233 protein-coding genes, 4 tRNA genes and 2 pseudogenes (1 of these 239 running past the window's edge) are annotated in these 227,183 nt (G+C 67.7%); 72 read left to right on the top strand and 167 right to left on the bottom strand.

All coding sequences use genetic code 11. The features are described from left to right. From efeB to efeO, 3 genes and pseudogenes are all read left to right on the top strand, one after another. Positions 1-38, top strand: a pseudogene (efeB, locus tag Q9K23_RS22660) (iron uptake transporter deferrochelatase/peroxidase subunit); it begins 1,278 nt to the left of the window's first position. 123 nt (positions 39-161) lie between these two features. Beyond that, on the top strand, positions 162-1,058 hold the full coding sequence (gene efeU / locus Q9K23_RS22655) for an iron uptake transporter permease EfeU (protein ID WP_053777545.1): 897 nt from the start codon (positions 162-164) through the stop codon (positions 1,056-1,058). 45 nt (positions 1,059-1,103) lie between these two features. Beyond that, complete coding sequence (efeO, locus tag Q9K23_RS22650; RefSeq protein ID WP_152972789.1) at positions 1,104-2,279, top strand: iron uptake system protein EfeO; 1,176 nt, start codon at positions 1,104-1,106, stop codon at positions 2,277-2,279. 451 nt (positions 2,280-2,730) lie between these two features. Here efeO and Q9K23_RS22645 read toward each other — a convergent pair whose 3' ends face one another. Together Q9K23_RS22645 and Q9K23_RS22640 are read right to left on the bottom strand one after the other, a co-directional pair. Beyond that, on the bottom strand, positions 2,731-3,090 hold the full coding sequence (locus Q9K23_RS22645; RefSeq protein WP_053777546.1) for a hypothetical protein: 360 nt from the start codon (positions 3,088-3,090) through the stop codon (positions 2,731-2,733). Positions 3,091-3,144: 54 nt separating this feature from the next. After that, positions 3,145-3,297: a hypothetical protein gene (locus tag Q9K23_RS22640; RefSeq protein ID WP_020790294.1), complete on the bottom strand. Its 153-nt coding sequence runs from the start codon at positions 3,295-3,297 to the stop codon at positions 3,145-3,147. A 117-nt stretch (positions 3,298-3,414) separates the two neighbouring features. Between Q9K23_RS22640 and Q9K23_RS22635 the strand changes: the two genes are divergently transcribed. The 6 genes from Q9K23_RS22635 to Q9K23_RS22610 all read left to right on the top strand — a co-directional run bounded on the left by Q9K23_RS22635 (position 3,415) and on the right by Q9K23_RS22610 (position 5,932). Then, a complete protein-coding gene (locus Q9K23_RS22635; RefSeq protein ID WP_020790295.1) occupies positions 3,415-3,672 on the top strand; it encodes a hypothetical protein in 258 nt (85 codons plus the stop codon). A gap of 71 nt (positions 3,673-3,743) precedes the next feature. Then, entirely contained in the window at positions 3,744-3,974 is a 231-nt protein-coding gene (locus tag Q9K23_RS22630; protein ID WP_020794806.1) for a hypothetical protein, read from the top strand. 39 nt (positions 3,975-4,013) lie between these two features. After that, positions 4,014-4,310 (top strand): hypothetical protein, encoded by a 297-nt coding sequence (locus tag Q9K23_RS22625; RefSeq protein WP_020794804.1) that lies wholly within the window; start codon positions 4,014-4,016, stop codon positions 4,308-4,310. 479 nt (positions 4,311-4,789) lie between these two features. Then, complete coding sequence (locus Q9K23_RS22620) at positions 4,790-4,939, top strand: hypothetical protein (RefSeq protein ID WP_160319603.1); 150 nt, start codon at positions 4,790-4,792, stop codon at positions 4,937-4,939. Between the two features lie 109 nt (positions 4,940-5,048). Beyond that, on the top strand, positions 5,049-5,273 hold the full coding sequence (locus Q9K23_RS22615; RefSeq protein WP_020794807.1) for a hypothetical protein: 225 nt from the start codon (positions 5,049-5,051) through the stop codon (positions 5,271-5,273). Positions 5,274-5,509: 236 nt separating this feature from the next. Next, positions 5,510-5,932, top strand: a complete 423-nt coding sequence (locus Q9K23_RS22610; RefSeq protein ID WP_020794801.1) for a hypothetical protein — start codon at positions 5,510-5,512, stop codon at positions 5,930-5,932. 28 nt (positions 5,933-5,960) lie between these two features. On the opposite strand, the gene Q9K23_RS22605 is transcribed toward Q9K23_RS22610, so the two are convergent. The 12 genes from Q9K23_RS22605 to Q9K23_RS22550 all read right to left on the bottom strand — a co-directional run bounded on the left by Q9K23_RS22605 (position 5,961) and on the right by Q9K23_RS22550 (position 20,951). Then, positions 5,961-6,326: a hypothetical protein gene (locus tag Q9K23_RS22605; protein WP_020794803.1), complete on the bottom strand. Its 366-nt coding sequence runs from the start codon at positions 6,324-6,326 to the stop codon at positions 5,961-5,963. Further along, a complete protein-coding gene (locus Q9K23_RS22600; protein ID WP_020794802.1) occupies positions 6,326-6,586 on the bottom strand; it encodes a hypothetical protein in 261 nt (86 codons plus the stop codon). The genes Q9K23_RS22605 and Q9K23_RS22600 overlap by 1 nt, the downstream gene beginning before the upstream one ends. Next, the gene (locus Q9K23_RS22595) at positions 6,583-7,608 is read right to left on the bottom strand and encodes a hypothetical protein (protein ID WP_053777547.1); all 1,026 of its coding nucleotides are present in this window, start codon (positions 7,606-7,608) and stop codon (positions 6,583-6,585) included. Before Q9K23_RS22595 ends, Q9K23_RS22600 begins: the two co-directional genes overlap by 4 nt. Positions 7,609-7,611: 3 nt before the next feature. Then, on the bottom strand, positions 7,612-9,003 hold the full coding sequence (locus tag Q9K23_RS22590; RefSeq protein WP_152972776.1) for a hypothetical protein: 1,392 nt from the start codon (positions 9,001-9,003) through the stop codon (positions 7,612-7,614). A gap of 1 nt (position 9,004) precedes the next feature. Then, entirely contained in the window at positions 9,005-10,639 is a 1,635-nt protein-coding gene (locus Q9K23_RS22585) for a hypothetical protein (protein ID WP_305950289.1), read from the bottom strand. Positions 10,640-10,642: 3 nt separating this feature from the next. After that, positions 10,643-11,020 (bottom strand): hypothetical protein, encoded by a 378-nt coding sequence (locus Q9K23_RS22580; protein ID WP_020794752.1) that lies wholly within the window; start codon positions 11,018-11,020, stop codon positions 10,643-10,645. A 214-nt stretch (positions 11,021-11,234) separates the two neighbouring features. After that, positions 11,235-11,525 carry a hypothetical protein gene (locus Q9K23_RS22575; protein ID WP_053777551.1) on the bottom strand — a complete coding sequence of 97 codons (291 nt, stop codon included), beginning with the start codon at positions 11,523-11,525 and terminating at the stop codon, positions 11,235-11,237. A 22-nt stretch (positions 11,526-11,547) separates the two neighbouring features. Beyond that, complete coding sequence (locus Q9K23_RS22570; RefSeq protein ID WP_020794748.1) at positions 11,548-11,865, bottom strand: hypothetical protein; 318 nt, start codon at positions 11,863-11,865, stop codon at positions 11,548-11,550. Further along, positions 11,862-12,905: a gp11 domain protein gene (locus Q9K23_RS22565; protein WP_020794755.1), complete on the bottom strand. Its 1,044-nt coding sequence runs from the start codon at positions 12,903-12,905 to the stop codon at positions 11,862-11,864. The genes Q9K23_RS22570 and Q9K23_RS22565 overlap by 4 nt, the downstream gene beginning before the upstream one ends. A gap of 69 nt (positions 12,906-12,974) precedes the next feature. Beyond that, the gene (locus Q9K23_RS22560) at positions 12,975-14,561 is read right to left on the bottom strand and encodes a hypothetical protein (protein ID WP_020794754.1); all 1,587 of its coding nucleotides are present in this window, start codon (positions 14,559-14,561) and stop codon (positions 12,975-12,977) included. Further along, on the bottom strand, positions 14,558-15,403 hold the full coding sequence (locus tag Q9K23_RS22555) for a hypothetical protein (RefSeq protein WP_020794756.1): 846 nt from the start codon (positions 15,401-15,403) through the stop codon (positions 14,558-14,560). Before Q9K23_RS22555 ends, Q9K23_RS22560 begins: the two co-directional genes overlap by 4 nt. A gap of 1 nt (position 15,404) precedes the next feature. Then, entirely contained in the window at positions 15,405-20,951 is a 5,547-nt protein-coding gene (locus Q9K23_RS22550) for a hypothetical protein (RefSeq protein WP_305950288.1), read from the bottom strand. 39 nt (positions 20,952-20,990) lie between these two features. Between Q9K23_RS22550 and Q9K23_RS22545 the strand changes: the two genes are divergently transcribed. Continuing rightward, the gene (locus Q9K23_RS22545; protein WP_053777555.1) at positions 20,991-21,578 is read left to right on the top strand and encodes a hypothetical protein; all 588 of its coding nucleotides are present in this window, start codon (positions 20,991-20,993) and stop codon (positions 21,576-21,578) included. On the opposite strand, the gene Q9K23_RS22540 is transcribed toward Q9K23_RS22545, so the two are convergent. From Q9K23_RS22540 to Q9K23_RS22350, 39 genes are all read right to left on the bottom strand, one after another. Beyond that, positions 21,575-21,736 carry a hypothetical protein gene (locus Q9K23_RS22540; protein ID WP_020794764.1) on the bottom strand — a complete coding sequence of 54 codons (162 nt, stop codon included), beginning with the start codon at positions 21,734-21,736 and terminating at the stop codon, positions 21,575-21,577. The two genes, Q9K23_RS22545 and Q9K23_RS22540, sit on opposite strands and share 4 nt — an antisense overlap. 98 nt (positions 21,737-21,834) lie before the next feature. Then, the gene (locus Q9K23_RS22535) at positions 21,835-22,434 is read right to left on the bottom strand and encodes a hypothetical protein (RefSeq protein WP_020794767.1); all 600 of its coding nucleotides are present in this window, start codon (positions 22,432-22,434) and stop codon (positions 21,835-21,837) included. A 68-nt stretch (positions 22,435-22,502) separates the two neighbouring features. Then, complete coding sequence (locus Q9K23_RS22530) at positions 22,503-23,273, bottom strand: hypothetical protein (RefSeq protein WP_020794766.1); 771 nt, start codon at positions 23,271-23,273, stop codon at positions 22,503-22,505. Next, positions 23,270-23,713, bottom strand: a complete 444-nt coding sequence (locus Q9K23_RS22525) for a hypothetical protein (RefSeq protein WP_020794762.1) — start codon at positions 23,711-23,713, stop codon at positions 23,270-23,272. The genes Q9K23_RS22530 and Q9K23_RS22525 overlap by 4 nt, the downstream gene beginning before the upstream one ends. Next, positions 23,710-24,042: a hypothetical protein gene (locus Q9K23_RS22520; protein WP_020794758.1), complete on the bottom strand. Its 333-nt coding sequence runs from the start codon at positions 24,040-24,042 to the stop codon at positions 23,710-23,712. Before Q9K23_RS22520 ends, Q9K23_RS22525 begins: the two co-directional genes overlap by 4 nt. 10 nt (positions 24,043-24,052) lie before the next feature. After that, positions 24,053-24,334, bottom strand: a complete 282-nt coding sequence (locus Q9K23_RS22515) for a hypothetical protein (RefSeq protein ID WP_020794759.1) — start codon at positions 24,332-24,334, stop codon at positions 24,053-24,055. 126 nt (positions 24,335-24,460) lie between these two features. Next, a complete protein-coding gene (locus Q9K23_RS22510; protein ID WP_152972780.1) occupies positions 24,461-24,826 on the bottom strand; it encodes a hypothetical protein in 366 nt (121 codons plus the stop codon). A gap of 8 nt (positions 24,827-24,834) precedes the next feature. Then, positions 24,835-25,167, bottom strand: coding sequence for a hypothetical protein (locus Q9K23_RS22505; RefSeq protein ID WP_020794760.1), 333 nt, complete (start codon positions 25,165-25,167; stop codon positions 24,835-24,837). Then, a complete protein-coding gene (locus Q9K23_RS22500) occupies positions 25,164-26,087 on the bottom strand; it encodes a hypothetical protein (RefSeq protein ID WP_053777556.1) in 924 nt (307 codons plus the stop codon). Before Q9K23_RS22500 ends, Q9K23_RS22505 begins: the two co-directional genes overlap by 4 nt. A 29-nt stretch (positions 26,088-26,116) precedes the next feature. Further along, positions 26,117-26,467 carry a capsid cement protein gene (locus tag Q9K23_RS22495; RefSeq protein WP_020794647.1) on the bottom strand — a complete coding sequence of 117 codons (351 nt, stop codon included), beginning with the start codon at positions 26,465-26,467 and terminating at the stop codon, positions 26,117-26,119. A gap of 2 nt (positions 26,468-26,469) precedes the next feature. Then, positions 26,470-27,717 (bottom strand): head maturation protease, ClpP-related, encoded by a 1,248-nt coding sequence (locus Q9K23_RS22490; RefSeq protein WP_020794649.1) that lies wholly within the window; start codon positions 27,715-27,717, stop codon positions 26,470-26,472. Further along, on the bottom strand, positions 27,714-28,952 hold the full coding sequence (locus Q9K23_RS22485) for a DUF935 family protein (RefSeq protein ID WP_305950287.1): 1,239 nt from the start codon (positions 28,950-28,952) through the stop codon (positions 27,714-27,716). Before Q9K23_RS22485 ends, Q9K23_RS22490 begins: the two co-directional genes overlap by 4 nt. A 70-nt stretch (positions 28,953-29,022) precedes the next feature. Next, positions 29,023-30,597, bottom strand: coding sequence for a terminase large subunit (locus Q9K23_RS22480; protein WP_305950286.1), 1,575 nt, complete (start codon positions 30,595-30,597; stop codon positions 29,023-29,025). Continuing rightward, entirely contained in the window at positions 30,572-30,922 is a 351-nt protein-coding gene (locus Q9K23_RS22475) for a hypothetical protein (RefSeq protein WP_053777558.1), read from the bottom strand. The genes Q9K23_RS22480 and Q9K23_RS22475 overlap by 26 nt, the downstream gene beginning before the upstream one ends. A gap of 419 nt (positions 30,923-31,341) precedes the next feature. Further along, positions 31,342-31,686, bottom strand: a complete 345-nt coding sequence (locus Q9K23_RS22470) for a hypothetical protein (protein WP_305950285.1) — start codon at positions 31,684-31,686, stop codon at positions 31,342-31,344. Between the two features lie 266 nt (positions 31,687-31,952). Continuing rightward, the gene (locus tag Q9K23_RS22465) at positions 31,953-32,150 is read right to left on the bottom strand and encodes a hypothetical protein (RefSeq protein WP_020794790.1); all 198 of its coding nucleotides are present in this window, start codon (positions 32,148-32,150) and stop codon (positions 31,953-31,955) included. After that, entirely contained in the window at positions 32,143-32,364 is a 222-nt protein-coding gene (locus tag Q9K23_RS22460) for a hypothetical protein (RefSeq protein ID WP_020794782.1), read from the bottom strand. Before Q9K23_RS22460 ends, Q9K23_RS22465 begins: the two co-directional genes overlap by 8 nt. Before the next feature lie 111 nt (positions 32,365-32,475). Next, positions 32,476-33,150: a hypothetical protein gene (locus tag Q9K23_RS22455; protein ID WP_152972782.1), complete on the bottom strand. Its 675-nt coding sequence runs from the start codon at positions 33,148-33,150 to the stop codon at positions 32,476-32,478. Positions 33,151-33,207: 57 nt separating this feature from the next. Further along, on the bottom strand, positions 33,208-33,456 hold the full coding sequence (locus Q9K23_RS22450) for a hypothetical protein (RefSeq protein ID WP_053777560.1): 249 nt from the start codon (positions 33,454-33,456) through the stop codon (positions 33,208-33,210). After that, a complete protein-coding gene (gene dut / locus Q9K23_RS22445; protein ID WP_020794784.1) occupies positions 33,456-33,884 on the bottom strand; it encodes a dUTP diphosphatase in 429 nt (142 codons plus the stop codon). The genes Q9K23_RS22450 and dut overlap by 1 nt, the downstream gene beginning before the upstream one ends. Next, complete coding sequence (locus Q9K23_RS22440) at positions 33,881-34,294, bottom strand: hypothetical protein (protein ID WP_020794787.1); 414 nt, start codon at positions 34,292-34,294, stop codon at positions 33,881-33,883. Before Q9K23_RS22440 ends, dut begins: the two co-directional genes overlap by 4 nt. Further along, the gene (locus tag Q9K23_RS22435; protein ID WP_020794788.1) at positions 34,291-34,794 is read right to left on the bottom strand and encodes a hypothetical protein; all 504 of its coding nucleotides are present in this window, start codon (positions 34,792-34,794) and stop codon (positions 34,291-34,293) included. The genes Q9K23_RS22440 and Q9K23_RS22435 overlap by 4 nt, the downstream gene beginning before the upstream one ends. Then, a complete protein-coding gene (locus tag Q9K23_RS22430; RefSeq protein ID WP_160319606.1) occupies positions 34,791-35,192 on the bottom strand; it encodes a hypothetical protein in 402 nt (133 codons plus the stop codon). Before Q9K23_RS22430 ends, Q9K23_RS22435 begins: the two co-directional genes overlap by 4 nt. A 749-nt stretch (positions 35,193-35,941) precedes the next feature. After that, positions 35,942-36,106, bottom strand: coding sequence for a hypothetical protein (locus Q9K23_RS22425; RefSeq protein ID WP_160319607.1), 165 nt, complete (start codon positions 36,104-36,106; stop codon positions 35,942-35,944). Continuing rightward, positions 36,106-36,498 carry an ASCH domain-containing protein gene (locus Q9K23_RS22420; RefSeq protein WP_053777562.1) on the bottom strand — a complete coding sequence of 131 codons (393 nt, stop codon included), beginning with the start codon at positions 36,496-36,498 and terminating at the stop codon, positions 36,106-36,108. The genes Q9K23_RS22425 and Q9K23_RS22420 overlap by 1 nt, the downstream gene beginning before the upstream one ends. Next, complete coding sequence (locus Q9K23_RS22415) at positions 36,498-36,974, bottom strand: hypothetical protein (RefSeq protein ID WP_160319608.1); 477 nt, start codon at positions 36,972-36,974, stop codon at positions 36,498-36,500. The genes Q9K23_RS22420 and Q9K23_RS22415 overlap by 1 nt, the downstream gene beginning before the upstream one ends. Continuing rightward, the gene (locus Q9K23_RS22410) at positions 36,967-37,224 is read right to left on the bottom strand and encodes a hypothetical protein (RefSeq protein ID WP_152972784.1); all 258 of its coding nucleotides are present in this window, start codon (positions 37,222-37,224) and stop codon (positions 36,967-36,969) included. The genes Q9K23_RS22415 and Q9K23_RS22410 overlap by 8 nt, the downstream gene beginning before the upstream one ends. Before the next feature lie 166 nt (positions 37,225-37,390). Next, a complete protein-coding gene (locus tag Q9K23_RS22405; protein ID WP_152972785.1) occupies positions 37,391-37,657 on the bottom strand; it encodes a hypothetical protein in 267 nt (88 codons plus the stop codon). Then, the gene (locus Q9K23_RS22400; protein ID WP_020794716.1) at positions 37,657-38,019 is read right to left on the bottom strand and encodes a hypothetical protein; all 363 of its coding nucleotides are present in this window, start codon (positions 38,017-38,019) and stop codon (positions 37,657-37,659) included. Before Q9K23_RS22400 ends, Q9K23_RS22405 begins: the two co-directional genes overlap by 1 nt. A 20-nt stretch (positions 38,020-38,039) precedes the next feature. Further along, complete coding sequence (locus Q9K23_RS22395) at positions 38,040-39,107, bottom strand: hypothetical protein (RefSeq protein ID WP_053777566.1); 1,068 nt, start codon at positions 39,105-39,107, stop codon at positions 38,040-38,042. Then, positions 39,104-40,102, bottom strand: a complete 999-nt coding sequence (locus Q9K23_RS22390; RefSeq protein WP_053777567.1) for a PD-(D/E)XK nuclease-like domain-containing protein — start codon at positions 40,100-40,102, stop codon at positions 39,104-39,106. Before Q9K23_RS22390 ends, Q9K23_RS22395 begins: the two co-directional genes overlap by 4 nt. Beyond that, positions 40,099-40,320 carry a hypothetical protein gene (locus Q9K23_RS22385; RefSeq protein WP_053777568.1) on the bottom strand — a complete coding sequence of 74 codons (222 nt, stop codon included), beginning with the start codon at positions 40,318-40,320 and terminating at the stop codon, positions 40,099-40,101. The genes Q9K23_RS22390 and Q9K23_RS22385 overlap by 4 nt, the downstream gene beginning before the upstream one ends. Next, positions 40,317-40,589 carry a hypothetical protein gene (locus Q9K23_RS22380; protein WP_053777569.1) on the bottom strand — a complete coding sequence of 91 codons (273 nt, stop codon included), beginning with the start codon at positions 40,587-40,589 and terminating at the stop codon, positions 40,317-40,319. Before Q9K23_RS22380 ends, Q9K23_RS22385 begins: the two co-directional genes overlap by 4 nt. Positions 40,590-40,674: 85 nt before the next feature. Continuing rightward, entirely contained in the window at positions 40,675-41,205 is a 531-nt protein-coding gene (locus Q9K23_RS22375; RefSeq protein ID WP_053777570.1) for a hypothetical protein, read from the bottom strand. Then, complete coding sequence (locus tag Q9K23_RS22370; RefSeq protein ID WP_020794777.1) at positions 41,202-41,396, bottom strand: hypothetical protein; 195 nt, start codon at positions 41,394-41,396, stop codon at positions 41,202-41,204. Before Q9K23_RS22370 ends, Q9K23_RS22375 begins: the two co-directional genes overlap by 4 nt. Beyond that, positions 41,393-41,701 carry a hypothetical protein gene (locus Q9K23_RS22365; protein WP_020794770.1) on the bottom strand — a complete coding sequence of 103 codons (309 nt, stop codon included), beginning with the start codon at positions 41,699-41,701 and terminating at the stop codon, positions 41,393-41,395. The genes Q9K23_RS22370 and Q9K23_RS22365 overlap by 4 nt, the downstream gene beginning before the upstream one ends. Beyond that, a complete protein-coding gene (locus tag Q9K23_RS22360; protein ID WP_020794774.1) occupies positions 41,698-41,895 on the bottom strand; it encodes a hypothetical protein in 198 nt (65 codons plus the stop codon). Before Q9K23_RS22360 ends, Q9K23_RS22365 begins: the two co-directional genes overlap by 4 nt. Further along, a complete protein-coding gene (locus Q9K23_RS22355) occupies positions 41,892-42,734 on the bottom strand; it encodes a Rha family transcriptional regulator (protein WP_053777571.1) in 843 nt (280 codons plus the stop codon). Before Q9K23_RS22355 ends, Q9K23_RS22360 begins: the two co-directional genes overlap by 4 nt. Before the next feature lie 133 nt (positions 42,735-42,867). Further along, the gene (locus Q9K23_RS22350; protein WP_261977966.1) at positions 42,868-43,188 is read right to left on the bottom strand and encodes a helix-turn-helix transcriptional regulator; all 321 of its coding nucleotides are present in this window, start codon (positions 43,186-43,188) and stop codon (positions 42,868-42,870) included. Between the two features lie 220 nt (positions 43,189-43,408). Here Q9K23_RS22350 and Q9K23_RS22345 point away from each other — a divergent pair, with 220 nt between their 5' ends. Next, a complete protein-coding gene (locus Q9K23_RS22345) occupies positions 43,409-44,506 on the top strand; it encodes a hypothetical protein (protein WP_053777572.1) in 1,098 nt (365 codons plus the stop codon). Continuing rightward, entirely contained in the window at positions 44,503-45,606 is a 1,104-nt protein-coding gene (gene tcmP, locus Q9K23_RS22340) for a three-Cys-motif partner protein TcmP (RefSeq protein WP_053777573.1), read from the top strand. Before Q9K23_RS22345 ends, tcmP begins: the two co-directional genes overlap by 4 nt. On the opposite strand, the gene Q9K23_RS22335 is transcribed toward tcmP, so the two are convergent. After that, positions 45,603-46,349 (bottom strand): phage Gp37/Gp68 family protein, encoded by a 747-nt coding sequence (locus tag Q9K23_RS22335; protein ID WP_020794776.1) that lies wholly within the window; start codon positions 46,347-46,349, stop codon positions 45,603-45,605. The two genes, tcmP and Q9K23_RS22335, sit on opposite strands and share 4 nt — an antisense overlap. A 165-nt stretch (positions 46,350-46,514) precedes the next feature. Here Q9K23_RS22335 and Q9K23_RS22330 point away from each other — a divergent pair, with 165 nt between their 5' ends. After that, positions 46,515-46,940 (top strand): gp43, encoded by a 426-nt coding sequence (locus Q9K23_RS22330; RefSeq protein WP_020794772.1) that lies wholly within the window; start codon positions 46,515-46,517, stop codon positions 46,938-46,940. A gap of 69 nt (positions 46,941-47,009) precedes the next feature. Next, positions 47,010-48,161 carry a tyrosine-type recombinase/integrase gene (locus Q9K23_RS22325; RefSeq protein ID WP_053777574.1) on the top strand — a complete coding sequence of 384 codons (1,152 nt, stop codon included), beginning with the start codon at positions 47,010-47,012 and terminating at the stop codon, positions 48,159-48,161. A gap of 102 nt (positions 48,162-48,263) precedes the next feature. Here the strand turns inward: Q9K23_RS22325 and Q9K23_RS22320 are convergent. Then, positions 48,264-48,336, bottom strand: a tRNA-Asn gene (locus Q9K23_RS22320). A 167-nt stretch (positions 48,337-48,503) separates the two neighbouring features. Further along, positions 48,504-48,577: transfer RNA gene (locus Q9K23_RS22315), tRNA-Ile, on the bottom strand. 431 nt (positions 48,578-49,008) lie between these two features. On the opposite strand from Q9K23_RS22315, the gene Q9K23_RS22310 reads away from it, so the two are divergent. The 3 genes from Q9K23_RS22310 (at position 49,009) to Q9K23_RS22300 (ending at position 50,279) form a co-directional block, all read left to right on the top strand. Continuing rightward, a complete protein-coding gene (locus Q9K23_RS22310; protein WP_053777614.1) occupies positions 49,009-49,386 on the top strand; it encodes a hypothetical protein in 378 nt (125 codons plus the stop codon). Further along, positions 49,383-49,982 carry an AAA family ATPase gene (locus tag Q9K23_RS22305; RefSeq protein WP_053777575.1) on the top strand — a complete coding sequence of 200 codons (600 nt, stop codon included), beginning with the start codon at positions 49,383-49,385 and terminating at the stop codon, positions 49,980-49,982. The genes Q9K23_RS22310 and Q9K23_RS22305 overlap by 4 nt, the downstream gene beginning before the upstream one ends. A gap of 129 nt (positions 49,983-50,111) precedes the next feature. After that, on the top strand, positions 50,112-50,279 hold the full coding sequence (locus Q9K23_RS22300; protein ID WP_020792828.1) for a hypothetical protein: 168 nt from the start codon (positions 50,112-50,114) through the stop codon (positions 50,277-50,279). A 19-nt stretch (positions 50,280-50,298) separates the two neighbouring features. On the opposite strand, the gene dnaG is transcribed toward Q9K23_RS22300, so the two are convergent. Next, the gene (gene dnaG / locus Q9K23_RS22295; RefSeq protein ID WP_020792542.1) at positions 50,299-52,212 is read right to left on the bottom strand and encodes a DNA primase; all 1,914 of its coding nucleotides are present in this window, start codon (positions 52,210-52,212) and stop codon (positions 50,299-50,301) included. Between the two features lie 168 nt (positions 52,213-52,380). Between dnaG and Q9K23_RS22290 the strand changes: the two genes are divergently transcribed. Continuing rightward, the gene (locus Q9K23_RS22290) at positions 52,381-54,678 is read left to right on the top strand and encodes a glycoside hydrolase family 3 C-terminal domain-containing protein (protein WP_305950284.1); all 2,298 of its coding nucleotides are present in this window, start codon (positions 52,381-52,383) and stop codon (positions 54,676-54,678) included. On the opposite strand, the gene Q9K23_RS22285 is transcribed toward Q9K23_RS22290, so the two are convergent. The 4 genes from Q9K23_RS22285 to Q9K23_RS22270 form a co-directional block, all read right to left on the bottom strand. Further along, positions 54,609-55,781 (bottom strand): PLP-dependent aminotransferase family protein, encoded by a 1,173-nt coding sequence (locus Q9K23_RS22285; protein WP_053777576.1) that lies wholly within the window; start codon positions 55,779-55,781, stop codon positions 54,609-54,611. The two genes, Q9K23_RS22290 and Q9K23_RS22285, sit on opposite strands and share 70 nt — an antisense overlap. Before the next feature lie 983 nt (positions 55,782-56,764). Next, positions 56,765-58,069 carry a deoxyguanosinetriphosphate triphosphohydrolase gene (locus tag Q9K23_RS22280; protein ID WP_261977967.1) on the bottom strand — a complete coding sequence of 435 codons (1,305 nt, stop codon included), beginning with the start codon at positions 58,067-58,069 and terminating at the stop codon, positions 56,765-56,767. After that, entirely contained in the window at positions 58,062-58,547 is a 486-nt protein-coding gene (locus Q9K23_RS22275; protein ID WP_053777577.1) for a cold shock domain-containing protein, read from the bottom strand. Before Q9K23_RS22275 ends, Q9K23_RS22280 begins: the two co-directional genes overlap by 8 nt. Before the next feature lie 119 nt (positions 58,548-58,666). Continuing rightward, positions 58,667-60,055 carry a glycine--tRNA ligase gene (locus Q9K23_RS22270; protein ID WP_053777578.1) on the bottom strand — a complete coding sequence of 463 codons (1,389 nt, stop codon included), beginning with the start codon at positions 60,053-60,055 and terminating at the stop codon, positions 58,667-58,669. Between the two features lie 211 nt (positions 60,056-60,266). On the opposite strand from Q9K23_RS22270, the gene Q9K23_RS22265 reads away from it, so the two are divergent. The 3 genes from Q9K23_RS22265 (at position 60,267) to Q9K23_RS22255 (ending at position 62,040) form a co-directional block, all read left to right on the top strand. Further along, positions 60,267-61,058 (top strand): hypothetical protein, encoded by a 792-nt coding sequence (locus tag Q9K23_RS22265; RefSeq protein ID WP_305950283.1) that lies wholly within the window; start codon positions 60,267-60,269, stop codon positions 61,056-61,058. A 77-nt stretch (positions 61,059-61,135) separates the two neighbouring features. Next, positions 61,136-61,570 carry a metalloregulator ArsR/SmtB family transcription factor gene (locus Q9K23_RS22260; protein WP_238403493.1) on the top strand — a complete coding sequence of 145 codons (435 nt, stop codon included), beginning with the start codon at positions 61,136-61,138 and terminating at the stop codon, positions 61,568-61,570. Next, positions 61,567-62,040: a Fur family transcriptional regulator gene (locus Q9K23_RS22255; RefSeq protein WP_020793104.1), complete on the top strand. Its 474-nt coding sequence runs from the start codon at positions 61,567-61,569 to the stop codon at positions 62,038-62,040. Before Q9K23_RS22260 ends, Q9K23_RS22255 begins: the two co-directional genes overlap by 4 nt. Positions 62,041-62,339: 299 nt before the next feature. Here the strand turns inward: Q9K23_RS22255 and Q9K23_RS22250 are convergent, their stop codons facing one another. The 13 genes and pseudogenes from Q9K23_RS22250 to hrcA form a co-directional block, all read right to left on the bottom strand. Continuing rightward, entirely contained in the window at positions 62,340-62,750 is a 411-nt protein-coding gene (locus Q9K23_RS22250) for a hypothetical protein (protein ID WP_020793106.1), read from the bottom strand. Then, positions 62,747-63,565, bottom strand: a complete 819-nt coding sequence (locus Q9K23_RS22245) for an isoprenyl transferase (RefSeq protein WP_020793107.1) — start codon at positions 63,563-63,565, stop codon at positions 62,747-62,749. Before Q9K23_RS22245 ends, Q9K23_RS22250 begins: the two co-directional genes overlap by 4 nt. After that, positions 63,565-64,338: a DNA repair protein RecO gene (gene recO / locus Q9K23_RS22240; RefSeq protein ID WP_053777616.1), complete on the bottom strand. Its 774-nt coding sequence runs from the start codon at positions 64,336-64,338 to the stop codon at positions 63,565-63,567. The genes Q9K23_RS22245 and recO overlap by 1 nt, the downstream gene beginning before the upstream one ends. 342 nt (positions 64,339-64,680) lie before the next feature. After that, a pseudogene (locus Q9K23_RS22235) lies at positions 64,681-66,036 on the bottom strand (DUF3533 domain-containing protein); the annotation flags it as partial. A 72-nt stretch (positions 66,037-66,108) separates the two neighbouring features. After that, positions 66,109-67,020 carry a GTPase Era gene (era, locus tag Q9K23_RS22230; protein WP_020792331.1) on the bottom strand — a complete coding sequence of 304 codons (912 nt, stop codon included), beginning with the start codon at positions 67,018-67,020 and terminating at the stop codon, positions 66,109-66,111. Further along, positions 67,017-67,358, bottom strand: a complete 342-nt coding sequence (locus tag Q9K23_RS22225; RefSeq protein WP_053777580.1) for a cytidine deaminase — start codon at positions 67,356-67,358, stop codon at positions 67,017-67,019. The genes era and Q9K23_RS22225 overlap by 4 nt, the downstream gene beginning before the upstream one ends. After that, a complete protein-coding gene (locus Q9K23_RS22220) occupies positions 67,355-68,731 on the bottom strand; it encodes a hemolysin family protein (protein WP_020789571.1) in 1,377 nt (458 codons plus the stop codon). Before Q9K23_RS22220 ends, Q9K23_RS22225 begins: the two co-directional genes overlap by 4 nt. After that, positions 68,728-69,312 carry an rRNA maturation RNase YbeY gene (gene ybeY, locus Q9K23_RS22215; RefSeq protein ID WP_020789569.1) on the bottom strand — a complete coding sequence of 195 codons (585 nt, stop codon included), beginning with the start codon at positions 69,310-69,312 and terminating at the stop codon, positions 68,728-68,730. Before ybeY ends, Q9K23_RS22220 begins: the two co-directional genes overlap by 4 nt. Then, positions 69,309-71,318 carry a PhoH family protein gene (locus tag Q9K23_RS22210; protein ID WP_053777617.1) on the bottom strand — a complete coding sequence of 670 codons (2,010 nt, stop codon included), beginning with the start codon at positions 71,316-71,318 and terminating at the stop codon, positions 69,309-69,311. Before Q9K23_RS22210 ends, ybeY begins: the two co-directional genes overlap by 4 nt. Positions 71,319-71,447: 129 nt before the next feature. After that, a complete protein-coding gene (locus Q9K23_RS22205; protein WP_053777581.1) occupies positions 71,448-72,233 on the bottom strand; it encodes a prolyl oligopeptidase family serine peptidase in 786 nt (261 codons plus the stop codon). Positions 72,234-72,331: 98 nt separating this feature from the next. Then, positions 72,332-73,081, bottom strand: coding sequence for a 16S rRNA (uracil(1498)-N(3))-methyltransferase (locus Q9K23_RS22200; RefSeq protein ID WP_053777582.1), 750 nt, complete (start codon positions 73,079-73,081; stop codon positions 72,332-72,334). 10 nt (positions 73,082-73,091) lie between these two features. Then, a complete protein-coding gene (gene dnaJ / locus Q9K23_RS22195; protein WP_053777583.1) occupies positions 73,092-74,252 on the bottom strand; it encodes a molecular chaperone DnaJ in 1,161 nt (386 codons plus the stop codon). A gap of 96 nt (positions 74,253-74,348) precedes the next feature. Continuing rightward, on the bottom strand, positions 74,349-75,383 hold the full coding sequence (gene hrcA / locus Q9K23_RS22190) for a heat-inducible transcriptional repressor HrcA (RefSeq protein WP_020793831.1): 1,035 nt from the start codon (positions 75,381-75,383) through the stop codon (positions 74,349-74,351). Positions 75,384-75,533: 150 nt separating this feature from the next. On the opposite strand from hrcA, the gene Q9K23_RS22185 reads away from it, so the two are divergent. Beyond that, positions 75,534-75,998: a type II toxin-antitoxin system VapB family antitoxin gene (locus Q9K23_RS22185; RefSeq protein WP_053777584.1), complete on the top strand. Its 465-nt coding sequence runs from the start codon at positions 75,534-75,536 to the stop codon at positions 75,996-75,998. A 10-nt stretch (positions 75,999-76,008) separates the two neighbouring features. On the opposite strand, the gene hemW is transcribed toward Q9K23_RS22185, so the two are convergent. Further along, positions 76,009-77,232, bottom strand: coding sequence for a radical SAM family heme chaperone HemW (gene hemW / locus Q9K23_RS22180; RefSeq protein ID WP_082365928.1), 1,224 nt, complete (start codon positions 77,230-77,232; stop codon positions 76,009-76,011). Between the two features lie 412 nt (positions 77,233-77,644). Between hemW and Q9K23_RS22175 the strand changes: the two genes are divergently transcribed. From Q9K23_RS22175 to Q9K23_RS22155, 5 genes are read left to right on the top strand one after another with little or no spacing between them, the layout of a single operon-like run. Then, complete coding sequence (locus Q9K23_RS22175; RefSeq protein ID WP_053777585.1) at positions 77,645-79,456, top strand: nitrite/sulfite reductase; 1,812 nt, start codon at positions 77,645-77,647, stop codon at positions 79,454-79,456. Then, complete coding sequence (locus Q9K23_RS22170) at positions 79,453-80,205, top strand: phosphoadenylyl-sulfate reductase (RefSeq protein WP_020792014.1); 753 nt, start codon at positions 79,453-79,455, stop codon at positions 80,203-80,205. Before Q9K23_RS22175 ends, Q9K23_RS22170 begins: the two co-directional genes overlap by 4 nt. Then, the gene (cysD, locus tag Q9K23_RS22165) at positions 80,202-81,146 is read left to right on the top strand and encodes a sulfate adenylyltransferase subunit CysD (RefSeq protein WP_020792011.1); all 945 of its coding nucleotides are present in this window, start codon (positions 80,202-80,204) and stop codon (positions 81,144-81,146) included. The genes Q9K23_RS22170 and cysD overlap by 4 nt, the downstream gene beginning before the upstream one ends. Then, entirely contained in the window at positions 81,146-82,462 is a 1,317-nt protein-coding gene (locus Q9K23_RS22160) for a GTP-binding protein (RefSeq protein WP_020792013.1), read from the top strand. Before cysD ends, Q9K23_RS22160 begins: the two co-directional genes overlap by 1 nt. Beyond that, on the top strand, positions 82,459-83,241 hold the full coding sequence (locus tag Q9K23_RS22155; RefSeq protein WP_261977968.1) for a CbiX/SirB N-terminal domain-containing protein: 783 nt from the start codon (positions 82,459-82,461) through the stop codon (positions 83,239-83,241). Before Q9K23_RS22160 ends, Q9K23_RS22155 begins: the two co-directional genes overlap by 4 nt. 1,786 nt (positions 83,242-85,027) lie before the next feature. Here the strand turns inward: Q9K23_RS22155 and Q9K23_RS22150 are convergent. The 8 genes from Q9K23_RS22150 to lepA form a co-directional block, all read right to left on the bottom strand. Further along, positions 85,028-86,023 carry a TOBE-like domain-containing protein gene (locus tag Q9K23_RS22150; RefSeq protein ID WP_020792788.1) on the bottom strand — a complete coding sequence of 332 codons (996 nt, stop codon included), beginning with the start codon at positions 86,021-86,023 and terminating at the stop codon, positions 85,028-85,030. Position 86,024: 1 nt separating this feature from the next. Further along, entirely contained in the window at positions 86,025-86,954 is a 930-nt protein-coding gene (cysW, locus tag Q9K23_RS22145; RefSeq protein ID WP_020792786.1) for a sulfate ABC transporter permease subunit CysW, read from the bottom strand. Then, positions 86,951-87,832, bottom strand: a complete 882-nt coding sequence (gene cysT, locus Q9K23_RS22140) for a sulfate ABC transporter permease subunit CysT (protein WP_020792784.1) — start codon at positions 87,830-87,832, stop codon at positions 86,951-86,953. Before cysT ends, cysW begins: the two co-directional genes overlap by 4 nt. Further along, complete coding sequence (locus Q9K23_RS22135; protein WP_053777586.1) at positions 87,829-88,944, bottom strand: sulfate ABC transporter substrate-binding protein; 1,116 nt, start codon at positions 88,942-88,944, stop codon at positions 87,829-87,831. The genes cysT and Q9K23_RS22135 overlap by 4 nt, the downstream gene beginning before the upstream one ends. 211 nt (positions 88,945-89,155) lie before the next feature. Then, positions 89,156-89,362: a hypothetical protein gene (locus Q9K23_RS22130; protein ID WP_053777620.1), complete on the bottom strand. Its 207-nt coding sequence runs from the start codon at positions 89,360-89,362 to the stop codon at positions 89,156-89,158. Positions 89,363-89,545: 183 nt separating this feature from the next. Beyond that, positions 89,546-90,454: a cation diffusion facilitator family transporter gene (locus tag Q9K23_RS22125; RefSeq protein ID WP_020792782.1), complete on the bottom strand. Its 909-nt coding sequence runs from the start codon at positions 90,452-90,454 to the stop codon at positions 89,546-89,548. A gap of 41 nt (positions 90,455-90,495) precedes the next feature. Beyond that, positions 90,496-92,568 carry a M3 family metallopeptidase gene (locus Q9K23_RS22120; protein WP_053777587.1) on the bottom strand — a complete coding sequence of 691 codons (2,073 nt, stop codon included), beginning with the start codon at positions 92,566-92,568 and terminating at the stop codon, positions 90,496-90,498. Continuing rightward, a complete protein-coding gene (gene lepA / locus Q9K23_RS22115; RefSeq protein ID WP_152972788.1) occupies positions 92,568-94,475 on the bottom strand; it encodes a translation elongation factor 4 in 1,908 nt (635 codons plus the stop codon). Before lepA ends, Q9K23_RS22120 begins: the two co-directional genes overlap by 1 nt. A gap of 74 nt (positions 94,476-94,549) precedes the next feature. Between lepA and Q9K23_RS22110 the strand changes: the two genes are divergently transcribed. Further along, positions 94,550-95,197 carry an alpha/beta family hydrolase gene (locus Q9K23_RS22110; RefSeq protein ID WP_053777589.1) on the top strand — a complete coding sequence of 216 codons (648 nt, stop codon included), beginning with the start codon at positions 94,550-94,552 and terminating at the stop codon, positions 95,195-95,197. Next, on the top strand, positions 95,194-95,628 hold the full coding sequence (locus tag Q9K23_RS22105; protein ID WP_053777590.1) for a type II toxin-antitoxin system PemK/MazF family toxin: 435 nt from the start codon (positions 95,194-95,196) through the stop codon (positions 95,626-95,628). Before Q9K23_RS22110 ends, Q9K23_RS22105 begins: the two co-directional genes overlap by 4 nt. 19 nt (positions 95,629-95,647) lie before the next feature. Here Q9K23_RS22105 and Q9K23_RS22100 read toward each other — a convergent pair whose 3' ends face one another. From Q9K23_RS22100 to Q9K23_RS22085, 4 genes are all read right to left on the bottom strand, one after another. After that, positions 95,648-96,496: a transglutaminase family protein gene (locus Q9K23_RS22100; RefSeq protein WP_053777591.1), complete on the bottom strand. Its 849-nt coding sequence runs from the start codon at positions 96,494-96,496 to the stop codon at positions 95,648-95,650. Beyond that, positions 96,493-97,476, bottom strand: a complete 984-nt coding sequence (locus tag Q9K23_RS22095) for an alpha-E domain-containing protein (RefSeq protein WP_020791015.1) — start codon at positions 97,474-97,476, stop codon at positions 96,493-96,495. The genes Q9K23_RS22100 and Q9K23_RS22095 overlap by 4 nt, the downstream gene beginning before the upstream one ends. Continuing rightward, positions 97,473-99,260, bottom strand: coding sequence for a circularly permuted type 2 ATP-grasp protein (locus Q9K23_RS22090; protein ID WP_020791018.1), 1,788 nt, complete (start codon positions 99,258-99,260; stop codon positions 97,473-97,475). The genes Q9K23_RS22095 and Q9K23_RS22090 overlap by 4 nt, the downstream gene beginning before the upstream one ends. 174 nt (positions 99,261-99,434) lie before the next feature. Beyond that, complete coding sequence (locus Q9K23_RS22085; RefSeq protein WP_053777594.1) at positions 99,435-100,601, bottom strand: hypothetical protein; 1,167 nt, start codon at positions 100,599-100,601, stop codon at positions 99,435-99,437. A gap of 344 nt (positions 100,602-100,945) precedes the next feature. Between Q9K23_RS22085 and rpsT the strand changes: the two genes are divergently transcribed. After that, positions 100,946-101,206 (top strand): 30S ribosomal protein S20, encoded by a 261-nt coding sequence (gene rpsT, locus Q9K23_RS22080; protein WP_020792205.1) that lies wholly within the window; start codon positions 100,946-100,948, stop codon positions 101,204-101,206. Positions 101,207-101,406: 200 nt separating this feature from the next. Here the strand turns inward: rpsT and holA are convergent, their stop codons facing one another. The 3 genes from holA to Q9K23_RS22065 form a co-directional block, all read right to left on the bottom strand. After that, complete coding sequence (holA, locus tag Q9K23_RS22075; RefSeq protein WP_020792204.1) at positions 101,407-102,378, bottom strand: DNA polymerase III subunit delta; 972 nt, start codon at positions 102,376-102,378, stop codon at positions 101,407-101,409. 449 nt (positions 102,379-102,827) lie between these two features. After that, positions 102,828-104,309 carry a ComEC/Rec2 family competence protein gene (locus Q9K23_RS22070; protein ID WP_305950282.1) on the bottom strand — a complete coding sequence of 494 codons (1,482 nt, stop codon included), beginning with the start codon at positions 104,307-104,309 and terminating at the stop codon, positions 102,828-102,830. A gap of 5 nt (positions 104,310-104,314) precedes the next feature. Continuing rightward, positions 104,315-105,307 carry a ComEA family DNA-binding protein gene (locus Q9K23_RS22065; protein WP_053776613.1) on the bottom strand — a complete coding sequence of 331 codons (993 nt, stop codon included), beginning with the start codon at positions 105,305-105,307 and terminating at the stop codon, positions 104,315-104,317. Positions 105,308-105,491: 184 nt separating this feature from the next. Here Q9K23_RS22065 and Q9K23_RS22060 point away from each other — a divergent pair, with 184 nt between their 5' ends. Then, positions 105,492-106,655: a TerD family protein gene (locus Q9K23_RS22060; RefSeq protein WP_053776614.1), complete on the top strand. Its 1,164-nt coding sequence runs from the start codon at positions 105,492-105,494 to the stop codon at positions 106,653-106,655. 305 nt (positions 106,656-106,960) lie between these two features. Here Q9K23_RS22060 and Q9K23_RS22055 read toward each other — a convergent pair whose 3' ends face one another. From Q9K23_RS22055 to Q9K23_RS22005, 11 genes are all read right to left on the bottom strand, one after another. Beyond that, positions 106,961-107,827 (bottom strand): DegV family protein, encoded by an 867-nt coding sequence (locus tag Q9K23_RS22055; RefSeq protein WP_053776615.1) that lies wholly within the window; start codon positions 107,825-107,827, stop codon positions 106,961-106,963. A gap of 29 nt (positions 107,828-107,856) precedes the next feature. Then, entirely contained in the window at positions 107,857-108,627 is a 771-nt protein-coding gene (gene octT / locus Q9K23_RS22050) for a diglucosylglycerate octanoyltransferase (RefSeq protein WP_305950566.1), read from the bottom strand. A gap of 32 nt (positions 108,628-108,659) precedes the next feature. Beyond that, complete coding sequence (locus Q9K23_RS22045) at positions 108,660-109,373, bottom strand: histidine phosphatase family protein (RefSeq protein WP_053776616.1); 714 nt, start codon at positions 109,371-109,373, stop codon at positions 108,660-108,662. Beyond that, positions 109,370-109,747 (bottom strand): ribosome silencing factor, encoded by a 378-nt coding sequence (gene rsfS / locus Q9K23_RS22040; protein ID WP_020792627.1) that lies wholly within the window; start codon positions 109,745-109,747, stop codon positions 109,370-109,372. Before rsfS ends, Q9K23_RS22045 begins: the two co-directional genes overlap by 4 nt. Before the next feature lie 25 nt (positions 109,748-109,772). Further along, positions 109,773-110,465, bottom strand: a complete 693-nt coding sequence (gene nadD / locus Q9K23_RS22035; protein WP_053776617.1) for a nicotinate-nucleotide adenylyltransferase — start codon at positions 110,463-110,465, stop codon at positions 109,773-109,775. Positions 110,466-110,513: 48 nt separating this feature from the next. Then, positions 110,514-111,950: a VWA domain-containing protein gene (locus Q9K23_RS22030; RefSeq protein WP_053776618.1), complete on the bottom strand. Its 1,437-nt coding sequence runs from the start codon at positions 111,948-111,950 to the stop codon at positions 110,514-110,516. After that, entirely contained in the window at positions 111,947-112,882 is a 936-nt protein-coding gene (locus Q9K23_RS22025) for a MoxR family ATPase (protein WP_053776619.1), read from the bottom strand. Before Q9K23_RS22025 ends, Q9K23_RS22030 begins: the two co-directional genes overlap by 4 nt. Next, positions 112,882-114,168: a glutamate-5-semialdehyde dehydrogenase gene (locus Q9K23_RS22020; protein ID WP_053776620.1), complete on the bottom strand. Its 1,287-nt coding sequence runs from the start codon at positions 114,166-114,168 to the stop codon at positions 112,882-112,884. Before Q9K23_RS22020 ends, Q9K23_RS22025 begins: the two co-directional genes overlap by 1 nt. A gap of 136 nt (positions 114,169-114,304) precedes the next feature. After that, positions 114,305-114,991 carry an HNH endonuclease family protein gene (locus tag Q9K23_RS22015; RefSeq protein ID WP_261977746.1) on the bottom strand — a complete coding sequence of 229 codons (687 nt, stop codon included), beginning with the start codon at positions 114,989-114,991 and terminating at the stop codon, positions 114,305-114,307. A gap of 55 nt (positions 114,992-115,046) precedes the next feature. Continuing rightward, entirely contained in the window at positions 115,047-117,374 is a 2,328-nt protein-coding gene (gene recG, locus Q9K23_RS22010; protein ID WP_020791506.1) for an ATP-dependent DNA helicase RecG, read from the bottom strand. Then, positions 117,375-119,036, bottom strand: a complete 1,662-nt coding sequence (locus Q9K23_RS22005) for a DAK2 domain-containing protein (protein ID WP_053776621.1) — start codon at positions 119,034-119,036, stop codon at positions 117,375-117,377. A gap of 294 nt (positions 119,037-119,330) precedes the next feature. On the opposite strand from Q9K23_RS22005, the gene rpmB reads away from it, so the two are divergent. Further along, on the top strand, positions 119,331-119,522 hold the full coding sequence (gene rpmB, locus Q9K23_RS22000) for a 50S ribosomal protein L28 (RefSeq protein WP_020792652.1): 192 nt from the start codon (positions 119,331-119,333) through the stop codon (positions 119,520-119,522). A 108-nt stretch (positions 119,523-119,630) separates the two neighbouring features. Next, positions 119,631-120,458, top strand: coding sequence for an enoyl-CoA hydratase-related protein (locus Q9K23_RS21995; RefSeq protein ID WP_187343520.1), 828 nt, complete (start codon positions 119,631-119,633; stop codon positions 120,456-120,458). A 56-nt stretch (positions 120,459-120,514) separates the two neighbouring features. On the opposite strand, the gene Q9K23_RS21990 is transcribed toward Q9K23_RS21995, so the two are convergent. Genes Q9K23_RS21990 through Q9K23_RS21980 form a run of 3 tightly spaced genes read right to left on the bottom strand, consistent with a single transcriptional unit; the run spans position 120,515 to position 122,815 of the window. Continuing rightward, positions 120,515-121,204 (bottom strand): uracil-DNA glycosylase, encoded by a 690-nt coding sequence (locus Q9K23_RS21990; RefSeq protein ID WP_020791049.1) that lies wholly within the window; start codon positions 121,202-121,204, stop codon positions 120,515-120,517. After that, complete coding sequence (locus Q9K23_RS21985; protein WP_020791048.1) at positions 121,201-121,722, bottom strand: gamma carbonic anhydrase family protein; 522 nt, start codon at positions 121,720-121,722, stop codon at positions 121,201-121,203. The genes Q9K23_RS21990 and Q9K23_RS21985 overlap by 4 nt, the downstream gene beginning before the upstream one ends. 43 nt (positions 121,723-121,765) lie before the next feature. Continuing rightward, positions 121,766-122,815: a thiamine-phosphate kinase gene (locus tag Q9K23_RS21980; RefSeq protein ID WP_305950281.1), complete on the bottom strand. Its 1,050-nt coding sequence runs from the start codon at positions 122,813-122,815 to the stop codon at positions 121,766-121,768. A gap of 186 nt (positions 122,816-123,001) precedes the next feature. Here Q9K23_RS21980 and Q9K23_RS21975 point away from each other — a divergent pair, with 186 nt between their 5' ends. Continuing rightward, on the top strand, positions 123,002-123,247 hold the full coding sequence (locus tag Q9K23_RS21975) for an Lrp/AsnC ligand binding domain-containing protein (RefSeq protein WP_053776623.1): 246 nt from the start codon (positions 123,002-123,004) through the stop codon (positions 123,245-123,247). A 42-nt stretch (positions 123,248-123,289) separates the two neighbouring features. Next, the gene (locus tag Q9K23_RS21970; RefSeq protein WP_020790856.1) at positions 123,290-123,853 is read left to right on the top strand and encodes a DUF3515 domain-containing protein; all 564 of its coding nucleotides are present in this window, start codon (positions 123,290-123,292) and stop codon (positions 123,851-123,853) included. Between the two features lie 51 nt (positions 123,854-123,904). Here Q9K23_RS21970 and Q9K23_RS21965 read toward each other — a convergent pair whose 3' ends face one another. After that, positions 123,905-124,912, bottom strand: a complete 1,008-nt coding sequence (locus tag Q9K23_RS21965) for an NAD(P)H-dependent glycerol-3-phosphate dehydrogenase (protein WP_059035038.1) — start codon at positions 124,910-124,912, stop codon at positions 123,905-123,907. A 204-nt stretch (positions 124,913-125,116) separates the two neighbouring features. Between Q9K23_RS21965 and cofC the strand changes: the two genes are divergently transcribed. From cofC to Q9K23_RS21950, 3 genes are read left to right on the top strand one after another with little or no spacing between them, the layout of a single operon-like run. Continuing rightward, positions 125,117-125,878 (top strand): 2-phospho-L-lactate guanylyltransferase, encoded by a 762-nt coding sequence (cofC, locus tag Q9K23_RS21960; protein WP_305950280.1) that lies wholly within the window; start codon positions 125,117-125,119, stop codon positions 125,876-125,878. A gap of 22 nt (positions 125,879-125,900) precedes the next feature. Next, positions 125,901-128,087: an RNA degradosome polyphosphate kinase gene (locus tag Q9K23_RS21955; protein WP_020790822.1), complete on the top strand. Its 2,187-nt coding sequence runs from the start codon at positions 125,901-125,903 to the stop codon at positions 128,085-128,087. A gap of 55 nt (positions 128,088-128,142) precedes the next feature. Next, positions 128,143-129,075: an NUDIX hydrolase gene (locus Q9K23_RS21950; RefSeq protein WP_053776624.1), complete on the top strand. Its 933-nt coding sequence runs from the start codon at positions 128,143-128,145 to the stop codon at positions 129,073-129,075. A gap of 199 nt (positions 129,076-129,274) precedes the next feature. Here the strand turns inward: Q9K23_RS21950 and Q9K23_RS21945 are convergent, their stop codons facing one another. From Q9K23_RS21945 to leuC, 3 genes are all read right to left on the bottom strand, one after another. Beyond that, entirely contained in the window at positions 129,275-129,907 is a 633-nt protein-coding gene (locus Q9K23_RS21945) for an HU family DNA-binding protein (RefSeq protein WP_305950279.1), read from the bottom strand. Between the two features lie 181 nt (positions 129,908-130,088). Continuing rightward, a complete protein-coding gene (leuD, locus tag Q9K23_RS21940) occupies positions 130,089-130,682 on the bottom strand; it encodes a 3-isopropylmalate dehydratase small subunit (RefSeq protein WP_020790821.1) in 594 nt (197 codons plus the stop codon). Between the two features lie 93 nt (positions 130,683-130,775). Continuing rightward, complete coding sequence (leuC, locus tag Q9K23_RS21935) at positions 130,776-132,203, bottom strand: 3-isopropylmalate dehydratase large subunit (protein WP_053778328.1); 1,428 nt, start codon at positions 132,201-132,203, stop codon at positions 130,776-130,778. Between the two features lie 120 nt (positions 132,204-132,323). Between leuC and Q9K23_RS21930 the strand changes: the two genes are divergently transcribed. Further along, positions 132,324-133,061 (top strand): IclR family transcriptional regulator, encoded by a 738-nt coding sequence (locus Q9K23_RS21930; RefSeq protein WP_053778329.1) that lies wholly within the window; start codon positions 132,324-132,326, stop codon positions 133,059-133,061. A gap of 104 nt (positions 133,062-133,165) precedes the next feature. After that, on the top strand, positions 133,166-133,663 hold the full coding sequence (locus tag Q9K23_RS21925) for a PPOX class F420-dependent oxidoreductase (protein WP_020792651.1): 498 nt from the start codon (positions 133,166-133,168) through the stop codon (positions 133,661-133,663). Positions 133,664-134,077: 414 nt separating this feature from the next. On the opposite strand, the gene Q9K23_RS21920 is transcribed toward Q9K23_RS21925, so the two are convergent. From Q9K23_RS21920 to Q9K23_RS21900, 5 genes are all read right to left on the bottom strand, one after another. Continuing rightward, positions 134,078-134,150, bottom strand: a tRNA-Glu gene (locus Q9K23_RS21920). Between the two features lie 20 nt (positions 134,151-134,170). Then, a tRNA-Gln gene (locus Q9K23_RS21915) sits at positions 134,171-134,242 on the bottom strand. An 87-nt stretch (positions 134,243-134,329) separates the two neighbouring features. Then, on the bottom strand, positions 134,330-135,808 hold the full coding sequence (gltX, locus tag Q9K23_RS21910) for a glutamate--tRNA ligase (protein ID WP_020791045.1): 1,479 nt from the start codon (positions 135,806-135,808) through the stop codon (positions 134,330-134,332). Between the two features lie 30 nt (positions 135,809-135,838). After that, positions 135,839-136,669, bottom strand: a complete 831-nt coding sequence (locus Q9K23_RS21905; protein ID WP_020791044.1) for an alpha/beta hydrolase — start codon at positions 136,667-136,669, stop codon at positions 135,839-135,841. After that, entirely contained in the window at positions 136,666-137,439 is a 774-nt protein-coding gene (locus tag Q9K23_RS21900; protein WP_053778330.1) for a fumarylacetoacetate hydrolase family protein, read from the bottom strand. Before Q9K23_RS21900 ends, Q9K23_RS21905 begins: the two co-directional genes overlap by 4 nt. Before the next feature lie 130 nt (positions 137,440-137,569). On the opposite strand from Q9K23_RS21900, the gene Q9K23_RS21895 reads away from it, so the two are divergent. Next, positions 137,570-138,781 carry an MFS transporter gene (locus Q9K23_RS21895; RefSeq protein WP_305950278.1) on the top strand — a complete coding sequence of 404 codons (1,212 nt, stop codon included), beginning with the start codon at positions 137,570-137,572 and terminating at the stop codon, positions 138,779-138,781. A gap of 27 nt (positions 138,782-138,808) precedes the next feature. On the opposite strand, the gene Q9K23_RS21890 is transcribed toward Q9K23_RS21895, so the two are convergent. Together Q9K23_RS21890 and Q9K23_RS21885 are read right to left on the bottom strand one after the other, a co-directional pair. Further along, on the bottom strand, positions 138,809-139,819 hold the full coding sequence (locus Q9K23_RS21890; protein ID WP_261978067.1) for a hypothetical protein: 1,011 nt from the start codon (positions 139,817-139,819) through the stop codon (positions 138,809-138,811). After that, positions 139,816-140,166, bottom strand: coding sequence for a GntR family transcriptional regulator (locus tag Q9K23_RS21885; RefSeq protein WP_020794201.1), 351 nt, complete (start codon positions 140,164-140,166; stop codon positions 139,816-139,818). Before Q9K23_RS21885 ends, Q9K23_RS21890 begins: the two co-directional genes overlap by 4 nt. 1,117 nt (positions 140,167-141,283) lie before the next feature. On the opposite strand from Q9K23_RS21885, the gene Q9K23_RS21880 reads away from it, so the two are divergent. After that, a complete protein-coding gene (locus tag Q9K23_RS21880; protein WP_020794200.1) occupies positions 141,284-141,547 on the top strand; it encodes a hypothetical protein in 264 nt (87 codons plus the stop codon). Positions 141,548-141,725: 178 nt separating this feature from the next. On the opposite strand, the gene Q9K23_RS21875 is transcribed toward Q9K23_RS21880, so the two are convergent. After that, positions 141,726-142,736, bottom strand: a complete 1,011-nt coding sequence (locus tag Q9K23_RS21875; RefSeq protein ID WP_053778331.1) for a 3-isopropylmalate dehydrogenase — start codon at positions 142,734-142,736, stop codon at positions 141,726-141,728. After that, positions 142,733-144,328: a phosphoglycerate dehydrogenase gene (gene serA, locus Q9K23_RS21870; protein ID WP_020790630.1), complete on the bottom strand. Its 1,596-nt coding sequence runs from the start codon at positions 144,326-144,328 to the stop codon at positions 142,733-142,735. The genes Q9K23_RS21875 and serA overlap by 4 nt, the downstream gene beginning before the upstream one ends. Positions 144,329-144,639: 311 nt before the next feature. Here serA and Q9K23_RS21865 point away from each other — a divergent pair, with 311 nt between their 5' ends. Then, a complete protein-coding gene (locus Q9K23_RS21865; RefSeq protein ID WP_020790633.1) occupies positions 144,640-145,305 on the top strand; it encodes a S1 family peptidase in 666 nt (221 codons plus the stop codon). 366 nt (positions 145,306-145,671) lie between these two features. Here the strand turns inward: Q9K23_RS21865 and ilvC are convergent, their stop codons facing one another. The 3 genes from ilvC to Q9K23_RS21850 all read right to left on the bottom strand — a co-directional run bounded on the left by ilvC (position 145,672) and on the right by Q9K23_RS21850 (position 149,204). Further along, complete coding sequence (ilvC, locus tag Q9K23_RS21860) at positions 145,672-146,685, bottom strand: ketol-acid reductoisomerase (RefSeq protein ID WP_020790640.1); 1,014 nt, start codon at positions 146,683-146,685, stop codon at positions 145,672-145,674. An 81-nt stretch (positions 146,686-146,766) separates the two neighbouring features. Beyond that, positions 146,767-147,267 carry an acetolactate synthase small subunit gene (gene ilvN / locus Q9K23_RS21855; protein ID WP_053778332.1) on the bottom strand — a complete coding sequence of 167 codons (501 nt, stop codon included), beginning with the start codon at positions 147,265-147,267 and terminating at the stop codon, positions 146,767-146,769. Continuing rightward, complete coding sequence (locus Q9K23_RS21850) at positions 147,264-149,204, bottom strand: acetolactate synthase large subunit (protein ID WP_053778333.1); 1,941 nt, start codon at positions 149,202-149,204, stop codon at positions 147,264-147,266. Before Q9K23_RS21850 ends, ilvN begins: the two co-directional genes overlap by 4 nt. A gap of 319 nt (positions 149,205-149,523) precedes the next feature. On the opposite strand from Q9K23_RS21850, the gene Q9K23_RS21845 reads away from it, so the two are divergent. The 3 genes from Q9K23_RS21845 to ilvD all read left to right on the top strand — a co-directional run bounded on the left by Q9K23_RS21845 (position 149,524) and on the right by ilvD (position 153,517). Then, a complete protein-coding gene (locus Q9K23_RS21845) occupies positions 149,524-149,982 on the top strand; it encodes a PH domain-containing protein (protein WP_244882442.1) in 459 nt (152 codons plus the stop codon). 166 nt (positions 149,983-150,148) lie between these two features. Beyond that, entirely contained in the window at positions 150,149-151,453 is a 1,305-nt protein-coding gene (mgtE, locus tag Q9K23_RS21840; protein ID WP_261978070.1) for a magnesium transporter, read from the top strand. Between the two features lie 219 nt (positions 151,454-151,672). Then, positions 151,673-153,517, top strand: a complete 1,845-nt coding sequence (gene ilvD, locus Q9K23_RS21835; RefSeq protein WP_020790636.1) for a dihydroxy-acid dehydratase — start codon at positions 151,673-151,675, stop codon at positions 153,515-153,517. A gap of 55 nt (positions 153,518-153,572) precedes the next feature. Here ilvD and Q9K23_RS21830 read toward each other — a convergent pair whose 3' ends face one another. After that, entirely contained in the window at positions 153,573-154,775 is a 1,203-nt protein-coding gene (locus tag Q9K23_RS21830; RefSeq protein ID WP_053778334.1) for a DoxX family protein, read from the bottom strand. A gap of 177 nt (positions 154,776-154,952) precedes the next feature. On the opposite strand from Q9K23_RS21830, the gene Q9K23_RS21825 reads away from it, so the two are divergent. After that, positions 154,953-156,044: a PQQ-dependent sugar dehydrogenase gene (locus tag Q9K23_RS21825; RefSeq protein WP_053778335.1), complete on the top strand. Its 1,092-nt coding sequence runs from the start codon at positions 154,953-154,955 to the stop codon at positions 156,042-156,044. A gap of 351 nt (positions 156,045-156,395) precedes the next feature. On the opposite strand, the gene Q9K23_RS21820 is transcribed toward Q9K23_RS21825, so the two are convergent. Together Q9K23_RS21820 and gatB are read right to left on the bottom strand one after the other, a co-directional pair. Then, positions 156,396-157,274 carry a potassium channel family protein gene (locus Q9K23_RS21820; RefSeq protein WP_082366061.1) on the bottom strand — a complete coding sequence of 293 codons (879 nt, stop codon included), beginning with the start codon at positions 157,272-157,274 and terminating at the stop codon, positions 156,396-156,398. A 199-nt stretch (positions 157,275-157,473) separates the two neighbouring features. After that, positions 157,474-158,976, bottom strand: coding sequence for an Asp-tRNA(Asn)/Glu-tRNA(Gln) amidotransferase subunit GatB (gatB, locus tag Q9K23_RS21815; RefSeq protein WP_053778337.1), 1,503 nt, complete (start codon positions 158,974-158,976; stop codon positions 157,474-157,476). A gap of 184 nt (positions 158,977-159,160) precedes the next feature. Here gatB and Q9K23_RS21810 point away from each other — a divergent pair, with 184 nt between their 5' ends. Further along, complete coding sequence (locus tag Q9K23_RS21810; RefSeq protein WP_053778346.1) at positions 159,161-159,376, top strand: PspC domain-containing protein; 216 nt, start codon at positions 159,161-159,163, stop codon at positions 159,374-159,376. A 22-nt stretch (positions 159,377-159,398) separates the two neighbouring features. On the opposite strand, the gene Q9K23_RS21805 is transcribed toward Q9K23_RS21810, so the two are convergent. From Q9K23_RS21805 to Q9K23_RS21795, 3 genes are all read right to left on the bottom strand, one after another. Further along, positions 159,399-160,433 carry a 6-phosphofructokinase gene (locus Q9K23_RS21805; protein WP_053778338.1) on the bottom strand — a complete coding sequence of 345 codons (1,035 nt, stop codon included), beginning with the start codon at positions 160,431-160,433 and terminating at the stop codon, positions 159,399-159,401. A gap of 123 nt (positions 160,434-160,556) precedes the next feature. Next, positions 160,557-161,243 carry a response regulator transcription factor gene (locus Q9K23_RS21800; protein WP_020791603.1) on the bottom strand — a complete coding sequence of 229 codons (687 nt, stop codon included), beginning with the start codon at positions 161,241-161,243 and terminating at the stop codon, positions 160,557-160,559. 9 nt (positions 161,244-161,252) lie between these two features. Continuing rightward, a complete protein-coding gene (locus Q9K23_RS21795; RefSeq protein WP_082366062.1) occupies positions 161,253-162,578 on the bottom strand; it encodes a histidine kinase in 1,326 nt (441 codons plus the stop codon). A gap of 181 nt (positions 162,579-162,759) precedes the next feature. Here Q9K23_RS21795 and Q9K23_RS21790 point away from each other — a divergent pair, with 181 nt between their 5' ends. Next, entirely contained in the window at positions 162,760-163,452 is a 693-nt protein-coding gene (locus Q9K23_RS21790; RefSeq protein ID WP_020793633.1) for a hypothetical protein, read from the top strand. A gap of 56 nt (positions 163,453-163,508) precedes the next feature. After that, positions 163,509-164,672 carry an alpha/beta-hydrolase family protein gene (locus tag Q9K23_RS21785; protein WP_305950277.1) on the top strand — a complete coding sequence of 388 codons (1,164 nt, stop codon included), beginning with the start codon at positions 163,509-163,511 and terminating at the stop codon, positions 164,670-164,672. On the opposite strand, the gene gatA is transcribed toward Q9K23_RS21785, so the two are convergent. Both gatA and gatC read right to left on the bottom strand, forming a co-directional pair. Then, positions 164,642-166,126, bottom strand: a complete 1,485-nt coding sequence (gene gatA, locus Q9K23_RS21780) for an Asp-tRNA(Asn)/Glu-tRNA(Gln) amidotransferase subunit GatA (RefSeq protein ID WP_053778340.1) — start codon at positions 166,124-166,126, stop codon at positions 164,642-164,644. The genes Q9K23_RS21785 and gatA overlap by 31 nt on opposite strands. Then, positions 166,123-166,437, bottom strand: coding sequence for an Asp-tRNA(Asn)/Glu-tRNA(Gln) amidotransferase subunit GatC (gatC, locus tag Q9K23_RS21775; protein WP_053778341.1), 315 nt, complete (start codon positions 166,435-166,437; stop codon positions 166,123-166,125). The genes gatA and gatC overlap by 4 nt, the downstream gene beginning before the upstream one ends. Here gatC and Q9K23_RS21770 point away from each other — a divergent pair. Then, positions 166,436-166,666 (top strand): hypothetical protein, encoded by a 231-nt coding sequence (locus Q9K23_RS21770; protein ID WP_152972872.1) that lies wholly within the window; start codon positions 166,436-166,438, stop codon positions 166,664-166,666. The genes gatC and Q9K23_RS21770 overlap by 2 nt on opposite strands. Here the strand turns inward: Q9K23_RS21770 and Q9K23_RS21765 are convergent. Further along, positions 166,654-167,061, bottom strand: coding sequence for a VOC family protein (locus tag Q9K23_RS21765; RefSeq protein ID WP_020791686.1), 408 nt, complete (start codon positions 167,059-167,061; stop codon positions 166,654-166,656). The two genes, Q9K23_RS21770 and Q9K23_RS21765, sit on opposite strands and share 13 nt — an antisense overlap. A 21-nt stretch (positions 167,062-167,082) precedes the next feature. On the opposite strand from Q9K23_RS21765, the gene Q9K23_RS21760 reads away from it, so the two are divergent. From Q9K23_RS21760 to Q9K23_RS21750, 3 genes are read left to right on the top strand one after another with little or no spacing between them, the layout of a single operon-like run. Continuing rightward, complete coding sequence (locus Q9K23_RS21760; protein WP_020791685.1) at positions 167,083-167,424, top strand: YbjQ family protein; 342 nt, start codon at positions 167,083-167,085, stop codon at positions 167,422-167,424. A gap of 25 nt (positions 167,425-167,449) precedes the next feature. Then, on the top strand, positions 167,450-168,118 hold the full coding sequence (locus Q9K23_RS21755) for an amino acid-binding protein (RefSeq protein ID WP_053778342.1): 669 nt from the start codon (positions 167,450-167,452) through the stop codon (positions 168,116-168,118). Between the two features lie 48 nt (positions 168,119-168,166). Next, the gene (locus tag Q9K23_RS21750) at positions 168,167-168,676 is read left to right on the top strand and encodes an O-acetyl-ADP-ribose deacetylase (protein ID WP_020791681.1); all 510 of its coding nucleotides are present in this window, start codon (positions 168,167-168,169) and stop codon (positions 168,674-168,676) included. A gap of 54 nt (positions 168,677-168,730) precedes the next feature. Here Q9K23_RS21750 and Q9K23_RS21745 read toward each other — a convergent pair whose 3' ends face one another. Next, on the bottom strand, positions 168,731-169,054 hold the full coding sequence (locus tag Q9K23_RS21745) for a nuclear transport factor 2 family protein (RefSeq protein WP_020791687.1): 324 nt from the start codon (positions 169,052-169,054) through the stop codon (positions 168,731-168,733). A gap of 41 nt (positions 169,055-169,095) precedes the next feature. Beyond that, positions 169,096-169,890, bottom strand: coding sequence for an SDR family oxidoreductase (locus Q9K23_RS21740; protein WP_053778349.1), 795 nt, complete (start codon positions 169,888-169,890; stop codon positions 169,096-169,098). 162 nt (positions 169,891-170,052) lie between these two features. Between Q9K23_RS21740 and Q9K23_RS21735 the strand changes: the two genes are divergently transcribed. Continuing rightward, entirely contained in the window at positions 170,053-170,979 is a 927-nt protein-coding gene (locus Q9K23_RS21735) for a LysR family transcriptional regulator (RefSeq protein ID WP_020790756.1), read from the top strand. Here the strand turns inward: Q9K23_RS21735 and ligA are convergent. Together ligA and Q9K23_RS21725 are read right to left on the bottom strand one after the other, a co-directional pair. Continuing rightward, on the bottom strand, positions 170,939-173,014 hold the full coding sequence (ligA, locus tag Q9K23_RS21730; protein WP_152972874.1) for an NAD-dependent DNA ligase LigA: 2,076 nt from the start codon (positions 173,012-173,014) through the stop codon (positions 170,939-170,941). The genes Q9K23_RS21735 and ligA overlap by 41 nt on opposite strands. 78 nt (positions 173,015-173,092) lie before the next feature. Next, positions 173,093-174,079: an LLM class F420-dependent oxidoreductase gene (locus Q9K23_RS21725; RefSeq protein ID WP_053778343.1), complete on the bottom strand. Its 987-nt coding sequence runs from the start codon at positions 174,077-174,079 to the stop codon at positions 173,093-173,095. A gap of 75 nt (positions 174,080-174,154) precedes the next feature. Here Q9K23_RS21725 and Q9K23_RS21720 point away from each other — a divergent pair, with 75 nt between their 5' ends. Together Q9K23_RS21720 and Q9K23_RS21715 are read left to right on the top strand one after the other, a co-directional pair. Further along, positions 174,155-174,538 (top strand): MmcQ/YjbR family DNA-binding protein, encoded by a 384-nt coding sequence (locus tag Q9K23_RS21720; RefSeq protein WP_020790757.1) that lies wholly within the window; start codon positions 174,155-174,157, stop codon positions 174,536-174,538. Between the two features lie 343 nt (positions 174,539-174,881). Continuing rightward, the gene (locus tag Q9K23_RS21715; protein WP_305950276.1) at positions 174,882-176,465 is read left to right on the top strand and encodes an HNH endonuclease signature motif containing protein; all 1,584 of its coding nucleotides are present in this window, start codon (positions 174,882-174,884) and stop codon (positions 176,463-176,465) included. A 1,042-nt stretch (positions 176,466-177,507) separates the two neighbouring features. Here the strand turns inward: Q9K23_RS21715 and Q9K23_RS21710 are convergent. The 10 genes from Q9K23_RS21710 to Q9K23_RS21665 all read right to left on the bottom strand — a co-directional run bounded on the left by Q9K23_RS21710 (position 177,508) and on the right by Q9K23_RS21665 (position 190,962). Next, positions 177,508-178,527, bottom strand: coding sequence for a cobalamin-independent synthase, Catalytic domain protein (locus Q9K23_RS21710; RefSeq protein WP_020791652.1), 1,020 nt, complete (start codon positions 178,525-178,527; stop codon positions 177,508-177,510). 21 nt (positions 178,528-178,548) lie between these two features. Further along, entirely contained in the window at positions 178,549-179,673 is a 1,125-nt protein-coding gene (mnmA, locus tag Q9K23_RS21705; RefSeq protein ID WP_053776048.1) for a tRNA 2-thiouridine(34) synthase MnmA, read from the bottom strand. Beyond that, positions 179,673-180,866, bottom strand: coding sequence for a cysteine desulfurase family protein (locus Q9K23_RS21700; protein ID WP_187343497.1), 1,194 nt, complete (start codon positions 180,864-180,866; stop codon positions 179,673-179,675). Before Q9K23_RS21700 ends, mnmA begins: the two co-directional genes overlap by 1 nt. Positions 180,867-180,966: 100 nt before the next feature. Then, positions 180,967-182,340: an FAD-binding protein gene (locus Q9K23_RS21695; RefSeq protein WP_053776050.1), complete on the bottom strand. Its 1,374-nt coding sequence runs from the start codon at positions 182,338-182,340 to the stop codon at positions 180,967-180,969. A 153-nt stretch (positions 182,341-182,493) separates the two neighbouring features. Continuing rightward, positions 182,494-185,997, bottom strand: coding sequence for a BTAD domain-containing putative transcriptional regulator (locus Q9K23_RS21690; RefSeq protein ID WP_305950275.1), 3,504 nt, complete (start codon positions 185,995-185,997; stop codon positions 182,494-182,496). Positions 185,998-186,200: 203 nt separating this feature from the next. Beyond that, complete coding sequence (locus tag Q9K23_RS21685; RefSeq protein ID WP_082365650.1) at positions 186,201-187,721, bottom strand: MFS transporter; 1,521 nt, start codon at positions 187,719-187,721, stop codon at positions 186,201-186,203. A gap of 119 nt (positions 187,722-187,840) precedes the next feature. Further along, on the bottom strand, positions 187,841-188,350 hold the full coding sequence (locus Q9K23_RS21680; RefSeq protein ID WP_053776051.1) for a DUF4334 domain-containing protein: 510 nt from the start codon (positions 188,348-188,350) through the stop codon (positions 187,841-187,843). 83 nt (positions 188,351-188,433) lie between these two features. Continuing rightward, a complete protein-coding gene (locus Q9K23_RS21675; protein ID WP_082365651.1) occupies positions 188,434-189,378 on the bottom strand; it encodes a lysophospholipid acyltransferase family protein in 945 nt (314 codons plus the stop codon). Beyond that, positions 189,375-190,199 (bottom strand): GNAT family N-acyltransferase, encoded by an 825-nt coding sequence (locus Q9K23_RS21670; RefSeq protein WP_082365652.1) that lies wholly within the window; start codon positions 190,197-190,199, stop codon positions 189,375-189,377. Before Q9K23_RS21670 ends, Q9K23_RS21675 begins: the two co-directional genes overlap by 4 nt. Before the next feature lie 175 nt (positions 190,200-190,374). Then, positions 190,375-190,962, bottom strand: a complete 588-nt coding sequence (locus Q9K23_RS21665) for a putative membrane protein (protein WP_020794203.1) — start codon at positions 190,960-190,962, stop codon at positions 190,375-190,377. A gap of 11 nt (positions 190,963-190,973) precedes the next feature. On the opposite strand from Q9K23_RS21665, the gene Q9K23_RS21660 reads away from it, so the two are divergent. From Q9K23_RS21660 to Q9K23_RS21645, 4 genes are all read left to right on the top strand, one after another. Continuing rightward, entirely contained in the window at positions 190,974-191,216 is a 243-nt protein-coding gene (locus Q9K23_RS21660; RefSeq protein WP_261977616.1) for a hypothetical protein, read from the top strand. A gap of 141 nt (positions 191,217-191,357) precedes the next feature. Continuing rightward, a complete protein-coding gene (locus Q9K23_RS21655; RefSeq protein WP_305950274.1) occupies positions 191,358-192,431 on the top strand; it encodes an IS630 family transposase in 1,074 nt (357 codons plus the stop codon). Positions 192,432-192,487: 56 nt separating this feature from the next. Next, positions 192,488-192,826: an LLM class flavin-dependent oxidoreductase gene (locus Q9K23_RS21650; RefSeq protein WP_020792357.1), complete on the top strand. Its 339-nt coding sequence runs from the start codon at positions 192,488-192,490 to the stop codon at positions 192,824-192,826. A gap of 270 nt (positions 192,827-193,096) precedes the next feature. Beyond that, complete coding sequence (locus Q9K23_RS21645; protein WP_020792356.1) at positions 193,097-193,438, top strand: nitrilotriacetate monooxygenase component A; 342 nt, start codon at positions 193,097-193,099, stop codon at positions 193,436-193,438. An 86-nt stretch (positions 193,439-193,524) separates the two neighbouring features. On the opposite strand, the gene Q9K23_RS21640 is transcribed toward Q9K23_RS21645, so the two are convergent. Both Q9K23_RS21640 and Q9K23_RS21635 read right to left on the bottom strand, forming a co-directional pair. Next, entirely contained in the window at positions 193,525-194,481 is a 957-nt protein-coding gene (locus tag Q9K23_RS21640) for an electron transfer flavoprotein subunit alpha/FixB family protein (RefSeq protein WP_053776263.1), read from the bottom strand. A 91-nt stretch (positions 194,482-194,572) separates the two neighbouring features. Next, positions 194,573-195,358, bottom strand: coding sequence for an electron transfer flavoprotein subunit beta/FixA family protein (locus tag Q9K23_RS21635; RefSeq protein ID WP_020792352.1), 786 nt, complete (start codon positions 195,356-195,358; stop codon positions 194,573-194,575). A 138-nt stretch (positions 195,359-195,496) separates the two neighbouring features. Here Q9K23_RS21635 and Q9K23_RS21630 point away from each other — a divergent pair, with 138 nt between their 5' ends. From Q9K23_RS21630 to Q9K23_RS21620, 3 genes are read left to right on the top strand one after another with little or no spacing between them, the layout of a single operon-like run. Further along, positions 195,497-196,312 (top strand): class I SAM-dependent methyltransferase, encoded by an 816-nt coding sequence (locus Q9K23_RS21630; RefSeq protein ID WP_053776264.1) that lies wholly within the window; start codon positions 195,497-195,499, stop codon positions 196,310-196,312. After that, positions 196,309-197,877, top strand: coding sequence for a glycoside hydrolase family 57 protein (locus Q9K23_RS21625; RefSeq protein WP_053776262.1), 1,569 nt, complete (start codon positions 196,309-196,311; stop codon positions 197,875-197,877). The genes Q9K23_RS21630 and Q9K23_RS21625 overlap by 4 nt, the downstream gene beginning before the upstream one ends. Continuing rightward, positions 197,877-199,142, top strand: a complete 1,266-nt coding sequence (locus Q9K23_RS21620; RefSeq protein ID WP_053776261.1) for a glycosyltransferase family 4 protein — start codon at positions 197,877-197,879, stop codon at positions 199,140-199,142. The genes Q9K23_RS21625 and Q9K23_RS21620 overlap by 1 nt, the downstream gene beginning before the upstream one ends. An 858-nt stretch (positions 199,143-200,000) precedes the next feature. Here Q9K23_RS21620 and Q9K23_RS21615 read toward each other — a convergent pair. Next, positions 200,001-200,756, bottom strand: a complete 756-nt coding sequence (locus Q9K23_RS21615) for an acyltransferase (protein ID WP_053778882.1) — start codon at positions 200,754-200,756, stop codon at positions 200,001-200,003. 109 nt (positions 200,757-200,865) lie between these two features. On the opposite strand from Q9K23_RS21615, the gene Q9K23_RS21610 reads away from it, so the two are divergent. After that, positions 200,866-202,200, top strand: coding sequence for a PQQ-binding-like beta-propeller repeat protein (locus Q9K23_RS21610; RefSeq protein ID WP_053778881.1), 1,335 nt, complete (start codon positions 200,866-200,868; stop codon positions 202,198-202,200). A 10-nt stretch (positions 202,201-202,210) separates the two neighbouring features. Here the strand turns inward: Q9K23_RS21610 and Q9K23_RS21605 are convergent, their stop codons facing one another. Further along, entirely contained in the window at positions 202,211-203,167 is a 957-nt protein-coding gene (locus Q9K23_RS21605; RefSeq protein ID WP_053778885.1) for a helix-turn-helix domain-containing protein, read from the bottom strand. Between the two features lie 148 nt (positions 203,168-203,315). Here Q9K23_RS21605 and Q9K23_RS21600 point away from each other — a divergent pair, with 148 nt between their 5' ends. After that, a complete protein-coding gene (locus Q9K23_RS21600) occupies positions 203,316-204,689 on the top strand; it encodes an MFS transporter (RefSeq protein WP_261978148.1) in 1,374 nt (457 codons plus the stop codon). Here Q9K23_RS21600 and Q9K23_RS21595 read toward each other — a convergent pair. Then, positions 204,576-205,838: a class I SAM-dependent methyltransferase gene (locus tag Q9K23_RS21595; protein ID WP_305950565.1), complete on the bottom strand. Its 1,263-nt coding sequence runs from the start codon at positions 205,836-205,838 to the stop codon at positions 204,576-204,578. The two genes, Q9K23_RS21600 and Q9K23_RS21595, sit on opposite strands and share 114 nt — an antisense overlap. A 116-nt stretch (positions 205,839-205,954) precedes the next feature. On the opposite strand from Q9K23_RS21595, the gene Q9K23_RS21590 reads away from it, so the two are divergent. Together Q9K23_RS21590 and Q9K23_RS21585 are read left to right on the top strand one after the other, a co-directional pair. Beyond that, entirely contained in the window at positions 205,955-207,163 is a 1,209-nt protein-coding gene (locus Q9K23_RS21590; protein ID WP_020794724.1) for an alpha/beta hydrolase, read from the top strand. Between the two features lie 198 nt (positions 207,164-207,361). Further along, positions 207,362-207,721, top strand: coding sequence for a hypothetical protein (locus Q9K23_RS21585; RefSeq protein WP_261978145.1), 360 nt, complete (start codon positions 207,362-207,364; stop codon positions 207,719-207,721). Between the two features lie 369 nt (positions 207,722-208,090). Here Q9K23_RS21585 and Q9K23_RS21580 read toward each other — a convergent pair whose 3' ends face one another. The 12 genes from Q9K23_RS21580 to Q9K23_RS21525 all read right to left on the bottom strand — a co-directional run bounded on the left by Q9K23_RS21580 (position 208,091) and on the right by Q9K23_RS21525 (position 216,731). Then, positions 208,091-208,420 carry a hypothetical protein gene (locus Q9K23_RS21580; protein ID WP_020794732.1) on the bottom strand — a complete coding sequence of 110 codons (330 nt, stop codon included), beginning with the start codon at positions 208,418-208,420 and terminating at the stop codon, positions 208,091-208,093. Next, positions 208,420-209,265 carry a phage major capsid protein gene (locus tag Q9K23_RS21575; RefSeq protein WP_020794730.1) on the bottom strand — a complete coding sequence of 282 codons (846 nt, stop codon included), beginning with the start codon at positions 209,263-209,265 and terminating at the stop codon, positions 208,420-208,422. Before Q9K23_RS21575 ends, Q9K23_RS21580 begins: the two co-directional genes overlap by 1 nt. 107 nt (positions 209,266-209,372) lie before the next feature. After that, on the bottom strand, positions 209,373-209,789 hold the full coding sequence (locus tag Q9K23_RS21570; RefSeq protein WP_020794734.1) for a hypothetical protein: 417 nt from the start codon (positions 209,787-209,789) through the stop codon (positions 209,373-209,375). Then, complete coding sequence (locus Q9K23_RS21565) at positions 209,786-210,367, bottom strand: hypothetical protein (protein WP_020794731.1); 582 nt, start codon at positions 210,365-210,367, stop codon at positions 209,786-209,788. The genes Q9K23_RS21570 and Q9K23_RS21565 overlap by 4 nt, the downstream gene beginning before the upstream one ends. After that, a complete protein-coding gene (locus Q9K23_RS21560; RefSeq protein ID WP_020794726.1) occupies positions 210,367-211,653 on the bottom strand; it encodes a phage portal protein in 1,287 nt (428 codons plus the stop codon). The genes Q9K23_RS21565 and Q9K23_RS21560 overlap by 1 nt, the downstream gene beginning before the upstream one ends. Continuing rightward, positions 211,650-213,119 carry a terminase large subunit gene (locus tag Q9K23_RS21555; protein ID WP_020794723.1) on the bottom strand — a complete coding sequence of 490 codons (1,470 nt, stop codon included), beginning with the start codon at positions 213,117-213,119 and terminating at the stop codon, positions 211,650-211,652. The genes Q9K23_RS21560 and Q9K23_RS21555 overlap by 4 nt, the downstream gene beginning before the upstream one ends. Positions 213,120-213,488: 369 nt before the next feature. Continuing rightward, entirely contained in the window at positions 213,489-213,707 is a 219-nt protein-coding gene (locus Q9K23_RS21550) for a hypothetical protein (protein ID WP_020794725.1), read from the bottom strand. 214 nt (positions 213,708-213,921) lie between these two features. Further along, positions 213,922-215,421 carry an AAA family ATPase gene (locus tag Q9K23_RS21545; protein WP_020794959.1) on the bottom strand — a complete coding sequence of 500 codons (1,500 nt, stop codon included), beginning with the start codon at positions 215,419-215,421 and terminating at the stop codon, positions 213,922-213,924. After that, positions 215,422-215,748, bottom strand: coding sequence for a DUF2742 domain-containing protein (locus tag Q9K23_RS21540; protein ID WP_020794956.1), 327 nt, complete (start codon positions 215,746-215,748; stop codon positions 215,422-215,424). Beyond that, entirely contained in the window at positions 215,741-216,061 is a 321-nt protein-coding gene (locus tag Q9K23_RS21535; protein WP_020794958.1) for a hypothetical protein, read from the bottom strand. Before Q9K23_RS21535 ends, Q9K23_RS21540 begins: the two co-directional genes overlap by 8 nt. Before the next feature lie 2 nt (positions 216,062-216,063). Continuing rightward, the gene (locus Q9K23_RS21530; RefSeq protein ID WP_020794739.1) at positions 216,064-216,510 is read right to left on the bottom strand and encodes a hypothetical protein; all 447 of its coding nucleotides are present in this window, start codon (positions 216,508-216,510) and stop codon (positions 216,064-216,066) included. Continuing rightward, positions 216,507-216,731, bottom strand: a complete 225-nt coding sequence (locus Q9K23_RS21525; RefSeq protein WP_053778622.1) for a helix-turn-helix domain-containing protein — start codon at positions 216,729-216,731, stop codon at positions 216,507-216,509. Before Q9K23_RS21525 ends, Q9K23_RS21530 begins: the two co-directional genes overlap by 4 nt. 108 nt (positions 216,732-216,839) lie before the next feature. On the opposite strand from Q9K23_RS21525, the gene Q9K23_RS21520 reads away from it, so the two are divergent. Then, the gene (locus Q9K23_RS21520; RefSeq protein WP_305950273.1) at positions 216,840-217,406 is read left to right on the top strand and encodes a helix-turn-helix transcriptional regulator; all 567 of its coding nucleotides are present in this window, start codon (positions 216,840-216,842) and stop codon (positions 217,404-217,406) included. After that, a complete protein-coding gene (locus tag Q9K23_RS21515; protein WP_222838396.1) occupies positions 217,378-218,559 on the top strand; it encodes a site-specific integrase in 1,182 nt (393 codons plus the stop codon). Before Q9K23_RS21520 ends, Q9K23_RS21515 begins: the two co-directional genes overlap by 29 nt. On the opposite strand, the gene Q9K23_RS21510 is transcribed toward Q9K23_RS21515, so the two are convergent. Further along, positions 218,556-219,545, bottom strand: coding sequence for a class I SAM-dependent methyltransferase (locus Q9K23_RS21510; protein ID WP_053778642.1), 990 nt, complete (start codon positions 219,543-219,545; stop codon positions 218,556-218,558). The genes Q9K23_RS21515 and Q9K23_RS21510 overlap by 4 nt on opposite strands. A gap of 148 nt (positions 219,546-219,693) precedes the next feature. Next, positions 219,694-220,482 (bottom strand): enoyl-CoA hydratase-related protein, encoded by a 789-nt coding sequence (locus Q9K23_RS21505; protein WP_020794696.1) that lies wholly within the window; start codon positions 220,480-220,482, stop codon positions 219,694-219,696. Between the two features lie 96 nt (positions 220,483-220,578). Here Q9K23_RS21505 and ligD point away from each other — a divergent pair, with 96 nt between their 5' ends. Then, positions 220,579-221,577, top strand: a complete 999-nt coding sequence (ligD, locus tag Q9K23_RS21500; RefSeq protein ID WP_053778643.1) for a non-homologous end-joining DNA ligase — start codon at positions 220,579-220,581, stop codon at positions 221,575-221,577. A gap of 27 nt (positions 221,578-221,604) precedes the next feature. On the opposite strand, the gene Q9K23_RS21495 is transcribed toward ligD, so the two are convergent. Beyond that, positions 221,605-222,405, bottom strand: coding sequence for an NUDIX domain-containing protein (locus tag Q9K23_RS21495; RefSeq protein ID WP_053778644.1), 801 nt, complete (start codon positions 222,403-222,405; stop codon positions 221,605-221,607). Between the two features lie 115 nt (positions 222,406-222,520). Beyond that, a complete protein-coding gene (locus Q9K23_RS21490) occupies positions 222,521-223,396 on the bottom strand; it encodes an ABC transporter ATP-binding protein (RefSeq protein ID WP_053778645.1) in 876 nt (291 codons plus the stop codon). A 196-nt stretch (positions 223,397-223,592) separates the two neighbouring features. On the opposite strand from Q9K23_RS21490, the gene Q9K23_RS21485 reads away from it, so the two are divergent. Further along, positions 223,593-224,618, top strand: a complete 1,026-nt coding sequence (locus Q9K23_RS21485; protein WP_020793433.1) for an LLM class flavin-dependent oxidoreductase — start codon at positions 223,593-223,595, stop codon at positions 224,616-224,618. A 25-nt stretch (positions 224,619-224,643) separates the two neighbouring features. Here the strand turns inward: Q9K23_RS21485 and Q9K23_RS21480 are convergent, their stop codons facing one another. From Q9K23_RS21480 to serB, 3 genes are read right to left on the bottom strand one after another with little or no spacing between them, the layout of a single operon-like run. Continuing rightward, the gene (locus tag Q9K23_RS21480; RefSeq protein WP_053778646.1) at positions 224,644-225,096 is read right to left on the bottom strand and encodes a cupin domain-containing protein; all 453 of its coding nucleotides are present in this window, start codon (positions 225,094-225,096) and stop codon (positions 224,644-224,646) included. Next, complete coding sequence (locus tag Q9K23_RS21475; RefSeq protein ID WP_082366111.1) at positions 225,093-225,923, bottom strand: peptidyl-tRNA hydrolase; 831 nt, start codon at positions 225,921-225,923, stop codon at positions 225,093-225,095. Before Q9K23_RS21475 ends, Q9K23_RS21480 begins: the two co-directional genes overlap by 4 nt. Continuing rightward, entirely contained in the window at positions 225,923-227,137 is a 1,215-nt protein-coding gene (gene serB, locus Q9K23_RS21470) for a phosphoserine phosphatase SerB (protein ID WP_053778647.1), read from the bottom strand. Before serB ends, Q9K23_RS21475 begins: the two co-directional genes overlap by 1 nt. Positions 227,138-227,183 lie beyond the last annotated feature (46 nt).

The following is a 227,183-nucleotide window of genomic DNA, read 5'->3' as shown; positions in this document are numbered from 1 at the left end:
CGGGGCACTGGTGGGGACAGACCCTCTTCGAGTCCTGAACACCCGCACGGCCTTTCGCGGACGCCCTCGTGCGCGCGGGGGTGCCCCGTATGTATGCCCACCCGTGAGAATTCCCACCCGCATGAATTCCCGGCGAGACCACGAGAGGAATGCCACCGGCGATGATACTTGCCAGTCCATCCATCCCTGCCCAGTTGTTCGGCAGCGGATTGATCGGTGTCCGTGAGGGTTTGGAGACCGGGATCGTCGTGATGGTCCTGATCGCATTCCTGGTGAAATCCGATCGCCGGGATGCGGTGAAATGGATCTGGCTCGGCGTGGCAGGGGCCGTCGCGATGGTCGTCGCGATCTTCCTGATCATCCATTTCGGTACGTCGACGGTGAGCACCCTGACCGCCGAGCTGATCGCCGGGCTGGCGTCGTTGCTCGCCGTCGCCATCGTCACCTTCATGGTGCTGTGGATGAGCAAGGCATCCGCGCACATCTCGTCGGATCTCAAGGCGGGGATGTCCACGGCGCTGCTCAGCGGCGGATGGGCGGTCGCCGGGATGGCATTCCTGGCCGTCGGGCGTGAGGGTTTCGAGACCGCGCTGCTGATGGTGGGCTATGCCGAGAGCGTGTCGGGCGGATTGTGGCCGCTGCTGGGCCTGCTCCTCGGTGTACTCGTCGCCATCGGTGTGACGGTGCTGCTCTATCGAGGAGCCGTGCACCTGAACTTCCACGAGTTCTTCCTGTACACCGGGATCTTCCTGATCTTCGTCGCGGCCGGAATCCTCGGCTACGGCGTACACGCCCTGCAGACCGTCGGGTGGCTGCCCGGCGGCGCGAACCTCGCCTTCGACATCTCCGCCCACTACGACCAGTCGTCCTGGTACGGCACCTTGGTCGCCGGGATCTTCAACTTCCGGCCCGATCCCACGGTCGCGCAGGTCGTGGCGTGGACCCTCTACGTGGTCGTCGTACTGACTTTGTTCCTCCGTGCGAATCGGATTCGGCCAGCAGCCCGGCCGTCCGATGCGCCGTCGCAAACCCCGGCAACTCCCGATGCCGGTATCTGAAAGGAATACACAAAGGTGAACAAGAGAATCACCGTCCCGGCGCTGATGTTGGCGGTGACGGCGCCGGTCGTCCTTGCGGGCTGCACCGCCAAGCAGAGCGACGACGAGGCGATCGCGGTCACCTCGACCAACGACTCCTGCGAGCTGGCGAGCACCGAGGCCACGACCGGGCTGATCAACTTCAAGGTCACCAACAACGGCTCGAAGATCACCGAGTTCTACCTCTACGGTCAGAACAATCGTGTGCTCGGCGAGGTGGAGAACATCGGACCGGGCCTGTCGGGAAACCTGACGGTGGAGGTCGTCGACCCGGGGACCTACACGGTCGCCTGTAAGCCCGGAATGGTCGGCACCGGAATCCAGAAGCAGATCACCGTCACCGGTGAGAAGAAGGAGAAGTCGCAGGCCCCGGCCGACGTCAACGCGGCCAAGGAACGCTACCTCGACTACGTCCGCGGACAGATCGACGGTCTGGCCGCCCAGACCGAGATCTTCGTCAACCATGTGAAGGCCGGCGACCTCGACGCCGCCCGGGCACAGTTCGGTCAGGTCCGCACCTTCTACGAGCGGGTCGAGCCGGTCGCCGAGTCCTTCCCGGAGCTCGATCCCGCGATCGACATGCGGTGGGACGACACCGGCGACGGCGCAGATCCGTTCACCGGCTTCCACCGCATCGAGCGCTACCTGTGGCCGCCGCAGCCGCAGGAGATCGGCGACGGTGAGGGTCAGATCGCCCCGGCCGACGCCGCCGACGCCAAGACCGAGGACACCGCGGCCAACATCGAGAAGATCGCCGACGACCTGCTGGCCAACGTCAACAAGTTGAAGGAGGAGGTGAACAAGCCCGACTTCACCTTCGAGGACCGGCAGTTCGTCCAGGGGCCGCAGGCGCTGATCGACGAGATCGCCGCCACCAAGGTGGGTGGCGAGGAGGATCGATACTCGCACACCGACCTCTGGGACTTCGCCGCCAACGTCGACGGTGCCGAGACGCTGATCGCCGAGATGCAGCCGATCATCTCCGCGAAGAACCCGGAACTGATGAACAAGATCACCGAGCAGTTCGCCGACGTGCGCACCGCGATCAACCAGTTCCGTGAGGGGGACGGCTACGTCTCCTACACCGAGGTGACCCCAGAGCAGCGAAAGTCGCTGTCGGACAAGATCGACGCCCTGTCGGCCACCCTCTCGGAGGTACCCGGCATCGTCCTGGGGTCCTGATCCGGGGTCACCGACACCGGCAGTGATCGTCGAGGCCAGTGATCATCGAGGACGGTGATCGTCGAGGACGACAGGGAGCCCGCCACGTCGGTGGCGGGCTCCCTGCTCTCCACTACACACCTTGCTCGAGGCACACCTGTTCGCCATCGGTCTCGACCGACCGGCGAACCGAGTTGCCGTGCCCGAACCGAACGCCCGGTCACGGCTACCTCCAGAGACCTGTGGATCTCACGAGAAAGGCCCCGCCACCAGCATCTCTGCTGGTGGCGGGGCCTTCGTTGCTCCCCCAACTGGACTCGAACCAGTAACCGTTCGTTTCCATCCCGCCGTGGTCTCACGATATGGCAAGTCCGCCGCGCGGCGTCCGTGCTGGTCTCGGCGCCGCACTAGTTCGCATAGGTCTGGGGCGACCTCGCCAATCCAGCCATTTCCGGTGGGTAAAAGGTGGGGCCTACGTCTGCCGGAACACCCCGCCGACGCACTCGTAGTGTTTGCCGTCGAAGTCGAGGTCGGTGACACCGCCACACGGGTCGCCCTCGGGGTCCAGGTCGAGCTCGTCGAGCTCCGGTGACACAACTTCCGGCGACTCGCCCTCCTCGGTCTGCACCTCAAGGGTTGGCTCGACCGCGGTCGGCGTGCTGCTGTCCGCCTCCGGGGTCTCCGAGGTCGTTGTCGTCGCGACAGTGGTGGTGCTGGGTGCCGACGGCGATGACGAGGTGGCCGGACTCTCGTCGGCGGAGGTGCTGCCGCATGCCGAGGCCAGGACGACGGCGGCGATGGCTCCGAGGGCTGCCACGAGGGGTCGCTTCATGCGCGGAGCATATCTGCTGAACGGCCCGACCCCCGTGAGGGTCGGGCCGGATGGTCAGTGGGCGGTGATCTGGTCAGCGGTGATGATCCCGAAGGCTCCGCAGGACTTCGTCTGGAGCCGCTCGATGGCCTGTCCGAGGTCTCGTGCCTGGCACTCGATGTGGCGGGGGCCGTTGGTGGTGGTGACCTGGGCGGAGTAGGTGATCATTGTCTGGCCTTTCGGTTGGTGTCCCTTGCTTGTGTCTCAACGTTAGCATCCCGCGGGATGCTTCCACAAGGGGTAGCACGAACTTTCTTGCGCCCCGCAGGATGCTAGAATCAGCCCATGCTCCACTTCCTCAGCGCGAAACAGATCAGCACCCGCACCGGTGAGCCCTACGGCACCGTCAAAAGCCTCATCAGCAGACGTCTGACCGGCGCAGACAACGGATTCCCCGAGCCCGACATCGCCGTGGGCGAGGCCGTCGAGGGCGGTGGTCGTGGGCTCACCTACGGGTGGGCGCCCGACGTGATCGACCGCTGGCACGCCGAGTACGCGACGACCAAGGGGCATTCCCGGGCTCGGAAAGTCGAATCGGACTAGGGGTTGTGCAGCATCCCGCAGGATGCTACAGTTGAGTCATCACCACGGAAGACCAACCGAAGGAGCCCGACATGAACGCCAGCGGAAGCCACCTCTACGACTACTCGACCGCCGAAGACCTCGGTCCCGCCACCGACGCGCAGATCGCCTACATCGCCGCCGACGACCAGTCGCGCGCCGACAATATGGCCACCGGTGAGAAGGTTGACGACAACGCGGCCGGCGTCTTCTGGATCGACGCCCATGGCAACCCGGTCCACCAGTCCTCCGGGGACCGGGTGCGCGCCGTGTACATCGTCTGACCCACCCGCCAACCCCACACACACCCCGAAGGAGCACCCGTGAACGTCAAGACCATCCCCGCAGGCAAGGGCCGCGCACGCATCGTCGTCGACGGCACCCAGGTCGCCGTCGTCGAGCGCCGCACCCGCCCCGTCTCCAACATCGTCGAGGACCGCTCGGTGGCCGGCGGATTCAGCCACACCAAGGGCGGATACCCGGAGTCGACCTCGACCACGGTCGTCAGCACAGAGACTGGGTGGGAGGTCGTGGCGCACGATCTCCCGGGCGCCGACGTGATCGCGTCCGGCCGCACCCGTAAAGAGGCCGTCCAGGCGTACGTCGACAAGTGGCTGTGACCAGATGAAAACAGCGCCCCCGGACCATCAGGTTCGGGGGCACTGTCACATCGAAGGCCGGCCACGAGGGCCGGATCTGACTTCAACTGTCGGGCGGAACGCCAACGACCATCCCTCAACGAAGGCCCGGCCACGAGGACCGGATCTCGCGTCGACTTCTGAGTCGAAATTCAACGACCATCCCTCAACGAAGCTGTCACCAACAGTAGCGGGCGGTCACCCGGGGCCGCTAGTCGTCTGACCGATCGACTCCCGCGGGCCGCGCATGGCTGATACCGTCAACGGCGTGGTCCTCGGTCTCCGCCGGGCTCCATTGCAGGCAGAGTGACCGTTGCTGAGCACGTGGGCATCACTGCCCACGGTTCTCCCGACCTCGGTCGGGCTCCATTGCAGAGTACTTCTCGCGGTGCACGAGAGAGCGATCTCGAAGCACTTTCCCGGCGGAGACCGAGGGCCACGCCTATTTCTCAGGAGTCCCGATGACCTACCACCCCCGCGATCGTGTCCGTGTGATCGAGCTCGACGCCCCCGGCTGGGTGGTGGGTGACCTCGGTGAGCTGGTCACCGTCGACCTCGTGGACGGGGATCGGATCTCGGTCACACCCGTGATGCTCGAGCACCTGGACTGACGCCGCCAACGACGAAAGCCGCCCCCACCCTCGCGATGAGGATGGGGGCGGTGTCGTTCTGGAGCCATATCTTTTAAACGATATGGCTCCGGTGTCGTAGTGTCGGCGCGTGACTGATCGGGATGTGCTCGATGCCGCGGGCCGGGAGTTGCGTCGGCGGGCCCGACGTCGGCAGGCGGACGAGATGCTGGCCGACGGTGGCCGGTGGTCGCCACCAGACCCGGTACTGGAGGCCCTGGCGGTGGAGTGTGACGACGCGATCTACGGGCGGGGCGAGGCTGCGGATCTCACGGACAGGTTGGCCGAGGTGCTCGGGGATGGGTGGGAGCCGTGAGCAACTGTTACATCTCGTGTAACAGTGATCCAAGCCTCCTGACCCCCAACGACAAAACCGCCCCGACCGTGATGGCCGGGGCGGTGTCGTGGGTGGGTGGACTTCGCGTTATGGGCGGGGAACACCTTGTGGGGCGTAGAGTTATAGCTACGTCGGATTTCATACCTGGCGGGCACCCGCCAGCGGCCCCGATGAAGCAATGGCCACACGCACTGCGGTCAGTCAGGTGAACTCTCATGATCACCACTTCCCGAATTCTCAACACAACCCCACGCAGCCATCTCTATGGGAAGGGTCGCGACTACCACCGAGCACGACCAGGACACTCCGCCCGCCCAGAGATCATCGTGTCGAGCATTCAAGAAGAAGATGCCCGACACGTACCCGGGGACCTGCTCGCAGAATGGGACATCTTGTTCCACGCCGACACAACCACCGAACACTCCATTGGTGACCTGGTAGCCCGCCGGACCGTGCGGCGCGCCCGCCACTCACGAACATCGGTCCTCGATGGCGACTCACACCCCATCATTCTGCTAGCCACCGACATACCCCGCTCAGCCGCAGCCGACGTGTGGCAACGAGTGTTCTTGGCGGCCGAACGCGGCGGAACCCTGTCCGATGTGCTGCTCGAGGCCGACACCACACGCCGACCGTGATGGTCGGGGCGGGGAGGCGGGCGGGGGGTCAGAGTCCGCGGTACCGCAGGATCGGCGTCACATCGACAGAGAACGCCTGCGATCCGTCATTCACCGTGAGCGCGACGGGCAGGGCCTCGGTGCGGAGCAGGGTTGTCCCGTTGTGCACGCCGTAGCGGTCGATGACGGTGCCGTTGGCCACCGTCGACGCCGGCACCGTGATCGTGCCCGTCGACCCGATGATCTTGGCCCAGTCGTAGCCGTCTTCGGTGACCTTTGCCGCCGATCCCCAGGTGGTGTCGGCGTAGACGGTGCCGACGCGGGTGGTGCCGACGTACAGGCCGATCCGGTTGCCGAGGGCGGCGATCGCGTTGGCACACGCATTGCGGTGAGTGTCGGTGTAGGTGCTGGCCATCAGATGGTCCTTTCAGCGATGTAGATCGGGATCGGCGGGTCCGGATAGCGGCCCGCAGTGAGGGAGTAGGCGTGCTCGGTGGCGTCGGCCTCGGTACGCATGGTCAGGACCTCGCCGCTCCTGCGGGCGCGGTACTCGCTGTCGCCGACCTCGGTCCACGAGTCGGTGACGGTGTCGGCCCACTCACCGTTGAGCAGGAACGCGGTCGGCCAGTAGTCGTCGTGGGGTGGCGAATCAAATGCGGTGGGATCGACGATCATTGGCCCGCCCTCACCCATGCTTGGCCTCGTGCTCCCTTGACTCCGTTGCCGGCGGCGGCCGCACCGCCCTGCCCACCCGCCCCCGGTACACCCGAGTTGGCGGCACCGCCGGTGTAGGTGACGCCCCAGAAGGTGGTGTCGCCGGGTGATTCGCCGGTGCGTGACCCGCCGGTCCCCGCACCACCCGCACCGCCGACTGCGGTCAGCGTGCCGACGCCGGTGATCGTGGCGGTGGTGGCCGACCCGGGCGATGAGTTGTTGGGGAACGCGCCACCGTTGGTCCCCGCACCACCGTCACCGACGGTGATGCTGATCGCGATGACAGTCCAGCCGATGTCGACACCACGCACGAGACGGACAGTCGACCATCCGGCAGCCTTCCCGCCGTTACCGGAGAGCACGAACCCGGCACCGTTACCACCGCCACCCCCACCGATCAGGACGATGTCGACCCACAACGCCCACACCGGGATCGTGAACGTCGAGGTACCGACCGTGGTGAACGCGACCGTCCACGGCGCATCGACCGGCGCGCGGAATCCGGCTGTCGCGAGGTCCCCTGTCCCGCCGGCGTCCCGGACGGTCATGCTCGGCCGGAGCGTGGTCAGATCACCCAGCAGCGCATTGTCCCGGCCGGGCACCGAGGGTCGCGCGGTCGCACGGTCTGCGGCCGCACCACTGTCGGTGCCGCGCACACCGAGACGAGCAGCACCGTCGGCGACACCGGCCTCCCGGATCGACAGCCTGGGGAGCACGGTTGCCGCGTCTCCGAGCAGCGCGCCGTCGCGCGCCACCAGCCGCGGCGTGATCACCGCGCGGCCACCTGAGGCAGCGTTGTCCCGGGCCGGAGTGTCGAGGGTCGTGACCGCCGAGCCTGTGGCGACCGCATCATGTCCGGCTGAGGATTGCGGCACCCACCACCACCCGCGATGGACCTCGGCGGGTTCCGGGTCCGGGCCGTCGACGGTCCAGCCCTGGCGGACGGACTGCTCGGTGATCGGCCCGTCAGGCGTCCAGGTCATGGATCACCACTGGTAGTAGAGGACGACGCCCCCGGCCTGAGCCGGGGTCGAGCCGACACCGCCGGCTCCCAGTCCGTGCGTGAAAGAGGTTGCGCCGAACTGGATGCTGGCCGCTGACACGTTGCCGCCGGTGCCGCTGGACACACCGGAGAAACTTGTGTGCCCTCCGTAGCCGCCGACACCACCATTGCCGCCACCCGACCCTGTCGCGTCACCGCCCGCACCGCCGGGACCACCATCCTTGGATGCGGCCGTGCCGGCCGTGCCGACAGCACCGGTCGCACCGTCTGACCCGCCGGCGGCTGCCCCCGCGGCCCCCACAGTGCCGGCCGTGCCGCCAGTGACAGTGTCGCTGGCGCGGAGGATGATCGCCACCTCGACCAGACCTCGACCGCCTTGTCCGCCAGCTCCACCAGAGCCCTGCCCTCCGCTGCCCCCGGCACCACCAGTACCGCCGGCGTTGGTTGTTGCGCCGCCGCCGACGACGCCGTTGGATCGTCCACTTGACCCGGAGCTCCCCGCACTCCCGGCTGAGCCATTGTTGCCACCCTGGCCTCCATCACCACCGGCAGTCCCATACCCGCCCCAGCCTCCCCGGCCGCCATCTCCGTGGTTGGCGAGGTTGCCCGCCGCGCCGGTGTATCCATTTCCGCCGCGCCCGCCCGTGCCGCCAGACCGGCCCGCCGCCCCGTTACCGCCCCGTCCGCCGCCGCCCTGGATCACCCAGGCGCGGGCGTACCGGAGTCCGTCCGGCCTCGTCCAGGATGTCCCGGGAGACAGGAGATCCCAGGTGGCATTGTTGATCTGGGCCTCCCGGTACTTGGCGTCGTCGATCGGGACAGTCGACGTTGCCCCCCAGCCGAAGAAACCCCCGGTCACCGAACCGAACCAGGCCCATCCGGAGAGACTGTTGCAGGCCAGCGTCTTCCCGTTGGCGGCGAAGTGATCACCCGCGATCCACGACGTCTGCACCACGGTCTCGCGGGAGCCGAAGTCAACCATCGCCGTCAGCTTCACTTGGATCACCAGATAGGGCTCAGCCTGGATGTAGACGTTGGCCCACCGGTCCGAGGGCATCGTCGTGGTGAAGGTCTTCGTCGCGGCGCTGGACGTGTTCGGCCGGATAGTCACCGACACAGTCGACCCAGACCTGCTGATCTGCATACTGTTTGAGCCAGAGGCCCCGTTGACGGTAGCAACGCCGCCGTCGCCGACCCACACCGACAGCGCAAAGTTTCGGCTGTCGCTCGACGCCAGGGTGGCCGATCCTCCTTCGGCCGCGATCCGCTGAGTGCCAGACTGTGCCACCAGCCATTTCGACGCCTGGTTGACCGGCTTCTCCCATGAGGACGGATCGGTCTGTGTCGCCCAGCTCCGACGCAAGAGGTAGCCCATGTCAGGTGTACTTTCCCAGGACCGAGATCGACATGTTCGCCATCAATGAGGTCGCCTCGGTGACATAGAAGGTGATCCGGTCGCCCTTGACCACAGTGAGATTCAGTCCGCTGACCGACCCCGAGTTGCTCCCACCGGCCCATGTATAGGTGTGGATTGCCGTGCCGTTCCTCCTGATCTCGACGACCACCTTCGTCCCCGAGCCGTTGGACAGATGGTCCGACGAATAGAACATGAACTCGTTGATCTTGCCGCCAAACGGCATCCCGAACCCGAGCGGGACGTCGTTGAATCCCACGGCGACCGGCCCGGCTGCGACGTAAACTTCCTGCCCCCAACGGGTGCCGCCGTCACCAAAGATCGAGTTGAGAATGTCCTGGATCGCCGCATTGATCGCCGCCACGATCGCGGCAGCGAACGAGCCGATCCCGTTCATGCCGTCGACGACGGCCTGCACTGCGGAATTCGTCGCTCCGGAGATTCCGGCATTGAGGCCGGCCAGGCCATCCTTGACCGCCTGGACCACCGAGTTGATCGGGGTGACCGACCCTCCGTCGAACAGCTCGCCGATCTGGTTCAGGACAGTCTGCTGGGTGCCGACGACGGCTCCCACGAGGTTGGGGAGCGGAGACGACACATGCCCGCCGGACAAGATCGTCTTGATCTGGGTGCCGAACGTGACGACGTCGGCGATCGCGTCCTCGATGGTCGCCCGCGCCTGCCCGGTCAGCTTCTCGATCAGGTCCTTGATCCAGGCCAGCGCACCTTCGATGTCATCACCGAGGTCACCGAGAGCGGTCGTCAACCCCGAGATCCACTGCTGCGGCAGTGAGGTTGCGGTCTTGCGCAATGTGACGTCATCCCACCACACCGTGCCCGCGGTCAACGCGGCCTCGACCGCGAGACGAACCCGCACCCCCGTCACATTCGCCGCGACCGTGTGATTGCCCGACAGGGAGACGAACCCAGTCGACGATGCCGGTGGCGAGGTGATCGATGAGATCACAACCTCGGGCAGCGCGGTGTCACCGACGAACGGCATCACCACCAGCCGCATACACGGCCCGGTACCCGCCGCCCCCGACCACTGCACCTTCCCCGCGAGCGCGAGCGCCTGACCCTCGGAGACCGCCACCAGCTCCGACGTCAACACCTTGCGGGCACCGTCGCCAGTCGTGCGCGCCGACCCACCACCGACCGACGCATCCCACACCCACACCCCGCCGCCATCCATCGACTCGGCATCGGCGAAGTCGCCGAACCCGGTCAGCAGATTCGGTCCCGGCTGAGACGTCAACTGCGACAGCGACAGTTGGGGGATGCGGGCCATGTCGATCAGGCCCGAAATCCCCGGTCTCAGCACAGTGTTCACCCACGTGCCCAGATCGTCGAGATCACCGTCCTCACGGCCGGTCAACACCTCGATCAGGTCACCCAAGATCGGGATCGACCCGAAGAACTCCTGGAGCTTCGCCTCGATCTCGGCGACGGTGTCGAAGTCCGCCGGGTCCACGTGAAAGAACTCGCCCAGCATCTTCGCCAGAGGCGCGATGACCAAGGCGTCCAGCATCTTCCGCTGCATCTCCTCGGCCAGATCGGCCGACGGCTTGCGGCCGCCCGGGTAGCGCACAGGCATCGGTCAGTCTCCTCCGTCGCGCCGCTGCTCACGCAGTAGCGTCCTGATCAAATTGGCCAGCGTCACCGCGAGGGCGAAGTAGAGAATCCAGCGGATCTCGTTGCGCCACGGGTAGTCCGAACCCGACCACGCAGACACCGACACCTGCGCGCCGAACAAGGTCAGCGCGGTCGACATGTAGAGCACCGCACGGCCCGCGTGCGTCGCCGTCCAGTGTGACCGCAGACCGTACAGCAGGGTGAACACACCAGCCAGCGAGGCGATCGTCACGATCAGCGCGTTCGCGCCAGTCCGCGCATCCACGTCGACCCAGTCCAGCACCGGCAGCAGCAGCGCGCCCGCCGCGACAGTCACCACCGCCCCACCGATCGCCCGCATCATGCAAATCTCCGACGCATCGCCCGCTCAATCCCTTCGCCAAAGTGGTTACGTTCCTGCTGGTCTCGGCCGATTGCCGCCAGTCTCTCCGCCTCGCCACGCCGCGACTGCACCTCACGCAGCCCGGCCACCTCGACGTCCATCTCGGCGCGCGCCTCTCGGATCTTCGCCGCTCGGATCTTCGCCGACTCGCACGGCCTACTCCACGGCCACCGCATCAGGTCTCCTCCTCCTGGAGGTGGAGGGCCTGCTGCAACGCCGCGGCGGCCAACGTGCCCGAGCGTGCCGCATCCAGCAGTAGTCCGTTCTGCCTCAGAAGCTCGGACGACTTCTCTCGATTGACGTCGAGTGCGGCCTGGAGGTAGGTGATCTGGGCGTCCTTGTCCGCGATCTCCCGGTCATGGGTCGTCCGCGGGATCAATCTTCCGGTGAGCAGTAGGACCACCGCCACGGCGAGGAGCGCCCCCGTGGAGATGTCGCCCCACGGGAGTCCCGGAATCTGATTCACGACGCCACCTCGTCAAGCCCGGTCACTCGCCACCACGCCGATGTCGGCCGCCAGCAGCCACGATGTCAGCGGCCTGCTCGACACGGTCGATACCGCGCGGGGTCAGGCCGTTGCGCGTGTTGAGGACACCGAGGGTGGTGAGGACCGCGATCGCCGAGGCGATACCGGTCTGCACCTGCACCGGGATGTCGACACCGTTGGCGACGAGCAGCCACACGATCAGCGACACCGCGCCCACCGCGGATGTGGCCGCGTTCGCGAACCTCCGGTACCACGGTTGTTCCTGCAGCTGCGCACGCAGTTCGTCGACGATCTCCGACTCGGGGATGGGGGTGATCACTGGACGTCCTTCCGGTCGGAGGTCACAACACCACTCGGATGCCATGTCGCGGTTCGTTTCTCGAACTCCTGCATCCGGCCGCCCTCGGCGGTCGGGGCCTCGCCAGTGAGCGGCCATCCCCATCCGGCCTCGAACTTGTCGGCGGCGAAACGGTCCAGGATCGCTCCGTGCACGACCACCCCATCTGCGCCGTACTTGCGGTAGATGACGCCTCGCTCGAACGCCTGAATGTCACCGACACCCTTGATCACGGTGTGCCGCTCGGTCGGCAGCCCCAGCGGGCCAGCCGACGAACCGACCTTGTTGTACGCCTCCAGGATGTGGTTCGGCACCGCGACCGCCCGATCTCCGGCCGCCTTCCCCGCACGCACCAGCGGATGCCAGTAGACGCGCCCGCCGACGAAGTCGGCGTACTTGCCGCCCGGCGCCACAGTGTCGAGCTCACCAGTCTTGCGGGCACCGATCCAGGCCGCTGCACGCTTCGCCTCTGCGTCGATCTCATTGATCACCGGCGCAGCCTGGAGTCGGCCGTCGAAGTACCAGTAGTCATGGAATAGGCCGTCATTCCACGCGCGCGCCCCGTCGTAGAGGAACACGCCGTTACCCTGCGACTCCCAGTCCACGCCGCGCGCCGACTGCACCACCGGGCCGCCCGGCCTGTCCATCGTCATCAGCGTGCACGCAGTGTGGGAGTAGATGCCGCCGCCGCCATGCTGGAGGCCGACGAGCATGACCGGCGCGAACCCGAGGGTGGCGAGCTTCGCCCGGGCCGCCGAGAGACTCGAGCCCAACCGTTTGAACCCGATGTTGTAGACGACGGCGTAGTCGAGGCGGAAACTCTCGGTCGATCCGTATCGGTTGCCCGACCAATCGGTCCGGCCTCCGTACCAGGCACCAGTCTGCAGCACAAGCCCCGAACAGTCTGTCGACTGTCGAGGGTTGGTGGTGAACGCCTCGCCGTAGCCGTAGTACAGGCCATTGCGAGCGCGCGCTCGGTCATGGACCTCCTGTGCTCTCGCGGGGGTGATGGTGATCGTCATGACGCCTCCTCTAGGCATGGCATGGAAATATCCCCACACCCGGACGGGCGCAGGGTGTTTCGGGTCTGGTCAGACTGCGTTGGCGACCGCGTCGGCGAGGGTCCCAGCCTCGCCGAACAGGCCGAACAGTCGGTCCCACGGCCCCTTTGCCTTCTTCGACTTCCCCACGGTCGGCTCCTCGATGAGGCCCTTCCCCGGCTCGTGGGAGATCGCCACCTCGGACACGTACTGCTCGACGACGAGACCACGGTCGTAGAAGGTGACAATGTCGCCGAGCTGGTACCGGCGCGGGGTGTCATTGTCGGCCCCGAAGCTGATGCCTCGGCCGTCAGCGGTGCCTGCCTGCGCGGTGATCGTCAACGTCTCCGAACCCTGCTGCGCGAGGTCGTGATGCGCCACACTGTAACCCTCGATCGAGTGGCTCGCGGTGTTGTCCACGAAGCCCTCGGGGAACGCGTCGTCCGCACCGATCGAATCGCGGATCTCGCTCTCCCAGTAGACTTCATAGGCGAAGAAAATGTCATCAAACAAGTCTCCGACCACGACCGACAGGCCGCCGATGCCGGTCAAGCCAGGGATGGTCGCCAGCGCGGCGATGATGCCAGCGATGGCCAGATTGGCGCCGATCTCGATGATGTCGTTGAGGATCGCCGGGCTCTTGCCGCCGATGATCGACATGTACCGCTCAGGGTGCGAGCAGTTGTACTTGATGTTCTGAATCTGCCCACCGTCGGTGCGCCACTGCACGTTCTGGCGCTCACGCTTCTGTGCAGTATCGAAAACATAACCGGCGCGGTCCATGCTCAACGAGTACAGACCGTTGTTGAGCGGACTGAGAAGCCTTGACAGGTCGAGGAATCCGTCACTCGTCCGGTCGATGATCGACTGCAAGTTCGCGATGCTCGACGTGTTGAACACCTGCGGACTCGTGCCGTGGCCATCCCACAAGTCCACCTTCATGCCCATCTCCATGCGCTCAGCGGTCAACCGGAACAGGTCCTGCAGTGACGGGAATCGCGCGGCCATCGCGACCAGCCCCTCGGGGAGGTCCAGGATCAGATCGAGCAGGTCATCGAGACTGTCGATGTCGGCGAGGTTCGGCCAGTTCCAGTCCCAGTGGATCGGAAGCTTCGCATACACAGGCACATTCAGCCGTGTTGCCACCGACGCCAGGTAGCTCTTCATCACCGGATCAGGCTTGCCGAGCCGGATGTCCTGCTTGCCGGTGAGGTTGATCTGGATCTCGGGGAACAGCATGTTGTTGACCCATGCGTTCATCGAGCCCAGCCACCGCTTGTTGCACACCCCGGTGTAGGTGTACGGCGCGCGACCCGGCGCGCCGTCATATTCGACGGCCATCACCCGACCGGTCAACGCGTTGAGGCCGTTGTAGCCAGCACGGAAGTGCCAGCACGTCTCCTTGACCTTCCGCTGCGTCATCGACGCCACGAGCGGGTGATCAGGATGCAGCGAGAACGAGAACACCCCGGGATCGATCCCCCACGTCGGCCGAACGGTCGCCTTGAGGTACCGGCCGACCGGCCGCCAGGCGATCTTGCTGCCCGGCCCCGAGCCGACGCGCAGGCCGATGTCGAAGTAGTCGAACGCGCCATCCACCGTGTTCGGCCGCGCATATCCGGGCTCGGTGGTGGTCACAGGGCACTCCGATAGATCTGCGGCACAACTACCTCCAGCTTCGTTGCCCCGGTCGTCCCGGTGCCAGTCGCTGTCACGGGGATGTCGGTGTTCCGTGCCGGCGCCTGATTGCGCCAGCGATCATCCGCTCCGTCGGCGAGTATGTAGAGCGAGAACGTCTTGTCCACGCCGTCCTGGTCGGTGACCTGATACCAGTTCGGGTCGGTCTCGATGGTCAACGTCTTGCCCGCGGCCAGCGTTGGCAGATTCACCGCCTCGCCCGCAATGCCCAGCGTCGGCGAGGTGATCGGGCCGGTGAGCCGGAACCACGGCCACGAGTCGACAGTGCCGTGGTTCGCCACCTTCGCGCCCGCGAACTGGGCGGCGGTGAACGTCGACGTGATCGGCGGTGCGCGCCAATCCGACTCGTCAGACTGGAACGTCAACTCGTCGCGGAAGAAGCCTGCATGCTGCACCTTCTCCCAATCGGCGGGGCCCTTCTTCGTCAGCCGAATCGCCTGGAACCGACCAGCGCCACCGGCGTCGATGACCGTCAGGCTCATCTCATTGTCGCCCCGGCGTACCTCGCCCTCGCCGATGCCGTCACGCCACGCCGACAGGATCTCGACCGCGTCCTGACCCTCGAGCCCGATCTTCCACGGCTCCACCTTCACGACCATCTGGATCTGCCCGGCCTTGAAATCAGAGCCGACAACGGTCACGCCACGCTGGCCGACGCCATGCAGTTCTTCGAGGCCGAACTCAGCGCCGTCGATACCCTTGATCGACTGCAGCCCAAGAGGACACGTCGAGCTGAAATCCCACTCGCGGCCATTCAGGTCAGTGAGCACATAGGTTGCCACGTCAGCCCCCGAACTTCATGTCGGCCAGTTGCGGCTCGTTCCAACCCTGCGGCTTGCTCTCCGAGGTCACCGTCACGTGAATGTCCTTGCCCTCCTTGACCGCCCAGATCAACTCCTCGAGCTGCTGCGAGATCTGGCCACCGAGATCGCCGACAACACCAGACAGATACGAGGTGTCGGTCGAGTTGGTCGAGATCCGCGGGGTGATGTTGCCGAGATCGACCTCACCGGTCGCGAGCATCTGGCCGTACGGCTCGAGCGAGTTGTAGGCACTGAATCCGGCGCCGACGCCCAGGCCGACCCAGTCGTACCAGTTCTTCGGCGCCATCGCGTCGCGGTCGTCGTCGGCGTAGCCGGCGAACCCGGCCGTCCCTCCACCGTTGAGCCCCTGCAACTGACCAGCGTTGAGCTGCTTGAGGAATGCCCGCACGCCAGGTCGTTCAGCTACGCCCTTGCGGATAATCTCCTCGCCGGGCGTGAGCATCGCCGGGACGATGTCGGTGCTGCCGATGCCGGGCACCGTGCCGCCGGTGTTGGCGTGCACCACTGTTGCACCCTTCGACTTCACCTCCTGCAGCTTGAGTTCGGCCGTTCGCTGCTTCTCCGTCGCCTGGGTGACGTCGTTCTTCGCCTTCGTCACCGCGAGTTCGGCCGCCTCCACCTGCGACGGCTTCGACTTCGGGTTGGCCTTCACCTCCTGCAGCTTGAGCTCTGCGATCCGCTGCTTCTCCTTGGCCTCTTCGAGCGACCGCTTGGCCTCTTCGAGCGCCGACTCTGCTGCCGAGATCTGCGACGGCGACGACGGGGAGGTGGTCTTCCCCTTCGACTTGCCCGTCCCCGACCTACCGGTTCCCTTGCCGGTCGAGGTGGTCCCCTTGGCGCGCAGTTCCTGCAGCTTCAGCTCCGCGGTGTGCTGCTTCTCGTTGGCCTGGGTGACGTCGTTCTTCGCCTTGACGACGGACTGCTCAGCGGACGCGATCTGCGACGGCTTCGACTTCGGGTTGGCCTTCACCTCCTCGAGTTTCATCTCGGCGATGCGCTGCTTCTCCGTCGCCTCGGCGACATTGCGCTTGGCCTCCTCGAGGCTGGATTCCGCGGCCGCGATCGACGATGCCGTGGCGGCCGTGGATGATCCTCCGGAGCCAGTCCCGCTCCAGTACTCGTCCCATTCCTTCTGCTTCTTGTACTCGTCGATCACATGGTCGCGGTACTTCTTCTCGCCCTTCCACCAGAACGGTTCGAACGGATTTCGGATCGTGAAGTCGAACAGTGTCGGATCGTCGGGCGGCTCGGTCTCGGTGGTGCTGCTGGTGGTGTCCGTCGTGCCGGTACCGCCAGTGCCACCGGGGAACTCGCTGGCCGATCCGGTAGAGATCGACGGCCCGAGCGTCGACAACATGGTGCCCGCCTCGGACTGCTTCGACTTGATCTCGTCGAGATACTCGGCGCGGCCGTTGGCTACCGCGGCCTCGGCAGACTCGGCCCCCGGCGCCTGCTGAAGCCAGAAGATGTTGGACCACATGTCTTCCGACCAGCCCTCGGACTTCTTCTTCTCGTCGAGCTTGTCGTAGAACCCGGTGATGTTGGTGTTCGGGTCATCTCGACCGTCGTAGGACTCGTCCTGCTGGAACACGCCATGCCACGCACCACCGCCGCCCTGGGCCTTCGGGTCCAGGTTGGACTCCTGGATGCCCGTCGACAGCACCGCGGTGATCTGCTCGTCGGTGTAGCCGCGCTTCCGTCCCTCGGCGATGATCTTCTTCGCCACGTCATCGCGCGAGGAGTCCGCGGTCAGGGTGATGTCGGCGTTCGCTGGGGTGCCGCCAGACCCGGCGCCGTAGTTGTCCGGGAGGATGATGTACGCGTGGTCGGAGAACTGCGAGTGTCGTGAACCGACTGTGCCGCCGTACTTTCCGTCGGAGAAGGTGGTGTTGTCCATGCCGCCACCCATCTCGAAATTGACGGACGCGCCGGACTTGCCGTAAAGGGTGCCCGCGGTATGCTCGATCGACCAGCCAACCTCATGTGCGGCGACACCCGATGGCGCGGTGCCGATCGTGTAGCCATGGGACGGCAGGAACGTCGAGAATGCCGCGGTCCCTGCCCGCTCGCCGGTGCCAGGCTGCATGTTGCCGTGGACGGCGTTGACCGCGATCGACTGACCACCGGAGCAGTCGGTGTTCCAGCCGTCACCCCAGTTGCCCAGCCCATACGTCCCGCTCTCGATGCCAGTCACGTACTGCGCGAGGTCGTGGACCTCGATGAGGCCTCCGGTGGCGAACCCGGGCAACGCGCTCTTGGGGATCTGCCGCTGGTTCAGCGCGTGCATGAAGCCGGGACCGTAGTAATCGACGGCCGAAGCCTGCTGGACGAACTCGCCGTTGGACCCCCACATGAGCACGCTGTCGGAGGTCTTAGTGCCAGGGCCGACGATCGGACCACCCGTCGCGTTCTGCGGCACCGCCCTGTTCTTGCGGAGGAATTCCTCCGACATGGGGACACCGGACGAGCCGAGGCCTCTCGCAGTAGTGTTGCCGTTGCTGTCGACGTAGTTGACGACGATATTCTTCTGGCCCGGCTCCTGCGCCTTGCGAACCGCCTCCCAGAACGCGGCGTCCTCGGGGTTGATGACGATCTTGCCGTTCGGCAGGGTCTGGGTCTTGATGCCGAGATCGTTCAGCTTCTGCATCACGGCAGGGCTGTTGTCATCAAGCTGCACATAGCCATTCGGCAGGGTCTCCACCTTGACACCGAGGGCTTCCATCGCGCGGATGACCTCAGGACTGTTGGTGTCGATGACCACTTTGCCGTCGATGACCGCGTACTTGATCTTCATCTCGTCGAGCTTCGCGCGCACCTCAGACGTGTTCTCGACGATCTTGAGGTTGCCGACCGGGAGCGCTTGTGCCTTGACGCCCAACGCATTCAGGCCGGACAGCGCGTACTCCATGCCCTGCACGTTGAGCTGGGTGACGATACGCTCGGGGATCATCCCGTATGCGTCAGCGAGGGCGTTGGCCTTCTCGATCGGCATTCCCATGCCGACCGCCGCGTCGACGAAGGACTTTCGTTGCGCCACAAGCTTATCGCGCACATAGTCGAGCGACGATGCGACGTCCATGCCCATCGACTGCGCGTACTCGTACGCCGCCGCACCAACCTGATTGAAGGCCGACGCCTGGTCTTCCATCTTCTCGCGCAGCTCGCTGCCAGCCTTGGTGGTGGTGTCGATGTTCCCGCCGGCGTCCACGACCGCGGCACCGGCCGCCTCGTACTGCTCGGTGAAGTCGCGGATCGCATCATTCCACTCTTGGAGCGCCTCCTCCTGCGTCTGCGAGTCCTGATTCAGCTGATCGAGCGCCTTGACCAGCTTCTCGACCTTCGATGCGGCGCCGTCGGTGGACTCCTCGAACTCGACCATCGCGGTGGTCATCACGCCCGCCGCCTCAGCGGTGTTGTCGAAACTAACCGCGGTGTCGCGGTTGACCTTTGCGAGTTCGGCGGCCCGTGTGGTGGCGGCGCCGTACTGGTCACCGAGCTCGGCCAACGCCTTGGTCATGTCGTCCTCGACGAACATGTCTGCGCGACCCTGACCGTGCTGCTCCTGGTACGCCTTCAGCTTCGCCCGAACCCGGTCCCACGCCTCCGCGTTACCCGAGATCGCGTCGACCGCATCCTTGGACGAGATCCCCACCTCGCGCATGGCATCGGCCAGCTTGCGGGTGTCGTTGCCGGCGAACTGGATCTTCTTGCTGCTGTCCTGCACCGCCTTCGCGATGTCGTTGCGCAGCGCGCTCGTCATCTTTCCGCCGGACGCGACGAGCTGATCAGACCACGACGCCGTGGCTGCCGCAGCCTCCTGCGATGCCTGCTTATCCTTCTGCTTCTGCGAGATAAACAGCCCGAGCAGCACTGTTGCACCCATGATCGCAGCGCCCCACGGGCCACCGAGCGCACCCATCAGGCCAGACGCCGCACCTCGCACGGCGGTCATGCCCGCGGCGGCCGCGCCGGCAGCGCGCGGGAAGCGGTTGGCCTCGACGGCGGCGTTCATGAACGCGGTCTGCATCCTGGCGACGATCGGGACATGGTTGCCGATCCGCTGGATCTGCGCGCCGAACTGACCGATCGCAACCTGGCCATACCGGCTGGTCGTGACCACGCCGGACATCCCCGCCGAGATGCCGCGCATCCGATCAGATGCGCTGGTGATGATCGGAGAAAAGTTGCGGACCGCGTTGGCCATACCGGTGATATGCGAACCGGCCGTTGCCATCTGGGTGCCAAGGAGCCGCTGCGCGAGCTGCAGCCCGACGACGGCGGCGACCGCGGCCTGGATCGGCGCAGGCAGTCCCGCGAACGCCGACCCGGCGGTGGTCAGCACCTTGACGACCACGCCGAGGGCGGAGCCGAAGCCGGCGAGTACAGACAGGCCCGGTCCGGCGAGCAGGTCAACGAACGCCTTGGCCAGCGGCATCATCTTCTGACCGATGCCCGCCGACACCTCTTCGAATCGACCCTGCAGCCGCTTGAGCTTGTTGCCGAATGCCTCCGAGGTGCGCGCGACGTCGCCCTGTGTGACGGCGAGCTGGTCGAGCATCGCCACGTAGACGGTCTTGATGCGCTCGGTCTGCGAGAGGTCGCGGATCGAGTCGGTGATCCCGTGATTGAATGCCGTCTGCTTGAGCGTATTCTCTTGCAGCAGAACGCCGTACTTCTGCATCGGGCGGGACTGGCCAGCGAAGGCGCTGCCCATGTCCTCGATCATCTGCTGCGGGGTCACCGCGTAGAACGACGCGGCGTCGGCGGCCACCTCGGTCAGCTTCATCGAGAATCCGGCTAGCTTCTGCCCGGTCAATCCCGCGGCGGAGCCGAACGTGGCGAAGTCGAGAGCCGCACCCTGGGCGGCGCGCTGCGACATCGACATCGCCTGCACCGCACCCTTGGCCCAGTTCTGGATCGTCGACATGCCCTCGCCGAAGAAGATGTTCAGCTGGTTTGTCTGGGCGCCGAGTGCTCTCGCGTTCTGGATCGCGTCGGTGAAGAACTTGACCGTCCCGGCCGCGCCGGCAGTGATGCCGAGCGCGCCGAGCATCGTCCTGGTCTTGACGATCGCGGCCGTCATGCCGTTCATGCCCTCGGTCTGCTGCTTCATCTGCGAGGTCATGCCCGAGAATGAGGACGCCACCGCCGAGTTGGCCTGACTCAGCTGTCGTTGGGCTGACGTCAGTCGACTGGATGAAGAAATCGCCGACGCGCGTGCCGACGCGGCCGACGCCTCCAGTCGCATGAGCTGCTGCTGCGAGGCCGTACCCGATCGCCGGGCATCGGCCAACTTCTGCTCGGCGAGCGCCTGCCGCTGCAGAGCGGCGGCCGCGCGCGAGGATGCCGCCGCCTGGGCCTGCGCGAGCTCGGACACCGACTTGCCGGTCCGGCCGGCCTGCGACTCCGCCTGCCGCATCGACTGCTCGGCGCGCTGCATGCCGGCGGCGAGGCCCTGATCCTGCACCCCGAGCTGTGCCACCAGGCGGCCGATGATCAGCGACAAGAGGTCACCTCCAGGTCAGGGGGATGGTTGAATCCGGTCATGGACGACATTCAGATCGACGACGCAGGAAATCTGCGGTGCTCACATTGCGGCGGCCGAAACTTCAGCGAGAAGCGCACGCGGCGGTCGAAGGTGATCGGCGTGTCAGCTGGCGTCGCGACCGTGGGGATCGCTGGCGCAGCAGCACCACTGGTGGCGAAGAAGAAGCTGTACTGCCAGGCGTGCGGCACCTACAACAAGATGGGCAATGCTCAGCCCTACTCGCCAAAGGCCTCGAAAGCCGCTGCGCCGGTGAAGAAGCAATCGCCAACGACACCTTCGAAGACGAACGAGGTAGCAGGCCTAATTCTCTTCGCTGTCCTCTTTGGCATCGGGTGTATCTGGGCGTTCTCTACCGGCCACTGGATATTCGGCACGATCGCCGCGCTGCTCGCGGTCTTCTCTGTGTGCGCGCTGTTCGTGGACACCGATACGGCCCCACCGAAGCCACCGACGCGAAGTACTGGCACCGAAACCGCGCAATTCAGCGACCCCGGCGCCGGTGGCCGCCTCGAGATGAAGAAGCCACACCGGCGGGTGAGTGACATCCAGTCAGATGACATCCGATCGAATGAATCCGACGACTAGGCCTGCAGCACGCGGGTGAGGTGCCCACCCGCGGTGACGCATCCGATGATCCGCAGCTCGAGCCATCGCCAGGTGCGCTCGGCGAGGATGCCAGACTCGACGTCGATCCCCGCAGTCTGCAGGTCCAGCTCGATCGCCGACCAGTGATCGAGCAGCATCGCCCACGTGAGTGTCGGCCTCTCCGAAGGCTCCTCGGGCCCGGCGGCGGACCGATACCAGGCACGGATTCCGATCGCCGGGTTGTAGTCGCCGCCGCCTAGGTCGTCCCCGCCGTACGCGCCCGGGACGCAGATGTACGGCCCCCAGCGGCCTTCTTCGTGGCGGCCTTGCGGGGTGCAGCCTTCTTGGTGGCAGCGCCCCGGGTTTTCCGGTTCTCCCCCGTCGTCGTCGATGGAGCGGACGTGGGGGCTTGCGGGTTTCCCAGCTCGTCGACCTCCGCGGCAAGCCAGGCGTCGGCCGCGAACTCGCCCATCCCGGCATGGATCAGGCAGTACTTGCCGATCCGCAGGATGTCCGCCCACGCGGCGCCGGCCTCCTTCAGCTCGCCGTAGACGCCGCCGACGTAGCTCCCCTCATCGACCTTCATCGTGACCACGTTCCCGTCGTCGTCCAGGCGCGGAACGCCGGTGATCGGATCGAGGACGTCGATGTCAATCAGGCGCGGCTCCCATGTCGCGCCGAACAAGCGCATGATCTCGCGGATCTCGCCGTCGTCGGTGAAGCCCATCATCGGGTTGTGCATGAGGTTGCGCAGCCGTAGGCCGTCGTCGGCCATCAGCGGCGGCAGGGTGAATGTCTTGCCGCCCCACTCGATCTCGAGTCGCGGCGACAGCAGTGCAGATAGATCCTTGCCCACGAGTTAGGCCCTCCTGTGTCGTGGAAGTGGGACGGCCGCCCCGGCCCCCTGGGGTCGGCCGAATGGGGTCAGGCGACGGTGACGGTGCCACCGGTGCCGTTGGCGCTGACCACGGTCACCGGGACGGTGAACACCGCGGTGAACGGGCCGCCGGAGCTGCCGGTGACGGTCACATTGCCGGCGCCGACGTTGGACAGCGCCTCCAGCGCAGACTTCAGCCCGGCCGCGGTCAGGGTGGTGATCGACGCGGTGGTCTGCGAGTCGACAGTCGCGGTGAACGCGGTGACGCCCGAGCCGAGGGTGAACACCTTGGTGATCGAGCCGGTCGGCTTGGTGATCGCGGTCGGGGCGCCCTTGCCGGTCAGGGTGCCCGACCACTTGTCGAGGGCGGGCGGCTTCTCGCCGTTGCGCGAGACCTTGCACGAGGCGTAGAACGCCTTCGCCTCGGGCAGCGCATCGGTACGCCAGTAGCGCATGTGGACGATGCCCGCCCGACCGAAGTTCTCGGACGCGTCGAGCAGTGCCTGCACGCCCGGGTCGGCGACGAACGAGGGGTCTTCCTCGCCCTTGGTCAGGCCCTCGATGTCGACGGTGAAGCCGTTGCCGACTGGGTACTCCGACTTCCATCCGCCACTGGACAGATCGGTGTCGTCCTCGGTGACCTGCTCAAACTTCGGCGCCCACTTCTGGATGCCGAGGATCTCGGTCCAGCCGCCGGATGCGGGCGCTGCACTCGGATCGGTGTCCTTGCCCGGCGCCAGGTCGATCTCGACACGGTAGAGGCCGGAAGTTGCGACCGACAGATCGGCGGTCGAGGTTGCCTGCAGGGGTGCAGTCATGATGGTGTCCCTCCTGGGTTGAGGCGGATCTCGTAGTTCGCCGCCACGAGCCAGGCGTCGTCCTCAGACTCAGCCGGTGCGGCAGATGCGAATGTCACCGACAGCGGCGACACTCCCCCCGGCCAGATGCCGGAAGATGTGGTGTGCAGGACCTTGTTCGCGGTGCGCTCGCGGTCGACGACCGCCGTCGGCGTTGGCCCGGGCTCGCGAAACAGCAACTGCACGAGGTGAAGTGGTTGACCCTCGAGACCGATCTCAGGGTCTGTGAAGTAGTGATTCAGCGCCACGGCCGACACGATGTTCTGCGGCAGCTTGCCGATCGTGATCACCGGGCGCGACGGGTTGCGCGGGTAGGCGCCGGTCGGGTCCCACAGGGCCAGCCCAGCATTGTGCAGGCGCTGCGCGAGAGATCGCAGCAGCGCCGTCGGCGAGACGGTCATCCGCCGAGCGCTCCACGGATGCGTTCGGCGATGATCTGCTGCAGCCGTTGCGATTCCAGGCGCAGTGACACCTCGAGCCACTTCGCCTGGCCGCGCTTGTGCCGGTACGACAGTCGCTCGTGCTGCTTGATCGCGTACGGGGTGTTGTAGCCGACGGCAGCCTCATTGCGTTGCGTCACCGTGCGCCCCGACGCCCGCAGCGGGCCGTCATCCAACGGGATGCGCGAGTTCGCCGACGCGAGAAGCGCTTTCGCTGCCTCGGCGAGTCCCTCCTCGGCGGCGGCCGACAGAGCATTCATCGCCTCGGCGCCGTTCCATTCGAGGGTCATATCGAGCCTCCTATGCGAGGGAGATCGAGTAGTAGTCGGGACTGCGGTCGAATCCGCCGATGTGCGGCGACTCGGTGATCACCGGACGCCAGTCGTCATCGCCGTCCACCCGCGCCAGCGACCCGACCGGAATCCGCTCGGTCACAGCCGACATCGAGACCTGCGTCGACGACACAACCTCGTTACCGCGGTCGTCGATCACCAGCTTGTTCACGTGCTTGATCCGGCCGAACAGCTCCACCTCGGTGGCATGGATCGGGCCGTATGCGCCGTCGCCGGTCTTGCGCTGCACCCAGAGTCGTTGGGTCCAAAAGACTTCGAGAGGATCAACCATCGACGCAACTCCCTGCAAAAGGTGCCCGCTCACGCCGGGCGGGGGCCTCAACCGGCGTGAGCGGACGATCGTGGGACCAGAAGGTCAGTAGTCGTCTCGCGGGAAGTGACCGACGGGCAGCGCATTCCGATTGATCCCGAGTAGCTCGTAATGCCAGTCGGTGAAGGTGAGGGCGCCGGCCGGATCTGCGAGCGTCGCCGACAGCACCGCGTCGTCGACTGCGCGCGACCACGAGGTGAATCCTTGCCACTGACCAGGCAGTAGAACGGCCTTGACGACCTCGACGCACACGATCTTCGCGGCCGGATCGTCGTCTGCGATCCCCGGTCTACGGTTGCGTATCCACGTCGACGCCGCCGACAGCAGAATCCCGGCGTACTCGTACTCGGCACCAGACAGCTCACGCCACAGCGCCGCAAGACCTTCGGCGGTGACGAACGGGGTCGACATGGCCGGGGTCATGACAGTGCTGCGATCAGCTCAGCCTTGGTCGCCCCATCGATATCCTCCTCGGACAGCCCGGCAGCCTTGGCGTACTGCTGCCACTGCGATAGCGGCGCGGTGCGCTTCGGCTTGCCGTTTCCCGCAGGCGCCGCGTCGGCGACCACCTGCAGGCCGGGTGACTCCATGATGGAGACGGACGACTCGCCGACGGGCACGATCATGCCGCGCCGAACGAGTCGCTCCGCGTCCTGCTCGGGCACGCCGTCGACCTCCTGGCCGGCCGTCCGGTACACGATCTCGCCGTGCGACCGGACGACCACCAGGGGCCGAACCACCCGATAGATCACGCCTTCACGTCCTCGAGGATGAAGCCGGCGTCGGCGTCCTCGATGAGCGGAACACAGACGCGACGCACGCGCGCGCGGTAGGAGTCGGTCCGCTCCTCGCGGATCGTCTTCGTCTCGGCTTTGGCCTCCGCGGCACGGGTGTAACCCGGCGAGGAGATGTTCTCCTCGCCCATCGATCCCAGGCGCTTGGAATCGAGCAGCAGTGCATTCTTGGCGCCGGCGGGCAGATGCTCGGACTGCAGGATGGTGATCCCGCCGAGCTGGCCGAGGACGCCGGTGTAGATCGGCGCCGAGCCATCCTCTCGCTTGAGCAGGGCCGCGATCTTCTCGTCGGATGCCAGCATGGCGGCGGTCTCGTAGTCGATCACGCACATGTCGATGTGCAGGCCCTTGCGGAGGCCCTTCACCACCGCCTGGGCGAGGAGCAGGTCTCGCAGCGGGTTGTGCCCGGTGGTCCCCCACGGTGCGATCGCGTCCTCGGAGCGCGAGATCGCCGACCCGACGGCGGACAGCGCGAGCGAGTCCACGGTCAGCGCCATCTCGTAGACCATGGCGCTGAACGCTTCCTGGACCGGATTGAACTTGCGGCGACTGATGGCCTCGTCGGTGATCTCGGCGTCGAAGCCGCGCTTGAGGGTGTGTACCGCGGCGGCGGTGCCCTCGCGCACGTTGGTCAGCGGGTACTCGGCGCCCGGCGCGATCGGCTCCGGACTCGAGGTGGTGCCCGGCTCGACCGGCTCCTCGATGACGAAGCTGCCAGACTCGGTGGTCTGCGACTTCGGCAGGATCGTGTCCGCGATCAGCGCTGCGTCGGACAACGTCTGGACGTACTTCGAGATCGACGTCGGGTCCTTGAGGAACCGGTGGATGGTTTCGGTGTTGCCGGTGACCTGTACGGGCGGCGGCGGGTATACGGTCATGTTCTACTCCTGGGTTGTTTCCGCGCAGGTCAGCGCAGCTTGACGAGGACCTTGCCGCCCGATGCGGCTGCGAGTGCGAGGCCGACGACAGCACCGTCGGTGTTGGTCTGGACGCCGCCAGAAGCTGCGGCCTCCACGCTCGCTCCGGCCGCGACCGCGGCGGCGGCGGTCAGCCGGTGCACACCGTCGGTGTGCACGGTCACCAGCTCGCTGGACTTGGCATCGAAGGCGGCGACGCCAACGGCCTTCGCCGACTTCGCCGCGGCCGGGCCGACGGTCTCATTGCCGGTGATCTCGACGAGCTGGCCGCCGGTCACGTTCGCCGACGCGCGGAAAGTGATCGCTGCGCCCGGCAGGTACTTGGGGGTGTGCTCAGCCATGATCAGGCCTCCTTGCTGTCGTCGGCAGGCTTGCCGAAGAGCTCGTCGTACGGGGACAGTTCGGTCTCGTCGGCCGGGCACGATCCGAGTTCGGTGGTGGGTACCGAGAGGTTGGCCGGCAGGCTGTCGAGCATGGCGGCGGTGCCGTCGGGGTCGGCGTCCATGAGCGCCACGAAGTGATCTCGGCGCGCCGGGGTGATCTTCCCGGCCTTGACCGCATCGAGCACCTTCGTTGCGCGATCGGCCTTCACGCGCGCAGTGTCGTCGGCCCGCCGGCGCGTGAGTTCGTCTTCGATCTCGCCGTACTTGACGGCGTCGATCACCCGCAGACCGTTCGCCTCAGCGAAGGCGGTCACCGCGGCGGCATCGACCGCGTTGGGTTTGGTTGCGAGGTCGGTGATCTCGTCGAGCTTGGCGAGGATCGCATTCTCGTCGGCATCCTCGGCGATACCGAGGCGGGCCGCGATCTCCTGGCGTAGTGCCATATCGGAGCCTTTCTGTCGGCCCACCAGATCGGTAGGCATGAACGGTGCCGGCGCCTGAGCCCGGCATGCGTACCGGGCCGCGAGTGCTGCCGCGGCAGCCTCGTTGGTCCGGTCGTCTGTGGTGGCCGACTTGCCGGCCGAATCGGAATGGGACTCGTCGGCCAACCCGGCTTCGACCGCCTCGGTCGCCGAGTACCAGGTCTCGGCGCGCATGGCAGCGCGCCAGTCCGCGGGTTCGCCGCCCGCGCGCTGCGCGTAGATGTCGGCGATGTTGTCGGCGGCCCGGTCCAGCCACTTGGCCAGGTCGGCGAGCTCGGCAGGGTTGCCGCGCGCGATCATCGACGGGTCATGGATCATGACCTCCGCGTTCGGGCGAACGATCACGGTATCGCCGGCCTGCGCGATGAACGAGGCCGCCGACGCGGCGAGGCCCTCGATGATCGTGGTGACCTTCGCCGGATGCGACTTGAGCGCGTTGGTGATTGCGAGCGCGTCGTACACATCGCCACCCGGAGAGTTGATCCGGACGGAGATCTCGTCGACGTCGAGCGCCGCGAGCTCGCCGACGAAGTTCGCCGCCGACACCTCGTCGAACCATGGCATCGGATGGATGGCGCCATAGATGAACACCTCGGCCACCGTGCCGCCCCCGGCCTCATTACGGATCTCGCCGATCCGGCACGTGGTGTCCGCCGAGGCGTCGCGGCCGGCGACCGCAACACGGGCGGCCGGGTCGGCGAGCAGTCGAGAAAGGCTATGGGTCATTGGTTCTCGTCCTCTCCAGACGACTCGGAAGCAGATCCAGGACTGGCGGGTGGAAGGCTCATACGCTGGCGGATTGCCTGCTCCAACATCACATCTGGCACCAGAAGGCCCGCCTGCACGAGAAGGTTCAGCGCGGCGGCCGTCACCTCCTGCTGGGAACCGATGTCATCGAACACCAGGCGAGGAGCCTGTACGTCCGGGCCGAAGTTGATGTCGACGAGATCCTCGATGATGTGCGCGTTCGCGGTGTCGCGCATAGACTCGGCGAAGCTCTGCACCGACTGGACGAACGTGTTCTCCTGCACGCTGGCCAAGGCGTAGGACCCGCCTCCGGACAGGTTGAGGAAGTGCGCCAGCCCGGCGATCGCGATCATCTGGTCGTGGTACTCGATGGCCTGCTGGATGTTCGGCAGGTTGCCCTGCACGCCCAGCAGTTTCAGGTCGGCGCCGGCAGGAAGTGCGGCGCCAGCATTGTCGCCACCGCGGTACTGCTGGGCGATCTTCGCGAGTTCGTTGACCTCTTCTTGGGTGGCCTCCGCCGGCGTGGTGCCGATCGGCACACCCATGCCGTTCCTGCGGATGGCCACCGCCTGATACCGGATCAGCTCGTCCTTGAGTAGCCAGTGCTTGAAACTCGGACGGAGAAGGCTGCGGCCTTGCCACTGCCCCGGCAGCATGCCGCGCGTGTACACGACCAGACGTTTCACCGGCAGTGACGTCCCCACTCCGAGGACTGCCGTACCGGACTCGGACTGCACCACCGCGATCAGACCACCGTCGCGCGCGGTCTTGAACTCGGCGATCGTGTGCTGTGGCCGTGGCCCCAGCTTGTGCAGCCAGAACTTTCCGGCGGCGTCGTCCCACCGGTACACCTGCTCATACACTGCGTGCCCGAACACGTTGAGACCGTTCGGAACCTGCAGGAGGTGATGGGCGAAGCTGAACCGCCCCCGCGACCGCGGCAGTGGGGCGGCGTCACCCGCGGCGCCGACGATCGGGAGCACCATATTCTTGGCGACGAACTCGGTGACCTCATCGGGTGCGCCATTCGGGTCGATCCGCCACGTGGTCCGCAAGATCGGCAGATTGATCGCCGCCAGCAGTGAGCTGACGCGGCTGTCTTCGCGCTCCATCCGCGCGAACACACGGTTTGAGTGTGGCCAGCGAAGTTCCGGCACTTGCTCACCGGTGACCCAGTCCTCGAAGGTGGCCCCAGCGATGCCGACGTCGGGCACCACGTACCCCTTCTCACGGAGCGCCGGTGTGGCAGGTAGCGGACGCGGTGCCGTCACAGGGCCCCCTCTCTCAGAAGCTCGTCGCGAGCAGATCGACTGCTCCGCTTACGATGTCGTCGGTGTCTAGGAACGGGGCCGATGCAGGCAGAGGCCGCGGCGCGGGCACGACCGTCCCGAACGTGATCAGGCCGCCATGCGCGAGCGTCGAAGCCACCACCGGGATGCTCGACCCGTCATCGGTGCGCGCCCAGACGAAGTCGCCCTGCGGCAACACCCGCTGCGCTACCGCGGCAACACCATCGGTCAACTCCACCTGGTTCGTGTGGGATAGCCGGCCGGCCAGAGCGTCCTCGAGGAATCCGCCCGACCACGTCGCCATGTTCGCGGTGTTCGCCTTCTCGGCCTCGACCCCCGCCTCGATCAGACGTGGAATGATCACTGCCGCAGGCGACCGTGAGTCGACAACCACCGCCGCGGGGTCCCACATCTCGACCAGCTCCACCACGAACGACACAACCCCCTCGAGGGTCGCGCACTGGAACAGGCCAACCTCGATATGGATTCGCTCGTCGGTCGTGCGTTGAGCTGCCGCCACGGCCCACTTCCCGCCGCCTGGTGCCCGATCCACGCCAACCGCGATCGGGCCGGCCAGCGCTGGGTTCAGGTTCGTCATGTCCCGCCACCTGTCCGCGTCGAACACCGACACGTGGGCATTCGTTGCGTCCGGCCAATCACCGCGGCCCAGATACTCGACATCGAACGACTTCTGGCCCGGAGCGGTCGTCATGGCCTTGAACTCGGCCATCAGTTTCTTGACCGTCTGGATCACGCCGAACGCGGGATTCGCCCACCGCCACGTCTTGGGATCGCCGCGGTCCATCGTCTCCGGCGCCATCCACTCGGCACCGAAAAGCCCTTCTTCGCAGGCGATCATGCGTCGACGGACGGCGGCAAGCACCTGTCCGTTCGGATGCTGTTCCTGGTTCACCGCCGACGACGTGTAGATCGTCTGCGGATCGTCGGCCGCCATCTTCGTCGGCGACAGCGCCGCCATGTCGGCCTCGGTCAGGTCGTACGCCTCGTCGTAGATGACCAGGTCGACCTTGTCCAGACCGCGGCCCGCATTCGCGGACCTGGTCGTGAACACGACCTCCGCGCCGCTCGCGAGGATGATCGTGCCGCGCCCCTGGCTGCAGGTGTGCGACTCGACGAGCCGCTGGAGCGAGGGCGTCGTCTTCACGATCGCCCACGTCCGCTTCCACAGCGACTTCGCGGTCTCCCACTGCTGGGCCGAGAAGATGATCTTCTCTCCCAGCTTGAACAGCCCGTACAAGACCCGGATCGTAAGGATCAGACTCTTGCCGTTCTGCCGCGGGACGATCAGGCAGCACTCGGGGTGGACCCACGTCCCGTCGGGCGCCTTGGACATGATCTGGCCCAGCGACCACGACTGCCATGGCATCGACCGGATGCGTCCAGCACGGCGAGCAAGCTCGCACGCCTTCGCGCCCAGTTCGAGATTGCCCGGGCTGAAGCACAACGAGTTCGGCGTCTGCCGACCCTCGAGATTCGGCCACTCCTTCGCGATGATGTCCGCAAATGCGGCATCGACGTCGAAGTCAGAGACCGCCGAGGACGTCGTCATCTTCCCCGCTCGGACTGTCCACCTGACGCTTCGCAATCTCGGCCAGCAGCGCCTTCAGCGCCGCCCCCTGCTGGCGAGCCTCGGCCATCGCACTGCCGATCTCGATCTGGTAGGTGCCGTCACCACCGGCCGGCAGGTCACGCTCGACCAGTTCAATGATGCCGTCGCGCTTACACGCCCAGTGCAGCCGATCGCACCGGTCGGCCGTACGGCACGCCTCCTCGATCAGGACCAGGATTGCCTCAGGGGTCGATTCCGTGGCCAGTTCAGCCCACAGACGCCTCCCACGCCGACCAAACCGCGATTCCTCGCCGACGTCGGTCATCTCACCCCCGGGGTCAGTGCGCCGCGTCAAAAAAAATATGCCTCCCCCCGCGAGTCAGCGCCCCCGTGGGGGGTCGGATATTTCGGGGGGTGGGGGTGGCCAGCGGAGGGCGCGTCGTCCGGCTGTCCGTGGGGCTGTGGCGGCGAGTGCGGGGCGTTTGTCGTCGTGGGTACCGTCACCTCGCTGGCGGTTGCAGCGTCGGTGTAGGAGCCGGTCGGCAGGGTTGTTCGCGGTGCCGTGGAGGCTTCGACTATGGGTGTGGTCGGCTTCGAGTGGGGCCTGGTCGAAGTTCCGGTCGGGGCCTCGGTACATGGGTTGTCCGCACCACCAGCAGGGAGTGCCGTCGCGGTGGACTCGCAGGAGTCGTGCGCGCTGTCGTTGGTGTGGTGCACCGAGGCCGCGGGCCGTGGTGGAGGTGCTCACGCCAGGTTAAGGCCGCGGGCGCGGGCTGCGCGTGCGACGGTGTTCTCGGCCGAGGGCTGCCAGTGTTCGCCCATGACGCGCCGGAAGATCTGGCGTGCCTCGGTGATCCGGATGGCGAGCAGGCCGCGCCGGTTGGTCTTGTCGTCGACGTTGCGTACGCGTTCCCAGGCGGGGATGACCTCGTCGAGGTAGGCGCGTTTCTGCGAGTCCGACTCGAAGCCGTCTTCTGCGACGGCTGCGATCTCGCCGACGAGGAGCGCGTATTGCGTGCGGTAGTCGTCGGTGGGGACGGTGGTGAAGTCGACGCGGTCGCGGGGTCCGCCCATGCGCTCGACGGCCATCAGTGTTCCTGGGATGCGTTGGCGTGGTGGCGGATCGCGTCGAGGATCTGCCATCGCCGATCCAGCTCGCGTGGCGCCAGGTACGGCGGACATCCAGACTTGATGGGGATGATCGGACCATCGGCGCTATGCCCCGTGACGACTCCACCTCGTGCAAACTTCGGGCGTCCGGTCATAGTGCGGCGAGGACGGTCATGATGATCATGGCTTGGCCGGCGATAAAGGTGAGTGCTGCGAGACATCCGCATGTGAGGCAGGTGCGCACGTCATCCTCCGATCATGGGGTCGGCGATCATGGTGGGGTCGATGTTGGTGAGGGCTTGGTTTTGCTGGTGGATGGCTTTCATGACCGCTCCGGCTGAGATGTGGAGTGCGTCGGCGATTGCGGTCTCGGGCCAGTCGTTGACTGCCCTGTGCCAGATTGCGCAGGGCTCGATTGGTGCTGGCCCGGTGGTGTCATCCATTGCGGGCGGCCAGGGTTGCGACAGCGCGGATGGGGTCGGGGAAGGGGCCGCGGAGTAGGTGGTTGACGACGATTCCGACGGCCGTGTAGGCGAGGATTGGGCGTGTGGTGCGGAGTCGGTCCATGCCGTCGGAGAGCATGTGCCCTGGTGGGCAGGCGATGTCCCAGATGGTGACGAACAGGGCGATGATGGTCCAGCCGTGGTGGGCGCGCACGCTCTGACCTCCTTGGGCGGGGCCTGATACGACACACCCCCGGGCACCGTGTGGTGCCTGGGGATGGTCGTTGTACAGCGCTAGCGTACTACAGCGTTTGGCAATGTGCCGTCATGCGGACTCTGCCAACCCTTCCATCTCGGCGAATGCGGCGATCACGTCGCCGACCGGGTAGAACCATGGCGCGGTCTTGTCGTCCGGGTCCTTCCACCCTTTCGCGCGACCGAGGGATGCGATGTAGCGCACTCGGCGTTGGGTGAGCTTGCGGTAGTCGGTGCCCAGTTTGCGTGCCAGCGCCTCGATCTGGGGTGCGGTCATCCACTGACGATTGGCTGCCTCGCGCTCGAATGGCGACCACCGGATCTTGCGCTCGATCTCTCCTGACGCCGATGCGGCGCGGTTGATCGCCTTGGTCAGCGCCTCGACGCATTCCCGACCGTCGGCCATCGTCGCGAGCGCCACCCGGTTCTTCTTCAGCCACACGGCTTGTCCGAGGACGTTGGAGCACGACTCGGGTACCTCGATCTTGCGGTGTTCGCACATGTGCCTGACTGTGGTGCCGAGCTCGTTGCACAGCGCATCGAGGATGTCCTGTGCGCCGATGTCGTACGGCGGGCGTGACGCCGGTGCGGATCGTCCCCCGTTCCCCTCGCGGCGAATGCGGTGGCCGGATGCCGAGATCGCGAGGGCCATGGCGATGTCAGCCACCTTTGCGAGTCGGTCTGCGAGGTCGTCGAGTTCGCCTTCGGTGACCACCCAGTCCGCAGCGTTGCGTCTGTCACTCATCGTCATCTCCTGTGTCGAGTGCGATCCAGTCAGCTTGCAGTTCAGCGAGAGTCGGGATCACGGCAGTTCCTCCAGTCCGAGCCTCGCCCGGATGCGCGCATCGGATGCCGCCCACCACGTTCGGGCGTCCTCACGCTCCCTGGCTTGCTCGGCTTGTCGGGCGAGGATGGTGTCGGTTGGGCCTGTGGGTGTGGGTGGGGTGCAGACGCGGGCAGCGTCGTCGTAGTGGTAGCGGTCGATGATGGGCGTGTCCCGCATAGCTTCTACTGCCGCGATGATGGCTCGGGTGGCACGTTCGGTGAACATCATCGGGCACCCGTGCTTCCGAACCCGTTGGCACCGCGCGGACTTGACTGGACGATCTCGCCCTGGGTGAAGGTGACGATCTCGACGCGGGACACGATGAGTTGCGCAATCCGATCACCCCGCTCGACCTGAAAGTCATAGCCGCCCGCGTTGTGCAGGATCACCTTCAGCTCCCCGGCGTAGCCGCAATCGACCACCCCAGGAGCGTTCAGCACGAACACGGAATGCCGCGCGGCGAGACCAGATCGCGAGTGGATGAAGCCGGCGAATCCGGGTGGGATGTCGACGTGCACACCGGTTCCGACGAGCGCTGTCCTCCCCCTGTGGATGACTGCCGCATGGCTGGCGTGCAGGTCGGCGCCCGCGTCCCAGCCGTGCGCTCGGGATGGCATGCGGCCGCCGTTGTCGAGTTCGGTCGTGATGTTCATGCGTGGTCTCCTTCGCGCTGGTAGCGGTCGGCGAGTTCAAGATCGGCGGTGTCGGTTGGGGTGATGTGCAACTCGATGCGCGGTGAGGTGCTGGGCCCAGGGATGACTCGGCATCGTGTCTCGACGACGTGCGCCGGGTTGTCGTCGGGCCAGAGTCCGGCGTCGACGAGTCCGTCGATGCTGGCCTTGATGAGCAGGTCGAGGCTGCTGGTGTCGCGCCGGCGGCGGTCGGGGGCGTGCCAGATGGCAGTGACCACCGAGGGCTGCTGTGGTCCGACCTTGGCCAGCCTCGCCTGGATGGCGGCCATCTCCCGCATCTGCTTGATGATGCGGGCCTTCCGCGCCCAGTGGGGGCGCTCGTTGGGGCGCAGGGGTGGCCGGCTGAACGGCAGGGTGATGACGACGGTCACGCTGCACCTCGCGGTGCCTTGAGCCGTGCGACGCACGGGATCTTGCGGTCGCCACCGGTGGCGAGGTTGACGCACCCCTCGTTCGGCTGGGCGTCGCACGTCGGGCAGATGCGGCTGATTGCCCCGTGTTCCTCGTATGCGTCCCAGATGGGCTCTCCATCCACGTTGGCGATCGGTAGGCCGCCCAGCTGTCGATCAGGGGGCACTGCGGCGGTCGGCAGTGCGGACATGGCTTCGGCCTTCTCGCGTTCGGCGCGTTCGGCTCGGATCTTGCGGGCCTCGGCGATGACATCCCCCGGCTTGGGGGTGTCGGCTCCGGCGCGTTGGTAGTGCGCTGTGACGGCTGCGATGGCGTCGCCCTGCTCGATCCCGTACGTGGCGAGGGCTTCGGCCCAGGCGAGGATGCGGGCCCGGTCGGCGGTGACGCGGTCGTCGAAGATCTCGGCTCTGGAGAGTGCGGCTCCCGCGGCCTTGATCGCCCAGTCTGGTGGGTTGGTCATGCGATCTCCTGGGTGAACTCGGCGATGAGTTGGTCGGCGATGGTGAGGGTGTCGGCGGCGCGCTGGGTGGCCTTGGTCTGCGGGCCGTCGGGTCTCCTGGCCGCCTTGGCGACGAAGGTGGGGATCTGCGACGGGTAGAGCCGGTCGGATGCGTGCCAGCGCTTGATGCCGTCGGCGATCTGTCGGGCATCGATGCCATCGGCGATCAGCGGGTCAACCTCCTGGGCGATCTCGATGAGCGTCTGCTGAGGGATTCCCCCGCCGGCCCATTGGCCGAACGCTCGGGCGAACTCGTCGGCCTGGGAGCTGCGGGCGGTGGAGTTGAGCTCGGCGAGACGTTTGCTCGCTCGGGAGGTCCCGCGTGACGGATCTTGGGCGCGCACGATTTCCGCGCTCACGCGCGCTGGTGAGTGAAAGTCAGAAACTGCGGGAGGAGATCCCTGTTCTCCTGTTCCCCTGTTCCCCTGTTCCCCTGTTCCAGGCGCGACACTCTCGCGAGGGCTCGCGACACTCTCGCGAATCTCCGACGATTTGTAATCGATTGTGCCGTCTGGCCTGGGCAAACGACCCTTTCCCGGTCGGTCGATGCGCTGAATGGATTCCCACCAGGAGATGTAGATCAGACGATCGCCTTCGGCCTCGTACCGCCACACCAATCCAGCCCGGTGGAGTAGGGAAATGGCTTCAGACACCCTCGCGACAGTCTCGCGAGGGCTCGCGAGCATGTCGCGAGAGAACACGTCGCCGACGATCAGTGCGATGTCATCGCGGCCCACCCCGTTGTCATCCACATAGGATTCGAGCCCCTTGAGCACGAGTCTGGCATCCCATGGGACGGACGCTATTCGGGCCGATCTCCAGAACTCGGGCTTCGTTGACCTGATGCGCATTTCACTCCTCTCTTTTCGTTGACACACACACCGCACACACGCGCCCCCACGCGTTGATCACACGCCCGCATTCGACGCACCGCGGGAAGTCGCCGACACCCATCACGTCCTCCGTTGTGTGTTGGCCATGCGGTCGGCGTATCGCTGTGCGTCGGCATGGGTGTCGAAGGTGCGGGTGCGTGAGTGGTCGGTGTTTGATTCGGCGCGCCAGCAGGGCCGTCCCCAGGTTTCGCCTTTGCGGACTGTCCATTTCCCCATCACGCACGCCCCTCGGTGATTCGGATAATCAGCTCAGCGAGCGCCGCCGCCTTGTCGTCGTCGCACGCAATGGACAGGGGGCGCACCGAGCAGTGGTGTTGAATGAGCTGCTGAACCTTTTCGCGCACTTCGGTTCTCGTGCGCATGATCGTCTGCTCTGGCATCACGCCTCCCTCAGCCGTGTGACGACATCAGCCGGTGGTGTCCACAATCCAAGCGCGCCCTTGCACGGGATCGGCTCGGCCAACGCACGCGGATTGGCGAGTACCAGGTGCTTCATCCCCGGCTGTGCCCACTCGCTCGTCGAGTTCTCGACGACGTCAACGAGGTCGACAACGCCGAGGATGACGCCGGTCCAGAAAGCGCGGCGCTTCGTCGCCCAATCCGGCGCGTGCATCGGTAGTCGGGTCATCGCGACGTCGTCGTACTTCAGGGCCGCGTGGATCGCGACAGGACCACGGTATGCGCCAGCGATGTTGCGGGTCCGGTTCTCAACGTCTTTGCGCTGGTGGATGATCTGCCACGCCCACGGCTGACGGACGGTTATCGCGCGCATCACGCCTCCCCGTCGAGGGCGCGGCGGATGCGCTTGTGCGCGAACTCGACACCGCTGTAGAAGATGTCGGGGGCCATGACGGGACGCTCGCCCGACTTCCATTTCTCCCTGTTGGCGGGGTCACGATCGAACCGGTGGGCATGGATGAGGTTGTTCGCCTCCCGCACCCGTGCGATCGTGGCGTCCCGTTCGGCGAGCTGGGCGCGCAACCCGGCGTTGTCCCGGTCGCACGACGTGCATGACACCCCATGTGTGTTCGGGGGATTCTCGTCATGCCAATCGGGGTCGTCAGTGGTGCAGTGCTGGCAACAAGGCCAGGGAGCACCCGCCTCATCGCGTGCGATGTCCCGTTCGGCGATCACCGCGAGGAGGTTGGAGATGACGGCGCGAGGCAGTCCGACGGGCAGGGTATCCCTCACTTCGTGGGCGTGCGCCACGCGGTCAAACGTTCCGTCGAGCGCGGCTTGATCAGTCATCGGTCAACTCCTCGGTGGTGTAGATGAGTGGTTCGAGGCGACCAAGCGCCTCTACGACGATGGCGGGCCAGGACTCGTGGGGTGCGTTCGCGAGATCCACTTCCAGCCCGTCGATCAACGCCCGGATCGGGGCTAACGCCTCACGGGCGGCGTCGATCATTGCCTGAGCCTCGAATTCGGTGACCCCTCGGCCGTTTTCGTAACGTCTCCGCACTTCGCGTCGTGCCGCTTCGATTGCCGGATCAGACATCACTCACCTCCAGCATGTTCACGCTTGAGCCGGTGCCACTCGGCAATCGACATCTGCCCCTCGCATCCGACGCACTCCCAAAGTGGGGACTCGGACAGGTGAACGAGGGTGTGGTGGTCGCAATCCCGGGACACTCCGCAGAGTTCACGCATCGTGTTGTCGTCCATCACTCGCCGTCCAGCACGTGTTTGACAGGCACATGTTGGATTCTCAGTGCGCACGCCACGGCAAGGCGGTGGTGCCCATCCCACACGCGGCCGTCATCGCCAAGCAGAATTGGTTCCCGGATGCCTTCGCGTGCCACGCTTTCGAGCAGATGCAACATCTTGTCGGTGTGCTCTCGCCACAGGTAGACGAACTCGGTTGTCCATCCATGCTCGTCACCGTCCCGATACACCCTCAGGATGGCATTAGTGCTGTAAAGCCCGCCCATCACTCACCGTCCTTGGGGGTCCACAGCAACTCGGCGGGGATGGCCGGGCGGTAAGGCGTGGCATACTCGTCGCCTGGCTCTATCCAGCCGCCGCCCGGCAAATCGTCGTAGGTCAACCGCTCGCAGATGATGCCATCGGCATCCCGCACCACCGACCATTCGGGCAGCGCATCCAACTCTTCGACCGTGCGGATCATGCGCGACTCATCCGCGAGAGCCTTGCGATCCTCCGCGCGCAAAACGTCCGCCTCGTCCCGCTCCCGCGTCAGCCGGTCGACCTCCGAGCGCAGGGATGCCACCTCCGACTCGGGGATCAGAGTCTCGGTGGTGCCGTCGGCGTGCAGGAGCGAGACGCTGTGCACGCGTGGTCTCCTGATCTCACTCACTGCCCTGCCGCCTTCTCCTCGAGGATCTGGGTGACGGTCGCGGTGAGCAGTTCATCGCCCTGACCCGAGTTTTCGCCCTCGGCGGCGAGCTGCTCGAGCTGGGTGGTGAGGTGCTCGACGTCGTCGGCGGTCAGCTCGTCGACGGTCCGACCGAGGAGGGCCTCGGTGACGGTCTTCTTCTTCGCCTTGACGGCCGCAGTTTTCCCGCCGAGGCTGGCGCGCTCGAAGAGCGCATTCAGCCGCATGAGCGCGTCCCGGGACGGCGCGTTCGTCTCCTGCTCGGCGGCGTGCTCCGGCGTATCGACCGGAGTCGGCTCGGCGGCCGCCTCGATCGGCTTCGGCTTCGCCGCGACACCGAGGCGGGCGCGGAGCTCATCGACCCCCGGTGCCCGGACCGCGGCCTCGTTGCGGACCTTGCGCGGCGCACCCTCGTCGCGCGGCTCGGTCTCGTCGTCGACCGAGAGGCCCAGCAGCACTTCGGGTGCCAGCTTCCGGCACACCTCGGCCGCAGCCTTCGCGTAGAGCATGGCCTGCGGATCGGTCAGATACTTCTCGTTGCCGATCAACTTGCCGTTCGCGTTCGTCTTGAACTTGCCGGTGGTCTCATTGATCGTCGGCACGTAACCGGCCCTGGTGGCGCGCTCGATCGTCCATGTCGATGCCTCGGCGGTACCGTCCGGAGCCTGCCCCATCACGGTCACGGACTCGTCGGTGCTCGACTCGGTCCAGATGCGGAATCCGCGGCGCTTGAGCAATGCGACCATCGTGCGGGTGTAGATCGCCGGCGTCCCGTGGACCACGAAGATCTGCTGCAGCGACTGGATCGGGGTCAGTCCGAGCTCGGCGCCGTAGAGGATCGCCGCGGTGCCGTCCTGCGGCTTGCCGCGGTAGATCTGGGGCACCAGCTGGGTGCCGCACATCTTCTCGGCCAGCTCGTAGGCTGTGTTCATCGCACGGGCGTGCTCCATGAGCGTGTTGATCGAGCTGGACTGCATCGGCTGGGCGGGCGGAAGTAACGACAGGCCGTTGTCGTCGGTGGTGGTGGCGATCTCGTTGGTGGTCATGCTCTGGTCCCTTCGGTGATGGCGTTGGCGGCTCGTTGGATCGCGTCGTCCGCGCGGTAGCGGATGCGATCCGGGAGTGTGGCGGTGCGCAATTCGGCCGGCAGCCCTGGCCAGGTGTCGGCGCGTTGGCAGTGCGCGAACAGGTCGATCGCGGCGCGGGTCAACTCCTGGCCGATGCTGAGATCCTTCGACGACAGCTCGCACACGTCGACGAGGAACGGCGAGGTTTTGCCGACGGCGATGAGGATGAACGAATCCACCTGCACGCCAATGGATCGCGCGACGTGCAGGTAGTACGCCGCGGACAGGTGGTAGGAGTAGTCCTCGATCGCGCGGTCGAATCGACCGGGGTCGGTGGCGGTCTTCAGGTCGATGAACGTCGACGACACCCACCAGTCGGGGCGGCAGCGGATACGGGCGCCAGACAGCTCGTCATGCGCCCAGATCGACTGCTCCGCAACCCCCTCAGCGAACAGAACCTCGCCGAGGGGGTGCGACTTGACCGCGTCGGCCAGCGCCACAGCCCGGTCGTAGTCCTTGCGCAGCATCGGCGTCTTGCCGGCGTCGTGGGCCGCATCCTGTGCGGCTTTCGCGTCCTTCGTGCGCCAATCCTTGGCATCGACGACCGCGATCCCCGACCCCTTACCTAGGACCAACTCGTGAGCGGCGTGCCCGTAGTCGAACGCGGCGGACGTCTTCGCCGGCGCCCACCGTAAGACGGCAGGGCCGCCCGGCTCGAGGATCGTCTTCGCCCCGGACGACGACAGCGAGTGGCGATCGGAGTGGTAGACGGTGTCGGTGATGTCGGCGTACACCCCGTCCTCGGCAGGGATCCGGTTTTCGGTGACCGCCCACTCCTGGGCCTCGTTCCAGCCCGCGTACCAGGCCTGCGCAAGGTCGCTCGAAGCGTACGGGCAGGTCGCCACGCCGTCACGCCACGCCTTCGCGCCCTCCTCGTGGGCCTTCGCCTTGAGGTCGGCGAACTTGGTGGTCATGGGCCCACCGCCCGGATTCGGATGCCCGTGCCGGTGTGGTTCGCGAGCGTCATGTGGGCGTCGGCGATCGAGATGTGCGCGTCGGCGGCAACCGTCGCCCCCTCGACGAGCTCGACGTCGCCGGGGTGCGCGTCGAGGTGCCGTGCGGCGTCGGACAGTTCGGCTGCCGCGGTCTCGAGGAGCTTCGCGGCCTCGCGCAGGTGATCGGACTTGGTCATGCCGCCTCCCCTGCCGCCCGTGCCTCGTCGGCGAGCTGCAGGACCGCCGACAGCGGCACGCACACCGACGCACGGTCGGCCACCTGGCCCATGGAGAGGTCGGAGATCTCGATCTCCACGCCGACCTCGCCGAACTCGGTCTCGTCGGCGTCGATGATGTGGAGGACCGCGGGCCGAGTGGCGGCCAGAGACCGCCACTCGATCACCGCGCCGACGTGCCGCTGGTAGCCGACATCGAGGTCGGCCACCGATCTGATGTTGATGGTCACGATTCGATTCCCTTCGAGGGGTTGATGATTCGGAGGCAAGCTGGGCACACCTCGGTGAGGGTGAGGTGGCCGCACACGAGGCACATCACGCAGGCCGTTCTGCCGACACCGGGTCGTAGCGCACGAAGGCCGACACGCGGGTGAATCTCGACCCGCGGGTCCTCACGCTGAATCCGGGGCCGAACCCGCCGGAGCCGGAGCGCACGCACTTGGCGATCTGAGGTGCCGACACGTCCTCATCGCCGGCCGCCACGTACTCCGCCCACTCCCCCGGATGTGCTTCCAACCAGGCGATCAGATCCAGGCGGCACTGCGGGATCGGCGCGCGCGGCGAGCGGCGACTCGGCGAGCGGCGACTCGGCGCAGGCTCGGCCGGGCGGAGGCTACGCGGCGCCGGGGCGTCAGAGGCTGTCGCGGCCACCAGGTACAGGTCACTGACCTCGTCACCGTCCTTGACGTCGAGGCGGACCACGGTCGCACCGGAGTCGGCGTGCTGCATCCACCGCTGGAAACTGACCACTCGCCACTCCATGCCGGCCGGCGCGTCGATCTGTTCGAGCTGTGTGAGCATCGAGTTCTTGAGCTGCTGACCCAGGCTCGTCGATCGCGGGGTCACTGGTCGCGTCTCGGCAGGACGTTGAGCGGATTGTCGGCGTTGATCTCGCCGCGGTCGATCTCGAGGAACGTGTCGTCGGCGTCGCGCCAGCACCAGGCGCGGATGACGTCGACGATCAGGCCGACGCCGACCAGGATTCCGGCGCCCGCGATCACGCACGCGCCGAGGTTGTTGACGATGGTGTCGATCATGCTGCTCCAATCGAGTTGAGGGACTGCAGTTTCGCGATCTGAACCAGCGCGCCGAGGTGGGCGGCGATCTGGTCGAGCCGGGCCAGGATCTCGTCGGCCGGCGGCGGGGTCTCACCGAGGAGCACCTCGCGCAGGCCTGCGGTCGGCACGCTGTAGCGGGTGCCGTATCGGATCACCGGGACCGGGAACTCATCCCGGGACGCCAGGTCGTACGCGGTGGCTCGGGAGATCCCGAGGGCTTCGGCCGCGGTCTGCAGATCCGTTGCGACCCCGAGGGCATTGAGTTGCTCGCGGGTGAAGGTCATGCTGACACCTCGATATCCGCGAGCGCGGCATCGTCGATGCGCAGCACCCCGACGGCTTCCGGCATCGTCACGAACACGGTGGCCGACGTCGGCGTGTAGCCCTCGACGCCGACGACCGTGGCGCCGAAGTAGGTGGCGGTCATGACCTTGTCTGCGATCGCGTAACGCCTTACGACACTCAGCTTCTCGGTCATGCTGCCGAGTCCTTCGCGACCAGGCGGGCGATCGCCTCAGCGCCAGCCGGGGTGACCTTCAACGTGTGCATGACCTCGCCACGGAACCGCGGCGCATCATGCACCGGGATCGGGCGGAAGTATCGCTTCTTGTCGGCATGCGCCGAGTAGCGAGTGATGGTCTCCTTGATGCCCTTGGACTGCGAGTATCTGGTGGTCTGCTCGGCGTAGATCCACTTCTTCCGAAGGAGGAGGTCGCGCAGCCACTTCTCCTGCACGCCGAGGTTTCCCGCGACCATCCGAAGCTTCACGCAGTCCTCGTCGGCCACGTAGGTGTCGATGTAGCTGACCTTCGGCGCGTCGGCGGTGACCTTCTGCTCGAGCTGGAAGATCCGGGCATCGCGCTGCTCGATCACCTTCTGCGATTCGAGCACCGCGGCCGCGAGGAGTTCGGGGCCTTCGAGCTTCGGCTCCGGACGGCTGCGGAGCTCGAAGAACGCGCGGACGAGGTTCCGCTTGAACTCGCGCACGATGTCGCTGTTGCGCATGTAGGTGAGGAGGAGTGTCGCCTGCGGCTCGTTGAGGACAGCCACCTCGCGGTGCTGTGTTCCGCCGGCTGTTGCAAAGGGGCGCATTTCAAATGCGACCCTTCCGAACTCCTCAAAGTCGGCGAGGTTGTTCCGGATGAGCTGCAGCACGGCGCGGTGCTCAACCTCGGTCCCCTCGGCCACGATCAGTGACGTGGTCGTCGGTTCGCCATCATCGCCCTGGATAGCGAGTGGAGTATTCTCGGTCACGAGATTCCTTTCGGTTGTTCTCTGGCCCGCCCGGTGTGTCCGCACCGAGGCGGGCGTTTTCATTCCTGAGGCTTGGTACCCGACCCGGCATCCCCATCCGGGTCGGGCCGCGCGACGGCCGTGGAGTGTGAGATCTCCTCGTCGCGCTCTCCGCACCGGCAGCCCTCCGGCGCGGAGTGGTCGGTGAAGTTGGCGATCATGCGGCCGGCCGGGACTTCTTGGCGCCCCGTTTCGTCCTCTCGGACTGGACAGGAGATCCAGTTTTTTCGGATACAACGGTCAAAAAAAGATGCTCGAGCGGCAGGCCCAGTCGATGCGAGATCCGCACCGCAGCCTCGGCGTCGACGGTCTTCGCCTCGCCCCGGAGAAGGCGTCCCATGTACGAGTGGGACTTCCACCCGGCCGCCCGTGCCAACTCGCGTTGCGAGATGTCCTGGACGATGAGGATTGACGCCAGTTTCTTGCGGTCCCTCAGGATCATGTACAGCTCACCTACTTCGCTCTCGGTGCGTGTCACGACCATACCTCCATTTCGGATGCGGTGTCCACTAATTACGGATTCTTTCTACCTCATGGTGTCCACTGGCGCAATAACTCACGGGGTTGTTATTCCGCAGGTAGGCGATGACCTGCAAGAATTGTGCCTGCGTGCGGGCGCTGATTGGTGCCCACCGGCCGACACTTCGCGGTGCCCGCGCGACTGGACTGCTCATCCACTAGCGGGAGACGATCTGCGCATGACAACACTGGGGCAACTGATCATCGACAGGATGACGATTCCTGGCCATGAGCTGAGCCTCGATGAGGTCGTGGAGAAGGCCCGCAAGGCAGGCGAGAAGCTGGGTCGGTCGAACCTGCACAAGCTGACGAAGGAGCCGCCGCTCTCCCTGACGAGGGCGACGATCTACGGGCTCGCCCGAGGGCTGGATGTGACGCCTCTGACGGTCGCGAATGCGGCACTCGAGTCGATGGGAATCGCCACTCATCCCGCCGAGGTCACTGACACCCTCTCCACGGTCGCCATCGACCCCACGTTGTCGGACCGGAATCGTCGACAACTGTCGGCGCTGATTAGGGAGATGCGCAATGACGTGGAAGCTGAACAGGAACCGCGAGCACAGGGCGAAGCGGACGAAGGCGAGAAGACCAGCGTCGAGTCACAACTGGCTGACGATCAACCGATATGCTTCGATGCCGAGTCGCACGTTGGACGATTGGCCGTGGATGTCCTAATCGAGGCGTCCGACCTCGCCGACAGCGCCGCCGAAATGTTGCGCAGCCTGGCGTCACTCAACAGGGAATCCCTGCCACGCGAGATAGCCGACATCGCCCAGGCCATGGTCGGCACCATCAATGGTGTTCGTCACCTACATGCTTCTATCCAGTTCGAGACCGGGCCAGACGAGGGGCCGTCAATCGAATCTGATGCCTACCGAACGGCTAGCAAACGAATCGCGGCCGCGGCAGCGGCCGCTTCGCTCGGCTCGTACCTGTCAGCGATCGCCACAGCGGAACTCACGCTCGACGATTCGGATGTGATCGACGTCGTGAACGCCTCAGCTCCGATCCATGATCGGTATCAAGCCCTCTTAGATCATCCATTCTTCCTTGAGATAGGGCATGGACCTGTCGCAGAGGCCCTTGCCGACGAGGTTGGCAGATTCTTGAAGACTGCGGATCGCGCCCTCAGTTCGGTCGTCACTGGCAGTACACAGGCCGAACACGACCTAGCCGCCCGCACCGTCCCTGGCCGCTCGAAGGGCGAGCAGCTGCGCGAGGCCCTCGACCGGGATGCCGAGGCCGGCGACCCTGAGGGGCCGGAGGGTGGCGCGTGAGTCGCAAGGAGGACGTCCGCGAACAGGTCGACTACGCGTCAGATCCACACACTCGCCTTAAGCATGCGTTCTATCGGCGCTACATCGCTTGCTGGATGGGGAAGGTTCTCCAGCAGAAGTGGCCAGCGACCATAGTGGAACCTTTTTCCGGGTCCGGAATGTACTCGGATGGCGTCGAGGGAAGCGCGATTGTGATCGCGCGGCTATACCGAGAGCACAAGTGCCGACCGAGGTTCCAAGCGCTGACTGCCGTCACTAACGACGCTGACGCACGTCGCACGAGCAAGTTGAATGAGCGAATCGCTGCGCTACCGGCTGATAGTGGCTATCTCCATCGCCCCCTCGATCCGGCCTATTTCGCTGACGTGGTCGACCCAGTGATTCGCGACTATTCACCGGACGGCCGATCAACCCTCTGGATCATCGATCCGCACGGACTTAAGGCCATACCCTGGGCCGCTGTCAGCAAGTGTGCGTCTCGTGTCCGGAATGAAGTCATCGTCACACTGATGCTCGACGAGTTGCACCGCTACCGCTCTAACCCTGTTATGGAAGGCGTGATGAATGCGGTATATGGCGACGAATCGTGGAAGCACTTGCCGCGCATCACGTCCACATCGAAGTCGAAGAGTGATCTAGCAAAATTGTACTGCGAGAAGCTGCGTGCGCTTGGTTGCCATGCGGCGTACTTCAATATCGATGCAGCGGGTAGACCGCTGCGGTACGCGCTCGTATTCGCTACTCACCATGAGGCTGGCCTGCAGTGCTGGAACGACGCCAAGTGGTCGTCTGACCCGGCGGCAGGGTCGCACGTCGGCGTTCAGAGTGAGGGGCAGCTCGACATGTTCGGCCCTCAGATCGACACGCTAGGTGTTGATCTGAGGGCTCATCCAGGAGAGTTCACCTTCGTGGAGCTCGTACAGCGAGCTACAGCCCTCGGGTTTAAGGAAACGCACGTTCGTTCCACGCTCGACGCAATGTTCCGCGAAGGGCGCATTTGGAGGAAGTCCCCGCGAACAGCACCAAAGACCCGCCAATGGCCGCAGGACTGCGTAGTTCAGATCTACCCCGAAAGTCCGGAAGAAGTCGCTGACGACTAACCGGCCGCGCGCGCCGGCATTTCGTCCCACATCTGGCCGTCGAGTTCACGCCCAAGCGTTTTGGGTGTTCGTCCACCCCATTGCTTGAAGAAGAATGCGACCTCGGCGTCGGTGCATGCATCTCGGATACCGCGCACCCAGTTGACATCGACTGGCCGATATCCGTGGCCGGATTCGCCGCCGGCGATCACCCAATGGATGCCGTCGAGGTTGATTCCGTCGAGTGGGCCTAGAAGTGGCTCGCAGGAGAGAAACCGCACGGCGGCCGGAACCTGACGAAGGTGGTCGACGCGGTCAAGGAAGTCGGCACTCTCTACTGATACCCCCATCCAGCAGTTGTTGGGCCAGTCGAGTTTGTCGGCCATTCGTCTGAGGCGCAGACTTCGCTTGGTGAGCACCTGGTATGTGTGCTGCGGGGTGTCACGCATGACGTCGAAAACATCTCGGATGAAACCGATGGGTACGCGGGCGTGGAACAGGTCGGACATCGAGTTGACGAACACGGTGCGCGGTTGACGCCATCGACGCGGTTCGTCGAGGGACTGTGGGTGGATGGTCAAGCCGAACCCGGGTCCGGACGTGCGTGGGTCTCCGTCGTTCTGATACTTCGCCGAGCCCATCGCCTTGAGCCGTTTGGCGAGTGTCTGTGCATAGCAGTGGTCGCAGCCTGCGGACACCCGGTCGCATCCGGTCACAGGATTCCAGGTCGCCTCGGTCCATTCGATCGCCGACTTGTCAGCCACGGTAGCCACATCCTCGCTGTTAACGGTGGTAGAGAAGGATAATATGAGTCGAACATTTGTACTAACTACGTTACCCTCGGCCCCCGACAATCCCCGGTAGTGACACTCATGTAATTCGAGGTCAGGACACCTTTTTGTCAGTGACTCACTCTACGGTTCTGATTCATGCCGACCTACCACCCCTGGCGTGACGCCCGACGCCGCAGCCACCTGGACATCGCGTTCGTGGACCACCTACCCGCGGGCGTCCGCGGCCGAATCCGCGGCGACCGTATCGAGATCAACCGTCACATGCTCGCTGACGAGCGGCGGTGCACGATCGCGCACGAGCTCGTTCACGACGAGCGGCGAGTCTTCCCTGTCGACCGCGTGCTGCGGGCCCGTGAAGAACTCGTCGTCGAGCGGATCGCGGCCCGCCGGCTGATCGCTCTCGATCAGCTCGTCGACGTCCTGCGGTGGACCCGGCACGCCGACGAGGTTGCCGAGGAGCTGTGGGTCGACGTACCGATGCTCGTCGCACTGGTCCAGTCCCTCACCGACCGCGAGCGCGACTGGATCGAGGGCCGGCTCGACGACCAGGGATCGCCCTAGCTACCCATCACCCCTCGATAGACTGAACGCCAGCTCGAACGGCTGCACCCGCTTGAGCAAGGAGGCATCATGGCCCGTCCCCCACTCCCCCTCGGCACCTGGGGCAAGATCACCCGCAAACAGCTAGCACCAGGTCGCTGGCGAGCGCGTGCCCGCTACCGCGACTACGACGGCCGGACACGGCCAGTTGAGAGGTTCGGCAAGACCGGGGCCGCCGCAGAGCGCGCGCTCCTCGATGCGCTCGCCGAGCGCACCCCGCCGAGCGCCGGCACCGCGATCTCCCGCGACACCACGCTCAAACACCTGGCCACCGCATGGATCGACACACTCGATCTCCGCGAGCAGTCGATCGCGGTGTACCAATCGGCCATCGACCGCCACATCACGCCCGCGCTCGGTGACGTGCGGATCCGCGAGGTTGGCACCGGGCTTCTCGACGCCTTCCTGCGGACCGTACCCACGCCGGCGTCGGCGAGGCTGTGCCGGGTCGTGCTGACCGGCATGTTCGGTCTGGCTGCTCGTCACGACGCGATCGACCGGAATCCGGTGCGGGAGACGCAAGTACGGTCGGCCGGGCGCGGCGAGATCCGTGCGATGACGGTGGCCGAGGTAGCCGAGTTCCGGTGCAACGTTGCGATGTGGTCGGGCGGCAATGAGACAGGGCCCGCGCGAGGTGTCGATCTGCCTGAGATCGTCGATCTGATGCTCGGCACCGGAGCCCGGATTGGTGAGGTCCTCGCGATTCGTATCCAGGATTGCAACCTGGGCGCCAATCCGCCGACGGTCACGATCACTGGCACGATCGTGCGAAACCACCGTCAGCCCGCACCCAAGACCGAGTACAGCCACCGGGCGCTCATGCTGCCGTCGTTCGCCGCCGCGGCGCTGCGCCGCCAGGTCGCGCGAGGCCTGCCCGCCGAGGATGGTCTGGTCTTCCCCTCGCGCACGGGCGGGCCCAGGCAAGCCGACAACGTGCGCCGCCAGCTCCGCGAGGCCCGCGGCGACGAGTTCGACTGGGTGACGCCCAAGGTGTTCCGCAAGACCGTCGCGACAGCGATCGAGCGGGCCATGGACATCGAGTCGGCGGCGGCTCAGCTCGGCCATAGCGGGACCGCGGTGACCCGGATGCACTACGTCGAGCGAACCCGGTCGGGTCCGGATGCTCGGCACGTGCTCGACGAGTTCTCGCCGGTGTCACGGAGTGTCGACGACGTCGGGTGAGATCGCGCAAACGTGCGATTCGTTTGCGGTGGGTAAACGGTGGGTGCCTCAAACGAGAAGGGCCCCGCCACCGCATCTCTGCTGGTGACGGGGCCTTCGTTGCTCCCCCAACTGGACTCGAACCAGTAACCGTTCGATTAACAGTCGAATGCTCTGCCAATTGAGCTATGGGGGACCGCTTGGCTGCTCCGGCGGGGCCCTTGTGGGGCATCACCCGAACGAGAATGAACTTTAGCGCAACGTTCGCAACAACCACAAAACGACTGGTCAAAGCCATTTTTCCGACCATCCGAACGAGAAGGGCCCGGTCTGGTGTCCTGCGACACAGACCGGGCCCACGCGTAGGGAGTGCGGGGCTTGAACCCGCGACCAATCGATTATGAGTCGACGGCTCTAACCAACTGAGCTAACTCCCCGTGCGGCGACAACACTATCGCAGCACTCCTCGCCGCGACCAAGGTCCCGACCTCGCTGCCGGAGGTCCCGATATCGCCCAAACCACTCCCCGCGGGACCACCGCGCGCGTAGCGTCCCCGACATGGACGCAATGTGGGTTATGCCGCTCGTGGCACTGGTTTCGTGCGTGGTCATCGGATGGGGTTTCGCGGTCGGAATCCCTGGCAACAAGGACTGATACAGCAACACCGCACCCGGCCCGACGCCCTCGCGTCGGGCCGGGTGCACTGCGTTCCGCACCATGCCCCTGGTCACCGAAACCTCGCCCACAGGACCCGTAGCACTCTGCTACGCTCGTCGGTGTAGCAGAATGCAACACACGGAGGCGGCCATGACGACGAACAAGGCGGCGACCAGCAAGGTGGCGACGGACAACGTGGCGGCCGACAAGGTGGCGACGGCCGACAAGGTCACCCGGTTCTCGGCGGCACTCGTGGACGCCGCAGGCGCCGAGGGCGCCCGTGAGCACCGTTCGGCCCGCCAGCAACTCGAACACTGGGCCCGCGTCGGACGCGGCGTCTCCGTGCGCACCAGCGGTGCGCGCCGCCGCGTCGAGGCAGCCCTGGCCGGCACACTGCCGATCACCGACCTCACCGACGAAGAGACCGTCGTCTTCGACTCCGAGATCGACGCCCTCCTCGAGGAGCGTCTCGATCGGACCGACCTGGTCGCCGAACGCAGTGCCGCCGGGTTCGCGTCGGTCGCCGTCGACGATGCCGGACGCATGGTCGAGTACCGCCCCGACGGCAGCATCGTCGTCCTGGAGTGAACGCCCGACTCGACCTGGTCGTGGGCTGCAACGGGGCGGGCAAGACCACCCTCGTCGAGCACCACCTTCTCCCCCTGCTGCGCACACCGTTCGTCAATGCCGACGAGATCGCCCGTCGCCGTTGGCCTTCGGCAGCCGAAGCACACTCCTACGACGCCGCCCAGATCGCCGCTCGCACCCGGGCCACCCTGATCGGCCTGCAGCGCTCGTTCATCGCCGAGACGGTCTTCTCCCACCCGTCCAAGCTCGACCTCGTCGACGACGCACACGAACACGGATTCCGGGTGGTGCTGCATGTGGTGATGGTCCCCGAGGAGTACGCGGTCCACCGCGTCCGGCTCCGCGTCGACAGCGGTGGACATTCGGTGCCGGAGAACAAGATCCGTGCCCGCTATGCCCGGGTGTGGCCGCTCGCGGTGGCCGCGATCGGGCGGTGCGAGCAGGCGACGGTCTATGACAACCACGCCCGACGCACCCGCATCGTCGCCCGATTCGCCGACGGCACACCGACGTTCACCCCCGACTGGCCGTCGTGGACGCCCGAACCGCTGCGCACCGCATGGCCCGCGGACCGCGCACACGACCCCGACATGTGATCTCCACCTCGCCGATCAGCCAGAGTGAAACGGTGCGCTCACTGCCCGTTCGGACAGGTACCGCCCCATACTTTTCTGCATCTCGTCCGCCGGAGACCACCGGCGATCAGATCAGTCGAGGGGGCAGCCATGAGCACCAATGCAGATCACATCTGGGGACGTCCACGCCCGGTTCCCGACCGGTGCGCCGGTCGGCACACCTATGCCGGCGGCTGCCGGTACAACGCCGAGGATCCGCACCGCCCGCTGTTCCCGCCGGAACTGCGGCCGGGAATCGGCAACACCACCGCCGCCTGAACGGCCCGGTCCGACCGCCTCAGCCCGCGGTGGCGCTCGGGTCGACGGCCTGCTCGAGCAGACTGCGCCGGTAGGCCTCGAGCGCCACGAGGTCGCCGAAGACGGCGTTGTAGCCGTCCGGATCGTCGCTGGGCGCCATCCGCCGCAGCCGCGACTTGATGTCGGCGATCTGCGAACCCACCCACACCTCCTGCAGCCGTGCGAGGACGCTGTTGATGTAGCGGGGGATGTTGTCCTCGGTCACCGGGATCGGTTCGACGGCGAGCTCGGTCACCAGCGACGACAGCACCAGATCGTCGACCTCGTGGTTGACCGCGTCCACCCACTGGGCGCCGCCCATGCCCGACGACGTGCCGCCCAGGTCGGCCATCGCCTGGCGCAGCCGCGCATAGGCGTGGTCGGTGAAGCATTCCTCGGGCAGCGAGTCGAAGACCGTTCCGGCGATCGCCGGATACTGCAGGGCACCCTTGAGCGCCTCACGCTGTACCCACAGACGCGGGTCGTCGGACCGTGGATGCCCGATGTCGGGGTCCTTGGTGGCCTCGGGACGGTCACGGCGCATCGGCCGTCCCCGACCCCGGCTGCGGCCGGTGGCACGGGCATACCGGGCGCCTTCCTCACGCACCCGCGCGAGCACCTGGCCGACCTCTTCCCAGCCGATCCAGCCGGCGAGCTGACGGGCGTACTCGTCCCGCAGCGCGACGTCCTTGATCCGCGAGACCACCGGCACCGCCTCGCGCAGTGCGTGGACACGCCCCTCGGCGGTGTCGAGGTCGTACTCGGCGATGATCGTCTTGATCGCGAACTCGAACATCGGCACACGCCGGGCGATCAGATCGCGCACCGCGGGGTCGCCGCGTTCCTGGCGCAGCTCGCACGGGTCCATGCCGTCCGGGGCGATCGCCACATAGGTCTGGCCGGCGATGGACTGTTCGCCCTCGAAGGCCTTGAGCGCAGCCGCTTTTCCCGCGTCGTCGCCGTCGAAGGTGTAGATCACCTCACCGCGGAAGTACGAGTCGTCCATCATCAGCCGGCGCACCAGCGCGAGGTGGTCCTCACCGAAGGCGGTACCGCACGACGCGACGGCGGTGGTGACCCCGGCCAGATGCATCGCCATCACGTCGGTGTAGCCCTCGACGATCACCACCTGATGTCCGCGGGCGATGTTCTTCTTGGCGATGTCCAGCCCGAACAGCACCTGAGACTTCTTGTACAGCATGGTCTCCGGCGTGTTCATGTACTTGCCGAGGTTGTCGTCGTCGAACAGTTTGCGCGCACCGAAGCCGATGATTTCGCCACCGAGATTGCGGATCGGCCACAGCAGCCGCCGGTGGAACCGGTCGATCGGCCCCTTGCGTCCCTGCTTGGACAGACCGGCGGCCTCGAGTTCGGCGAACTCGAATCCCTCCGACAGCAGGTGCTTGGTCATCACGTCCCAGCCGCCGGGTGCATAGCCACACCCGAACGCGGCGGCCGCCGCGGCGTCGAAGTTCCGCTCGGTCAGATACTCGCGCGCGGTCTTGGCGTCAGGGGTCTGCAGCTGCTGGACGTAGAACTTGTGGGCCGCGGCATTGGCCGCGGCGAGGCGGGCGCGGGTACCACGGTCACGCTGGACGCTCGGGCCGCCACCCTCGTAGTGGATCTGATAGCCGATACGGTCGGCGAGTTGCTCGACGGCCTCGACGAAGCCGATGTGCTCCTGCTTCTGCAAGAAGCTGTAGACATCGCCGCCCTCGCCGCAGCCGAAGCAGTGGAAGTGCCCGTGAAGTGGGCGGACGTGGAACGACGGGGTCTTCTCGTCGTGGAAGGGACACAGTCCCTTGAGACGGTCGGGTCCGGCCTGCTTCAGGGCGACGTAGTCGCCGATGATCTCCTCGATCCGCGTCTGTTCACGGATTGCCGTGATATCGCGATCGGGGATTCGGCCTGCCACTTTGACCAGTGTAGTGATGCCTGCGGGCAGCGAGCGGTCGGCGCCACATCACTGTGGACAACCGGACATTCCAGCCGCCTCGTCACCGCGGACGACTACCGTCGGATCGCGGGCCGGGCGCCATCCATCGACACACCCCGGCCGACCCTCGCACAGCAAGGAGCCACCGTGACCCGAGCCGCCGAGACCGACTTCCCCACCGCCGATTCGCTGTCGGCCACCGACCAGGCCCGGCTGACCAGCGGCCGTGACTTCTGGACCACCGAGTCCGCCGGCGGGCTGCCGTCGATCATGCTCACCGACGGCCCGCACGGCCTGCGCAAGCAGGAGGGCGCCGCCGACCATCTCGGGCTGTCGGGGAGCGTCCCGGCGACCTGCTTCCCGCCGGCAGTGGGTCTGGCGCAGACCTGGAATCCCGCCCTCGCCGAGCGGATCGGTGCCGCGGTGGGTGCCGAGGCGCGCGCCGCCGAGGTGTCGGTGGTCCTCGGCCCCGGCGTCAACCTCAAGCGTTCCCCGCTCGGCGGCCGCAACTTCGAGTACTTCTCCGAGGATCCGTACCTGGCCGGTGTCCTGGGCACCGCCTGGGTGCGCGGCATCCAGGCGCAGGGCGTCGGGGCCTCGCTCAAGCACTTCGCGGCCAACAATCAGGAGACCGACCGCATGCGGGTCAGCTCCGACATCGACGAACGCACCCTGCACGAGCTGTATCTGCGGGCGTTCCGCCGCATCGTGCGCGACGGGCAGCCGTGGACGGTGATGTGCGCCTACAACAAGATCAACGGCGTGTACGCGGCACAGAACCGGGAGCTGCTCACCACCATCCTGCGCGAGGAGTGGGGTTTCGAGGGCCTGGTGGTCAGCGACTGGGGTGCGGTGGCCGATCGGGTCGCCTCGCTCGCCGCCGGACTGGATCTGACGATGCCCTCCCCCGGCACGGCCTCCGACGACGCGGTCGCCGCCGCCGTCGCCGACGGCACCCTCGACCCGGCGGCGCTCGCGGCGTCGGCGGGGCGGGTGATCGATCTGGTCGCACGCACCGCGGCCGGTCGCCAGAACCCCCCGGCCATCGCCGATCTCGACGCCCACCACGCCCTGGCACGCGAGGCCGCCGAGCAGGCGATCGTGCTGTTGCGCAACGACGATGACCTGCTGCCGCTGTCGGACGAGTCCGAGTCGGTGGCGGTGATCGGCTACTTCGCCGAGGATCTGCGGTATCAGGGCGGCGGGTCGTCGCATGTCAACGCCACCAGGGTGGAGGCGCCGCTCGACGAGCTGTGCAGCTTCGTCCCCGGCGAGCTGCTGTTCGCACAGGGCTACACCGTCGACGGCTCGGGGGATGCCGAGGAGTTGCGTTCCTCGGCGGTCTTCCAGGCCGGTCAGGCCGATTCGGTGGTCCTGTTCCTCGGTCTCGGTGAGCGGCAGGAGTCGGAGGGCTTCGACCGCGCCGACCTCGAACTCCCGGCCGATCAGCTCGCGCTCGCCGAGGCCGTCGTCGCGGCCAATCCGAACACCGTGGTCGTGCTCTCCCACGGCGGCGCGTTGCGTCTGGCCCCGCTGACCGCACCGGCCGTCCTCGATTGCGGGCTGCTCGGGCAGGCCGGCGGTTCGGCGATCGCCGCGACCCTGTTCGGCAAGGTCAATCCGTCGGGTCGGCTGGCCGAGACCCTGCCGGTCCGGCTCGCCGACACCCCGGCGTACCTGTCGTTTCCCGGCGAGCACGGACACGTCGTCTACGGCGAGGGCATCCACGTGGGCTACCGGTGGTACGACGCCCGCGATCTGGATGTGGAGTTCCCCTTCGGGCACGGCTTGTCCTACACCGAGTTCGAGTACCGCGACCTGGTGGTCACCACCTCCGACGACGGACTCACCGTGGAGCTCACCGTCACCAACCTCGGCCCGTACGACGGCCGTGAGGTGGTGCAGGTCTATGTCGGTGTCGACGGCTCGGCGGTGGCCCGCGCCCCACGGGAGCTCAAGGGCTTCGCGTCGGTCGATCTCGGTGTCGGGCGATCGCAGCAGATCTGCCTCACCGTCGCACGCGACGACCTGGCGTACTGGGACACCCGCGTACACGGCTTCGTGGTCGAGGGCGGCACGTACCGGGTCGAGGTGGGGGCGTCGAGCCGCGACATCCGCCTCACCGACACCGTCGGTGTCGACGGTGACGAGTTGTCGATCCCGTTCACCCTGGACTCGACGATCGGTGAACTGATGGCCACCCCGGCCGGGGCGCAGGCACTCGGTGATCTGGCCGGCCAGATGTTCGGCGACGCCGCCGGTGGCGATGCCCTGGGCGTCGACCTGGGCGCATTGCTGGGGTCGATCCCGATCGGACGTCTGGCCGACTTCTCCGGCGGGGCGTTCCCTCGCGCCGTCATCGAGCAGCTGGTGGATCAGGCCAACAGTGCCACCGACAGCCGACGCACCGCCTCGGACAGTTCGTCGGGGGTCAGCGCCGAGTAACTCAGCCGCAGGCAGTCACCGAAGTCCGCGCGCACCCCGAAGGCGGCGCCGGGCACGTAGGCGACCCCGGCATCGACGGCGCCGGCCAGCAGGGCCGACGTGTCGGCGCCGGGAACCCTTGCCCAGCAGAACATTCCGCCCTCGGGTCGGGTGAACTCGACACGGTCACCGAACTCGCGGCTCAGCGCTGCGGCCAAGGCCGCCGCGCGCAGCCGGTAGGCGTCGCGGACGCGGGCGATGTGGTTGTCGAGCCAGGTGCGGTCGTCGAGCAGTTCGGCGACGATCAGCTGGCTGAAGGTCGATCCACACAGGTCGGCGCCCTGCCGCAGCAGTTCGACCATCGCGATGATCTCGGGCGGACCGCTCATCCAGCCGACCCGCAGGGCCGGTGCCAGGATCTTCGACGCCGATCCCAGTCGCACCACCCGCTCGCCGTGCGCGGCGATCGTCGCGACGTCGTCCCCGGTGAATCGCAGCCGGCCGTAGGGGTCGTCCTCCACCACGACGAAGCCGTAGTGGTCGGCGAGGCGGGCCAGTTCGATCCGCGTCTGCGTGGTCGCGGTGACCCCGGCCGGATTGTGGAAGTTGCTGACGGTGTGCACGATCCGCGGACGTGCGCCGGTCTCGAGCAGTTCACGCAGCGCATCGACGTCGGTGCCCGCCGAGGTGATCGGCAGCGCGACGACCTCGGCACGCACCGACTGGAACACCTGCAATGCACCGACGTAGACCGGGTCGTCCACCACCACCATCTCCCCCGGGTTCACCAGGGCGTGCGCCAGCAGGAACAGGGCCTGCTGCGAACCGTGGGTGAGCAGCACCCGCCGCGGGTGTGTCACGTCGTCGTAGCTGGCGACGGCCTCGCGGCATTCGTGGACCCCCGCGCTGACGGTGTACTGCAACGACGCGGAGTCGGCACTGATGCGGGCGGCGCATTCCGAGATGCGCTCGGCGGGAATCAGCTCGGTGGCCGGCAGCCCACCGGCAAGACTGAGCACATGCGGCTGCTCGGTGAGCTTCAGCAGGTCACGGATCGCCGACCCGCGAACGTTCGCCAGGGCATGCGAAGGAACGTAATCACTAGACAGCGCAAGGGAACTCATGCGCGAAACTCCAAACAACAAAGTGGGCCGACAACAGGATGAGGGTGATGAGAGTGGTCACCTGATCACACGCGGCAGGGTGCGTCGCCCATCCAGATTAACTCTCACCTTCCGAGATCTGGAATCCATATCCCATAGTGTGAGAGAAGAGACAGCTTCGCGAAGTACCTCGGCCAGCCGATGATCAAGCCGGGGCCACCCTCGATGATTGACCCGGGACCGCTCCTTGCTGATCAAGCCAGGACCACCCCTTTGATGATTGAGCCGGGACCGAGCATCGCGAGGACCCGAGTCGAAATCTCCGCACCCAACATTCGATGGCAACCACCCCGGAAGTGGTCACCACCCCAGCCCGGCCAACCGAGGTTTCGACACGCCTCGTCGCTCCGCTCCTCAGCGGCTCAACCACCAAAACCCAACCACCCCTTGACGATCAAACCGGGACCACCCCCTTTGATGATTGAGCCGGGACCGAGCATCGCGAGGACCCGAGTCGAAATCTCCGCCACCCACACTCGATCGCAACCACCCCGGAAGCGGTCACCACCCCAGCCCGGCCAACCGAGGTTCCAACACGCCTCGTCACTCCGCTCCTCAGCGGCTCAACCACCAAAACCCAACCACCCCTTGACGATCAAGCCAGGACCACCCCTTTGATGATTGAGCCGGGACCACCCCCCTTGATGATTGAGCCGGGACCGAGCATCGCGAGGACCCGAGTCGAAATCCGGCGAGACAAGAATGTCCACACCCACCGCCCCTTGATGATTGAGCGGGGACCACCCCTTTGATGATTGAGCCGGGACCGAGCATCGCGAGGACCCGAGTCGAAATCTCCGCACCCAACACTCGATCGCAACCACCTCGCAAGCGGTCACCACCCGAACCCGGCCAACCGAGGTTTCGACACGCCTCGTCACTCCGCTCCTCAGCGGCTCAACCACGAAAGACCGACCGCACTGTGATGGTCGAGCAGAACGAGCTCACCCGAGATGCGCTTGGGCTCCGGAGTTGTTCTTGTCCATCCGCTCGAGCCGGCCTTCGGTCATGGAGGCGATCTGGTCGACGATGACCCGCTTACGTGCGACGTCGTCGGCGGCATGCTCCCAGCTGGGAACGAAGATGGGGTCGAGCCCGCCGGGGGCCGCGGCCATCAACCATTCGCCCACCCGATGGATTCGTTCGCGCTGACGCGCCTGGTGAGACTTGTGCCGTTCGTTCGAGAAGATGAACCGGAGTGCAAGCGTTTTCAGGATCGCGACCTCGGCGGCGATCAGCGGGGGCACGTACAGGTCCGCGTTGTATCGCGAGATCGACCGGTCCCCCACCATCTCCCGGGTGCCGGTGATCGCCGCGGAGGCGAAGCGTCCGATCAGTTCACTGGTGAGTCGCTTGAGACGTACCGACGCGTCGAGGCTGCCGTCGAAGACACCGACGGCGTTGACGATACCCATCTTCGAGAGTCGTTGTGCCGCATCGATGAGCGGTTCGGCTTCGAGTTCGGGGAACTCCGCCACGCCGATCTCGGCGAGGGTCCGCTGGTCGGTGGGGTCGGCGAGTGCACGCATGTCGATACGGTTGGCGATCACACCGTCTTCGAGGTCGTGTACCGAGTACGCGACGTCGTCGGACCAGTCCATCACCTGCGCCTCGACACACCGCTTGTCCGCCGGCGCGTCCCGCCGCACCCACGCCAGCGCGCCGGCGTCGTCGTCGTAGGCACCGAACTTCACCGCGGGCGGGCGACGCAGCCACGGATACTTCAAGGTGGCGTCGAGCGAGGCGCGCGTCAGATTGAGCCCGGCGCTGCGCCCCTCGTCGTCGAGCAGCTTGGGTTCGAGCCGGGTCAGGATGCGCAGATTCTGGGCATTGCCCTCGAATCCGCCGAAGTCCTTGGCGAACTCGTTGAGTGCACGCTCGCCGTTGTGGCCGTACGGCGGGTGCCCGATATCGTGTGCGAGTCCGGCGAGTTCGACGAGGTCGGGCTCGCAGCCCAGACCGATCGCGATGCCGCGGCCGATCTGTCCGACCTCCAGTGAATGCGTCAGCCGTGTGCGTGGCGTGTCACCTTCACGCGGACCGACCACCTGCGTCTTGTCGGCCAGACGCCGGAGCGCAGCCGAGTGCAATACGCGCGCACGGTCGCGCGCGTATTCACTGCGATGGTCGGTTCGCGTGCCGGGCAGACTGGCGGTCTTGCCGGACTCCGGCACCATCCGCTCGGTGGCCTCGTCGCCGTAGAACGCGGTCGGCGGGATACCCCGAGAGGTCACCGGGACGTCAGTCAAGCACCCAGCCCCGTGCGACGGCGAAATCGGTGATCCGACGACGGATCTCGACGATCTGCCGGGCGGTCAGGTCGACGTCGGCGTCGAGCAGCAGCTCGGTCACCTCGTCGGTGAACCCGGCGGCGTCGAGCGATCCGCCACCGCCACCACGCGGGCGACGCGGACGGTCGTCCCGGCGACCGTGATCGTCCCGGCGACCGTGATCGCGATCGCGACCACCGTGGTCGTCACGACGGTGCGGACGGCCACCCGACGACTCGTCGGCCGGAGCGGCCTCGGTCACCGCGACGTTGATCGCCTTGGCACCACGATCGGTCTCCTCGACGTCGAAGGAGACCTTCGCGCCGGGCTTGAGATCGGCCTCGTCGATGTCGATGTCGTTGATGTGGAGGAAGACATCCGCTCCACCTGACTCGGGTGCGAGAAACCCGAACCCACGGTTCGCGTCGTAATGAACGACCTTGCCACTGACAGCCACGACTCTTCACTCACTCTCTCGGGTCACGCCCTCGGACCCCGTGCCCGTGTGACATGACTGGACACCAATTGTGACAGACCGGACCAGGTCGGGCCCATCGGGCGGCGGAAGTTCCCCGATCAGGAACCGAGGAGCTTGCCGCCGAGGTACTCGGAGACCTTGTCGAGCGCCACCCGCTCCTGGCTCATCGTGTCGCGCTCGCGCACGGTGACGGCCTGGTCGTCGAGGGTGTCGAAGTCGACGGTCACACAGAACGGGGTACCGATCTCGTCCTGGCGGCGGTAGCGCTTGCCGATGCCCTGGGCATCGTCGAACTCGACGTTCCAGTGCTTGCGCAGTTCGGCGGCCAGGTCCTTCGCCTTGGGCGAGAGCTTCTCGTTGCGCGAGAGCGGCAGCACCGCGACCTTGACCGGCGCGAGGCGTCGGTCGAGCCGCAGCACGGTGCGGGTGTCGGTGCCACCCTTGGCGTTCGGCACCTCTTCCTCGGTCAGTGCGTCGCACAGGAAGGCCATCACCGAGCGGGTCAGGCCGGCTGCCGGCTCGATCACGAACGGGGTGTAGCGCTCACCGGCGGCCTGGTCGAAGAACGACAGGTCCTCACCGGAGTGCTTGGCGTGGGTCGACAGGTCGAAGTCGGTGCGGTTGGCCACGCCCTCGAGCTCACCCCACGGATTGCCGGAGAAACCGAACTTGTACTCCACGTCGACGGTGCGCTTGGAGTAGTGCGACAGCTTTTCCTTCGGGTGGTCGTAGAGCCGCAGGTTCTCCGGGTCGATGCCGAGATCGGTGTACCAGTTGAACCGGGTGTCGATCCAGTACTGGTGCCATTCCTCGTCCTCGCCCGGCTTGACAAAGAACTCCATCTCCATCTGCTCGAACTCGCGGGTACGGAAGATGAAGTTGCCCGGGGTGATCTCGTTGCGGAAGCTCTTGCCGATCTGGGCGATGCCGAACGGCGGCTTCTTGCGCGCGGTGGTCATCACGTTCTTGAAGTTGACGAAGATGCCCTGCGCGGTCTCCGGACGCAGGTAGTGCATCCCTTCCTCGTCGTCGACGGGACCGAGGAAGGTCTTCATCAGACCGCTGAACGCCTTGGGCTCGGTCCACTTGCCGGGCTGGCCGGTCTCCGGGTCGTTGATGTCGGCCAGGCCGTTGACCGGCGGATGGCCGTGCTTGAGCTCGTACGCCTCGATCAGGTGGTCGGCACGGTAGCGCTTGTGGGTGTGCAGCGACTCCACCAGCGGGTCGGTGAACACCTCGACGTGACCGGAGGCCTCCCACACCTGACGGGGAAGGATGACCGACGAGTCCAGACCGACGACGTCGTCGCGGCTGGTCACCATCGAACGCCACCACTGGCGCTTGATGTTCTCCTTCAGCTCCACGCCGAGTGGGCCGTAGTCCCACGCCGAACGCGTACCGCCGTAGATCTCACCACTCGGGTAGACCAGGCCTCGCCGCTTGGCGAGGTTGACGACGGCTTCGACTTTGGACGGGGCGGCGGCCACGAGTAATCGCTCTCCACTGACGTTGGAACAGGTCGGTGCCGGATCCGCGAACGCAACCGGCGACCGTTACAGCCTAGCCTCAGCCGGTGACGTCTCAGAATCGTCCACCCAACGGCCCGCCGCCACCGCAAATGGGGACGCCTGACAGGCTGGTCCGAATTCGACGGTGGGGGCGATTCGCCCGTTGCGAGCGATGTGCCGGGAGGGCGACATGACGAAGAAGACGACGCAGACTTTCGCGGTGGGGACCGGCTCGGTGGGGTTCTTCTCGCGGCGGGTCCGCACGGTGATGACCGACGTCGCGGCGGGAGCCCTCGGGCTGATCGGCTCGCAGGCCGCACCCGCCCAGGCGATTCCCGGCGGAACGGTCGAGGTGGTGCCGAGTATGGCGGCCTGCGGCGACCGGGGATTCGAGAAATCACTGCAGTGTGGCGCCGCCTTCACCGATCGCTGGCTCGACAGCTGGGGTGCCTCCGACGTCGTCGAGGCCACCGTGGTGACACGTCCCGATGCCGCGGGGGTGTACCCGAGCCGCACCACCGACGGCGTCTGCGTCTACGCCAACACCGCACCGCTGGCGATCGGGCTGCACCACTGCGACCGCTACACCTTCGTGGTGCCGCGGACCGACCGCGAACTGGTCTCCGACGACGTCGACGCGATCGTCCTGCTGGCCCACGAGTCGGCACACGGCTTCCAGGAGAAGGCGGGGCTGATGCCGGTGGAGACCTCGGCCATCCGCGACACCCGCCGCATGCTCCCGCTCGAGCGTTCCGCCGACTGCTGGTCGGGGGCGGCCACGGCCTGGTACATCGAGCAGGACATGCTCGACGACGACGCCGTCGACGGTGGGCGCGAGCTGATGCGCTCGATCGGCGGCAGCGCAGGCCACGGCAATGCCGACGCCCGCGAGCAGGCCTACCTCACCGGATTCGAGGGCGGGTCGGGCGCCTGCAACACGATTCTCGGGCGGGATGCCTTCCCGGTGCGCCCGACGCGCTGATCGCCCGTCGGGCCACGGATCGACGAGCGTGCCCAGGCCGCCCCCAAATGACAACGAATTCCCATAAGATGGTCGGCATGGAGCCGTCTCCCCAACCCTGTGACCCGACGATCGGTCCCCGGGACGCCGCAGCCCGAGAAGCCGCCAGCGACCTGCTGCGCGCCCTGGCCGCCCCCACCAGGATCGCGATCGTGCTGTCGCTGCAGGAGAGCGCGAAATGCGTGCACGAGCTGGTCGGCGGCCTCGGCCTGAGCCAGCCACTGGTGTCCCAGCACCTGCGGGTGCTCAAGGACGCGGGCGTGGTGCGTGGACACCGCAACGGCCGCGAGATCATGTACGAACTCCTCGACGACCACCTCGCGCACATCGTCACCGATGCGCTGGCGCATGCTGCCGAGCCCCGCGACCAGACCACCGAGCCCCGGGTGCACGGCACCACCGCCCCCACCGACCCGGCGCATCCCTCCGATGCCGAGCCGCATGCCCACACCGACGTCGGGACGCGATCATGAGTACAGAGTCATCCACCACACGAGGATCGGTTGCAGAAGGATCGGTCGACACCGAGGGCGCGGCCGCCAAGGACCGGCCGGTCACCGGTGTCCGGTCCACCCGGCAGCGGGCCGCGATCGCCGACGCACTGGCAGCCAGCGACGACTTCCGGTCGGCACAGGAACTCCACGAGGCGCTCAAGGCCCGAGGTGAGTCGATCGGGCTGACCACCGTCTATCGCAACCTGCAGGCGTTGTCCCAGTCCGGTCAGATCGACGCGCTGTGGGATGGCTCCGGTGAGACCCGCTACCGTCACTGCTCGTCGGGTCACCACCATCACCTGGTGTGTCGCGAGTGCGGCACCACCGTCGAGGTGCAGGCCGAACCGGTCGAACGCTGGGCCGCCAAGGTCGCCGCCGAACACGGCTTCACCGACATCAACCACACCGTCGAGGTGTTCGGCCGCTGCGCGGAGTGCCGTCCCGAGTAGACGATCGGTGGTCCGCCGACCACCTCGGCCGGGACCCGACCCCGTTGACTGGGCCCCCGAATCCGTTCACCGGGCACCCGAATGCGTTCACCGGGCACCCCAACCCGCTGACCGGGCACCCCAACCCGCTGACCGGGCACCCCAACCCGTTCAGTGGGCACCCCAACCCGTTCAGTGGGCACCCCAACCCGTTGAGTGGGCCCCCGGATCCGTTGACTGGGCCCCCGAACACGTTCAGTGGGCCCCCGAACACGTTCACCGGGCCCCCGAACACGTTCACCGGGCCCTCGGCGGCGCGGTCAGCCGCCGACGAGTTCCCCCGCGACCTCGGCGCCGGTGGTCAGCACGAGATGCAGGACGGTCAGCAATCCGATGTCGGCGAGCCCACCGAAGGGAAACGTGTAGTACAGCAGGACATCGGTGGTCACCCCTTCCGGATCGGACCGCCGCAGACTGCCGAAACTGAGTCGGGCGTCGTGGTTTTCGACGTCGTCTCGTAGTTCGGGTGTATTGGGGAGATTCAGTGCGATCAGCTGGGTGATGGTCAGTACCCGCAGTTCCTCGGCGAGGTCGATCGCCCGCACCGATGCGCGGGTCCGGCCCACACGCACGACCACCGAGTCGGCGTCGGAGTCCACCACCTCGCCGACCTCGGCAAGCAGGTCGCGTACGCGTGAGATCGGTTCGGCAGCAGGAGTTTCCGGACTCATTGCGGTTTGACCCCGCCGAACCGTCGGTCACGCTTGGCGTACTCGACGCACGCATCCCACAGATCGCGACGATCGAAATCGGGAAACAGCTTCTCCTGGTACACCATCTCGGCGTACGCCGACTGCCACAACAGGAAGTTGGAGATACGCTGCTCCCCCGACGGTCGCAGGAACAGGTCGACGTCGGGCATGTCCGGCTCGTCGAGGTACTTGGCGAACGACTGCTCGTTGATCCGTTCCGGGTCGATTTCCCCGGCTGCAGCCCGACGGGCGATCTCCCTTGCGGCATCGGCGATCTCGGCTCGACCGCCGTAGTTGACGCACATCGTCAGCGTCATCACGTCGTTGTCACGGGTCAGTTCCTCGGCGACCTCGAGCTCCTTGATGACGCTGCGCCACAGGCGAGGCCGACGCCCGGCCCACCGAACCCGCACACCCATCTCGTTCATCTCGTCACGCCGACGACGGATCACATCGCGGTTGAAGCCCATCAGGAACTTCACCTCGTCCGGGCTCCGCGACCAGTTCTCGGTGGAAAAGGCATACGCCGAGAGCCATTTCACGCCCAGATCGATACAGCCACACACGGTGTCCATCAGGACGGCCTCACCGCGTTTGTGCCCCTCGGTGCGCGGAAGACCCCGTTCGGTGGCCCAGCGACCGTTGCCGTCCATCACCAATGCGACGTGCTTGGGCACGAATTCGGCAGGCAACGCAGGTGGTTTCGCACCGCTGGGGTGCGGGTCGGGCGGACGCACCGTCACCGGCCGGGTCGCACCGGCCTTGCGTGCCGACGATCCGGGACGTAGCGCCATCAGCCGACTCCTCTCACCGCTTCCTCGACCAGCCTATGGGGAGCTGCCCGCTCGATCAGCGGCAGGGTGCGCAGCTGACGCTCGAGGTGCCATTGCAGGTGGGCGGCGATCAGTCCGCTGGCCTGACGACGCAGCCCGTCGGTTGCCGACTCGGTGGCCTCCCACTGTCCGGCGAACATCGCCTCCATCAGATCCAGCACCCCGGGCGAGGGCGTCGCGGCACCGGGCGGGCGGCAGTGCAGGCACACCGCACCCCCGGCGGCGACGTGGAACGCACGGTGCGGCCCGGGCTGCGCGCAGCGGGCACACACCTCCAGGGCGGGCATCCAGCCGGCGCAGTGCATCGCGCGCAGCAGGTAGGCGTCGAGGATCAGCTGGTTGGGTCGTCGATGGTCGGCGAGGGCTTCCAGCGCGCCGACGGTGAGCCGGTGCAGCCGCGGTGCCGGTGCACGTTCTTCACCGGCCAGACGCTCGGCGGTCTCCAGCACCGCGCATGCGGTGGTGTAGCGGGCGTAGTCGGCGACGATCGCGTCGGAGAACGCGTGCAGGCTGTCCACCTGGGTGATCACGTCCAGGCTGCGCCCCGGATAGAGGTGCACATCGACATGTGCGAAGGGCTCCAGCCGCGCCCCGAACTTGGAGCGGGTGCGGCGCACGCCCTTGGCGACCGCACGCACCAGTCCGTGCTCGGCGGTGAGCAACGTGATGATCCGGTCGGCCTCGCCCAGCTTGTGCTGGCGCAGCACGACGGCCTCATCCCGGTAGAACCTCACCGGGTCATTGTCCCACCGCGCACCGACGGCGCGTGGCCGGGACACTCCGCATCCTGCTCACACCCGGGTCTCGTCGGGCTCCGCCTCCCCCGACGACTCGTCGGATCGTGCCCCGGCGGCGGCCCCGTCGTTCGGCACCCCGTCGCTCGGCGCCCCGTCGTTCGGTGCCCCGTCGTTCGCACCCTCATCACTCGGCACCGCAACCTCATCACTCGGCACCTCGTCGGGTCCGGGATTCAGAACGGACTGACCGGCAGCAACCCTGCGCGGTGCCGTCCCGGCGACGTGATGCGGTGCCGGGACGGTGATGGTCGGGGTGCCGGTCTTGTCCAGTGCGGCGGCCAGCCTCGCCGGCAACTGCATGCCGCCGGGGTAACGATGCCATCCCTTGCGGTCGTAGAACTTGGTGCCCAACCATCCCAGCAACAGCCCGACGCCCAGCCCGACGAAGGTCTGGATCACCGAGCGTCCGAGCCCGGCGTCCCAGTCGGCGTCGAAGAACAGGATCGCCCTGGCGCCCAGGTAGACCAGGTGCATCGGCTCGATCGCGGCGATCCACTCGAAGATTCTCGGACTGGCCTCCAAGGGGACCGTCCCGCCCGACGACGGCAGACCGAGGATCACGAAGAACACGAGGTTGACGATCAGGCCGGCATTGCCGAACACGGCCATCATCGAACTCGCCGACACCCCGACCGCGAAGATCACCAGCGTCCCGAACAGCCACAGCGAGAACGCATTGGGCAGGGAGGTACCGACGGCCGCACACACACCGATGAACAGGGCCGACTGGATCACGGCGATGATCGCCATCACCGTCCACTTGGCGGCCAGGGTGCCCCATCGGGAGATCGCCAGACGCATCCGCAGTTGGTAGAAGGGACCGAACTCGACCGGCGTCTGACCCAGGATTCCGTCGACGACGATGCTCACCATCATCGCGCCGGTGAACCCGGCCAGGATCAGCAGCAACGTGTAGTAGAAGGCCGACAATCCGTTCCCGGAGCCGTCCGGCAGCGGCGTCGGTTCGATGATGTCGACCTTCACCGGATTCCACAGCGCCAGCTGCGCCGCGCCGGAGAAGTTGACGCCGGCCTTGGCCAGCTGGGACCGCACCGTCGCGGTGAGCTGTTCGCCCATCTGGTCGTTGACCTGCTCCGACACCCGCTCGGCGAAGGTCGTGGTGATCGCCGAGGCGAAGGTGCCCGACCCGCGGTTGATGTAGATGTCGATGGTCACCGGGTCCGGCCGCGCGGTCAGCACGGCGGCCCGGCCCAGGGAGATGGTGGAGTTGGTGAAATTGGGTCCGATCACGACGACGCCGTAGACCGTGCCCGAGTTGAGTTCGTTGAGGGCGGTGGTGCGGTCGGCGCGGTGCACCACGATCCCGCTCTCGGCGGCGTTGGTGATGATCCCGTCGCCGACCTGTTTGCCGTAGTCGACGGCGGTGGTGGTGCCGTCACCGTTGTCGAGGGTGCCGCCGGAGTCCTCGTCGACGAGCGCGATCGGGAAGTCGTGCAGGTTCTTCTCGGGGTCGGCGATGGCACCCATGTACAGCGCCGCCATGAACGACATGACGACCACGACCAGCAGCACCGGCATCAGCCAGAAGCGGGGTGAGCCGAGAACCTCGGAGATGGTCTTGGTGGCCTGGGCCTCCACCTCGTGTGCCTCGTGGGCGCCCACATCGGGGGTCACGACTGTGTCGGACTCCCCGCCCACCTCATGCTTGCCCACCCGATGTTCTCCCTCCGGTCGGTGGGGCGCAACTCAGAAACCCATGCGCCCCAACTGTTTTGGATCACGCTGCCAGTCCTTGGCGACCTTGACGTGCAGGTCGAGGTACACCTTGACCCCCAGCAGCGCCTCGATCTGGCCGCGCGCGGCGGTACCCACCGCCTTGAGCCGGGCACCCTTCTTGCCGATGATGATGCCCTTCTGGCTGTCGCGCTCGACGTACAGAATCGCATGGACGTCGACCATCGGCGTCTGCTCGGGGGTGCGATCCTCGCGCGGGATGATCTCCTCGATCACCACCGCCAGCGAATGCGGCAGTTCGTCGTGCACACCCTCGAGCGCCGCCTCACGGATGAACTCCGCCATCAGCACCTGCTCGGGCTCGTCGGTGAGCTCGCCGTCCGGGTAGAACGCGGGGCCCGGCTCCATCAGCGAGACCAGGACATCGCCGAGGACGTCCATCTGCCTGCCGGAGCGCGCCGACACCGGCACCACCTCCGACGACGGACCCAGCAGTTGCGACAGTGCCAGCAGCTGGGCGGCCACCTTCTCCTGGCCGACGGTGTCGATCTTGGTGACGATGCCCAGCACGGTGGTCCCCGGCGCCATCTGACGCACCTGCTCGACGATCCAGCGGTCGCCCGGACCGATCTTCTCGTCGGCGGGGATACACACGCCGATCAGGTCGACCTCGGAGTAGGTGTCGCGGACCAGGTCGTTGAGGCGCTGGCCGAGCAGGGTGCGCGGACGGTGCAGGCCGGGGGTGTCCACCAGCACGAGTTGTGCGTCGGGGCGGTTGACGATGCCCCGGATGGTGTGACGGGTGGTCTGCGGCCGGTTGGAGGTGATCGCGATCTTCTCCCCCACCAGCGCATTGGTGAGGGTGGATTTGCCGGTGTTCGGCCGGCCGACGAAACACACGAAGCCGGAACGGAATTCGCTCATCCCTGGGCATCCAGAAGGGTCAGCGGCGTACCGGCCGGGTCGGTGACGACGAGGGCCGCGGCCGGGCTGATCTCGGCGAGGGTGGCGCGGCCCGGGTCGTCGGGGTCTCCGCCGACGACCACTGCGGCCTCGAACGATTCGGCACCGCTCGACAGGGCGGTGGCGACGGCGACCTGCAACGCCGACAACGTCAGCGTGGTGGTGGTGACGTCGGCGCCGGCGTAGGTGCGGCCGTCGCCGTCGCGCACCGCCGCCCCGGAGACGGACTGGGCGCGGCCACGCGCGCCGCGGGCCAGGACCACCAGTTTCTGGTCCTCGTCGGTGAGCGCTTCGCTCACATCGCCTCCTTGCGTGGGTTGTCCCCAGATCGGTTGTCCGGGGATCGGTGGTCGGCGTGCTCAGGGTATTCGGTGCGGTCGGTATCGGATTCGGCGACACGGGGTTCGGCGCGGGTCACCACCACGGTGGTGATACGTTGACGCCCCTGCCGGTTGGGCCCGCCCTCGGCCACCAGGTGCAGGCCGTGGCTGAACACCTGGGCGCCGGGCAGCGGCACCCGGCCCAGTTCCAGCCCCACCAGGCCGCCGACGGTCTCCACCTCGTCGTCGTCGATGTCGACGTCGAACAATTCGCCGAGGTCCTCGACGGGCAGTCGTGCCGAGACCCGGTAGCTGCCGTCACCGAGGTCCTCGACGGGCGCGACCTCGCCGGTGTCGTACTCGTCGGTGATCTCACCGACGATCTCCTCGAGGACGTCCTCGATGGTCACCAGCCCGGCGATACCGCCGTACTCGTCGACGAGCAGTGCCATGTGGTTGTGGGTGCGGCGCATGTCCTCGAGCACCTTGTCGAGGGGTTTGGAGTCGGGGATGAACTCGGCCGGCCGCATCATCTCGGCCACCGGGACGGTCTTGCCGTCGTTTCCGGAGAGGCCTTGGGCGACGAGGTCTTTCAGATAGACGACGCCGAGGATGTCGTCGGGGTTCTCGCCGATCACCGGTATTCGCGAATGGCCGCTGCGCACGGCCAGGCTGACCGCTTGTGCGGCGGTCTTGTCGTGTTCGATCCAGATCATCTCCGGGCGCGGCACCATCACCTCGCGGGCATTGGTGTCACCGAGATCGAAGACCGACTGGATCATCCGGCGCTCGTCGGCATCGACGACGCCGCGGGCCTCGGCCAGGTCGACGACCTCACGCACCTCCACCTCGGTGGCGAACGGACCGTTGCGGAATCCCTTGCCCGGGGTCAGGCCGTTGCCGATCAGGATCAGCAGGCGGGTCACCGGCTTGAGGAGCACACCGATGGCCTGCAGCACGGCCGCCGACATCAGCGAGATCGAGTAGGCATGCTGACGTCCCAGCGTGCGCGGACCCACCCCGGCAGCCACATACGACACCACCGCCATCCCGAGGATGGTCACGGTCAGACCCCAGCCCAGACCGAGCCCGTCGACGGCGATCACCGCGATGAAGGCCACCGCGGCGGTCTCGCAGACCACCCGCAGCAGAACCGCCAGACCCACATAGGTGGCCCGCGATTCGAGCACTTTCACCAGCCGGGCCGCACCGGCGCGGTGCTCTTTGACCATGTCCTCCACGCGCGCCATCGAGACGGTGGAGACGGCGGTGTCGGCGGCGGCGAAGACCCCGCTGAGCGCGACGAGCAGGATCGCGCAGATCCCGAGCCAGATGTCGGTGGTGGTACTCACCGTTCGTCCGGGGTCGCGCCACCGAGCGCGGGACCGGATTCACCTCCGGCGGTCTCGGTGAACCCGATGTTGGTCAACAACCGGCTGTCCCGGTCGGACTGTCGTTGTCGTTGCGCGGCGCGGTGACGTTCGGCGTAGAACTCTTCGAGCAGCTGGTTCTGCAGACCGAACATCTCCTTCTCCTCCTCGGGCTCGGCGTGGTCGTAGCCGAGGAGGTGGAGCACGCCGTGGACGGTGAGCATCGCCAGCTCGTGTTCGAAGGACCGGTGCGCCTCGCGGGCCTGCTTGGCCGCGAACTCCGGGCACAGGACGATGTCGCCGAGGATCGCCGGGCCGGGTTCGGCGGCGTCGGGCCGGGCACCGGGCACCAGCTCGTCCATCGGGAAGCTCATCACGTCGGTGGGGCCGGGCAGGTCCATCCACTGCACGTGCATGTCGGCCATCGTCGGCTCGTCCACACACAGCACCGACAGTTCGGCGCCGGGATGGACGTCCATCGCGGCGATCGCGAACCGGGCGGCGTCCAGCACGAGGTCGGCGGGGACGTCGACCCCGGATTCGTTGGCGAATTCGATACTCATGAGCGTCGTCCATGGTTTCCAGCGCGCCGGGCGGCGCGGTTTCCGGGCAGTCGGTCGGTGTCGCGGAGTCGCGGGTTGGCGCGTTCGGCCTCTTCGGCACGTCCGTAGGCGTCGACGATGTCGGCAACGAGCCTGTGTCGCACCACATCTGCACTCGTGAGAATCGAGAAGTGGATGTCGTCGATCCCCTCGAGGATGCGGCTGGCGGCCACCAGACCGCTCTGCGCCCCACCGGGTAGGTCCACCTGGGTGACGTCGCCGGTCACCACGACCTTCGAGCCGAACCCGAGGCGTGTCAGGAACATCTTCATCTGCTCGCCGGTGGTGTTCTGCGCCTCGTCCAGGATGATGAAGGCATCGTTGAGCGTGTTGTGGGTCAGCAGGAAATCCTCTGTCACATACAGCGAATCCGCTGCCGCGACCCGGATGCACACGGCCTCGTCGGTACCGGCCGATTCGATCGACTCGATGTAGCGTTCGGGCTGGTCGGACTCGGTGACCGCGTACTCCGCGATCTTCCCGACCGACCGGAACGGGATCATCCCGGCCGGCAGGCGGATGTCGAGTACATGGTCGTCGGCGACGGCGCGGCCCCCGGCTCCTCCGGCTGTCCGGCCCTCCGCGACACGGATACGCCGGGAGACGACGCCACCCAAGGACTGCACGAGGAACGTGACATCGTCGGCCAGCCGATCCGACACCGTCGTGTACTGCACCAGCGGGGTTCGTGCCGCCGCGATCACGAGGCCGTCATCGGTGTCCATGAGTCCCTGCAACACCGCGAGCCGAACATCTGCGGTGTTGAACAGGTACTGCCGTGGGATGGACTCCGAGATCGCGGTCTCCCCCGGTGCGGGATCGGTGGTGGACGTCGTGGTCTGAGCGGCCGTGCCGCCGGCTCCGAGCCGGAGCCCGAGCGGATACGGGTCGAGCGGAACCGGCTGCGACGCGAAGTCGACCGGCGCACTCAGCAGCGGGAGTTCGTATCGGAGACCGTGCGCGGCACGGAGGTTCCCGATCATCTCCTTGGTCTCGAGGACCCTCGGTCCCGCACCGCTGTGGCGATCGGACCGCGTGTACACCGACCACAGGTGGTCGGTCGAACACAAGGTGGTCGAGCCGTCCTGAGTCGTCACCCGCACGATGTCCTTGAACCCCTGCGGGTACACACCGAGGACCTCGGTGGGGCGTCCGTCCGAGCCGATCACCTCGTCCCCGACGCGCAGCTCACCGATCGGACGGAAACCCGACGGTGTCAGTACGGGCGTGGACACCGGTTGCGCGCGTCCCCGCATGTACGCCAGCGGCGCCACCTCGATCACCCCGGCCGCCATGAGCTTGGGGATCGACTCCGGATCCATCATGTCGTGCAGGGCGTCGTACAGCGGCCGGAGGTACGGGTCGATCTTCTCGCTGAGCGTGCCGGGCAGGAATCCCAGACGTTCACCGGCCTCCACCGCCGGGCGGGTGAGGATGATCCGGGTGACGTCCTTGGCCTGCAGCGCCTGCACGGCCTTCGCCATCGCCAGATAGGTCTTGCCGGTACCCGCGGGACCGAGCCCGAACACGATGGTGTTGTCGTCGATCGCGTCGACGTACTTCTTCTGGTTGAGCGTCTTGGGCCGGATGGTCTTGCCGCGCCGGGACAGGATGTCCAGCGACAACACATCCGCCGGCGACTCCGAGACCCCCTCGGACAGCATCGACACGCTGTGCCGCACCAGATCCGGGGTCAGCGGGGTGCCCCGCCCGACGAGGTCGACCAGTTCGGCGATCACCCGCTCGGAGGCTGCGACGTCGGCAGCCGTTCCGCGAAGGGTGATCTGATCGCCGCGGACGTGGATGTCGGCGGGCAGCAGTTGTTCCAGGGTGCGCAGGTTGACATCACTGGCACCGAGTAGCCCGAACACCACCTCGGAGGGAACCTCGACATTCGATGTGACCACAGGTCGGCCCGGTGGGGTCCCGCGCTTGGCGGCGCTCACGTCGGGGTCGTCGTCACTCACGTATGAGATCACTCCTGAAAAGTTCGGGGCACGCCCGGAACGTGGTGTCCCGGGCGTCGGGGTGTTGTCAGTCTATCCCTCGCCACCGACGCACCCACCACCGAATATTCCGGTTCGCGCATCGACGGTTCACAGACCCAGTGCGCGGATCGTCCGCCGATTGCACGCGCTACGCGGGTCCACGAAGGCGTCGTGGCCTTCCTCGCCGACGACGATGAGCTCCACCGACTGCCCGCGCTCGGCGACCCGGCGTACGTACTCGCGGCTGTGCTCCACCGCGATCGCGGTGTCCTTGTCGCCGTGGATCACCACGATGTGGGCGTCGATCGGCTCGAGATCCACCGGCGACGCCGAGCGATACCGTTCCGGGCGGGACTCGTAGGGGCCGCCGAGCAGGTTGACCACCGACGGTCGCGCAACCCGGCCTGCCGCAACGAGATCCAGTGCCGCGGCCTGCGCGACGACGGTGTCGATCCGGGTGGTGGCGGTGCGCGCACCGAGCTGGGCGGAGGCCCACACCGCCAGTTGCCCACCGGCGGAATGACCGACGACGGCCACCGCATCCCAGTCGACCCGGGCGGCCACGTCAGGGTCCAGACCCGCGCGGACCGGGCCGTCGAGGGCGCCGATCGCGGCGACGACGTCGCGTCCGGTGTTCGGCCAGCCGCCGCCCTCCTCCCCGACCCGGCGGTACTCGATGTTCCACACCAGCGCACCGCGTTCGGCGTACTGCCGGGCGATCGCGGTCTCGATGGTCAGCGCGAACTCGGTGGTCCAGTAGCCACCGTGGACGAGCACGATCGGACGCATCACCTCGGGCCGGTCGGCCTGATCGGCGGCGTGGTACAGGTGCCCGAACTGCGAGGGTCCGTCGGCGTAGTGCACCCGGGATCGGTGGACCGCACAGCGCTTCATCGTTTTCGGGGCTTCATCGTTCTCGGGGCTTCATCGTTTTCGGGTTCTCATCGTCGTCGGGGTTTCATGCTCGTCGGGTCGTCGCGGTCCGGTTGGGGTCATCGGGCCCACCGGTCGGTCAGTGCGCCGATCGCACCGAGTGCCACCGCCGCCGCGGTCGAGGTGCGCAGGACCTCCGGGCCCAGGATCACCGGTCGCGCACCGAGTGCGGTGAGGTCGGCGATCTCGGCGTCGTCGAGGCCCCCTTCGGGCCCCACCACCAGCACCACCTCGGGTGCATCTGCCAGCGGCAGGTCGCGCAGCGGTTCGGCGGCCTCCTCGTGCAGCACCGCCACCACCCCACCGGCGCCCACGACCTCGGCGCAGCGGGCACGGACGTCGGTCGTCGTCGCCAGGTCGGTGACCTCTGGAATCCAGGGGCGTCGGCTCTGTTTGGCGGCCGCCGACGCCGCGGCGGTCCACTTGGCGACCCCCTTGTCGGCCTTGCCGGTCCATCGGGACACACAACGGGCCGCCTGCCAGGGGACGATCCGGTCGGCACCGGCTTCGGTGGCGAGGTCGACGGCCAGTTCGGACCGTTCTGATTTGGGCAGCGCCTGCACCACCGTGACCAGGGGTGTGGCCCGGTCGGTGAACTCGTAGCGGCCGACGCGGGCATGGAGGGTGTCCTTGCCGCCGATGCCGGTCACCTCACAGGTGGCCAGCGATCCGGCGCCGTCGCCGAGCAGGACGGGCTCGCCGACACGCAGCCGTGCGACGGTCACCGCGTGCCGGCCCTCGGGCCCCGACAGCGTGGCCTGCGCCCCGGCGGAGGGGACGTCGTCGACCCAGAACAGCGGTGGGCTCACGCCGATCCGATCAGCGGCCGGCGAAGGCGTTGCGCAGCCGGGAGAACAGTCCGCCCGGTGCGGCCGCCGCTGCGGTGGTGACCAGGTCGATCGAGTCGTCGGAGGCATCCCGGAACTTCTTGAGCGCCTCGGTCTGTGCCGAATCCAGCTTGGTGGGCACCGTCACGTCCAGGTGCACGTGCAGGTTGCCACGCACACCGGTGTTCACGTGCGGCATACCCTGACCGCGCAGTTTGACGACCTGCCCGGGCTGGGTGCCGGCGTCGATGGTGACGGTGACGGCGTCGCCGAGGATGGTCTGCACGTCGAAGGTGCCACCGAGCGCGGCGTCGACGATCGGCACACGCAGCGTGCAGTGCAGATCGTCCTTGTCCCGGATGAACACCTCGTGCGGACGTTCGGTGATCTCGACGTAGAGGTCACCGGCGGGACCGCCGCCGAGACCGACCTCGCCCTGACCGGCCAGACGCACCCGCATGCCGGATTCGATCCCGGCCGGGATGCGGACGGTCATGGTGCGGCGCGAGCGGACGCGGCCCTCGCCACCGCACTTGCGACACGGATCGGGAATGATCTCGCCGACACCGTGGCAGGTGGGGCATTCGCGCACGGTCATCACCTGGCCCAGCAGGGAGCGCTGGACCGCCTGGATCTCACCGGCACCGTGGCAGGTGTCGCAGGAGACCGGCTTGGAGTCACCGTTGGTGCCCGCACCCTTGCAGACCTCGCACAGGATCGCGGTGTCGACGGTCAGTTCCTTGTTGACCCCGGCCGCACACTCCTCGAGGTCGAGTTCCACGCCGACCAGGGCGGGCTCGCCCGGCTGGACCCGCGAGCGGGGCCCACGGCCGGCGCCGAAGCCGCCACCGAAGCCTCCGCCACCGCCGCCGAAGAACGCCTCGAACACGTCGCCGAGGCCACCGCCACCGAATCCACCGGCGAAGCCGCCCTGGCCGGGGCCCGCGAGCGGGTCGCCACCGGCGTCGACGATGCGGCGCTTCTCCGGATCGCTGAGCACCTCATAGGCGGTGGTGACCTCTTTGAAGCGGTCCTCCTCGCCGGGGTTGACGTCGGGGTGCAGCTCCCGGGCCTTCTTCCGGTAGGCGCGCTTGATCTCCTGATCGGTCGCGCCCTTGGCAACGCCCAGCAGTCCGTAGTAGTCAGTTGCCACGGTCGTCTCGGTCCTTCGTTCTCACAAACTCACTGGTTGCGCAGCCTGAAGCGTTCCGCAGGGCCGATTCCGGCCCGGGGACGCCCGGCCGCGGGCTCACCGTTCGGCGAGTACCTCGCCCACGTACTTGGCAACGGCGGCCACCGACGCAATGGTTCCCGGATAGTCCATGCGGGTGGGCCCGACCACGCCGACACTGCCGAACACGGTGCCCGAAGCACCGTACCCCGTGGACACCACCGAGGTACCACGCAGGTTCTCGGTCTGGGTCTCCTCACCGATCTGAACCGTCACCCGACCCATCCGCTGGGTGGTGGCGAGCAGTTTGAGCACCACCACCTGCTCTTCGAGCGCCTCGAGCACAGAGTCCATGCCGCCGTAGCTGGGCGCGAAATCCGCCGCCGCACGCGCCAGGTTGGACGTGCCGCCGAGCACCAGCCGGTCCTCGCCGCGTTCGACCAGGGTCTCCACCAGCACCGTGGCCACGGTGACCACGGCCTGACGCAGGTCTTCGGGGGCGGCGTTGGCCAGTTCGGCCACCGACGCCGACGCCTCCTCGAGCCGTTTGCCGTCGAGGGCCTCGGAGAACATGTCCCGCAGGCGCGCGGTCTCGTCGTCGGTGAGTTCGTGGGCCAGGGCCACCATGCGCTGTTCGACGCGGCCGGTGTCGGTGATCACCACGAGCAGCAGCCGCGACGGGGTCAGCGACACCACCTCCAGGTGCCGGACGGTGGCGGTCGAGAGCACCGGATACTGGATCACCGCGACCTGTCGGGTCAGATGCGCGAGCAGCCGCACCGAGCGGCGCAGCACGTCGTCGAGGTCGACCCCGGAATCCAGGACCGACAGGATCGCGCGGCGTTCGGCCGCCGACAACGGCTTGACCTCGCTGATCCGGTCGACGAACATCCGGTAACCCTTGTCCGTCGGCACGCGACCGGAACTGGTGTGCGGCTGGGCGATGTATCCCTCTGCCTCCAGTACCGCCATGTCGTTGCGGACCGTCGCGCTCGACACTCCCAGCTGGTGACGCTCCACCAGTGCCTTCGAGCCGATCGGCTCCTGCGTGGAGACGAAGTCGGTGACGATCGCGCGCAGAACCTCGAACCGTCGATCATCGGTGCTCGACACCGGCCAGACCTCCTCTCGGTCCCGCTGTCTGCCATACAGTGGGTGAGATCCATTCTACGAAACCGCAGCGCACCTCGGCGGTGCGTGATGCCGGCGAGCCGCCTGATCACGCGTCACCGCAGGTGAGGACCCAGCACAGGACGAATCACCATGATCTTCAAGGGGGTTCGGGAGGGCAAGCCCTATCCCGACCACGGACTCAGCCCGCGGGGCTGGGCCAAGATCCCACCCCGTCAGTTCCGGCTCGACGAACTGGTGACGGTGACCACCGTCCTGGCGCTCGATCGACTCCTCAGCGAGGACTCCACCTTCTACGGCGACCTGTTCTCGCACGTGGTGCGCTGGCAGGGTGAGATGTACCTCGAGGACGGCCTGCACCGCGCGGTGCGTTCGGCGCTGCGCAACCGGCATGTGATCCACGCGCGGATGCTCGACCTCGACGCCTTCGACCTGCGGCCGGGCGCCCCGACCCTCGACGAGCAGCTCGGCGACGCCCAGGCGCTGCCGATCGTCTCCGACACACCGCGGGATCCGGCCACCCGCGACGCGGGCGCGCACCGGCGTACCTCCCGCTCCACCGGCTGGACTCCGCCGCCACCGCAACAACGCTGGTAGCAGGGCCGCGTCAGCCGAGATCGCCGGCCACGACGATGTCCCGGATCACCGCATCGGCGAGCAGCCGGCCCCGGTCGGTGAGCACGAGGACGTCATCGCCGACGACGAGCAATCCGTCGTCGACGAGCCGCCGTGCCTGTGCGGCCTCGGCGGTGTCGAGCAGGGCCAGCGGCAGTCCGCTGCGGCAGCGCGTGGTGAGCATGACGGCCTCGAGGTGGCGGTCGGCGGGGGCCAGCACCTCGTGTGAGGCCACCGGGATGGCGTTGCCGGCGAGGGTCGTGGCATAGCGGGCCGGGTGTTTCACCGACGACCAGCGCACCCCGTTGATGTGCGAGTGGGCGCCCGGGCCGACGCCCCACCAGTCGTGGCCGTACCAGTAGGCGAGGTTGTGGTGACACTGCCCGGCGGTGCTGCGCGCCCAGTTGGAGACCTCGTACCAGTCGAAGCCGGCGCCGCGGAGGTGTTCGTCGATGCGCGTGTAGCGGGTGGCGAGGACGTCGTCGTCGGGGGCCGGGATCTCCCCGCGCCGCACGCGCCGGGCCAGCGCGGTGCCGTCCTCGACGATCAGCGCATAGGCCGACACGTGGTCGACCGGGGCGGCGAGCACCGCGTCGAGGCTGGCGTCGAGGTCGGCGTCGCGCTCCCCCGGGGTCCCGTAGATGAGGTCGAGGTTGATGTGGTCGAAGCCCGCCGCGGCGGCCTCGTGGGCAGCGGCCACGGCCCGGCCCGGGGTGTGGGTGCGGTCGAGGGTGGCGAGCACGTGCGGGGCGGCCGACTGCATCCCGAGGGAGATGCGGGTGTAGCCGGCGGCGCGCAGCGTGTCGAAGAACTCCGGCGACGTCGATTCCGGATTCGACTCGGTGGTGACCTCCGCGTCGTCGGTCAGCTCGAATCGGGCCGTGATCGCGCCGAGCAGACGGGCCAGACCGTCGCCGCCGAGCAGCGACGGGGTGCCGCCGCCGACGAAGATCGTCGACACCGGCCGCGTCGGGTTCAGCGCCGCCGCGGCGATGTCGAGTTCGGCGGTCACGGCGTCGAACCACGACTCGGGCGAGGCGGATGTGCCGAGCTCACCGGCGGTGTAGGTGTTGAAGTCGCAATAGCCGCAGCGTGTGGCGCAGAACGGGACGTGGACGTAGAGGCCGAATCCGACGGTGGGGTCGACCGAGGCGGCCGCTGCCCGGATGTCCGATTCGGGTACCGACGCGGAGATGTCGGGGACCGACGGACTCATACTGCTCACCCGTCCATCATGCGCGTGAAGTCCGTCCACCCCAATTCGGCGCCGGGTGCGCGGAATACACCCGGGCACAATCGTCGTTGTGTCCAAGGTCGCTGTCGGCGTCGTGCGAGGTCACCGGCAGTACCTCATGGAACGACTTTGACTCAGCGTGGCGAAAAGTATTCCCAAGTAGACGCGCGACAGATGGACGTGGCACTATGGGCAACGTGAATTTCCCCGGGGTGTGGCTCGCAGCTCGACGCCACGTTGATCTCAAGCGCGTCTGCAGCGCTTGCTGTCGTCTCTAGACGACGCTCCCGGCCCCGAGAAGCCCCGCCGCACGTTTGCGGGTGTGCCGTCACGTCACGTTCATTGCCCAGCCCTTGATCGGCCGGAGCACGCGTGCCCCGGCGCAGGAGAATCCATGACGTCTACGACCGATATCACCGCGACCGGCGACGCCGCCGCCGAGCCCGCAGCGCCGTCGGCCCGCGCCGAGCGTCCCGCTCGCGCCGCGGCGACCGGTGATCGCCCGGCCCGTGCTGCGGCCACCGGCGATCGTCCGGCGCGCAAGAAGGCCCGTCCGGCCAAGCGTCGTGCCGAGGGGCAGTGGAAGCTCGGCTACCGCGAACCGCTCAATCCCAACGAGCAGGCCAAGAAGGACGACAACCCGCTCAACGTGCGTGCGCGGATCGAGAACATCTACGCCCACCAGGGCTTCGAGTCGATCGACAAGCAGGACCTGCGCGGCCGGATGCGCTGGTGGGGCCTCTACACCCAGCGGGCCGAGGGCTACGACGGCACCTGGACCGGCGACGAGAACATCGACATCCTCGAAGACAGCCACTTCATGATGCGCATCCGCTGCGATGCGGGTGCCCTCAACGTCGAGCAGCTGCGCACCCTCGGCGGGATCTCCACCGAGTTCGCCAGGGACACAGCCGATCTCTCCGACCGCGAGAACGTCCAGTACCACTGGATCCGGATCGAGGACGTCCCGGAGATCTGGAAGCGCATCGAGGGTGTGGGCCTCAAGACCACCGAGGCGTGCGGCGACTGCCCGCGCGTGGTTCTCGGTTCGCCGCTGGCCGGCGAGGCCCTCGACGAGGTGCTCGACCCCACCCCCGCGATCGACGAGATCGTTCGCCGCTACATCGGCGACCCGCAGTACTCGAACCTCCCCCGCAAGTTCAAGACCGCGATCTCCGGTCTGCAGGACGTCGCGCACGAGATCAACGACGTCGCCTTCATCGGTGTCGAACATCCCGAGCACGGTCCGGGACTGGACCTGTGGGTCGGTGGCGGCCTGTCCACCAATCCGATGCTCGCGCAACGGGTCGGTGCGTGGATCCCGCTCGACGAGGTGCCCGATGTGTGGGAGGGCGTGGTCTCGATCTTCCGCGACTACGGTTACCGCCGCCTGCGCACCAAGGCCCGCCTGAAGTTCCTGATCAAGGACTGGGGCATCGAGAAGTTCCGGCAGGTCCTCGAGGACGAGTACCTGGGCCGCAAGCTGATCGACGGCCCGGCCCCCGAGCCGCTGACCGCCCCGCGTGACCACGTCGGCGTGCAGAAGCTCAAGAACGGCCTCAACGCCGTCGGTTTCGCCGCGATCGCCGGCCGCGTGTCGGGGTCCAAGCTCACCGCCGTCGCCGACGCGGCCGAGCGCGCCGGGTCCGACCGCATCCGCTTCACCCCGTACCAGAAGCTGATCGTCCTCGACGTCGCCGACGACAAGGTGGAGCAGCTCATCACCGAGCTGGCCGCCCAGGGGCTCTCCGCCCGGCCGTCCAACTGGCGTCGGAACCTGATGGCGTGCAGCGGGATCGAGTTCTGCAAGTTGTCGTTCACCGAGACCCGCAAGCGGTCGCAGGTGCTGGTGCCCGAGCTCGAGCAGCGTCTGGCCGACATCAACTCCGCACTCGACGTCCCGATCACCGTCAACATCAACGGCTGCCCCAACTCGTGCGCACGTTCGCAGATCGCCGACATCGGGTTCAAGGGTCAGCTCGTCGAGGACGGCGACGGCGGCCAGACCGAGGGCTTCCAGGTACACCTCGGCGGCAGCCTGGGCATGGACTCCGGCTTCGGCCGCAAGCTCCGCCAGCACAAGGTGCTCTCCACCGAGATCGGTGACTACATCGAGCGGGTGGTGCGCAACTTCATCGACCAGCGCGACGAGGGAGAGCGGTTCGCCCAGTGGGCCGTTCGTGCAGAAGAGGAGGCACTCCGATGACCACCGCCACCACTGACGCCGACACCGGCCGCCGGTTCGACGAGGACGAGCTGCGGGCGATCGCCGAGCGTGGTGCCGCCGAACTCGGTGCCGACGCATCGCCCGAGGATCTGCTGCGCTGGACCGCGGAGACCTTCGGCACCAACTTCGTCGTCGCCTCCAACATGCAGGACGCCGCACTGGTCGACCTCGCGGTCAAGCACGTCGATCGCGAACTGCTCGGTGGCGCACCGGTGAAGGTGTTGTTCCTCGACACCGGCTATCACTTCGCCGAGACCATCGGCACCCGTGATGCGGTGGAGCAGGTGTACGGCGTCGACCTGGTCAACCTGACCCCCGAGAACACCGTCGCCGAGCAGGACGAACTGTTGGGGCGCAACCTGTTCGCGCGTGATCCCGGCGAGTGCTGCCGGATGCGCAAGGTGGTTCCGCTCAAGGCCGGTCTGGCGCGATTCGACGCGTGGGTCACCGGCATCCGACGGGTGGAGGCCCCGACCCGGGCCAACGCCCCGCTGATCTCCTTCGACGAGGGGTTCGGTCTGGTGAAGATCAATCCGATCGCACCGTGGTCGGACGAGCAGATGAACGGCTACATCGCCGACAACGGAGTGCTGGTCAATCCGCTGGTCGAGGAGGGGTATCCGTCGATCGGATGCGCCCCCTGCACCGTCAAACCCGAACCCGGATCCGATCCCCGAAGCGGCCGGTGGGCCGGCCGCACCAAGACAGAATGTGGGCTGCACGCATGACCATCACCGATTCCTCGACCGGCGCCGCCCGCGACGTCGCCGAGTCCGACGACTTCACCACCCTCGACGCGCTCGAGTCCGAGGCCATCCACATCTTCCGCGAGGTGGCCGGCGAGTTCGAGCGTCCGGTGATCCTGTTCTCCGGCGGCAAGGACTCCACCGTCCTGCTGCATCTGGCGCTCAAGGCGTTCTGGCCTGCGCCGCTGCCGTTCTCGTTGCTGCACGTCGACACCGGCCACAACCTGCCGGAGATCATCCAGTTCCGCGACGAGATCGTCGAGCGGCACGGGCTGCGCCTGCACGTCGCCTCGGTCGAGGAGTACCTCGCCGACGGCCGGCTGACCGAGCGTCCGGACGGCATCCGCAACCCGCTGCAGACCATCCCGCTGCTCGATGCGATCACCGAGAACCGCTTCGACGCGGTGTTCGGCGGTGGCCGTCGGGACGAGGAGCGTTCGCGCGCCAAGGAGCGGATCTTCTCGCTGCGCAACGCCTTCGGTCAGTGGGACCCCAAGCGCCAGCGTCCGGAGCTGTGGAACCTCTACAACGGTCGCCACGCCCCCGGTGAGCACGTCCGCGTGTTCCCGCTGAGCAACTGGACCGAACTCGACATCTGGCGTTACATCGCCCGCGAGCAGGTACTGCTCGCACCGCTGTACTACGCGCACGAGCGTGAGGTGTACTCGCGGGACGGCATGTGGATGACCAGCGGTCCGTGGGGCGGACCGCGAGAGAACGAGACCGTCGAGACCCGCACCGTGCGTTACCGCACCGTGGGTGACGGATCGACCACCGGCGCAGTCCTTTCCGAGGCCGCCGACAACGAGGCCGTACTCGCCGAGGTCGCCGCGTCGCGGCTGACCGAACGTGGCGCCACCCGTGGTGACGACCGGGTGTCCGAGGCGGCCATGGAAGACCGTAAACGAGAAGGATACTTCTGATGACCGACGCCACCGCGGGCCTCGCCCCGGCCCCTGATCTTCTCCGCATCGCCACCGCAGGCAGTGTGGACGACGGCAAGTCGACCCTGGTCGGCCGGCTGCTCTACGACACGAAATCGGTTCTCGCCGACCAGATCGACGCCGTCACCAAGGCATCGGTCGATCGCGGACTCGACACCCCCGACCTGTCGCTGCTGGTCGACGGTCTGCGCGCCGAGCGCGAGCAGGGCATCACCATCGACGTGGCCTACCGCTACTTCGCCACGCCCGCACGCTCTTTCGTGCTGGCCGACACCCCCGGCCACGTGCAGTACACCCGCAACACCGTCTCCGGCGCCTCCACCGCGCAGCTGGTGATCCTGCTGGTCGACGCCCGTAACGGTGTGGTCGCCCAGACGCGGCGCCATGCCGCAGTGATGGCCTTGCTCGGTGTGCCGCAGCTGGTGCTCGCGGTCAACAAGATCGATCTGGTCGACGACGCGGAGTCCGTGTTCGCCTCGATCAAGGCCGATTTCGCCGAAGTGACCCGCACGCTCGGGTGGTCGGACGAGCAGGTCACCTCGATCCCGGTGTCGGCGCTGCACGGCGACAACATCGCGTCGCGGTCCGAGAACACCCCGTACTACTCGGGTCCCACGCTGATCGAGCATCTCGAGACCGTGCCGAACGTGACCGACCGTCACGAGGTGGGTCTGCGGTTCCCGGTGCAGTACGTGATCCGTCCGCGCACCGCCGAGTACCCCGACTACCGCGGGTACGCCGGTCAGATCGCCGCGGGTCGTGTCAGTGTGGGCGACGAGGTGGTGGTGCTGCCCAGCGGCACCCACACCACCATCACCCAGATCGACACCGCCGACGGCCAGCTGTCGACGGCGCATACCGGTCGTAGCGTCACGCTGCTGCTCGCCGACGACGTCGACATCTCGCGCGGCGACCTGATCAGTGCGGTGACCGATGCGCCCGAGCCGATCCAGCAGTTCACCGCAACGGTGTGCTGGCTGGCCGACAAGCCGCTGCGCCCCGGTGCACGTCTGCTGCTCAAGCACGGCACGCGTACCACCCAGGCCATCGTCGGCGCGTTGGACACCCTGTTCGACGAGCAGAACCTGACGCTCAGCGATGCCCCGGATGTGCTGGAGCTCAACCAGATCGGTCGGATCTCGGTGCAGACCGCCGAGCCGATCCCGGCCGACGACTACCAGGTGAACCGCGAGTCGGGCAGCTTCTTGCTGATCGATCCGCAGGGCGGCAACACCCTGGCCGCCGGCCTGGTCGGCGACGCGCTGGCGTCGCTGCATCTCAAAGAGCTGGTGTGAACGCACCGCACGACGACGTGACCGGCGGCGGCGCCGCGGGCACTCCCCCGACGCTGCTGCTCGTCGCGCACGGCAGCCGTGACCCCCGGTTCGCCGACACGGCGTGCCGGGTTCGGCGGGCGGTGGCCCGGCAGTTGCCGCATGTCGCCGTGCGGATCTCGTACCTGGATCTGAATTCTCCGCTGGTCGCCGACGAGGTGGCCGCGGTGTCGGGGGCGGCAGTGGTGGTCCCACTACTGCTGGCCCCCGGATATCACTCGTCGGTCGACCTGCCTGCGATCATCGCCGACGCGGCGCCTGCGGCACCGGTCGTGACCACCGATGTCGTCGGTACGACGTCGCTGGCCGAGGCGCTGGCCGACCGTCTGCACGAGGCCGGGATGCGGCCCGACGACGGCATCCTGATGACCGCGGTGGGTTCGTCACAGCCGTGCGCCGAACGTCTCATCCGCCGTCGTGCGGTGGAGCTGTCGACCCGTCTGCACCGGCCGGTCGACGTCGTCTTCGCCACCGCATTGGGTGTCGGGAACATCAAGCTGCGCACCGCTGTTCGTCGTCTGCACTACGCCGGCGCCACCCGCATCGTCTTGAGCCCGTACTTCCTGTCGGCCGGTCTGCTGACCGAGCGCGCCGAGCAGGCGCTCGACACCCTGGCCCCGGGTTCCCTGGTGGCCGGTCCGATCGGTGCGCACCCCGCCCTGATCGACGCGATCTGCGACAAGTACCGCGCCGGTGTCCGCCAGATGCGACCCGATCACGTTCTCGCACCACGTCGCTGACGTCTCCCCATCGGTGGTCGAGCAGGACGATCCCAGACGATGGTTGGGCCAGACGCCGTCACACGATGGTCGAGCACGACACACCCAACACGGTGGTTGAGCACGACGTTGCCCCCACGATGGTCGAGCACGACGCACCCAACACGGTGGTTGAGCACGACGCACCCCACACGATGGTTGAGCAGGACGTCCTCGCGCTAGCGAGGCCGACCGTCCGTCGAAACCTCTGCAACGTCACGCCGGAACGCAGCGACCTCCGAGCGGGTCACCTTCCAACGTCGGCCTGCGGAGATTTCGACACGCGTCGTCGCTACGCTCCTCCGCGGCTCAATCACCAAAAACCGCTCCCCACACGATGGTTGAGCACGACGCACCCCCCACGATGGTTGAGCAGGACGTCCTCGCGCTAGCGAGGCCGACCGTCCGTCGAAACCTCTGCAACATCACCCCGGAACGCACCCACCACCGAGGTGCCCACCTTCCAACGTCGGCCTGCGGAGATTTCGACACGCGTCGTCGCTACGCTCCTCCGCGGCTCAATCACCAACAACCACACCCCACACGATGGTTGAGCACGACACACCCCCCACGATGGTTGATTTCGACAAGCTCAATCCGACGGACCAGGACGTCCTCGCGCCAGCGAGGCCGACCGTCGTCGAAACCTCAGCAACATCACGCCCGAACGCAGCCACCTCCGAGGTGCCCACCTCCCGACATCAGCCGACGGAGATTTCGACACGCCTCGTCGCTACGCTCCTCCGCGGCTCAATCACCAACAAACGATGGTTGAGCAGGACGTCCTCGCGCCAGCGAGGCCGACCGTCCGTCGAAACCTCTGCAACATCACGCCCGAACGCAGCCACCACCGAGGTGCCCACCTTCCAACGTCGGCCTGCGGAGATTTCGACACGCCTCGTCGCTACGCTCCTCCGCGGCTCAATCACCAACAACCGATGGTTGAGCAGGACGTCCTCGCGCCAGCGAGGCCGACCGTCCGTCGAAACCTCAGCAACATCACGCCCGAACGCAGCCACCTCCGAGGTGCCCACCTCCCGACATCAGCCGACGGAGATTTCGACACGCCTCGTCGCTACGCTCCTCCGCGGCTCAATCACCAACAAACGATGGTTGAGCAGGACGTCCTCGCGCTAGCGAGGCCGACCGTCCGTCGAAACCTCTGCAACATCACGCCCGAACGCAGCCACCTCCGAGGTGCCCACCTCCCGACGTCGGCCGGCGGAGATTTCGACACGCCTCGTCGCTCCGCTCCTCCGCGGCTCAATCACCAAAAACCGCTCCCCACACGATGGTTGAGCAGGACGTCCTCGCGCTAGCGAGGCCGACCGTCCGTCGAAACCTCTGTATGGTCACGCCGGACCGCACCCACCTCCGAGGTGCGTACGTTCCGACATCAGCCGACGGAGATTTCGACGCGCCTCGTCGCTACGCTCCTCATCGGCTCAATCACCAACAAACGATGGTCGAGCAGGACGTCCTCGCGCCAGCGAGGCCGACCGGCCGTCGAAACCTCTGCAACATCACCCCGGAACGCACCCACCACCGAGGTGCCCACCTCCCGACGTCGGCCTGCGGAGATTTCGACACGCCTCGTCGCTACGCTCCTCATCGGCTCAATCACCAAAAACCGCTCCCCACACGATGGTTGAGCAGGACGTCCTCGCGCTAGCGAGGCCGACCGTCCGTCGAAACCTCTGCACCGTCACGCCGGAACGCAGCCACCTCCGAGGTGCTCACCTTCCAACGTGACGCGCAGACAACACCGTCATGCTTCGGTGAGTGCGGCCACCTTGGTCGCGCGGGCGTAGACGGTCTCCCCTGCCTGCAGGTTGAGGGCGTTCTGGTCGCCCCGGGTGATCTCGGCGGCGAATTCCTCGCCCGATGCGGACGCGATGAGCTCGACCCGGGTCTCGAATCCGAGGTTCACGACGCGCTGCACGGTCGCCTTGAGCACACCGGTGTCGAGCGATGCATCGGTGGACGGCGATGCCATCTCCGGGGTGCGGCCGAGCCGGATGTCGTGCGGGCGCACCAGATCACCGTTGAGCCGCACCGTCGAACCGAGGAACGAGGCGACGAAGGTGTTGGTCGGGCGGTCGTAGAGGTCGTCAGGTGTACCGATCTGCTCGATCCGACCCTTGTTGAGCACCGCGATGCGGTCGCTGACGTCGAGCGCCTCCTGCTGGTCGTGGGTGACCAGCACAGTGGTGACGTGCACTTCCTCGTGCAGACGACGCAGCCAGCGGCGCAGGTCGTCACGGACCTTCGCATCCAACGCGCCGAACGGTTCGTCGAGCAGCAGCACCTTGGGGTCGACGGCGAGTGCCCGGGCCAGCGCCATCCGCTGTCGCTGACCACCCGACAGCTGAGCCGGGAACCGCTTCTGGAAGACGGTGAGCCCGACGACGTCGAGCAGCTCGTCGACCTTGGCGTCGATCTCCTTCTTGGGCCGCTTGCGGATCTTGAGGCCGAAGGCGATGTTGTCGCGCACGGTCAGATGTTTGAACGCGGCGTAGTGCTGGAACACGAACCCGATGTCGCGCTTCTGCGGCGACTTGCGGGACACGTCGTCGTCGTCGATCAGCACGGTGCCCGAGTCCAGGGTGTCGAGCCCGGCGATCGCACGCAGCAGTGTGGACTTGCCCGAGCCGGAGGGGCCGAGCAGCGAGGTGAGCTGTCCGTCCGGGATGTCGATGGAGACGTTGTCGAGGGCGGCGAAGTCGCCATAGCGCTTGTTCGCGCCGATCACCTTGATGGACATGTCACACGCCTTCCTTGTGCTGGTGGACGAGCTGCTTGGCATCGACGGGTTCGGGACCATGCGGCGGGGTGAGGTCGGGTTCGACGAGTTCGACGTCGCCCGAGGTGGATTCGCTGGCGTCGGCCAGACGTGACTTGGCACGCCGTTCGATCAGCGACATGAGGATCAGCACCACGATGGCGACGAACATCAGCAGGGTCGCCGCGGCGTAGGCGCCGAATTCGTTGTAGTCGTCGGTGTATCGGGAATGGACCAACAGTGTCAGGGTCTGCGAGATACCCGGATAGTTCGACGACACCATGGTGACCGCGCCGTACTCGCCGAGTGAGCGGGCCACGGTGAGGACGACGCCGTAGGTCAGACCCCAGCGGATGGCCGGCAGGGTGACCCGCCAGAACACCTGCCACGCATTGGCTCCGAGGGTTGCCGCGGCCTCTTCCTGTTCGGTGCCGATCTCGCGGAGCACCGGCTCCACCTCACGGGCGACGAACGGCAGGGTGACGAACAGCGTCGCGAGCACCATGCCGGGGAATCCGAAGATCACCCGGAAGCCCAGGCTCTCGATGCCCCCGAACCAGCCGCCGTAGCCCCACAGCAGGATCAGCGCGACACCGGCGACCACCGGCGACACCGCGAACGGCAGGTCGACGACGGCCTGGAGCAGCCCCTTGCCGGGGAACTTGCCGCGGGCCAGCGCCAGGGCGGTGACCACACCGAACACCACGTTCAGCGGCACCACGATGACGACGATCAGCAGGCTCATCTGCAGGGCGGAGATCGCCGCGGGGGTGGTGATCCACTCCCAGAACTGCACGATGCCGTGTTCGAACGACCGGTAGAAGATGGTGCCGACGGGCACGATCAGCAGGATGAACAGGTAGACGAGTGCGATCGTGCGCAGCCCGTACTTGGTCAGTGGCGAAACCTTCATCGGTCGGCGTCCTCTCGCTTGGACTGCCACCGGCCCGCGACCCGCAGGACGAGCAGTGTCACGAACGCGATCAGTAGCAGGACCACCGAGATCGCGGCCGCGTCGACCGGGGCGTCGATCTCGATCTGCTGCTGGATGTACTGCGATGCCACCTGGGTGTCACCGGGGATGTTGCCACCGATCAGCACCACCGAACCGAACTCGCCGATGGCCCGGGTGAACGCCAGGCCGGCTCCGGTGAGGATGGCCGGCAGCAGCGACGGCATCACGATCTTGCGGAAGATCGTGAGGTTCTTGGCGCCGAGTACCGCCGCGGCCTCCTCGACGTCGACGTCGAGTTCGATGAGCACCGGCTGCACCTGCCGCACCACGAACGGGAGGGTGACGAAGGTCAGGGCGATCACCAGCGCCGGCTTGGTGGCGTTGAGCTGGATGTCGATGGGACTGTTGGGCCCGTACAGCGACAGCAGCACGAGGCTGGCGACGATGGTGGGCAGCGCGAACGGCAGATCGATGATCGCGTTGACGAACCCCTTGCCGGGGAACTCGTCTCGAACCAGCACCCAGGCGATCAGGGTGCCGAACACGACGTTGATCAGTGCCGCGATCACCGAGACGAGCACGGTGATCCACAGGGTGTCGAGGGCTGCGGGTGCGGTGACCGCATCCCAGAAGCCGCTCCACCCGTCGTCGAAGGACTGCACGGTGATCGCGGCGAGCGGCAGCAGCACGATGATGCTGAGCCACAGCCAGGCGATACCGATGGTCGCCGGGCTGACGCCGGCGAAGGTGCGCGAGCGTCCGAGGAATCCGCCCGGTGGGCGGGAATCGGGAACCGGCGTCGCGGTTGCCGACGTCGTCGAATCGACCGAGGTCACTGCCTACCCCCTGCGTCGTAGATCTTGGTGATGGCGCCCTTCTTGCCGAAGAGCGCTTCGTCGACGGCCTTCCAGCCGGTCAGGTCCTTGCCGTCATTGTCCTCGGCGGTGCCCTCACCGAGGACCTTGCCGAGTTCGTTGATGGTCCACAGCTTCTCGATGTCACCCGGGAACAGGTCACGGGTCTGCTCGATGATGGCCGGGTCGACGGGGCGGAAGCCCTGCTCGGCCCAGATCCGCTGTGCCTGCGGGGTGAACAGGTAGTCCACGAACGACCGGGCTCCGGCCAGATCGTCGGAGGTGTTCACCACCGCCACCGGGTTCTCGATCTTGAAGGTCTGCGGCGGGATCACATACTCGACCTGGCTGTTCGCACCGGCGGTCGCATTGGCCCGATCGAGCATGATCGCCTCGTTCTCGTAGCTGATCAGCACGTCGCCCTGGCCCTGCTCGAAGGCCGTGGTGGCCTCGCGACCGGACTTGGGCACCACCTTGATGTGGTCGCGCACCAGTTCGGAGATGTAGTCGAGGCCGGCCTGGGAGTTGCGGCCACCGTCGCTGAGTGCGGCATACGGTGCCAGCAGGTTCCACTTGGCGGAGCCGGAACTGCCCGGGTTGGGGGTCACCACCTGCACACCCGGCTTCAGCAGGTCGGCCCAGTCGTGGATGTTCTTCGGGTTGCCCTTGCGGACCACCAGTGCGACCACCGAACCGAACGGGGTGCTGTTGTTGGGTGCCTGTTTCTTCCAGTCCTTGTCGACCAGACCGGCCTTCACCAGACGGGTGATGTCGGGTTCGACCGAGAAGTTCACCACGTCGGCGGGAACTCGGCGGGCGACCTTGCGGGACTGGTCACCGGAGGCGCCGTAGGACACCGAGAAACCGATGTCGTGGCCTTCCGGGGTGGCGCGGAACGCCGGGATGATCTCGTCGTAACCGGTCTTGGGAACTGCGTAGGCGACCAGATCGAGGTGCCGACTGCCGCTGGAGATATCCACTCCACCGGGTTCGTCGGTCGATCCGCCTCCACAGCCCGCGACGAGCACCATCGCCAGTGCCAACAAACACACCAGTACGGGGGTGCCGCGTCGCGTGACGGGGCCAGCGCTCACTGCTTCCTCCAGGGCTCAGCGGGGGCCGGTCGAAAGGGCTGCGACCGGCGGGGACCGGATAAAACTAACAACCGCTGAGCCTGCCGATCGCCACCGGAAAACCGGGTCTGGAGTTACGCAGGGCGACGTGCTATCGGGTCAACAGCCACGCCAGGAGAACCAGAATGATGAGCGCCAGCAGCGCCATGGTCACGCGTGAACGGATCACGTCCTACAAACCCTTTCCGTCGTCGTCGGCGAACCGTCGACGATCGATCACCGACATCACGCCATCGACCAGCAGATTCAGCACGATCGCGACCGCGATGGCCAGTGGGACCACCACGATCAGCGTGACCAGCAGCTGAGGGACGAACGACAGTCCGGTGAGCCATTCCTCGACGCCGTCCCACCACGCGAGCACGCCGTCCACAGCCATCACCTCGTCCACTCCGGTCGCCACCGGACTTCAATTCAGCGTGATTCGAACTGGTCTCCCGAGCGCTCCAGGTCGAGCGACGCCGGAGGCGAGTCCGTGCCCATGGTATCGCCCGCGCCGAGCCGAAGAATTCCGCCACCACCACCGCGCCGGGCCAGGCACTGTGCGCCCGGCCGGCCGGGTTCAGTCCAGTCGCCAGTTCTCGTAGGAGCGCGCATCCTCGATCGGTTCGACGTGGATGGTGGGCCGGATGTGGTCGAGGCGGGCGGCGAGGGCGGTCTCGACCTCTTCGGCGAGGTCGTGGCCGCGGGCCACCGACCAGTCCCCCGGCACCAGCATGTGGAACTGGATGAACCGTTCGTGCGCCGATTCGCGGGTGCGCACGTCGTGGAATCGCACGTCGCCGTCGGCGAAGCCGGCCAGTACCTCGTCGATCGCGGCGCGGTCGTCAGCGGGCATCGCCGCATCCATCAGACCGGCCGCCGACCGCCACATCACCCGGCCCCCGACGACGAGGATGTTGATCGCCACCGCGATCGCGACCAGCGCATCCAACGGCAGCCATCCGGTGAGTGCGACGAGTGCCACCCCCACCACCACCCCCGCCGACGTCCACACATCGGCCATCAGGTGTTTGCCATCGGCCTGCAGGGTCAGCGACCGGTGACGGTTTCCGGCCCGCAACAACACCAACGCGACCGCGCCGTTCACCGCCGCGGCGACCAGCGAGATGATCAGGCCGAGGCCGATCCGTTCGAGTTCCTGCGGATGCAGCAACCGGTCCACTGCACTCACGATGATCGCGATCGCCGCGATGATGATCAGCACACCCTCGAACACCGCCGAGAAGTACTCGGCTTTGGAGTGGCCGAAGTTGTGTCCCGCATCGGCCGGGCGCGCGGCCACCCGCAATGCGAGGAAGGCAGCAATCGCCGCGGCAAGGTTGACCAGGGATTCCGCGGCATCCGACAGCAGACCCACCGACCCCGACACCTGCCAGGCCGCGACCTTCAGCACGATGGTCGCGAGCGCGGCCGCGATGCTCAGCAACGCGAAACGGGACAGGTCCGGACGTTCGTCGACGACGGTCACCCGACCATCAGATCACACCGCGGTCCGTGCGGCCGGTCGTCTCAACCCAGTGCCTCGACCAGTCCACGACGCCGCATCAGCGGTTCGATCCCCGGCTGTCGTCCGATCAGCTTCTCGTGCGCGACAAGCGGATCCACGCTGTCTCCGCGGGACAGTGTGGCATCGGCGAATCGTCGCCCGCTGTCCCGCCGCAGCCCGCCCTCGGCCAGGAACCACTGCTCGGTCTCGGCGTCGAGCACCTCCGACCAGATGTAGGAGTAGTAGCCGGCCGAGTAGCCGCCACCGAAGATGTGGTTGAAGTACGCACTGCGATACCGCGGCGGGATGAGTGCGGTACCCACCCCGGCGGCACGCAGCGCGTCGGCCTCGAACGCCGCGACGTCGGTGACGGCGCCCGCCGCCTCGGTCGACAGCCGATGCCAGGCCAGGTCGAGGGCGGATGCGGCGAGGTACTCGATGGTGCCGTGTGCGGTGTCGGCACCGGCGTTGGCGCGGGCTGCCTCGGCCAGTTCGGCCGGGATCGGTGCGCCGGTCTCGTGGTGACGGGCGTAGTGCGCCAGCACCTGCGGGTGCAGCGCCCACATCTCGTTGACCTGGGACGGGAACTCGACGAAGTCGCGCGGCACCGAAGTGCCCGACTGGGACGGATAGGCCACCGCCGACAGCAACCCGTGCAGGGCATGCCCGAACTCGTGGAACAGCGTGGTGAGCTGGTCGATCGAGAGCAGGCACGGCTCACCGGCGTCGGGTTTGGTCAGGTTGAGCACGTTGACGATGATCGGCGCGGTGGCGAGCACCGCCGACTGGTCGACGATGTTGTTCATCCACGCCCCGCCGCGCTTGGACGGCCGCGCGAAATAGTCACCGAGGAACAATCCGATGCTGGTCCCGGCCTCGTCGAAGACCTCCCACACCCGGACGTCGGGATGGTAGGCGTGCAGGTCGGGGCGTTCGGTGAAACTCAGCCCGTACAGGGCGCCTGCCGCGTAGAACACGCCGTCGGTGATGACGGTGTCGAGTTCGCAGTAGTCGGTGAACGCCTCGAGCGACACCTCCGACTGTGAACGTCGTTGCCGTGTCAGCCAATAGGTGACGTCGGCGGCGCCGATGCCTGCGCCGGCCCCCTGGCTGCCCGCGAACTCCGAGATAGCGGCCAGTTCCCGTTCCCCGGCGCGCATCGCCGATCCGATGAGCTCGCCGAGCAACTCGTCGACGGCGGCCGGACTCGGGGCGGTCTGTTCGGCGATCACGTACTCGGCGTGGTCGCGGTAGCCGAGCAGTTCGGCCCGCCGTGCCCGCAGCCGGACGATCTCGAGCACCATCTCCCGCGTGTCGAACTCGTTGTCCCGCGAGCACCGGTGCACCGACGCGTCGAAGACTCGCCGGCGGGTGGCCGGGTCGTTCAGTTCGGTGAGCACCGACTGGCTGGTCGGCAGTTCCAGGGTGATCAGGTGACCTGTGTCGTGGCCGGCCTCGGCGGCCGCACGCCGGGCCGCGGCGATCTCCGCGGCACCGAGGCCGTCGAGGGCCGCGGCGTCGTCGACGAGTACCGCCGAGGCGTTCGTGTCGTCGAGGATCCGCTGCGAGAAGGTGGTGGTCAGGTAGGCCAGCCGGGAGGAGATGGTGCGCATCTCCTGCTGTCCTGCGTCGTCGAGACCCGCGCCCGCGCGCACCGCCTCCCGGTAGCGGGTGTCGAGCAACCGCCGCCGGTCCTCGGTGAGGTCGAGGGTGTCAGCAGCATCGTGCAGCGTCGAGATCCGCTGGAACAGACCCTGATTCATCGCGATGGTGTTCGCATGGTCGGTCAGCAGGGTGGACAGTTCCTGCGAGATCTCGTTGCGCCGCGGGTTGGTGTCGGGCCCGACGAGATTGAAGAAGACACCCGCTGCCCGCGCCAGATCGCGGCCCGACAGTTCGAGCGCCTCGATCGTGTTGGCGAAGGTCGGCGGCTCCGGGTTGTCGGCGATCGCCGACACCTCGCCGAGCTGCGTGGCCGTCGCCGCGGCGAACGCGGGCAGGAAGTCGTCGTCCGAGATCGACGCGAAGTCCGGGAGCCCATGAGGCAGATCACTCTGTGCGAGAACAGGATTCACGTTCGATTCGGCAGACGCCATTACTTCCCCTTCGGTTTGTCACCCGCCGAGTCGGTCGAGAGTGCCGCCACGAAGGCCTCCTGCGGCACCTCGACCCGCCCGATGGTCTTCATCCGCTTCTTGCCTTCCTTCTGCTTCTCGAGCAGCTTGCGCTTACGGCTGATGTCACCGCCGTAGCACTTCGCGAGCACGTCCTTGCGGATCGCCCGGATGTTCTCGCGCGCAATGATCTTCGATCCGATCGCGGCCTGCACCGGAACCTCGAACTGCTGGCGCGGGATCAGCTCCTTGAGCTTGGTGGCCATCTTGTTGCCGTAGCCGTAGGCCGCGTCGCGGTGCACGATGGCACTGAATGCGTCGACGGCCTCTCCCTGCAACAGGATGTCGACCTTGACCAGATCGGCCTCCTGCTCGCCGGCCTCCTCGTAGTCGAGGCTGGCGTAGCCGCGGGTGCGGGACTTCAGCGAATCGAAGAAGTCGAAGATGATCTCGGCCATCGGCATCGTGTAGCGCATCTCCACACGGGTCTCCGACAGGTAGTCCATGCCGCCGAGTTCGCCGCGGCGGGTCTGGCACAGCTCCATGATCGCCCCGATGAACTCGCTGGGCGCGATGATGGTGGTCTTGACGATCGGCTCGAAGATGTTGCGGGCCTTGCCGTCCGGCCAATCCGACGGGTTGGTGACGATATACTCGGTGCCGTCCTCCATCACCACGCGGTAGACCACGTTGGGTGCGGTGGAGATCAGGTCCAGGCCGAACTCGCGCTCGAGCCGCTCCCGGGTGATCTCCATGTGCAGCAGACCGAGGAAGCCGCAGCGGAAACCGAAGCCCAGCGCCACCGACGTCTCCGGCTCGTAGGTCAGTGCGGCGTCGTTGAGCTGCAGCTTGTCCAGTGCGTCACGCAGCACCGGGTAGTCCGAGCCGTCCAGCGGATACAGGCCGGAGTACACCATCGGGCGCGGTTCGCGGTAGCCCGTCAGCGGTACGGTCGCACCGTTGCGGGCCGCGGTGACGGTGTCACCGACCTTGGACTGGCGCACATCCTTCACGCCGGTGATCAGATAGCCCACCTCGCCCACGCCGAGCCCCTTGGACGGCTTGGGTTCGGGCGAGACGATGCCCACCTCGAGCAGCTCGTGCGTGGCGCCGGTGGACATCATCGCGATCTTCTCGCGCGGGACGATCTTGCCGTCGACGACGCGGACGTAGGTCACCACACCGCGGTAGGTGTCATAGACCGAGTCGAAGATCATCGCGCGGGCCGGGGCGTCGGGATCGCCGACCGGGGCCGGGATCTGCCGGATCACCTCGTCGAGCAGCGCCGGCACACCCACACCGGTCTTGCCCGACACCCGCAACACGTCGTCGGGTTCGCAGCCGATGATGTGCGCGATCTCCCCGGCGTAGCGGTCCGGGTCGGCGGCGGGCAGGTCGATCTTGTTGAGCACCGGGATGATGGTGAGGTCGTTCTCCATCGCCAGGTACAGGTTCGCCAGGGTCTGCGCCTCGATGCCCTGTGCGGCGTCGACGAGCAGCACCGCACCCTCACACGCCTCGAGCGCACGAGACACCTCGTAGGTGAAGTCGACGTGCCCGGGGGTGTCGATCAGGTGCAGGACGTACTTGTCGTCGCCCACCGTCCACGGCAGCCGCACGTTCTGCGCCTTGATGGTGATGCCGCGCTCACGCTCGATGTCCATCCGGTCGAGGTACTGCGCACGCATCTGCCGCTCCTCGACGACGCCGGTGAGCTGCAGCATCCGGTCGGCCAAGGTGGACTTGCCGTGATCGATGTGCGCGATGATGCAGAAGTTCCGGATCTGCGCGGGATCGGTGAACGTGGTGTCGGCGAAGCTGGAAATCGGGATCGGCTCCTGGTTGGCGCGCCCGGCGGCACGACAGGCGAGGTGGGTGTTTCCCTCCAGTTTGTCATGTCGCCCCGTCCGGGCACCGGGCAGCGGCTCCGATCAGGCCCGGGCGGGGCCTACGCTTGCTGTCCATGACGGTCTCGCCCTTCACCGCCGACGGTGTCGTCGCCGATGTGCACCGCCCCCACACCGACCCGATCGGGCTGGTCGTGCTCGCCCACGGCGCCGGCGGCAACCGCGACGCGAAGATCCTGCACGCCTATGCCGACGAGTTCTGCGGGCGCGGATTCGTCGTCGCCCGCATCGACCTGCCGTACCGGCAACGCCACCCCAAGGGGCCGCCGAGTCCGTCGACCGCCCCCGCCGACCGGGACGGTATCCGGGCGGCCGTCGCGGCGCTGCGCGGTGAGGCCGACGGCCCCCTCGTGGTCGGCGGTCACTCCTATGGCGGCCGCCAGGTGTCGATGGTGATCGGCGAGGACGGGGGTGGCGCCGACCTGCTCCTGCTCAGCAGCTACCCGCTGCACCCGCCGGGCAAACCGGAACGGGCACGCATCGAGCATCTGCCCGACATCACCGTGCCGACCGTCGTGGTGCACGGTTCCAACGACCCGTTCGCCACCACCGACGAGATCACCGAGGCCCTCACGCTGATCCCGGCACCGACCCGGCTCGTCGAGATCGACAAGGGCGGCCACGACCTCAAACCCGACCGCAAACCCACCGCACCGGAGGCCGCCGACGCGGTCACCGCCCTGCTCGCCGGAGAGCCCTCATGACCCGTCCCACGCCCCGGCACGCCCCGCGTCGCGCCGCCACCGCCGACCTCGCCCGGCGGGTGCTCTACACGCCGCGACTCGACGGCGACGCCGATCCCGGGGAGATAGTGTGGACCTGGGTGCCCTTCGAGGACGACCCGTCCCAGGGCAAGGACCGGCCGGTGCTCGTCGTCGGACGCGACCCCCGTGACGACGATCCCGATCACGTGCTCGGACTGATGCTCTCGAGCAAGGGGCACCGGCGCGACGACGAGAACTGGATGTCGCTGGGTGCCGGTGCGTGGGATTCCGAGCAGCGGGAGAGCTTCATCCGCCTCGACCGCGTGCTGGTGATCGACGACGACGCGATCCGACGCGAGGGCGCGATCCTCGACGAGTCGCGGTTCGCCGTCGTCGCCGCCGAACTGCGGGGCCACTACGGCTGGCAGTGACGCCCACCGAGCCGGCGGTTCAGGCCAGGCGGGTGATCTCCACGACGACGTCGAGGTCGCTGGCCTGCCCGCCGGTGTAGATGCCCTTGAGCGGCGAGACATCCGAGTAGTCGCGGCCCACACCCACCGACACGTGCTGTTCGGTGATCGGGGTGGCATTGGTGGGGTCATAGCCCCACCAGGCGCCGGTCCAGGCCTCGATCCAGGCGTGGCTCTGCCCCTCGACGGTCTTGTCGATCTCGGCGTTCGGCTTGGGATGCAGATAGCCCGACACGTAGCGGGAGGGAATCCCCAGCCCGCGCAACATCAGCAGGGTCAGGTGCGCATAGTCCTGACAGACACCCTTGCGCTCGTTCCACGCGTCGACCGCGGTGGTGTGCACCCCGGTGGTGCCGGGTACGTACTCCATCTCCTCGTTCACGAACCCGCAGACCGCCTCGACCGCCGCCTCCGGATCGAGGCCCTTGGCCAGCCGCCGGGCGGTGGCCACCAACGACCGGTTCTTGGGGACATAGGCGGTGTTGGAGAGCATCTCGTCGTAGCGGTCCTCGACCGCCTCGGTGCGGATCCCGTCCCAGTCGCGCGCGCGTTCGGGGCCGGGCCGCTCCCCCGGCTCGGTCTCCACCACCGACATCCCCGACACCTCGAGTTCCTCGTGCGGGGCGTGCAGGTCGAAGGCGGTGACCGCGGTACCCCAGTAGTCGGTGTAGCGGTAGGAGCGGGTGGCCGGCACGGTCTCGACACGATTGACGATCACGTTCTGCCGGTTGTCGCTGCGCGGCGTCAGCCGGGCCTCGTTGTAAGACGAGGTGACCGGGCTCAGGTAGGCAAAGCCCGTCGAATGCACGACCCTCAGTCGCCAGCTCACAGTTCACTCTCCTCGATGACATGCTCCTCGCCGTTGCTGACCCGGGCGTCGGCCCACGACACATACGGCGAGACATGGAAGTACTGGGCGGTGACCGCCTCGTTGACCGACCGGCAGGTGTCCTGCAGGTCGAGCAACCGTTCCTGCAGACCGTCGAGCAGATCGCCGGGTTCGAGGAACTCCAGCGAGCTGCGGGCCCGCCCGAGCAGCAGCAGCGCCTCGGCCTGGGCACCGGTGCGGCTCGGCCCCTTCTCCAGTTCGGCGAGATTCTGCTCGGCCACCCGCAGGGCGTGGAACACCGACCGCGGGAACAACCGGTCCAGAAGCATGAACTCGACGATGTTCTGGGCGTTGATCACGCCGCGGTAGGTGCGCAGGAAGGTGTCGTGGGCGCCGGCCGACACCAGCACGTTGACCCACGCCGGCGAGCCGGAACGGTCACCGGCACGGGCCAGCAGCATGCGGATGGTCATGTCGACGCGTTCCACCGAACGGCCCAGCAGCAGATAGCGGTAGCCGTCGTCGTGGCTGAGGGTGGCGTCGGCGAGACCGGCGAACATCGCCGCCCGGTTCTTCACGTACGAGAGGAACTCGTGCGGACCCAGTCGGCGCGAACGCCGTTCGGCGTCGCCGAGCCCGTTGTAGGTGGTGTTCAGGCACTCCCACATCTCGCTGGAGGTGACCTCGCGTGCGCCGCGGGCGTTCTCGCGGGCCGACCCGATCAGGTCGACGATCGACCCCACCGAATCCGGGTCGTAGGCAACGCGTTCGGTGAGTGACCACACGTCCAGCGTCGCACCGGGTTCGGGCGGGGTGAGGCCGAGCACCTGGATCACCAGACGCACCAGGCCGTCGGCGTTGGCGGTGGTGTCCTCGAGCAGCTGGTGGATCGAGACGTCCAGAATGCGCGCCATGTCGTCGGCGCGCTCTACGTAGCGGCCGATCCAGTACAGCGATTCGGCGTTGCGGGCCAACATCATTGGTTTGTACCTCCCACATCTGACATGCCACCGCCGACCTGGCCCTGCTGCTGTTGCTGGGTCTGGGTGTGCAGCGGATCGGGGGCGCTCTCGGCGGGCCGGGCCGCGGCCACACCGCTCTTGGTGACGACCTTGGTGCCGCTCATCTCCCGTTCCTCCGGCGAACTGCGCGAGGCCAGCACCCAGGTGTCCTTGGAACCGCCGCCCTGGCTGGAGTTCACCACCAGCGACCCCTCGGGCAGGGCGACGCGGGTCAGGCCGCCGGGCAGCACCCACACCGACTCGCCGTCGTTGACCGCGAACGGCCGGAGGTCGACGTGGCGGGGGCTGAGATAGTCGCCGGCCTTGGTCGGCACCGTCGACAACTGCACCACCGGCTGGGCGATCCAGCCGCGCGGATCGTTGCGGACCTTGCGGGCGAGGGTGTCGAGCTCGGCCTTGGTGGCCTCCGGCCCGAAGACGATGCCGTATCCGCCCGATCCCTCCACCGGCTTGACGACGAGTTCGTCGATGCGGTCGAGGACCTCCTCGCATTCTTCGGGCAACCAGCACCGCAGGGTGTCGACGTTGGCGATGATCGGCTTCTCGCCGAGGTAGTAGTCGATGATCTCGGGCACATAGGTGTAGATCAGCTTGTCGTCACCGACACCGTTGCCGACCGCCGAGGAGATCACGACGTTGCCGGCGCGGGCGGCGTTGAGCAGCCCGGCCACACCGAGCATCGAGTCCGGCCGGAACTGCATCGGATCGAGGAAGTCGTCGTCGATCCGCCGGTAGATCACGTCGACGCGCTGCTCCCCCTCGGTGGTGCGCATGTAGACGACGTTGTCGCGGCAGAACAGATCTCGGCCCTCGACGAGCTCCACGCCCATCAGCCGGGCGAGCAGGGAGTGTTCGAAGTAGGCCGAGTTGGCCACACCCGGGGTGAGCACCACGATGTTCGGATCGGCCTCGTTGAACGCCGCCGAGGCCCGCAGTGCGCGCAGCAGATGACTCGGATAGTCGGCGACCGCCCGAACCCGATGCGAGGAGAACAGATCCGGGAAGACGCGCGCCATGGTGCGGCGATTCTCCATCACGTACGACACACCCGACGGTGACCGCAGATTGTCCTCGAGGACCCGGAAGTCGCCGTTGGCATCCCGGATCAGGTCGATGCCCGCGACGTGGATACGAACTCCGTTGGGCGGCCGGATGTTTGCCGCCTGACGGTGAAAGTGCTCACACGAGTGGACAAGTCGCTTCGGCAGCACACCGTCGCGCAGGATCTCCTGCTCGCCGTAGATGTCGTCGAGGAACAACTCGAGGGCCTGCACCCGCTGGGTGATACCGGATTCCAGCTTGGTCCATTCCGACGACGAGATCACCCGTGGCACAACGTCCAACGGGAACGGACGCTCCTTGCCCGACAACGAGAAGGTGATGCCCTGATCGATGAACGCCCGCCCGAGGGCGTCGATCCGGGCATCGATGTCCGAGCGCTCGGATTCGGCCATCACCTTGAAGATGCCCTTGTACGCCGACCGGACATCACCGTCGTTGTCGAACATCTCGTCAAAGGCGCGGCCGAATGATCTCGCATCCTCGTAGCCGGCGAAAATACCGGTGTCCGTGGGCTTTACGGAGACCTTTGCCGATTTCGACCTGGCCGTGCGGACATTCGATTTCGCCTTGCCCTCGGCTTTCACCGCGCCCTCGGTCTTCGCCGCAGCCTTGGTGGTGGCCTTCGTGGGGCTGGATTTGCGCGCCTTCTTCGCAGGCACATTCGTCGACGCGGGACTCATAACCTGACATGGTGCTACAAAACCGTCAGTTCGGCACGACGGTCGGCAATTGCGTTCGCCACTACCGGTTCACCGACCATGCCACCGACTGTTCACCAACAGTGCCACCGACTGTGTACCGACCGTGCCCACCGCCTGGTCACCGGCGGCGGGCACCCCGGGCGATCCGCCCCGCTACGAGCCCTGGTCGAGGCCCATCGAGCGGCGCACGGCCAGCGCCTTGCGCCGGGCCCGGCGCACCACGTTCATCGCCCGCGTCCGCGGCCCCGGTCCCCGTCTGGGCATCGGCATCGTCTTGACGAGTTCGGCGAGGGTCTCGAGTGCCACATCGAGCACTTCCTCGGTGGTGGGCTCGACGTGGCTGTCGGTGTCCTCGCGTGGCACCCGCAGGTCGTCGAGGCTGCCCACCACCTGGTAGCCGGCCGAGGTGACCGCGTTGACCATCACGTCGGCCTGATCGGCCGCCCACAACCGTTGCGCCGGGGACAGACCCTGCGGGACGCCCTCCCGATCCTTGAACAGGATCTGGCCGATCAGCTCTCCCTTGACGACGCGCTCATAGCGTTCCCAGGCGATGTCGTCGGGTTGCAACCGCAGGTTCAGCGCACGCAGGAACTCGGTCTGGGGCGCCGACAACGACGAGTTGAGACCGGGCACCGGGATGGTGAGCGCGGCCGGGTCCACACCGAGGACGTGCAGGAAGCGTTCCCACAGGCCGTCGCCGGGCACCCCGCGGGTGCGCGGGACGGTCACCACGTGCACATGGTCGGCGCCGACGACGTGCGCCCAGCGCCGCAGGATCCCGACGTGGTCCTGGAACTCCCAGAACGGCTCCTCGTCGGGCAGCAGTCCCCCGACCGACAGCGACAGCTGACCGTCGACCGGCCGGGTGTGCACCCGCACCGAATCGACGAACTCGCCGAACGACGCCCGCCGCTGGTTCTTCACGTTCTCCTGCCACACCGACGGGAGCTGCCGTCCGAGATCGCGGACCGTGGCCACCACGTGCACCTCGTCGGCGAAGGAGAGATCGCCGACGAGCTTGGCGATGTGCTCCTCGGTGGCCGTGGCGAACAGCTCGTGGGAGATCAGGGAGGTCTGCGGCCACGCCTGCATCTGGGCGACCAGCGTCGGCCAGGCATGGTCGAAGGCCGGGTCCACCCAGTCGAGGTATCGCTCGGGCTGCAGGTGCACCGCCGCATGGAAGTGGTCGGAGATGACATTGCCGGGATAGAGGAGCCCGGATTCCCGCAGCGCGAGGTCGCGGTTGCGCCACAGCCGATCCTGCAGATGAGTGGTTCCGGTCTTGGGCAACCCGACGTGGACGTAAACGGCAGACATGATGACTGCAGAGCCTAGGGGACGGACCTGACAGTTCGATCGGGACGGTATCGTTGCGGTGCGATCGGTTGCCGGCACTGCCCCGACCTCCCGCCCGAACCCCCGATCCGGGTACCGTTCTGCCGGGATTTGGGGCGCTACGTGTCCGGCTGGTAAACTCGATCGCTGTCGCAGCGTCGGTCGTGATCACCCTCGGGGGTCGCCGTCGGAGCTGCTCAGGAGCAGTCCCGACCGAGTCGGCGCCCCACACACCCACGGCGACGTGGGTGGCGGGTTGTCCGGGCGAGACCACCCGACAACCGCACGAGAAGACATTCCCGAACAGACAGACGAGGTATATACGCGTGGCTAACATCAAGTCGCAGGTCAAGCGCAACCGCACCAACGAGATCCGCCGTCAGCGCAACCAGTCGATCAAGTCGTCGCTGCGCACCGCGGTCCGTGGCTTCCGCGAGGCCGTCGACGCCGGTGACAAGGACAAGGCCGGCGAGCTGCTGGCCAGCACCAGCCGCAAGCTCGACAAGGCTGCCAGCAAGGGCATCATCCACGCCAACCAGGCCGCCAACAAGAAGTCGGCGATGGCCCTGGCGCTGAACAAGCTCTGAGCCTTCTGACTCTTCCGGGTTCACACCTCCCGACCGGTCGCCTCGCGCGATCGGTCGGCGGCTCCCGCCTTCGGCGGTCCTGAGCCGGTGATCCCAGCACTCACCCCGGTGACGCCACGCGGTCACCGGGGTGAACTGCGTTCCCAGGTGGGATGGTCGGGCGGAGCCACCGTGACGGGCGTATGCCCGCCACGCGGTTCTCACCCCGCCCGGCGACGTCCCGCCGGCCGCAGCTCGGCCACCTTCGACACCGCACTGACCAATGCGAAATCGGCGTCGGCGGCTTGGCCTTTCACGTCCCCGTTGAGACCGGCGACCACCACGACGGCCTGCGCGATCGACGCCGAATCCCACGCCTTCGCCTGCGTCTGGACCTTCTGCACCCGCTTCGGCGGCATACCCAGTTCGGATGCCGCCGACGCCGCCCCGACGTTGCCCATCGCACGTACCCGGGCGATCGAGTGGACCGCCTCGGCGAGCGCATCGGCGAGCAGCACCCGCGCCACGCCATGGTGCAGCGCCCACGCCAGTGACTCCAGCGCCCCGGCACGATCGCCCGCGACGGCGCGGTCGGCGACCTCGAAGCCGGTGACCTCGGGGCGTCCCTGGTAGTAGAGGCGGACCTTCTCCTCGGTGACCTTGCCACCGGTGTCGGCGACGAGCTGGGCGCACGCTGCGGCCAGTTCACGGAGCTGTGCACCGACGGATTCGACGACGAGTTCCACGATGTCGTTGGACGCTCTCACCCCGAGTTGCCGGAACTCGTTGCGGACAAAGGTCATCCGCTCCGACGGCCATCGGGGCGTTTCGCAGGAGTGCTCGGCGGCTCCGGCCTTGCGCAGATCCGACACCATCGACTTGGCGCGTCCGCCACCGGTGTGGATCACCATCAGGGTCACACCGTCGGGCAATGCGGCGGCGGTCTCGGAGATGAGGGCAGCCGGGGCCTTACCCGCCTCGGCAGCTGCCTCGACCACCACGATCCGTTCCTCGGCGAACAGGGACGGGCTGAGCAGCTCGGCGATCTCCGGGCCGGTGACGTCACCGGCGCGCACCCGGGTCACCGGGACGTCGGTGCCACTGGCCTCCGACCGCTCGGTGGCCACCGCATCGATCACCCGCCCGGTCAGAAAGTCGTCGTCCCCCAGCAGCAGATGCAGACGTTCGCTCACGCGTCCATGCTGCCAGGTGGCACCGACAGCCGGTTCTCGGGTCGGTGGTGATCACCCCGACGACAGAGCCAACCACGTCGACCACCAACCCACCACGATGATTGAGCCGACATAACCCCGCAGACTTCGAACCCAGCACGATGATTGAGCCGACGAGGAGCGCAGCGACAAGTCGAGTCGAAATCTCCGCGAGCCGAGATCGCCAACGCGACCACCCCGAACATCATCACCACCACGATGATTGAGCCGACGAGGAGCGCAGCGACAAGTCGAGTCGAAATCTCCGCAGACCGAACCCGCCAACGCGACCACCCCCGACGCAACCAGCACCAGCACCACCACCACCACGATGATTGAGCCGACGAGGAGCGCAGCGACAAGTCGAGTCGAAATCTCCGCAGGCCGAACTCGCCGACGCGACCACCTCCGACGTAACCACCTCAACACGGTCACCGTTGTCCCTCGACGACGCGGCGACGCAGCCACACGGTCCCCGCGCCGACGACCAGCGTCACCCCGCCGACGAGCACCGCACCCACCCAGCCGTCGGGCACCGAGATCTGCGCCCACTCCCACGACCCGAGATGCCGGGCGCAGAAGATCATCCACCACATCTCCGCCGACAACGACCGGATCAACAGCTCCGCCACCACCACCGACCACCCGCCGGACGGCCCGAGCGCCGCGAGCACCGCCGCCCCGGTCCCGACGATCCCGATCACCCCGACCACCGGCGCCACCGCCACGTTCGCGATCACCGACACCACCGAGAACGTGCCGAACCCGAGTGCGATCAACGGGGCGGTCACCACCTGCGCGGCGATCGCCATGGCCAGCACCTCCGCCAACCCCGGCGGCACCCACCACGAACGGAGCACATCCCGCACCGACGGCGACAACATCACCAGGCCCGCGGTCGCCGCCACCGACAACGCGAACCCCGGGGCACGCGCGAGTTCGGGCCACCACAGCACTCCCCCGATCACCGCCGCCCCCAACGCCGGCAACGCCTGCGAACGGCGCGCCGTCACCAGCGCCAGCAACCCGATCACCCCCATCATCGCCGCCCGCAACACACTCGGCGTCGGCCGCACCACCACGACGAAACCCAGGATCACCAGCACCCCGCACACCGCCACCACCTTCGGTGGCGCACCGAGCAACCGGATCAGCCCGATCACCGCACCACACACGATCGCGAAGTTGGCCCCACTGACCGCGGTCAGGTGACTCAGCCCGGCTGCGCGGAAGTCGTCCTCGAGGTCCGGGGCGAGCGCGCTGTCGTCGCCGAGTACCAGACCCGGGAACAGCCCTGCGGCGTCGGCTGGGAGCGACCGTGAGGTGGCCTGCTGCAGCCGATCCCGGATGTGCGTCGCCGCCCGTTGCAACGGTGGCGGCCGCCCCAGCAGGCGGGGTTGCCCGGATGCGGTCAGCCGCGCGACGACGAGTCCCGGCATCGGTGCCGCCCGAATCGACACCAGTGCGCGGACGTGTTGTCCCGGGGACAGCGCGCTCCATGTCTCGGTGGCGATCACCTCCACCGGGGCCGGCCGGACGGTGCGGGATCCGATCGCGCCGATGTCGGCCCGGATCCGTACCCGTCCCCCGCCTGCGGGTCCGAAGTCCACCGGGTCCTCACGCACGGTCACCACCACGGTGGCCTTCCCCCGCATGTCCCGCAGCGGATGGGCGTCACGGACCTCGAGCCGCAATGCCATGGCGGCCGCACACGTGGCGGCCATCGCGGCGCCCACCACGATGGGACCGGCGAACTCCCAGCGCAGCAGCCCTTTCCGCTGCGCGATGAGGGTGGCGGCACCGATGACGAACGCGCCCACCGCGATGACGGCGGCAGTCGTCGGCGACACACCGAGGCAGATCGCGGTGATCACCCACACCACCAGGGCCGGAAGTGCCAGGCGCAGATCCACCGACGTCAGACCGTGACCAGCGACCGGAGTTTCGCCAGTCGTGCCGGGCCGATCCCGTCGACCTCCCCCAACTGATCGACCGACCCGAACCTCCCGTTGCGCGTTCGCCACTCGATGATCGCCTGCGCCGTCACCGGACCCACTCCCGGCAATGCGTCGAGTTGTTCGGCGGTGGCGGTGTTCAGGTCGACCAACCCCGATGCCGGTGCGGCGCCGCCAGTTCCAGGCGACGCCGCGCCGCCCGAACCCCCAGACGCACCCGGGGCGGCTGCACCTGCGGTGGCGACGACGGTGCTGCGCAACGACATCTGCCCCTCACCACCGGCATATCCGACGAGCACCTGGTCTCCGTCGTGGACGATCTGGGCCAGGTTCAGCGAGACCGTGTCGGCGCCGGTCCGTGCACCGCCCGCCGCCGCGATCGCCTCGGCGACACGGGAGTTCGGCGGCAACCTCACCAGACCCGGTTTGTGGACGAGTCCGACCACGCTCACCACCACCTCGGTCGCCGGCGTCGCGGGCGGCACCGCAGGTTGGCCTGCCCCCGACGCCCCGTCGCCGCTCGGCACCGCCCCGCTCGGTATGGCCCCGCTCGATGCCGCCGCCGTCGGACCCGCTGCGGGAAACTCCACCAGCGGCGCCGACTCCGATTCACCGAACAGGCCGTAAGCGGCCACCGCACAGGCGATCACACCGATCAGGATGATCGCGATCGCACCCGGTGGTGCCACCGCGAATCGCCGACGCGGGCGGTGACCGGGGTCGTCGTCGGGGTCGGCATCGGCATCGTCGTCGAGGTCGTCGATGTCGAAGTCGGATGCCGAGGTGTCGAGCCACGCCGGGATGGCGGCCGGCGACCAGCCCGGATCGGGCGCCTGGTCGGCATCGTCGGCGTCGTCGGGGTCATCGACCGGCACCGGAGCCGGCAGTGGAGACAGCCGGTCCAGCCCCGACGCTCGGCGCGGGCCGGATCGTGCTGTCCGAGAGGTCTCGCTCATGCGGCCACGGTAGGTTCCCCGGGGACCGATTCCGACAGGCTCGGTCGAGGTCGAGGCCGATCTGTGGACCGTGACGGTTCTGTGGACAAGAGCTCGGTCGGTTCCGATGGCCGATGCCGTTCACGCAGCGTAATCGGCGCGCCGACGCCGGGTTCGGTGCGTTTCGGCACGGTAGGCTGCCCCCGTGAGCGCACTCATCAAAGGCCAGAACGGTCCGCTGACGTCCCCCGAGATCATCGTCGACGTGGAGTTCGCGGCGCTCGCAGACGTGTCGGCCCTGCTGGTGACCGATCAGGCGGTGGTGCGCAACGACGCCGACTTCGTCTTCTACAACCAGCCGAGCGGACCGGGCGTCGACCTGCGGCCCGGCCCCGGACGACTGGGCCGTCTGCACATCAGCACCGGACGAATCCCTGCCGAGATCGCCGCCGTCCGCACGGTTCTCACCCTCGACGACGCCGGGCTGACCTTCGGTGGGTTCCCCGCACCCACCGCCCGGCTGCTCGACCAGAACGGGACCGAGCTGTACTCGTTCGCCATCGACGGACTCTCGAGCGAGTCGGTGGTGGTCGCCGTCGAGGTCTACCGACGCAACCGGGAATGGAAGGTCCGTGCCATCGGGCAGGGATACGCCGGCGGTTTCGCCGAGCTGGTCCGCGACCACGGGGTGAGCGTCGACGACGAACCCGCACCGCCCCAACCGATGCCATCCCAGCCGGCGCCACCCCAGCCGATGTCACCGCCGGATGCGCCGACGCCTGCCGCGCCACCGGCCCCGGAGATCAGTCTCAGCAAGGCCCGCCCGGTGAACCTGACCAAGGGCCAGCGGGTGGTGCTGCGCAAGGACGGTGGCGTCCCGCTCACCGACATCACCATGGGCCTCGGCTGGGACCCGGCCCGCGGCGGCCGGATCGACCTGGACGCCTCGGTGCTGATGTACTCCGGCGGCGAGTGTGTGGAGATCGTCTGCTTCTACCACCTGCGCAGCCAGGACGGCTCCATCGTGCACTCCGGGGACAACCTCACCGGCCGTGGTGACGGCGACGACGAAACCATCTCGCTGGCACTGCAACGGATTCCACCCCACATCGACAGACTCGGCTTCACCGTCACCTCGTTCATGGGGCAGTCGTTCAAATCGGTGCGCAACGCCTACTGCCGCCTGGTGGACGCCACCACCGGCGCCGAACTCGCCCGCTACACCCTCAACGAGAAGGTGCCGTACACCGCGATGCTGATGGCCGTCATCGACCGGCAGAACGGTGAATGGAAGCTGCGGGCCGTCGGCGAGGGATTCCGGGCCCGGACACCGAAGAAGGCCGCCAAGCAGGCGCGGCAGTTCCTCTGATGCAGCGCCCGGTCGACGAGAAGTGGCGCCCGATCAACGAGAAGTAGCGCCCGGTCGACGAGAAGTGGCGCCCGATCAACGAGAAGTAGCGCCCGATCAACGAGAAGTAGCGCCCGATCAACGAGAAGTAGCGCCCGGTCAACGAGAAGTAGCGCCCGGTCAACGCAACGAGGCGCCCGGTCAACGGGATTCGGGCCGGTCGGATCGCGTACCGGTCAGTGGGATCGCACCGACCGCCCGCTCAGCATCCCGACCGGTCACCCATCCCGGCCACCCAGCGCCGGCGACCGTTCCGGGAGGAGCGACTACTCCGGGATGACGTCGGCGCCGGGGATCGAGTCGAGGTGTGTGGTGAGCGAGGCACCCACGGCCCCGGGACCGATGTGCGAGCCCAGGATCGGGCCGAGGTCGACGGTCAGCTGCGAGGTCACCACCCGCAGTTTCGACCGCAGTTCACCGGCGAGTTCGGTGGCCGCCTCGGGGGCCTGGCAATGCTGGATACCGAGGGTCACCGCCCGACCGTCGGCGAATTCCACGGCCGTCTCGACGAGCCGGGTGATCGCCTTGGAGAACGTGCGATGCCGGTCCCGGAGCACCAGCATGCCGTCGTCGAGGGCCAGGATCGGCTTGATCGACAATGCCGATCCGAGCAGTCGGCTGGCGGCGCTGATCCGTCCGCTGTTGCGGAGGTTGTCCAGCTGTTGCACCGCGATCAGCGACTCGATGGTCGCCGCCTGCCGGATCGCGGCCTCATAGGCACGGTCTCGGTCGGCGCCGGCCTCGGCGGCCTGGGCGGCGGCGATCGCGGCGAAGCCCACCGCCAGTCCCACCGACCGCGAATCCACCACCCGGATCAGTCCGGGGTACTTCTCGGCGGCCAGACGCGCGGCACTCCATGTCCCCGACAGCCGGCGCGACATCATCACCGCCACCACCCCGGCACCCTCGCTGGCCTCGACGGCCTCGCCGAAGACCTCACCGAGATCGTGGGGGTTGGCCCCCGACGTGGTGACGCCGGGACTGGTCAGCAGATCGTCGGGGATGTCGTCGACACCCTCGCGGTAGTCGACGCCGTCGAGCGACAGATGCAGCGGCACCACACCCATGCGGTAGTGCTCGACGATCCCCGCCGGAAGGCGCGAGGAGGAATCTGTGACGACGACGACAGGCACGTACCTACGTTAGCCGGTGCGGACCCGGCTCATGCGTGGGGCGTCGACACTCCGGTGGCCCGCGCGATCACCGGGGCCGCGGCCACCGCGATCTGCCGGTGACACTCGAAGCCCCAGTGGATGCCGTCGGGATTCATCTCCGACATCGGGTCGTCGAAGGCATCCCGCGTGATCGGGTACAGGTCGACAGTCGGTGCTCCCGCGGACTCCGCCCAGCGCAGCATCGCTGCAGTGGTCGGGATCCGGCCGCGATGCACATTCCCGTAGTAGGGGCTGCGATGTGTGGACGGCAGGACCACCACGATCGGCAGGTCCGGCCGCAACTGTCGCAGTGCCCCACCGATTTTCGCGAGATACTCGGCGGTCACGCGCGGCGGCAGCGCCATCGGCCAGCCGAGGTGGGCGGCCCGGGGCTGCACCCACTGGTATCCGTCGCGCACGATCTGCCGCAGCCGCGACGGACGCAGATACCGGATCTGTTCGCGGACCGCGGTCGGCAGCGGCGACGGCAACGAGTCCATCCCGCCGACGGCGAGCACCACCACCGACGCGGTCGGTACCGACGCCCAGATGTTGGGGTCCTGGGTCAGCGCCCACCACACGTCACGCGAGGTCCAGCCGACCCGCCCGAACAGCTTCACCCGCATACCGAGTTCGTCGCCGACGAGGTTCGGCCAGATCCGCGGGTCGTCGGCGGGCAGCCCGCCCTTGGGTCCGTAGTAGCTCAGCGAGTCGGTCAGCACGAGGATCTCCCCGGCCGGGGCCTGCGCGTCGCCCGAATCCGGATTCCCCTGCTGCAGGTGCTCCGGTCCGGGGCCCGCGGGTGTCGTGGTCACTGGATCGCGGCGTCGGAGCTCTCCGCCGACGCATTCCAGACGTCCAGCCGCCAGTGCGGCCGGGCGTCGGCGACGCCGTGCCCGGACAGCTGCACCCAGCTGGTGTTGGCGAGTCCACCGAACACCGGCCACTTCTCCACCGGCAGGTCCAGCAGCGCGGCGGTCAGCGCGGCGATCACCCCGCCGTGGGCGACCAGCACCACCGGCGCCTCCGGGGTGTCACCGGTACCCCACCCGGGGACACCGGCGACCAGTTCGTCGATCAGCGGGGTGACGCGGGCGGCCACGTCCACACGGCTCTCGCCGCCCGGCGGACGCCAGGTCGCGTCGTCGCGCCACGTGCCGCGGGCGCCGGGCATCGCCACGTCGACCTCGGTGTGGGTCATGCCCTGCCACTGCCCGAGATGGGTCTCCCGCAGCCGCACATCGGTGTCGACGTCGAGTCCGGTCGCCACCGACAGCGCCTCGGCGGTGTCGCGGGCCCGGCGCAGATCCGACGAACGGATCAGGATCGGATTCTTCTCGGCGAGTGCGGTCGCAGCCGTCTTCGCCTGCTGCACACCGAGTTCGGACAGATCGGTGTCGAGTTGTCCCTGCATCCGGCCGCCGGCGTTGTAGCCGGTCTGGCCGTGGCGCAACAGGATCAGACGCCGCACCACCGGGGTGAGGCGCTCGACGGAGGTGTCACTCTGATCGGGGCCGCCGCTCACGCGGAGCCCCCGGATCGGCCGTCACCGAGCTCCACCGTCGGGCAGTCCTTCCACAGGCTCTCCAGCGCGTAGTAGGAGCGCTCGTCGCTGTGCTGGATGTGCACGACGATGTCGATGTAGTCCAGCAGCGTCCAGCGGCCCTCACGGGTGCCTTCGCGGCGCACCGGCTTGTACCCGGCGTCACGCATCTTGTCCTCGATCTCGTCGGTGATCGCGTTGACCTGACGCTCGTTGTCGGCGGATGCGATGACGAACAGGTCGGTGATCACCAACTGCTCGGACACGTCGATGACGGTGACGTCGACTCCGAGCTTGTCCTCGGCGGCCGCCGCGGCGACCGTCGCCATCTCCAATGCCTCGGGTGATGCAGTCACACGATTCCTTCCATCGGTGGAGCGCTCACGGCGCCGACACCCTCGACGAGTTGTTTCGCAGCGGACGATACAGCCTGCGCTTGGCGATGTACTGAACGACTCCGTCGGGCACCAGGTACCAGACCGGTCGGCCCTGGGCGGCGCGCTCCCGACATTCGGTGGAGGAGATGGCCAGTGCGGGGATCTCCAGCATCTGCAGGGTCTCCGGCGGCAGCTTCTCCAGATGCTGTGACAGATGACTCGCCGACAGCTCGTAGCCGGGCCGGCTCACGCCGACGAAGTTCGCGAGGTCGAACAGTTCTTCCCAGTTCTGCCACGACAGGATCGACTCGAGGGCGTCGGCGCCGGTGATGAAGAACAGCTGGGCGTCGGGCAGGATGGCGTGCAGGTCACGCAGCGTGTCGACGGTGTAGGTGTCGCCCTCGCGGTCGATGTCGACGCGACTGACCGAGAACCGCGGATTCGACGCGGTGGCGATCACGGTCATCAGATAGCGGTCCTCGGCGGGGCTGACGTGTTTGGCGGCGTGTGAGCCGTCGGTCTCGTCGGTTTCCCCCACCTTCTGCCAGGGCCGGCCGGTGGGGACGAAGATCACCTCGTGCAGGGAGAACCGGTGGGCGACCTCGCTGGCGGCCACCAGGTGACCGTTGTGGATCGGGTCGAAGGTGCCACCCATGACTCCGATGCGACGACGCACGGGGGGACGCTCGGCAGACATGAAGGGAAAGTCTATCGGGTCACGATTCGGCGCGACGGTCGGCTCGGCTCACACCGGCAACAGGTCGGCGATGACCTTGCCCAGCTGCTGTGCGTTGCGGCACTCGAACATGTCGATCACCTCGCCGTACACGTCGGCCGCGGAATCACCGGTCCCCCAGTCCCGGCCGGCCTCCGGGTTGAGCCAGTACGAATGACGCACCCGCTCCACCAGGTCGCGCAGGATCTCGACGTTGGGATCGTGGTAGTTGTTGCGGGCGTCACCGAGGATCAGCAACGCCCCGCGGTGGGTGAGCGAGTCCGCGTAGTTCTCGACGAATCCGCGCAACATGTGGCTGTAGTCGGAATGGCCGTCGCGCGTGACGATCCGGGCGGTGGTGATCATCTCGTGCATGGCCGCCTTGGCGTCCACGCCGAAGCCCGCCTTGTCGCCGGTGGACGGGTCGAACATCTCGGTCACCTCGTCGACGGTGTCGACGAAGGCGAACACCCGCACCTTCGAGAACTGTTGGCGCAGTGCGTACACCAGATTCAGGGTGAACTGGGAGAACCCGGCCACCGATCCGGACACGTCGCAGATGACGATCAGCTCGGGCCGTCCGGGCCGGGGTTTGCGGTGTTTGAGTTCGATCGGCACACCGCCGGTCGACATCGACGCCCGCAGGGTCTGGCGCACGTCCACCGCCCCGCGGTGGGCGCGGCGACGCCGGACCTCCAGCCGCGAGGCCAGCAACCGGGCCAGCGGATCGATGGTGCGCCGCAGCTCCGCCTGCTGTTTGGCGCCGGCGGACAGGAAGTTGATGTGTTCGGGCAGCGTCGGGACCGCATACTCGCCGACGCGCTCCCGGCCGTTGCGTTCGGCCATCCGGCGCTGGGTCTCGCGTTCGACGGCCGCGCGGACCTGATTGGCCTTCTCGCGGGCGGCACGGCGGGTCACCGGGTCGGTACCGGCGCCGAGGTCGGTGGGGTCACCGCCGGCCATCGCCGCGGCGATCCGCGCGATCAGCGTCTGCGGGTCGATCGCCGAGAGCGCCTGATACGCCGAGTACGCCTGCCCTCGTGCGGAGTCGTAGCGGCCGAGTTCCTCGACGATCTGGGCGACCATCGCCCCGAGCCGGCCGTCGGCCTCGGCGGTGGGATCGGCCAGCATCTGGGCCAGCATGTCCCGGGCCGCCGGCACGTCGATCTCACCGTCGTCGGTGCGCGGCAGTTCGTCGTCGGCGGTGCGGGCACCCGGCGCCGCCGGGAACCACAGGTCGAAGAGCCGGTCGAAGGCCGGGCGATGCAGGTGGTCGTCGAGCAGGGTGGTCGCCAGACCCTCGCGCAGGCTGGTGCGGTCGAGCAGGTCGAGAACCCCCACCGCCCGGGCCGCATCGATCAGCGCCGACGGTCCCACCACCATGCCGCGGCGACGCATCTCGTCGACGAAGTCGGTGAGGTGGGCGACGAACGGTGCGGTCTGCACCGCCTGCGCGGGGCCGGTCATCCGCGGAGTTTGAGTTCTTTGATCGCGGTGGTCAGGTCGGGCCGATGCTTGAGCACCACCCCGAGTGTGCGGGCGATCAGCCCGTCGTCGAGGCCGCGGCCGGACTTGCCGGTGGTCTCCTCGCCGACGCCGAGCGCGAGCAGCGTGTTGGCCCAGTCGATGGTCTCGGCGACCGACGGCTTCTTCCGGATGTCCAGGGTGCGCAGCACGCCCACCACCCGAACCAGTTCGTCGGCAAGCGAATCCGAGAGCTCCGGCACACGCGAGGCGAGGATCTCCTTCTCGCGCTGCGCATCCGGGAAGTCGATGTAGAGATAGAGGCAGCGGCGTTTGAGTGCCTCGGACAGTTCGCGCGTCGCATTGGAGGTGAGCAGCACGATCGGACGGCGCTGCGCCACCACCGTTCCCATCTCCGGGATCGTCACCGCGAAGTCGCTGAGCACCTCCAGCAGCAGGCCCTCCATGTCGACGTCGGCCTTGTCGATCTCATCGATCAGCAGCACCGTGGCTCCCGGCCGGGAGATCGCGGTGAGCAGCGGTCGCGGCAGCAGGAACTCCGACGAGAAGATGTCGGTCTTGGCGTCGGCCCAGTCGCGGGTGCCGGTGGCCTGGATGTGCAGGATCTGCTTGGCGTGATTCCACTCGTAGAGTGCGCGTGCCTCGTCGATGCCCTCGTAGCACTGCAGGCGGACGAGTTCGGCGTCGGTGGCGGCGGCGATCGCCTTGGCCAGTTCGGTCTTGCCCACACCGGCCGGCCCCTCCACCAGCAGCGGTTTGCCGAGGCGGTCGGCCAGGAAGGTGGAGGTGGCGGTGGCGTCGTCGGCCAGATAGCCGGTCTCGCGCAACCGCGAGACCACCTCGGGCACAGCGTCGAACGAGGGCACGACCGGAGCGTTTCCGGGCACGGCGGACGCCGTGGTCTGCTCCGACATCACGCCGGCCGAATCTGGCCGTCGCCCCACACAACCCACTTGGTGGAGGTCAGTTCGGGCAGCCCCATCGGTCCGCGGGCGTGCAGCTTCTGGGTGGAGATACCGATCTCGGCACCGAACCCGAACTGCTCGCCGTCGGTGAAGGCGGTGGAGGCGTTGACCATCACCGCGGCGGCGTCGACCCGCTCGGTGAACTCGGTGGCGGCGGCGAGATCGGTGGTGATGATCGCCTCGGTGTGCCCGGTGCCCCACTGGTCGATGTGCGCGACGGCGGCGTCGAGGTCGTCGACCACCTTCATCGCGATGTCCAGCGACAGGTATTCGTCGGCCCAGTCGGCCTCGGTGGCCGGTTCCATACCCGGTTCGTCGCCGTGGATCACCACCCCCTGCGACTGCAGGGCCTGGGCGATCTTCGGCAGTGCGTCGGCGGCGATCTTCTTGTCGACGAGCACCGTCTCGGCGGTGTTGCACACACTGGGCCGGCGGGTCTTGGAGTTGAGCACCACGCGGGTGGCGAGGTCGACGTCGGCGGCGGCGTGCACGTAGACGTGGCAGTTGCCGGTGCCGGTCTCGATGGTGGGCACGGTGGCGTTGGTGACCACGGCGTTGATCAGGCCGGCACCGCCACGCGGGATCACCACGTCGACGAGTCCGCGGGCGCGGATCAGCGCGGTGACCGACGAGCGGTCCTCGCTGGGCAGCAGGGCCACGGCGTCTGCGGTGACCCCCTTGTCGCTCAGGGTCTCCCGCAGGATTCGCACCAGTTCGGCGTTCGACGACGCCGCCGACGACGAGCCGCGCAGCAGCACCGCGTTACCCGACTTGAACGCGATCCCGAAGGCGTCGACGGTGACATTGGGCCGGGCCTCGTAGACGATGCCGACCACGCCGAGCGGCACCCGCTGCTGTCGCAGCCGCAGACCGTTGGGCAGCGTCTTTCCGGCGATGACCGCACCGATCGGATCGTCGAGGGCGGCGACCTGGCGCAGACCGTTGGCGATCCCGGTGACCCGGGCCCCGGTCAGGCGCAGACGGTCGAGCAGCGACTCCTCGATCCCGGCCGCCTCGGCGCGGGCGATGTCGTCGGCGTTGGCCGCGAGCACCGACTCCGAGGCCGCCTCGATCGCATCGGCCGCGGCGAGCAGCACGTCGTTCTTGGTGGCGGTGGTCAGCTGCGCCAGCGACCGCGAGGCCGCCTTCGCAGACCGGGCCAGGCCGGTGACGACCTGCTCGACGTCGGCGTGACCCGATGCCGGATCGGCCGGGGACACAGTGGGTGCGCTCATGGATTCCTCGATGTCGCCTGCTCGGTTATGTCGACCACCAGAGTACGTGTGCTCGATCACGCCACGCCTCCCGGGGATCGGCCGTGCGCGCACCGGTCGCGCACAGATCGCACCGCCGGACGGGAAGGCGACGGACTCAGCATCGGGCCAGCACATCGTCGAGCACCTCCCGCGAATCGGCGTCCACCGCGAGCCCATAGGCGGCGACCACCGTGACGAACTGGATGGCGTAGCGGCACCGGAACGCCGCGAGCGGCGGCATCCACCGGCCCGGCGGGGCGTCGCTCTTGGCCTGGTTCGACGCGGCGTCGACGGCGATCAGGTTGGCCGGGTCGTTGGCGAGGTCGGCCCGGCGATCGGCCGGCCACGCCCAGGCACCCATGTCCCAGGCGAGGGCCAGCGCGACGATGTGGTCGATCTGGACCGCACCGGCGGTACGGCCGCGCCGGAACACGATCCACTCGCCGGTGTACGGACTGCGCAACCGCCCTGTGAGCACCGCACGCCCGCAGGTGTCGACCGGTCCGGTATGCACCTCCACGAGGTCGCGGCCGAGGATGTCGTTGCGGGTGTCACAGCCGTTGCCGCCACCGGCCACCGACACCGCATCGGTCCACGCCGAGCCGAACGCCGAGCGTTGATAGTCGTTGCGGTGCAGCCGATGTGGGGCCACATCCACCGCCGCCAGCAACTGCCGGGCCTGCTGCGCCGCGGCGTGGACGTGCGGGTCGGCCGGCGGCCGGTCACGCCGGACCACCACGGCCACCGCCACCGCGGTGGTCACGCACAGCAGCAGGATCAGCCAGCGCCGTACCGACCACACCACGCGATGGTCGGCGGCGGTCTGCCCGACCTGCAGCCCGCACCGGGCCAGGAGCCTACGACTTGTCCAGGTAACGGATCTTGTTCGGAGCCAGGACCGCATCCACCAGACCCGCCAGCGCAGGGCGTCCGAGGAGTTCGGCGTCACCGTCGACCACACCGCGGGCGAAGACCTGTGCGTCGGCGAGGATGTCGGCGTCGTCGAGGAGCGAGAGGAAGCGCAACGACGAGGTGCCGCCCGACTGGAGCGAACCCAGGACATCACCCTCCCTCCGCTGCTGTAGATCGATCCGGGCCAATTCGAATCCATCATTGGACGCAGCGACGGCCTTCAACCGTTCCAATGTCGGCGAACCATCTCGGGAACGGGTCATCAGCAGGCACAGTCCCGGGTGCCCGCCACGGCCGACACGGCCACGGAGCTGATGCAGCTGGCTCACCCCGAACCGCTCGGCGTCGACGATGATCATCATGGTGGCGTTGTGGACGTCCACACCCACCTCGATCACCGTGGTCGACACCAGGATGTCGATCTCCTCGCGGCCGAAGGCATCCATCACATCGGCCTTGTCCTCGGCCGGCATCCGCCCGTGCAGCATCGCGATCCGCGACCCGCCCAGCGGGCCGGCGAGCAGGTTCTCGTACTGGTCGAGCACCGACGTGGTCTCGACCTCCGCGACCTCCGGATCGTCGGACAGATCGGGCATGTCGAGCATCTCCGGGTCGTCGGCGCCGGACTTCTTGGCGCCCTTGCCCTTGCCCTTCTTGGGTTGCTCCTCGTCACCGATCCGTGAGCACACCACATAGATCTGGCGGCCGTCGGCGATCTCCTCGGCCACCCGCTCCCATGTCCGGTCCACCCATTTCTGGTTGGTCAGGGGCACCACGCTGGAGCTGATCGGCTGTCGTCCACGCGGTAGTTCGGCCAGTACCGAGGTGTCGAGGTCGCCGAAGGCGGTCATCGCGACCGTCCGCGGGATCGGGGTCGCGGTCATCACCAGCACATGCGGCACCACACCGTCACGGCCGCGACGGCGCAGCACATCGCGTTGCTCCACACCGAAGCGGTGCTGCTCGTCCACCACCACCATGCCGAGATCGAAGAACGACACGTTCTCCTCGAGCAGGGCGTGGGTGCCGATCACGATCCCGGCCTTGCCGGTCACCACGTCGAGCAGTGTCTCGCGCTTGTCCTTGGTGCGCATCGACCCGGTGAACAGTGCCACCGCGGTGGCACCGTCGGCCGCGCCGAGCTCCTCGGCCTTCCCCAGCTCGCCGAGCTGCGTGGTGATGGTCCGATAGTGCTGTGCGGCAAGCACTTCGGTGGGCGCCAGCAGAGCACACTGGTGGCCGTTGTCGACCACGCGGAGCATCGCGAGCAGGGAGACGAGGGTCTTGCCCGAACCCACCTCACCCTGCAGCAGACGGCTCATCGGCTCGGTGGTGGCCAGGTCGTCGGCGATCTCGGCGAGGACCGTCTCCTGTCCGTCGGTGAGGGTGAACGGCAGCTTCTCCCGCAGCCGGTCCTCCAGTCCGCCGGGCACATGCGGACAGGCCGGCCCCGACTGGCCGCGACCGGCCACCCGGCGCTGTGCGAGGACCAGCTGGATGGCCAGTGCCTCGTCGAATTTCATCCGCTCGCGGGCGGGCTCGATCTCCGACTCGCGCTCGGGCAGATGTACCGTCCGGATCGCGGTGTCGGCGTCCATCAGACCCCGTTCGGCGCGTTCGGCGTCGTCGAGTGGATCGGGGATGGTGTCGATCAGGTCGAGGACCCGCCGTACCGCCGACCAGATCTCCCACGTCTGACACGTGCGGTTGGCCGGGTACATCGGCAGGATCGGACGCTCGAACTGGGCCATCGGATTCGGGGCGGGGGCGTCGGCCTTGCTCGCATTGGCCCCGGTCAGCTCGAACTCCAGCGCATACATCTCGGCCATCATGGGTGAGCCGACGATCTTCTCGAGTTCGGCGTCCGGCTCGGGCAGCACCATCCACTGCGGGTGGGTCAGCTGCGGTGTGCCGCGGAACAGCTTGATCGCGCCGGCCATCATCACCCGGACCCCGGGTTTCAAGGCGTTCTGGATCGCCCAGGCGTTGAAGAACGACGCCTCGTAGACATGTTTCTCGTCGGAGACGGTGACCTTGAGGAACTTGCCGTGCCGCCGCTTCATCGGGATCATCTGGGACTTGCCGATCCGGCCGACGACGGTGATCCACTCACCTTCTTCGAGCTCCTGTCCGGCCGAGGCCTGACCACGGTGCAGGTAGCGTCGCGGGGCGTAGCGCAGCAGGTCGCCGACGGTGTGCACACCGAGTGTGCCCAGCCCTTCGGTCATCTTCGGCCCGAGGATCTCCTCGAGCGGGTCGGTCAGCGCGACCACCTATTCCACCCCCATCTGGATCAGGTCGTCGGACTGGCCTGTCGGATACACCGCGAGTTCGATACCCGCGAAATTGCGACGCATGTGGTCGGCGAGCGCCGTCAGCGCCGCCTCGTCCACGTCGGCTCCGGCGAGTACCGTCACCAGCTCGCCGCCGGTGGCGAGCATCAGGTCCACCAGCGCCGTGGCGGCCTGCGTCTGATCGTGGGCGATCACCAGCACATCCGATCCGATCAGACCGAGCACGTCACCCACCTCGCAGGTACCGGCGAGGGTCATCATCCGGGTGTCGGCGCGGCGCAACGCCCCCCACCGCGCACCGGCGGCGGCCTCGGCCATCGCATAGGCGTCGGCGTCGGCGGTCTCGGTGGGGTCGTGCACGGCCAGCGCGGCCAGACACTGGGTCATCGACATGGTCGGCAGCGTGATCACCGATCGCTGCGCCGACCGCACCTCGGCACCCACCGACACCAGGTCCTGGCTGGTCATGGTCCCGTTCGCCATCACGATCACATGGGCCGCATCGGTGTCGCGGATCGCCGCGGCCAGCTCCTCGGGCCGCAGTGACCCGTCGGCACGCACCACCGCCGCACCGGCGTCGGTGAACAGGCTCGCCGCACCCTCCCCGCGGACCACCGCCACCACGGCCCGTTTGTGCCGGGGCGGCGGTTCGGCGGTGTCGATCTGGGAGCGGATGGCGTCGAGCGCGAAACAGCTCACCCGGATGTCGGACATGTGGCCGGTGGCCAGGCCCGCCTCGATGGCCTTGCCCGGCTCGCAGGTGTGCACGTGCACCGAGAAGCGTTCTCCGTCACCGCCGGAGGAGTCGCCGACGATCACCACCGCATCACCCAGATCGTCGAGCGCGGCGCGCAGCCGGCCGATCCCCTCGCCGGCGGGGCCGTCGAGCAGGTACATCACCTCGAAGTCCATCTCCGACGACCCGCCACACGCGTCGTCGGGGTGCCCGGGCCGGCCACCCCCGGTGAGTGATCCCCGATACCGGCGGCGTCGGACCGCGACACCGGTGACCACCCCGACCATCGCGTCGAGCAGCACCAGGAAACCGCGGGCTCCCGCGTCGACCACCCCGGCCGAGGTGAGCTCGGGAAGCTGATCGGTGGTGTGCTCGAGCGCCTCGGCGCACTCGTCGGCGATCGCCCGGACGAGGTCGGTGGGGGCGTCGTCGGCGTGGGCCACCGCGGTCTCGGCGGCCACCCGGATCACGGTGAGCACCGTTCCCTCACGCGGTTCGCTGACGGCCCGGCGCGCGGCGAGTCCGGCCAGCCGGAGCCCCGCCACGGCCAGATAGGTCATGGTGAGGTCGTCGGGTCCGGCGACCGCCGCGGCGTCGGCGATCCCGACGAGCACCTGCGACAGGATGATCCCGGAGTTGCCCCGCGCCGAGGCCACCGCGCCGTCGGCCATGGCCCGCGCCACCGCGGCGACGTCGGCGTCGTCGGGCAGTGTGCGCACGGCGTCGGCGGCGGCACGCATGGTGAAGGCCATGTTGGAGCCGGTGTCGGAGTCGGGGATCGGGAAGACGTTCAGATCGTTGATCTCGCCCCGCAGTGCATCCAGACCGTCGGCGCTCGCCTGCGCCCAGTCCCGCAGCAGATTCGGATTGATCATCTGTGCCGGCCCGACGTCGAATGCAGCCATGCAACCTCCTCGGACACCGCGGTGACAATTGGGTTCGAGGCTACTCGGACATACCGACAGCACCGGCCCATGTCGACATCGTGTCCACCGGCGGGCACCATGATCTCCACACGCGCACCGCTCGCCGGCACCGGCTTCCCGGGGCGTCGGGGTGGATTCGGCCGGGGCGGATTTGGCCGAGGCGGGTGGCCCCCGCTATCCTTGCACGGTTGCCTTGCCGCGACCGTGGGCTTCATGCACCCGGCCGCACGGCGGGGCCAAATGTGAACCAACCCTCTATCCAAGGAGTTCGATATGGCTGCCGTCTGTGACGTCTGCGGCAAGGGTCCGGGCTTCGGCAAGTCCGTTTCGCACTCGCACCGCCGCACCAACCGTCGCTGGAATCCGAACATCCAGTCGGTCCGCGTCGAGGTCGCCCCGGGCAACCGGAAGCGCAAGAACGTGTGCACCTCCTGCCTCAAGGCCGGGAAGACCACGCTGGTCTGATCCCGACGCCCGTCAGGGCACCGGTCTTCACGAGCAAGACCCGACCCACCGAGCGAACGCTCGGCCCCAGGGTCGGGTCTTTTTCGTGTCGGCGATACAGTGACCCACATGACAGCGACCACGAACTCATCCACTCCGCCTCCCACCTCACCGGTGAGCATCTCCGGCGAGGTCCTGACCATCGCGGTGTCCTCCGCAGCGGCCGGGACCTCCCTCGACGACGTCGCGCTCGTCGAGGGCGCCCGTGTACTGAACGAGGTGGCCCGCGGTGAACACAACGTCGGCGCCATCGTGCTGACCGGCTCGGGACCGAACTTCTGCGCCGGCGGCAACGTCCGGGCGTTCGCCGGGGCCGAACACCGCCCCACCTATCTGCGCGAGATCGCCGACACCTTCCACACCTTCGTCAACGCGCTCGTCGGCGCCGACCGACCCGTCGTCGCGGCGGTGAAGGGCTGGGCCGCGGGTGCCGGGATGAGCCTGGTGCTGCACGCCGACGTCGCGATCGGTGGCGCGGGCACCAACCTGCGCCCGGCATACGGCGGCATCGGTCTCACCCCCGACGGCGGGATGACCTGGACCCTGCCGCGCATCGTCGGGGTGGCCCGCGCCCGCGACATCATCCTCACCAATCGCGTCGTGTCCGCCGACGACGCACTGGCGATGGGCATCCTGTCGCGTCTGGTCGACGACGCCGAGGTGGAGTCACAGGCTCAGGCGGTGGCCGCACAGCTCGCCGCCGGCCCGCGCGCGGCGTTCGTCGCCACCCGCCGGCTGCTGACCGACTCGGCCCAGCGGTCACTGCCCGAACAGCTCCTGGCCGAGGCGGCCTCCATCTCGACCCGCAGCGGCGAGCCCGAGGGCACCGAGGGCGTCGACGCCTTCATCGGCAAGCGCGCACCGGATTTCGCCGCGGCCCGCAACGCCGCACGGTGACGCCGACAGTCCTGTGACACCGACAGTCCCGTGACACCGGGCGCCTGCCGATCCGATCAGGACGGCAGGCGCCAGTCCACGGGTTCGCCGCCGAGATCCTCGAGCTCGGTGTTGGCCCGGCTGAACGGACGCGACCCGAAGAATCCGCGGCTCGCCGACAACGGCGACGGATGCGCGGAGACGATGGTCGGAACATCGGGCATCCACTGCGCCAGCCCTTGCGCATCACGGCCCCACAGGATCGCCACGAGCGGTTCGTCGCGGTCGACCAGTGCCTTGATCGCGCATTCGGTGACCTGCTCCCAGCCCTTGCCGCGATGCGACCCGGCCTCACCGGGTTGCACGGTCAGCACCCGGTTGAGCAGCAGCACACCGTTTTTCGCCCACGGGGTGAGATCACCGTTGGCCGGGCGCGGATATCCGAGATCCTCGCAGTACTCGGTGTAGATGTTGCCCAGGCTCCGCGGGATCGGTGAGACATCCGGCGCCACCGAGAAACTCAGGCCCACCGCATGACCCGGGGTCGGATACGGGTCCTGTCCGACGATCAGCACCCGGACGTCGTCGAACGGTTGGGTGAAGGCCCGCAACACATTCGCGCCGGCCGGCAGATAGCGCCGCCCGTCGGCGTTCTCGGCCCGCAGGAAGGCGCCCATCTCGGCGATCACGTCGGCGACCGGTTCGAGGGCTTGGGCCCACCCCGGATCGAGCAACTCCGACAACGGTTTGGGCGTGGTGGTACTCAATCGATCCTCCGCAATGATCCCCGGTAGTGCTGCGCATTCTGGAAGTACATCTCGATGTTGAGGTCGACGTGGTCCTCGGGCACCTCGAAGCCCTCGCGCACCCGGGCCGGAATCCCCAGCGCCATACGCCGAGCAGGGATCTCGGTGTCGAACGGGACCACCGCGCCTGCCCCGACGATCGCACCGGCACCGATCGTGGACCCGTTGAGCACCACCGAGCCCGACGCGATCAGACAGTTGTCGCCGATGGTCGCACCCTCGATGTGTGCATTGTGTCCGACGACGCACCGGGCGCCGATGATCGTCGGGTGGATCATGGTGCAGTGGATGATCGTGCCGTCCTGGATGTTGGTGCGCGCACCGACGCTGATGGTCCCGTAGTCACCGCGCAGCACCGCACCCGGCCACACCGACACCCCGTCGGCCAGCGTGACCGCGCCGATCACCGTCGCATCCGGGTGCACATAGACGTCCGCACCGAGTACGGGTTCTCGATCGTCGAGAGCGTAGATCGCCATGAAGGTGATCTAAGCAGGGTCGCCGCAGCGGACCGACGACCGGTCAGCCGAAGGCCTGCCAGCCGTGCAGTTCGGTGAGCGGTTCGCCGTCGACGACCACCGCGGCCGGCCCGGCCTCGACGGTCCCGATCGCGGTCCACCCGGCGGGTACCACACCCGGGGCGAACGAGCCGAGCAGTTGGTGATCCTCACCACCGGTGAGCACCCAGCGGCGGATGTCGGCGCCGAGCAGCGCGGCGGTACGGGTCACCGCGGCGGGACGCGGGACGGCGTCGGCACGCACGTTCACCGTGACCCCCGACGAACGGGCCAGGGTGACCAGTTCCTCGACGAGTCCGTCGGAGACGTCGGTCATCGCATGCGCCCCGGCGCGTCCGGCGATCATCCCCTGCAACAGGTCCGGTGTGGGCAGCAGGAAGGCCGCGGCCACCGCGGCGCGCGGATCGTCGTCGCGCCGCCACCGCTCGAGTGGGCCGGGCCCCGAGCGCGACAACACCGCGAGTCCGGCCGCCGCGGCGCCGAGCGGACCGCTGACCGCGAGCACGTCGCCCGGTCGGGCTCCCGACAGGGTCACCGGGGCGAGCCCGTCGAGGGCACCGACGACGGTGATCGAGACCACCACCTCGTCGGCCTGCACCAGATCGCCGCCCAGCACCCGCGCGCCGAGTTCGTGTGTGGCGCAGACGATCGCATCGTTGAGCCGCAACACCCAGCCCACCTCGGTGTGCGCCGGGCAGGCCAGCGACACCACCACCCCGACGGTCCGCCCGCCCATCGCGGCGATGTCGGCGGCACTCTGGATCACCGCCCGCGCACCGATCTGCTCCGGCGTCGACCAGTCCAGCCGGAAGTGCCTGTCCTGCACCACGGTGTCGGTGCTGATCACGGTGGGACCGACGTCGAAGACCGCGGCGTCGTCACCGGATCCGATGACGATGTCGCCGGTCGTCGGGGTGTCCTCGGCGGTCCCGGCGGGTCGTGCCGCCGCCGCACGGGTGAACATGGTGATGATCGCGCGTTCGCCGATCTCGCCGACGGTTCTCGTCGGGTCGAACGCATCCGATTCCGTTTCGCCGACGCCGTCGGACGGCACGTGGGCGCCCCCTCGATCTCTCCGCCGACTCGCCACTGCGGCTGTTGTCGGCAACAATGTGTCCCAGCAGTCTAGTGGTTGGGGTGTTCGTCCCCACCGGCCGAGCGCAGGTGAATACTTGCCGACGGTGGTAAGAACACTGTGGGATCGAACAGCCCCGATCCCCATGGTGCAGATACGGAGAGGATGCCCGTGGTTCAGGCCTACATACTGATCCAGACCGAGGTCGGGAGGGCGGCACTGGCCGCGGCGACCATCGCAGCGATCTCGGGGGTCGCCTCGTCCGAGGAGGTCAGTGGACCCTACGACGTGATCGTCCGGGTCGACGCCGCCGACGCCGCACATCTGAGCAACGACGTGGTCCCGCAGATCCAGAAGGTCGACGGCATCACCCGGACCCTGACCTGCCCGGTGGTCACCACCACCCGCTGACGTCCCGGACGACCTGCCCGCGCACTGCCCTAGGGTGAAGCCGTGAGTTCTGCTGATGACACACCCGACGACACGGACCAGACCCCGTCCCCCGATTCCCCGTCGGGTCCGCGGCTGAGCCCGGCACTGATCGCCACCCTGATCACCATCCCGGTGATGGTCATCGTCGGATTCATCACGTTCGCGGCGCTGAAGGCCGATCAGGACGAGTCGACGCCGGTCGACGGATATGCGGCGGCGTCGACGGTGGACGACCGGTGCGCACAGTTCCTCGCCGGCCTGCCCGGTTCGTTCGAGGGCTTCGGTTCCAAGAGTGTCGACGGCGACCGCGCGATCTGGTCGGCCGACGAGGGTGACCCGATCGTCGTGCGCTGCGGGGTGGACCGCCCGAGCGGCCTGGCCCCCGACAGTCGCCTGCAGGCGGTGAACAACGTGCAGTGGTTCATCACCGACACCGAGGAGGGACGCGGGCAGGCCTATGTCTGCGTCGATCACCGTCCGTATGTGGCGCTGTGGGTTCCGGTCTCGGCCGGCAACGCCTCGATCACCGCGGTGTCCACCGCGATCGGCAGCACGCTGTCCCCCGGCCCCCTCGACTTCGGCTAGCCGCCACCCCGGGGAGAGGCAATTGCGCCCTCACCCAAGGTGTCTCGCGGCTCAGTCGTGGTAGACCTCGGGTTTCGTGGAGCGGCCGAGCAGCGAGCTCACCGCGTCGGTCACCGACATCCCGTTGTGGCACACCCCGTGGACGGCGTCGGTGAGGGGCATGGACACCCCGTGCTTCTCGGCCAGCGCACGAACCGAGGTGCACGACTTGACGCCCTCGGCGACCTGACCGTTCGTGGCCGCCTGCGCCTCCTGCATGGTGGCGCCCTCCCCGAGCCGGGCACCGAAGGTCCGGTTGCGCGACAGCGGCGACGAGCAGGTGGCCACCAGATCGCCGATCCCGGCCAGCCCGGCGAGGGTCTGCATGTCGGCGCCCAGGGTGATGCCCAGGCGGATGGTCTCGGCGAGCCCGCGGGTGATGATCGTGGCGAGGGTGTTCTGACCGAACCCGACGCCGCCGGCCATCCCGCACGCCAGGGCGATCACGTTCTTCACCGCCCCGCCGATCTCACATCCCACGACGTCGGTGTTGGTGTACGGACGGAAGTAGGCGTTCTTGAACGCATCCTGCAGCGCCCGCGCGCGGGCGTCGTCGGGACAGGCGATCACCGTCGCCGCCGGCTGCTCCTCGGCGATCTCGCGGGCCAGGTTGGGTCCCGAGAGCACCGCGATCCGCTCCGATCCGACGCCGGTCACCTCGGCGATGACCTCACTCATCCGCATCAGGGAGCTGGTCTCGATACCCTTTGCCAGCGACACCAACGTCGCATCCGGGCGCAGATACGGCGTCCAGTCGGTCAGATTGGCACGCAACGACTGGGACGGCACCGCGCACACGACGATGTCGGCGTCGGGCAGGACCTCCGCGACATCGCTGGCCGCATGCAGCCCGGCGGGCAGCGTGATCCCGGACAGATAGTCGGTGTTGGTGTGTTCGGCGTCGATCTGCGCCGCCAGTTCCGGACGCCGCGCCCAGATCGTCGTCGGGGTCCCCGCGTCCACCAAGATCTTCGCGACCGCCGTCCCCCACGACCCGGCCCCCATCACCACAGCACGCACGTCCGCACCCTCCACGCATCGACAGTCACGAAACGACAGTGAGTCACACCCTAGTCCGCCGTCGCCACCCATCGACCGGGATTGCCCAGGTGCGGTGGATCGGCAGGTGCCCAGACCGCATCGTCGGATGCCGCTCGCGCTGCCGGCGACCCGCACGCCAGGGGCCGCGCCGTGCGTCCGGCGGTGGGTGGGCATCATGGACGCATGAGGTCGAACGACGGACACGTCGGTGTCCCCGCCGGTGCGAGGGCACCGTCGTCGACCGGGCACTCCGCCACCGGTTGGGGGATCGACGACGTCGGGGCGGTGCTGGCGGTCAAACACCTCGACGGCGCGAAGACCCGGCTGGCGGCCAGCCGGCCACCGGAGGACCCGGATACCACTCCGGCGCACCGGGACCTGGTGCTCGCGATGCTGCTCGACACGGTGGCCGCGGTGTCCGCCGCGGGCGTCGGTCCGATCGTGGTGGTGACCCCCGACGACGACGTGCTGCGGACCGTGGCCCGCACCGGGGCCGCCGGGCTGCGTGAACAGCAGCATCCGCGGCCCTCGCTGAACCTGGCCTACCTGCAGGGTGCGGCATGGCTGCGGGCCCGACACCCCCGGCTGCGCATGGCGATGATGGTGCAGGCCGATCTGCCCGCCGCCACCGGCACCGCCCTCGCCGAGGTGCTCGGCGCCGCGAGTGCACACCGGGCCGCGCTGCTCGCCGACGCCGACGGCGACGGGACCGCACTGCTGATCCGGCCGATCTTCGCGGCCGACGCCCCGGCGTTCGGCGTGGATTCGGCAGCGGCACACCGACGCTCCGGTGCGGTTGAACTCGACCCGGCACGACGACGCTGGACCGAACTGCGCACCGACGTCGACACCGCCGCCGACCTCGATGCCGCGGTCGCACTCGGCGTCGGCACACACACCCGTGAGGTCCTCGCCACGAGTTTCACCGGTCGCCCGGCCCGGTGACGACCGGATGGTCCATCATTGAATGGTGAGCCCTGACGAACTCGCCTCCCTGGCCGCCACCACCCCGATCCCGGGCGCACCGCCGGCCGCCACCCTGACGCCCGACGAGTCCGCCGATCTGCCCGAGGACCGGTACCTCAACCGCGAACTCAGCTGGCTCGACTTCAATTCACGTGTCCTGGCCCTCGCCGAGGACGCCTCGCTGCCGTTGCTCGAGCGTGCGAAGTTCCTCGCGATCTTCGCCTCGAACCTCGACGAGTTCTTCATGGTCCGCGTGGCCGGCCTCAAGCGCCGCGACGAGACCGGGCTGTCGGTGCGCTCGGCCGACGGTCTCTCCCCGCGCGAGCAGTTGTTGCGGATCGCCGGCCGCACCCAGACGCTCGCCGACCGTCATGCCCGGGTGTTCCTCGACTCGGTGCGTCCGTCTCTGGCCGCCAACGCCATCCACGTGGTGTCGTGGTCGGAGCTCGACGCCGATCAGCAGCGTCGGATGGTGGAGTACTTCCACGAGCAGGTCTTCCCGGTGCTCACGCCCCTCGCCGTCGACCCGGCCCACCCGTTCCCCTATATCAGTGGCCTGTCGCTGAACCTGGCGGTCACGGTCAAGGACGCCAACGAGGGCGGCGAGCACTTCGCCCGAGTCAAGGTCCCGGACAACGTGAATCGCTTCGTCCGGGTCGACCAGCTGACCCCGGGGTCGACGCCCGCCGACTCACGCGGCCATCATCCGGCGGTCTTGCTGCCGATGGAGAACCTGATCGCGGCCAACCTCCAGCATCTCTTCCCCGAGATGGAAATCGTTGAGCACCACGTCTTCCGGATCACCCGAAATGCGGATTTCGAGGTGGAGGAAGACCGCGACGAGGATCTGCTGCAGGCCCTCGAGCGCGAACTCGCCCGCCGCCGTTTCGGTTCGCCGGTCCGCCTCGAGGTGGCCGACGACATGAGTGAGCACATGCTCGAGCTGTTGCTGCGCGAGCTCGACGTGAACCCGGCCGACGTGATCCAGGTACCGGGACTGCTCGACCTGTCGTCGCTGTTCGAGATCTACGGTCTCGACCGGCCGACGCTCAAGGACCGCCCGTTCGTCCCGTCGACGCATCCGGCGTTCGGGGAGCGCGAGACACCCAAGAGCGTGTTCTCCACGCTGCGTGAGGGCGACGTGCTGGTGCACCACCCGTACGACTCGTTCTCGACGAGTGTGCAGCGGTTCATCGAGCAGGCGGCCGCCGACCCCCAGGTGCTCGCGATCAAGCAGACGCTCTACCGCACCTCCGGCGACTCCCCCATCGTCAACGCCCTGATCGACGCCGCAGAAGCCGGCAAACAGGTTGTGGCACTTGTGGAGATCAAGGCCCGCTTCGACGAGCAGGCCAACATCAAGTGGGCACGGCAACTCGAGCAGGCCGGCGTCCACGTCGTCTACGGCCTGGTCGGATTGAAGACACACTGCAAGACGTGTCTGGTCGTGCGGCGCGAGGGGTCGACCATCCGCCGCTACTGCCATATCGGTACCGGCAACTACAACCCCAAGACCGCACGCGCCTACGAGGATGTGGGCTTGCTCACCGCCGCCCCCGACATCGGCGCCGATCTCACCGACCTGTTCAACACCCTCACCGGCTACTCCCGAAAGAAGGAGTACCGCAACATCCTGGTGGCGCCGCACGGGATCCGGTCGGGGATCATCGAGCGGATCAACCGGGAGATCGCCGCCCACAATGCCGGCGACGAGCGAGCACGGATCCGGCTGAAGGCCAACGCCCTGGTCGACGAGCAGGTGATCGACGCGCTCTACCGCGCCTCGCAGAGCGGGGTGCCGGTGGAGATCGTCGTCCGCGGCATCTGCGCGTTGCGGCCGGGGATGCCCGGGATCAGTGACAGCATCGTCGTCCGGTCGATTCTCGGTCAGTTCCTGGAGCATTCACGGGTGCTGTACTTCGGCGCCCAGGACGAGTACTGGATCGGCTCGGCAGACATGATGCACCGCAACCTCGATCGCCGTATCGAGGTGATGGTGCAGGTGCGCGACGAGCGGCTCACCGGTGAACTCGAGGACATCTTCGCCTCCGCGCTCGACCCCCGGACCCGGTGCTGGATCCTGCAGTCCGACGGCAGCTGGCTGGCCTCCCCCGCCGCGGGCGAGGAGGTGCGTGATCACCAGCGGGAGATGATGCGCCGCAACCGTCGCCGCAACTCCGGCAAATGAACCGGTCGCGTCCCGGTCACCGACCGGTAACCCGGGCCGCATAGGGTTGCCGCCGATGTCCAAGACACACACGGATTCTCCGAAGAACAACGGCAGGACGATCTGGGCGGCCGGCGGTGTGCTCTGGCGTCGGGACGGCGAAGCGGTGCGGATCGGATTGGTGCACCGCCCGCGCTACGACGACTGGACGCTGCCGAAGGGCAAGCAGGATCCGGGCGAGACCCTGATCGCCACGGCGGTACGCGAGCTCGCCGAGGAGACCGGTCACGCGGTACGGCTGGGCCGGCACCTGACCAAGGTGAGCTATGACCTCGCCAACGGCCGCAAGCATGTCCGGTACTGGTCGGCCGAGGCGGTGGGTGGCGAGTTCGAGCCCAATCACGAGGTGGACGTGCTCGAGTGGTTCGACATCGAGAGCGCGCAGGCACGGCTGAGCTATCGGCTCGATCGCAAGGTCCTGCACGAGTTCACCCGGTTGCCGCTCGACCTCACCCCGCTGCTGCTGGTCCGGCATGCGATGGCGGGCCGCCGTTCCCGGTACAAGGGCGACGACCGGACCCGCCCGCTCGACAAGACCGGCCGCCGTCAGGCACAGGCGCTGGTGCCGATCCTGTCGGCGTTCGGGGTGAGCGCGCTGAGCGCTGCCGACCGGGTGCGCTGCGTACAGACCCTCGAACCGGCTGCCGCCGCACTGGGAGTGGGGATCGGCTCCGAACCGACGCTGTCGGAGGAGGCCTATCGGGACGAGCCCGGGCCCGGCCGCGACCGCATCGTCGAGCTCGCCGGCACCGATGACGGTGTGGTGCGCGCGGTGTGCAGTCAGGGCAAGGTGATCCCGCCGCTGCTCGACTGGTGGTCCGAGCGCGACGGCGTCACCGTTCCCGCCGCACGCAATCGCAAGGGAAGCATCTGGGTGCTGTTCACCAGCGGTGGGCGCCTGCAGGCCGCCGACCACATCGAGAGCCCGCTGCCGCACGAGGCGGACTGATCCCGAGGTGGCCTCGCCCGGCGGGGCCACCTCGCGGCGTTGCAGCGCCCTCGCCCGCCGCACAGATGGTCCCGGTAGGTCCGGGCGTCCGGTTCATCGCGGTCCCGTCACAGATCCGTGCCCACAACGCAACTCACCCCTGACGAGGGAAGTTCGTCAGGGGTGGGTCGAGCTGGCCGACGGGCGTACCGTCGAGAGATCAGCGACGCGTGCGCTTGGCCGGAGCCTTCTTGGCAGCGGTCTTCTTTGCCGCGGTGGTCTTCTTGGCCGCCGTGGTGGTCTTCTTGGCCGGAGCCTTCTTGGCCGCCGTGGTGGTCCGCTTGGCCGCAGTGGTCTTGGCCGGGGCCTTCTTGGCTGCGGCGGTGGTCTTCTTGGCGGCGGTCTTCTTTGCCGCGGTGGTCTTCTTGGCCGCCGCAGTGGTCTTGGCCGGGGCCTTCTTGGCTGCGGCGGTGGTCTTCTTGGCGGCGGTCTTCTTTGCCGCGGTGGTCTTCTTGGCCGCCGTGGTGGTGGTGCCGCTGCCGCGCTTGACGGCCGGGCCGGCGGCGGTCAGCTTCTGCTTGCCCGCGACGACTGCCTTGAACTGGGCGCCTGGACGGAAGGCCGGCACCGAGGTGGCCTTGACCTTCACGGTCTCGCCGGTACGCGGGTTGCGCGCGACGCGCGGTGCGCGACGACGCTTCTCGAAGACACCGAAGCCGGTGATGGTCACGCTCTCCCCGCGGTTGACCGCGCGGACGATGGTGTCGACGACCAGCTCGACCGCGGCTGTGGCGGTCTTGCGATCTGCGTCGAGCTTCTTGGTCAGCTCATCGATGAGCTCTGCCTTGTTCATGGGGTTACCTCCGCAAGCTGTTCTGGCTGCATCTTGACATGGCCAGCTATCCCCACACGGTAAACGTCGAAGACGAAAACGTCCATCTTCCACGCCAATCGACGGGACGTGTTGCGAAAAACATGAGGCCGCAATCACGTTCCCGTCGATGCGGGCGGGCCCGGCAGAGGGGCGGGAGAGATCAGCCCGGAAGGGTCACCGGCTTGAACGACGGACGGTGGCCCTCGTACTCGGAAATGGCCTCTACCTGGCGCAATGTCAGTCCGATGTCGTCCAGACCCTCCATCAGACGCCACCGGGTGTAGTCGTCAATTGTCAACGGGACCACGAGGTCTCCCGCGGTCACGGTCCGGTCGGGAAGGCTCACAGTCAGTTCCAGACCCGGCTGCTCCTCGAGCCGCTTCCACAGCAGTTCGACGTCGGGCTGCTCGACCTGGGCGGCCACGAGTCCGGCCTTTCCGGCGTTGCCGCGGAAGATGTCGGCGAAGCGGGACGAGATGACGACCCGAAAACCGAAGTCCGACAGGGCCCACACCGCGTGCTCACGGGAAGACCCGGTCCCGAAGTCGGGTCCGGCGACGAGCACCGAGCCGCGGCTCCAGGGCTCGACGTTGAGGATGAAGTCGGGGTCGGTACGCCATCCGGCGAACAGCCCGTCCTCGAATCCGGTTCGGGTGACGCGCTTCAGGTAGACCGCGGGGATGATCTGGTCGGTGTCGACGTTGCTCCGGCGCAGCGGGACGCCGATCCCGGTGTGGGTGATGAACGGTTGCATCGTTGTGATCCTTACGAGATGAAAAGACTGATGGCGGTGGTGATCCGGGCCGGCGAGCCGTTCGCATACCTAACGGCCGACGACCCCGCCGATCTACAGATCCGCCGGCGACGACAGCGTGCCGCGGACCGCGGTGGCCGCGGCCACGGCGGGCGACACCAGGTGGGTCCGGCCGCCCTTGCCCTGCCGACCCTCGAAGTTTCGGTTGGAGGTCGACGCGCAACGCTCCCCCGGCGCTAGCTGATCGGGGTTCATGCCCAGGCACATCGAGCAGCCGGCCTGACGCCACTCGGCACCTGCCGCGGTGAAGATCTCGCCCAGCCCCTCGTCCTCGGCCTGTGCGCGCACGCGCATCGACCCGGGCACCACCAGCATGCGTACGCCCTCGGCAACGGTGCGGTCCTTGAGGATCTCGGCCACCGCACGCAGATCCTCGATCCGGCCGTTGGTGCACGATCCGACGAAGACGGTGTCCACGGTGATGTCACGCAGCGGGGTGCCGGGTGTGAGGTCCATGTACTGCAGGGCCTTGGCGGCGGCGCTCGAGGCGTTCTCGTCGCCGAAGTCGGCCGGATCGGGTACGACCGCCGAGAGGGGCGCGCCCTGACCGGGATTGGTGCCCCAGGTCACGAACGGCGACAGCGACGCGGCGTCGATGTGCACCTCGGCGTCGAACTCGGCGTCGGGGTCGGTGCGCAGCGAATCCCAGTAGGCCACCGCGGCATCCCAATCCGCGCCCTGCGGAGCCTGCGGGCGGCCCTTCAGGAAGTCGTAGGTCACCTGGTCCGGCGCGATCATCCCGGCACGGGCGCCGGCCTCGATCGACATGTTGCAGATGGTCATCCGCGCTTCCATCGACAGCTTCTCGATGGCCGGGCCGCGGTACTCCAGCACATAGCCCTGGCCGCCGCCGGTGCCGATCTTGGCGATCACGGCCAGGATCAGGTCCTTGCTCGTCACCCCGGCGGGCAGTTCGCCGTCGACGGTGATCGCCATGGTCCGGAAGGGACGCAGCGACAGGGTCTGGGTGGCGAGCACGTGCTCCACCTCGGAGGTTCCGATTCCCATTGCGAGCGCACCGAATGCGCCGTGCGTCGACGTGTGGCTGTCACCACAGACGACGGTCATGCCGGGCTGGGTCAGTCCCAGCTGCGGCCCCACCACGTGCACGATGCCCTGCTCGGCGTCGCCCATCGGGTGCAGGCGGATGCCGAACTCCGCGCAGTTGTGGCGCAGGGTCTCGACCTGGGTCCGCGAGACCGGATCGGCGATCGCCTCGTTGATGTTGAGGGTCGGGACGTTGTGGTCCTCGGTCGCGATCGTGAGATCGGGACGGCGCACGGGGCGTCCGGCGAGACGCAGGCCCTCGAAGGCCTGGGGGCTGGTCACCTCGTGCACCAGGTGGAGATCGATGTAGATCAGGTCGGGGTCCTGACCACCGTTGGCACTACCGCTCACGACCACGTGGTCGTCCCAGACCTTCTCGGCCAGGGTCCGTGGCTTGGTGGGGCTGTTCGTCATGGCTGCACTCGCAAACTGTCTCGGTACACACTGTTTGGCGTCACATACCGGCGCCGGCGGTTCCGGGCTGAATCCGCGCCGATATGTGCATCTCACTATCTGGACGGTTAGTATCGCCCTATGGGAAAGGATAGCGCAACGGCACCCGCGAGCGGAATCGGTGTTCTCGACAAATCGATGACCGTTCTGCGAGCGATCGCCGACGCCCCGTGCAACCTCACCGAGTTGTGCGAGCGAACCGGCCTGCCACGCGCCACCGCACATCGTCTGGCCGTCGGGCTCGAGACGCACCGCCTACTGGCCCGCAACGCCGCCGGACGCTGGTACCCGGGCCCCGCACTCGGCGAACTCGCCTCATCGGCACACGATCCCGTCCGCGAGGCGGCTTTGATGGTGCTGCCCCGACTCCGGGAGATCACCGGCGAATCGGTGCAGGTGTACCGGCGCGAGGGCTCCGAGCGAGTGTGTATCGCGGCGATGGAGCCGCCGACGGGGCTGCGCGACACCGTCCCGGTGGGCACCCGCTTCCCGATGACGGCCGGGTCGGCGGCCAAGGTGCTCGCCGCATGGGCCGAGCCGTCGATCCTGCGGGCCCTGGTCACCGACAGCGTCTTCAGTGACCGTGCCCTGCACGAGATCCGGCGCCGCGGTTGGGCTCAGAGCGCCGGCGAACGGGCCGCGGGTGTGGCAAGTGTCTCGGCTCCGGTACGGGACGCCGGTGGCGATGTGGTGGCTGCGATCTCGGTGTCGGGGCCGATCGACCGGATGGGCCGGCGCCCCGGCGCCCGCTGGGCCGCCGATCTGCTCGCCGCCGCCGAGGCCATCCAGAAGCGCCTGCAGCCGGGTACGCCGGGCTGACCGGGCCGGGCCGGTCGCGGCGGTTGCACCAGACAACCGTCACCGGCCGGCTGCGCGTGCACGAATACCTGGTCGCATCAGGGGCTTTGCGTTAGCGTCGTCACATGGGAGTCAATCAGCGCGGACAGATCACCATGTCCGACAACGAGATCGCCGAGTTCATCGCCCGTAGCCGCACCGCGACCCTGGCCACCACCGGCCCCGACGGCGCGATCCATCTGGTGGCCATGTGGTACGGCGTGATCGACGGTGAGATCTGGTTCGAGACCAAGGCCAAGTCCCAGAAGGCGGTGAATCTGCGCCGCAATGGCCGGTGTTCGGTACTGATCGAGGACGGCGACACCTACGACACCTTGCGCGGCGTCGCCATCGAGGGCACCGCGGAGATCCTCGACGACCCCGATTCGTGTCTGCAGATCGGCATCTCGGTCTGGGAGCGGTACACCGGTCCGTACACCGAGGAGTCACGGCCCTTCGTCGACCAGATGATGCACAAGCGCGTGGCGGTGCGGATGATCGGCGAACGCACCCGCTCCTGGGATCACCGCAAGCTCGGACTGCCCCCGATGCCGGTGTCCGGTTCCACCGCCGAGTTCCACTAGACCCGGATCGCGGTACCGTCCGTCGCCGTCGTCACCACCCATATCGACCGGCACCACCGCGATACCGGCCTTCGGACGGGCACGCGATGACGGCGGTGACGATCGGTGCCCACATCGGCCCCACGTCTTCGGGGCGTGCAGACCGATCCGGATACCGGCCTTCGGACGGGCGCGGGGGTGGCGGATGCCGTGCAACCGGACGGGCCATGTGCGATCGCTGTGACGAAGGTCTCGGCGGCCGGGCATCCTGGCCGGCGCTCGGTGGGCCCGCGCGGCCGCCGCCGGCATCGCCCGCGCGATCGACCATCCGTGCGAGTCGACGACGATCACGATGGATGGACCCGACCGGTTCGACACACCCCGACAAAGACGAAGGTCCCCTTCCCGGTGAACCGGGAAGGGGACCTTCAGGTGTAGCCCCGACGGGATTCGAACCCGCGCTACCGCCTTGAGAGGGCGGCGTCCTAGGCCGCTAGACGACGGGGCCATGGACCTTGTGTGGTCTCGCTGGGGTACCAGGACTCGAACCTAGAATGGCTGAACCAGAATCAGCTGTGTTGCCAATTACACCATACCCCAAGGGTTTTTCCCTTTTTCCCTTCGGAAAAGGACCTCCGAAAGATTAGCAGAGACCTACCCCTAAACTACAAATCGCCTGGTGAGAGGCTATTTTGCAGCCAAATCCCGGCCTGAACGCAGGCGGGCCAGCGACTTCTCCCGGCCGAGCAGCTCCATCGACTCGAACAACGGCGGGCTCACCTGCGAACCGGTCACCGCGACACGCACTGGACCGAAGGCCTTGCGCGGTTTGAGGCCCAGATCGTCCACCAGGGCCCCGTTGAGCGCATCGTGCAGCGCGGTGGTGTCCCAGGCCTCGAGGGCGTCCACAGCGGCGATGGCGGCGTCGAGCACCGGCACCGCGTCGGCACCGAGGTTCTTCGAGGCGGACTTCTCGTCGATCGTGAAGTCGGCGTCGGAGACGTAGAGGAACGACATCAGCGCCCAGGCCTCACCGAGCACCTGGATACGCGTCTGGACGAGCTCGGCGATCGCGGTGAAGCTCGCGTCGTCGACCGGCTCCGCGAGGTGCCCGTGCCCGATCAGGTATGCCTTCAGCCGGCCGGCGAAGTCGCCGAGATCGAGCATCCGGATGTGCTCGGCATTGATCGCGTCGGCCTTCTTCTGGTCGAAGCGCGCCGGGTTGGAGTTGACCTGATGGACGTCGAACGCCTCGATCATCTGCTCGAGGGTGAACACGTCGGAGTCGCCCGAGTAGCCCCAGCCGAGCAGCGCCAGGTAGTTGAGCAGCCCCTCGGGAAGGAAGCCGCGGTCGCGGTGGTGCAGCAGGTTGGACTGCGGGTCACGCTTGGAGAGCTTCTTGTTGCCCTCGCCCATCACGAACGGCAGATGACCGAACTCCGGGACGGCCTCGGCCACACCGATACGCATGAGCGCCTCGTACAGCGCGATCTGTCGCGGCGTCGACGACAGCAGGTCCTCACCACGGAGCACGTGGGTGATCTTCATCATCGCGTCGTCGACCGGATTGACCAGGGTGTAGAGCGGGTCGCCGTTCGCGCGGGTGAGGGCGAAGTCGGGAACGGTCCCGGCCTTGATCGTGGTGGTGCCGCGAACCAGGTCGTCCCAGGACAGATCCCGATTCGGCATCCGCAGTCGCACAACGGGTTTGCGACCCTCGGCGCGATAGGCCTCGCGCTGCTCGTCGGTCAGGTCGCGGTCGAAGTTGTCGTAGCCGAGCTTCGGGTCGCGGCCGGCGGCACGGTGACGTGCCTCCACCTCCTCGGGACTGGAGAAGGCCTCATATGCCTCGCCCGCGGCGAGCAGTCGGGCCACCACGTCGAGATGGATGTCACGCCGCTCGGACTGCCGGTACGGCCCGTAGGGTCCGCCGACCTCGGGGCCCTCGTCCCAGTCCAGACCCAGCCAGCGCAGCGATTCGAGGATCGCGTCGTACGACTCCTGGCTGTCGCGGGCGGCGTCGGTGTCCTCGATCCGAAAGACGAAGGTGCCCTTGTCATGGCGCGCCTGCGCGAAGTTGAACAACGCCGTTCGCACCATGCCGACGTGCGGGGTCCCGGTCGGCGACGGACAGAATCGGACACGGACTGCATCGGAACTGGTCATGGCCCTCAGGGTATCGAACCCGGCGAGCGCTCAGTCCCGGTGTCGGTTACAGAAGTCGATGATCAATCCGTTGACCTCGGCCGGCTGCTCCAGATACCCGAAGTGTCCGGCGCGGGCGACCTCGGCATACTCCGCCGCCGGGATCGCGTCGGCCACCTCACGGGCCAGGAACACCGGAAGCGTACGGTCGTCGGCGAATCCGACGACCAGCGACGGCACCGTGATCGCCCGGTAGGCGTCGAGTCGCGAGGTCTCCCCGGTGTGCAGTTCGAGCTGGGCACGCACACCCGGCGTCACCGTCTGCGGCGAGAACCCGATGATGTCGAGCCAGTCCCGCGCGGAACGATCGTCGGCGAGCGTGTGCGGCGAGAGGTTCATGTGCGCGGTGATCGCGGCCTCGTACTCGCTGGGCAGAGCGATCTTCTGGTCGTAGAGCGCCCGCTCCCCGGCCGAGAACGCCTGCTGCAGTGGGGTGCTGCGACCATAGGTGGCCAACATCACTGCACCGCGCACCACATCGGGACGCGCGAGCGCGAGTTCCTGGGTGATGCGCGCACCGAGCGAGGTACCGATGACGAACGCCGGCCCGTCGCCGAGGTGCTCGATCAGACCTGCGGTGTCGGCGACCATGTCGTCGAGGGTGAATCCGTCGGCACACTCCGACGACGGCGCGATCCCGCGGTTGTCGAAGAGCGCCACCCGGTAACCGGCCTTGCGCAGCGCGGGGAACTGGTTGGCCTTCCAGACCCGCCCCGGACTGCCGGTGCCCATCACCATCACGACGAGCGGACCGGAACCGGCCACCTCATAGGAGATGTCGATCCCGTTGATCCGGGCCTTCTGCGGCGCGGGTGCGGTCACGGCTTGTCCACCACCGGGTTGGTGAGCGTGCCCAACCCGGAGACGGTGACCGAAACCCGTTGTCCGGCAACCATCGGCCCGATCCCCTCCGGGGTACCGGTGAGGATCACGTCACCGGGGAGCAGGGTCATCACGCGGGAGATCCACTCCACGATCTCGCCGATGTCGTGCAGCATCAACGAGGTTCGGCTGCGCTGCTTGACGACACCGTCGAGTTCGGTGACGAGTTCCACATCCGAGGGGTCGAAGTCGGTCTCGATCCACGGCCCGAGCGGACAGAAGGTGTCGTAGCCCTTGGCGCGCGTCCACTGCACGTCGATCGCCTGCTGATCACGGGCGGTGACGTCGTTGGCGACGGTGTAGCCGAGGATGACGTCGGCGGCCTTGGCGGCCGGGATGTCCTTGCAGGGGCGGCCGATCACCACTGCGAGCTCACCCTCGAAGTCCACCCGCTCGGATGACGGCGGTCGCACGATCGGCACCTCGGGGCCGATGATCGAGGTGTTGGGCTTGATGAAGATCACCGGATCTGCCGGTGCCTCGCCACCCATCTCGGCCGCGTGCGCGGCGTAGTTCTTGCCGATGCAGATCACCTTGGAGGCGAGGATCGGGGCGAGGAGCCGGACATCGGCGAGCGGCCACGACCGACCGGTGAAGGTCGGTGTGCCGAAGGGGTGTTCGGCGATCTCCTTGGCGATGACCCCGTTCTCGGAGTCCTCCAGGGAGACAAAGGCGACACCGTCGGGACTGGCGATTCGACCAAGACGCATGGGTCGAAGCCTATCGCACCCGACGATGTCCACACTGCGAGACGTCGATTGGTCGCACCACGCGACGCCGTTCTACAATGTGAACATTCTGTTTCAGTATGTGAGACAGTCGCGATCGCCAGGAGGTGTCATGGAAGCCGTCGAATCCGCCGGAGCCACCCGCAGGTGGGTCATGCTCGTGTGCTCGCTGATCGCGGCCATGACCACGACCTGCGTGGTGAGCGGCTTCGCCTATCTCATCCCGGCGCTGCACTCCGACGGCATGTCCATCACCGACGCCTCGGTGCTGGCGACCATCCCGACCGTCGGACTGATGCTGGCGATCCTGGGTTGGGGTGTGCTGCTCGACCGTCACGGCGAGCGGCTGATCCTGATGATCTCGTTGACCATCACGTTTGTCGGTGCGCTGACGACCCTGGCCGCCGCGTGGGCACACGCACCGCACTGGGTACTGGCGGTCTGCCTGTTCGTCGGCGGACTCGGGTCGGGTGCGGCCAACGGCGCGAGTGGCCGGATCGTCGTCGGGTGGTTCCCACCCCGACAGCGCGGAACCGCGATGGGTGTGCGGCAGATGGCCCAGCCGTTGGGGATCGCGGTCTGCGCGTTGACGATGCCGGTGATCGCCGCACGGCACGGGATCGCCGCGGCATTGATCGTGCCCGCGGTGGTGACCGGGATCGGGTTGCTGGTGTGCATCGTCGGGATCGTCGATCCCCCGGCCCGGCCGGGCGGTGCCGCCGCCGGCAAGCCCCAGCCCAATCCGTACCGTCGCAGTTCGTTCCTGGCGCGTGTGCACGCGGTGAGCGTGTTGCTCGTCATCCCGCAGTCGATGCTGTGGACCTTTGTCCCCACGTGGCTGATCGTCGCCAAGCACTGGTCGCCGGCGTCGGCGGGGCTGATGGTCACCGTGACGCAGACCGTGGGTGCGCTGGGCCGGATCGCCGCCGGCCGGTGGTCGGATGCCTGGTTGTCGCGGATGCGACCGATCCGGGTGATCGCCTCGGTCGCGGCACTGGCGATGGCCGCTTTGGCCCTCACCGATTGGCTCGACACCCCGGCGGCGGTGGCGATCATGATGGTGGCCTCCATCGTCAGCGTCGCCGACAACGGGCTGGCCTTCACCGCGATCGCCGAGTACGCCGGACCGCGGTGGAGCGGACGGGGTCTCGCGGTGCAGAACACCGCACAGTATCTGGCGACGGCGGCGATCACTCCCGCCTTCGGTGCGGTGATCACCGCGGCCGGCTTCCCGATCGCGTTCCTGATCGGTGCTGCCGCACCGCTTGTCGCCATCCCCCTGGTTCCCGCCGACCCGGTACCCGAGTTGGAGCCGGTGGCCTGACCCGGTCACCGGTCGGCCGGGCGCCGATCACCCGTCCGCACCCGGCCGGATGCCCGCGTTGATCAGTCCGGCCGCGATGTCGGCGTCGTCGACCACCACCACGTCGCGTCGACCGTCGGATCGCGTGAGCAGCAGTCCCGGGCCGGAGCGGAGCACGAAACCCTGTGCCCCGCGCAGGGGTCCACGCACCGAGAGCCGGAATCCGTAGCCGCCGAAGTCGGCCAGTGCGCGGACCGGCACCACCTCGGCCCGGACCACGTCGTCCATCGGAATCCGGCGGCGTGGCCGGCCGAGGATGCCCCGGACCTCGATCTGCCTGCGGTCGACCGTGACCCGCACCGACCACAGAGCGGCGGCCGAGAACAGCACCACGACGATCGGGACCAGCAGCCACCAGGGCCCGATCGCCACCGCGATGATCAGCAGGACCAGTTCGACGACGCCGACGAGTGCGGCGGCCCAGGGCGACGTGGAGACGTTGCGGCGCCAGAAGAACTGTTCTCCGGCGGCGAGGTCACCGAGCGGTGCGACACCGACGGCGTCCGGTGCGGCAGCCGTCCATGTGGGGATCAGTGCCGCCGACGCCACCGCGACGAGCACTGCGACACCGAAGGTGATCACGATCGGCCACACCGGTGTCGACAGTGAATCGATGTCGGTGACTCCGCGCTGGTCCGCCGCCACCGCCGGGGCGATCCCGGCGATGACCACGGCGAGGAAGTTCACCAGCGCCACCACGGTGCGCGTGATCCGCGTGTCGCGACCCCACCAGCAGGTGGCCCCGCCGATCACCGCACCGATCACCGCCGCGGCCATCGCCATCACCATGGCGCCGGTGATACTGCTCGTGCCGTCGACACCGTGGGAACCCCAGTGCGAGGCAATGGGATCGGGGAGGTCCGGCCGCCACGCGCTGAGCAACGACACGGCCACCACACCGGCCGCGACCGGTGGGACGATCCCCAGCGGCAGCATCCGAAGACGTTGCGCCCGTGTCGGTCCCGATGAGCTCTGCATGCCCGTCGCGGGGGTGGTCATGACATCCTCCTGGTGATCTCGGTGGTCAGTTCCGTTGCACTCACGCCGAATCGCCGCGCGACCTCGACCAGCGCGTCGACCGCGGCACCCCATTCCGCCCGGTCGGGCGCCGATTCGGACACCACCGCACCGCGGCCACGCCGGAGTTCGACGAGCCCCTCGTCACGCAGCATCTGATAGCCACGCAGCACGGTGTGCACGTTCACCTCGAGCGAGGCGGCAAGATCCCGGGCCGTCGGCAACCGCTCCCCCGGCACCACGTCTCCGGCGGCGATGGCCCGACGGACCGACGCCGCAATCTGTTCGAAGATCGGAGCACGATCGGCAGGATCGATTCGGATGAGCACAACCAGATCCTATAGTTCTATTTCAACTAGAACAAGTAGTGTCCGTCTGGTCAGTGGTGACAGACCTCCGGCCGCGCGGCCACGCCCCAACCGCCGGTTGAGCCGGTCGACCGCACACCCCTCACGGTGGCAGAGCACGCCGTCCTCGCGCCCCACACGATGGTTGAGCAGGACGTCCTCGCACCCCAAACGATGGTTGATTTCGACAAGCTCAATCCGACGGACCAGGACGTCCTCGCGCTAGCGAGGCCGACCGTCCGTCGAAACCTCTGCAACATCACGCCGGACGCACCCACCTCCGAGGTGCCCACGTTCCGACATCGGCCTGCGGAGATTTCGACACGCGTCGTCGCTACGCTCCTCCACGGCTCAATCAGCAAAAACCACACCCCACACGACGATTGAGCACGACGTTCCCCACACGATGGTTGAGCAGCACGACCTCGCACCCCACACGACGGTTGATTTCGACAAGCTCAATCCGACGGACCAGGACGTCCTCGCGCCAGCGAGGCCGACCGTCCGTCGAAACCTCAGCCACGTCACCCCGCAACGCACCCACCTCCGAGGTGCCCACCACCTGACATCAGCCGACGGAGATTTCGACACGCCTCGTCGCACCCCAAACGATGGTTGAGCAGGACGTCCTCGCACCCCACGCGGTGGTTGCGCAGCACAACCTCGCACCCCACACGACGATTGAGCAGCACGACCTCGCACCCCCCACGATGGTTGAGCAGGACGTCCTCGCGCCAGCGAGGCCGACCGTCCGTCGAAACCTCTGCAACATCACGCCGGACGCACCCACCTCCGAGGTGCCCACGTTCCAACATCAGCCTGCGGAGATTTCGACACGCGTCGTCGCTACGCTCCTCCACGGCTCAATCACCAAAAACCACACCCCACACGACGATTGAGCAGGACGTCCTCGCGCCAGCGAGGCCGACCGTCGTCGAAACCTCTGCAACATCACCCCGGAACGCACCCACCCCCGAGGTACTCACCACCCAACATCGGCCTGCGGAGATTTCGACACGCGTCGTCGCTACGCTCCTCCACGGCTCAATCACCAAAAACCACACCCCACACGACGATTGAGCACGACGTTCCCCACACGATGATTGAGCAGCACGACCTCGCACCCCACACGACGGTTGATTTCGACAAGCTCAGTCCGACGGACCAGGACGTCCTCGCGCCAGCGAGGCCGACCGTCGTCGAAACCTCAGCCACCTGGCGCTGGAACGCACCCACCAACAAGCGCGTCACCACCCGACATCAGCCGCCGGAGGTTTCGACACGCCTCGTCGCTACGCTCCTCACCGGCTCAACCAGCAAGAACCACACCCCACGGCCGCGCGCCGTCGCGTGTCTGGACTGACGAAGAGCGAGGGAGCTTGCGACCGAGGTGATGAGGAGGGAAGACGCGCGGTAAGGCGAGCGGCCCGCGACGACGAAGTCGGCGCAGACAAACACAGCGCAGACAAACACAGCAGACGACCGAAGGCCGGCCCCGAGTGGGGACCGGCCTTCGTTCACATCAGTCGAGAAACGTTGCGCTACAGGCGCTCGCGGATTCGCTTTCCGATCTCCGACGTCGACAGCGTCTGTCCGTTGCGTTCGAGCAGGTCGTCGGCGACGGCCTTCTCCACGCGGCGGGCGGCGTCGGCTTCACCGACCTGCTCGAGCAGCAGGGCCGCCGACAGGATCGCGGCGGTCGGATCGGCCTTGCCCTGGCCTGCGATGTCGGGGGCGCTGCCGTGCACCGGCTCGAACATCGACGGGTTGGTCCCGGTGGCGTCGATGTTGCCCGACGCCGCCAGCCCGATACCACCGGACACCGCGGCGGCGATGTCGGTGATGATGTCGCCGAACAGGTTGTCGGTGACGATCACGTCGAAGCGGCCCGGATCGGTGACCAGGTAGATGGTCGCCGCGTCCACGTGGCAGTAGTCGGTGGTGACGTCCGGGTACTCTTTGCCGATCTCGTCCACCGCACGGCTCCACAGCGAACCGGCGAAGGTGAGCACGTTGGTCTTGTGGACCAGCGTGAGGTGCTTGCGGCGTCGGGTCGCCCGCTCGAAGGCGTTGCGCACCACACGCTCCACACCGAAGCGGGTGTTGAGGCTGACCTCGGTCGCCACCTCGTTGGGGGTGCCGACGCGGATGGCGCCACCGTTGCCGGTGTAGGGCCCCTCGGTGCCCTCGCGGACCACCACGAAGTCGATGTCGGGGTCACCGGCCAGCGGCGAGGTCACTCCCGGCAGACGACGCGACGGACGCAGGTTGACGTGATGGTCGAGTGCGAACCGCATCTTGAGCAGCAGACCGCGCTCGAGCACGCCGGACGGCACCGACGGGTCGCCGATGGCGCCGAGCAGGATCGCGTCGTGCTCTCGGAGCGAGTCCAGGTCTGCGTCGGTGAGCAGCTCACCGTTGCGGTGGTAGCGGCGTGCACCCAGGTCGTACTCGGTGGTCTCGACGTCGGGCACGACGGTGCGCAGCACCTCGAGTGCCTCGGCGATGACCTCGGGTCCGATGCCGTCACCGGCGATCACGGCGAGTTTCATGACAGGTCCACCTGCTCGATCAGGGTGGCACCCACGGCGCCACTGATGGCGTCGACGACGGAGTCGTCGACCTTGCGGCTGACGCGCAGGATGACGGTGGCACCGGTTCCCTCGGCGTCCTGCGACAGCGCGGCGGCCAGGATGTCGATGCCGGCATCGCCCAGCAGGGTGCCGATCTTGCCCAGCGAGCCCGGCTGATCGGTGTAGCTGACCAGCAGGTTGAGGCCCTCGGCACGCAGATCGAAGTTGCGGCCGTTGATGTTGACGATCTTCTCCACCAGACGCGGCTCGGTGATCGAGCCGGACACGTTGTGCACCGACCCGTCGGCGAACACGGCCTTGACGTCGACGACGCTGCGGTGGTTGGGGCTCTCGGTGGCGGTGGTGACCTCGCTGGTCACGCCACGGGCCTCGGCCACGGCGGGGGCGTTGACGAAGGTGATCGGGTCGTCGAGCACGGCCTGGAACAGACCGCGCAGCGCCGACAGTCCCAGCACCGAGACGTCGCTGGAGGCCAGCTCACCGCGCACGTCGACGACGATCGACGACGGCAGTTCGGTGCTGATCGCACCGATCAGCACACCGAGCTTGCGGGCCATCTCCAGCCACGGGGCGACCTCTTCGTCGACCTTGCCGCCGGTGATGTTCACCGCGTCGGGGACGAAGTGGCCGGCCAGCGCCAGACGCACGCTCTTGGCGACGTCGGTGCCGGCACGATCCTGGGCCTCGCTGGTGGATGCACCGAGGTGCGGGGTCACCACGACCTGCGGCAGCTCGAACAGCGGCGAGTCGGTGCACGGCTCGGTGGCGTACACGTCGAGGCCGGCGCCGCGGACCTGACCGGAGTTGATCGCGTCGGCCAGCGCCTGCTCGTCGACCAGACCACCGCGGGCGGCGTTGACGATGATGACGCCCTTCTTGGTGCGGGCGAGCTGCTCGGCACCGATCAGACCCAGGGTCTCCGGGGTCTTGGGCAGGTGCACGGTGATGAAGTCGGCGCGCTCGAGCAGTTCGTCGAGGGAGACCAGCTCGATGCCCAGCTGGGCGGCGCGGGCCGGCGACACGTAGGGGTCGTAGGCGATGATGTGGGTCTCGAAAGCGGCGAGACGCGCGGCTACCAGCTGACCGATGCGGCCGAGGCCGACCACGCCGACGGTCTTGTCGAAGATCTCCACGCCGTTGAACGACGAACGCTTCCAGGCGTGCTCGCGCAGCGTGGCGTCGGCGGCCGGGATCTGGCGCGCGGTCGACAGCAGCAGGCTGATCGCGTGCTCGGCGGCGGTGTGGATGTTCGACGTCGGAGCGTTGACCACCATGACGCCACGCGCGGTGGCGGCCGGCACGTCGACGTTGTCCAGGCCGACGCCTGCACGGGCGATGATCTTGAGCTTCTTGCCGGCGTCGAGCACGTCGGCGTCGACAGTGGTGGCGGAACGGACCAGGAGCGCATCGGCGTCGACGACGGCCTCGAGGAGCTTGGGACGGTCGGGGCCGTCCACCCAGCGCACCTCGACACCGTCACCGAGGGCTTCCACGGTGGACGGGGCCAGTTTGTCGGCGATGAGGACGACCGGCAGGCCTGCTGTGGTCACAGTTGTTCTCCAGAATCGGTTGCGAGATCGGGTGCGATGCCCTAAAAGCATCCAGCAGACAGCTTAGAGGGCGTGACCAGGACCTTGGTCACCGGTCGTCCAAACCCGGGACCTCCTGCGGTCCGTGGGGAGTACATTGTGGTCGTCGTTACCTGGCGCCATCACGGATCGGTTGCAATGCGGACGCGGTTGTCCCGGTGGGGACGGCACGGCCCGTGGCGCCGGTACGGTTGACTACCGGACGTCGTACCCGCGTGTTGAGCGGTGCGTCGGGTGAGGACGAGGTCGGGTTAGTCGAGAGTGGAGTGTGAATGAAGAAGAAGCTGACAGTACTGTTGGCTGTCCTGGCAGCGACCGTACTGGCAGGTTGGGGGGCACCGGGTACCGCAACGGCGGCACCGGCGAAGATCTACCTCGGCGGAGGATCGGGAATCCTGGTCCTCAAGGGCGGCAACTCCGCGTCGGCGTGCACACTGACCACCATCGGGCATGCCAAGACCGGTGAGCTGATCGGTATCACGGCGGGCCATTGCGGAAAGCCCGGCCAGGTGGTGCTGTCGGAGACGTACTCCGATCGTGGCCAGGCCGGTGTGATCACGTACTCCAATGCCAAGGACGACGTCGCGATCATCCAGTTCGACAAGAGCCGGGTGGTGCCGCAGCGCTCGGTCAACGGGGTCACCATCCGTTCCATCGACACCCGTCCGATCGGTTTCCCGACCATCGCGTGCAAGACGGGCCGCACCACCGGCAACACCTGCGGTATCGCATGGTTCTCCGACGGTGATGTCCACTTCTCCCAGATCTGCGTGATCGAGGGCGATTCGGGTAGCCCCGTCGTGGTCGGTGACCGCCTGGTCGGCATGGTCAACGCCTATTACTTCCTCGGCTGCATCGGACCGGAGACCGGAACCAACATCGGACCGGTGCTCAACTACGTGAAGACCACCAAGTACAAGGGTTTCACCCCGATCTGATCCACCGGGTCCGATCGACAGAGCATTTCTCCAGGGCTGCGCCCCTTCCCGATCAGGGAAGGGGCGCAGTTGTTTTCACGTGTCCGGTCCGGTTCGGGGATGCGCGTCGTCGGATACGGTCGACGGGGCTCGCCCCGGGCGGACCCGCGACCGAGCACGACACGCGGCGCCCGTGACCCGGGTCCCCTTGTCCCCCGGCACCGTCCGGTCCACCCCCACCGGATCGATCGACACCGGCGTCGGCCCAGACCACAGAGACCGTCCGACAGCAGAGACCGTCCGACAGCAGAGAGCCCACGGGCCCCGCACTCCGGTGTCCGGAAGATGCGGGGCCCGTGGGCTCTGTGGTGCAGATCAGCCGATGACTCAGGCGGTCTCGGTGATCGGGCGGTCGACCCAGCTCATCAGGTCACGCAGCTTCTTGCCGGTCACCTCGATGGGGTGCTCGGCGTTCTTCGCGCGCAGGCCCTCGAGCTCCTTGTTGCCGCCCTCGACGTTGGCGACGAGGCGCTTGACGAAGGTGCCGTCCTGGATGTCCTTCAGGATGGCGCGCATGCGCTCCTTGGTGTCGGCGTCGATGACGCGCGGGCCCGACAGGTAGCCACCGAACTCGGCGGTGTCGGAGACCGAGTAGTTCATGCGGGCGATGCCACCCTCGTACATGAGGTCGACGATCAGCTTGAGCTCGTGCAGCACCTCGAAGTAGGCCATCTCCGGGGCGTAGCCGGCCTCGACCATGACCTCGAAACCGGTCTTGACCAGTTCCTCGGTGCCACCGCAGAGCACGGCCTGCTCGCCGAAGAGGTCGGTCTCGGTCTCTTCCTTGAAGGTGGTCTTGATGATTCCGGCGCGGCCACCACCGATGGCGGAGGCGTAGCTCAGCGCGAGGGCCTGGCCCTCACCCTTCGGGTCCTGCTCGATGGCGATCAGGCAGGGCACGCCCTTGCCGTCGACGAACTGGCGGCGGACCAGGTGGCCCGGTCCCTTCGGGGCGACCATGCCGATGGTGACGTTGGCCGGGGGCTTGATCAGGCCGAAGTGGATGTTCAGGCCGTGACCGAAGAACAGGGCGTCGCCGTCCTTCAGGTTGGGCTCGATGTCCTCGGTGAAGATCTGGGCCTGGCTGGTGTCGGGGGCCAGCAGCATGATGACGTCGGCCCAGGCGGCGGCCTCGGCGTTGCTCATCACCTTCAGGCCCTGCTCGGCGGCCTTCTCGCGCGACTTGCTGCCCTCACGCAGACCGATCGCGACGTCCACTCCGGAGTCACGCAGCGACAGCGAGTGGGCGTGGCCCTGGCTGCCGTATCCGATCACCGCGACCTTGCGGCCCTGGATGATCGACAGATCCGCGTCGTCGTCATAGAACAGTTCAATCGCCACAGTTGGCTTCCCTTCACTATTGTGGTGTGCCCCAGGCGATTCGGTTCTCGACGCGAGGGGCCCGATGTTACTTGCGGTAGGTCAGCGGTTGGCCGACATGCTCTTGGGTCCTCGTCCGAGGGTGACCGCCCCGGATTGGGCGATCTCGCGGATGCCGTACGGATCGAGCATCCGCAGCAGCGCCTCGAGCTTCTCGCCGGTGCCGGTCGCCTCGATGGTCAGCGACTCCGGTGACACGTCGATCACCTTGGCGCGGAACAGGTTCACCACCTCGATGACCTCGGTACGGACCGACGAGTCGGCGCGCACCTTGACCATCAGGAGCTCGCGCGAGACCGAACTCGACGGATCCTGCTCGACGATCTTGATCACGTTGATCAGCTTGTTCAGCTGCTTGGTGACCTGCTCGAGCGGGAAGTCCTCCACCGAGACCATGATCGTCATCCGCGAGATGCCCTTGATCTCGGTCGGACCGACGGCCAGCGATTCGATGTTGAAGCCGCGGCGCGAGAACAGCGACGAGACGCGTGCCAGGACGCCCGGGCGGTCCTCCACGAGCACGCTCAGGGTATGGGTACTCACTTGCTCTCACCCTCCTGGCCGAGATTGGTTTCCTGGTTGACGATCTCGTGGATCGCCGACGGATCGGCGGCCGACGCGTCGTCGTCGAACAGCGGACGGATGTCACGGGCGGCCATGATCTGGTCGTTGCCGGTTCCGGCGGCGACCATCGGCCAGACCTGTGCGTCGGCCCCGACGATGAAGTCGATCACGACCGGGCGGTCGTTGATCTCGCGGGCCTTGGCGATCACCTCGTCGACGTCGGCCTCGTTCTCCACACGGAAGGCGGCACAGCCGAGGGCCTCGGCGAGCTTCACGAAATCCGGGATGCGCATCGAGTGCGTCGCCAGATCGGTGTTGGAGTAGCGCTCCTCGTAGAACAGCGTCTGCCACTGGCGGACCATGCCCAGGTTGCCGTTGTTGATCAGGGCAACCTTGATCGGGATGCCCTCGATCGCACAGGTGGCCAGCTCCTGGTTGGTCATCTGGAAGCAGCCGTCACCGTCGATCGCCCACACCTCCTTCTCGGGTGCGGCCATCTTGGCGCCCATCGCCGCCGGGACGGCGTAGCCCATGGTGCCCAGACCACCGGAGTTGAGCCAGCTGCGCGGCTTCTCGTAGGAGATGAACTGCGCGGCCCACATCTGGTGCTGGCCGACGCCGGCGCAGTACACCGCGTCGGGTCCGGCGAGCCGGCCGATCTGCGAGATGACGAACTCCGGCGACATCGAACCGTCGGCCGGGCGGTCGTAGCTCAGCGGGTAGGTGCGACGGATGCCGTCGAGGTAGGCCCACCACTCGGTGAGATCCGGCGCGGTGTCGGTGGTGGCCCGCTCGTTGCGCAGGGTCTCGATCAGGTCGATGATCACGGCCTGGCAGTCACCGACGATCGGGACGTCGGCGTGACGGTTCTTGCCGATCTCGGCCGGGTCGATGTCGGCGTGGATGACCTTGGCGTCCGGCGCGAACGACGACAGCTGTCCGGTGACGCGGTCGTCGAACCGGGCACCCAGGGTGATCAGCAGATCGCTGCGCTGCAGTGCGGCGACCGCGGCGACGGTGCCGTGCATACCCGGCATACCCAGGTGCAGGTTGTGCGAGTCCGGGAATGCGCCACGCGCCATCAGTGTGGTGACGACGGGGATGCCGGTCAGCTCGGCGAGCTCGAGCAGTTCTTCGGAGGCGTTGGCCTTGATCACGCCGCCGCCGACGTAGAGCACCGGGTTCTTGGCGGCATTGATCAGACGTGCGGCCTCGCGGACCTGCTTGCCGTGCGGCTTGGTGACCGGACGGTAGCCCGGCAGGTCGATCTGCGGCGGCCACGAGAAGGTGGTCTGGCTCTGCAGGATGTCCTTCGGGATGTCGACGAGGACGGCGCCGGGGCGGCCGCTCTCGGCGATGTGGAAGGCCTCGGCGATGACCTGCGGGATCTCGGCGGCATTGCTGACCAGGAAGTTGTGCTTGGTCACCGGCATGGTGATGCCGGAGATGTCGGCCTCCTGGAAGGCGTCGGTACCGATCAGCGCGCGACCGACCTGGCCGGTGATGGCGACCACCGGGACCGAGTCCATCTGGGCGTCGGCGAGCGGGGTGACCAGGTTGGTGGCACCCGGGCCGGAGGTGGCCATCATGACGCCGGCACGGCCGGCGACCTGTGCGTAGCCGGTGGCGGCGTGCCCGGCGCCCTGCTCGTGCCGGACCAGGACGTGCCGGACCTTCTGCGAGTCGAGCAGCGGATCGTAGACCGGCAGGACCGCCCCACCGGGGATACCGAAGACGACGTCGACACCGAGTTCCTCGAGCGACCGGACCACCGACTGGGCACCCGAGACACGCTCGGGGGCGACGGTGTTCTGCCGTACGGTGCGGAGGTTCCCTGCCGCTGGCGATTCCTGACGCGCGGCGGGGACGGACGAGCCGGCTCCGCTGGTGTCCGTACGTGCTGTTGGTGCGCTCACTGCACGGTCCTTCGTGTTCGTGGTCTTGACTGGTGGGTGGGGCTTGATCGGTGGCAACAAAAAACCCCCGACAGCGAGGCTGTTCGAGGGTGGCGCGTCGATGCTGGCTTGGGTCTACGAGGTGACCGGTCAGGCGACGACGCGCCGGCCGATTACTACGAGAAGCTCGTTGTGCATCACGTCGTTCACGGTAGGGGTGCAGATAGTACAGAGTCAAACTCCGCCCCCGATGGTCCCACATCCTGGGAAGACACTGGTCGTCGGGGCGACCGGGGAGAGGCCCGCAGACCTGAGGCGGTGCGGATGCCACAATGGGTCTGTGTCTTCTGCTGCATCTTCCGGTTCCGAGTCCACGCCGGCAGCTTCCGGCGCCGATCCGGAGGTGCCCGAGCTGCCCCAGACCTTCCGCCTGAGCAAGCTCGCCTACTTCGCGGTCCCGATGGCCTTCCTGGTGGCCCTCGTCCTGGCCGGGGCGAGTCTCCCCTGGCTCGGCTGGACGTTGATCCTGCCGGTGTTCCTGGCGCTGTGGATCGCCCGGATCCGGACCGTGGTCACCGAGGACGGCCTGCGGGCGGTCAGTACCTTCTCCGCCCGCGACGTCAGCTGGCCCGAGATCGAGGGCCTGCAGTTCACCAAGTGGGGTCCGGTGCGTGCGGTACTCGCCGACGACACCCGGGTGAAGCTGCCGACCATCACCTTCCAGGACCTGCCGCGCCTGTCGGCGGCGAGCCGGGGCCGCATCCCGGATCCGTACGCGTCGGCCGACGCCGCACGCTGACCTCCCGACGGCTCGCGGGCGACGCCGGGATGGCTGCCCGGTGACCCCCAGGTGAACGCGCACTGACCTGTGGTTTCGCCGGTGAGCTCGAACCCTGGTGCCGCCGCGGGGACGATAGGGTTCATCCGTGACCCAGCAGATCGTGAACCCCGACGAGATCGGCGCCCTGATCGACGGCGGCGCCCTCACCGAGGCCGGCGACCTCCTCGCCACACTGCACCACGGTGAAGTGGCAGGCATCCTCGACCGTCTCCCCCGCAAGCGTCGCGGCGTCGCATTCCGCCTGCTGCCCAAACCCACCGCGGTCGAGGTGTTCGACGACCTGACCGCCGTATCGCAGGTCGACCTGATCGCCGATCTCGGCACCGCCGACGTCGCCGAGGCCTTCGATCATCTCGATCCCGACGACCGCGCCGAACTCCTCGACGAACTCCCGGCCGCCGTCGCCAAGGCCCTGGTCCAGCAGCTGACCCCGGACGAACGGGAGATGACCGGTGTCGTCCTCGGCTTCCCGCGTGGCTCGGTGGGCCGCCGGATGAGCCCGGAGGTGGTGCACGCCTACGTCGACGACACCGCCGCGGCGGCCCTCGAACGGGTCAAGGAACGCGGCCACGAGGTCGAGACCATCTACACCGTCCCGGTGATCGGTGAGGGCCGCGTCCTGCGGGGTGTGGTCAGCCTTCGTGATCTCCTGCTCAGCGATGCCGACACCCCCTTGTCGACGATGATGCACAAGCCGATCGCCGCCTACGCCGACGACGACGCCGAGCTCACCGCCCAGCGCTGTATCGACCGCGCGGTCCTGGCCATGCCGGTCACCGACCGGGAACGCCGGCTGGTCGGGATGCTCACCATCGACGACGCCGCCGAGGTGGTCGAGCAGGCCCGCGACACCGACGAGGCGCGTGCCGGTGCGAGCGAGCCGCTGCGCGAGCCCTACCTGCTGGCATCGGTCCTGTCGATCACCCGCGCCCGCATCGTGTGGCTGTTCGTGCTGGCCGTGTCGGCCATCCTGACCGTCAACGTGCTCGAGATCTTCGAGGGCACCCTCGAGCAGAAGGTCGCGCTGGCGCTGTTCATCCCGCTGCTGACCGGGATCGGCGGCAACACCGGGTCGCAGGCGGCCACCACGGTGACCCGTGCACTGGCCACCGGCGAGGCCGCACCCCGCGACGTGCTGCGGGTGGCCGGCAAGGAGGTCCGGGTGGGTCTGACCCTCGGCACGGTCCTCGGCATCGTCGGCTTCGCCGTCGCCGGCCTGGCCTATGAGCTGGAGATCGGCACGGTGATCGGGCTGACCATCCTGTCGATCTGCACGATGGCGGCGACGGTCGGCGGCATGATGCCGCTGATCGCGAAGTCGATCCGGGTCGATCCGGCGGTGTTCTCCACCCCGTTCATCTCGACCTTCTGCGACGCGACCGGCCTGATCATCTACTTCATGATCGCCAAGGCCGTGCTGGGCATCTGACCACCGGCGGCCACAGCGCAGATCGGCGGACCGGGAATCCGGGGGCGGGGAATCTCCGACCGGGTGCGCGACGTTGACCTCGATCGGTGGGTACGACCGTTTCGTGACCCTTGACGTGGGCCGAAGTTTTTGTTGGCCCAGGTGAGCGGGGAGTAACGTGGACGGTCAGCAGCCCACCGCGCAATCGTGCGTCAGCACCCTGTCTGATCGAGGAAGTCCATGCCAGCCCTGAGGTCCCGCACCACCACCGTCGGCCGCGAGGCGGCCGGAGCCCGCTCCCTGTGGCGTGCCACCGGTATGACCGACGACGATTTCGGCAAGCCGATCGTCGCCATCGCGAACTCCTACACCCAGTTCGTGCCGGGTCACGTGCATCTCAAGGACGTGGGCGAGATCGTCGCCGACGCCGTGCGGGCGGCCGGTGGCGTGCCGCGCGAATTCCACACCATCGCCGTCGACGACGGCATCGCGATGGGCCACAGCGGCATGCTCTACTCGCTGCCGAGCCGCGAGATCATCGCCGACTCGGTCGAGTACATGGTCAATGCCCACACCGCCGACGCGCTGGTGTGTATCTCCAACTGCGACAAGATCACTCCCGGCATGCTCAATGCCGCGATGCGCCTGAACATCCCCACCGTGTTCGTCTCCGGTGGTCCGATGGAGGCCGGTAAGGCCGTCGTCGTCGACGGTGTCGCCCACGCCCCCACCGACCTGATCACCACCATCTCCGCCTCGGCCAACTCCGACGTCGACGACGACGGACTGAGCGAGGTCGAACGGTCGGCGTGCCCGACGTGTGGTTCGTGTTCGGGCATGTTCACCGCGAACTCGATGAACTGCCTCACCGAGGCCCTCGGCCTGGCCCTGCCGGGCAACGGTTCGACCCTGGCCACCCACGAGGCACGCCACGCGCTGTTCGAGCGCGCCGGCCGGGTCGTGGTGGAGGCCGCCAACCGCTGGTACCGCGACGACGATGCCTCGGTGCTGCCCCGAAACATCGCCACCCCCACCGCTTTCCGCAATGCGATGGCGCTCGACGTCGCGATGGGCGGCTCCACCAACACGGTGCTGCACATCCTGGCCGCCGCACAGGAGGGTGAGGTCGCCGACTTCGATCTGACGGTGATCGACCAGATCAGCCGTCAGGTGCCCTGTCTGTCCAAGGTGTCGCCCAACTCCGACTACCACATGGAGGACGTCCACCGGGCCGGTGGAATCCCCGCGATCCTGGGCGAACTGCGCCGCGGCGGTCTGATCGACGACACCGCCTCGACCGTCCACTCCACCACCCTGGGTGCGGGCCTGGACGACTGGGACATCCGCGGCGGCAAGGCGACCGACGCCGCGGTGGAGCTGTTCCACGCCGCCCCCGGTGGCGTGCGCACCACCACCCCGTTCTCCACCGCCAACCGCTGGAGTTCACTCGACACCGACGCCGAGGGCGGATGCATCCGCGACATCGAGCACGCCTACACCGTCGAAGGTGGCCTGTGCGTGCTGCGGGGCAACCTCGCCGAGGACGGCGCGGTCCTCAAGACCGCCGGTATCAGCGAGGACCTGTGGCACTTCGAGGGTCCGGCCCGCGTGGTCGAGAGCCAGGAGGACGCCGTCCACGTCATTCTGTCGAAGACCCTGCAGGCAGGTGAGGTGCTGGTGGTCCGCTACGAGGGCCCGTCCGGTGGTCCCGGTATGCAGGAGATGCTGCATCCCACCGCCTTCATGAAGGGCACGGGCATGGGCAAGAAGTGCGGCCTGATCACCGACGGCCGGTTCTCCGGCGGGTCGTCGGGACTCTCGGTCGGCCACATCTCGCCCGAGGCCGCGGCCGGCGGCGTGATCGGTCTGATCGAGGACGGCGACCACATCCTGATCGACGTCAAGACCCGCCGCCTCGACGTGCTCGTCGACGACGAGGTCCTCGCCGAGCGGCGCGCCAAGATGGAGGCCTCCGAGCGTCCGTGGGCCCCGAAGGACCGGCACCGTCCCGTCACCACCGCTCTGCGCGCCTACGCCAAGCTCGCCACCTCCGCCGACAAGGGTGCCGTGCGCTCGGTCGACTGAGACCCGGCCGGCGACCGGACACCCGCCGGCTGAGGCGTCCCGTGAGGGGTGCGCCTCAGCCGCCGAGTTTCGGCGGCTCGAGAGGGTTGCTGCCGTTGCACAGGATCCACGCCGCGATCCCCACGGCGATGGCGATGATCAACACCGCGACCGACCCGATGTAGGGGCGTCGGGCCCACTTACGGGATCGGTCCAGGGAGTAGGCGCCGGGGCCGGTCAGGACCAGGGCCGCGGTGGCGCCGATGAGCACGAGGTCGTATTGATGAAGGGGCATGAGCGGCCCGAACAACGCGATCGTGCGATACATCGCCACGTCGATGATGGAGACGAACACCGTCATCCACAGCACCAGGCCCGCCCCGATCGGGGTGAGTAGGCCGAGGATCAGCAGCGCGCCGCCCGCGGTCTCCGACACCGCCCCGGCGATCGCGACCGCCCTGGTGAGATCGGCATTCGCCGGGTTGGCCTTGTCGGTGAACAGGTCCTGGAAGCCGTCGAGGCCCCATCCCTGCCACCAGCCGAACAGTTTCTGCAGGCCGTGACCGATGGCCATCCAGCCGATGACCAGTCGAAGAATCAGCAGACCCGCGTCGAGGGTGCCGCGGCGTTCCGCGATGACGGCCGGGGCGTTGCCGGGCTGCCCGGTGCCGTCGAGATGGTCGGGACGGTCCCCGGCGTCGGCGAGCGGCGCGGCGAGCAACGACGTCGCCTCGGCACCCTCGACGTACTCGGGGTCGCCCGCGGTCAGTTCCATCGTCGGATGCGACTCGACGACATGGTCGTCGGTCGGATGGTCACCGGCCGGTCGGTCGGTCGTCGTCTCGTCGGGCACCGGTCGTCGACGGGACTCGGCCAGCTCCGGGAAGGTCTCCTCGACCGACGGGATCGGGGTCGCCTGATCGGCCGGCGCCGCGGCCGGGGGGACCTGGGTGACCGGGGCCGACGGGGTTCGCCGGGTGACCGGGGGCGTCTGCGCCGGAGTCGGGACCGTCGGCGCCTCGTCGACGTCGGTGACCGGCGGCAGCGGAGCGGGGTTGCGGGGCCGTCCGGCGGGCGGCAGGTCGAACTGGTGGGTGGCCACCTCGTCGGGATCGAGGTCGTCGAGGTGATCGACCCGCGACACGTGGTGACGGTCGTAGAAACTGTCGCGATCATCGGCCGGTCGCGGCTGCACGGAGAACGCCTCGGTCGGCTCGTCGTAGGGGCTCGGCGGCCGGAAGTCCTCCCGGCCGCCACCGGACTGGTCGCGTTCACTCACACCGCCGACTCTAGATGCCGGGGCCGGGATGCCACGGACCGGCGCGCGGGCCACCGCCGCCGATCGCCTACTGTGGTGGGCATGCGATTGGGGCGGCAGCACCATGGGCCGCGGGGCCGGACAGCTTCCCGACGTGGGTCATCCACGTCCGGGGTCCGCGCGCTGGCCGCAGGTGTGATGGTGGTGGCACTGGCATTCACCGCGGGCTGTGATTTCTCTCAGCAGGATCAGGATCGGGCCGCCGGACAGTTCAGTGCCAACGACGAGTCGATCGCCGTGCCGCAGAGCCAGCCCCCACAGAGCCGGCCCGGGGGCACCGAGTCACAGGAACCGCCACCACCGGGGCCGTGCGTCGATCCCGACCCCGCGGTCATCGCGACCTGCCTCGCCTCGACCGGTGGGGTGCGGGCGGGCGACGACCAGGGCGAGAGCACGATCGTCGCCGAACGCACCACCGGCAAGATCATCACCACCAAACGCTATGGGCCGCAACGGGTGGTGACCACATTTCCGGTGGACGCCACCGGCGACGGCGGGTTGATCGACTTCGCCTACTCCCCCACCTACGACCAGGATCAGCTCATCTATGCGCTGATCACCACCGGCTCGGACAATCGGGTGGTGCGGATCGCCCCGGGTGATGCGCCCAAGCCGATCCTGACCGGAATCCCCAAGGGCGCCACCGGCAACATGGGTGCGTTGATGTTCGTCTCGCCCACCGAGCTCGTCGTCGCCACCGGCAATGCCGGTGATCCCGCAGCCGCCGCCGACCCGGCGTCGCTGGCCGGCAAGCTGCTCGTGGTGAGCGACCTGTCGTCGGGGTCGAACGCCCGGCCCAAGGTCCTCGCGTCCGGGCTGGGGACGAATGTGGCGCTGTGTCCGAGCTCGACCGGCGCGCTGTACGTCTCCGATCAGGGGCCCACCGAGGATCGCATCCAGGCCGTCGAGGAGTCCGGCACCAAGGTGCTCTGGACGTGGCCGGATCGCCCACAGATCGCCGGCTGTGCGGCCACCGGCGGACAGATCTTCGTCTCCACCACGCGGACCCAACAGATCCTCGCGATCAACGAACCCACCCGCGACAAGCCGACCATCAATCCGCCGGCGGTGGTGCTGGACAAGCGGTACGGGGCCCTCGGCCGGATGACGGCGCTGAGCAACGGGCTGATCCAGTTCGCGACGGTCAACCGGGCCTACGGCAAACCGGTGAGCACCGACGACCGCGTGGTCCGCTTCATCGCACCGCCGCCGTCGGAGGACCGTACCTGAGGTCTGGGCGCGCACCCCGCCCGTTCACCGGGCGTCCGATCTCGTTGACCGTGCCCTCGATTCCGTTGACCGGGCACCCGATCCCGTTCACCGTGCCCCCGATCCCGTTCACCGGGCACCCGATCGCGTTCACCGGGCACCCGATTCCGTCGACCGTGCCCTCGATTCCGTTGACCGGGCACCCGATCGCGTTCACCGGGCACCCGATCGCGTTCACCGGGCACCCGATCGCGTTGACCGTGCGCCTGGTCCCGTTGACCGGGCCCCCGATCGCGTTCACCGTGCACCTGATCCCGTTGACCGGGCACCCGATCGCGATGTGGCCGGATCGGGATGCGTCACCGTCCTCGCTCAGCCCGCGGGTTCCTTCGGCTCCGACGAGTCCAGGGCCGGTTCGGCGTCGGAAAGTCGGGCATCCATCGCTGCGGCATCTATCGCTTGGGGGTCCATCGCGTCGGGGTCCACCGCTGCGGCATCCATAGCTTCGGGGTCCATCGCTTGGGGGCCGGTGAGTGCGACGCGCAGCGAACGGATCTCGGCACGCAGTTCCTGGATCTCGGCCGCGGTCGCCGCGCGGTTGGCGTCGTCCTCCTCGGCCACACGCTGGACGATCCAGGATGCGAGTGTCGCGGTGACCACACCGATGAGGCTGATCCCGCCGATCATCAGCAGCACCGCCACCACCCGGCCGGTCACCGACACCGGGGCGAAGTCTCCGTAGCCGACGGTGGTGACGGTGACGAACGCCCACCACACGGCGTCGCCGAAGCTCGTGATGACGGCGTCGGCGTGCGAGCGCTCCGATTCGTACACCGCCAGCGATGCGACGTAGATGAGCAACACCGCACTGGCGACCGTGTAGACGATGACCTTGCCGCGGATGGCCCCGCCGATCGCCTTCTGCAGCGTACCCACCAGGATCACCAGACTCACCAGACGCAGCGGCCGCAGCACCGGGAGCACCACGATCGCCAGATCCGGCAGGTGCCGGAAGAACCACCGTCCGCGCTGCGGCGCGAGCATCAACCGAACGAGATAGTCGATGCCGAACACCACCCACGACACGATCACGACGACGTTCAGCGCGACCGCGACCACGCGATGCGGATGGCCGAGCACCTGGATCGAGTACGCGACCAGGAACAACGACGCGATTCCCGCCAGCGGCCACTCGACATGTTTCTCCCACCCCGCCAACAGATCCCGTCGGTCGGATGCCGCTGCCGTCATCGAACTCCTCCTGTGCCGGTCGTCGGGTCGATGCGAATCCACGAGCTGGTCGGACACCGCCGGCCGCGTGGACTGTCCACCCGGCCGGCGATCTCGGGTCAGGGTCTGTCGGTGACGGCGTCTCCCGGTCGGTGAGTGTCGGGAAACACCAACGGCGCCCACATCGATGTGGGCGCCGCGGCACGTCGTCGGTGGATGCCTACTGGCAGGCGGCCAGGACGAGTTCCTGGACGCGAGCCGGATCTGCTTGTCCGCGAGTGGCTTTCATGACGTCGCCGACGATCTTTCCGGCGGCCTTGACCTTGCCGCCACGAATCTTCTCGACGATGTCGGGATTGTTGGCGAGCGCCTCGTCGATGGCCTTCTGCAGGGTCGAGTCGTCACGGACCACCTCGAGACCGCGGTCGGCGACGATCTGCTCGGGCTCACCCTCGCCGTCGAGCACGGCGGTCGCGACCTGCTGGGCCAGCTTGGTGGTGAGCTTGCCCGCGTCGACCAGGCCGATGACGGTGGCCACCTGTGCCGGGGAGATCGGCAGGTCGGCGAGCTCGACGCCGCGGCTGTTGGCCTGCTGCGCCAGGAACGACACCCACCAGCCGCGGGCGGCCTCCGGTGACGCACCGGCGTCGACGGTCGCGATGATCAGGTCGACGGCGCCGACGTTGACCAGGTCGCGCATGACCTCGTCGGACACACCCCACTCCTCCTGGATGCGTGCACGGCGCACCCACGGCAGCTCCGGCAGGGTGGTGCCGAGCTCGGCGATCCACTCCTCCGACGGCTGCACCGGCGGCAGGTCGGGCTCGGGGAAGTACCGGTAGTCCTCGGCGGTCTCCTTGCGGCGGCCGGCCGAGGTGGTGCCGTCGGTCTCGTGGAAGTGACGGGTCTCCTGGACGATCTCACCGCCGGCGGTGAGCACCGCGGCCTGACGGCGCATCTCGTAGGTCACCGCGATCTCGACGCTCTTCAGCGAGTTCACGTTCTTCGTCTCGGTCCGCGTACCGAACTCGGTGGCGTCCTTGGCCATCAGCGACAGGTTGGCATCGCAGCGCAGCGAACCCTGATCCATCCGGACGTCGGAGACCTCGAGGGCCTTGAGCAGATCGCGCAGGGCGGTCACGTAGGCGCGGGCCACCTCGGGGGCACGTTCACCGGCGCCGACGATCGGCTTGGTGACGATCTCGACCAGTGGCACCCCGGCACGGTTGTAGTCGAGCAGCGAGTGGTCGGCACCCTGGATACGTCCGCTGCCACCGATGTGCAGCGACTTTCCGGTGTCCTCCTCCATGTGCGCACGCTCGATGTCGACACGCCAGGTGGTGCCGTCGGTCAGCTGCACATCGAGGTACCCGTCGAAGGCGATCGGCTCGTCGTACTGCGAGATCTGGTAGTTCTTCGGCTGATCCGGGTAGAAGTAGTTCTTCCGGGCGAAGACACTCGACGGGCGGATCGAGCAGTTGAGCGCCAGACCGATCCGGATGGCGTACTCGATGGCCTTCTGGTTGACGACGGGCAGCGAACCCGGCAGACCGATACACACCGGGCACACCTGGGTGTTGGGATCGGCGCCGAAGGCGGTCGGGCAGCCACAGAACATCTTGGTGGCCGTACCCAGTTCGACGTGGACCTCGAGTCCCATCACCGGATCGAATTCGGCGATGACCTGGTCGTAGTCCATCAACTCGGCGGCAGCGGCAGTCATGCGCTCCAGTTTATGCCGAGCACCCCGCACCCACCGCACGGGGACATCCCGGCGACCCCGAGCCGGAGTTCAGGTCCAATCCCCGGGTGAACCCCGATGCCCCTGGCCGACGGCGCTCGTAGCGTCGGAGACGACCTGATCACGCCGGCCCGAACCGGGACGGCCGACCGAGAGGACCCCCATGATGAGCACCTCCTACCAGGCCACTTCGGCCCCCGCCCGCCGGCTGACCCGATCGCGTACCGACGCCTGGCTCGGCGGGGTGTGCGGCGGCATCGCCGCCCGCTACGGCTGGGATGCGAGTCTGGTCCGCGCCCTGTTCGTGGCGTCGATCCTGCTTCCCGGCCCGCAGGTCCTGCTCTACCTGGTGCTGTGGCTGGTGATCCCGCGCGAGGCGTGATCCGGTCATCGGACCGCGGGGATCACCCGAAGATGACCCGGATCTCCTGGTACTGGTCGAGCGGCACCTGCTTGGGATCGGCGAGCGCCTCGTCGAAGGTGGTGCGCACGATGTCGGTGCCGCGCAGCGCCACCATGTGTCCCCACTTCTTGTCGGCGACGAGGTCGGCCGTGGCCATCCCGAGCCGGGTCGCGAGCACCCGGTCGAAGGCGGTCGGCACACCACCGCGCTGGATGTGACCGAGTACGGTGGCCCGCGCCTCGATACCCGTCCGTTCCTCGATCATCGGGGCGAGCACCTCGGCGATCCCGCCGAGCCTCGGACGGTTGAACCCGTCGAGTCCCTTGGTGGAGTGCGCCTCCGCCATCTCGGGCAGCTTGAAACCCTCGGCCACCACCACCATCGGTGCCCGGCCACGGTTCTTGACGCTGGTGACCCAGGCGCAGATCTGGTTGATGCTCTCCGGCTGCTCCGGGATGAGGATGGCGTGTGCGCCACCGGCGATCCCCGAGTGCAGCGCGATCCATCCGGCGTGACGGCCCATCACCTCGAGCACCATGCACCGCTTGTGCGAGTTGCCGGTGGTGCGCAGCCGGTCGATCGCCTCGGTGGCGATCTCGACGGCGGTGTTGAAACCGAAGGTGTAGTCGGTGGCGTTGATGTCGTTGTCGATGGTCTTGGGTACCCCGACGATCGGGATGCCGTCCTCGAGGAGCCGCTTCGACGCCGCCGCGGTGCCCTCTCCGCCGATCGCGATCACGCCGTCGATACCGAGGTTCTTGAGTACCTTCTTGATGTTCTCCGGGCCGCCGTCGGGCTCGGAGTACGGGCCGAATCGACTGGTGCCCAAGATGGTTCCACCCTGGTTGGACAGACCACGGACCACCGAGCGGTCGAGATCGATGATGTCGCCGTAGACCAGTCCGTACCAGCCGTCGCGGAAACCGACGAACTCCTGGCCGTAGACCGTCTCCCCCTTGAGGACCGCTCCGCGGATCACCGCGTTCAGCCCCGGGCAGTCACCCCCGGCCGTCAGAATCCCGAATCGCTTCGCCATACCGTCGAACGCCTCCTGCCACAGTCGAAATCCACCATCACCGAGTGACCGACACGGGTCGGGATTCAATCTAGTGGTGAAGTGCCACTCGTGCCGGGCATGTCATCCCGGACACGTGCGGTGTCACTTCAACCCGTTCTCGTAGGCGAAGACGACGGCCTGCGCACGATCACGCAGCGCGAGCTTCCCGAGCATGCTGCTGACGTGGGTCTTCACCGTCTGTTCGGCGACGAACAGCTCCGCGGCGATCTCCTGATTCGACTTGCCGTCGGCGACCAGTCCGAGCACCTCGCGTTCCCGAGGGGTGAGATGTGCAGCGGCATCGGAGGACCGGACCGGACGCGATCTGCGGTCGGTGACCTCCTGGATCAGCCGCCGGGTGATGGACGGCGCGAGCAGCGCCTCCCCCGCCGCGACCACCCGCACCGCACGGACGAGTTCGTCGGCGGGCGCGTCCTTGAGCAGGAAGCCCGACGCCCCGATCCGCAGCGCCTCGTAGACGTAGTCGTCGATGTCGAAGGTGGTGAGCATCAGCACCTTGGTCCGCCCCTGCGCACCGTCGGCGGGGGCGGCAGCGGCGGCCGCGGGCACCGAACCGAGGATCTGTTCGGCCGCCCACAGTCCGTCCTTGCGGGGCATCCGGACATCCATCAGGACCACATCGGGGCGGACCCGACGACACAGGTCGACGGCCTCGACACCGTCGGCGGCATCGCCGAGAACCGAGATGTCGGGTTGTGCGGCCAACAGCGCGGAGAATCCCTGTCGGACCATGGCCTGGTCATCGACGACGACGAGCGTGATCGGCACGGTGCCACGTTACCGGGCGTCGTCGGCGACCGCGGCGGCCTCCGCACCCGACGGAATCGCACCCGACCGCCCGGCACCCGATCCGGTCGCCGTGACGGCGCCGCGTCCACCCCCGGACGGAATCCACGCGCGCACCACGAATCCGCCGTCGCCGGCGGGTGCGGCGGTCACGGTACCGCCCACCGCACCGGCCCGATCGATCATCCCGGGCACTCCCACCCCGGCACCACCGAGTCCCAGCGGCGGTTCGGTGCCCGCCGCGTTGTACACCATCACCTGTGCGGCGGGATCGCCTGCGTTCGTACGGTTGTCGGCGGCGAGTTCCACGGTGATCGCACCACCGGGAGCGTGCCGGGTGGCGTTCGCCAGGGATTCCTGCACGATCCGATAGATCACCAGCGCCGACGCCTCACCGAAGACCGCATGGTCGAGTCCATCGGTGAAGGCGACCTGAGCGCCCGCGCGGCGGGTCTGGCTGATCAGCGAATCGATCTCACCCAGGCCGGGATTGGGGGCCGAAGCCACCGTCGCTCCCTCCACCCGGAGCACACCGAGGAGTTGCCGCACCTCGTCCAGCGAGGTCCGCGCCGCGTCGGCGATGGCATCGAATTCCTCGGCCGCGGCCACGGAGACGTCGGGCAGACGGTAGCGGGCGGTCTGGGCCATCACCACCACCATCGACATGCGGTGGGCGACGACGTCGTGCAGGTCGCGGGCGATCCGCGTGCGTTCGGCCAGCACCGCGGCGGTGGACTCGGCGACCCGCGTCTCCTCGGTCTGCACGGCGAGCTGACGGCGGGAGAACAACAGTCCGCGCAACAGGCCGGTGACCACCGCGAGGGCGGTCAGACCGAATGCCCACCCGAACCGCGCCTCGGCCGGCGCCGACAGCACCATCACCGCAACCGAGCACACCCACCAGGGCAGCAGCAGCCGCAGCGGGCACCGGAGGAACGCCATGAACGTCAGGATCAGGAACGCGATGATGTGGGTGACCTGGATCTGCCATGGCCATCCGTTGGCGGTGGAGGTCACCACCCCGATCACCAACGCCGACACCGCCGACACCGTCCACGCCGGCAACGGTGCCGCCCACGCGAAGGCCAGCGGCACCGATGCCAGCGCGGCCGTCACCGGCATCACGTAGGCGGGCACCGCGTGCGTCATCGACATGGTCCCCCACGACACGATGAACAGGACCGTGGCGAAGACCAGGAAGAACCAGTTCAGCGGCGATCGTAGGTAGGCCCGAACGCCCGGATGCCGGGCCAGCGGGGTGTCCCGCAACTCCGCCGACACCGCACGCCAGCCGGCCCGCGTCCATCGTCGCAACATCTCACATCACCTCGCCGTCCACGCTAGGCGGCGATCTGCGCGAAGTCCTCATACTCGAGAGGGAGATCGGTGGTCATACCCCGGTCCCGGTCGGGGGCGGTCATCCCGATCGCCGGGGTGGTGCGTGAACCGGTCGCGCGGCCGATGTGGGTGGGTGCCGGCCGTTCCTAGCGTCGGATACATGTCCACCACAGCCGAGTACGCGACCATCCAATCCCCGACCGTAGATCTCGGGAACACCGGATTCCCAACGGTTTTCACCCTGCGCAACGGACTGCGCCCGACCGCATGGGTCGTTCTCGGGATTCTCGTCGTGATCACCCATGCGTGGCTCGCCGCACCGGCGGGGGCGAGGTCACCCGGTTCTCCCACCCCGGTCGCACACGCCGATGAGGTCTCGCCTGCGGCCCGCACGGTCCAGGTGCTGACCGGTCCCGATCCGGCGGCGACGCTCGACGCACTCCCCGCCGACTTCGTCGCGGTGATGGGCTATCTCCCGGTGACCGCCGACGGCTATCCCACCGATCCCGACGGCGACTGCTCGTCACCGGTCCCGATGCCGGATCGGTTCGAACCGTTGTGCCGCACACACGACTTCGGCTACGACCTGCTGCGCTACGCCGAGCGCACCGGGCATCCGCTGGGCGGGTGGGCGCGGCTGGCGATCGACGCGATGCTGGTGGCACGGATGCATGCCGAGTGCGACGGTCTGTTCTGTGCGATGGCGGCCGAGTCCGCCCGGATCGGCCTGGGCGTCAACACGTGGCGCCAGTACGACGGCCCGCCCGCACCCGCAGAGGATGTCGGAGACATCACCGCGACCATGCTGGTCCGGGTGACGACCGCGGTGACCGGCCGATCGGCGGTGGCGTGATGGGGTGGGCCACGTCGGACTCATCCGAACACCGCACGGCCACACCACATCCGGCGGTGACCGTCGCGGCCACCGCCGGCGCCCTGATCGCCTTGGCGCCGTCGGGCCTGCCCAGGGGTGCGGTGACCGAATCGGCGCTGGTGGCCGCACTGGTGGTGCTGTGCACCGCGATCGCCGCCGTCGCCGTGCGTCACCGGCCCCGGTCCCGCCGGGCCGGCCGGCTCACCGTCTGCCTGGCACTGCCCCTGGTGGTGGCTGCGGTGGTCGGAAACACGTTGTGGCAGGACCTGATCCGCGCCGATCTCGGCACCGGGACGGCCGGCGTGGGATATCCCGCCGCCGTCCTGGCCGCGACGGTCGGGGCATTCGCCGCCATCGTGTGGATGTCACGGCCCGTTCTGGTGGCAGGGCTGGTGGCGGGTGCGGTACTGGCCGGGTCGTTCGCCGTGCCCGGTCGGTCGACCGCGGCGACGGTCCATCACGCACCGATCCCGGCCGACGGCGATCTGTCCGCTGCGGCAACACGACTCGTCGACGGCTGGGTCGGTGATGGCGGCCTGGACCGATCGGCGGTGGTGATCGCCGTACCCACCGGGTCGGGTTGGGTCGACGCCGACGCGGTCGCAGGGATCGATGCCCGTTTCGGCGGCGACGTCGAGATCCTCACCCTGCCGTATGCGTCGACGACGTCGTGGCGCGCATTCGTGACCGATCCGGGTGCGGCGGCACGCAGTGCGATCGCGGTCTTCGACGCCCTGGCCGACGCCGTCGGCCGGCGTCCGCCCGGCCACCGGCCCCGAATCCACCTCTACGGTCAGAGCCTCGGGGCGTTGGGTGCCGATCGCACCCGGGAGTGGGCCGAACACCGTCATCCGGGAATGGTCGCCGGAACCCTGCTGGCCGGCGTACCGGCCGACACGGTGGCACGGACCTCGGCGACACCACGGGTGGTGCTGGCCAATCCGTCCGATCCGGTGACCCGCTGGTCGCTCGCGTCGTTGTGGCGCCCGCCGACCCGCCCCGACGACACCCGGGCGGTGGGGCGTGCCGCGCACACCCCACCGTGGATTCCGGTGGTGTCGTTCGTCCAGACCTCGGTCGACCTGCTCACATCCCTCGACGGCACGGCCGGGACCGGCCATCGCTACGGGACCGAACAGGGTGCGCTACCGACGGGTGCGGATACCGATCAGCCGATCGGGCCGCGAGCCGCCTCGTAGGCGGCGCCGACCCGGTAGAGCCGGTCGTCGGCGAGTGCGGGGGCCATGATCTGCAGACCGACGGGCAGCCCGTCGTCGGCGGACAGGCCCGACGGCACCGACATCGCGGCCACACCGGCGAGGTTGACCGGCAGGGTGCACAGGTCGAACAGGTACATCGCGAGCGGATCGTCGACCTTCTCACCGAGCGGGAACGCGGTGGTCGGGGTGGTCGGCGACACCAGTACGTCGACACCGGCGAATGCGGCGGCGAAGTCGCGGGCGATCAGCGTACGCACCTTCTGCGCCTGACCGTAGTAGGCGTCGTAGTAGCCCGACGACAACGCATAGGTCCCGATCATGATGCGGCGCTTGACCTCCGGGCCGAATCCGGCTTCGCGGGTCAGGGCCATCACCTCGTCGGCCGAGTGACTGCCGTCGTCGCCGACGCGCAGGCCGTAGCGCATCGCGTCGAAGCGCGCGAGGTTGCTCGAGACCTCGCTGGGCAGGATCAGGTAGTACGCGCCGAGGGCGTAGGTGAAGTTGGGGCACGACACCTCGACCACCTCGGCGCCGCGTGCGGTGAGCTCGGCGACGGCGGCCTCGAACGAGGCGAGCACACCGGCCTGGTAGCCCTCCCCCTGCAGCTCCTTGACCACACCGATCCGCACACCGGTCAGATCGCCGGTGGCGCCGGCCTTCGCGGCGCCCACGACGTCGGGCACGGGGGCGTCGACGGAGGTGGAGTCGCGCGGGTCGTATCCGGCGATCACCTCGTGCAGCAGTGCGGTGTCGAGCACGGTGCGGCCGCACGGACCACCCTGGTCCAGCGAGGACGCACACGCGACGAGGCCGTACCGCGAGACGGTGCCGTAGGTGGGCTTGACGCCCACGGTCGCGGTGACCGCGGCCGGTTGACGGATCGAGCCGCCGGTGTCGGTGCCGATCGCCAGCGGTGCCTGATACGACGCGAGCGCAGCGGCACTGCCGCCACCGGAACCACCGGGAATCCTGGTGGTGTCCCACGGATTCCGGGTCACCTGGTAGGCGGAGTTCTCGGTGGAGCTACCCATCGCGAACTCGTCCATGTTGGTCTTGCCGAGGATCGGGATACCCGCGGCACGCAGCTTCTGGGTGACGGTGGAGTCGTACGGCGCCACCCAGCCCTCGAGGATCTTCGACCCGCAGGTCGTCGGCGAGTCGGTGGTGGTGAAGATGTCCTTGAGTGCCAGCGGCACACCGGCGAGCTTCGACGGCGCCTGACCCGCGGCGATCGCGTCGTCGGCGGCCTTCGCCGCGACCAGCGCCTCGGAACCGCTGACGTGCAGGAATGCGCCCAGCTCACCGTCGACCTCGGCGATCCGGTCGAGGTGGGCCTGGGTGACCTCCACCGACGACAGGTCGCGCGCGGCGATCTTGTCGGCGAGTTCGGCCGCGGTCAGGCCGGTGATCTCGTTGGCGGTACGGGTGCTCACTGCTCTTCTCCCAGGATCTGCGGGACCTCGAAGCGGTCCTGATCGACGGCCGGGGCGCCGGAGAGCGCCTGCTCGGTGGTCAGGCCGGGCACCACCTCGTCGGCGCGCAGCACGTTGGCCAGTTCGGCCGGGTGCGCCGTGGGCGGGACGTCGTCGGCGGCCACCTCGGAGATCTGTGCGACGTGGGCGAGGATCGAATCCAGCTGTCCGGCATAGACGTCGAGTTCGTCGTCGCTCAGCGCCAGCCGCGACAACCGCGCCAGATGCGCGACCTCGGCCCGCGTGATCGCGGACCCGGAGTCTCCTGACATGTCGATCGTGTCCTTTCTGACCTGCTCGTCTGGCCTGCACGCACACCGTCGGTCGCCCATCGAAACGGAGGTGCGCATCCTTGCCTGGTACGACAAGACCGCGACCACCGTGGACGACCCGGATGCCCGGGCGGCAACCCCGTCAAGCCTAGGCGATGCATCGTCGTCGCCGATGGGTGGGCACGAGGCGCCGCCGCGCGCCGGGCCTCGCCGCGGCTACCGGGTGTAGAACTCCAGTGCGATGCCGTCGGGGTCACGGAACGAGACCACCGATCCCCAGGTGGCGGCGGTGACCGGCGAATGGGTCACATCGTGCCGGTCGAGCACCGCGATCCACGCGTGCAGCGCGTCGAGATCCGGCAGGCCGAAGGAGACGTGGTCCAGGCCGATCCGCCGCTCGTCGAACCTGTCCCCGCCGGCGGTCCGGTCGTGTTCGACGAAGCTCAGCGAGAACGCGTCGGGGCGATGCATCAAGGCCTTGCGCATGCCGTCGACCTCGGCGCGTCCGACGACGCGGAACCCCAGGACCCGCGCATACCAGTCCAGGCTCGCATCGAGATCGGAGACGGTGAGGGTCAGATGATGCAGCCCGGCCAGCGGCGTTTCCGGTGCGAAGATGCCCACGGACGCCTAGCGTAGAGCCCCGTGATCATCGTCACCACCAACGACATTCCTGGTTCCCGGATCGTCCACGTCTACGGCGAGTGTTTCGGGTTGACCGTCCGCTCCCGTCACCTCGGCTCCAACATCGGTGCCGGGTTCAAGGCGATGGCCGGCGGCGAACTCAAGGGCATCACCAATCTGCTGCACGAATGCCGTCAGGAGGCGCTGTCCCGGCTGGCCGCCGAGGCCCAGCGGGTGGGCGCCAATGCCGTGGTCGCCTTCCGATTCGAGACCACCGAGTACGGCGGTACCGGTGTCGAGGTGTGCGCGTACGGGACCGCGGTGGCCATCGAGCCGCTCGGGGCACCGCAGGGACCGCACTGAGCAGCTGACCCGGCCCGGTGCGACAATGTCCGTCGTGTCGTACCTCCTTCGGGTCTATCTCCAGGACCGGCCGGGCAGCCTCGGGCTGCTCGCCGTCCAGCTCGGTTCGGTCGGCGCCGACATCCTGTCCCTCGAGGTGGTCGAACGCGGTGATGGCTATGCGGTCGACGATCTCGTGGTGGAGGTCGCGCCCGGCTCGCTACCCGATGCCCTGATCACCGCGGCCGAGAAGGTCAAGGGTGTGCGGGTGGATTCGATCCGGCCGTACGCCGGTGTCCTCGACACCCATCGCGAACTCGAACTCGTCGACCAGGTCGCCACCGCCGGCGACGACCGGCTGCAGGTCCTGGTCGACAACGCCCCGCGTGTGCTGCGCGTGTCGTGGGCGACGGTGATCACCGACTCCTCTGGCGGTGTGCTGCAGCTGTTCGGCAGTTCGGGTGCCCCCGAGACCCAGCTGACCACCGTCGACTGGTTGCCACTGGCGCGCGCCGTGCAGTTCGATCCGGAGTCCGACTGGGTGCCCGGCACCTGGCAGGACATGGACACCCGGCTGGCGGCGGCACCACTGGGCGACGGCGCCAAGGCGATCCTGCTCGGCCGCATCGGCGGACCCGACTTCCGGCCGTCGGAGATCGCCCGTCTGGGCTATCTCGCCGGGATCGTCAGTACGGTGCTGCGCGCCGAGAACTGACGTGCGCAGCCCTTGTCCCGCGCCGGTACCGGGCGGGACAATGCGCAGATGACCACGATCACCCTGGCCCGCGGCGACATCACCGAGCAGAGCGTCGACGCCATCGTCAACGCCGCGAACTCGTCGTTGCTCGGCGGCGGGGGTGTAGACGGTGCGATCCACCGCCGGGGCGGTCCGGCCGTTCTCGCCGAATGCCGGCACCTGCGGGAGACCCGATATGCCGACGGGCTGCCGCCGGGTGATGCCGTCGCGACCACCGCCGGGGATCTCGATGCCCGCTGGGTGATCCACACCGTCGGTCCGGTGTTCTCCGCATCCGACGACCGCTCGGCCACACTGGTGTCGTGTTACCGGCGGTCGCTGCGGGTGGCCGACGAACTCGGCGCCCGGTCGGTGGCGTTCCCGGCCATCTCCACCGGGGTGTACGGCTGGCCGATCGACGACGGTGCACGGATCGCCGTCGAGACCGTCCATGCCACACCGACATCGGTCACCGACGTCCGGTTCGTCCTGTTCGACGAGCAGGCGTTCCGCGCGTTCGTCGTGGTGGTCGACTGAACGCCATCGGGCTGGGGCCGCCTCCTCGGCGGTGAACTCCCTTGTCGAGGAAAGTCATTCGCGGATGGTCATGCGGGCGATCTTCTCACCGTCGACGGTGAAGGTGAAGGTCGACGGTCCGTTGAAGCCGTCACCGCCGACCGTGGCGATGACCACCACGTCGTCGCCGGTCGCGCTCACCGAGGTCACCTCGAGGGTGACGTTCTTGCCGAGGTACTCGGCGTCGCTCCACCGGGCGATGGCCGTGGGCCCGCCGAAGACCCGACCCCAGTCGTCGACGGCACCGTCGGGGGTGAAGGAACCCAGGAAGGCCTGCAGGTCACCGGCATTGGTGGCGTCGATCGACGCCCGGACGGGTTCGGGAAGTGATGTGGTCATGACAAATGGTCTCCGTTCCGGTCAGCGGTCTCCGTTCCGGGTCAGCGGGTGGTGTAGCCACCGTTGGCGAACAGGGTCTGCCCGGTGATCCAGTGTCCCTCGGTGGCGAGGAAGGTGACGATCGGTGCGATGTCCTCGATTCGGGTCAGGCGGTTGCCCATCGCCTGCGACTTGTGGAACTCGACACGTTCGGGGGTCTCCTGCGGATAGAAGAAGGGAGTGTCCATGGGTCCGGGTGCGACCGCGGTCACCGAGATGCCGCGCGGCGCGAATTCCTTGGCCGCAGCGCGGGTGAAGTGCTCCACCGGACTCTTGGAGCCCGCGTAGGTGGCATACCCGTCGGTGAAGGCGGCCAGCAGCGAGGTGACGATGGTGATCACCGATCCGTTGTCGGACAGCTGCTTTCCCGCTTCCTGCAGGAAGAAGAAGGCCGCCTTGGCGTTGATGTCGAACATCGCGTCGTAGTCGGCCTCGCTGGTCTCGACGATCGGGGTGCGCAGCACCTTGCCGACGGTGTTGACCGCGATGTCCACCGCACCGAAGGCCGTGACCGCCTCGTCGAACAACGCGGCGACGGCGGCGGGTCGGGTGAGATCGCCGGCCACTGCGATCGCGCGACCGCCCGCCGCCTCGATCTCGGCGACCGTCTTCTCGGCGTCAGGACGCGAGGTCTCGCCGTGGTGATGGACGACGACCGCGGCGCCGAGCGCAGCGAGATCGCGCGAGATCAGGCCGCCGAGGTTCTTCGCCCCTGCCGCGACCACCGCGGTCCTGCCGTGCAGGTCGCGCGCGGCGGTCGGGGATGCTGTGGGGTTTGTAGCCGTGGACTCGGTCATGTCTTTGTCCTTTCCGATTCGTGGGAGTCGGCGGTGGACGGTGGTCGGAAAGACGCCGCCGACTCGGGCACCGGTCGTGTGGTGCTTCACGTCCGAGGCTACGAACAGAAAAGATCAATTTCCAACGAAACATTTCGCACTTTCATCAAGTAATGTTTGTGCATGCCAGATTCTGCCCTGGGCTCCTACCCCCTCCCCGATATCCGTCGACTCGAGCAGTTCGTTGCAGTTGCCGAATCACCCACCCTCGCCGTCGCCGCGCAACAGCTGTACGTGACCCAGCAGGCGCTGTCGACCGCCGTACGCCGACTGGAATCCGAGCTCGGGGTGACCCTGTTCAACCGGCAGAATCGGGGACTGCACCTGACCGCAGCCGGGGAGGAACTCCTGCGCAGCGCCAGGCCTCTGCTCACCGGTGCGCGACATCTGACGAGGGCGGTGCGCGAGGCCGACGCCGACTCCACGCATGCCTTCGTCGTCGGCCACTCCCCTGCACTCTCCGGCGCCGAGGTGTTCCTGCTCCTCGAGCGCCCGATCGGTGGCCACCCCACACAGCCGGTGACCGCCCGCCCAGCATTCCCGAGCACCTTCGTCGACGAACTCCACAGTGGCACAATTGATCTCGTACTTCGGCGCGGTGTGGACACTCCGGAGGGACTGACCTCGGCGGTGATCTCGTACCAGGAGCTGCGCCTCGCCGTCGCCGCCGACCACCCGTTGGCCACCCCGGATCGGATCGCGATGTCCGATCTCGCCGGGCACCCGCTGATCGTGTGGGCTCCCGAGCGGCACTCGTTCTACACCGACTTCCTCGTCGCCCACTGCCGCCGTTCCGGTTTCGAGCCGGAGCTGCGGATCAACCGGGTTCAGGGCACCCCACCGACCACCGCGGTTCTCGTCGATCCGGACGCCTGCGCGTTCGTGACCGCCCCGGCCGGCCCGGCCCATGGCGGCCGGGTGGTGGTGAAGGAGTTCACCGACCCGCCGCTGTCACCGATCCAGGCGTTGTGGCTGTCGCACACGGTGTCGGATTTCCGCACGGCGATCCTCAGTTCGCCTCCGGGTCGCCTGTCTCCAGAAGGTGCTTGAACGCGTCCTCGTCGAGGATCGGTACCCCGAGCTGTTCGGCCTTGGCGGCCTTGCTGCCCGGGGCGTCGCCGACCACCACGTAGTCGGTCTTCTTGGAGACCGAGCCCGAGGCCTTGCCGCCCCGCACCAGGATGGCCTCCTTGGCGCCGTCACGGGAGAAATCCTGCAACGACCCGGTGACCACGATGGTCTTGCCCTCCAGGGTGCGCACGATCGACTCGTCACGCTCGTCGGCCATCGACACCCCGGCCGCACGCCACTTCTCGACGATCTCGCGATGCCAGTCGACGGTGAACCAGTCCGAGATACTCTGCGCCAGAGTCGATCCCAGTCCCTCGACCTGGGCCAGATCCTCGGCGCTCGCCTCCTCGATGGCCTGCAGTGACCCGAATTCGGTGGCGAGGGCACGCGCTGCGGTCGGCCCGACGTGCCGGATCGACAATCCCACCAGGACCCGCCAGAGCGGAACCTCTTTGGCCTTGCCCAGATTGGCCAGCAGGCGTCTGCCGTTGGCCGAGAGCGCACCGGCCTTGGTGGTGAACAGGTCGGTCTTGACCAGGTCGTCGGCGGTCAGCGAGAACAGGTCGCCCTCGTTGGTGATCACCCCTGCCGACAGCAGCGCGGTGGCCGCCTCGTAGCCGAGCGCCTCGATGTCGAACGAGCCACGTCCGGCGAGGTGGAACAGACGCTCCCGCAGCTGCGCCGGGCAGGATTGCTGGTTGGGGCAGCGGATGTCGACGTCGCTGTCCTTCTCCGGGCGCAGCGGGGAACCGCATTCGGGGCAGTTCGTCGGCATCTCGAAGGCGTACTCGCTGCCGTCGCGCAGGTCGACGACGGGCCCGAGTACCTCGGGGATGACGTCGCCCGCCTTGCGGATGGTGACCGTGTCCCCGATCAGCACACCCTTGCGCTTGACCTCGGAGCCGTTGTGCAGGGTGGCACGGGCGACGGTAGAGCCGGCGACGAGGACCGGCGCGAGCACCGCATACGGGGTGACGCGGCCGGTGCGGCCGACCCCCACCTCGATGCCGAGGAGCGCGGTGGTGACCTCCTCGGGCGGATACTTGTAGGCGATCGCCCAGCGCGGTGCCCGCGAGGTGGCACCGAGGCGTCGTTGCAGACCGAAGTCGTCGACCTTCACCACGATGCCGTCGATCTCGTGCTCGACGTCGTGGCGGTGCTCCCCCCAATAGTCGATCTTGTCGAGGATCGCGGTGGCCCCGGTCAGTTTGCTGGTGTGCGACGACACCGGCAGACCCCACTCGCCGAGCGCCAGGTACGCGTCGTGCAGCGACGCCGGCCGCCACCCCTCGGTGTGGCCGATGCCGTGACAGATCATCCGCAGCCGGCGCCGCGCGGTGATCTGAGGGTTCTTCTGGCGCAACGAGCCGGCCGCGGAGTTACGCGGATTGGCGAACGGCGTCTTGCCGTCCTCCACGAGTGAGGCGTTGAGCGCCTCGAAGTCCTCGACCCGGAAGAACACCTCGCCGCGCACCTCGAGGATGTGCGGGATGGGGTAGGCATCGGTGCCGCTCAGCCGGGCGGGGACGTCTTCGATGGTGCGGGCGTTGAGGGTCACGTCCTCACCGGTGCGGCCGTCGCCGCGGGTGGTGGCGTGGTCGAGGACGCCGTCGATGTAGACCAGTGCGAGGGCGACACCGTCGATCTTGAGTTCACACAGATACTCGACGCTGCCGATCTCGTCCTCCACCCGCGACACCCAGCCGCGCATCTCGTCGGCGTCGAAGACGTTGTCCAGCGAGAGCATTCGTTCGAGATGATCCACCGGGGTGAAGGCCGTCGAGAACCCTCCGCCGACCAGTTTGGTCGGCGAGTCCGGTGTCGCCAGCCCGGGATGGGCATCCTCGAGTTCCTGGAGTTCACGCAGCAGAAGATCGAACTCGCCGTCGGAGACGGTGGGTGCGTCCTTGACGTAGTAGCGGAACTGGTGTTCGCGGATCTCGGTGGCCAGCTCGGTCCACCGCTCACGGATCGGTGCGGGGACCTCCGCGGCCTCGTCGGGGGTGCCGCTCACGGCCGGATCGCTGTCTTCTGCCACGCCCCTCAGGTTATCGAAGGGCCACGACAGTTCCCCGGCCGGTGAGCCGACCCGTCAGGTGAATGCGGGGATGACCTTCTCGGCGAAGAGGGTGGCACCGGTCTCGTCGTAGGCGAGATCGACGAAGTTCGTGATCGCATAGGCGAGTCCGAGGTCGGCGACCTGCGTCAGCCGTTCGGTGATCTGCTCGACGGTGCCGACCAGCCATCCGCCCCGAAGTGTCTCGGAGAACCGCTGTGCGGCTTCGGCCGGGACCAGCCGCCGGTAGTGCGCGTCGATCCAGTCGAGTTTGTCGGCGACGTCCTGCTCGGTCTCGCCGATCACCACGTTGTAGTTCGACGATCGGGTGATCTCGCCGAAGTCGCGTCCGAGGTCCTTGGCATGCTCGGCGAGAATCGCCGACTTGTGGGCGAATCCCTCGGGGGTGCCGTCGAAATTGGTGTACTGGGCGTACTTTGCGGCGATCCGCAGGGTCTTGCGTTCGCCGCCACCGGCGATCCACAGCGGGATTCCGTTCTCCTGCAACGGCAGCGGCTGTACGATCGCGCCGTCGACCTGATAGATGTCGCCGTCGAGGGTTGCCGTACCGTCCCGCCATGCCTGGCGGAAGATCTGCACACCCTCGTCGAGAGCCTTCAACCGCTCCCCCGCCGAGGGGAAGCCGTATCCGTAGGCCCGCCACTCGTGCTCGTACCAGCCTGCGCCGATCCCCATCTCGACACGGCCACCGGAGACGTGGTCGACCGTCGCGGCCACCTTCGCCAGGTAGGCGGGGTTGCGGTAGGCGATGCAGGTGCACATCTGGCCGAGCCGGATGCGATCGGTCGTCGCCGCGAACGCCGACATCAGCGTCCACGCCTCGTGGGTGGCCTCGGTGGTGGGTGCGGGAACGGTGTGGAAGTGGTCGTACACCCACAGCGATGTCCACGGTCCGGCATCGGCGGCCTGCGCCAGTCGTCTCATCAGCGGCCACTGCTTCGCCGCATCCACGCCGACGAGGTCGAGTCGCCAGCCCTGCGGTATGAAGATCCCGAATTCCATTCGATCCACGTTATCGGCAACCGGGTCTGCGCACAGCGCATCAGAATCATCGGGAGTCGAACTACTCTCGGACACATGCCGCATCCGATCATGTTCGACGACGCCGACCCGTTCCTGGTCCGGGTGCGTGAGATCGCCCTGGCCCTGCCCGACACCACCGAGGTGGTCGCTCACGGCCGGCCCACCTTCCGCTGCGGCAAGATGTTCGGCAACTACGGCGGCGGCGAGAAGGGCGGCGAGCGGCACGACCAGTCGTTGCTGTTCATCCCCGACACCGCCGAGCGCGAGGCCCTGATCGCCGATCCCCGGTTCTTCCTGCCCGCCTACCTCGGCCCGTACGGCTGGCTGGGCATCCTGCTCGACGACGGCACCGACTGGGTCGAGGTGTCCGAGCTGCTGGACGCCAGCTACCGGCACGTCGCCCCGAAGCGCTCGATCGCCAAGTTGGACACCCCCTGACGCATCGACTCGAAGCAGAGTGATGTCGCAATCACCCATCCACTGGCACAAGATGATCGAGCCGCACACGATGATTGAGCCGACGCGGAGCGCAGCAACAAGTCGAGTTTCGAAATCTCCGCCACCCGACCTCGCAAACCGGCGGAGATCAACCACCGTGGCTGAACCGGCCACCGGCATACGATGATTGAGCCGACGTGGAGCGTAGCGACAAGTCGTGTCGAAATCTCCGCCAGCCGACCTCACCACGCAACCACCCACACCCCCAGTCACACAACAATTTCTGTCACACCCCCCGACTACACTGGAACACAAGATCGAACACCACCCGGGGGGCGACCACATGACCACCAACACAGACACCGACACCAATGTTGAAGTCATGTCGGTGTTCACCCTCACCGACCCGATCACCGATTACACACGCATCCAACACCTTTCCTCCACCCACGTCGACACCATCGCCGAAAACCTACAACGCGACGAATACCGACTGATGGCCCGCAAAGTCCTCACCGCCCACCAGATCGCCCGACACACCATCGACCACATGCTCGTCACCACCACCTCCACCACCGCGCGTATCGCCCGCACCGCAGACAAAGCCGCCACCTCCCAAGTCGCCATCGCACTACGCACCTCACCCGCGATCGCCGCCGACTGTATCTGGATCGCCGGACTCCTCACCGGATGGGACCGCCTACGCCAAGCGTTCCTCGACGGCCACTGGAGCTTCACCCGCACCCGCTACCTACTCACCGAACTCGCCCACCTCACCGACCCCGACGTCCGCACCTACGCCGAAACCTGTGCCCTCGCCCTCGCCGACCGGCCCACCGCCGACCGCACCCTGCGCAACCAGATCGCCGAAATGGTCATCGCATTGGACCCCGACGCCGCCGCCGACCGCCGCGAAGAATTCGCCGACACCGAACAAAACGTCACCATCACCGACGACACCCACGGCCACATGCGTCTACACGCCACCATGCCCGCCGACGTCGGAGTGTTCCTGGCCACCAGCATCCGCAACCTCATCAACGAACGGATCTGCCCCCGCGACCCCCGCCCCACAGGCCGGCTACGCGTCGAAGCACTCAAAGAACTCCACCACATGCCCGACGCCGTACTCGCCTGCACCTGCGACGACGAACACTGCACCCGCGCCATCCCACTACCCCCGACACCAGCCCCCGACCCCGAACTCGACCTCGACTACACCCCACCACCCACACCCACACCGGCCGCACCGGCACGGGTCGTCGACGACGTGGAGATCGAGGCAGAAACCGACGAGGGTGCCGGGCCACGACCTCCGATCGCGTTGATACCCGCACAATCTTCGTTGACCGTGATCACCGACCCCACCGGTGTGGCCGCACCCCGCCTGGTCGGTTACGGGGCGATCGACCCCCAGCACTGGCACGACATCGCCGACGGACACCTCGTCACCCGTATGGACCTACCCGAACTCGAGCTACCCGAACTCGATGATCCCGGAATCGACCTCGCCGCGATCGGCCGCAACCTCGCCGCCTGGCAAACCGTCACCACCATCACCGAACGCGGCCTGGCCCCACCGGTCGACCCCACCGGACACGGCGGATATGTGAACCCACCCCGCTGGGCATTGTGGTACAAACCCCGAGACTGGCTACGGCAGAAGATCATCTGCTGGGACAAGACCTGCCGGTACCCCGGGTGCGGGCGTGATGCCGCCGACTGCGAACTCGACCACCTCGTCAAATTCAACCGAGCCGACCCCCGAGCCGGTGGATGGACCGTCGAATACAACCTCATCCCGTTGTGTCGCGCCGACCATCAGCGCAAACACCTCGGATTGTGGATCCCGACCATGCTCGCCGACCGTGCCGTCACCTGGCGCAACCCGGTATCCGGGAAGACCGTCACCACGTTCCCCGGATAGCGGTGGTGTGTCCGGATCTGGTTACGGACACACTCGTCTCACCGGGTTTCGACACGGGTCCTCGCCTCGCGACTCGGTCCCGGCTCAACCATCCAAATACGCTGTTGCCATGGGTGGTTGAGAGAATCAAAGTAGCGCTCTCATCCAAACAAGGTGTTCCCGTTGATGGTTGAGCCGACGAGGAGCGTAGCGACGAGCCGTGTCGAAACCTCCGCCGGCCGACGTCCGATGGCGACCACCCCGAAGACCGGTTGCGGACATCATCGTCTCACCAGGTTTCGACACGGGTCCTCGCCTCGCGGCTCGGTCCCGGCTCAACCATCCAAATACGCTGTTGCCATGGGTGGTTGAGAGAATCAAAGCAGCGCTTTCATCCAAACAAGGTGTTCCCGTTGATGGTTGAGCCGACGAGGAGCGTAGCGACGAGCCGTGTCGAAACCTCCGCCGGCCGACGTCCGATGGCAACCACCCCGAAGACCGGTTGCGGACATCATCGTCTCACCAGGTTTCGACACGGGTCCTCGCCTCGCGGCTCGGTCCCGGCTCAACCATCCAAATACGCTGTTGCCATGGGTGGTTGAGAGAATCAAAGCAGCGCTTTCATCCAAACAAGGTGTTCCCGTTGATGGTTGAGCCGACGAGGAGCGTAGCGACGAGCCGTGTCGAAACCTCCGCCGGCCGACGTCCGATGGCAACCACCCCGAAGACCGGTTGCGGACATCATCGTCTCACCAGGTTTCGACTCGGGTCCTCGCCTCGCGGCTCGGTCCCGGCTCTACCATCGAAATCGCCACTGCCCGAGGTAGTTACGGACATGCTCATCTCACCCGGTTTCGACACGGGTCCTCGCCTCGCGGCTCGGCACCGGCTAAACCATCGAAATCTCCACTGCCCGAAGTGGTTGCGGACATGCTCGCCTCACCCGGTTTCGACACGGGTCCTCGCCTGGCGGCTCGGTCCCGGCTCTACCATCGAAATATGTACTGTCCGTGGTGGTTGCGGACATGCTCATCTCACCGGGTTTCGGCTCGGCCGACGACGGCTACAGCGCTTCCGGATCCGTGGCGAGCAGCTCGCCTGCCTTCGCACAGATCTCGAGCGCGCGGCGGGCCCACTCGGGGGTGGCACCGGCCAGACCACATGTCGGGGTGATGATCACATTGCCGGCCAGTACCTTCCGGTTCAGGCCGATACGATCGGTCAACTCGGCCAGGCCGACGGCGACGGTGTCGGCGGATGCGGTGCGCACCGCACGATCCCCCGGCAACACACCGGCGACCAGGACATCACCGCGATCGATGAGTTCACCGATACCGTCGAGGGTCTCGGCCGACAGCGACGTGCCCTTGGTGACGTCCACGCCGTGCGCGACGCCCCACATCCGACGGATCAGGTCCCAGCGCGGTGCACCGCAGTTGTGCAGGATCGCCGGTCGCCCGACGCGTTCGATGACCGAACCCAGTGTGTCGGCGACCTCCGCGACGGGGACTGCGGGGATGACGTCGAGGCGGGTCAGCGGTTTGAGTGCACCGTCGATGACCGCACCGATCATCGGTTCGTCGAACTGCACGATCACATCGGCACCGAGCCTGCGGTGGACCTCGGCGACGTGGGCGGCAAGTCCTTCCGCACCGGAATCGGCCAGGTCACGGACCGCACCACGATCACGGATCGCCTTGTGTCCGTTGGCCAGCTCGATGGACGCGGCGAGCGTGTACGGGCCGGTCACCTGCACCTTGACGGCACGGCCGGTACCGATGAATCCGGCGGTGTCCCAGAGCTCTTCGAGTACGTCGAGGTCGGCGCTGAGGAATCCCCGGGCGCGACGCACCACCGACGACCCCTTCGATCCGAGGCGGTAACCCCAGGTGGACGCGTCGATCGGGATGTCGACCAGCAGGGCGGCCATCCGACCGATCATGTCGGCCCCGATCCCCCGTGCCGGGAGCTCGGCGAGATGGGCGAAGTCGAGTTCGCCGTTGATCACGGCCGCTGCTTGGGCCGGATCGGTACCGGGCATCGAACCGACACCGGTGCCGATGCCGGTGGGCAGGGTGCTCATCCGAAGTCGCTCGCCGTCCGACTACTCGGCCGCCGACAGCGACACCGGTCGCACCGACGAGGTGGCCGTGATCCGGCCGGAACCGAACACCAGGTCACCGCGATCGGCGTCGGGCAGGTACAGCACCGCGGCCTGTCCGCGGGCGACGCCGGTCAGCGGCTCCCCCAGGCTGATCTCGAAGCCGGGGCCGTCGGCGGTGTCCACCGGGGTGGCGACCGCCGGTGCCAGACCGCCGTGGGCGCGCACCTGGACCACACAATCGACCGGTCCGTCCGGGGTCTGGCCGGAGGTCCACACGGCCTTCGACGCGCTGATCGACCACACCTGCAGATGTTCACTGGAACCCACCGCGACGGTACCGGTGGCCGGATCGATGTCGGTCACGTAGCGGGGACGGCCGTCGGCGGCCGGCGCGTCGATGCCCAGTCCCTTGCGCTGGCCGATGGTGAACCCGTGCACGCCCTCGTGCTCGGCGAGAGTCTCGCCGGTGTCGGCGTCGACCACCGCTCCGGGCCGGATACCGATCCGCGCACCGAGGAACGCCCGGGTGTCACCGGACGGGATGAAGCAGATGTCGTGCGAGTCGGGTTTGTCGGCCACCGACAACCCGCGCCGCGCCGCCTCCGCGCGGATCTCCGGCTTCGGGGTGTCGCCGACCGGGAACATCGCCCGGTCCAGCTGCTCACGGGTGAGTACGGCCAGCACATACGACTGGTCCTTGTCGTGGTCGACGGCGCGACGCAACTCACCGTCGACGAGCCGGGCATAGTGACCGGTGGCCAGCGCATCGAAGCCGAGGGCCACGGCCCGGTCGGCGAGCGCGGCGAACTTGATCTTCTCGTTGCAGGTCAGGCACGGATTGGGAGTCTGCCCGGCGGCATAGGCCTCAACGAATTCGTCGATCACATCGTCCTTGAACCGATCGGCGAAATCCCAGACGTAGAACGGGATCCCGAGCACGTCCGCGGCGCGTCGGGCATCGCCGGCGTCCTCACGCGAGCAGCAGCCGCGCGACCCGGTGCGTAGCGCCCCCGGCGCCGTCGACAGCGCCAGGTGCACGCCCACCACCTCATGACCGGCATCGACGGCGCGGGCAGCCGCCACCGCCGAGTCGACGCCACCGCTCATCGCGGCCAGTACCCGCATCAGCGTGCCCTTCCCGAGGAGACCAGACCGGCCGTCCGCGCCCGTTCGACCACCTCGCCGATCACGTCGGCGACGGTGTCGATGTCGGCGTCGGTGGTGCTCGGCGACAGGGTGAACCGCAGCGAACCCCGCGCGGTGGCCATGTCGAGGCCCATCGCGATCAGCACGTGACTGGCCTGGGCGACACCCGCGGTGCAGGCCGACCCGGTGGAACACTCCACGCCGTTGGCATCGAGCAACATCAGTAGCGAATCGCCCTCGCAGCCCTCGAAACTGACGTGCACGTTGCCGGGCAGCCGGCGCGCGTCGCGCGGACCGTTGACCCGGGTGCCGGGGATGTCGAGGAGGATGTCGAAGAGCCGGTCCCGCAGCCGTGCCACCGACACCATCGTGTCCGGTAGTTCGGCGACCGCCAGGGTCGCGGCGGTGGCCATGCCGACCGCGGCGGCCACATCGGGGGTCCCCGACCGCACGTCGCGCTCGTGCCCACCACCGTGCAGCACCGGCACACAGCCCACCTCGCGGCCGAGGATCAACGCCCCGACGCCGGTGGGTCCGCCGAACTTGTGGGCGGCGACACTCATCGCCGACAGTCCGCTCCCCGCGAAGTCCACCGGCACGTGTCCGACGGCCTGGATCGCATCGGAGTGCATCGGCACCCCGAACTCGGCGGCGATGGCGGCCAGCTCGGCGATCGGCTCGATGGTGCCGACCTCGTTGTTCGCCCACATCACCGACACCAGCGCGGTCTCGTCGGCGTGGGCGGTGAGCTCGGCGCGCAAGGCGGCCGGCGAGACCAGTCCCTCGTCGTCGACGTCGAGGACGACGACCTCGGCACCCTGGCCTTCCAGCCACTGTGCGGGGTCGAGTACCGCGTGGTGCTCGACACCGGTGATCACGACGCGTCGGCGCCGGTCATCGGCCTGGCGGCGGGACCAGTAGATGCCCTTGACCGCGAGGTTGTCGGCTTCGGTGCCGCCTCCGGTGAAGATCACCTCGGAGGGCCGGGAACCGACGGTGGCCGCGAATGCCTCCCGGGCCTCTTCCAGCAGCCGGCGCGACCGGCGTCCGGATCCGTGCAACGACGACGCGTTGCCGGGCTGGGTCCAGACGGCGGTCATCGCCTCGAGTGCTTCGGGCCGCAGGGCGGTCGATGCGGCGTTGTCGAGGTAGACGGGGATACGTGCGGGCATGGACATGACGTTGACAAGGATAAACGCGCTACCGGTCCCGTCCAATTCCCGCACCGTCGGACGTCCATGGTGATGTTCGCCGCACGGGCCGGCCCGATGCCTACCGGACCACGTGGCCGACGTCGAGCGCACCGTGCGGATCGAGCTGCGCTCCCAGCGCCGACAGCCAGGCATAGGTGTCGTCGTCGTAGCTGGTCCGGATGTCGACCAGCTCGTGGTGGGCGATGAAGTTCGGCAGCGTGGTGCCGAGCGACCAGGGGGCGATCGCCTGGGATGCGCGGGCGCCGGCATCCACCACGTGTTCGGCGATCGGCGGGGCCAGCACGCCGACGGTGTGGAAGGTGAACGCCGCATGGCGGTGGCACAGCGCACTGCGGACCGGCGGCTCCTCGGCGAACGCACCGCCGAGCAGCCGCAGCTCGGTGATCGTCAGGAACGGCGGCGCGCCGGGGCCCACCACCTCGAGCAGCGCCGCGAGGGCGTCGTCGGGCAGCGCGCGCAGCAGCGTACTGGTCTCGTGCGCGGGCATCGGGTCCACCGGGTCGGCGTGGATGGCCGCGATCGCCGCGTACGGCATCGGCCCGACGGTGTCGAGGATCGGGGTGGCCACCGCCCGGATCGGGGCGACGAGATCGGCGGCGGCGCCGAAGTCGCCGACTCCGGCGAAGCGCACCGCGACGGTCTGCCGGCCGGCGAGCATCGGGGGCACCCCCGGCATGTCCGGCAGGTTGAGGACCGCCAGCGAGGTGTTGGCCTCCCGCGGCAGTCCCTCGGTCCAGTCACGCCACACACGCAGCACACGCTGGGCATCAGCACCGTCGAAATAGATTGCCCCACCGTAGATCTCCGAGATCGGGAGCAGATCGATCACCACCTCGGTGATGATCCCGAGCGTTCCCTTGCCGCCGCGCAGACCCCAGAACAGTTCCGGGTTGACCTCGGCGGTGGCCTGTTTGACCACACCGGTGCCGGTGACGGCGGTGATCGACCGGACGTGATCACAGGATGCGCCGACAGTTCGGACCAGCGGGCCGATCCCGCCTCCGCTGAGGAAGCCACCCACACTGACCGCCGGCGACGACCCGCACAACGGGGCCAGCCCGTGTGGCGCAGCAGCATCGATCACCGTCTGCCAGCGCACCCCGGCCCCCAGCCGCGCGGTGCGGGTGGCCGGGTCGACCTCGCACACGTCGAGGCCGTTGGTGCGCACCAGGATCGAGTTCGATCCGATCGGGATTCCGCCGTGTCCGGTGGCGAACGGCGCCACCGTCATCCCGTTGGCGGCGGCGAAGTTCACCACCGCGGCGACATCGTCGGCACCGGCGACGTCGACCACCGCCCACGGTTTCCAGGTGGCGGCGACGTTGAACCCTTCCACCGCATAGCCCGGGTCGGACGGACGGTGCACCGCACCGCGGACCGCACGGCGCAGGGCGTCGATGTCGGCGCGGTCGATGGCTCTACTGGTGGTCATGGGTTCTCCTCTGGGTCTGTGCCGCATGTCGTGCACCGGTGGCACCGTGACCGCGAATGTGATGGCACGGCCCGCCGACCGGGGCGTGCCATCAGACTGGGCGAGGTGGCTTGTGTCGGTCTTGGAAGCCACTTGGAGGACTGTCGGCGCAGGTCAGGCGTCGTCGAGCAGGGTGCGCGCACTCCTGGCGACCTGGTCGAGTCCGATCTCGCCGGCCCGGGTGGCGATGTGGACCAGATCGGCGTCGCGTGACGGTGACGACGGCTGCCTGCGGGCGGCGATCAGACGGACGCGCAGCAACGCGGGCTCACCCTCCCCCACCTCGGCGATGTTGCGCGCCTGGGTGAGGAGTTCGTCGCAGAGGTCGAACTGATCGGTCAGCAGGCACAGTTCGGCGATCGCCAACGCCACCGGACCGACGTTCCCGACATGCCCCACCGTCGCGATGTAGGACCGGTAGGGCATCAGGTAGTCGATGAATTCCTGTGCGTACTCGGGCATCTCGAGATCAGCGACGGCGTGCGCCAGCATCACCGCCTGGCCCAGCGAGGTCCAGATCATCGCGCGACCGTCGTCACTCCAGATGGTGATCATCGACCGGGCGAGGTGGTCGTCACCGGCCGCCGCGGCGATCCGGGCCACACCTGCGGCGAGCAGGATCACCACCTGGTCGGCGCCGTACTCCTGGGGTACCGAGCGGGCCCACTCCAACGGGTCGATGTCCTGCCCCATCAGCGACTCGTCGAGGCGCCCCCGTTCGGCGGCCAGCGCCATCATCGCGATCGCACCGCTGCCCGCCACATAGAGTTCGGTCTGCTCGTGCACCGCGACCGCGGTCCGGAAGTGTTCCTCGGCGAGGTCGAATCGGCCGCGCCACACCGCGATCGCCGCCTCCATCCACCGCAGCTGGGCACGCAGCACCGGCAGACGCAGACGTTCGCTTCCCGCGATACCGCGTCGGACGAGCTGTTCGGTTCTCGACACATCCCCGAGGGTCATGGTGGCCATGGTCGCCACCGCGTCCAGAATCACGTCGTCGACGTCGTCGCGGGGACGCAGCTGCCGGACCTGTTGCGCCAGCGCAAGACAGTCGCGCGCGTGATCGGCGACACCGGAGTAGGTGATGATCCGGGCGAGCATCACATCGGCGACGACCTGGTCGTCGGCGGTGTCGGCGGCCAGGACCTCGGCCCGCGCGAGCAGGCCCGCGGGCACCGCGCCGTCCCGGTTGTAGCAATGCCCGATCGCCGACGCGGCCAGCACCCGCGCCAGCCCGGCGACCACACCGGGTTTGGCATCGCCGGACTCGATCTGGTCACCGAGATGATCGGCGGCCGCATCCAGCGCTGCGTGCAGCGTGGGGTTCTCGATTCCCGGACCGATCCACGGCCAGGCCCCGGTGGATCGGATCAGGCTGCCCGCGAGCCGACCGGCAGTGGTCGGCGCACCGGATCGGATGGCCTCGTGGAGCCGGGTCTCCACCTCCTTGAGCACCATCTGCACCAGACCGGCGCGGGCCTGCGCGGCGAGCATCGCGATCAGCAGGTCGTCACGGTCGGTGGTGTCGTGATCGCTGAGCCCGGCCGACTCGTGGGTGCGCAATGCCATGCCCAGCCAGTGCGCGGCATTCTCCGAATCCCATCGGGCGGTGGCGTCCTCGGCGACGATGCGACACGCGTCGACCACGTCGCGGGCGTCGGCCACCGGTGACGCCTCCAGCAGATGGAGCGCACGCCGCATCGCCCATCCCGGGCCCGGCCGGGTCCCGACCACATCGGCCACCCGCAGATGCATCCGGCACCGGCGCAACGGGCGGATCGCGGCGAGCGCCTCCTCACGCAGCAGTGCGTGCGCGAAACGTGTTGTGCCACCCCGATCGGTGGAGACCAGGATGCGTTCGTCGATGGCGTCGTCGAGGCAGTCGGCGATCTCGGCGATGCCGCGCTCCATCACCTCGGCGAGCAGGGTGATGTCCACCTCGTCACCGATCACCGCCGCATGGGTGATCACCTCCAGGACCGCCGGATCCAGCGAGGTGAGGCGTCGGTCGAGAACCGACCGGACCGCCGCCGGCACCATCTCCCGACGCCGCTCCTCGGCCGGCAGCCGGGCGAACTCGGCGACGAACAGCGGGATTCCGCCGGTCCGGCGGGTCAGGGTGTCGGCGTCCTCGGGGGTCATTTCGTCCCCGGCGACGGCGCGCACCAGGGCCACCACCTCGTCGCGGACCAGATGCGGCAGGGCCAGATGCGCGCCCGCGGCCCGGGACAACGCCGAGCGCAGCCGGTCGACGTCGGAGCCGCCCTCACCGTCGCGGACGGTCACCACCACACTCAGCCCGGACGCACGCATCACGGTGCTCAGGTAGGTCAGCAACCCCAGGGTCATCGAATCGGCCCACTGCGCGTCGTCGACGACCACGGTCAGCGGCCCGCTCCCCAACGTCGTCTCCAGCAGGTTCTGGACGCGCTCGTAGACCGCGAACCGTGCGGTGTCGGCGTCGACACCGGGCGGCACCGACAGCACGGCCTCCGGCTCGGCCTCGAGCGCCCGGCACAGCTGCCGCAGCGGCCACCAGGCCGGGATGCCCTCGGCGTCGGGGCAGCGCACCCAGACCACCCGCCCGCCGACGCCCACCGCGATCGTGGCGACCTCCTCGGCGAGGCGGGTCTTGCCGATCCCGGCCGGGCCGCTGATCAGCAGCCACCGGGCGGATTCGCCGGTCGAGGCGAGAAGTGCACGGACACGGTCGATCTGGCTCTCCCGGCCGACGAGCGGCAGCGAATCCGACGACGGATCGGCGGCCATCGGCGCCTCGACCGGCTCGGCGTCGACGACGATCGAATGGGGTGCGGTCACCTCCACCGCACCCGACCAGTGCGGCGGGCGCGGCCAGGCCGCGATCACCGGATCGTGGCGCAGGATCGCCCCCTGCAACTCCACCAGTTCCACACCGGGTTCCAGACCGAGCTCCTCGTCGAGGATGCGGGAGTGCTCGGTGTAGACATCGAGCGCCTCGGTGGCCCGACCGGCCCGGTACAGGGCCACCATGTGCAGCCAGACCGCCCGGTCGCGCAACGGATCCCGCGCACGCAGCGCCACGATGTCGGCGAGCGCGCCACCGGTGTCGCCGTCGGCGAGCAACGCGGTGATGTGCACCTCCTGGACGGCCAGCCGTCCCTCGACGAGTGCGGCCGCCTCGGCCACCACCCAGTCGATGCCGTCGAGCTCGCCGGCCAGCAGTTCGCCCCGCCACAGCCCGAGGGCGGTCTCGGCATCGGCGAGCGCCCGGGTCCACTGCGCCTCGTCGCGGGCGATACGGGCGCTGCGGGCGAGTGCCGCGAACTCGGCGACGTCCAGGCGGTCGTCGCCGAGTTCGAGACGATAGCCCGAGGCCACCCGCTGGATCGGGGAGGCGTCACCGGTGTCACCGCGCAGGGCGCGACGCAGATTGGAGACATAGGCCTGCAGGCTGGTGGTTGCCGCGGCAGGCGGGTCCGCACCCCACACGGTGTCGATCAGCCGATGGACCGGGACCACCGCACCACGGGCCAGCAACAACGCGGCGAGCACCGAACGCTGCTTGGGCGACCCCAGATCGATCGGCTCGTTCTCGCGACGCACCTCGAGAGGGCCGAGAACCAGATACTGTCGCACGCTCGATTCCCCACTCGCCCGGCCACCCTGTTGTTCTGAGAGTGTAAGGCCCGAGACGTCACCGTGACGAGGAACCCGCAGCGACGGCAACGCCATCGCATTCGAGAACGGCTCCTGCTGGGCCGATTCGTGTTGGGCCGACTCCTTCTGGGCCGACTCCTTGTGGGATGACCGGGATCGCGGGGCCGGAAGGGCGTACCCACTCACCTGCCGACCGCCGCGGCTCCATCGGGGTCGACCTCCGGGTCGTCGACGGGGCCGTCAGCGGTACCGGCGCGACCGTCGGTGGGATATCCCTCGTCGTCGGTGGTCGCCCGGGCACGGCGCATCGTCGCCACCACGACCAGGGCTCCGGCAAGGGCGATCCCGAAGCTCACCCACAGTGCGGTGTGCAGTCCGGACACGAACTCGTCCGGCGAGCCGCCGTGCAGCACCGACTGCGCCGGGAAGAACGCGCCGAGGGCGGCGACGCCGAGCGCGATACCCGACTGACGGAACACGTCGTTGACGCCCGCGGCGAGTCCGGCGTCGTCGTGTTCGCTCTCGGCCAGCACCACGCCGCTCATCACCGGGTTGAACACGCCGGCACCGATCGAGGCGATCATGAAGCCGCCCACCAGATCCCAGCCACTGCTGTCACGGCCACCGACGGTCATCCACGCCATTCCCACCGCGACGGCCATCAGGCCGGTGGCCAGCAGCACCCACGGCGGCACCCGGTCGAGGATCTTGTCGGTCAGTCCGGCCGCGACGAGCATCAGTACGGTGCCGGGCAGATAGACCAGACCGGCACCGATCGCCGACATCCCCACCACACCCTGCAGATACACGGTGACGTAGACGAACACCGCGAACATCGACGCCGAGATCGCGAAGGTGGCCACCTGCGCACCGGCGAAACCCGCGTTGGCGAACATCGACAGCGGCAGCATCGGTTCGGCCACCAGGCTCTCCACCACCAGGAAGGCGATCAACGCCACCACCGAGACGATGAGGGCGGTCAGCGTGACGGCGTCGGTCCAGCCGCGTTCGTTGGCCGAGAACAGTCCGTAGGTGAGTGCGGCGAGGCCCACCATCGAGGCCACCTGACCCGACCAGTCGCCGCGACGCGGTGCGGCACTGCGAGATTCGACGACCCAACGGGTACCGGCCAGCATGGCGATGCCCACCGGGATGTTGATCACGAAGATCGCCCGCCAGTCGATGAGTTCGGTCAGCACACCCCCGAGCAACGGCCCGATGGCGAAGGACGCACCGATCGTCGCACCGTAGGCGGCCAGCGCCCTGGTGCGTTCGGCGCGGCCGGGGAAGGCGTGCGCGAGCAATGCCAGCGAGGTGGCGAACAGCACTGCGGCGCCGAGCCCCTGGACCACGCGGGCCGCGTTGAGCAGCAACATGTCCCCGGCCACGGCGCAGATCGCCGACGCCGCGGTGAAGACCACCGCACCGATCGTGAAGGCGAACCGACGGCCGGCGCGATCGGCCCACGCACCCGCCGACAACACCACCGTCGCCAGGGCGAGGGTGTATCCGTCGATCACCCATTTGATGGCACTGAAGTCGGCGGTGAACTCGCGTGCGATGGATGGCAGAGCGGTGTTGACCACGGCGATGTCGAGCATGAGCATCGCGGTGGCCGCGCAGGCCACCGCGAGGGTGACCCACTGGGATCGGGTGGTACCGGGTGCTGTCGCACCTGGTGGCGAGATCTGGGCGTCGGCCATGGGGGCTCCTCCGAGCGGTCGGGTGAAACGTTCGGGGGCCACCCTCCGAAGTGCCGCTTGGAGTCTCCTTGCCACAGGCTTGGCGCACCGGCGTACCGGTGCCCGGCGCCGGGGTTCGCTCAGTCGCGATCGAGGTAGAAGTACAGGTGACGGCCGTCGACGACGCCCGCCTTGCCGTTCATGATGCCCATGACGGTCGTGTCATCCACTCGTTTGAAGTGATCGATGATCGGCCGGCCGTCGTAGACCATGGACGCGGTGACCTCGCCGCGGAACTCGATGTTCCACAGGCTCGCCTCCCCCTTGCCGAAATCGGTGTTCGAGTACAGCTCGCCGTCGGCGTCGCGGCAGACCAGCGGCTGTACCGCGTCGCGGGCGACGAAGGTCTTGCCGTACCAGCCCATCGTCGCCAGCATCCCGTTGGCGGCGTGGCCGGTGGTGAACTCACCGCCACGCCACCGTCCGTACATCTCCTCCGGCCGCAGGGTGCTCAATCCCGCCCAGACCGCGTCGAGATCGGCGTCGTCGACCCGTCCCCCGGCCTCCCGCAGTTCGGCGAATCGAGCCCGGGCCGCGTCTGCGGTCAACTTCTCGGGACGCCTCGTGACGGAGTTCGGGGTGTCGGACATGGATGGGCCCTTTCGGTCCGGCGATCACTAGGCGGTGTTCCGTGGGTCACGGCCGCCCGTGCATCATATATGTTGTCCGATCGTCACCCATGGTGTGTGGGTGTGGCCGTACCGCGCTCCCGGTGGACCGACCGGACCAGCAGCTCACACCGTGCGGCGAGTTCCCGGCGGTCACCGTGCGGCAGTTGCGGTTCGTGCAGGCAGACATGCACCACCACCCGGCGCGATCGCAACACCCGGCGAAGGGTGTCGGCCGGGCCGTCCTCGCCGATGAAACCCGGTTCGGCGGTGTGGCAGCCGTCGACGGTGAACCCGATCCCCACCGGCAGGATCGGCACACCCGCATCCAGTGCGGACTGGAAGAACGCCGGATGGAATCGGCCCTGCGCACCCCCACACCAGGTGGTGCCCTCCGGGAACACCGCCACCGAGGCGTCGGCCTCCAGTCCCGCGGTGGCGACGTCGACCACCCCGGGCAGACTCCGCAACGATCCCCGGTCGATGGTGATCACCCCGAATCGACGGGCGAGCACCGACACCAGCGGCATCGACGCGACGTCGGACTTCGCGACGAACCGGGACGGCTGGACCACCGCGATCGCCAGGATGTCCAGATACGAGATGTGATTGGCCACCACCAGTCCGCGTGTGCGTGACCCGAACGGGCGACGATCGTCGATGACGATCCGAATCCCGATGGCCCGCAACATGGTCAGGGCCGAGGCACGCAGGAATGCGCGCCGCACCAGCCGCGGGAGCGGGGTGACCAGCGCCCCGGCGACGGCGATCGTCATCACCGCCAGCACGAGTTTCACCGTCCGCGCCGCCATCAGCATCGCACCCGCCGCGCTCGCACCGATACCGGCGCGGCACCCGTCACCACACGGGCTGGCCGGATACCACGCGTGCACCTGCCGCGAATCCGGCTGTGCCACAGCACACTCGACGTCGGCGACGGCGGCGAGCCGGACCACCCCGGTGGCCTCGACCGCGACGACGCCCACCTCGTGGGCGGCGGCCACGCTCATCCCCGCTCACCGCCCAATCGCGCCACGGTGTCGCGGAGCCGGTCGAGGTAGCGGGCATTGGCACGTCGCTGGTCGAGCACCGTGAGGAAGTCGCCCACATCGAAGACCTCGTCGACCGCCGGTTCGCCGCAGACCTGCGCACACAGCCGCAGGTAGGCGCGCATCAACGGCGGCAGACAGACACTCGCGGGCCCGGTGATGTCGTCGAGCAGGACCCCGTCCACCCGGCCCCTGATGTGCGGATACACCTGCCACGGCGCGGCGTGCCGATCGCGCAGGAGGTCACGCGCGCCACGCAGGGTGGCACCGCGGGCGAGCACCCCGGGTCCTGCCAGCGGTACCGACACCGACCCGATCACGTGGCGATATCCCGATTCCTCCAGGTACCGGAACAGTGCCGCCCACAGCAGCGCGGTGACCGCGCCACTGCGATGGCCGTCGAGCACACATGCGCGGCCCATCTCCACGGTCGACGCCCCGATCTCGTCGAGTTCGGAGAGGTCGAACTCGGTGGCCGAGTACCACCCGCCGGCCGCGATCGCCCGCGGCGGCGGGAGCAGTCGGGCACAGCCGATGACACCGTGGTCGTCGTGCCAGGCCAGCAGGTGCTCACAGAACTCGTCGAACCGGTCGGCGTCGCGTCGGGTGCCGGCGTCGCCGATGGAGTCGGAGAAGCCGGGTTCGGCGGCGAAGACCTCGTAGCGCAGCTGCTGGGCCGCGACGACGGCGGCCGGGTCGTCGGTGAGCACGATCCGCAACGCGCCTGCGTCCACCAACGTGCGCGACAGTTGGGGAAGGGCGGTCACCTGCACAGATGTCATACCCAGATGAAAACGAGATGGAACGTCGCGCCGGCGACCCCGGTGTGTCGTGTCGGTGCTGGTGTGGTGAACAGGTCGGCGCCTGAGCCGCCTGCCGATGAACACCTGCCAAAACACCGGTGACCCACCAACGACATTCGCTCACGACGGCGGTCTGATCTGTCGACCCACCTGACTACGAATCACCGTTCCCTGCTCTCGACAGCGGTATCAATGCGATCGAGGCCACCACCGCCCCGGCACCGCAGATCACCAGGAAGCGCCAGTCCCCCAGCCACGCACCCATCAGTGGCGAAGCCGCCCGTGCGACGGCCATCGGGACGGTGATGACCGCCAGCACACTGGCGAAGTGGGCGACCCCGAAGTTGTCGGCGACGATCGACGGCCGCGCGATCACACCGACCCCCTGCCCGATCCCGACGGCCGAGACGCAGAGCAGCGTCGCCGGGATCGACAACCCGGCCAGCGGCAGCATCAGCAGTCCCGCACCCTGGATCGCGAAGGCCCCGCAGGTGACCGGGGCCAGTGCGACTCCTCGCAATACGGTGACCAGAGCCAATCTCGACAGGATCTGCATCGCGCCGATCGAGATCGGGATCGAGGTGGCGATCCACATGGAGTGGCCCACCGACAACAGGTACGAGATCACCAGCAGCAGGAATGCCGCCACCGATCCGGCCTGCCCCACGAACGCGATGAGCAGGTACCAGAACCGCCGCTGCCGAAGTGCGGTGCCGATCGGGACGCCCGTCCGGTGCTCCACCCGACTCCGGTGTGCACGCCCCGACGGGATCACCAGCCGAGTATCTCGCCGCCGACCACGCGCTGTTGGGTCCGGCCGCGACACTCGCCGACGAGCTCGCGGCCGATCCGGCGGTGGCGCTGGCCACCGATCTGCTGGTCAGCTTCGTCCCCGGGGTACCCGACCGTGACGAACACATCCGTCTACTCGAGTCCACCGCCCGTGACCTGGCGCCACGGCTGGGGTGGGCCCCGTCCGAAAGAGGCCGTCCATGACCGGATTCCACCTCACCATCTCCCTGATGACGCCGGGGCACTTCCAGCAGGCGTGGCGGCTGCCGCACGTCGATCCGCTCGCCTACCTAGTGGTTCGTGTCGTTAGTTCCTAAATTCTTGTGGATTTGTGAGAATTACCGCATGGCGAATTCTCCGGCCCCAGCATTGATCCTTCGGGATGGTGATCGGGATGTGTTGTTGTCGTGGACGCGTGCCACGACGATCTCTTCGGGCCTGGCGTTGCGTGCCCGGATCGTGTTGCTGGCCGCTGACGGGCTCGCGAACGCACGGATCGCGGACGCAACCGGAACGACCACGACAACGGTATGGAAGTGGCGTAAACGCTATATCCAGCAAGGCATATGCGGTCTCGACGATGCCCCTCGGTCCGGGCGACCCCGACATGTCGATCCCGAACGGATCATCACCACAACTCTGAAGCCACCACCGAAGAAGTACGGGGTCACCCACTGGTCCTCACGGTTGCTGGCCGAGCACCTCGGTATCGGTAACGCCACGGTGGCCCGGGCATGGCGGGCCTACGGGGTACAACCCTGGCGAGCCGAGACATTCAAGTTCTCCACCGACCCGGAGTTGGTAGCCAAGGTCACCGACGTAGTCGGGCTGTATCTGGCCCCACCAGACAATGCGATCGTGCTGTGTGTGGACGAGAAAAGCCAGATCCAAGCGTTGGACCGGACCGCCCCCATGCTGCCGGTCCGGCCCGGTGATGTGGAACGACGTACCCATGACTACAAGCGTCACGGGACGACGACGTTGTTCGCCGCGTTGGAGATCGCGACCGGACAAGTCACCGCAGCAGTCAAGCCGAAACACCGGCGCCAGGAGTTCCTGTCGTTCCTCCGGCAGATCGACCGCGCCTACCCTGACCAGGAGCTGCACGTGGTCATGGACAACTACGCCACCCACAAGACCCCCGAAGTACGGGCCTGGCTACAGGCGCACCCGAGGTTCCACACCCATTTCACCCCGACTTCGGGTTCCTGGCTCAACCTGATCGAGGTGTGGTTCGCGATCATCGACCGACAAGCGATCCGCCGCGGCATCTTCACCAGCGTCACCGACCTCAACGCCAAGATCCGGCAATTCATCACCGGCTGGAACAATCGGAAACATCCATTCGTCTGGACGAAGACCGCCGATGAAATCCTGAAAAAGGCCAACCGTCAAACAATTTCAGAAACGAACCACTAGACATCGACCATTTCCGGCGGCTCGCCCTGATCGCCGAGGAGGCGACCATCGACGCGGTGTTCCTCGGGGACGGACCGGCGCTGCGCGGTGAGATCGAGGAGGGTCCCGGTACCGGTCTGGATCCGGCTGTCCTGCTGGGGCATCTGGCCGCGATCACCGAGAACCTCGGCACCGTGGTGGCCGCATCGACCACCTACAACTCGCCGTACAACCTGGCCCGCCACTTCCAGGCACTCGATCATGTGACGAAGGGACGTGCGGCGGTCAACATCGTGACCACCGGAACCCCGGCGGCCGCAGCCAACTTCGGGCTGCCCGCCCATCCCGACAAGGAGTCGCGGTACCGGCGGGCGTGGGAGTTCCTCGAGGTCACCACCCGCCTGCGGGACAGCTGACAGCCGGATTGGCTTGTCGCCGAATAGGAATCGGGACAGTACGCGATCCCACCCGGATCCGCGGCACCGACCACGAGGGCGAGTTCTTCTCGGTGGCAGGCCCGTTGCCCGTCGCCCCCGGACCGCAGGGCAGGCCTGTCGTCGTGCAGGCGGGAGGCTCTGCTCACCACTCTCGGTCTGCCGCCCGATTCGTTCGGCCCCGACGACCCGATCTCGGCTGACGACCTCCCCGACACCATTCCCGGTACCGCGTTCTCCACCGGCTTCAGCGTGTCCACACGTGCACTGATCGCCCGATCACCGCGCACGCCACGCGAACTCGTGCAGTCCGGGGCGGGCGGATCGGGACACCGTCTGGTGATCGGCTCGGCCGAGCAGGTCGCCGACGATCTACAGTCGTGGTTCGAGGCGGGTACCGCCGACGGGTTCACCATCATGCCCGCCGACACGTCGGTCGACCTGGAGAACTTCGCCAGGCTGGTGGTCCCGATCCTGCAGGAGCGCGGGCTGTTCCATCGCGACTACCCGGCGCGGACGCTGCGCGAACGGTTCGGTCTGCCGTTCCCCCATGCGCGGGATTCGTCCGAGAACGCCTCGGCCGCATCGGCTTAGCCGTCACGGACCGCCGGACCACGGACGGACAGAACCGAAGAAGCCCCGCCACATCAGATGTGGCGGGGCTTCTTCGGGATCTCAGATCACTTGCGCTTAGTGACCTCTTCGGTCAGCTGCGGTGCGACGTTGAACAGGTCGCCCACGATACCGAAATCGGCGATCTCGAAGATCGGGGCCTCTTCGTCCTTGTTGACCGCGACGATGGTCTTCGAGGTCTGCATACCCGCACGGTGCTGGATCGCACCGGAGATACCCAGGGCGATGTAGAGCTGCGGCGACACGGTCTTACCGGTCTGACCGACCTGGAACTGACCGGGGTAGTAGCCCGAGTCGACCGCTGCACGCGACGCTCCCACGGCCGCACCCAGCGAGTCGGCCAGCGCCTCGACCACGGAGAACTTCTCGGCCGAACCCACACCGCGGCCACCCGAGACCACGATCGAGGCCTCGGTCAGCTCCGGACGGTCGCCGCCCACGTTCGGCTCGACCTTGGTGATCTTGACGGCGTTCTCCGCAGCGGCGGGAACCTCGACGTCCACACGCTCACCGGCGCCGGCCTGCGGAGCTGCCTCCACACCACCCGGACGGACCGAGAACACCGGGGTGTCGCCCTTGGCCTGTGCCTCGACGGTGAACGCGCCACCGAAGATCGAGTGCACGCCCACGGCGCCGTCCTTGATGTCGATGACGTCGGCGAGCACACCCGAACCCAGGCGCACGGCCAACCGGCCCGCGATCTCCTTGCCGTCGGCGGTGGCCGCGACCAGGATGCCGGCCGGGGCGGCCGACTCCGCGATCGACGACAGCACGTCGACCTGCGGGCTGATCAGGTAGGTGGCCACATCGTCGGACTCGGCGACGTAGATCTTCTCCGCGCCGGCCTCCTTGAGACCGTCGATCACGCCGTCGGCCGCACCGGGCTTGCCGACGACGACCGCCGCCGGGGTGCCCAGGGCACGCGCCGCGGTGATCAGCTCAGCGGTCACCTTCTTCAGGGCGCCCTCGGCGTCCTGCTCGACCAGAACGAGAACTTCTGCCATTTCCTCTACTCCTGAATGTCTTTGAGATGCCCTGCGCCACACCGTCGGAACCGGTTGGCGCGGGCTGTGATGGTGGGGTCTACCGGTCGAGCTAGATGATCTTCTGCGAGACCAGGTACTCGGCGACCTTCACGCCACCGTCACCCTCATCGGCGACACGCTCACCGGCGGTCTTCGGGGGCTTCGGGGTGGAGCTGGTGACCGTCGACCCGGCGTTGGCCAGGCCCACATCGGTCGGCTCGACGTCGATCTCGGCGAGCGTGACGACGGTGACTTCCTTCTTCTTCGCGGCCATGATGCCCTTGAAGGACGGGAAGCGCGGCTCGTTGATCTTCTCGTTCACCGAGACGATCGCCGGCAGTTCCGCGGTGATGTGGTAGATACCCTCGTCGGTCTCGCGCTCACCGCTGAGCGTCTCACCCTCGAGGGTCAGCTTGCGCAGGTGCGTCAGGTGCGGCAGTTCCAGGTACTCGGCGATCATGGCCGGGATCGCACCGACACGGCCGTCGGTGGCCTCGTTACCGGCGATGACCAGCTCCACACCCTCCACGGTGCCCAGCGCACGGGCCAGCACATACGCGGTCTGAACGGCATCCGAACCGGCGAGCAGATCGTCCTTGATGTGGATCGCCTTGTCGGCACCCATCGACAGGGCCTTACGGATCGCCTCGGTCGCCCGCTCCGGGCCGGCGGTCAGCACGGTCACCTCGCCGCCGTTGGCTTCCTTGATCTGCAGTGCTTCTTCGACAGCACGCTCGTTGATCTCGTCGAGCACGGCGTCGGCGGCCTCACGGTCGAGAGTGAAGTCGTCGTCGGAGAGCTTGCGCTCAGACCAGGTGTCCGGGACCTGCTTGATCAGAACGACAATGTTGGTCATGGGTCTGCGTCGACCTCCTGCGTCGGGTTCGGCAACTTACCGGCGGGTAAGGCCATCGGTCCCCTCACTTTAACCCGTCATATCCACCGGTAGAACATCGACTACCTCACAGTACGCCGGGCGACTAGTGTCGTGGGGATGACCGACGTAGACCGGGCACCCTCGTCCGGCGCATACCAGGCACTTTCGGCAGATGAGCAGCTCGCCCTGACCGGTGAGCGAACCGTTCCCGGAATCCCCGCGGAGAACTACTGGTTCCGCCGCCACGAGATCGCCTACCAGCACATTCTCGACCGGTGTGCCGGACGCCAGCTGCTCGAGGCCGGCTCCGGGGAAGGATATGGTGCGGCGATGCTCGCCGACGCCGGAGCACAGGTGACGTGCGTCGACTACGACGAGTCCGCGGTCGCCCACACCCGCCGCCGGTATCCGCAGGTGACGATCCAGCAGGGCAATCTCGTCGATCTCCCGCTGGCCGATGCCTCGGTGGACACCGTGGTCAACTTCCAGGTGATCGAGCATCTGTGGGATCAGCCCGGCTTCATCGCCGAATGCGCGCGGGTGCTGCGTCCCGGCGGGGAACTGCTGATCGCCACCCCCAACCGCGTCACCTTCTCTCCGGGCCGCGACACCCCGCTCAACCCGTTCCACACGCGGGAACTGAATGCCGACGAACTACGTGAACTGCTGGTCGACGGCGGCTTCGACGTGACCGCGATGCTCGGCGTCTACCACGGCGAACCGCTGGCGGCGCTCGACCGCAAGTGGGGCGGATCGCTGATCGACGCCCAGATCGAGCGGGCGCTGGCCGGTGAGGACTGGCCCACCGACCTCGTCGACGACGTCGCCGGTGTGCGGGCCGCCGACTTCGCCGTGCTCGACCCGGCCGATGCGGGTGTCGGGATCGACGACAGCCTGGATCTGCTCGCGATCGCGGTGCGTCGCCCATCGTGACCACCACTTCATCGCAGCGGACTGCCGGCGTCGAACCGGTACCGGGACAGTTCACGCTCGTCCTGCATTCCCATCTGCCGTGGCTGGCCAACCACGGGCGGTGGCCGGTCGGCGAGGAATGGCTCTATCAATCGTGGGCGGCGTCCTATCTTCCCTTGTTCGCGATGCTGCGCCGCCTGGCCGACGACGGGCACCGGGATCTGATGTCGCTGGGCATCACCCCGGTGCTGGCCGCCCAGCTCGACGACCCGCACTGCACGAGGTCGATGTACGAGTGGCTGGCCGACTGGCAGCTGCGCGCCACCGAGGCCGCGGTGTCCGACGACGCCGACCGCCGCACCCTGGGCCATCGTGAATACCGCACGGCTGCCGAGGCGATCACCGAGTTCGAGCGCCACTGGCGTCACGGTGGCTCACCGACCATCCGGGCGATCGCCGAGACGGGGGTGGCCGAGATCCTCGGCGGTCCGCTCGCGCATCCGTTCGCCCCGCTGCTCGACCCGCGGTTGCGGCAGTTCTCGCTCGGCGAGGGTCTGGCCGACGCGCAGACCCGGTGGGGGTACACCCCGCGCGGGATCTGGGCGCCGGAGTGCGCCTTCGCGCCGGGGATGGAGGACGAGTACGCCGCGGCGGGCGTCGAACACTTCATGGTCGACGGTCCGACGCTGCGCGGCGACACGACGCTGGGCCGTCCGGTCGGCGACACCGGGGTACTCGCCTTCGGTCGTGACCTCACCGTCAGCTACCGGGTGTGGTCACCCAAGTCCGGCTATCCCGGCCACGCCGCCTACCGGGACTTCCACACCTACGACCACGAGACCGGTCTGAAACCCGCTCGGGTGACCGGGAAGTCGGTGGCCGGTCCGGACAAGAAGCCCTACGACCCGGCTCGCGTGGACGCGGTGATCGACCGCCACGTCGAGGACTTCGTGGAGCATGTGCGTGGGCGTCTGGTCGACGAGTCGGCACGGATCGGCCGGCCGGCACTGGTGGTCGCCGCCTTCGACACCGAACTGTTCGGGCACTGGTGGTACGAGGGCCCGATCTGGCTCGAGCGTGTGCTGCGCCGGCTCCCGGAGGTGGGTGTCACCGTCGGCACCCTCGCCGGGGCCGCCGACGCCGGCTATGTCGGTGCACCGATGGATCTGCCCGCGTCGTCCTGGGGATCGGGTAAGGACTGGCGGGTGTGGAACGGCCCGCAGGTGGCGCATCTGGTCCAGCTGAACGCCGAGGTCACCCAGACCGCCCTCGACGCGGTGGACAAGCTGGTCGAACCGGGGGCCGGACGCAACCGGGTGGCCGACCAGATCGTGCGGGAGGCGTTGATGACGGTGTCGTCGGACTGGCCGTTCATGGTCTCCAAGGACACTGCCGCCGGCTATGCGGTCGACCGTGCGCACACGCATGCGCACGCCACCCGCGAGATCGTCGACGCCGCACTGCGCGGCCAGGCCGACGAGGCACGGCGGCTGGCGGGGAACTGGTCTGCCGCGGACAATCTGTTCGCAGATCTCGATGCCCGTCGGGTGGGCGACGGGTCGCAAGCACTGCGTGGGGGGAACTGATGAAGATCTTGCTGGTGTCCTGGGAGTATCCGCCGGTGGTGGTGGGTGGTTTGGGCCGACACGTCCATCACCTGGCCACCGAACTCGCCGATGCGGGGCACGACGTCGTGGTGCTGACCCGCAGGGCGTCGGGTACCGATGCGTTGACGCATCCGACCACCGACACCCGCACCGACGGCGTGCGGGTCATCGCGGTGGCCGAGGACCCGCCGGAGTTCGACTTCGGCACCGACATGATGGCGTGGACGCTGGCGATGGGCCACGGGTTCATCCGCGCCGGCCTGACCATCCTGGCCGGTGAACGTGGCTCCAGCGCGACCAGCTGGACCCCGGATGTGGTGCACGCCCACGACTGGATCGTCGCGCACCCGGCGATCGCACTGGCCGAGATCTTCGATGTCCCGATGGTCTCGACGATCCATGCCACCGAGGCCGGCCGGCACAGCGGTTGGGTCAGCGGGTCGATCAACCGCCAGGTGCACTCGGTGGAGTGGTGGCTGGCCGCCGAGTCCGACGCGGTGATCACCTGTTCGGAATCGATGCGCGACGAGGTGACCCGACTGTTCTCCCCGCCGTGTGAAGTGCAGGTGATCCACAACGGGATCGACGCGCGCGCATGGCCTTTCGCTCCCAAGACGAAGCGCTCCGGACCGGCCGAGCTGCTGTTCGCCGGGCGACTGGAGTACGAGAAGGGCGTCCAGGACCTACTGGCCGCACTCCCCCGGATCCGGCGCACCCATCCGGGTACCACCCTGACCATCGCCGGGGCCGGGACCCAGCTGGACTGGCTGACCGAGCTGGTCACCAAGTACCGGTTGACCCGGGCCGTGACATTCCTCGGCGCCGTCGACCATCATCGGCTCGTCGAACTGATGCACCGCTGCGATGCGATCGTCCTGCCGAGCCGGTACGAGCCGTTCGGGATCGTCGCACTGGAGGCCGCCGCCACCGGCATCCCGCTGGTGGTGTCGACGGCCGGCGGACTGGGCGAGGCGGTGCGCCAGCCGGAGACCGGCCTGTGTTTCGCGCCGGCCGACGTCGCCGGGCTGACGTCCGCGGTCCGCCGGACGCTGTCGGATCCGGAGGCCGCGGCGGTTCGTGCCCGCCGAGCCCGCGACCGGTTGGGTGCCGACTTCTCCTGGGCCGAGGTGGCCGAGCGCACCGTGGCGGTCTACACCGCCGTCAAGCGCCGCGTCCGCCAGCCGCAGGGCCGCCCCACCATCGTCGAACGTCCCCTGCCCGAACGCGATCCCGGAAACCCCTAGGTTCGCAGCCAGTGCACGTCGTCGTCGGACCACCGTCCGAGGTGGCCACCAGCCGAGGTGACCTGCGGAGATTTCGACACGGGTCCTCGCCTAACGGCTCGGTCCCGGCTCAACCACCAAAGCTACAGCCGCAGTATGCAATTGATGGTTGAGCCGACGAGCGAAGCGACGAGTCGAGTCGAAACCTCAGACAGCCGACATCGCCGAAGCGACCGCCCCAGAAGTGGAAACGAACACAAATCACCCCACCAGGTTTCGACACGGGTCCTCGCCTAACGGCTCGGTCCCGGCTCAACCACCAAGCCACAGTTGACCATTGACGATTGATCAAACTACGAGTGCAGCAGGCCTCGGCTCAACCACCAAGCCGCAGTTGGCCGTTGACGGTCGAGCAAACAATGAGTGCAGCAGGCCCCGGCTCAACCACCAAAGCTACAGCCGCAGTACGCAATTGATGGTTGAGCCGACGAGCGAAGCGACGAGTCGAGTCGAAACCTCAGACAGCCGACATCGCCGAAGCGACCGCCCCAGAAGTGGAAACGAACACAAATCACCCCACCAGGTTTCGACACGGGTCCTCGCCTAACGGCTCGGTCCCGGCTCAACCACCAAGCCACAGTTGACCATTGACGATTGATCAAACTACGAGTGCAGCAGGCCTCGGCTCAACCACCAAGCCGCAGTTGGCCGTTGACGGTCGAGCAAACAATGAGTGCAGCAGGCCCCGGCTCAACCACCAAAGCTACAGCCGCAGTACGCAATTGATGGTTGAGCCGACGAGCGAAGCGACGAGTCGAGTCGAAACCTCAGACAGCCGACCTCGGAACGGAACCACCACCCGAGGTGGCCGCCGACCGCTCACTTCGCCGATCGGGCGGCAGCCGCTGCTTTCTTGCGTTCGATGTCGGCGAGGGCACGTTCGAGTTCGACACGCTGTTCGGCGCCGGCCGCCCAGGCGTCCTGCCGGTTCTTGACCACCCGGGCCGGGGCGCCGACGGCGATCGAGTAGTCGGGGATCTCGCCCTTGACCACTGCGTGCGAACCCAGGACGCAGCCGCGACCGACGACGGTGTTGCGCAGGACGGTGACCTTCGCGGCCACCCACGTGTCGGGGCCGATCCGGACCGGCCCCTTCACGATGCCCTGATCCTTGATCGGCATGGTGATGTCGTCCATCTTGTGATCGAAGTCGACGAGGTAGCACCAGTCGGCGACCAGGGTCGACCCGCCGATCTCCATGTCGAGGTAGGCGTTGACCACGTTGTTGCAGCCGAAGACGGTCTTGTCGCCGATCCGCAGCGAACCCTCGTGGCAGCGGATGGAGTTGCCGTCGCCGATGTGCACCCAGCGTCCGATCTCCATACGCGCCATCTCCGGGGTGGCGTGGATCTCCACGTTGCGACCCAGGAACACCATGCCGCGCAGCACGATGTGCGGGTTGGCCATCCGGAACTTCGCCAGGCGGTAGTAGCGCACCAGGTACCAGGGGGTGTACGCCTTGTTGCGCAGCACCCAGCGCAGCGAGTCACGCGTCAGGAATCGCACCTGTGCGGGGTCGCGACGCCGCCCGGCCCGCCACCGGGAACGGTAGCTGGCATTCCACATCGTCGTCATGGGCAGCAACCCTACGCGTCGTGGTCGCGGGCCCCGGCGAGCCCACACGCTAGGCTCTACCGGTGGTGCTGCCGGGTTCCGACCGGCGGCTCGAGGACAAGGAGCATCGATGGCGGCTGCCCTCCGACCGCACCGGGCGCGTCGACTTCCGGCAGCCGTGGCCGTGGTGCTCGGTCTTGTGACCGCACTGGTCCTGAGCTCCTGCTCGGACGGCCACATCGACGTCCGCTCGATCGCCGGTGCCGGCTGGTCGAGTTACGGCGGCAACGCCGCCAACTCCAACTTCGCCTATGCATCGGTCCCCGACGATCTCGCACTGAGCTGGACCCGCCCGACGGGCGGAACCGTGACCGCGCCGGTCACGATCTCCGGCAGCGGCAACGTGGGGGTCACCTCCAACTCCACCGGCTGCGACCTGCTGGTGCTCGACCCGCGCGGTGGGCGCAAGAACTTCTGCAAGAACATGCGCGAGGGCATGTCGTCGAATGCACTGCTCACCGACCAGTACGACCAGCCCTACATCGGTGAAGAGGGAATGTTCCTCGCCTTCAACGCCGGTGGCGCGATCCGGTGGCGGATGCCGATGATCGGGGTGCCGTTGTCGGCGAAGTTCGCCGGCCCGGGGATGGTGCTCGCGGTGACCACGCAGGGCCAGATCCTGCTGATGAACAGCCAGACCGACGAGTTCATGGCCCCCGAGGTGCGACTGCGCCCGGAGGCCGACCCGGCCGACCCGCTCTACGGCTTCGGCGACTGCGTCACCAACGGTCCGCGATGTGTGATCCCGGCCCCGCCTGCCGTCGACGTCGCGCACGAACGCTTCTTCCTCAACGTCTGGCCGTCGGGCGCGATCGCCAGTGAGGTGCGGGGCTTCGCCTACGACGAGACCGGCGGCGCCCGCACGGTCCGCGAGCTGTGGAAGGCACAGGTTCCCGGCGGCGTGGTCGGCCCGACGACGGTCTCCGCCGACGGCAACACGTTGTACGCGTTCAGCCGGCTCGGGCAGATCGTCGCCCTCGACGCCGCGACCGGATCGACCCGCTGGACCTACGACAACGGCGGGTACGGCTTCGCCACGATGACCGTCTCCCCCGACGGCCTGATCGTCCCGACCGGCGTGATCGGTGCCCCGCTGACCCTGATCCGCGACCACGGGGATCGCGCCGAACGCGTGTGGCAGCGTACCGATCTCGCCGCGGTGAGCCTGTCCACGCTGACCGCCGCGGGTACCGCGTGGACCGTGGTACGCGAACCCGGCAAGGACACCCTGGCCCTGACCGAGGTGTCGGCGACCGACGGCAAGACGCTGCGCAGCATCGAGATGCCGGAGTCGGCGGGATTCACCACCGGCATCGCGGTGTCGGCGGCCGGGCAGATCGCCACCGCCACCAACCTCGGCGAGGTCTACTACTTCGACTCCAAGGCCAACATCCCCGGCGCCTGACCCGGATCGCTCACACCCCGCGGAAGGTGCGCCGGTACGCCGACGGCGCCATCCCCAGTTCGGTGCGCAGGTGATGCCGCAGGTTGTCGGCGGAACCGAGTCCCGACCGTGCGGCGATCACCTCCACCGACAGGTCGGTGGTCTCCAGCAGCTGCCGGGCCAGGTCGAGTCGACGTTCACGCAACCACGCCCCCGGTGCACGGCCGGTCTCGGCCCGGAACCGGCGGATGAAGGTACGTGAACTCATCCGGGCATGGGCGGCAAGGCGATCGACGGTCAACGGCTCCGCCAGACACGACAGCGCCCACTGCTGGGTGGGCGCGGTGCTGCGGTCGGCCTCGACCGGCAGACGGTGTTCGATGAACTGTGCCTGACCGCCCTCACGCCACGGAGGTACGACGCAGTGCCGGGCCACCCGGTTGGCCACCGCCGCACCGTGATCGCGACGGATGATGTGCAGGCACAGGTCGATTCCCGCGGCCAGCCCCGCCGAGGTGAGCACGTCACCGTCGTCGACGAACAGCACCGACTCGTCGAGGTCGACGTCGGGGTAGAGCCGTCTGAAATCGTCGGCATACCGCCAGTGGGTGGTGGCCCGGCGTCCGTCGAGCACCCCCGCGGCACCGAGCACGAAGGCGCCGGTGCAGATCGACACCAGCCGCGCGTCGGGGCGCCGTGACGCCAACGCCGCGGCGACGTCGTCGGACAGGATGCCGTCGCGCCGGGCCGGCGGGAACCGGGTACCGGGGACGATCACGGTGTCGGCGTCGGCGATGGCCTCCAGTCCCGCCTCGGCGACCCATCCGTACCCGCTGGTGGTGGCCACCGCACCGGTGGACAGTCCGACGGTGGTGACGTCGTAGAGCCGGTCACCGATGTCGTCGCATGCCTCACCGAGCAGCAGCGGCGGGATGGAGGCGTCGAATCCGACGATCGGCGGCAACAGCAGGACGACGACCGACTGCACCCCGGTCGAACGCGCGGCGGTGGTGCCCACCGAATCCACCTGCTCCGTGTCCGCCTTGTCCGACTCGATCCGAACAGTGGCATGATCTTCCGACATATTGGCAATCATGCCACTGGTTCGGATGTCGGGTCGGACCGATGATGGATCGGTGAGTTCACCAGCCCCCGCCATCGGTCCACGTCGCCCCGTCCGCCTGCACTGGGCGTGGATCGTGGCCGGCGTCGGTTTCGTGGCCCTGCTCGGCGCCGCCGGGTTCCGTGCCGTCCCGAGCGTGATGATGGATCCGCTACACATGGAGTTCGGGTGGTCGCATGCCACCGTCGGTGCGGCGATGTCGATCAACATGGTGCTGTTCGGTGTGACCGCACCGTTCGCGGCCGCACTCATGGATCGCTTCGGGGTCCGCCCGATCCTGGCGATCGCGCTGCTTCTGATCGCCGCGGGCACCGGCCTGGGTGTGTTCATGACCGCGAGCTGGGAGCTGCTGATCCTGTGGGGTGTGCTGGTCGGACTGGGCACCGGATCGATCTCGATGGGATTCGTCGCCACCATCTCCACCCGCTGGTTCGTCGCCCGGCGCGGTCTGGTCACCGGCGTGCTCACCGCGGCCTCGGCGACCGGTCAGCTGATCTTCCTGCCGGTGGTCGCCCATCTCACCGAGACCTACGGCTGGCGATGCGCGTCGGTGGTGGTCACCGTGTCGGCACTGGCCGTGGTGCCGTTGGTGCTGCTGTTCATCCGTGACCATCCGCGCGACGTGGGCACGACCGCCTACGGGGCCGCATCGGACACCCCCGACCCCGACGCCGCGGACCCCGAGATCCCCGAGCGCGAGTTCGGTTCTGCGGTCGCGGGATTGATCCGGGGCGTACGGGTACCGGCGTTCTGGCTGCTGGCCGCGAGCTTCGCGATCTGCGGGATGACCACCAACGGCCTGATCGGCACCCACTTCATCCCCGCGGCCAACGATCACGGCATGCCCACCACCGTCGCCGCGTCGCTGCTGGCGACCGTCGGGATCTTCGACGTCGCCGGGACGGTGCTGTCCGGATGGCTCACCGACCGGGTCGATCCGCGAGTGCTGCTGGTGGTCTACTACCTGGGGCGCGGGGCGTCGTTGATGGCGCTCCCCGTGCTGCTGAGTCCCCATGCCGAGCCGAGTACCTGGGTGTTCATCGTCTTCTACGGCCTGGACTGGGTGGCGACGGTGCCCCCGACCATCGCGATCTGCCGGCACTACTTCGGCGCCGACACCCCGGTGGTGTTCGGGTGGGTGTTCGCCTCGCATCAGATCGGTGCGGCGGTGGCGGCCTTCGGTGCCGGCTACCTGCGAGATGCGCAGGGTTCCTACGACACCACCTTCCACGTCGCGGCCGGGTTGTGCGTGGTCGCCGCGGTGTGCTGTGCCTCAATCCGTCTGCGGCGCAGTGCCGTCGAACCTGTCGTTGCGGATACCGGCCTCGCAGACAAAGGCGACGCCCTTGCGGCCGATCCGGGTCAGTACCAGCGCGAGCTGTCGTGATCCCTTGGGTTTGAGCCGCTTTCGCAAGGCATCCGGATCGACGTCGAGGCCGCGGACCAGGATCTCCAGACTGCCGCCGTCATGTGCTGCGACCGACTTGCGCAGCACCTTGTCGCCGGTCGAGTCGAGGCGTTCGAGGATACGGAAACCCCGTGCGCCGAGCGGGATCTCGTCCCCGGTCAGGTAGGCGATCTGCGGATCGAGTTGCCACAGGTGATGGCGGTGGGCGTAGTGGCGGACCAGTCCGGCACGCACCACCGCACCGTCGGGGTCGATCAGCCACCGGCCGGGGTCACCGGCGGCACCGACGTCGTCGGGTTCGGCCGAGGTGATCTCCTCGGCCCACACCGATCCGTCCGGTGTGGTCCGCAGGACGGTGGCGCGCTGACCGTCCCCGATGCCCGGCCCCACCCACAGGCAGGCCTCCCGCACGCCGGAGTCCAGGGAGGTCACGTGTACCTCACCGACCACCCCGAACTGCTCCCGTAGCTGCCGGTAGTCCAGTCCCGGTGCGCATTTCACCACCAGCGGGCGGCCCGCATAGGCCGTCAGCACATCGGGTAGCGGCGGGGTGAGCTGGTCGAGCCGGAACACCCGTGATCCGCCGGTCCGACGGGCCGGGTCGGCGACCACGACGTCGGCGGTCGAGGTGGGGGTGAGCGCGTCGGCGACGAGCAGGGTGGGCGGCGCGCCGGCGACGATGTCGGGATCGGCGGTGTTGTGCCGGGCCATGGCCAGTCGCACGCGATCGAGATCGCTGCCGATCACGCCGCCGAGGCCCGGTGCCGCGGCGAGTTCGACGAGTTCGGCGCCGATCGAACAGGTCACGTCGTGCACCACCGCCCCGGGATGGCGGGCGGCGAGGTCGGCGGCACGGTGGGCGGCGACCACCGATGCGGTGGCCTGCTGTACCGCGTCGTCGGAGGCGAGCAGCCGTTGCGGGTTCCGGAGCCGGCCGGCGGCGCGGCGTCGACAGCGGACGGTCTCGATCAGCGCCGCATCGTGGTCGGGGTGATGTCGGCGCACGTCGGCGACGTCGGCGAGCATCGATGCCGGTGTGAGTGCGAGCCGCGCCACCGCGTCGAGGGCCTGCTCTCCCGCCGGGGACCGGAGGAAGGCGACGTCCTCGACGGTGAAACGGTAGGGCATGGCGGTGCGGCGCTCCCGGCGGCAGGGGTTCACGGATGGGAGTTCAGCTTCGCACATCCGGCTCCCGGCGTGTCGACCTCACCCCGATGGCGCGGGCCACCGGCGATAATCGGGGGATGAGCGCCGACGAGGTGACCGGTGACGACGTGCGTCCCGACGAGCTGGGCGGGTCCGCCGCGGTCCGCAGTGCGTGGTGGTCGCAGCTACCCGATGCCCGCCGCGACCAGCTGTTGACCGATCATCCGGAATGGATCGGCAACAGTGACGGTATCCGCGCGGCCGACCGCGACGCCGCCAACCGGGCGATGATCGCCCGGGTCAAGGCCGATCTGACGCGTCGCAGCGACGAGTTGGCCGCACGTCTGACCGGCAACCGGTTCGGTGGCAGGTTCACCAGCGACGATGCCCGAAAGTGGTACGTGGACCGCAAGATCGACGACATCGGTGCGATCGAGCGGGAACTGCGGCGCAGCGAGAGCGCACATCCGCGGCTGCTGATCTCCTTCGACATGTACAGCGGCGAGCGTGGCCATGCGGCCCTCGCCGTCGGCGACCCGGACACCGCCGATCACATCGGGATCTCCACACCGGGACTGGGCACCACCATCGACCCGTCGCTGACCGGCGACCTTCCGTATCAGGGCATGGGTGGCGAGGCCCGGCTGCTGCGCGAGGAGGCGTTGCGGCAGTTGCATCTGGCCGGACGCGAGACCGAGGCTGTGGCCGCGATCGCATGGATCGGTTATGACACACCGAATTTCACCGGACCGGGCGGGAAGGTGTCGACGGCGCGAGGTGCCCTGCACGTGGCCACGGCAGGCAAGGCCCGTGACACCGCGCCGATCCTGTCGCGGTTCTACACCGGAATCGTCGCGGCGTCGGATCGGCAGCCGCACCTGGTCGCACTCGGCCATTCCTACGGATCACTGGTCACCGCCGAGGCCCTGCGCATGACCCGCGATCTGGTCCACGACGCCGTCTTCTTCGGCTCCCCGGGCCTCGGCGGCGACCGCGGGTACGACATCGACTACGGCCCGGATGATTTCAACCTCGTCGGCGGCAGGTCGTACCTGTTGCGCAACGACGACGACCCCATCGCCACTCTCGGGATCTTCGGCAGCGATCCGGCGTCGAGCCCCGAACTCATCCGACTGACCACGCATGCCGGCACCGATCGGACCGGCATCGTGCGTGTGGGGAGTACCGGTCACGCCACCTACACCCGCGACGTGGAGAACAAGGCCCCGATGGCGCAATACAACATGGCCGCCGTCCTCGCGAGGCTGCCGGAGAACCTGATCTACGACGACGACATCACGGTCTGATCTGCCGACTCCGCTCCGGGCCCTCTCCCACGGGGATCGCCGGCCGGCCGCTGCGGCGGTGACCGCGCATCAGGCGTGTGGTCGGCGCAGAGGGGCGTCGGGTCGACGCCGCCGGAGGGGGAACGTCCGATGTGACGAATCCCAAAGCCCAACAGTGGAGATTGACATATTAGGTAAGGCTAAGGAAACATGCAGCACATGATCAAACGACTGATTCTCCTGTCCACTGCCGTCGGCGCAACCGCGGTTGCCGGACTTGCCGTCGGCGGTGGCGTGGCATCGGCCGCAGTACCCGACGGAACGTACAACCTGTGCGTCGAAACCCGTTACGGCAGTTCGGTGGAGCAGAAGTGCTCGCCGTACGAGGTGAAGGGTGATCAGCTGATCGGCACCGCCGGTACCCCGCTGACCCTCGTCCAGACCGCCACCGGCGGCTACGCCGACATCCCGCCGATCAGCCGCCTCACCCTGATCCGGACCAGCACCGGATTCAAGGCCATCAACTCGGTTCTCGGAGTCCCGGTCGCCACCTCGAGCTTCAATCCCGTCGAGAACTGACCGACCTCCACTGCGAGGGGCTGCCCATCGCCGATCGCCGGCGGTGGGCAGTTCTGTCGGTCGAGTCGGGTCCACCCGCGACGAACCAGCCGGAGACCTCCACCGCCGACCGCATACCGCATACCGAACTGCCCACCACCGGACTTCCGGCGGTGGGCAGTTCTGTTGGCCCAGGCGCACTCTCGATGCGCCGATCGGCTACTCGGGCTTGGTACCCGTGACCACGACGTTGTAGAAGAATCGCGTCCTGGGCGTTTGCATTGTTGGCGCGTGTTGACGAAATGCACTCACCCCAGGTCAGAGCGTTGCAGTCGTTGGCACACGATGGCCGCTTGTGGAGCTACTGCGGACGCACTGCGGACGGACTGGCTACTGTGCGCGCTTCCGGTACCGGTTGAGGACGAACAGTTCGGCCAGTGTCCATCCGGTGAATCCGGCACCGTTGACTGCGTGGCTCATCGGGCCGGCGGTGTCGGTCCTCGATGGCGCCTGATCGGGGTAAGAGACCAGGCGTGCCGTTGCGGTGGTTATCACTGCGGCGATCTCGTCGTTGGGGTCGACGTCATCGAATCCGTTGCCGCGGGTGTAGGCGCGGGCCATTGCGGTGACGATGGTGGCGTGCTGCTCGGCCAGGGCGGCGAGTTCGCCGTCGTCGCCCCGGCCGAGGAAGTCAGCTACGTCTTGACCGGTGACGGCCATCAGGAACCGCTGGTGCCGAGGACCGCGACTGCCTCCGGGTGCAACAGGCCGAGGTCGTAGCGGGTGGTGACGCGCAGACCGACCTGGTCGTACTCGGCGTATCGCTCGGACAGCACGGTCACCGAGGGGCTGGTGTCGCGGGCGATGGCCACGGTCGACATGTCGGCGAGGATGGCCTGGCCCTGGGGGAGCTTGTTGGTGACGGTGGTGGGGATCCCGAACAGGGTGGTGCCGCCGGCCTTCGACGGATCGGGCTCGAGCAGGTACCGCTTGCTGCCGGTGGTTTCCTTGATCTTGCGGAGGGTGGCGAAGTCGGCGCCGGAGAGGAACCAGCGGGTGGGCTGGATCTCCTTGGCGTTCAGGGCAGCGATGGCGTCGAGGAGGGTGTCAGGGTCGGTCGGGGTGAAGGCGCCGGTGGTGACGCCGGACTGGCGGGTGATGCCCTTGATCGAGTCGGACGCGCCGGTCCCCTGGAGTAGTGCGTCGTCGAGGGCGTCGGAAACATCCTTGATCAGTCGAGCTTTGAGGACGGCGTCGATGCCGATGATCGACTGGCGGACGAGTTCGTTGGTGTATCGGAGGATGATCTTGATGCTCTTGCGTTCGTTGGGCATCAGCGTCATCTCGTCGAACTCGATCTCGCCGTCGTCGGGGATCAGGCCACCCTCGCCGACGAATCCGGGCGTCGACCCGGACACGAGCTTGGGGATGCGGAGTTGGCGGGCGGTGTCGAAGATGCGGGGCCCGGACCCGAGGACCACGGAGGCTGCTTCGAGGGGTTGGACGAGCAGGCTCGATACCTGGTCTGCGAGAAGTTCGTTGTTGGTTGCGGTGGACTCGGCCACGGTGTGCTCCTGGGGAGTTGAAGGGAATGGTCACCTTCGCCACCAGGACGACTCAAGGGGACTTTCACCAGGAAAGTCCCCTTGACTATACCCCTGCGGGTATGTGTCTAGTGTCCTCCGAGCAGGCCGAGAAGGTTCACATCGTTGGCGTTGGCGGTTGCACCCTGTCCGATGTCGCCGACCGGCCGGCGTGCGGCCAGGTGTGGTTTCGCGGTGAGCAGTTCGTCGATCGCTGAAGCCAGTGACGTGCCGTCACGGAGATGCTCGTCGTCGAAGGGGAGGTCGCTGGCGTCCTGGAGTCGGCCGGTTTGCTCGACAAGGGCACGGTGCAGGCGGTGCGCGAGTTCGTCGGCCTGCTGGGCACGCTGCCGGTACTTGCCGTTCTCCTGGCGCAGTTTCTCGACGTAGGCACGGTCGAACGTGTCGGGCTCAACCTGCTCCTGTTCGTCGACCGTCGGGCTGTCGTCCTCGGCCGAGGTCTCCTCGGCGATCGACTCGGGCTGAACCTCGGTGGTGTCAGTCATCGAATCCCCTTCTCTCGTGCTGTCTTCCATGTCTCCTTGATCCCTTCTGCGATAACAGGTTTCGGGGTGCAGGTGCATCCCTTGTGGTGTTGGAACGGGTGCTCGGCGGGCCAGACGCGGCCCTCACGCCACCACCAGGTGCACAGCTGGCAGGCCTTCGCCGACTTCTGCCTCACCCATCCCTTGGTCTTGCCCGACCGGATCATCGAGTCGGAGTACGACTTCGCCGCGGTCTCGAGTGGTTCGCACCGGGCCAACCGCGCAACGATCGTCTGAGACACGGCGGACGCTTCGGCGACATCGAGGACAGTGCCGGCGGCTTTGGTCAGCCGGTCGAGGTCGTCGGGCCGAACGCTGCTCACGACCGGTGCCGGTGTACCCAGCTGGGTCATCAGCTCGGAGGCGTAGGCCATGCGTGCAAGCGCATCGGCTTGTCCGTTGCTGACTGCGATGGCGGAGGCGATGTACTGGATGCACTCGTCACGAGACAACGCGCCGGACAGCCACGCGTTGTAGGCGGCGAGCACCTGTCGCTCGGATCTCTCCGACAAGGCGACGAGGTGGTCACGGTAGGCCATCAGCTCACCAGCTTGGTCAAGTCGACGGCCATCGAGTTGAGGGCGTCACCGCGTCGTGCGGCAGCGATCTCGATGACCTCGGTGTCGGAGTAGCCCAACCGCTTGAGCGCGTACGAGGACGGCAGCAGGCCCGCCTGGTAGAGCTTGACCACCGCGTCGGCCTCTTGGGCGATCGAGCGGGTCGCGGCGTCTGCCCACGTCACCCGCACGTCGACATGTTGCGGATCGGCACCGTCGCGGACCCCGACGATCAACCGGGCCACGTCTTCCCAAGCTCGTCCGAACTGGGCCTGACGGGCCTCGGCGCGGGCGGTCAAGCTGGCCTCGGCGGCACGGAGGGCATCGGCGGATGCCGGGGTGTCCGACAGTTGCCCGATGTAGTGGGCAGGCAGCGCCGAGACGGCCATGATCTGACCGAGCAGCACATCTACCGCGGTCTTGTATCCCTCGAGGCCGGCGGCGTCGAGCTGACCGAACTTGGCGGAGTCGTTCTCCGAGATCATGGCTCGGTTGCCCTCGGGGATCGGGTTCACCGCGTTACCGTCGTCGTCCTCTTCGAGTTCGATGCCGGTGGCCCAGCGTCGCGGCCGACCCACGAACTCCGAGGTGGTCATCATGTCCACGAGCACCTTGTTCAGCGCATCCACCAACGGCTTGAGGTCATCGATCTCGGAGACCCCCACCTCGTCGAGGAGGCGGTCGCCGTTGCGCAGGCGGACCACCGGCACCACGCCCAGCGGGTTCGGGATCTCCTCGATGGTGCGGAACCCTTGGGTGGTGGCCCCGGTCTGCTCGGCCCGCAGCCGCAGGATCAGATCGGGGAAGAACACGGTGGCCTCGGTCGTCGTCGCCGTCTCCCAGCGTTTGACCGCGGCAGTGATCCGGCGGGTACCCGGATCGGTCAGCACCGCAACCTGTTTCGGCGACTCGATGGTGACCTTCGGCCGGCCGGACCGATCGGCCCACACGATCACGAACCCCTGACCGAGGAGCAGGGCTTCACGGTGGGCGATACCCGACTCCTGATCGAGGTCGTTGCGGAGCCAGTCTGTCCAGACGTCGGCGCCGACGAACCCGGTGACCCGTAGTCGTTCGGCCAGCGAGGTCACAGCCAGTCGCGGAAGGTTGGTAGCAAGTCGACCGAACCTGTCTCCCAACGCCTTTCGAGACTCGGGGCTGAGGAATGCCAACGCCTGCTCGCCGGCGTAGTAGCGGTCGAGGTCGGCATACCGTGCAGCCGGTTCGTCGATCTTCTGTAGCAGGGTGGTGAGCAATTGTGTGTTCATGCGAAACTCCTTGTCTTGGAACGCTTCTTGTGGGTTGCGCGCCAGGTGGCGCGACTGTGGGCCATGACCAAACATGCGGCCAGGTCGATCTTGCGGGCCGACCGAGATCGGCTCGCCTTGGACAATCGGATACCTCGGGCATCCTCTTGGATCACCGCAGCAGCAACATGTTCGGCCAGCGTCACATCGCCCGAGTGTGAGATCCGACCGTTGGTTGCCGCCGAGAACAAGTCGGTGGTGGCCGCGGTCAGTCGTGCCGGTGAGTGTGGGAACTCGACCACCGGCAGACCCTCCGACTCGAGGATCTGCAACGTCCGAGTCCACCGGAACGGATCGGCGATGATCTCCACGACGTCCCACCGTCGGCAGGCGTCCCGGATGGTCTGCTCGACCTCGGCAACCGGCACCCGATAGTTCTCGTCACCCGGCGGCTTCTGCCACACCTTCACCTTGTCGACATGTGGCTCGGCGCCGACCGTCGCCACCAGCAATGCGGTGGTGTCATCGGAGAACGAACCATCGAGAGCGATCACCACGTCGGCGCCGTCGGGAACCGGCTGTCCGGTCGACAACCCCGCCCACACCCCGGCAGGCAGGAACGCGCCGTCGGTGTCGGTGGCGAACTGACACAACCGGGCCCGCCGGAACGTCGACTCCCGAGTCTTGGGCGGCAGCAGGGCTACGAGGGCGTCCCGGTGGAGAAAGTCGTCGAGCGCGGGATTGGCCAGCTCCCAGCAATGCGTGCAGTCGACAGGGTGATCCTCGAACCCGGCGGCCGAGAACTCCCGCCACACCAGACTGCCGTCCTCGGGATGCTCGGCAGCGTAGTTCCTCAGATCCGCGAGGACCTGGTCGTTGACGTTCGGGCCGGGCGTGCCGATACAGATCAGCGTCGATCGTTCCCGCTTACCCTGAGCCAGCGTCAGGACCTCGTAGGCATCCCGGTTGGCCACACCAGCCTCGTCGAGGATCGCCAAGGTGTAGTCCAGGCCCTCCAGTGATGCCGGTGACGCCGGCAGGCAATGGAAGTACGAGTCGGTGGTCGGCCAGTACAGCTTGTCCTTGAACACCTGCACGCGCGCCGACAACTCGTCATCGAGCTCGACCATCCGGCGGGCGATGTTGAACACGATGCCGGCCTGACGCTCATCCACGGCGACCACCGCCACCACCGCACCCTCACCATCGGTGAAGAACCGGTACAGCCCGTACGCGGCGACCAGCGTGGACTTACCTTGTCCTCGGGGCAGCATCCACCCCGCAGTGCGCGGTGGCAGCTCGGCGTCCTCGACCGACCCGATCAGACCGAGCTGCCAGGGCCGCAACCGCAGTGCCTTCTTGGCATTGGTTCCCTTGGGCACCTTGATGAACTTCTCGGCGAACGACGCGAACCGTTTTGCCCCCGTTGACCTGGGGCGGAAAGGCAGCGGAGTGACGTCCACCTTGGCCTTCGGACCGGCCTTCACCGATACCCCCCAGGGGTGTGTAACGGGTTCTGCGCCTTGCCTTCGGGTCTCTGACCTGCGGCGATGGGTCCTACCCCCCTGGCTCGGCCTCGGCGTGCGTTGCAGGGGCGGCAGACCACGTCGATGTCGCGGAGCCTGATGGGTTTGCCGGTCGCGTGTCGTCGCCATGCTTCGGGACTGTGGTCGGCGGTCAGGTCGGTGGTAGTGCCGCAGTCGGTGCAGAAGCGTTGGAGCTGTCGTGCTTTGCGCGACAGGCGGTTCCATCTGGAGTCGTAGCCTCGGGCGTGGGCTGTCTGCTGGTGGTCGTCGAGTCGATGGTCGGGGCATCGGGATTGGGGCGAGGGTTCGCCGCAGACGAGGCAGGGTTTGTCAGTCACGGGCGGCCTGGCCGATCCGGCGACCGAGTTCACGGTAGAAGTTGTCGATGTGTTCGTGGAGCAGTAGAAGTTCGTCGGCGGTGAGTTCGGCGAGGTGCCCTCGTTGGAGGATGACCAACCTATTGGCGGTGCGAGCCCGTAGGCGTCGTTCCTCGGTCTGTGAGAGGGGCCGAGCGGCCTTGGTGGGCATGTCGCGGGGTGTCGTGGTCATTGGTGTTGCTCTCCTTCAAGTACGTCGTGAATGGTGTCGGCTAAGTGGCGTGCTTGGGCGTCGGTGTAGGTGTGGCCGGCGAAGCTGATGCCACCGCCGACGCGATGGACGATCGGGATGGCGTCGATGGGCCGGTGTCGGTCGCACCACCCGGTGATCGACTTGGTGTTGCGCCCGCATTGGCGGCATGGGCGGCTGGGTCGCTTACGCGGCATCAGGCCCCCATCTTCTTCGTCGCGGCCTTGTGGGCGTTCATGCACTCCGAGCTGCTGGTGTGGTAGCCGTCGCGCTTGTCGTCGTCGTAGATCAGGTAGTCCGAGCAGTAGGCGCAGACGTTGGTTAGCGGCTTGGTGTGGGTCTTGCGTCCGTCGTGCACCACGGTCAGCTCACGCTTGACGGGCGGCTCGGGTACCTGGTGGGCGGGGTCGTCGCACTCGTCGCAGATGTCGGTGGTGGCCGCCTTCGGAAGCTCCAGCTTGCATACCCGGCAATGGGTGGGGCGGGCAGTGGCGACACCAGTCGGGACACTGTTCTGAGCCTTGTCCTCACTGGGTTTTTCCTCAGTGGGGACACCAGTGGAGACATTGCGTTGTGCCTGGTCAGGACCAGTGGGGACAAGTGGGGACACGTTTACTGGGATAGGGGGGTCTCCGCTGTCCCGACTGTCCTCACTGATGACATCACCGTCTACGATCGTTGCCAGCGACCAGAATGTCTTTCGCGGGAATCCGCGTGGGGTCATCTTGACCTTGATCGCGGCGGCCGCTCGGCTGATGGTCTTTGCGCTGACGCCGAGCGCTTTGGCTCCGTCACGTTTGGCGACAGTGCTGTCCATTTCGCCGTTCTCGGTGAGGTAGTCCTCCAGCCAGACTTCAGATTCTTTTCGGTCGCTGGTGTCATCGTCGGGCACCGCAGACCGCCGAGCTTCGTCGACGTTGGTGTCGACATCGCCGGTGAAGATGATCCGGCCTACCTCGTCGATTCCGTGCTCGGGTAGGGAGACGTTTTCAAAGGCGTAGCCAATCGAGCGCGGTGATGGCGACAGGTTGCCCTTCACGTCGGAGATGACGCCCTCGGTCTCTCCATCCTCGCGGTGGAAGGCGAGCACCTGGCGGGGCACGTCGGTCCATTCCGAGGCACCCTTGACTGCATCGCGGGCCTTGCGTTCGCCGTCCTTGCCGAGGTGTGCAATGCCGAGGACTACTGCGTTGAGCCGACCTCCCATATGCTGGATCGGTTCAAGGAACGCTCGCACGTCGTCACCCGAGTTCGCTGACATATTCGAGCTCTTGAACGATGTGAGGGCGTCGAACACCACGAACCTGCATCCGAGGTCAACAAGGCCTTGCTCTAGCCGGTCGAGGTCACGCGGGAGTTGTAGCGACGCTTCGCTGATCGTGCCGTCGTCCATGCGGACCCCGACATCGAGGAACTTGATCAGGTCGAGATCGGCACCAGCGGCGAGCATCTTCGGGGTGATGTGCATGGCTCGGTCTTCCTCGCTGTGAAGCCACGCGACGACCTCTCCGCGTCGGGTTGCCTCGGCGGCCCAGGCTGCGCACGTGGTGCTCTTGCCGGAGTTGCCGCGGCCGGCGGTTAGGGTCAGGCATCCGCGTGGGATCAGGTGGCGTTCCCACCAGTCGACACGAACGGGCTTGACGTTCGACCCGCTGGTCCAGGTGAAGACCCGCGGGTCGTCAGGTTCGTCTGCCATCTAGGAGACCTTCTTTCGTTTCAGGTCAGGGTGTTCGCGGTAGTAGCTGTCGCGGCTGCGGATGCGTTGTGCGACGGTCTTCCAGTCCTTGGATTCGGCGACTGCAAGAGCGGCGTCCTTGAATGCGCGCCGCTGGTCGTCGAGGTGTTGGAGTTCTTGTTCCAGGCACCACCGTGATCCGGCGATCAGCAAGGCGGTGGTCTTGCGGGGGTCGTCGTCGGCGAGTGCACACCATTCCTCGGTGCCCGCGATGATGGTGGTGGTGCGGCCACCCAGGGCCCGGTACAGGAACTCCCGCACCGGACCCCAGGTGATCGGGTCAGTCACCGCGGCGGGCGATCTCGGCCGCCCGCAGGCCGGCCTGGGCGATCGCTAGGCCCAGCCGAACGATGGCGACCGGGTCGGCGAGGTCGACCCCATGCCCGTCGACGTCTCCGATGTAGACGCGCGGGGTCTGGAACCACGCGGATTCGGGGTCGTCCTCACCGTCGGGGCGGAACTTGTAGATGTACACCGCCATAGCCCGGTTGGCATCGGTGAGGATGTCGCCGCCGACGATGAAGTCTTGGGCGAGGATTTCGAGGTACTCGCTGGTGACCGGGAATCGCGCTTCGGTGGCGGCGGCTGTACTGTCAGTCATGTCTACTGCTCCTTCATGTGGGTGGTGGTGAGGCTCTCGACACCGTGTCCGCCAAGACTTTGGGTGTCGGGAGCTTCGTTTTCTCGGTTGATCTCGTCGGCGAGGTCCTTGACCGCGCGGGTCAGCTCTCCCAGCCGGTCTCGGTGTGATGCTGCAGTGGGCGTTTCCTGCAGCACGTCGTGCAGGAGATCGGCGGCCTGGTCGAGCATCCGCTGACGGATGCGCGGGTCGAGCACATCGTCGTCATCCGGGCCGAATCCGCCGGCCTTCTCGATCGCGGCCATCATCCGGTCGGTCATGCCCGCGTCTGGCACCCCCATCTCGATGCCAGTGCTGTCGACGGGATGTGACATTCGCTCACACTGCCGGGTGAACCGGCGCGGCCCCTCGAACTCTTCGGCACCGAGGCCGGCGTCGACTGCAGTGGTGAAGGGGTAGCGGTCTGTCACGCGGCACCACCGCGGGTGGTGGCCTGCTCCTGCTCGGCGAGCCAGGCCTCCACGTCTGCTCGGGCGTAGACGACCTTCTTGCCGACGGTCCAGGACTTGGGCCCCTCGTTCTTGTGGCGGAGGTAGCGCATCGTGCCGGGGTTGAGGAACGGGTACTGCTCACAGAGCTGCTTGGTAGTGAGCACGTCGCGGTACTTAGCAACGATCTCTAGGTCGGTCATTGCTGATGCCTTTCGTCGAAGAAGTGCGTTTATGCAACACCGTTTCAGTGCCGCACTTCTAAAGGTTGGCATTGCTTGGAGCTGCTGTCAAGCAATACGGTTGCTGCTATGAAACAGGAGGGAATCCCCGAGACCTTCGGCAAAGCAGTTCTGCGAGGCCGGACAGACATGGGCATGACGCAACGGGCCCTGGCCCAGAAGATGACGGAGCTGGGCGTCTCGATGGACGCGACAGCAATCACCCGATTGGAGAACAACCAGCGAGAACCCCGGTTCAGCGAAGGTGTAGCACTCTCCCGATTCCTCGGCTTCGACCCATTCCTTTACACACCGAAAGGGTTCACCTACGCCGGACTCGAAGCCAGGACGATAGCTGCGTATTCACGGGCCGCCGACGCGGTTGCTCAGCTTCTAGTCAGCGCCACCGAGACTCTCGGAATGCACCAGTACACGGCCGAAGATGGTGACGAGGTGTCGCGTGAGGAACTGCCCGCAAGGCTCCTTGAGGAAATCCGCCTGCAGACCGAGTTCGACGACGAGCTGTGGGTGGATGGGCATCCTGTAGCGGCCTTCTTGAGTAGTGCCAGGGAGTGGGAGATTGATGGTGCTCGGAAGATCGTGAGCCACCTCTTGCGTCAACTCGGAATTGAGGACGAAGATGGCTCAGAGACGTAATCGCCGCTCGGGTGTCGAGGATCGTTGGCGCAAAGCTGACGGTTCACCGAGCGCCGCTGACGGCAAGGGAAAGCGTTGGCGTGCAAGGTATGTCGACGACCTCGGCCGGGAGCACGCGAAGGGATTCAGCCGCAAGGTCGATGCGCAAGGGTGGCTTGATGAGGTGACTGCCGCCCAGGTGACCGGCAGCTATGTCGATCCCAAGCGCGGTGCTATCACGTTCACCGCGTTCTACTCCCAGTGGTCCAAACGGCAGGTGTGGGTGAAGGGCACGATGGCCGCGATGGATCTCGCCGCGAAGTCGGTGACATTCGGTGACACACCGCTGATCGATCTGCGTCCGTCACACATCGAAGGGTGGGTGAAAGCCATGCAGGACAAGAAGCTTCAGCCGTCGACGATCAAGACCAGGTTCAACAACGTGCGGTCGGTGCTTCGGGCCGCCGAGCGCGACCGCCTGCTGGCGCGCGACCCAGCGCGCAACGTGAAGCTGCCGCGGGTGGTGAAGGGCGAAAAGTCGATACGAATCCCCTCCCCTGCCGAGGTCGGCCAGCTGGTCACATCGAGCGTCGAGCACCACGAGGTGATGCGCGCGTTCGTCGCGGTGGCCGCGTTCGCCGGCCTCCGACTGGGCGAGGTGTGCGGACTCCGAGTGTCAGACGTCGACTTCCTGCGAGGCGAGATCCACGTCGAGCGCCAGAGCCAGCGCGGCGAGATCCGCGCACCTAAGTACGGGAGCGTCCGGACGGTCTACGTGCCAACCGGTCTGATCACCGAGCTCGCCGAGCACGTGCGGAAGTTCTGCCCCGGCGACGATCCGGACCGCTGGTTGTGGGAGAACGCCAAGGGCCCCTGGACGGCCGACGTGGTTGAACCTCGGTTCGCCCGACTCCGCGAGCGGATCGGCCTCGAGGTCACACTTCACGACCTCCGCCACTTCTACGCGAGCGGCCTGATCGCGGCCGGCTGCGACGTGGTGACGGTGCAGCGCGCGATGGGCCACAAGGACGCCACCACCACGCTGAACACGTACAGCCATCTGTGGCCGCGGGCCGAGGACCGGACCCGCAAGGCGTCCGAGCAGATGTTCCGTGAATCTACTGCGGACGCCCTGCGGACGGACCAGGAGGTAAACAGCCCTGACCTGGTCTAACTCTGCTTGGTGCCCGTGACCACGACGTTGTAGAAGAACTTGGGCGGCACGACCTTGCGCAGCACGTTCTCGTCGAGCCAGGTCATCCGCTTCCACCCGCCGAAGGCGAATCCGGCCCAGCCCCAACCCAGCTTCTGCGGCGGGACCGCCGCCTCGAAGGTACGGACCGGCCAGCCGAGCATCGCCGCGGCGAGTTCCTCGGTGGCAGTGGACACCTCGGCCGCACCCGCCGAGCGCGCGATTCCGGCGAGCTCGTCGGGATCGAAGGTGTGGATGTCGACGACGGCCTCGAGAGCGGCGGCACGCGAGGACTCGTCGAGCTCCTCCTGCGGGCGGCGCCACCCCTTGAGCGGACCGAACTTGGTGATGTTGGTGGTCAGATACCAGGTGGCGCGGCTCATCCACCGGGCGTAGAAGTCACCGATCGTCGACGGCTCACCGGCGAACACGAAGCGACCACCGGGCTTGAGCACGCGCAGCACCTCGCGCAGCGACTGCTCCACATCCGGGATGTGGTGCAGCACGGCATGGCCCACCACCAGATCGAAGGTGTTGTCGTCGTAAGGGATCTTCTCGGCGTCGGCCACCCGGCCGTCGACGTCGAGGCCGAGGTTCTCCGCGTTGCGCAGGGCCACCTTGACCATGCCCGGCGAGAGATCGGTGACCGACCCCTTCTTCGCCACCCCCGACTGCATCAGGTTGAGCAGGAAGAACCCGGTGCCACACCCGAGTTCCATGGCCCGCTCGTACGGCAGCTCGACGTCGGCGGCCACGGCGTCGAACCGGCCGCGGGCGTAATCGATGCAGCGCTCGTCGAAGCTGATCGACCACTTCTCGTCGTAGGTCTCGGCCTCCCAGTCGTGGTAGAGCACCTGCGCGAGCTTGGTGTCCTTCAGCGCCGCCTGCACCTGCTCCTCGGTGGCGTGCGGATTGGGTGCCGGATCGTCGATCGGTGTCCCGGCCGACTCGTTCTCGGTCGTCGTCATCGTCTGGTGTTCCTCTCTGGCCGTGTCACGGCGTTTGCGTCAGTGGGGCCCTCCCCGGCCCCGGCGCCGTCTCGGCCCCGCGCTCGGAACGAACCTACCGGTTGTCCGTGCCCCACGGGCCGATCCGTCCCGAATCTCCCGGTCGCGATCAGCGTCCGGTGAAGACGGCCTTGCCCGGTCCGTTCTCGATGAACGACTTCATCCCGATCGCCCGGTCGTCGGTGGCGAACAGCGCCGCGAACAGCTGCTCCTCGATCTTCAGACCGGTGTCGAGGTCGACCCCGAGACCCTGGTCGACGGCCTTCTTGGCCGCGGCCAGCGCCACCGAGGCGGCGTTCCGGAACTGTCCGGCCCACTTGAGTGCGGCGTTGTACACCTCGTCGGGGGCGACGACCTCGTCGACCAGACCGATCTCGAGGGCCTCCGCGGCACCGACGAAGCGGCCGGTGAAGATCATGTCCTTGGCCTTGGACGGCCCGACCAGACGGGCCAGCCGCTGGGTACCGCCACCACCGGGGATCACGCCGAGCAGCGCTTCGGGCACACCGAGTTTCGCATTGTCACCGGCGATCCGGCGATCGGCACCGAGGACCACCTCGAGGCCGCCGCCGAGCGCGTACCCGGTGATCGCGGCAACGGTCGGCTTGGGGATCTCGGAGATCGAACCGAGCGCGCGCTGCAGGCGACCGGCCACCTTCGACATCTCCGCGTAGGTCATGTCGTTCATCTCTTTGATGTCGGCGCCGGCGGCGAGCACCTTGGGGCCGCCGTAGACGACGACGGCCTTGATGTCGTCACGGTCGGTGGTCTCGGCCGCCGCGGCCGCCAGCTCGTCCTGCACCTGCCGGTTCAGTGCGTTCATCGGCGGGCGGTTGAGCAGGATGGTGCCCACGCCGGGATGGTCTTCGGAAGTCTCGAGGGTGACGAACTCAGCCATGAGGGAAGGCTACCGTCTCCGGCGTGGCGGGTGACTGTCGGGTAAGTCGGTGTCACCGCCCTCCACGAGCCCCTCCCGACGCCTACAGTGGCACCCATGAGCCCGGCCCCGGAGTCCTCGTCCGCCGGCGATCCGGTGCTGCTCACGGTCGGTGCGCGGACGGTCAGATTGTCCAGCCCCGACCGCATGTACTTCTCCGAACGCGGCGAGACCAAACTCGACCTGGCGAACTACTACCTCTCGGTGGGCGACGGCATCGTCCGCGCACTCCGCGACCGTCCCTGCATGCTGCATCGCTTCCCCAAGGGCGTCGACGGCAAGAAGGTGCACCAGAAACGCATCCCGGCGGGCGCCCCGGACTGGGTGGAGACCACCGAGCTGTGGTTCCCGCGCTACGGCCGGACCGCCGACGAACTGTGCGTCACCGAGCTGGGCAGCGTGATCTGGGCGGTGCAGATGTCGACGGTGGAGTTCCATCCGTGGAACTCCCGACGCGCCGACCCGGAGTCGCCCGACGAATGGCGCATCGACCTCGACCCCATGCCCGACTGCGACTTCCGCCGCATCCGCCGGGTGGCGTCGGTGGTCCACGAGGTACTCGACGACCTGGGGGTGCGCGGCTTCCCCAAGACCTCCGGGGGCCGCGGACTGCACATCTATGTACGGATCGCACCGGAGTGGGGGTTCGCCGAGGTCCGCCGGGCGGCCCTGGCGTTCGCCCGCGAGGTGGAACGCCGCGCCCCCGACGACGTCACCACCGCCTGGTGGCGCAAGGACCGCGACCCGGCCACGGTGTTCGTCGACTACAACCAGAACACCCGCGACCACACCATGGCCGCGGCCTATTCGGTACGCGGCAACCCCCGCGGCACGGTGTCGGCACCGATCACCTGGGACGAGATCGACGACATCGAACCCGACGACTTCACCATCGCGACCATGCCCGCCCGCTTCGCCGACCTCGGCGACCTGCATGCCGAGATCGACGACGTCGCCCACCGCATCGACACCCTGCTGGAGTGGGCCGACAACGACGACCTCACCGCCGGCGACGGGCATCCGGGAGAACCCGACACCGTCGACCTCGATCGGTGACCCCGCCCCGACCGCTGCGCGGGAAGGTCAGAGACCCAGGTCCTCGGGCACGTTGTCGGCCATGCCGGCGAAGTAGTCGGCCGACCGCTCGAACGAGAGCGAGGTCAGCCGCTCGCCCGAACCCACATCCGGCTGGATCGGATGGATGTCGTGCTCGACGGCCATCAGCGCCTCGACGGTCGCATGTCCGGCGACCTCGGTCAGCTGCGCCCAGGTCGGCGGCAGCAGGAAATGCCGTCCCGCCGACCACGCGTCGAGCGCATCCTGCGCCCCCGCCCACCGGGCCACGTCGGCCTCCGAGGTCGCCCCGTCGGGTTCCTGCCCGGGCGGGACCTGCGCGAGGAAGAAGCGGGTGTCGTATCGCCGGGACTCGTTGACCGGGGTGATCCAGTGCGACAACGGGCGCAGCAGATCGGCCCGTAGCGAAAGTCCTTGTCCGCGTAGGAACTCCGCGAACGACAGGCTCTTGTCGACGAGTGCGGTCCGCTCGGCGCGCAGGGATGCCGGGTCGGGGAACCGCTCCCCCGACGACGCGAGCAACACACCGCATTCCTCGAAGGTCTCGCGCACCGCGGCACACACCAGTGCCTGCGCCAGCTCGGTGGTGGTGGAGAACTGTTCGGCCCACCACGCGGGATCCGGGCCGGTCCAGGCGAGGTCGGCGTCGGCGTCGCGAGGATCGACCCCGCCCCCCGGGAACACCGTCATCCCACCGGCGAACGCCATCTGCTTGACGCGGCGCTGCAAGAACACCTCGATCCCGTTGCCGGAATCGCGGACCAGGACGACGGTCGCCGCATCGCGCAGCGGAGCCGAATGTTCACTCATGAAGGACCTCCTGCCGACACCTCGGGACCGACTGTGTCCCGGGGCACAGACCGACAGTATCGGCGGGACGTGCCACCGCGGTCACCCGGGGTTGACCGGGGCCGTACCGGGGCGCCTACTCCGCGGCCCGCCGGTGCCCGCCCGCACGGCGACTGCGGCGTGCGAAGAACCGGCCGTCGACCTTCGAGAGCGTGATCTGCTGCCGGAACGCCTCGGACAGGTTCTTCGACGTCAGGACCTTGCCGAGCAGCCCCTGCGCCACCACCCCGCCCTCCGACAGCAACAGCGCATGGGTGAAACCGGCCGGGATCTCCTCCACGTGGTGGGTGATCAGCACGATGGCCGGCGAGTCGGGATCGGCTGCCAGCACCGACAGCCGCTCCACCAGTTCCTCACGCCCACCGAGATCGAGACCTGCGGCCGGCTCGTCGAGCAGCAACAGCTCCGGATCGGTCATCAGGGCACGCGAGATGACGACGCGCTTGCGTTCCCCCTCCGACAACGTGCCGAAGGCACGGTCGGCCAGATGTTCGGCACCCATCGACTCCAGCGACTCCAGTGCCTGCGCACGGTCCATCGCGTCGTAGGTCTCACGCCAGCGGCCGATCACCGAGTACCCGGCCGAGATCACCACGTCGGCGACGATCTCGTCGTCGGGGATACGGTCGACCAGCGCGGGACTCGCCACACCGATGCGCGTGGACAGCTCCCGCAGCTCCACCCGGCCGAGCTGCTCGTTGAGCACGAAGGCCACACCCGAGGACGGGTGCACCTCTGCGGCGGCCATCCGCAACAGCGAGGTCTTGCCCGCACCGTTCGGCCCGATGATCACCCACCGCTCGTCCAGTTCGACCTGCCAGTCGATCGGTCCGACGAGGGTGTTGCCGCCCCGGACCAGCGCGACCTCACGGAAGTCGACGAGCAGGTCGGGATCGGAGGTCGGTCGGTCGGTTTCGGCGGGGACGGAATCGCTGGCACTCACGCGATCTATCGTGCCCTACCGGCAGCGGTCCGGGGCACCGGGACACGGCAACCGCCCCCGGTCACGACAGAGTTCATCATGTCAAACGGCAAGGCTGCCAAACGACCACGCCGACAACGGCTTCGACAGCGTCTCGCGCGGCGTGCGATAGATCACCGACCGGTCGCCGCGGAATATCGGCGCCATGACCGGCCTTGAGGACTACATGGCCTTTCCACTGTCGATCCTCGACCTCGCCCAGGTGGGCCGGTCCCAGACCGTCACCGAATCGTTGTCGGCGTCCACCGATATGGCGATGCGCGCCGAGGACTGGGGTTATCACCGGATCTGGTACGCCGAGCACCACAACATGTCGACCATCGCGTCGTCGGCACCGGCGGTGCTCATCGCCCACGTCGCCGCCCACACCTCCCGCATCCGGCTCGGCGCCGGCGGGGTGATGCTGCCCAACCACGCACCGCTCACCATCGCCGAACAGTTCGGCACCCTCGCCGAACTGCATCCCGGCCGCATCGACCTGGGTCTGGGCCGCGCACCCGGCAGCGACCAGCGGACCTTTTCCGCCCTCCGCCGCGACATCGCCTCGGCCGACCGCTTCCCCAACGACGTCCTGGAACTGCAGGGATACCTCGGTGACTCCACCCGCGTCACCGGGGTCGACGCCACCCCCGGGCGCGGCACCGACGTCCCGCTCTACATCCTCGGGTCGTCGCTGTTCGGTGCTCAGCTGGCGGCCGCACTGGGTCTGCCCTATGCATTCGCGTCGCACTTCGCACCGGCCGCACTCGAGCAGGCGGTCGCGATCTATCGGGAGAAGTTCCAGCCGTCCGAGCAGCTCGCCGAACCGTATGTGATCGCCGGCGCCGGGGTCATCGTCGACGAGGACGCCGATGTCGCACGCGCACAGCTACATCAGGCCAAACGTGCCCGGGTCACCGCACTGTTCGGTCGCGACGGTCGCACGTTCACCGACGAGGAGGCCGACGCGGTGCTGTCGATGCCGCAGGGTCGCCAGATCGAGGAGATGCTGACCTACTGCGGGGTGGGCACCCCCGACGAGGTGCGCGACTACCTCGACTGGTTCGCCGGACATGCCGACGCCGACGAGGTGATCGTCGCTTCGCTCGCCCCGGATCGTGATGTCTGGCTGCGGACGCTGGAGCATCTCGCGCCGGCGACTGCACCGTCGGGACCGACCGCCCGGCCGGAGGCCTCCACCGTCAGGGGCTGACGAGCACGGCGTAGGCGAATTCGGTTCAGGCGAGCCGGAAGTCGGCGAAGTCGAACCCCGGCACCACGATGCAGCTGACCAGCGAGGCCTCGTCGCCGCCGCACCGGGCACGCTGCCAGTTGCCGGGCGGGACGAGTGCCTGGGGCTGCTGTCCCGCCTCGACCAGCGGGCCCACCTGCACGGTCTGCGGCATCGACGACGGCGTGTCCGCGTCACCGCCGAGATCGAGTTCGACCGGAGCGCCGCGATGATGCAGCCACAGTTCGGCGCCGCGCACGGTGTGCCACGCCGATTCCTCGCCGGGCAACAGGAGGAACAGGATCGCGGTACCGGCAGCCCGTGACGCCCCATAGCCGGGCAGTACATCGGCGGGCACGGTGATGTCGCTGCGCCAGGTCTCCCGGTACCAGCCACCCTCGGGATGGGCGGTCAGCCCCATCCCCTGCGCCCATGCGGGCAGATCCGCCGCGGTACTCATGCGAAATCCTCACGTGCCGCGATGTTCTCGGCGATCACGGTGACCGATCCGGGTGCGATCTCGGTGAAACCGGCATCCCGCACGGCGATCGCCTGCCCGGTCGCGTCGGCACCCAGCAGCCGCTGCCACCCGGCCTCGTCGGCCTGGCACACCTGTAGCGGGCACCCCGCGTCACGCCACCGCCGGGCGGCCGCGGCGTCGAGCAGCCGGACCGCGAGCATCGACGCATGCCCGACCTGCGCGGCCAGCTTGCCGACCGTCATCTCCAGGGTCGGGTTGACCCACAGGCAGATGCCGGGACCCTCGGGCGCCGTCGGCAACTCGCCGTCGACGTCGGTGCCGCCGATCTGCAGCCGGGAGATCCGCTTGTCCACCTCGCCGACCCGACCCGGTACGAAGGCCCGGGCCTGGGCATCACCCGACTGTGCGGTGACACCCCAGACCTCCTGTGCCGCAGCCCATTGTCCGGCTCGCGCACGCCGCGAGATCTTGCGGATGCGGGCATCGCACCAGGCGTCCATCGGTGCCGCCCACGGGCCGTCGCCGCCGGCGCGGTCGTCCAGGCACAGCAGGGCGACCGCGCGGGCGGCCGCGGTGAGCAGCTCGGTGCGGTCCGGTGGAGACGCCTTCTCGATCCGCAGCACCATCTGCATGGCGAGGACGTCGGCGGGCTCCTCCGGGTCGTCGGCGCCGCCGACGTACCGGGTCAGACGACGGTAGTCGTCCCCGAACCGATGATCATCCGTGAGCGCAGCAGAATGCACACCTTGCGCGTCCACGCCGTCAGGCGAAGACACCGCGGCATCGGCCTCCTCGGGCATGGTCATTACAGTGGTACGCGACGCAGCACACCGTCGGCCGCGTCGGCGGCCTCGATCTCGTCGCGGGTCACGCCGAGGATGAACAGCACCGCATCCAGGAACGGATAGTTCAGGGCGGCGTCGGCCACCTCCCGCAGCGCGGGTTTGGCGTTGAACGCGATGCCCAGCCCCGCCACCGACAACATGTCGATGTCGTTGGCACCGTCGCCGACGGCGATGGTCTGCTCCATCGGCACCCCGACCTCGTCGGCGAACATGCGCAGCGCACTCGCCTTTCCGGGGCGGTCGATGATCTCGCCGATCACCTTGCCGGTGAGCTTCCCGTCGACCACCTCGAGGGTGTTGGCGCGTACGAAGTCCAGTTCGAGTTCGTGTGCCAGCCCGTCGATGACCTGCCGGAAGCCGCCGGAGACCACTCCGCAGTGGTAGCCGAGGCGATGCAGGGTACGGATCGTGGTGCGGGCACCGGGAGTCAGCTGCAGGGACGCGGCCACCTCGTCGAGCACGGCGGCGTCGAGCCCGGCCAGGGCCGCGACCCGCTGATGCAGCGACTGCGCGAAATCCAGCTCTCCGCGCATCGCGGCCTCGGTGACCGCGGCCACCTCGGCCTCGCGACCGGCGTGGGCGGCGAGCATCTCGATGACCTCACCCTGGATGAGGGTGGAGTCGACGTCGAAGACGATGAGCCGTTTGGCGCGGCGCGCCAGGCCACCGTGTTCGACGGCGATGTCGATCGCGTGGTGCGAGGCGACCTCGGCCAGCCCCTTGCGCAGGGCGGCGTCGGCGGCCACGTTGTCGCGGCCGGCGACACTGACCATGAGTTCGAGACCGGTCAGCGGGTAGTCGGCGACGCCACGGATGGAGTCGATGTTGCCGCCTTGCCCGGCCAGTTCGGCGGCCACCGCACTGAACGCGCGGGCGGTCACCGGACTGCCGAGGATCACCACGGCATGACTGGACGGCCGGTGTCCGTCGGTCTGGGCGTTCACCTCGACGGTGACGGCCATACCGATCGACGACATCGCCTGCTCGATCACGTCCTGGACCCGTTCGGGGTCACCGGTCGCGGCGACGAGCACACCGAGAGTGAGTTGATCGTGGATCACCACCTGCTCGACGTCGAGCAGGCTGACCTGCTGTCCGGCGAGCGCGCCCATCAGCACCGACGTCACACCGGGTTTGTCCGGCCCGGTGACGGTGATGAGGAGGGTGGTCTTCACGACTGCACCCGGAGCGGACGATGCCGATCCGGGTGCAGACGTGGTG

It is taken from the genome of Gordonia sp. NB41Y, assembly GCF_030718915.1.
In the GTDB taxonomy this organism is placed as follows: Bacteria; Actinomycetota; Actinomycetes; order Mycobacteriales; family Mycobacteriaceae; genus Gordonia; species Gordonia desulfuricans.
This window is presented reverse-complemented; position numbering and strand designations above follow the sequence as displayed.

Excerpts from the sequence above, each read along its gene's own strand:
- efeU (WP_053777545.1), top strand. The coding sequence starts at position 162 with ATGATACTTGCCAGTCCATCCATCCCTGCCCAGTTGTTCGGCAGCGGA.
- efeO (WP_152972789.1), top strand. The coding sequence starts at position 1,104 with ATGTTGGCGGTGACGGCGCCGGTCGTCCTTGCGGGCTGCACCGCCAAG.
- Q9K23_RS22645 (WP_053777546.1), bottom strand. The coding sequence starts at position 3,090 with ATGAAGCGACCCCTCGTGGCAGCCCTCGGAGCCATCGCCGCCGTCGTC.
- Q9K23_RS22640 (WP_020790294.1), bottom strand. The coding sequence starts at position 3,297 with ATGATCACCTACTCCGCCCAGGTCACCACCACCAACGGCCCCCGCCAC.
- Q9K23_RS22635 (WP_020790295.1), top strand. The coding sequence starts at position 3,415 with ATGCTCCACTTCCTCAGCGCGAAACAGATCAGCACCCGCACCGGTGAG.
- Q9K23_RS22630 (WP_020794806.1), top strand. The coding sequence starts at position 3,744 with ATGAACGCCAGCGGAAGCCACCTCTACGACTACTCGACCGCCGAAGAC.
- Q9K23_RS22620 (WP_160319603.1), top strand. The coding sequence starts at position 4,790 with ATGACCTACCACCCCCGCGATCGTGTCCGTGTGATCGAGCTCGACGCC.
- Q9K23_RS22610 (WP_020794801.1), top strand. The coding sequence starts at position 5,510 with ATGATCACCACTTCCCGAATTCTCAACACAACCCCACGCAGCCATCTC.
- Q9K23_RS22605 (WP_020794803.1), bottom strand. The coding sequence starts at position 6,326 with ATGGCCAGCACCTACACCGACACTCACCGCAATGCGTGTGCCAACGCG.
- Q9K23_RS22600 (WP_020794802.1), bottom strand. The coding sequence starts at position 6,586 with ATGATCGTCGATCCCACCGCATTTGATTCGCCACCCCACGACGACTAC.
- Q9K23_RS22595 (WP_053777547.1), bottom strand. The coding sequence starts at position 7,608 with ATGACCTGGACGCCTGACGGGCCGATCACCGAGCAGTCCGTCCGCCAG.
- Q9K23_RS22590 (WP_152972776.1), bottom strand. The coding sequence starts at position 9,003 with ATGGGCTACCTCTTGCGTCGGAGCTGGGCGACACAGACCGATCCGTCC.
- Q9K23_RS22585 (WP_305950289.1), bottom strand. The coding sequence starts at position 10,639 with ATGCCTGTGCGCTACCCGGGCGGCCGCAAGCCGTCGGCCGATCTGGCC.
- Q9K23_RS22580 (WP_020794752.1), bottom strand. The coding sequence starts at position 11,020 with ATGATGCGGGCGATCGGTGGGGCGGTGGTGACTGTCGCGGCGGGCGCG.
- Q9K23_RS22565 (WP_020794755.1), bottom strand. The coding sequence starts at position 12,905 with ATGACGATCACCATCACCCCCGCGAGAGCACAGGAGGTCCATGACCGA.
- Q9K23_RS22545 (WP_053777555.1), top strand. The coding sequence starts at position 20,991 with ATGGACGACATTCAGATCGACGACGCAGGAAATCTGCGGTGCTCACAT.
- Q9K23_RS22540 (WP_020794764.1), bottom strand. The coding sequence starts at position 21,736 with ATGCTGCTCGATCACTGGTCGGCGATCGAGCTGGACCTGCAGACTGCG.
- Q9K23_RS22530 (WP_020794766.1), bottom strand. The coding sequence starts at position 23,273 with ATGACTGCACCCCTGCAGGCAACCTCGACCGCCGATCTGTCGGTCGCA.
- Q9K23_RS22525 (WP_020794762.1), bottom strand. The coding sequence starts at position 23,713 with ATGACCGTCTCGCCGACGGCGCTGCTGCGATCTCTCGCGCAGCGCCTG.
- Q9K23_RS22520 (WP_020794758.1), bottom strand. The coding sequence starts at position 24,042 with ATGACCCTCGAATGGAACGGCGCCGAGGCGATGAATGCTCTGTCGGCC.
- Q9K23_RS22510 (WP_152972780.1), bottom strand. The coding sequence starts at position 24,826 with ATGTCGACCCCGTTCGTCACCGCCGAAGGTCTTGCGGCGCTGTGGCGT.
- Q9K23_RS22500 (WP_053777556.1), bottom strand. The coding sequence starts at position 26,087 with ATGACCGTATACCCGCCGCCGCCCGTACAGGTCACCGGCAACACCGAA.
- Q9K23_RS22495 (WP_020794647.1), bottom strand. The coding sequence starts at position 26,467 with ATGGCTGAGCACACCCCCAAGTACCTGCCGGGCGCAGCGATCACTTTC.
- Q9K23_RS22490 (WP_020794649.1), bottom strand. The coding sequence starts at position 27,717 with ATGACCCATAGCCTTTCTCGACTGCTCGCCGACCCGGCCGCCCGTGTT.
- Q9K23_RS22480 (WP_305950286.1), bottom strand. The coding sequence starts at position 30,597 with ATGACGACGTCCTCGGCGGTCTCTGACTTCGACGTCGATGCCGCATTT.
- Q9K23_RS22475 (WP_053777558.1), bottom strand. The coding sequence starts at position 30,922 with ATGACCGACGTCGGCGAGGAATCGCGGTTTGGTCGGCGTGGGAGGCGT.
- Q9K23_RS22470 (WP_305950285.1), bottom strand. The coding sequence starts at position 31,686 with ATGGCCGTCGAGCGCATGGGCGGACCCCGCGACCGCGTCGACTTCACC.
- Q9K23_RS22465 (WP_020794790.1), bottom strand. The coding sequence starts at position 32,150 with ATGGATGACACCACCGGGCCAGCACCAATCGAGCCCTGCGCAATCTGG.
- Q9K23_RS22455 (WP_152972782.1), bottom strand. The coding sequence starts at position 33,150 with ATGAGTGACAGACGCAACGCTGCGGACTGGGTGGTCACCGAAGGCGAA.
- Q9K23_RS22450 (WP_053777560.1), bottom strand. The coding sequence starts at position 33,456 with ATGTTCACCGAACGTGCCACCCGAGCCATCATCGCGGCAGTAGAAGCT.
- dut (WP_020794784.1), bottom strand. The coding sequence starts at position 33,884 with ATGAACATCACGACCGAACTCGACAACGGCGGCCGCATGCCATCCCGA.
- Q9K23_RS22435 (WP_020794788.1), bottom strand. The coding sequence starts at position 34,794 with ATGACCAACCCACCAGACTGGGCGATCAAGGCCGCGGGAGCCGCACTC.
- Q9K23_RS22425 (WP_160319607.1), bottom strand. The coding sequence starts at position 36,106 with ATGCCAGAGCAGACGATCATGCGCACGAGAACCGAAGTGCGCGAAAAG.
- Q9K23_RS22420 (WP_053777562.1), bottom strand. The coding sequence starts at position 36,498 with ATGCGCGCGATAACCGTCCGTCAGCCGTGGGCGTGGCAGATCATCCAC.
- Q9K23_RS22415 (WP_160319608.1), bottom strand. The coding sequence starts at position 36,974 with ATGACTGATCAAGCCGCGCTCGACGGAACGTTTGACCGCGTGGCGCAC.
- Q9K23_RS22410 (WP_152972784.1), bottom strand. The coding sequence starts at position 37,224 with ATGTCTGATCCGGCAATCGAAGCGGCACGACGCGAAGTGCGGAGACGT.
- Q9K23_RS22405 (WP_152972785.1), bottom strand. The coding sequence starts at position 37,657 with ATGGGCGGGCTTTACAGCACTAATGCCATCCTGAGGGTGTATCGGGAC.
- Q9K23_RS22395 (WP_053777566.1), bottom strand. The coding sequence starts at position 39,107 with ATGACCACCAACGAGATCGCCACCACCACCGACGACAACGGCCTGTCG.
- Q9K23_RS22390 (WP_053777567.1), bottom strand. The coding sequence starts at position 40,102 with ATGACCACCAAGTTCGCCGACCTCAAGGCGAAGGCCCACGAGGAGGGC.
- Q9K23_RS22385 (WP_053777568.1), bottom strand. The coding sequence starts at position 40,320 with ATGACCAAGTCCGATCACCTGCGCGAGGCCGCGAAGCTCCTCGAGACC.
- Q9K23_RS22370 (WP_020794777.1), bottom strand. The coding sequence starts at position 41,396 with ATGATCGACACCATCGTCAACAACCTCGGCGCGTGCGTGATCGCGGGC.
- Q9K23_RS22365 (WP_020794770.1), bottom strand. The coding sequence starts at position 41,701 with ATGACCTTCACCCGCGAGCAACTCAATGCCCTCGGGGTCGCAACGGAT.
- Q9K23_RS22360 (WP_020794774.1), bottom strand. The coding sequence starts at position 41,895 with ATGACCGAGAAGCTGAGTGTCGTAAGGCGTTACGCGATCGCAGACAAG.
- Q9K23_RS22355 (WP_053777571.1), bottom strand. The coding sequence starts at position 42,734 with ATGAAAACGCCCGCCTCGGTGCGGACACACCGGGCGGGCCAGAGAACA.
- Q9K23_RS22345 (WP_053777572.1), top strand. The coding sequence starts at position 43,409 with ATGACAACACTGGGGCAACTGATCATCGACAGGATGACGATTCCTGGC.
- Q9K23_RS22330 (WP_020794772.1), top strand. The coding sequence starts at position 46,515 with ATGCCGACCTACCACCCCTGGCGTGACGCCCGACGCCGCAGCCACCTG.
- Q9K23_RS22325 (WP_053777574.1), top strand. The coding sequence starts at position 47,010 with ATGGCCCGTCCCCCACTCCCCCTCGGCACCTGGGGCAAGATCACCCGC.
- Q9K23_RS22300 (WP_020792828.1), top strand. The coding sequence starts at position 50,112 with ATGAGCACCAATGCAGATCACATCTGGGGACGTCCACGCCCGGTTCCC.
- Q9K23_RS22285 (WP_053777576.1), bottom strand. The coding sequence starts at position 55,781 with ATGAGTTCCCTTGCGCTGTCTAGTGATTACGTTCCTTCGCATGCCCTG.
- Q9K23_RS22265 (WP_305950283.1), top strand. The coding sequence starts at position 60,267 with ATGACGAAGAAGACGACGCAGACTTTCGCGGTGGGGACCGGCTCGGTG.
- Q9K23_RS22260 (WP_238403493.1), top strand. The coding sequence starts at position 61,136 with ATGGAGCCGTCTCCCCAACCCTGTGACCCGACGATCGGTCCCCGGGAC.
- Q9K23_RS22255 (WP_020793104.1), top strand. The coding sequence starts at position 61,567 with ATGAGTACAGAGTCATCCACCACACGAGGATCGGTTGCAGAAGGATCG.
- Q9K23_RS22250 (WP_020793106.1), bottom strand. The coding sequence starts at position 62,750 with ATGAGTCCGGAAACTCCTGCTGCCGAACCGATCTCACGCGTACGCGAC.
- Q9K23_RS22245 (WP_020793107.1), bottom strand. The coding sequence starts at position 63,565 with ATGGCGCTACGTCCCGGATCGTCGGCACGCAAGGCCGGTGCGACCCGG.
- era (WP_020792331.1), bottom strand. The coding sequence starts at position 67,020 with ATGAGCGAATTCCGTTCCGGCTTCGTGTGTTTCGTCGGCCGGCCGAAC.
- ybeY (WP_020789569.1), bottom strand. The coding sequence starts at position 69,312 with ATGAGTATCGAATTCGCCAACGAATCCGGGGTCGACGTCCCCGCCGAC.
- Q9K23_RS22205 (WP_053777581.1), bottom strand. The coding sequence starts at position 72,233 with ATGAAGCGCTGTGCGGTCCACCGATCCCGGGTGCACTACGCCGACGGA.
- Q9K23_RS22185 (WP_053777584.1), top strand. The coding sequence starts at position 75,534 with ATGATCTTCAAGGGGGTTCGGGAGGGCAAGCCCTATCCCGACCACGGA.
- hemW (WP_082365928.1), bottom strand. The coding sequence starts at position 77,232 with ATGAGTCCGTCGGTCCCCGACATCTCCGCGTCGGTACCCGAATCGGAC.
- Q9K23_RS22175 (WP_053777585.1), top strand. The coding sequence starts at position 77,645 with ATGACGTCTACGACCGATATCACCGCGACCGGCGACGCCGCCGCCGAG.
- Q9K23_RS22170 (WP_020792014.1), top strand. The coding sequence starts at position 79,453 with ATGACCACCGCCACCACTGACGCCGACACCGGCCGCCGGTTCGACGAG.
- cysD (WP_020792011.1), top strand. The coding sequence starts at position 80,202 with ATGACCATCACCGATTCCTCGACCGGCGCCGCCCGCGACGTCGCCGAG.
- Q9K23_RS22160 (WP_020792013.1), top strand. The coding sequence starts at position 81,146 with ATGACCGACGCCACCGCGGGCCTCGCCCCGGCCCCTGATCTTCTCCGC.
- Q9K23_RS22150 (WP_020792788.1), bottom strand. The coding sequence starts at position 86,023 with ATGTCCATCAAGGTGATCGGCGCGAACAAGCGCTATGGCGACTTCGCC.
- cysW (WP_020792786.1), bottom strand. The coding sequence starts at position 86,954 with ATGAAGGTTTCGCCACTGACCAAGTACGGGCTGCGCACGATCGCACTC.
- Q9K23_RS22130 (WP_053777620.1), bottom strand. The coding sequence starts at position 89,362 with ATGGCTGTGGACGGCGTGCTCGCGTGGTGGGACGGCGTCGAGGAATGG.
- Q9K23_RS22120 (WP_053777587.1), bottom strand. The coding sequence starts at position 92,568 with ATGGCGTCTGCCGAATCGAACGTGAATCCTGTTCTCGCACAGAGTGAT.
- Q9K23_RS22110 (WP_053777589.1), top strand. The coding sequence starts at position 94,550 with ATGACGGTCTCGCCCTTCACCGCCGACGGTGTCGTCGCCGATGTGCAC.
- Q9K23_RS22105 (WP_053777590.1), top strand. The coding sequence starts at position 95,194 with ATGACCCGTCCCACGCCCCGGCACGCCCCGCGTCGCGCCGCCACCGCC.
- Q9K23_RS22095 (WP_020791015.1), bottom strand. The coding sequence starts at position 97,476 with ATGATGTTGGCCCGCAACGCCGAATCGCTGTACTGGATCGGCCGCTAC.
- Q9K23_RS22090 (WP_020791018.1), bottom strand. The coding sequence starts at position 99,260 with ATGAGTCCCGCGTCGACGAATGTGCCTGCGAAGAAGGCGCGCAAATCC.
- Q9K23_RS22085 (WP_053777594.1), bottom strand. The coding sequence starts at position 100,601 with ATGTCTGCCGTTTACGTCCACGTCGGGTTGCCCAAGACCGGAACCACT.
- Q9K23_RS22065 (WP_053776613.1), bottom strand. The coding sequence starts at position 105,307 with ATGAGCGAGACCTCTCGGACAGCACGATCCGGCCCGCGCCGAGCGTCG.
- nadD (WP_053776617.1), bottom strand. The coding sequence starts at position 110,465 with ATGTCTGCCGAGCGTCCCCCCGTGCGTCGTCGCATCGGAGTCATGGGT.
- Q9K23_RS22030 (WP_053776618.1), bottom strand. The coding sequence starts at position 111,950 with ATGACCGGCCCCGCGCAGGCGGTGCAGACCGCACCGTTCGTCGCCCAC.
- Q9K23_RS22025 (WP_053776619.1), bottom strand. The coding sequence starts at position 112,882 with ATGTCGGAGCAGACCACGGCGTCCGCCGTGCCCGGAAACGCTCCGGTC.
- Q9K23_RS22020 (WP_053776620.1), bottom strand. The coding sequence starts at position 114,168 with ATGAGCGCACCCACTGTGTCCCCGGCCGATCCGGCATCGGGTCACGCC.
- Q9K23_RS22005 (WP_053776621.1), bottom strand. The coding sequence starts at position 119,036 with ATGGCTGCATTCGACGTCGGGCCGGCACAGATGATCAATCCGAATCTG.
- rpmB (WP_020792652.1), top strand. The coding sequence starts at position 119,331 with ATGGCTGCCGTCTGTGACGTCTGCGGCAAGGGTCCGGGCTTCGGCAAG.
- Q9K23_RS21995 (WP_187343520.1), top strand. The coding sequence starts at position 119,631 with ATGACAGCGACCACGAACTCATCCACTCCGCCTCCCACCTCACCGGTG.
- Q9K23_RS21985 (WP_020791048.1), bottom strand. The coding sequence starts at position 121,722 with ATGGCGATCTACGCTCTCGACGATCGAGAACCCGTACTCGGTGCGGAC.
- Q9K23_RS21975 (WP_053776623.1), top strand. The coding sequence starts at position 123,002 with ATGCCCGTGGTTCAGGCCTACATACTGATCCAGACCGAGGTCGGGAGG.
- cofC (WP_305950280.1), top strand. The coding sequence starts at position 125,117 with ATGAGGTCGAACGACGGACACGTCGGTGTCCCCGCCGGTGCGAGGGCA.
- Q9K23_RS21955 (WP_020790822.1), top strand. The coding sequence starts at position 125,901 with ATGGTGAGCCCTGACGAACTCGCCTCCCTGGCCGCCACCACCCCGATC.
- Q9K23_RS21950 (WP_053776624.1), top strand. The coding sequence starts at position 128,143 with ATGTCCAAGACACACACGGATTCTCCGAAGAACAACGGCAGGACGATC.
- Q9K23_RS21945 (WP_305950279.1), bottom strand. The coding sequence starts at position 129,907 with ATGAACAAGGCAGAGCTCATCGATGAGCTGACCAAGAAGCTCGACGCA.
- leuD (WP_020790821.1), bottom strand. The coding sequence starts at position 130,682 with ATGCAACCGTTCATCACCCACACCGGGATCGGCGTCCCGCTGCGCCGG.
- leuC (WP_053778328.1), bottom strand. The coding sequence starts at position 132,203 with ATGACGAACAGCCCCACCAAGCCACGGACCCTGGCCGAGAAGGTCTGG.
- Q9K23_RS21930 (WP_053778329.1), top strand. The coding sequence starts at position 132,324 with ATGGGAAAGGATAGCGCAACGGCACCCGCGAGCGGAATCGGTGTTCTC.
- Q9K23_RS21925 (WP_020792651.1), top strand. The coding sequence starts at position 133,166 with ATGGGAGTCAATCAGCGCGGACAGATCACCATGTCCGACAACGAGATC.
- gltX (WP_020791045.1), bottom strand. The coding sequence starts at position 135,808 with ATGACCAGTTCCGATGCAGTCCGTGTCCGATTCTGTCCGTCGCCGACC.
- Q9K23_RS21900 (WP_053778330.1), bottom strand. The coding sequence starts at position 137,439 with ATGCGTCTTGGTCGAATCGCCAGTCCCGACGGTGTCGCCTTTGTCTCC.
- Q9K23_RS21895 (WP_305950278.1), top strand. The coding sequence starts at position 137,570 with ATGGAAGCCGTCGAATCCGCCGGAGCCACCCGCAGGTGGGTCATGCTC.
- Q9K23_RS21890 (WP_261978067.1), bottom strand. The coding sequence starts at position 139,819 with ATGACCACCCCCGCGACGGGCATGCAGAGCTCATCGGGACCGACACGG.
- Q9K23_RS21880 (WP_020794200.1), top strand. The coding sequence starts at position 141,284 with ATGATTGAGCAGCACGACCTCGCACCCCACACGACGGTTGATTTCGAC.
- Q9K23_RS21875 (WP_053778331.1), bottom strand. The coding sequence starts at position 142,736 with ATGAAACTCGCCGTGATCGCCGGTGACGGCATCGGACCCGAGGTCATC.
- Q9K23_RS21865 (WP_020790633.1), top strand. The coding sequence starts at position 144,640 with ATGAAGAAGAAGCTGACAGTACTGTTGGCTGTCCTGGCAGCGACCGTA.
- ilvD (WP_020790636.1), top strand. The coding sequence starts at position 151,673 with ATGCCAGCCCTGAGGTCCCGCACCACCACCGTCGGCCGCGAGGCGGCC.
- Q9K23_RS21825 (WP_053778335.1), top strand. The coding sequence starts at position 154,953 with ATGGTGGTGGCACTGGCATTCACCGCGGGCTGTGATTTCTCTCAGCAG.
- Q9K23_RS21820 (WP_082366061.1), bottom strand. The coding sequence starts at position 157,274 with ATGACGGCAGCGGCATCCGACCGACGGGATCTGTTGGCGGGGTGGGAG.
- gatB (WP_053778337.1), bottom strand. The coding sequence starts at position 158,976 with ATGACTGCCGCTGCCGCCGAGTTGATGGACTACGACCAGGTCATCGCC.
- Q9K23_RS21810 (WP_053778346.1), top strand. The coding sequence starts at position 159,161 with ATGAGCACCTCCTACCAGGCCACTTCGGCCCCCGCCCGCCGGCTGACC.
- Q9K23_RS21805 (WP_053778338.1), bottom strand. The coding sequence starts at position 160,433 with ATGGCGAAGCGATTCGGGATTCTGACGGCCGGGGGTGACTGCCCGGGG.
- Q9K23_RS21795 (WP_082366062.1), bottom strand. The coding sequence starts at position 162,578 with ATGTTGCGACGATGGACGCGGGCCGGCTGGCGTGCGGTGTCGGCGGAG.
- Q9K23_RS21790 (WP_020793633.1), top strand. The coding sequence starts at position 162,760 with ATGTCCACCACAGCCGAGTACGCGACCATCCAATCCCCGACCGTAGAT.
- Q9K23_RS21770 (WP_152972872.1), top strand. The coding sequence starts at position 166,436 with ATGTCGATCGTGTCCTTTCTGACCTGCTCGTCTGGCCTGCACGCACAC.
- gatC (WP_053778341.1), bottom strand. The coding sequence starts at position 166,437 with ATGTCAGGAGACTCCGGGTCCGCGATCACGCGGGCCGAGGTCGCGCAT.
- Q9K23_RS21755 (WP_053778342.1), top strand. The coding sequence starts at position 167,450 with ATGTCCGTCGTGTCGTACCTCCTTCGGGTCTATCTCCAGGACCGGCCG.
- Q9K23_RS21750 (WP_020791681.1), top strand. The coding sequence starts at position 168,167 with ATGACCACGATCACCCTGGCCCGCGGCGACATCACCGAGCAGAGCGTC.
- Q9K23_RS21745 (WP_020791687.1), bottom strand. The coding sequence starts at position 169,054 with ATGACCACATCACTTCCCGAACCCGTCCGGGCGTCGATCGACGCCACC.
- Q9K23_RS21740 (WP_053778349.1), bottom strand. The coding sequence starts at position 169,890 with ATGACCGAGTCCACGGCTACAAACCCCACAGCATCCCCGACCGCCGCG.
- Q9K23_RS21735 (WP_020790756.1), top strand. The coding sequence starts at position 170,053 with ATGCCAGATTCTGCCCTGGGCTCCTACCCCCTCCCCGATATCCGTCGA.
- Q9K23_RS21725 (WP_053778343.1), bottom strand. The coding sequence starts at position 174,079 with ATGGAATTCGGGATCTTCATACCGCAGGGCTGGCGACTCGACCTCGTC.
- Q9K23_RS21720 (WP_020790757.1), top strand. The coding sequence starts at position 174,155 with ATGCCGCATCCGATCATGTTCGACGACGCCGACCCGTTCCTGGTCCGG.
- Q9K23_RS21715 (WP_305950276.1), top strand. The coding sequence starts at position 174,882 with ATGACCACCAACACAGACACCGACACCAATGTTGAAGTCATGTCGGTG.
- Q9K23_RS21710 (WP_020791652.1), bottom strand. The coding sequence starts at position 178,527 with ATGAGCACCCTGCCCACCGGCATCGGCACCGGTGTCGGTTCGATGCCC.
- mnmA (WP_053776048.1), bottom strand. The coding sequence starts at position 179,673 with ATGCGGGTACTGGCCGCGATGAGCGGTGGCGTCGACTCGGCGGTGGCG.
- Q9K23_RS21700 (WP_187343497.1), bottom strand. The coding sequence starts at position 180,866 with ATGCCCGCACGTATCCCCGTCTACCTCGACAACGCCGCATCGACCGCC.
- Q9K23_RS21695 (WP_053776050.1), bottom strand. The coding sequence starts at position 182,340 with ATGACCACCAGTAGAGCCATCGACCGCGCCGACATCGACGCCCTGCGC.
- Q9K23_RS21685 (WP_082365650.1), bottom strand. The coding sequence starts at position 187,721 with ATGGCCGACGCCCAGATCTCGCCACCAGGTGCGACAGCACCCGGTACC.
- Q9K23_RS21680 (WP_053776051.1), bottom strand. The coding sequence starts at position 188,350 with ATGTCCGACACCCCGAACTCCGTCACGAGGCGTCCCGAGAAGTTGACC.
- Q9K23_RS21675 (WP_082365651.1), bottom strand. The coding sequence starts at position 189,378 with ATGAGCGTGGCCGCCGCCCACGAGGTGGGCGTCGTCGCGGTCGAGGCC.
- Q9K23_RS21670 (WP_082365652.1), bottom strand. The coding sequence starts at position 190,199 with ATGACATCTGTGCAGGTGACCGCCCTTCCCCAACTGTCGCGCACGTTG.
- Q9K23_RS21655 (WP_305950274.1), top strand. The coding sequence starts at position 191,358 with ATGGCGAATTCTCCGGCCCCAGCATTGATCCTTCGGGATGGTGATCGG.
- Q9K23_RS21640 (WP_053776263.1), bottom strand. The coding sequence starts at position 194,481 with ATGGCAGAAGTTCTCGTTCTGGTCGAGCAGGACGCCGAGGGCGCCCTG.
- Q9K23_RS21635 (WP_020792352.1), bottom strand. The coding sequence starts at position 195,358 with ATGACCAACATTGTCGTTCTGATCAAGCAGGTCCCGGACACCTGGTCT.
- Q9K23_RS21630 (WP_053776264.1), top strand. The coding sequence starts at position 195,497 with ATGACCGACGTAGACCGGGCACCCTCGTCCGGCGCATACCAGGCACTT.
- Q9K23_RS21620 (WP_053776261.1), top strand. The coding sequence starts at position 197,877 with ATGAAGATCTTGCTGGTGTCCTGGGAGTATCCGCCGGTGGTGGTGGGT.
- Q9K23_RS21615 (WP_053778882.1), bottom strand. The coding sequence starts at position 200,756 with ATGACGACGATGTGGAATGCCAGCTACCGTTCCCGGTGGCGGGCCGGG.
- Q9K23_RS21610 (WP_053778881.1), top strand. The coding sequence starts at position 200,866 with ATGGCGGCTGCCCTCCGACCGCACCGGGCGCGTCGACTTCCGGCAGCC.
- Q9K23_RS21595 (WP_305950565.1), bottom strand. The coding sequence starts at position 205,838 with ATGCCCTACCGTTTCACCGTCGAGGACGTCGCCTTCCTCCGGTCCCCG.
- Q9K23_RS21590 (WP_020794724.1), top strand. The coding sequence starts at position 205,955 with ATGAGCGCCGACGAGGTGACCGGTGACGACGTGCGTCCCGACGAGCTG.
- Q9K23_RS21585 (WP_261978145.1), top strand. The coding sequence starts at position 207,362 with ATGATCAAACGACTGATTCTCCTGTCCACTGCCGTCGGCGCAACCGCG.
- Q9K23_RS21580 (WP_020794732.1), bottom strand. The coding sequence starts at position 208,420 with ATGGCCGTCACCGGTCAAGACGTAGCTGACTTCCTCGGCCGGGGCGAC.
- Q9K23_RS21570 (WP_020794734.1), bottom strand. The coding sequence starts at position 209,789 with ATGACTGACACCACCGAGGTTCAGCCCGAGTCGATCGCCGAGGAGACC.
- Q9K23_RS21565 (WP_020794731.1), bottom strand. The coding sequence starts at position 210,367 with ATGGCCTACCGTGACCACCTCGTCGCCTTGTCGGAGAGATCCGAGCGA.
- Q9K23_RS21560 (WP_020794726.1), bottom strand. The coding sequence starts at position 211,653 with ATGAACACACAATTGCTCACCACCCTGCTACAGAAGATCGACGAACCG.
- Q9K23_RS21550 (WP_020794725.1), bottom strand. The coding sequence starts at position 213,707 with ATGACCACGACACCCCGCGACATGCCCACCAAGGCCGCTCGGCCCCTC.
- Q9K23_RS21545 (WP_020794959.1), bottom strand. The coding sequence starts at position 215,421 with ATGGCAGACGAACCTGACGACCCGCGGGTCTTCACCTGGACCAGCGGG.
- Q9K23_RS21535 (WP_020794958.1), bottom strand. The coding sequence starts at position 216,061 with ATGACTGACAGTACAGCCGCCGCCACCGAAGCGCGATTCCCGGTCACC.
- Q9K23_RS21525 (WP_053778622.1), bottom strand. The coding sequence starts at position 216,731 with ATGACCGACCTAGAGATCGTTGCTAAGTACCGCGACGTGCTCACTACC.
- Q9K23_RS21520 (WP_305950273.1), top strand. The coding sequence starts at position 216,840 with ATGAAACAGGAGGGAATCCCCGAGACCTTCGGCAAAGCAGTTCTGCGA.
- Q9K23_RS21510 (WP_053778642.1), bottom strand. The coding sequence starts at position 219,545 with ATGACGACGACCGAGAACGAGTCGGCCGGGACACCGATCGACGATCCG.
- Q9K23_RS21505 (WP_020794696.1), bottom strand. The coding sequence starts at position 220,482 with ATGGCTGAGTTCGTCACCCTCGAGACTTCCGAAGACCATCCCGGCGTG.
- ligD (WP_053778643.1), top strand. The coding sequence starts at position 220,579 with ATGAGCCCGGCCCCGGAGTCCTCGTCCGCCGGCGATCCGGTGCTGCTC.
- Q9K23_RS21495 (WP_053778644.1), bottom strand. The coding sequence starts at position 222,405 with ATGAGTGAACATTCGGCTCCGCTGCGCGATGCGGCGACCGTCGTCCTG.
- Q9K23_RS21485 (WP_020793433.1), top strand. The coding sequence starts at position 223,593 with ATGGCCTTTCCACTGTCGATCCTCGACCTCGCCCAGGTGGGCCGGTCC.
- Q9K23_RS21480 (WP_053778646.1), bottom strand. The coding sequence starts at position 225,096 with ATGAGTACCGCGGCGGATCTGCCCGCATGGGCGCAGGGGATGGGGCTG.
- Q9K23_RS21475 (WP_082366111.1), bottom strand. The coding sequence starts at position 225,923 with ATGACCATGCCCGAGGAGGCCGATGCCGCGGTGTCTTCGCCTGACGGC.